Below are 230,686 nucleotides of genomic sequence, written 5' to 3' on the forward strand. Positions count from 1 at the left end.
CCTTAGCTCAGCTGGATAGAGTACCTGGCTACGAACCAGGCGGTCGGAGGTTCGAATCCTCCAGGACGCGCCACTTACTGAAACAGCCTCGCAATTGCGAGGCTTTTTTGTATCTAGACATCTGAAATATAGCGTAGGATCACTAGAGCCTATGTTCCTCTTTTTTAAAAGCGAATATGTGCGTATCTAAGCAATTTGCTATCAAGCTTCTGTCGCATCGTGTGAAATCATCCTGATTATCCCTCCTATACACTGACTTCCATTTTTCATTTCAATTACTCTCATGTAGTTACTTTGTTTTTTATTTGTTTATTAATTGTTAACTTTATTCATCTTTTTGTTTTTGTTGGTTTTTACTGCGTGAGTACCGATTTGATTTTGAAATCTAAATCGCAGTTTTTATTTATGTCCTCCTTTACTCTGTTCGTAAGGTGATAGCGATTTGAAGTGATTATTTTGTCATGAACTGTGATCTGTGTAGTGAATAAATAATCATTTATCAGGATTACTACAAACCTTCCTTAAACAAAATTGACAAAATTTAACCAATCGAGATAATCCATGGGTCGGGATTTGACACTATTAAAGTCCTGCACGTTGTCAGGATGACAAAGAAAGGAAGCAACATGACTAATATAGGAAGCCTGCTAGTAGATGCGGCCACCCTGATGCTAACGGGGATGGCGGTCGTATTTATTTTCCTCACTATTCTTGTTTATCTCGTTCGGTTAATGTCGAAATTGGTACCAGAAGAAGTACCAGAGCCGATCGCAGCACCAAAAACAAACACTAATATTCAATCAACCTCTTCAGCTGTTAGTCCACAAGTAGTGGCGGCGATCTCGGCTGCGATTCATAAACATCGCGCCTCATTCGCGAAGTAGCCGAACTAGGATTAAAAAGGAGTTTAAGAGCATGTCTAAACCACTAGCTATTACTGATGTGGTCCTTCGTGATGCCCATCAATCACTATTTGCTACGCGTATGCGTATTGAGGATATGCTGCCTATTGCAGCTGAGTTGGATAAGGTTGGTTACTGGTCTCTAGAGACTTGGGGTGGTGCAACATTTGATTCTTGTATTCGATTCTTAGGGGAAGATCCTTGGGAGCGTTTACGTGAACTAAAAAAAGCGATGCCTAATACACCAATGCAAATGCTACTGCGTGGTCAAAACCTTTTAGGATACCGCCATTATGCCGACGACGTAGTAGAGAAGTTTGTTGAACGCGCGCATGCTAACGGCATGGATGTATTCCGTATTTTTGATGCAATGAATGACGTGCGAAACTTCCAGAAAGCCGTTAAAGCAACGGTTGATGTTGGTGCGCATGCTCAAGGTACGTTGTCTTACACTACGAGCCCAGTGCATAACGCAGACACTTGGGTTGACTTGGCAAAACGCCTAGAGGATTTAGGTTGTCACTCGCTGTGTATTAAAGATATGTCTGGCTTACTTAAGCCTTATGAAGCGGAAGAGCTTATCACGCGTATCAAAGCGTCTTGTGATGTGCCATTGGCACTTCATTGTCATGCAACAACGGGGCTGTCTACAGCAACAGCGGTAAAAGCAGTAGAAGCCGGTATTGATATTCTCGATACTGCGATTTCTTCAATGAGTTGTACTTACGGTCATACACCGACTGAAACGGTAGTTGCTATGCTAGAAGGCACCGAGCGAGATACCAATTTGAAACTCGAGCAACTGGAACCTATCGCCGCATATTTCCGTGAGGTACGTAAGAAGTATGCGAAGTGGGAAGGCCAGTTAAAAGGAGTCGATTCACGCATCCTGATTGCTCAAGTGCCTGGTGGTATGCTGACCAATATGGAAGGCCAGTTGAAAGAGCAGGGCGCTGCGGATCGCATTGATGAAGTATTAGAAGAGATCCCTCGTGTACGTGAAGATCTTGGTTTCATTCCATTGGTGACTCCAACTTCACAGATCGTCGGTACGCAAGCGGTGATTAACGTTCTTACTGGCGAGCGCTATAAGAGTATTACCAAGGAAACCGCAGGTCTATTGAAAGGTGAGTACGGTCAAGCGCCAGCCGAGTTAAATGCAGAACTGCAAGCGAAAGTGCTTGATGGTAAAGAGCCAATTACCTGTCGTCCTGCCGATTTACTTGAGCCTGAAATGGAGACGCTTACGGTTGATCTGATGGAGAAAGCGAAATCAGAAGGCATTAAGCTAGCAAGTGAGCGTGTTGATGACGTACTCACTTATGCACTTTTCCCTCAAGTTGGACTTAAGTTCCTTAAGAATCGTGAAAACCCAGAAGCATTTGAGCCAGCACCAACGCTAGAAGCTGCGAAGCCTGCTGTACCTGTAGCTCAACCAGCAACTGGTGGTGTAGAAACTTATAGTGTACGTGTTGACGGACAGGTGTATGAGGTGGAAGTTGGCCCTCAAGGTGAACTGACATCTGTTACTCCTTCTAATGCACCGGCAAAATCGGTTACACCTAGCACACCTTCTAATGCTTCAGCTGAAGCGGTACCTGCTCCTCTTGCAGGTAACATCTTCAAAGTGAATGTTCAGCCTGGTGCTGAGGTAGCTGAAGGCGATGTATTGCTCATCCTTGAAGCGATGAAAATGGAAACTGAAGTACGAGCGGCGCGTGGTGGTGTGGTTCAAGAGCTGAACGTTAAAGAAGGCGATGCTGTCACAGTAGGTGCGCCTCTGTTGAGCCTGGCGTAAGGGAGTATCATGGACGGATTGTTAACCCTTTGGGCAGAAACAGGGATCGCTAACTTCGAGTTCGGCCAAATCTGTATGATGCTGGTTGGTTGTACCTTGCTGTTTTTGGCAATTAAAAAAGGATTTGAACCTTTACTGTTATTGCCGATTGGTTTCGGTGCTATTTTGGCGAATATTCCAAATGCTGGCTTTACTGAGCCTGGTGGCTTGCTCTACTACGTTTACTACATTGGGATTGAATCGGGTGTGTTCCCGCTATTGATCTTCATGGGTGTAGGCGCGATGACCGACTTTGGTGCTTTGATCGCAAACCCAAAAACGTTGTGGTTAGGTGCGGCTGCGCAGTTTGGTATTTTTGCAACACTGTTTGGCGCTATTTTGCTCAACTATGTACCTGGCATGGAGTTCTCCATGGCAGATGCATCGTCTATCGCGATCATCGGTGGTGCTGATGGGCCAACAGCGATTTTCTTAGCGAGTAAGCTCTCTCCAGATCTGCTAGGTGCGATTGCAGTCGCGGCATACAGCTATATGGCATTGGTGCCGATCATCCAGCCACCAATCATGAAAGCACTGACAACCAAGGAAGAACGTCAAATTAAGATGGCTCAGCTTCGTCATGTTGGTAAATGGGAGAAAGTCATCTTCCCGCTTGCTGTATTACTGATGACGATTCTGTTCTTACCTTCAGCTACGCCATTGGTTGGTATGTTCTGTTTGGGTAACTTGATGCGTGAAGCTGGTGTGGTCGATCGTTTATCGAAAACTGCTCAAAATGAATTGATCAACATAGTGACTATTTTTTTAGGTCTTGGTGTTGGTTCTAAGCTGCAAGCTGAGCAGTTCTTGAACCTAGAAACGTTAGGTATCTTGGGGTTAGGCGCAGTTGCATTTAGTATCGGTACTGGTGCGGGCGTCCTGATGGCGAAACTGCTTAACAAGTTCTCGAAAGAAGACATCAACCCACTTATTGGTGCGGCTGGCGTTTCTGCGGTACCAATGGCCGCGCGAGTCGTAAACAAAGTTGGTTTACAAGCTAACCCGCAAAACTTCTTGTTAATGCATGCGATGGGACCAAACGTTGCTGGTGTGCTGGGTTCAGCCGTTGCGGCTGGTATATTGTTAGCACTTGTTGGTTAGACATTATTGAAAATGGAATGATCAACCAATTTACAAAATCACGATTAACTTAGGTTAACAAAATGGTTTATAGTCAAAGGGATGCTTTCGCATCCCTTTTTGTTTTCTTGCAGGGAATGGTTTATGGAACACAAACAGATCGTTATCACTGAGTTTGGTGATGCCAACGTACTCGCGATTCAACATGCTTCTACACCATCACCACAGCCTGGTGAAGTCTTAGTAAAAGTCGCTTTTTCAGGCGTAAATCCTATTGATGTCAAAACTCGAGCTGGGCTCGGTTGGGCGGCAGCGCAGAATAAGAATAATTTACCTTGGGTGCCAGGTTACGACATCTCAGGAAAAGTGATGTCTTGTGGAGAGGGGGCATCACGTTTTAATGAAGGTGAGGAGGTGGCTGGATTTATTGGTTTCCCAGTTCGAGGCGGTGGTTACAGCCAATACATATGTGTTCCAGAAACTGAGTTAAGTCATGTTCCTAGCTCTGTCACTTTAGAAGCAGCTGCTGCATTACCGTTGGCGGGACAAACTGCGGCACAAGCTCTCAGTAAGGCTAATGTGACGGAAAATGATCGCGTACTTATCCTCGCTGGAGCCGGTGGTGTTGGACACCTCGCGGTACAAATTGCGATCGCGACGAAAGCGGAAGTCTTTACAACCTGCAGTGAACGAAATCTAGACTACCTTGCGACGCTCGGTGCTCATGCAGTGAACTATCAATTTGCACCAGTGTCAGAACGTGTTGAAGATGTTGATGTTTTGATTGATTTAGTAGGCGGAGATGCTGCGTTAGATGCGCTTAAATGCCTGAAAGACAATGCGAGAGTCATCACCGTTCCAACCATAACTGCTGAGCTGATTTGTGAAAAAGCCAAACTCCTAGGCTTTGAGGCTAGTGGCATGTTGGTTGAACCAGACCCTGCGCAGTTAGATACCTTGTTGTACATGGTCGGCGTTGGCTTACTGAAGACTGAAATTCAACAGGTTTATCCTATGAGTGATGTCATTGGTGCTCACCAGCAGGTCGAATCAGGAAGAACCAGAGGCAAGGTGTTGCTTGATATGACATGCTAGAAGCATTTAACACGAGTTTTGAAAGTTTAGCGCTTTGGTTTTCAGATTCAGCATTATGGGTGCTTTTCATGACCGGTTTTCTCAGTGCCACGTTGTTGCCTGGTGGTTCTGAGGCGGGCTTAGTTGCCACTCTCTCATTAAATCAATACTCCGTTTCTTCAATTGTTATGGTCGCTACTATCGGTAATACGCTTGGTGGCTTAACAAATTATTGGCTTGGCTTGTGGATTCCCAACAAAGCACAAGAGGAAAAGCACGGTCATACCGCATTAAAGTGGCTCTCTAAGTATGGCTATTGGGGATTATTTTTTAGCTGGTTACCTGTAATTGGAGACCCGCTGTGTTTAGCCGCAGGGTGGCTAAGAATGAAGTTTCTGCCTTGCGTGATTTTAATATTTTTAGGAAAGGCTGCTAGGTATAGCTTACTTGCGGTCATCTATCTCGGATTATTTTAAGGAAAGTACATGAAGATGTTTTGGGTTGGCGCGTGTTCACTGTTGGTGATCACGGGCTGTGCATCAAATACGCCAGTTTCATCACTGCCGAAAGGGGTAACTTTCGTTGAGTCATCGAAAGCTGAAGAAGGCAAAGTTAAGATTCCATACCAAAAGTATAAACTCGATAATGGTTTAACGGTGATCTTAGCTCCTGAAGATTCTGACCCATTGGTCCATGTGGATGTGACTTACCATGTTGGTTCAGCTCGTGAAGAAGTGGGTAAGTCTGGTTTTGCGCATTTCTTTGAGCACATGATGTTCCAAGGTTCAGAGAACGTTGGTGACCAAGAGCACTTCAGGATCATCACAGAGGCTGGAGGCACGTTAAATGGTACAACAAACCGCGATCGTACTAACTACTTTGAAACTGTCCCTGCTAACCAGCTCGAGAAAATGCTGTGGTTAGAGTCTGACCGTATGGGCTTTTTGCTGGATGCGGTTTCTCAACGCAAATTTGAAATTCAGCGTTCGACTGTAAAAAATGAGCGAGCCCAGCGTTACGATAATCGTCCTTATGGCTTAATTTGGGAGCGCATGTCCGAAGCGCTATATCCTGAAGGTCATCCGTATTCGTGGCAAACCATTGGTTATGTTGAAGATCTTGATCGTGTTGATGTGAACGACCTCAAAGCGTTTTTCTTGCGTTGGTATGGCCCAAACAATGCGACTATCACGATCGGTGGTGACTTAGACGTTGAACAAACTCTAGAGTGGGTAAATAAGTACTTCGGTTCGATTCCTCGTGGTCCTGAGGTTGAAAATGCGCCGAAAAAACCTGCAAAACTGCAAGAAGACAAATACATCACGCTAGAAGATCGTATTCAACAACCTATGGTGATGATCGCGTGGCCAACAACCTACAACGGCGAAGAAAGCCAAGCGTCTCTCGACACGTTATCAGAAGTATTGGGTGGCGGTACCAACAGCGTGCTCTATCAAGACCTAGTGAAGACTCAAAAAGCGGTCGATGCTGGTTCATTCCATGACTGTGCTGAACTGGCGTGTAACTTTTACGTTTACGCAATGGGCGATTCTGGAGACAAAGGCGACCTATCAAAACTGTACGACGAGCTTTTACAATCACTGAATCAGTTTGCGGAAAAAGGCGTGACAGAAGATCGCCTTGAGCAGTTGAAGGGTAAAGCGGAAGCGGATGCTATTTTTGCGCTAGAAAGCGTTAAAGGTAAAGTGACTCAGTTGGCTTCCAACGAGACATTTTTCGGCGATCCTGATCGTCTTGAGCAACAGCTTGAACAAATCCGTGCAGTTACGCCGACTTCGGTAGAAAAAGCGTATACGGACTTTATCCAAGGTAAGAACAAAGTGACCCTAAGCGTGGTCCCAAAAGGAAAAACAGACCTTGTCGTAAAACCTGCGACCTTTGTGACACCAAAGCGTACGCTGCCAGAATATGAGAAGATTTCCGATGACCAATTGGCGTATCGTCGTGCGACCGATAACTTCGATCGCTCAGTGCAACCTCCAGTAGGAGAACCAGTGAAAGCGACGATGCCAGAGCTGTACGAGTTACATTTCAAGAATGGCTCAGAGCTGCTTGGTGCAGTTAGCGACGAAACGCCGACGGTGATGATGCAATTTAGTCTACCTGCAGGGACACGTTTTGTTGAAAAGGGTAAAGAAGGTCTTGCCCAATTGACCGCTGCGATGTTGCAAGAAGGTACAACGAAACGCAGTGTCGAAGAGATTCAAGCTGAGCTTGATAAACTGGGTAGTGTTATCTCTGTTAATGCCACAGGTTATACAACAAACATCAGTGTTTCTGCTCTAGAAAAGAACTTAGAGCCGACGTTAAAAATTGTCGAAGAGATGTTGCTGTCTCCTGCATTTAATCAAGATGATTTCGAGCGTGTAAAAATGCAAGCGCTAGAAGGCCTGGTATATGAGCACCAAAATCCAAGTTGGATGGCGTCACAAGCGAGTCGCCAGGTGCTCTATGGGGATTCGGTTTTTGCTCGACCAAAAGACGGCACGCAAGCAGGTGTCAGTGCATTAACGTTGGATGATGTCCGTGAATTCTACTCGAAGCATTACACGCCACAAAGTGCGCAAATCGTTGTTGTTGGTGACATCAATAAACAGGAAATTGAGCAGCAACTGACGTTCTGGAAAAACTGGCAAGATGAAGCTGCGCCATTGTATGCACCGCAAAGCATTGCTGCATTAGGTGAGCAAAAGATCCATCTTGTTGATAAACCAGGAGCGCCGCAAAGTGTGGTCATGATGGTTCGTCAAGGTATGCCTTACGACGCAACGGGCGATTTTTACCTAAGCCAACTGGCAAACTTCAACTTAGCTGGGAACTTCAATAGCCGCATTAACCAAAATCTACGTGAAGACAAGGGTTACACATACGGTGCTTACGGATATTTCTCTGGTAATCCAGAAACAGGCTCGGTGGTTTTCACCGCGCAAGTACGAGCGGATGCAACGGTTGCTTCGATCATTGAGATGAAAAATGAGCTAAATGAATACTCGCAGTCAGGTATTACTGATGAAGAGATGAAATTTATGCGTCAAGCGGTCGGTCAAAAAGATGCACTGAAATATGAAACACCAACACAAAAAGCGGAGCTCATCAGTGATATTCTTAAGTACAACCTCGATCATGATTACTTGCAGCAAAGAAACGCTATCGTAGAAAAAGTCGATAAGCAGACGTTGAATGCGCTGGCTCAGAAATGGTTTGATCCAAATGACTATCAAATTATCGTCGTTGGTGATGCTAAATCGTTGCGTCCTCAATTAGAAAAGTTGGGGAAAGACGTAGAAGAGCTTGAAATCATTCGATAGAGTACACATTTAATAGCGGAGAAACGTTTCTCCGCTATTCATCTAGATAAGCAACTTTTCGTGGGTTATTTATCTAGATGCATTAATTATCAATAACTTAGCTTACACTTGTGTTATGTAACAAGTGTCCTGCTCCCAATATAAGCGAACCTCATTTTGACTGATTTTGCTGCGCGACTAAAAAAAGTTGCATCAAACCCCGAAGTATTTAAGCAGTTTGGACGCGGTGTTGAGCGAGAAACTTTGCGCTATCGTCAGGATGGACATCTAGCTACAACTCCTCATCCTGAAGGGTTAGGCTCTGCGTTCACAAATCAATGGATCACAACGGATTTTTCGGAATCATTGTTAGAGTTCATTACGCCTGTGTCACATGAAATTCCAGAGCTGATGGCACAGCTGAAAGATATCCATCATTTCACTCAAACCAAAATGGGTGAAGAGAAAATGTGGCCATTATCAATGCCTTGTTACGTAGGCTCAGAGGATGATATTCAGTTAGCCCAGTATGGCTCTTCGAATGCAGCGAAAATGAAAACGCTGTACCGAGAAGGCCTAAAGCGTCGCTATGGCAGCCTGATGCAAATTATTTCAGGTGTCCATTTTAACTTCTCGTTTTCTGAAACATTTTGGGATGCGCTCTATGGCGAGCAAGATGAACAAGCCCGCCAAGATGCTAAGTCTGATGCGTACTTTGCGTTGATCCGTAATTACTACCGCTTTGGCTGGATGATTCCCTACTTCTTTGGTGCATCACCAGCGTTATGTGGCTCTTTTATTCAAGGTCGTGAAACCGATCTGCCATTCGAGAAGATTGGCGGGACATTATATTTGCCGAAGTCGACGTCTTTGCGTTTGAGCGATCTTGGCTATACCAATAGTGCTCAAAGTGTGCTGAAAATTGGTTTTAACAGCATTGACCAATACCTCGATGGTTTGAGTGATGCGATTCGCCACCCATCAGAAGAGTTTGCGAAAATTGGGGTAAAAGTGGATGGTGAATACCGCCAGCTTAATTCCAATATCTTACAAATTGAGAATGAACTGTACGCTCCGATTCGTCCAAAACGTGTATCGAAAAGTGGTGAGAAGCCTTCAGATGCGTTACGACGCGGTGGTGTCGAATACATTGAAGTTCGTTCTCTAGATGTTAACCCATTCAGCGCAGTGGGCTTAAATGAAGAGCAAGTACGATTCTTGGATCTCTTCCTTACCTGGGCGGCCTTGTCAGACTCAGATCCTATGGATAACTGTGAATTAGAGTGTTGGCGCGATAACTGGAATAAAGTCATTGTTTCTGGCCGTGAAAAAGGTCTAATGCTGCAAATTGGTTGTCAAGGTGAACGTCTATCTCTACAAGATTGGGCACACCGAGTTTTCGTCGAGTTACGTCAAATAGCACAGCAAATGGATATGACCGCTGGTGGCAGTGCATACCAAGATGTGTGTAATCAACTCGAGACATGGATTGATAACCCAGAACTAACGATCTCTGGTCAACTATTAGAGCTAACGAAAGAACTGGGTGGGCTAGGTAAAGTTGGTTGTACTCTTGGTATGAAGTACCGTGATGAAAACCTAGCTCACGGTTATCAGTACTACTCACAAGATACGATGGAAACGGAAGTAGCGTCGTCCGTGGAAAAACAAAAGCAAGCAGAGCAGAGTGACACGCTTTCTTTTGATGATTTTTTGGAAGATTACTTTGCTTACCTGAAGCAGTAATGACTAACTAAGGATTGGTGGGGTTGAACATTAAGTCGTCAGTAGTAGCGGTACTTGGAGGCGTGCTACTTGCAGGTTGTGCTACGGCACCGCCAAAGCAGCAGAATAACTTATGCGAGATATTCCGAGAGAAATCCGGTTGGTACGATGATGCCAAAGATATGGAAGATGAATGGGGGACCCCTATTCATGTCGCTATGGCCATCATTAAACAAGAAAGCAGCTTTCGGCACGATGCAAAACCACCTAAAGATTATTTGCTAGGGTTTATTCCTTGGGGACGAGTCAGCAGTGCGTATGGTTACGCTCAAGCTCAAGACCCTGCTTGGGAAGACTTCCAAGATGCCACAGGTCAGGGTGGCTCTCGTACCAACTTCGATGATTCTATGATGTTTGTCGGTTGGTATACTCATGAAACACGGCGTCAGCTAGGGATTTCATTATGGGATCCCTATAACCAGTATCTGGCTTATCATGAAGGGCGAGGTGGGTATAAGCGAGGTACTTATAATCGAAAGCCTAGTTTAATCAAAGTCGCTCGACGTGTTGAACAAACAGCGAAAACTTATGGCTGGCAGCTGAAGCAATGTCGTCAGGAATTAGAAGACAACAGCAGCTGGTTCTTTTAGCCCACAGTCAGTTCATGTGCTGTAGGGATGAATGACATTTATCCATTACCGAAAGGTACTGGAGTTACAATCAGGAGAGATGTAATGCCTTTACTCGATAGTTTTACCGTGGACCACACTCGTATGAATGCACCCGCTGTACGAGTGGCGAAAACCATGCAGACCCCAAAAGGGGATACGATTACTGTTTTCGACTTACGCTTTACTGCGCCAAACAAAGACATTCTTTCTGAAAAAGGTATTCACACCCTAGAGCACCTTTATGCAGGCTTTATGCGTAATCACCTAAACGATGATTCTGTTGAGATCATCGATATTTCGCCTATGGGTTGCCGCACAGGTTTTTACATGAGCCTGATTGGCACACCATCAGAGCAGCAAGTCGCAGATGCTTGGATTGCAGCAATGGAAGATGTGCTGAAGGTAGAAAGTCAGAATAAGATCCCTGAACTTAACGAATACCAATGCGGCACGGCAGCAATGCACTCTTTAAAAGAAGCACAACAGATCGCAAAGAACATTTTGGATGCTGGTGTTTCGGTGAACAAAAATGATGAACTTGCTTTGCCTGAGTCGATGTTAAAAGAGTTGCGCATCGACTAGGTGCTCATTAAGAGAAGCATATTGCCCCAATAAGTAAAAAAGCCTGACATGAGTCAGGCTTTTCTTTTGGTTATTTGGATGTCGATTTTTTCTTCTTCGGATAAACACGAACGAGCTTGATTCGGTTCTCTTCAATCTCAACAAGTTCCATTGGGTGACCCGCTACTCTCACGCTTAAATGGCTCTCTGGAATATCTTCCAGGTGCTCCAAAATAAGACCGTTTAACGTTCTTGGGCCATCCGTTGGTAAATCCCATTTCAGGCCTTTGTTAATATCTCGAATATTGGTGCTGCCTTCAATAAGAAAGCTTCCGTCACCTTGAGGACTGATTTCATCAGAGAGGCTTGGAGAAATTGACGTCGTGAACTCACCAATGATCTCTTCCAGAATATCTTCAAGAGTGATTAGACCGATGATATCACCGTACTCATCCACGATCAGACCGATACGTTGCTTGTTGCGTTGGAATTTCAACATTTGCACGTTCAGTGGTGTGCCTTCTGGGATGTAATAGACCTCATCAGCAGCACGTAATAGCGTTTCTTTGTTGAATTCGTTCTTTTCCAACATCAGACGATAAGCTTCACGCAAGCGCAGCATGCCAACCACTTCATCAATTTGGTCACGATAGAAAACTATGCGTCCATGTGGTGAGTGTGTTAGCTGGCGAACAATGGATTTCCAGTCGTCGTTAATATCAATACCGGTAATTTCATTGCGTGGGACCATAATGTCGTTCACGGTGACGTGCTCAAGATCTAAAATAGACACTAGCATGTCTTGGTGTCGGCGAGGGATCAAACCGCCAGCTTCATTTACCACCGTACGCAGCTCATCGGAGCTAAGATGATCTTCTGCTGAGTGATCCGCTCTTACACCAAGTAAGCGGATAAAGCCATTCGTAATAAAGTTAACAAGCATCACTAAAGGCGACAGTAACTTCATCAGTATGGTCAATAATATACTGCTCGCGTAGGACACACGTTCAGGGTAAAGCGCTGCAATTGTTTTAGGGGTAACCTCGGCAAAAACCAATACAACCATAGTTAGTGCACCGGTTGCGATAGCGACACCTAAATCACCATACAAACGCATACCAATAATGGTCGCGATCGCGGACGCGAGAATATTAACGAGGTTGTTGCCGATAAGAATAAGACCAATCAAACGATCTGGACGGTCTAATAGTCTTTCGACTCGCTTAGCACCCTTATGCCCGTTTTTGGCTAAGTGTTTTAAGCGATAACGATTCAGAGACATCATCCCTGTTTCTGAACCGGAAAAGTAACCTGATATGACGATAAGACACGCGAGTAGCGCAAACAAGATACCCGTAGAGATGTCGTCCAAAACGTTGCTGTTCCTTGTAAGTATTGGGTTATATAACGGTTGAGTAAGTCCGTTAAGTCAAAGAGTTAAGGCGTACTGTATTTTATCTAGCCTAAAATATAAAGGATAGGAGCCCTAGAGCTCCTTAATTCAAGATGATTTCTTTTACAAAGCGACTGCCAAAATATGCCAGAGTTAACAGTGTTGCTCCTGCAACAGCGAACCATGTGACTTTTCTACCACGCCAGCCTTTTTGATAGTGACCCCAAAGCAGTATTGAGTACACCACCCAAGCGATGAAAGAAAGAATGCCCTTATGTGCCTTACCTTGGGCAAACATATCCTGCACAAAGACAAAGCCAGTAATGAGCGTGGCAGTTAACAATAAGTTACCGATCAAAATAATTTTGAAGAGTTGACGCTCCACCATTAATAGAGGCGGCAGGTTTGGGTTAATCGCCAAAGATTTTTTTGCTTTCAGTTTGTGATCCAGCCAAGCCAACTGAAGCGCATATAGTGCCCCGATAGTTAAAGTCGCGTATGAGAAGAGCGCAAATGAAATATGAATGAGTAGCTTAGGGTCATTCTCTAGGTGCTTTATAAACGTGCTTGGCAAAAATGTGGCAGCAGATAAATTGATGGCAGCAAAGCTATAAACGACAGGCAATAAAAACCACAGTCGGTTTTTCAACATAGCAAGGCTCATGACCAGAGAAATAATAAAACTGATCAAAGAAGCCACGTTGAGAATACTCAGGTTTTGACCTGAACCATCAAAGATCAGATCACTCAAAATCCACGCATGAAAAACAAGCGCACAGGCAGCACTAGCAAACACTGTTTTTGCTTTGATTCCTGACTGTTGTGAGAGTCCGGGTATGATGGTCGCAATCGCCAAGACATAAAGTATGGCGGCCGCGATGGCTATTAAGCTATCCATGAATCCTAAATATTATTGTGCACGATGGAGAAATTATACCTTGCATTACACTTTGGGGCTACGTTATATCCGACATCAATCGTGAGAGATGAGATATTGAAATTAATAAGTTACCGCACCATATATAAATAGAGACAAGAATAGGACAGCGGTACGGGTATGACTCAGACCTTGGCTAATGTATACTCACACTAATTAATCGCCATTTTAGCGAAGAGACAAAGATGTTTGAGAATTTAACGGATCGATTATCCAAAACGCTGAAAAATATCAGTGGTAAAGGTCGTCTGACCGAAGACAACATTAAAGAAACCCTACGTGAAGTCCGAATGGCTCTACTTGAAGCTGACGTTGCGCTTCCGGTCGTTCGTGAATTTGTGAACCGCGTTAAAGAAAAAGCGGTGGGCGTAGAAGTTTCTAAATCTCTGACTCCAGGTCAGGAATTTATCAAGATCGTTCAAACAGAACTTGAAGCCGTAATGGGTGAGTCGAATGAGGCGCTAAACCTTGCTGCTCAACCACCTGCTGTGCTTCTTATGGCTGGTCTACAAGGTGCGGGTAAAACCACATCGGTAGGTAAGTTATCTAAGCTTCTAAAAGAACGTGACAAGAAGAAAGTTTTGGTTGTGTCTGCCGACGTTTACCGTCCTGCGGCAATCAAGCAGCTTGAAACACTGGCATCAGACATCGGTGTTGACTTCTTCCCATCATCACCAGACCAAAAGCCTATTGATATCGCCAATGCAGCGATTGACCATGCGAAGAAAAAATTCTACGACGTATTGATTGTCGATACCGCAGGTCGTTTGGCAATTGATGAAGAGATGATGGGGGAGATCAAAGATCTTCACGCAGCTATCAACCCAGTAGAAACGCTATTTGTTGTTGACGCCATGACGGGTCAAGACGCAGCAAATACAGCAAAAGCCTTTGGCGATGCGCTACCTCTTACCGGTGTAGTTCTAACTAAGGTTGATGGTGATGCTCGTGGTGGTGCGGCACTTTCAGTACGCCATGTCACGGGCAAGCCAATCAAATTCTTGGGTGTCGGTGAAAAAACTGACGCGCTAGAACCGTTCCACCCAGATCGTGTTGCTTCACGTATTCTTGGCATGGGTGACGTTTTGTCTTTGATTGAAGACCTACAACGCAACGTTGACCAAGAAAAGGCAGAAAAGTTAGCGAAGAAGTTCAAAGAGAAGAAAGGTTTCGACCTTGAAGATTTCCGTGAACAGCTAGGCCAGATGCAAAACATGGGCGGCATGATGGGGATGATGGATAAGCTTCCAGGAATGTCCCAGCTACCAGACAATGTAAAAGACAAAGTCGATGACAAGATGTTCAAACAGATGGAAGCGATCATCAGCTCCATGACAATGAAAGAACGTCAACGCCCAGAAATTATCAAGGGCTCGCGCAAGAAGCGTATCGCGGCTGGTTCTGGTGTGCAGGTTCAAGATGTAAACCGCTTACTAAAACAGTTCACCCAAATGCAGAAAATGATGAAAAAGATGCAAAAAGGTGGCATGAAAGGCATGATGCGCAACATGCAAGGCATGATGGGCGGCATGGGTGGTGGCGGTGGCTTCAACCCATTTGGTCGTTAATTAATCGATCACGCATAGATTCAGGGTGTTAGGTACGTCACAAACTTTAAATTCAATTTATGTTGGTGAAAAAGTAACTAAACTCCTTGCATTGCTCCGGGAGAAGAGTAAAATTCCGGAGCTTTATTTTGGCACGAGACCCCAAACTGTTTAATTTCTTGAATGGTTTTTGGGGTTAATTTTATTTTTGAGAAAGCAAAGAGGACGACATGGTAACCATTCGTTTGGCACGTCACGGCGCTAAAAAGCGTCCATTTTATCAAATCGTAGTAGCGGACAGCCGCAACGCTGCAACTGGCCGTTTCATCGAGAAAGTTGGTTTCTTCAACCCAACTGCTAAAGGTCAAGAAGAAGGTCTACGTCTAGACCTAGACCGCGTTAACCACTGGGTTGGTCAAGGCGCGTCAGTATCTGACCGTGTTGCTAAGCTAGTTAAAGACGCTCAAAAAGCGGCTTAATTTTTTACTTGAAAAGTAGAAACTAGTTTATGTCGATGAAAGGTAAAGAAACAATGAGCAACGAAAAGATTGTTGTAGGCAAGTTTGGTGCTACTTACGGCATTCGTGGTTGGCTTAAGGTTTTTTCCTACACAGACAATGCTGAAAGCATTTTCGATTACAGCCCTTGGTACATTAACCAAAAGGGCAAGTGGGTTGAGTACAAAGTAGAAAGCTGGAAGCGCCATAACAAAGGTATGGTGGCTAAGCTGGAAGGCATGGATGTTCGTGAAGACGCGCATCTAATGACGAACTTTGAAATTGCTATTGACCCTGCGGTACTTCCTGAATTGTCAGAAGATGAGTTCTACTGGCGCGAATTGTTTGGGATGCAAGTTGTAACTACTAAAGGTTACGATCTAGGTGTCGTTACTGACATGCTAGAAACTGGCTCAAACGATGTTCTGGTTGTTAAAGCAAATCTTAAAGATGCTTTCGGGCAGAAGGAACGATTAATCCCGTTCCTTGAAGAGCAAGTGATCATTAATGTTGATCGCGAAGCTCAACGGATCGAAGTTGACTGGGATCCTGGATTCTAATCTCCAAAATTACAGAGCGAGATAAACATGTGGGTTGGCGTTATTAGCCTTTTTCCAGAAATGTTCCGTTCTGTTACTGATTTTGGAGTAACAGGTCAAGCGGTTAAAAAAGGTCTTTTGTCGATTGAGACTTGGAATCCTAGAGATTTCACTCACGACAAACATCGCACAGTCGATGACCGACCTTACGGTGGTGGCCCTGGTATGTTAATGATGGTTCAGCCTTTGCGCGATGCCATTCATACCGCGAAAGCAGCCTCACCGGGCAAGACGAAAGTCATCTACCTTTCTCCTCAAGGTCGCAAGCTCGACCAGAAAGGAGTGGAAGAACTGGCAACGAATGAGAACTTGCTTCTGATTTGTGGTCGTTATGAAGGGGTAGATGAGCGCATCATTCAATCTGAAGTCGACGAAGAATGGTCGATTGGTGATTTTGTGATGACGGGTGGTGAGATACCAGCCATGACGTTAATCGACTCTGTCTCTCGGTTTGTTCCGGGTGTACTAGGGGATTTCGCGTCAGCAGAAGAAGACTCTTTTGCAAATGGCTTGTTAGATTGTCCTCACTATACGCGTCCAGAAGTATTGGATGACAAAGAGGTACCAGCTGTACTGATGTCAGGCAATCACAAGGACATTCGTCAATGGCGACTCAAGCAGTCGTTGGGCCGTACTTGGCTAAGAAGACCAGAGCTCCTGGAAAACCTAGCTCTGACTGACGAACAGGAACAATTACTTGCTGAGTTTGTTAATGAGCATAAAGCCATTAAAGAACATAACGCAAAGTAACCTAATTTATTTAGTATCAGTTTATTCTAGGAATTTAAAAAATGAGTAACATCATCAAAGCTCTTGAAGAAGAGCAAATGAAATCAGACCTACCTAAATTTGCACCAGGTGACACTGTTGTAGTTCAAGTTAAGGTAAAAGAAGGTGACCGTGAGCGTCTACAGGCTTTCGAAGGCGTTGTAATCGCAATCCGTAACCGTGGTCTACACTCTGCTTTCACTGTACGTAAGATCTCTAACGGTGAAGGTGTTGAGCGTACGTTCCAAACACACTCTCCAATCGTTGATAGCATCGAAGTTAAACGCCGTGGTGCAGTACGTCGTGCCAAGTTGTACTACCTACGTGAGCGTTCTGGTAAGTCTGCTCGTATCAAAGAGAAACTTGCTAAGAAGTAATGCTATAACTAGCGTTCTCATCTTAAACGGAGTCCTTTTAGGGCTCCGTTTTTTTATTTGTGTAATTAGCTTGCTCGTTTCTTTTCGCCCGACCTGCACTGTCGATGCTCATGCACTGACGTACACTCCACGCCTCTGTCTTGTTGTGAATAGATTCCTGATGTCGCTATGGCTCCTCGGAATGACAGGAAATGATGGTCAAAGATTACAGAGTACCGTGGTTAAAATTCGTCATTCTGGATAGCGACGAAGGACCGTGATTCAGAATCTACTAGTTGAGAATGTAAGTGTTTAAGTTGTTAGCTTCATCCTTGCTGTTAGTTGATTCTTAATGTCGCTATAGCTTCTCTGAATGATGGGAATTGATAGCCAAAGATTACAGGGTACCGCGGTTGAAATTCGTCATTCTGGACAGCGACGAAGGAGCGTGGTTAAAAATCTACTCGCTGAGAATGCTAGTTTTTAAGTTGTTAGCTTCAATCCTTGCTGTTAGTAGATTCCTGATGTCGCTATGGCTCCTCGGAATGACGGGAAATGATGGCCAAAGATTACAGGGCACCGCGGTTAAAACTCATCATTCTGAACAGCGACGAAGGAGCGTGATTCAGAATCTACTAGTTGAGAATGTAAGTGTTTAAGTTGTTAGCTTCATCCTTGCTGTTAGTAGATTCTTAATGCCGCTATGGCTCCTCGGAATGACAGGAAATGATGGTCAAAGATTATAGAGTACCGTGGTTAAAATTCGTCATTCTGGACAGCGACGAAGGAGCGTGATTCAGAATCTACTAGTCGAGCATGCAAGTGTTTAAGTTGTTAGCTTCATCCTTACTGTGAGTAGATTCCTGATGTCGCTATGGCTCCTCGGAATGACGGAAAATGATGGTCAAAGATTATATAGCACTGAGGTTCAAATTCGTCATTCTGGACAGCGACGAAGGAGCGTGATTCAGATTCCCCAAGAAGGAACCTAGGGTATTCCTTTACCCTAGGTCTCAATTTAATACTGGTCTTCAGACCAGCCATCACTATCGGACATATCGGGTGCGCCTGGGATGGTGTTTTCTTCATCTGCCCATTCACCAAAATCAATCATTTGGCATTGTTTACTGCAGAAAGGGCGATGAGGACTTTGTTCTCCCCATTCTACGTCGGCGCCACATTGTGGGCATTGAACGATGGTAACTTTAGACATAGTTGAGCGTCCCATTACTAATTGGTGTTAAAGGGTAGTATACCTAAACGAATTAAAGATGGCTTATTCAACGCGCTATTGCTGCTACGAAATTTTATCAAATATAAGCGCAATAAAGCGTTGAATTTTAGATTATGGAGGCGAGGCGTAGTGTCGTCTTAGCTGCAAACAGCAAGTTCAAATTCAATATCTTGTGTGCATGCTTGACCGTTTTCAAACGACATGAACTTGATCGCAAAGCGGTTTTTATGGCCTGAAATCATAGGATACACGCCATATTCCATTGGGATGTGAAGTCTTAGAATGTTGGCTTCATCAGCGTCACTTTGGAAGAAACCTGCACGACCGATTTGAGCTTTGAAATGTCCGGTCTCTCTAGTGAGCTTTAACCATAACGAAAGCGCATCAGATAAGGGCTTTAAGCTTGCTTGCCACTGTTGTGCATCACGCTTTTTACGTTCAATAGGTAGATGAAGCCAGTAGTGTAATGCTGGCAGATCAAAACAGCATGAACCACCCGGTAGATTAAAGCGTTGACGGATAGAGCTTAGGAAGCGATCTTCTTTTAATGCTTGGCCAAAACGTTCAGCACTCATTAGTTGGCTATGAACGACATCTATCTCTTGTAGCAAGGTATTTAATGCGTCTTGATCGACACCATCAACATTGAGCCAATGGCGGTACGACAGCCGTTGCTTCTCAAGATCTTTAGCCAGTTCACTTTTCAGTTGGATTTGTTCGAAGATCTCAACCATATCGAATAACGCACGGAAAAACAGTTGATACTGATGATTTTCGCTAAACCCAGAGGCCAAGTGAGCCTGACGCAGCAGAGACTCCACTCTTAGATAAATACGAGTTTTCTCATTTAACGGATGTTCAAATTTGTGCGTGGTCATCGACATAAGCCTTTGTGAGTTTCGTTCCTATTTTCGCAGATTTTTCTTACACATGGCTAGGTACTTTTCGTGCAAATCTGTGATTTGAAGCAAAAGATCAGGGTCACTTGGATTATTCTTAACCACATCGTCTGCAAGCGCGAGCCTTTGCTCTCTTGATGCTTGAGAGGCAAGGATGGCGCGAACTTGATCTTCACTCACATTGTCTCGTTTCATCGTGCGAGATATCTGTGTATTCGGTTCTACATCGACGACAAGAACGCGATCACACAAACTATCTAGCTTGTTTTCTACGAGCAACGGCACCACAAGTAACGCATACTCTGAAGTGACTTGCTGCAAATCTTCGATCATCTTTTCACGAATTATCGGGTGCAACAGTGCGTTGAGCCATGCTTTTTCATCTGAATTCGAAAAGATTTTTTCTCTCAGCTTTGCGCGATCTAAAGTTTGGTCTTCACGAACGATATCGTGACCAAAGTGTTCAATAATCGCGTTTAGGCCGGGAGTACCTGGCTCGACAACTTCTCTTGCGACAATGTCGGCATCGACGATATCGATTTTAAATTGTTGTTTGAACAGATTCGCGACGGTTGTTTTTCCACTAGCGATACCACCTGTTAAACCAATAACCAAAGCCATTTACACTCCTAGAACTGAAGTAAAGTACCAGTTTAAAATCTGGTCGCCCCAAATTAAGCTTATCCAACCAGCAATTGCTAAGTAAGGACCGAAAGGGAAAGCTTTTTCAATTCCCTGCTTTTGCAAGCGTAGTTGAATGATGCCAAATACGATGCCAACCACAGAAGAAAGTAGAATGATCATCGGCAGTGACTGCCAACCTAGCCAAGCTCCTAGTGCCGCCAGTAGTTTAAAATCACCATACCCCATTCCTTCTTTACCGGTAAGTAACTTAAAGCCCCAGTAAACGGACCAGAGACATAGGTAACCAGCAATAGCACCAATGACAGAATCTTGTAGAGTAACAGGACTTATTTCGACTAATGCTAAGGCAATGCCAGCCCAAGTTAATGGTAATGTTAATTGGTCAGGTAACAACATAGTATCGAGATCGATAAATGTTGCGGCGATTAAGATAAAAGTAAAAAAGAGTAGGGCAACGGTAAAGTAACTAAAACCAAAGTAATAAGCGATAAAGCCAGAACAGAACGCGGTGAGCAGTTCAATCAGTGGATAGCGTGCACTAATGGTTGCCTGACAGTTGTGACATTTGCCTTTTAAAAGCAGCCAGCTAATCACAGGAATGTTGTCGCGAATACGTATCGGTGTTGCGCATTTCTGGCAGGAGGAGCGTGGAACGCTCAAGGTCAGCACTTCTTTAGGAGGTTCTATTTTGTATTCAGGAAATGACTCGGCACATTCGCGTCGCCATTCTAGCTCCATGATTTTAGGTAGTCGATAAATAACCACATTGAGGAAGCTACCCACGATCAGACCGAAGATGGTGGCAAACACAACGAATAGCCAAGGGTAGTACTGGAATACTTCCATATTTGTCTCTTGAGCGATGAGTGAAATCAGCAAGATGCTGTTTTAAAGGAGTTAACAGCTCATTCTAGCCCAATACACTCATTAAGTTAAAGATTGGCAAGTACATTGCTGTCACTAATCCGCCAACAACGATACCTAAAAAAACGATAATTAGTGGCTCTAGGATTTTACTAAGGTTGTCGACGGTGTTGTCGACTTCAAACTCGTAGATTGTTGCAACTTTATTGAGCATATCGTCAAGTCGACCAGACTCTTCACCGATCATAACCATTTGTAACACCAATTCAGGGAACACATTACAGTTGCGCATGGCTACATACATTGGCATACCTGCGGCGGTATCACGGTAAACTTCTTCTATGGCGAGTTGATAGTGCAAGTTTCCTGAGGTTTTTGATGTGGTTTTTAAACTGGTTAGAATTGGAATACCCGCTGTAAAGCTTGTGGCGAGTGTTCGACTAAATTTGGCGATAGCGGCTTTTGATAATACGGGCCCGAGGACAGGAAATTTAAGCACAGAGCGATTGAGCATTAAGCGAAAAGAATCTGAACGCTTAGAGAGGATTCTCGCTGAGATGAATAGACTGATAGAGCCTAGTGCTATAAATGGGCTCCAGTTTTGTGTCCAGGCGGAAAGATCTAACACTTGCCTGGTAAACCACGGTAAGTCAGCACCAAAACCAACAAACATTTTTTCAAACTCGGGAATGACTTTGGTGAGCATGATAAACGACACTCCTAACGCTACTAGCACTACCATGGCTGGGTAAATCAGTGCTTTGATCACTTTCGCACGAAGCTGCTCATTTTTTTCTCGGTAGGTGGCTAAGCGCTCGAACACTTCCGCTAAGTTACCGGATTGCTCACCTGTTGCGATAAGGTCGGTATAGAGTGGGTCAAAGTGTTCACTTGCAGTGCGCATGGCTTTTGACATGGGCGTCCCCGCTTCAACGGCGCGTGTCACGCTCATCAAAATGGATTTCATCTCTGCTTTTTTATGATTTTCTGAGACCAATTTTAAAGCCTGAACTAAGGGTACACCGGTTATCAACATCGTCGAAATCTGACGGGTAAACACCGTGATGTCTCTGCCTTTCACGCGATGGCTGAGTTTAGTGAGAAACGAGATACTGCTTTTCTTTAACTTCTTGATCTTGATGTGCTGTGCGTCTAGACGCTCGCGTACTTCAATTTCTGTCATCGCGAGGGTTTGTCCAGACGTCTTTTTGCCTGAACTGTTGATGCCTTTCCAGCGGAAGTTTTTAAGTTGTGGTGTAGTGCTTTTCATAGAGGTGACTGCTGATTAAAGGATTAAAAATAAAGTACGCGCTGTAGTTCACTAAAACTTGTGATCCCTTGTTTGAGTTTTTCTATGCCCGACATTTGTAACGTGCTCATACCATTTGCGATGGCGAGTTTTTCTAGTTCATGTACCGAGGCACCTTTAATAAGCGCTTCGGAAAGAAATTCATCAAAGCGCATCACTTCATAAATCCCCGTTCGGCCGGAATAACCATGGGTACACTCATTGCATCCATCGGGATTGGCTTTAAAAATGTTGTCGCTTGCTTGAATTCCGAGATGTTGTAGCTGAACGGTAAGCTCTTGTGATTGTTTGCAGTGCGAGCACAGTTTACGGGCTAAGCGCTGGGCAATAATCAAACTAAGAGATGAGGCCAAGTTAAAGCTTTCTACGCCCATGTTTGATAAACGAATAACCGTTTCAGCCGCAGAATTGGTATGTAAGGTTGAAAGTACTAAGTGACCGGTTTGCGATGCTTTTATGGCGATTTCGGCGGTATCTAAATCACGAATCTCACCGACCATTACTACATCGGGGTCTTGACGTAAGAAAGAGCGCAGGGCTTCGGCAAAACCAAAACCAATCTTAGGCTGAACTTGAACTTGGTTAATGCCCGATAAGTTAATTTCTACTGGGTCTTCTGCCGTGGAAATGTTGATTTCTGGTTTATTGAGAATACTCAGCCCAGTGTACAGAGAAACGGTTTTTCCGCTCCCGGTTGGCCCTGTCATCAGAATCATGCCTTGTGGGCGACGCAGCGCATCCAAGTACAATTGTTTTTGTTGTTTGCTATAACCAAGCTTGTCGATATCCAATGACGCAGAGCTGCTGTCGAGCAGTCGTAGTACAATTTTCTCTCCAAATAGAGTAGGTAGCGTGGATACACGCATATCAATTGCGGTGTCTTGATTCAACTTGAGCTTAATACGCCCATCTTGTGGTAAGCGCCTTTCGGCAATATCAAGCTTAGAGAGGATTTTGATACGAGCGGATAAGCGGCGACTTAAGTGGCTTGGTGGCTGCTGTGTTTCAATTAAGATGCCATCACAGCGTAGGCGAACGCGGTACATCTTTTCATAAGGTTCAAAGTGGATATCGGATGCGCCTTTGCGCACAGCGTCCAACAGAATTTGGTTGATATAACGACTAACAGGAGATTCGTCTTGGCTCAAGTCTTCAATGTTGTCGATTTCATCTGCGCCCACGTCAACCAGATTGGCTAATTCTTCTTGGTTGATCTCTTTTAATCCAGACTTTTCTTGCCCAAGTGCTCGGCCATATAAGCGCCGAATCGCAGCGGTCAGCTCGCGAAAATCAGCGAGAACAAGCTCTACTTGCAACCCTGTCGCAAAACGAAAGTCATCTTCCGCTTGTAAGTTAGTTGGGTCTGCAACCGCGAGTGTTAATGTGGAAGATGTGCGATTGAGTGGCAAGGCATTATGTCGAGTGATCAGATCGCGCAAGCCAAGCTTTTGGCACAGCGACGAGTACTCATACTGACTGAGTGATGTGCAGGAAAGTCCAAAGATAGAGCTAAGGTGCTCAGTCAGCTCATGTGATTGGAAAAAGCCACAACTGAGCAAAGCCTCCGGCATTGAAATGCCAGAAGCTTTAGCTTGCTCAAGTAACGATTCTTCTTGGGAAAAAGACAGTATTCCCGCTTGACGAAGAACCGTTGAGAGGTTGGTTAGCATTACTAGTTAGTTGGGCAGAAATCTGCGTGGTTACCACCAGTAGAATTACATGTTACTCCCCATACCACTCCACTGTTACTTAAAGTTGGTGTTAAACGCACTTCAAAACCGGCTGGTAATCCACCTTTGCCATCAGTAGCATCAATAGTTGCGCTGATAAATGTGTCCGTATCAACTGTTCCTAGTGTTGTTTGCAATACAGAAGAGCTTATAGCAAACTTATCGTCACCAGTTGCCTTATCAAAAGTTTGCCCGTTAGGAACCCCACCAGTACCGTCCGTACAGTCCGTTTCAGAACTTAATAGACAGACACCCACGGCGGTTTTAAATGCATTCGACGCGTGTAACATCTCACTCGCGTGAGCTCGCTTTGTATAATTTTGGTATGCAGGAATTGCAAAAGCAGCCAAAACACCAATAATCGCCACCACAATCATCAATTCGATCAGAGTAAAACCCTGTTGTTTTTTCTGTTTACTGTTTTTCATTTTTAACCCTTTCCTAAAAATTAATAATGCTCTTGCATTAGCGAAAGATTATGGAGAGTTAAGGTGGGTTGAAAATGGGGAAGAGATGGGCTCTCGAGTGAGATAAAACTCTTTGGTGAAAAGTTGCATATCGCATGCAGAGTTTTGCGAGTAGTACTATTTTTTTAGTGGATAAAAAGAAAGGGCCAATTGGCCCTTTTAAATGATGAGTTACTCACAACTCACTGAGTTAGTTGAAGTAATTGAGATTGTGTTGCTTTTATTATTTGAAGCGCATCGAAAGATCCATCGCTTTTAGATGCTTAGTCAACGCGCCTACCGAAATGTAATCGACACCGGTTTCTGCGTATTCTGCGATGGTCTCTAGCGTAATGTTGCCGGAGTTCTCTAAAGCGGCACGACCTGCGTTAATCGCTACGGCTTCACGCATCATTTCTTTTGTGAAGTTATCGAGCATGATGATGTCGGCACCAGCCTCTATCGCTTGTTTCAACTCTTCTAAGCTTTCCGTTTCGACTTCTACCGGTTTGCCTGGGTTAAGCTCTTTCGCTTTTTGGATGGCTTGAGTGATGCCACCACAAGCAATAATGTGGTTTTCTTTAATGAGGTAAGCGTCGAACACGCCGATGCGATGGTTAAAGCCACCACCACACGTCACGGCGTATTTTAGTGCGCTACGCAGACCTGGAATGGTTTTACGTGTATCTAGTAGACGACACTCAGTATGCGCGATTTTTTCAGCGTACTCTGCGGTAACTGTTGCGCAGCCAGACAACGTTTGGATGAAGTTCATTGCGTTACGCTCACCAGTCAACAAGTCACGAGCAGGGCCTGTAAGCGTGCAAAGGGTTTGGTTGGGTTCGACTTTATCGCCGTCCTTTACGTGCCATTCAATGCTGACCTTGCCACCGAGCTGTTTAAAAACTTCATCAGCCCATGCTTGACCACAGAACACACCATGCTCACGAGTAATAATCGTTGCGGTATTAACCGCATCGGCAGGGATCAAAGATGCAGTAATGTCATTATCTGCGTCGACACTGCCACCTAGATCTTCTTTTAAGGTATCAGCGACAGAGCGAGTGATCTCTAAAGGGAGTTGTTGTTTAAGGTATTCTAGGCGTTCTTGAATGTTGTGTGTGTTCTTCATCGCAAATCTTGTCTTGAAAGGGAGATGGCAACGAATGATACTCTCCGGTGTCAATAATTTCAGCAGTTAATTTGCAAAGTAGAGAGGTTGATATGCGCCCAATTATCGAGAATGGCTGGCTGACACAAGCAAAGCATGTTCCGTCACCATTTTTTGATGCCCGCTCTGATATAAACGACATCTCTCTGCTGGTGGTACACAATATCAGTTTGCCTCCTGGGCAGTTTGGTGGACCATATATAGAGGACTTCTTCACTGGCAAGCTAGACCCAAATGAACATCCATTTTTTGAAGTCATTCACAAAATGGGCGTTTCTGCACATTGCTTGATTAAAAGAAACGGCGAGGTTGTTCAATTTGTTTCTTTTCTTGATAGAGCATGGCATGCCGGTCAATCCAGTTTCGCAGGCAGGGAGCGTTGTAATGACTATTCCATTGGTATCGAGCTTGAAGGGACAGAATTTACTGCCTACACAGAAGCGCAATATCAATCACTTGCAGAGATCACTGAGGTGATTATGCAGTCTTATCCTCAAATCACCCCGCCACGAATTACCGGTCATCAATATATTGCGCCCTTGAGAAAAAGCGATCCTGGTCTAAGCTTTGATTGGGTGAAATATAGACTGCTTATACAGCGTTGATTTGTAGCGAAAGTGTAAATTCAAAAAAGCGAAATAAATAAGGCATACGATCAGGTATGCCTTTTTTTGATACCAGAAATATTAATGATTGTTAAAAGTTAACTACATTTTTACGCTCGCACATGCCGTTTTGGTGAATAAATAGACTGATAATTTTGTCATTTTCTGTATTTCTTTTCCAAAACTGCTAGCACGTCGACTTCCCATTTGTATGCTTTATGTAATTGGTCATACCAATTCTATTGCTGTTTTAACAGTCGATTGTTATCAGAGTGTTGGAAGTAAGCTCGTTCTATGATTTAGGTCAATTTTCGGCTGGACAGTGGCGTTTTAATTATGTTAATTTCTGCACCAACTTAAAATTGGTATTACCAATTACCTGCAAGAGTAGAAGAACAATAAATTATGGCTTATCAAAGGATTCGTCAGCCAAAACTCTCTGATGTTATAGAACAAGAGTTAGAAAGGTTGATAGTGGAAGGAACATTGTCTCCGGGGCAACAACTGCCTCCAGAGCGTGAACTAGCAAAACAGTTCGATGTGTCTCGTCCTTCAGTCCGAGAAGCCATTCAACGCTTGGAAGCGAAGCGTTTGTTGACTCGTCGCCAAGGTGGCGGAACATTCGTAAGTGAGAATATCTGGAAGAGCTTTTCAGATCCCTTGTTGAATTTGTTGTCTAGTCATTCTGAAACCCAGCTTGATGTGCTTGAGTCTCGTCATGCGATGGAAGGAATTTCAGCCTACTTTGCAGCTTTACGTGGTACCGAAGAAGATTTTGCGCGTATTCAAGGTTGCCTTGAGCGCATTAGTCAAGAGCAAGCAAACAACGATATCGAAGCTGAATCTGCGGAAGTAATGCAATTTTTGATCGCTTTGACAGAGGCCGCGCACAACGTGGTTTTGTTGCACATTGTTCGAAGCTTAGCACCTTTGCTTGAGCAAAATATTCTACAAAATTTTAAATTACTACGTCGCCGCCCAGAAGCGGTCGAGAAAGTCAGTAAACACCGAGCCAATATCGTGGATGCGATTGTTTCTGGTCAGCCTGAAAAGGCGCGAGAAATGTCCCACTCGCACTTGGCTTACATCGAAGAAACATTGTTGGATTTGACTCGAGAAGAGTCTCGACGAGAGCGTTCTCTGCGTCGAATTCAGCAGGGTAATGACTCGTAAGAGCGTTACTTAAATAAGTAGATCCAACCAACAGAAGGATAGATCGCCATGTCTGATATGAAGCATGACGTAGATGCACTGGAAACTCAAGAATGGCTACAAGCGCTTGAGTCAGTTGTACGTGAAGAAGGTCTAGAGCGTGCTCAATTCCTATTAGAGCAAGTTCTAGATAAAGCACGTCTAGACGGTGTTGATATGCCAACAGGTATCACAACTAACTACATCAACACGATTCCTGCAGACCAAGAACCAGCATACCCAGGTGACACAACACTTGAGCGTCGTATTCGCTCAATTATTCGTTGGAACGCTATCATGATCGTTCTACGTGCATCTAAGAAAGACCTAGAGCTAGGCGGCCACATGGCGTCTTTCCAGTCTTCTGCTGCGTTCTACGAGACATGTTTCAACCACTTCTTCCGTGCACCAAACGAGAAGGATGGTGGCGACCTAGTTTACTACCAAGGTCACATTTCACCAGGTATCTACTCACGTGCATTCGTTGAAGGTCGTCTAACTGAAGAGCAGCTAGACAACTTCCGTCAAGAAGTAGACGGCAAAGGTATTCCTTCATACCCGCACCCTAAACTGATGCCTGAATTCTGGCAGTTCCCGACAGTATCGATGGGCCTAGGTCCAATCGCTTCTATCTACCAAGCTCGTTTCCTTAAGTACCTAGAAGGCCGTGGTCTTAAAGATACTTCAGAACAGCGCGTTTACGCGTTCCTAGGTGACGGTGAGATGGATGAGCCAGAATCACGTGGTGCTATCTCTTTCGCTGCGCGTGAGAAACTAGACAACCTATGCTTCCTAATCAACTGTAACCTACAGCGTCTAGATGGCCCTGTAATGGGTAACGGTAAGATCATTCAAGAACTTGAAGGTCTGTTCAAAGGTGCTGGTTGGAACGTAGTGAAGGTAATCTGGGGTAACAACTGGGATTCACTACTAGCTAAAGATACGACTGGTAAGCTTCTACAGCTTATGAATGAAACGATCGACGGCGACTACCAAACATTCAAATCAAAAGATGGCGCGTACGTACGTGAGCACTTCTTTGGTAAGTACCCAGAGACAGCTGCACTTGTTGCTGACATGACTGATGACGAAATCTTCGCACTTAAGCGTGGTGGTCACGAGTCTTCTAAGCTATACGCGGCATACAAAAACGCGGCAGAAACTAAAGGTCGTCCAACAGTAATCCTAGCTAAGACTGTTAAAGGTTACGGCATGGGTGAAGCGGCTGAAGGTAAGAACATCGCGCACCAAGTTAAGAAGATGGATATGACTCACGTACTACACCTACGTGATCGTCTAGGCCTTCAAGACATCCTAACTGACGAAGCAGTGAAAGAACTTCCGTACCTGAAACTTGAAGAAGGTTCAAAAGAGTACGAATACCTACACGCTCGTCGTAAAGCGCTACACGGCTACACGCCACAGCGTCTACCAAAATTCACTCAAGAATTCATCGTTCCTGAGCTAGAAGAATTCAAGCCACTACTAGAAGAACAGAAGCGTGATATCTCTTCTACTATGGCATTCGTACGTGCGCTAAACGTTCTACTTAAGAACAAGAACATTGGTAAGAACATCGTTCCTATCATTGCTGACGAAGCACGTACATTCGGTATGGAAGGTCTGTTCCGTCAAATCGGTATCTACAACCCGCACGGCCAAACTTACACACCAGAAGACCGTGGCGTTGTTTCTTACTACAAAGAAGCGACTTCAGGTCAGGTTCTACAAGAAGGTATCAACGAGCTAGGTGCTATGTCTTCATGGGTTGCTGCTGCGACTTCATACTCGACAAACGACCTACCAATGATCCCGTTCTACATCTACTACTCAATGTTCGGCTTCCAACGTGTTGGCGACATGGCGTGGATGGCTGGTGACCAACAAGCACGTGGTTTCCTACTAGGTGCAACTGCGGGTCGTACAACGTTGAACGGTGAAGGTCTACAGCACGAAGACGGCCACTCGCACATTTTGGCGGGTACGGTTCCTAACTGTATTTCTTACGACCCAACATTCGCGTACGAAGTAGCAGTAATCATGCAAGACGGTATCCGTCGCATGTACGGTCCAGAACAAGAAAACGTGTTCTACTACCTAACGCTAATGAACGAAAACTACGCAATGCCAGCAATGCCAGAAGGCGCTGAAGAAGGCATCCGTAAAGGTATCTACAAGCTAGAAACTTACACGGGCGACAAAGCGAAAGTTCAGCTAATGAGCTCTGGTACTATCATGAATGAAGTACGTAAAGCAGCTCAAATCCTAAGCGAAGATTACGGTGTTGCTTCTGATGTTTACTCTGTAACGTCATTCAACGAACTAACTCGCGATGGCCAAGATGCAGAGCGTTTCAACATGCTTCACCCAGAAGCGGAAGCGAAAGTACCTTACATCCAAACAGTAATGGGTACTGAACCTGCTATCGCAGCAACTGACTACATGAAGAACTACGCAGAGCAGGTTCGTGCATACATTCCTGCTGAGTCTTTCAAAGTTCTTGGTACTGATGGCTTCGGTCGTTCAGACAGCCGTGAAAACCTACGTCGTCACTTCGAAGTGAACGCAGGTTACGTAGTAGTAGCAGCGCTAACTGAACTAGCGAAACGTGGCGAAGTTGAGAAATCTGTAGTTGCAGAAGCAATTAAGAAATTCGACATCGACACAGAGAAAACAAACCCGCTATACGCTTAATTAAGAAGGTAGATAAGAAATGGCAATCGAAATTAATGTACCAGACATCGGTGCGGATGAGGTTGAAGTTACTGAGATTCTTGTAAGCGTTGGCGACAAGGTTGAAGAAGAGCAGTCTCTGATCACAGTTGAAGGCGATAAAGCTTCTATGGAAGTTCCTGCTTCTCAAGCGGGTATCGTTAAAGAAATCAAAGTTGCAGAAGGCGACAAGGTTTCTACTGGTTCTCTAATCATGATTTTCGAAGCCGAGGGTGCAGCTGACGCTGCACCTGCTCCTGCGGCAGAAGCAGCTCCAGCAGCAGCTCCAGCTCCAGCAGCAGCGGCAGAACTAAAAGAAGTTCACGTACCAGACATCGGTGGTGATGAAGTAGAAGTTACTGAAATCATGGTTGCCGTTGGCGACAGCATCGAAGAAGAGCAATCTCTTCTAACTGTTGAAGGCGACAAAGCTTCTATGGAAGTTCCAGCGCCATTCGCAGGTACTCTAAAAGAGATCAAAGTTGCAGCAGGCGATAAAGTATCGACTGGCTCACTTATCATGGTGTTCGAAACAGCAGGTTCAGGCGCTCCAGCAGCACCAGCGGCTGCTGAAGCTCCTGCGGCAGCAGCTCCAGCAGCGTCTGCGGCAAAAGAAGTGAACGTTCCAGATATCGGCGGCGACGAAGTTGAAGTTACTGAGATCATGGTTGCTGTTGGCGACACAGTGGAAGAAGAGCAATCTCTAATCACTGTTGAAGGTGACAAAGCTTCTATGGAAGTTCCTGCACCATTCGCTGGCACAGTTAAAGAAATCAAGATTGCAGCTGGCGACAAAGTGTCTACTGGCTCACTAATCATGGTATTCGAAGTGGCGGGTGCAGCACCTGCTCCTGCAGCAGCTCCAGCTCAAGCGGCAGCACCTGCAGCTCCGGCTCCTAAAGCAGAAGCTCCAGCGGCAGCAGCTCCAGCAGCGACTGGCGATTTCAAAGAAAACGATGAGTACGCTCACGCGTCTCCAGTTGTTCGTCGTCTAGCGCGTGAATTTGGCGTTAATCTTTCTAAGGTTAAAGGTTCTGGTCGTAAGAGCCGTATCCTAAAAGAAGACGTTCAAGCTTACGTGAAAGATGCACTTAAGCGTCTTGAGTCTGGCGCAGGTGCAGCAGCATCTGGCAAAGGCGACGGCGCGGCTCTTGGTCTACTACCATGGCCAAAAGTGGACTTCAGCAAGTTTGGTGAGACAGAAGTTCAACCGCTATCTCGCATTAAGAAGATCTCTGGCGCAAACCTACACCGTAACTGGGTAATGATCCCGCACGTTACACAGTGGGATAACGCAGACATCACTGCTCTTGAAGCATTCCGTAAAGAGCAAAACGCGATTGAAGCGAAGAAAGACACTGGCATGAAGATCACACCACTTGTGTTCATCATGAAAGCGGTAGCTAAAGCGCTTGAAGCGTTCCCAGCGTTCAACTCTTCTCTATCAGAAGACGGTGAGAGCCTAATTCTGAAGAAATACGTGAATGTTGGTATCGCGGTAGATACACCAAACGGTCTAGTTGTCCCTGTATTTAAAGACGTGAACAAGAAAGGCATCTACGAGCTATCTGAAGAGCTAATGGTGGTTTCTAAGAAAGCACGTGCTGGTAAGCTAACTGCGGCTGACATGCAAGGTGGCTGTTTCACTATCTCTAGCCTAGGCGGTATCGGCGGTACAGCGTTTACTCCAATCGTAAACGCACCAGAAGTTGGTATCCTAGGTGTGTCTAAGTCAGAAATGAAACCGGTATGGAACGGTAAAGAGTTCGAACCGCGTCTACAACTTCCACTGTCTCTATCATACGACCACCGTGTGATCGATGGTGCTGAAGGTGCGCGCTTCATCACTTACCTAAACTCATGTCTATCTGACATTCGTCGTCTAGTTCTGTAATAGAAATTAGATGAATGAGAGGCGGCAACTTAGCCGCCTCTGCTAATCATAATTACCGACAATTTGGTTATCAGCCTTGCTTCGTTCAGGGTTTTCACAATCGAATTGTTGTCTAGCTCACAGGCTAAATTGATTTACTTTTCACACCATTAACATCTCTGTAAACTGTTAGCGGTCTGAAAATAACTGTTTAAAACAAATCTCTCTTAAACATAAAAAATCGATACCCACTCAGCCTGTTAGGGATAATGACTACAAGAGGTCAAAATGAGCAAAGAAATTAAAGCCCAAGTTGTTGTACTTGGTTCTGGTCCTGCTGGTTACTCCGCTGCATTCCGTTGTGCGGACTTAGGTCTTGAAACTGTACTAGTTGAACGTTACAGCACGCTTGGCGGTGTATGTCTGAACGTGGGTTGTATCCCATCTAAAGCACTGCTTCACGTTTCTAAAGTAATTGAAGAAGCGAAAGCGATGGCTGACCACGGCGTTGTGTTCGGTGAGCCTCAAACAGACATCAGCAAAATCCGCATCTGGAAAGAAAAAGTTGTTAACCAACTAACTGGCGGCCTAAGCGGTATGGCTAAGATGCGTAACGTAACAGTAGTTAACGGTTACGGTAAGTTCACTGGCCCTAACTCTATCCTTGTAGAAGGCGAAGGTGAGCCAACAGTTGTTAACTTTGACAACGCAATCGTTGCGGCTGGTTCTCGTCCAATCAAACTGCCATTTATCCCGCATGAAGACCCACGTATTTGGGACTCTACTGACGCTCTAGAACTAAAAGAAGTGCCAGAAAAACTGCTTATCATGGGCGGTGGTATCATCGGTCTAGAAATGGGTACGGTTTACCACTCTCTAGGTTCTAAAGTTGAAGTTGTTGAAATGTTTGACCAGGTAATTCCTGCAGCAGACAAAGATATCGTGAAAGTATTTACTAAGCGTATTAAAGACAAGTTCAAGCTAATGCTAGAAACGAAAGTAACAGCAGTTGAAGCAAAAGAAGACGGTATCTACGTTTCAATGGAAGGCAAGAAAGCGCCAGCTGAAGCTGAGCGTTACGATGCGGTTCTAGTTGCTATCGGTCGTGTACCAAATGGTAAGCTAATCGACGGTGAAAAAGCGGGTCTAGAAATTGACGAGCGCGGCTTCATCAACGTTGATAAGCAAATGCGTACTAACGTTCCTCACATCTTCGCGATCGGTGATATCGTTGGTCAACCAATGCTTGCTCACAAAGGTGTGCATGAAGGTCACGTAGCTGCTGAAGTTATCTCTGGTAAGAAGCACTACTTCGACCCTAAAGTTATCCCTTCAATTGCGTACACTGAGCCAGAAGTGGCTTGGGTTGGTAAGACTGAAAAAGAAGCGAAAGAAGAAGGCATCAAGTACGAAGTAGCAACATTCCCATGGGCAGCATCAGGTCGTGCAATCGCATCTGACTGTGCAGACGGTATGACTAAGCTAATCTTCGACAAAGAAACTCACCGCGTAATCGGTGGTGCTATCGTTGGTACTAACGGTGGTGAACTACTTGGTGAAATCGGCCTTGCAATTGAGATGGGCTGTGATGCAGAAGATATCGCTCTGACTATCCACGCTCACCCAACTCTACACGAGTCTGTAGGTCTAGCTGCTGAAGTATTTGAAGGTTCAATCACTGACCTGCCAAACAAAAAAGCAGTTAAGAAGAAGTAAGCTTTTTCTGACTGAATGATAGAAGCCGCTGCATTGCAGCGGTTTTTTTATGCTTGTTATATAGAAATATAAATGTGTGCTTAGCTGACAGCAGACAATAAAAAGCCCACCAAACGGTGGGCTGACATATATTACGAGCTAAGCTTTAGTGTTCACGGTTGTAAATGCAAAGCATATCTAAGTATGAATTCACTAGATGTTTCAGCTCCGCTTCACCTTTAGCGCGGTTCGCTTGGACAAACAGTGAGTAACAAATACCGTGGAACAGGTTTGCCAAGTGTTCTGAATCGTGCTGGTCACACACTTCGCCACGTTCAATTGCTTTAATGAACATGTTTTGTACCAGCAACTGGTTAGTACGGTTAGTTGAAACAAACAATGGCCATACTTCGTCACGTGTTGAAGCACTCCACTCGAACCATACTTTTAGCCAGTGACAATCTTGGCTGACAAGCTCGATCATCGCATTAGTAATATTGGCGATGTTTTCACGTGCATGTAAGTCTAGGTCTATGTTATCCGATAGGAAGTTTGAGAACTGACGTACGACGTGATTGAGAACTTCATCCACCAAGTCTTCGCGTGTAGGGAAGTAGTTAAAAACAGTCGCTACAGAAACTTGAGCAATTTCTGCGATATCTGCGTGACCACCACGACCGATGCCGCGGCGCGCAAATACTTCCAATGCGATTTCCATTAACTGTTGCTTACGCTTAATTGGAGAAAGCCTAGTTCTAGGTCTCTTTGCAATTGAGTCCATATCCATTTTCCTTGCCATTTGAGTTGATATTGGGGGTAACCCCCTAATTGATTATTTTAATAGTTGCTTAAAGCAGTGATGAGTGTAATGGTGCATATGCACAAGGTCAACATCTGTAGAACAATTTATATACAGTAATGTCATTATTATTGATAAATTTAGCTATGAACTTTATAAAACTAAGACCTTCTTCCAAGATTTTTTGGCAACAGGATGCGACTTTCAACCCAATGAACGTGGTGATACACTACACGCCGTAAGATTAGGTGATCGTTTGCGTGCGACTTACCTCAACCCACAAATTTAGATTGAGCACAGTATGAAACATACAATAGAAGTCATGATTTCTGAGCAAGAAGTTCAGGAGCGAGTTCGTGAATTAGGCAAACAAATTACAGAGCGTTATCAAGGTAGTGAAGATCTTGTGTTGGTAGGCTTATTGCGTGGCTCATTTGTATTTATGGCAGACTTGGCACGTGCTATCGAACTGACTCACCAAGTTGATTTTATGACTGCGTCAAGCTACGGCAATACGATGGAAAGCTCACGTGACGTTCGTATCTTGAAAGATTTGGATGATGACATCAAAGGTAAAGACATTCTGCTTGTTGAAGACATCATTGACACTGGTAACACACTAAATAAAATCCGTGAGATTCTTTCGCTACGTGAGCCGAAGTCTATCGCTATTTGTACGCTCCTAGATAAGCCATCTCGTCGTGAAGTGAATGTTCCTGTGGATTGGATTGGTTTCGAAATTCCAGATGAATTTGTCGTTGGGGTGGGTATTGATTACGCGCAGAAATACCGCCACTTACCATACATCGGTAAAGTTGTACCTCAAGAATAATCATTGAGAGCAGCATTAAAAATATAAAAAAACGCCCATCTAAGATGGGCGTTTTTTGTTCAACTTTTAGATATGACTTAGCGACAAAGCAGCTTGTTATCTGTATTTAGAATCGTCGAAAGAGCTTTCTGGTAAGACGCTTCTACGGTTTCCTTAGAGTTAGAACGAATGCCTAAGTACTCTAAGCGACCATCTTCAATTCCGTATACCACACCATGAATTTCAACATCTTGTCCACGCTCCCAAGCGTTTTGCAGGATGGTTGAGTTACCCAAGTTGTACACTTGCTCTGCAACATTAAGCTCGCCTAGTTTATCCGCTCGATCTTGTTGCGGCATTTGATCTAGGTAAGTGCGGTGTTTGAAATAGATATCTCTGATATGTAACAGCCAATTATTAATAAGACCTAGCTTAGGGTTATCAATGGCTGCATTTACGCCACCACATCCATAGTGTCCACAGACAATGATGTGTTTAACCTTAAGAACGTCTACGGCGTACTGGACGACGGATAGACAGTTGAGATCAGTATGGATAACTTGGTTTGCAACATTCCGATGAACAAAGAGTTCACCTGAGTATAGTCCGGTTAGTCGCTCGGCAGGGACGCGGCTATCAGAGCAGCCAATCCAAAGAAAATCAGGCTTTTGCCCCTCAGCGAGTTTTGCGAAGTATTCAGGTCGATCAGATTTGATCTCTTGAGACCATTTCGAATTGTTTTCAAATAACTGTTTTATTTCCGGCATTTTGCAAACTACTTCCCTTAAAAGACAAAATCGCTGCCGCTGTTTGTGTGCACATGCAAGCGATCAGTGTTGTAACTATACACAATGTTACAATTTCGATCTCGTTAAATATTCGTCAGATAGGACTCATCTGACTAGTTTTCATTAAGAAAAAAGTAAAATCTGGTGAAACTATTTGTGGTGTGAATTTAGCCTTAATCTATTTATGGTTTAAATTTTCGCCTAGCTCGTTAAAGTAGTGATATTTTACTTTTTAAAATTGAATGCAGGGAAAATCAGCAGTGTTCGGTAGTCGTTTTGAAGATATCAATTTCAAAGGGGATGTATTTGGCGGGGTAACCACGGCGATTATCTCTCTCCCTCTGGCGTTAGCGTTTGGTGTTGCATCCGGAGCCGGTGCTGAGGCCGGCCTTTGGGGGGCAATAATGGTCGGTTTGTTTGCCTCGTTATTTGGTGGTTCTAATACGTTAATATCAGAACCGACAGGGCCAATGACGGTAATCATGACCGCAGTATTAACCAGTATGATGGCGAAATACCCAGAAACGGGCATGGCTATGACTTTCACGGTTGTCATGATGGCTGGAGCGTTCCAAATCCTATTGGGGACGTTAAAACTGGGTAAATACGTTACCTTGATGCCTTACAGCGTTATTTCTGGGTTTATGTCTGGCATAGGTGTGATTCTTATCATTCTGCAGTTATCGCCTTTGATGGGGCATGCTGCGCCTTCAGGGGGAGTACTCGGAACGTTATCTGCTTTGCCGGAGACCATTTCTAACCTTAAGTTCAGTGAGTTGTTTTTGGGACTACTGACTTTGGGGATTCTTTTTTTCTTCCCTAAGCAATATCGTAAATACGTTCCTGCACAGCTCGTGGCATTGGTCGCGGTGACTTTATTGTCTGTGATTCTCTTTGATACAGAAGATATTCGTCGTATCGGTGAAATTCCTGCTGGGTTACCTTCTCTCGTCGCCCCTTATATTGACACAGATATGTTTGTCGAGATGGTCATTGATGCATTAGTGCTCGGCACGTTAGGTTGTATTGATACTTTGTTAACGGCGGTTATCGGTGACTCATTAACTCGTAAAGAACACGACTCAGATAAAGAGCTGCGAGGTCAAGGGTTAGCTAACATGATCTCTGGCTTGTTTGGTGCGCTGCCGGGGGCGGGAGCTACCATGGGGACGGTAACGAATATCCAAGTTGGGGCTCGTTCGCCATTATCTGGTGTGATTCGCGCACTAATGTTGGCGTTGGTTGTACTGGTTGCTGGTGGGCTAACAGAGCCAATCCCGATGGCTGTGTTAGCAGGCATTGCGGTGTATGTTGGCTTTAACATCCTAGACTGGAGCTTTATTCAGAGGGCACATAAGGTAAGCTTTTCCGGAATGGCGGTGATGTATGGCGTTATGTTGCTTACAGTATTCGTTGATCTTATCGTTGCGGTGGGTTTAGGCGTCTTTATCTCGAACATTATCATCATCGAGCGTTTGAGCCGAGAGCAGGCGCGACAAGTAAAAGCGATCAGCGACGCGGATGAAGATGATGTGCCGCTGACTGACAGCGAGCGTGGTTTGTTGGATCGTGCTAATGGTAAAGTGCTGTTCTTTTATCTTTCCGGTCCGATGATCTTTAGTGTTTCTAAAGCCATTTCACGTCAGCACTCTAGTATTTCGGACTATGACGTGATGATTCTCGATCTTACGGATGTACCAATGATTGATGTAACCGTCGGTTTGGCGTTAGAGAATGCGATTAAGGATGCTCTCGATGCCAATTGTGCCGTGTATTTATTATGCCCGAATGAGCGAACACGAGAACAGCTAGAGAAATTCCATGTGATTGACCTTGTCCCGGATGAAAATATGTACCAATTCCGTTACGAAGCATTGAATGCGGCGGTGGCACATGTTGAGGCAGACCAGTATCAGCGCATAACGGCGTAATCATTCTGACAGTTAAAAACGCAACAGTTTCCTGTTGCGTTTTTTTATGCTCTATTTTGTCTTACTTAGAGATAACCTTTACGAGGTAAGGGTTATATTTCCAATATTATCGAAAGGTTTATTTGTAATCATCGTTATTCAACGATAAACTGATGGACCTCCAGTACGATACCCAAGGCGATTTTGTAGTAAACCGCTGCTAAATATGAGTCGGTATTAGTAATCACAAACAAACGGCAATCAAGACCTTATGTACGCATTAGAAATTGAACAATTGCGCAAGACGTATGCAGGTGGCTTTGAGGCGTTAAAAGGTATAAGTCTCCAAGTGAAAAAGGGTGACTTCTACGCGCTTCTGGGTCCCAATGGTGCAGGAAAATCGACCACGATTGGCATCATTTCCTCCTTAGTGAATAAAACCTCCGGAACGACGAAAGTTTTCGGTTATGACATTGATACCGACCTCGAATTGGCCAAGCAGAATTTAGGCTTGGTGCCACAGGAGTTCAACTTCAACCAGTTTGAAACCGTTGAGCAAATTGTGATGCAGCAAGCTGGCTATTACGGTGTGTCTAAAGTGTTAGCCAAAGAAAGAGCAGAAAAATACCTGAAAAAATTGGATTTATGGGAAAAACGCCAAGAGCGTGCTCGTAACCTATCCGGTGGGATGAAGCGTCGTTTAATGATCGCAAGAGCTTTGATGCACGAGCCGCAATTACTCATTTTAGATGAACCAACGGCTGGAGTGGATATTGAACTACGCCGCTCAATGTGGGGGTTTCTGAAAGAGATCAACCAAGAGCAAGGAATTACGATTATTTTAACGACACACTACCTAGAAGAAGCGGAGATGCTGTGTCGAAATATCGGCATTATTAATCGTGGTGAGCTGATTGAAAATACCACCATGAAGGCGTTACTAGGTAAGCTAAGCGTCGAGACATTTATCTTGGATATTGAGTCAGAAGTCGAGGTGCCTGAGCTTGAAGGTGTTAATCGACAAAGTATTGTTGATGGCTCTTTAGAGATAGAACTAGATAAAAGCCAAGGATTGAATTCGGTATTCAGTCAGTTAACAGAGCATGGCATTAAAGTTCTCTCAATGCGTAACAAAGCCAACCGACTTGAAGAGTTGTTTGTCAGCATTGTAAGAGAGGGGAGTAATTAAATGTACGGTTTATATTGGACGGCATTTCGCAGCTTGCTGAGCAAAGAAGTCACTCGTTTTACACGTATTTGGGTGCAAACCTTAGTGCCGCCAGCCATTACGATGACGTTGTACTTCATCATTTTCGGTAATCTTATTGGCTCTCGAATTGGTGAGATGAGCGGCTTTAGTTACATGGAGTACATTGTTCCAGGTTTGATCATGATGTCGGTGATCACCAACTCATACTCGAACGTGGCGTCGTCATTCTTTAGTGCAAAGCTACAGAAGAACATTGAAGAACTGCTGGTGGCACCGGTACCAAACTATGTGATTATTGCTGGCTATGTTATGGGCGGCGTGACTCGAGGTTTGTTGGTCGGTGCAATTGTTACTTGTGTGTCACTTTTGTTCGTTGATTTGCAAGTGGAGCACTGGGGCATTATTGTCGCGACTGTCTTCATGACGTCGGTTGTATTTGCTCTCGGTGGCTTGATCAATGCGGTTTACGCAAAAACGTTTGACGATATTTCGATCATCCCTACGTTTGTATTGACTCCTTTAACTTACTTGGGAGGAGTCTTTTATTCGATCAGTCTGCTGCCTGAATTTTGGCAAGGCGTTTCTAAGATCAACCCAATCGTCTACATGGTGAATGCGTTCCGCTACGGCTTTTTAGGTGTCTCGGATGTGGGCATTGTCACTTCATTTAGTGTACTCGCAGTGTTTGTTGTTGCACTGTATGCCATCGCGCATTATCTAGTAACCAAAGGGATTGGGCTAAGAAGCTAAGCCATTCTCATAAAGCAAAGAGCGGCGATTCACGCTGCTCTTTCGCGTGCATAACAATACATACCCATACAATTTTTCGGTTTTTATCATGGTAGGTTTCAATCATTTGTAATAAATGAGTGATCCTATGAATATTGTCCCGCCGCCGCCTTTCTCCTATCAGTTACTTAAGCCCAAATATTGGTCTGTATGGCTGGCATTTGGATCTTTAGCGATTCTTGTTAATGTACTGCCATACGTAGCATTGCGAATCTTAGGTAGAAGCATCGGCTGTATTGCGATGCATGTAATGAAGCGCCGACACAAGATCGCTCTGCGTAATCTCCAGCTGTGTTTCCCTGATTTTACGGATTGGCAATGTAAGGACGTAGTACGAAAAAACTTTCAATATACTGGAATGGCGATCATCGAAACCGGTATCGCCTGGTTTTGGCCAGATTGGCGGATACGTCGGATAACCTCTATTGTTGGAAAAGCTCGTTTACTCGCTGAGGAAAAGAATGGACGTGGTGTGTTGGTGGTGTGCAGTCACCATTTAAACTTGGAGATAACCGCTCGTATTTTTAGCCAGTTTGCCCAAGGTTATGGCGTTTATCGCCCAAATTCGAATCCTGCTTATGAGTTTATTCAACATCGAGGTCGAACTCGTTTTGGACATCAAATGATTGATCGAAAAGACGTGAAATCAATGCTCAAAGTTCTGAAGAATGGTCATCGACTTTGGTATTTGCCCGACCATGATTATGGCGTTAACCATTCTGTTTTTGCGCCGTTTTTTGCTGTTGAACAAGCGGCGAGTACCGTCGGGTCTAGTGTTCTCATTGATGCAACAAAGTGCGCGGTTATATCTGGCGTTACAGTGAGTAAAAATCACCATTACACGCTGTACATTGGAAAAGACATTAGCGAGCGTTTCGAGAGACGTAATACGGTTAAAGCGGCAAGCATCTTGAACCAAGAGCTTGAGAAAATGATAAAACGTGATATTCCAGCGTGGATGTGGCTGCACAAGCGGTTTAAAACTCGCCCTGAAGGGTTAGATTGTGTCTATACGTAGAGTATAAAAAAGGTCGACTAAGAGTCGACCTTTTTACTTTTATGGCTCAGAGCTTACTCTGCGTTCTCTGAGTTTGTATTGTTAGATTCAGCTTCTTCCTTCGCTTCGACAACCATATCTACCGTTTGGTTATCGATAAGACGAGCTTTGCCTAGGAACGCAGACATCAGAATGACAGCTTGTGTCGTTTCTGGTGTGATCACTTGTAATGTACGAGCATCACGAATGAAGATCTCATCAGGGTGCAGACCTGCAGCTCGAAGTTGGTCGCTTGCATCTTCGATGATCGATGCGTAGTCATCGCGGCCACCGCGAATGGCACTACTGATCCAACGCATTGTACGAGCAAGTACAGGAGCACGTTGACGCTCGTCCAGCGTAAGCAAGCCATTGCGTGAACTCATTGCTAAACCGTCCATTTCACGTACGGTTGGTACACCGATGATTTCAATGTCCATTGCTAGGTCATCAACCATCTTGCGGATAACAGCAAGTTGTTGGAAGTCCTTCTCGCCGAAGCACGCGACATCCGGTTGTACGATGTTAAACAGCTTATTCACAATCGTCGTCACGCCACGGAAATGACCTGGTCGAGACGCGCCTTCGAGAATTGTTGATAGGCCAGGGACATCGACGAAGGTTTGCTTATCCAGACCTTCTGGGTAGATAACTTCTGGTGTTGGCGTAAACACCACATCGACCCCTTCAGAGGTTAACTTGCTTAAGTCTTCCTCTAGCGTGCGTGGGTAATTATTTAAATCGTCTGCACGATCAAACTGCATCGGATTAACAAAGATGCTTACGACAACGATATCAGCGTATTCGCGTGCTTTACGCACTAAAGTTAAGTGGCCTTCGTGAAGGTTGCCCATGGTAGGGATAAACGCCACTTTACGACCTTCACGTTTAAAGGTTTTAAGGTGTTCACGAACTGCTGAGATTTCCGCAAAAGTTTGCATGCATTTATCCTCTAGGCAATGGTATGAGCGTCGTCTGGGAATACACCGTTGGCTACATCTTCAATGTATTTAGTAACGGCTTTGCGCATATCACCTGTTTCAGCAAGAAAGTTTTTGGAGAATTTCGGCATGTAGTTGGCAGAAATACCAAACATATCATGCATTACGAGAATTTGACCATCTGTTACGTTACCTGCACCAATACCGATAACAGGAACGTCAAGCACTTGCGTAATACGTTCAGCAAGCTCAGCTGGTACGCATTCTAGTAAGACGATTTGAGCGCCTGCTTCTTGTAGCGCTAATGCGTCTTTTACCATGCGGTCTGCTTTTTCTTGATCGCGACCTTGGATTTTGTAACCACCAAAAATATTAACAGCTTGAGGAGTTAAACCAAGATGAGCACAAACTGGAACTGATCGTTCAGTGAGCATTTTCACCGTGTCGACAAGCCAGTCACCACCTTCAATTTTTACCATATTGGCACCAGCACGCATCAGTTTAGCCGCATTTTCGCAAGCTTGCTCTGGCGTGGTGTAGCTCATGAATGGCATGTCTGCCATCAACAAACAATTTGGGCTACCAGCGCGTACGCAACGAGTATGGTAAGCGATATCATCGACCGTTACTGGCAGAGTATCGTTGTGACCTTGCAAAACCATACCTAGAGAATCACCAACAAGAAGTACTGGCATTTCTTGGCTTTCAAACAGTTGGGCAAAGCTCGCATCATAAGCGGTTGAAGTAGCAAATTTACGACCTTCTTGCTTCCACTTGATTAGGTCGTTGATGGTCATTTTTTTCATGGTTTTATCCTTACTAGGAGTTGGCTATGACTGCCAGATACTGAGGCCGTTTCTATCTACTTGTTCCAGTAGTTTAGAGACCTCGGTCCCATCAGGGAGTTGTAAACTTGGTGCAATTTCCGCAAGAGGGTAGAGTACGAATTCACGCTCTTTCATTCCATAATGAGGAACGATCAGCCTCTCGGAATTAATCACCTCATTGCCATAAAGCACAATGTCGAGGTCCAAGGTTCTTGGTCCCCAGCGTTCGTCTTTACGGACACGCCCTTGTTCTTGCTCTATAGCTTGTGTGCAATTGAGCAATTCAATAGGCGTCAAACTGGTGTTAATAGACACAACCGCATTGATGTAATCCGGTTGATTTAGTGGCCCCATTGGCGTGCTGCTGTATAGCGAAGAAGCTTGAACAAACTCTGATTTAGGCAGCGTTTTTAATGCTTCAATCGCTTGCTTCGCTTGGCTGACAGGATCAGCCAAGTTACTGCCTACCGCAATGTACGCTGTAATCATGATTTGGGCTTACTCTTTTTCTTGCGATAAGTTTTACGGCGGCGCTGGCCTGTTTTCGGTGATTGACCGTCTAAGTCGGCAGCCATTGCTTGACGCATTTCTCGGCCTGCATTTTGAAAAGTTTCCCACCACTTGGCAAGCTTCTGAGTGTCACCACCTTCAATTTCACCACGCATTTCAAGAAAATCAAAGCCAGCTCTAAATTTATTGAGCTCCATAAGACGGAATGCACGTTTACCGTTACGTCGTGGAAGACGAAGCTGTAACTGCCAAATCTCGCGAATGGTTGCGGTGTGGCGTCTTGGAATGGCAATTGTGCGAACTTGCTCGTCAAGAATGATGTTGCTCGCTTCCATAATGGCGTCGTAATGGCCTAAGTTGCGCTCTTCCATCAGTTCATCGGCTTTCGCACACAGTGGGTACCACAGCATTGCAGCAAACATAAATGCTGGATTGATGCGTTTCCCATCTTCGATGCGCATGTCGGTAGAATCTAGGACAAGATCCAACATCTGCTCAGTGTGAGAGGAGTAATCTTCTGTAAAGTGCGCTGCAATCGTCGGGAATAGTTGCTGGAATAGGTTGTACTCACGCAGTAGGTGGTAGGTTTCTAAGCCATGACCGGATTGCAATAATTTGAGTGACTCTTCAAAAAGACGCGCTGACGGAATGTCACCGAGCAACGGTGCCATGTGTTCGATTGGCGCTGCGGTGTCTTCTTCAATATCAAAGTCTAGTTTTACCGCGAAACGAACCGCACGCAGCATGCGCACAGGGTCTTCACGGTAGCGTGTTTCTGGATCACCAATCAGTCGAATTAGGCGATCTTCTAAATCTTCAATACCACGTGCGTAGTCGTGAATCGAGTAATCTGCGATGTTGTAGTACATCGAGTTAATCGTGAAATCACGGCGCTCAGCATCTTCATCGATGGTGCCGTAGACGTTGTCACGCAGCAGCATACCCTCTTTTGATTGCTGAGAAATGCTCTTATTCTTTTGCTCTTGGTGGTGACCACGGAATGTCGCAACCTCAATGATGTCTCGGCCAAACATAATATGAGCCAAGCGGAAGCGGCGACCAATCAAACGGCAGTTACGAAATAGCTGTTTGATCTGTTCCGGCGTTGCGTTGGTCGCAATGTCAAAATCTTTTGGTTTTTGTCCAAGCAGTAAGTCTCGAACCCCGCCACCCACAAGAAAAGCATCGAAACCAGCACCATTTAGGCGGTACAGTACCTTCAGCGCATTATCACTGATCTGCTTACGCGAAATGTTGTGCTCTTCACGAGTTATTACATTGAGAGCGAGCTCTGGAATTGTGGCAGGTTCGCTTGGTGTATAGTCGTTTGTATTCATGTGCATCTGGCAATAACTGGGTTTAATCCAATCTTGCTTTGGTTAGTTTTATACGCCTCTAGGGCCTAATTTGCGGCTAATGATAGCCTACACAATGCCATTTGAGAATCACGGTGTGATCTCGATCTCTGCTGGAAGCTGTTCCAAGCGCCAGTTTTCGCAGCCCCAACGAAGAATATCTTCTATGTTGGCCGCCCTTACGGTTTCAGGTATCTCGAAACCTAAAAATGTCATGGCGCGCAATAGAGTAGGTTTTGGTGTATCTATATCAATAGCCGTCGCGTGATTTTGTTTCGACAATTTATTGCCGTTGTTGTCCATCGCCAATGGTAAATGCAAGTAGCTAACTTCAGGCTGACCAAGTATTTGGTACAGGCTAATTTGACGCCCTGTCGGCTCGATTAAGTCTGCACCTCGCACGACTTCTGTGACGCCTTGGTCGATGTCGTCCAATACTACCGCAAGATTATAAGCAAATAATCCATCTCGACGTTTAATAATGAAATCTTCATTAACGAGTTGCTCTGGAATAGTAATGGTTCCCCGCTTTTGGTCGAGGAAATGAGCGACAGGCTTGGTCATTTTTAGGCGAATCGCGCCGTCTTTCAAGTTTTTATCGCGGCAAGTGCCAGGATAAAAACCGCCATGCTCTTTAATTTGCTTACGAGTACATTGGCAATAATAGGCTTCTCCATTTTCGAGCCATTTGTTTATTTGAGCTTGGTAAAGGTCGTGACGTTCGCTCTGGTATACCACTTCTCCATCCCAATGCAGCTGATAGGCCTTGAGTGCCTCTAGGATAAGTTGCGCTGCACCTGGCATTTCTCTTGGTGGGTCTAAGTCCTCAATACGTACTAACCAAGCTCCGTTTTGTGCTTTCGCTTGAAAATAACTGCCAAGAGCGGCAATCAGTGAACCAAAATGCAGTGGACCAGAAGGAGATGGGGCGAATCGACCTACATAGCGTGTCATGCGTGTATCTCGAATTTAGTAAACAAATAGGGTGCGAAGATAGCCAAAACAAAAAGGGAGCCTGAGCTCCCTTCAACAATCATAATGCTGGGTGATTAACCTTGCATTTGCTTCTCTTTGATTTCTGCAAGTGTTTTACAGTCAATACAAAGGTCAGCGGTTGGACGTGCTTCAAGACGGCGAACGCCAATCTCTACGCCACAAGACTCACAGAAGCCAAAATCGTCTTCTTTGATTTTATCCAAAGTCTTTTCAATCTTCTTGATCAAACGGCGTTCGCGGTCACGGTTACGCAGTTCTAGGCTGAACTCTTCCTCTTGAGAGGCGCGGTCAACTGGATCTGGGAAGTTTGCTGCTTCGTCCTGCATGTGGTGAACAGTACGATCCACTTCAGCTCTTAGCTGGTCGCGCCAAGCTGTTAAGATTTTCGTAAAGTGTTCAACCTGCTCTGGTGACATGTACTCTTCACCAGGTTTTTCCTGATATGGCTCCACGCCGGCAATGGCTAGGATGCCTATCGTTTTCTTCTTTGATTCTGGCATACAGCATCTCCTACTTACACCTAGTCAACTGCTACGCAGTCAATTTAAGGCGGGTATCTATAGCAAAAAGAGGCGGTGCAAGCAAATACTGAATCGCAAAGTTATCGTCAATGTGAAGACGACATCATTTTTTCTCTTAATTGATAAAATCAATAGCGGAAATCAGCTTCATTCCAGTATCGCTCAGTTCAGCTTTGTAGCAGAGAACTTCCACTCCAGCGTCTTGTGCTTGTTTGAGTAATAGTGAATATTTCGCGTCTATATGGTGCGCCGCGGATACTTTTTCAATACCTGAATGTAAAACAGTGAATAAAAGTATGGCTCTACTTCCATTTTGTGCCATTTCTGTGAGCTCTCTCAGGTGTTTTTGTCCCCGAGTCGTGACCGCATCTGGGAAGTATCCTTGTCCAGTAGAGTCGGTCTCATCAAGAAGAGTGACGCTTTTCACTTCTATATAGCACTTTGGCTTGTCGACTGCGCTGAGCAAGATATCAATTCGGCTATTTTCATTGCCGTATTTCACCTCAGTTTGAAGTGTGTCATAACCACAAAGCTCTGAAATGACATTATTTTCAATAGCCTCTACGGCTAATTGATTGGCGCGCGCGGTATTGATACAAATACGGTGGCCTTGTTCGGTTTCACTCAACTCCCAACTATTGGGGTATTTTCGTTTCGGGTTGTCGGAAGTAGAAAACCAAACCTTGTTTCCGGGCGTTGCACAACCCGTCATTGCACCTGTATTTGCGCAGTGGATTGTACGGATTTCACCAGTATCGAGCTCGATATCGGCAAGAAAGCGTTTATAACGTTTGAGTAGAGTGGCGGACTCTAAAGCGGGTGTGAAATGCATTTGCTTATTTAGACAAAAAATTTTTTATGTACAATGTTGCCACCATTACACCATAAGGTATTTTCTTTGTCACAATTGCCGATTGAAGCCGTGATGCCTGAGTTGCTGACGGCGGTCAAAAATCAACATCAAGTGATCTTAAAAGCGGCGCCTGGTGCCGGTAAGTCGACTTACTTCCCTTTGCAGTTACTCTTAAATCATTCGGTTGCTGGAAAAATCATCATGCTTGAGCCAAGACGACTCGCGGCGCGTAACATTGCCCGTTATCTTGCTGAGCAATTGGGAGAGCAAGTAGGTCAACGCGTGGGTTATCGAGTTCGTGGCGAGGCAAAGGTAAGTTCTGCAACGCAGCTGGAGGTCGTGACCGAAGGGATCATGACCAGGATGATCCAAACTGACCCTGAACTGGATGGGGTTGATCTACTGATCTTTGATGAGTTTCATGAACGCAGCATTCATGCCGATACCGCTTTGGCATTCAGTTTAGAAGTTCAAGAGGCATTGCGAGACGATCTCAAGCTGGTGGTAATGTCGGCAACGCTTGACCAACAAGCATTACAATCGTTGTTGCCAGAAGCCAGTTACATTGAATCTGAAGGGCGCAGCTTTGATGTTGCAATGCGCTACCAGCCGTTAGGTGTGAACGAGCATTTACCTACGAGTATGGCAACAACAATAGAAAGTCTTATGAACAAAGAGTCCGGATCTTTGTTGGCTTTCCTGCCGGGTGTTGGTGCCATAAAACAAGTTGAAGAGCGGTTGTCTCATTTAGCGGATGATATCGACGTATGCCCACTTTATGGTCAACTGAGCTTTGCAGATCAACAAAAAGCGATTACGCCAGCAGAACAAGGTAAGCGTAAAGTCGTTCTAGCGACCAACATTGCAGAAACTTCACTAACGATTGAAGGCATTCGCCTCGTCGTTGATTCTGGGTTAGAGCGTATTGCCCGCTTTGATTTGAAAAACGGTTTAACACGCTTAGAGCAAACACGCATTGCACAGTCTTCAGCGATTCAGCGTGCAGGACGAGCGGGACGAATAGAAGAGGGCATTTGTGTTCGTCTTTATTCTGAAAACCAGTTCAAGCAGCAACCGCTGGTTCCCCAACCCGAAATTTTGCATTCCGATTTGGCTAGTTTAGTTATGGAGCTTGCCTTTTGGGGAGCGAGTGATATCCACGATCTAAAGTGGCTTGATGTTCCCGCTAATGCGTCATTGGAACAAGCGAAGCAGCTATTGGTGTCATTGGGACTACTGACGGAAAAAGGGCAATTAACGTCCGAAGGAAAACAGGCGCATGAACTAGGCGTTGAGCCTCGTGCGGCTGCGATGCTAATTAAAGCGCTATCTTACAGTGATAAGATGTTAAATGCTGCTTTGGCGGCGGTCGCACTGATTGAAGAGCCAGAGAGAAATGTTACCAATATCGCTCATAGCTTGCATCGTTGGCTTGTTGGTACTCATCCAAAAAAGTCGATGTTGTTCAAGCGTGCTCAATCTCTGGCGTACAAATTGGATACGGTATTTGACCTGAAAGGCGTGGATGAAGATGCATTACCGCTGGTGTTAAGTTTGGCATTTCCAGATCGCATTGCGCAGCAGCGCACAAATCAATTTGGGCGATTTACTTTGGCTAATGGTCATGGTGCAGAATGTCATCAGGAAGACATGCTAGGTGGCTGTGAGTATTTGGTTGCCGTTGACTTAATGCGTTCTCATTCTAATTCAAGTCAAATTCATTCGGCATGTGAATTGGATGTCAATATATTGCGAACGACCTTTGATACGCTATTTTCGTCTGAAGAAGTAGTGGACTGGGATGAAAAAAGAGGCCGTCTAATAGCTGAGCGACAAACAAAACTCGGTCTGCTGGTCGTTGAACGCGAGCCGTTGCCAAGCCCGGGCAAAGAAAAAATGACACAAGCTTTACTCACGTATGTCCGCCGCCAGGGCTTACAGAGTCTAAACTGGACACCGGCAGCGGAGAGCTTGTTGGCTCGGATTCGTTGTGCGGTGGAATGGTTACCTGAGCAGTCATGGCCAGTGTTTGATGAAGCCAGTTTGCTGGATTCATTAGAGGAGTGGTTAGAACCATACATGACGTCTGTCAGCTCGGTTAAAGACCTGAGCAAGATAAACTTAGTCGAAGCGCTTAATGCTCTATTAGGTTGGCCACTCAATCAACAACTGGATGAATGGTTACCTGAGCATTACCAACTACCCACAGGTTCAAAGAAGCGTATCCGTTACCAATATGGCCACGAGCCGATATTATCGGTGCGTATGCAAGAAGTATTTGGGGAGAGTGGTTCCCCAACGGTAGCTCTTGGCCGCAAGCGTTTGGTGCTTGAACTGCTTTCACCGGCACAACGTCCATTGCAAGTAACGTCGGACTTGGCGGCTTTCTGGAACGGAAGCTACAAAGACGTTCAAAAAGAGATGAAAGGGCGCTACCCAAAACACGTTTGGCCAGATGATCCTGCCAATCATGTAGCAACAACGAAAACAAAAAGACAATTGAATAATGACTGACAGCAAGAAGCCTAGCGCGAAAAAAGCGCCAGCGAAGAAAAGTACAACCAATAAAGGAACCGCAAAACAGACTCGACGTACGCCGAGTAAAAAGCCGACTAACGAGAAACGTTCGTGGTTGAAAGTTCTGTGGTCGTTTAGCTGGAAAGCTGGCGTTGCACTTGCCGCTGTTTTGCTGTTTGTTGGGATTTACTTAGATAGTGTGGTGAAAGAACGCTTTGAAGGTCAGCTGTTTGAGCTGCCAACGGTGGTTTATGCCCGTATCTTGAATCTAAGCCCTGGTGAGAATATCACCATCCAAGAACTGCGCAACGAGCTAGATGTGTTGAATTACCGTAAAGTGAGTCAACCTCGTTACCCAGGCGAATATTCCTCTTCTTCCACTCGGATTGAATTGATTCGTCGTCCATTCGAGTTTGCCGATGGTCCCGAGCCGGATCGTCACATTATGCTGCATTTCTCTGATTCCGGCTTGCAACGTATTCAGTCTTTAGAATCTCGAGGAGACCTTGGTTACTTGCGCCTAGAACCGAAGATGTTGGGCATGCTGGAGAAAGACCGTGATGAACAGCGCCTTTTCTTACGTCGTGATCAGTTCCCTGAAATTTTGGTGGATGCACTGCTTGCGACCGAAGACCGGGATTTTTATCAACATGACGGGGTGTCACCGCTCGCGATTGCACGTGCATTGGTTGCGAACATTAAGGCGGGTCGTACTGTTCAAGGTGGTAGTACGCTGACTCAGCAATTGGCAAAAAACCTGTTTTTGACTCGTGATAAAACACTGTGGCGTAAAGTTCGAGAAGCGTATATCGCGCTAATTTTGGATTACCGTTACAGCAAAGATCGTATCTTAGAAGCCTACCTAAACGAAGTGTACCTAGGTCAAAGTGGAGGTGAAGCGATCCACGGGTTTGGCTTGGCGTCGCGTTATTATTTTGGGCAGCCAATTCAGGAGTTGCGAATCGATCAATTGGCGATGTTAGTTGGGATGGTAAAAGGACCGTCTTACTACAACCCAATTCGTTACCCTGAGAGAACGAAAGAGCGTCGTGATCTCGTTCTGCGCCTGTTAATGCAGCAAAACATGTTGACTTCAGAGCAGTATGAACAAGCTGTAAGTCGTCCACTCGATACGCAAAGCAAGCCACGTATTGCGAGCCGTCAGCCAGCTTATTTCCAACAATTGAGCATTGAATTAAAAGAAAAAGTTGGGGAGCGATTTAAAGCAGAGACCGGACTGCGCGTGTTTACGTCTCTGGACCCAGTATCGCAAAGCAAAATGGAACAAGCTATCGCGAAAAAGATCCCAGAACTAGCTAAACGGGGTGGTAAAGAGTTAGAAGCCGCTGCTGTGGCCGTTGATCGCCATAGTGGTGAAATCCGTGCGATGGTTGGTGGTAAACGTGTCGGTTATGAAGGCTTTAACCGCGCGCTCAATGCCAGTCGTCCAATTGGTTCTTTAGTGAAACCAGCGATTTACTTAACGGCTCTAGAACAACCGGATAAATACAACCTAGGCACGACGCTACACGACACGCCGTTAAGTCTGAAGAGCAGTAAAGGTAACGTGTGGACGCCGCGCAACTACGATAGAAAATATCGTGGTGATGTGCCACTTTACATTGCTTTAGCGAAATCACTTAACGTACCAACCGTGCGCTTAGGTATGGCACTTGGCATTCCTGAAGTGTCCAATACTTTAGAGCGTTTGGGCGTGAACAAAGACGAAATTCGCCCAGTGCCTTCGATGTTTTTGGGTTCGTTTTCTTTGACGCCATTCGAAGTTGCACAGATGTATCAGACTCTGACGAATTCAGGTAAGCGTGCAAAACTGACCGCTCTGCGCTCAGTCATGGATATGGAAGGTAATGTGCTGTATCAATCCTTGCCTCGTTCATCAAGAGCCGTGGATGAACAAGCTGCATGGCTAACGACCTACGCGATGAAACAAGGGGTTGCTCAAGGCACTGGCCGCTTCTTACAAAGCCAGTTTGGTTGGGCTGCATTGGCAGGAAAAACGGGTACCAGTAATGACAACCGCGATAGTTGGTTTGTCGGTGTTGATGGTCGTGAGGTGACGACAATTTGGCTAGGCCGCGACGATAATAAACCCGTGAATCTAACGGGGTCGAGTGGTGCATTACGAGTGTACGCAGAGTACTTGAAGCAGCGTATTCCTGAGCGCTTAGAGCTCCCATGGCCAAGAGAAATCACCACATTAGGGTTCAAGCCTACATCTGATGGAGGTTTAGAAATGAACTGCCGTAGTGATTACAAACTGCCGGTTTGGGATAAAACCGGTCAGATAAAGCAACAGTGTGAGAAGAAATCAAACTGGTTAAATAGCATATTTGATTGGTAGCATCGCCAAATCAACAACATTAGCTTGTTTATCTGATTAATTCTTAGTACATATTAGGGCGTGTTAGTACAGTACTGCTAGCACGCCCTACTTGATCAGATATTCAATAAAGGAAGAAGTGAATGTTCAAAAAGCTGTTATCAAGCCCATCGGTTCGCAACTTTGCGCTTTGGGTTAGTACCTTTTTGATGATCACTCCTTCTGTTTCCCTCGCAAACTCTCTAACAAAAACGGATGACTTGGAACCTCGACCAAAGGTGGCGGTTGTGCTTGCTGGTGGCGGAGCGAAAGGGGCGGCACACATTGGAGTTTTAAAAGCATTGGAAGAAATGCAGATTCCTGTGGATATTGTGACCGGTACCAGTATGGGCGCCTATGTGGGTGGGCTTTATGCCACGGGGATGAGTGCTGATGAAATCGAGAGTTTTATCTACACCGTCGATTGGGGCAGCGGTTATCGAGATCGTGTTGACCGTAGCCAACGTAGAGTTCGTGACAAAGAGTATGAAGACCGCTATCAAATTAATACCGACCTCGGCTTAAGATTCGGTGAGGTACGAGCACCAACGGGTGTGGTGCAAGGCCAGAACATGTTGCGAGTATTGCGTGAGACTACAGGGAACTTAGGGCGATTCGATTCTTTTGATGATCTTGCCATTCCCTATCGTTCTGTTGCGACAGATATTCTTGCCCTAGAAGAAGTCGTACTGGGCAATGGTTACCTTGTTGATGCAATGATGGCTAGCATGTCTGTACCAGGAGCGCTTCCTCCTTATAAGCTCAATGGCCATATGCTTGTTGATGGCGGCGTCGTCAATAACATGCCTGTCGATGTGGCTCGCGCCATGGGGGCTGATGTCGTTATTGCCGTCGATATTAGCACCGATTACAAAACCGAAGATGAATTTACGGGGCTGTTTACTGTCGCGGACCAACTCTCTAACTATCTCGTTCGTCGTAGTACACAACAGCAAGTGGACGAGCTTGAACCTCAAGATATCTATATTCGTCCCAATGTGGGCACCATGGAAACCGTCGAGTTCGACAAAATGCCTTGGGCTTTTCAAGCTGGGTACGATATTACCAAGCAATTAAAAGACAAGCTGAAAGAGTTACGCTTGTCCAACGCGGACTATCAAAAATACATCGACCGCAAACAAGAAGTTCGTAAAACTTTGATTTATGGCGATCAGCGTGTGGTTGATGACATTGTGATTGTAAATAACACGCACTACAGCGATGTGTTGTTGACGAATCGTATTGAATTAGAAACCGGACGTCGTATTTCAACGGCCGAAATTGAGAAAGCCGTTGAAAACCTCTACGCGTTAGATCGGTTCGAGCTCATCACTTATCACTTTGAAGAGGTTGATGGTGAGACATTGTTGGTTTTTGATGTTAACGAGAAGTCGTGGGGGCCTAATTATCTCAACTTCCGATTTTTTCTTGAAGATGACTTCGATACAGATAGCCAGTACGGCATAGGGATATCAACCAACTTTACCAACTTGAACTCTCATGGCGCGGAGTTGGCGTTCAACGTAGAAATGGGCACGGATAAGCTGATTGAAGCTGAGTTGTATTCCCCTGTTTTATCTAGCCAAGAACTTTTTGTATCGGGGCGTATTTCCTATGGCAGTGAGAGCCGAAACTTACCTTTAACAGAGCCTCAAGCACCAGATTTAGAGTCAGTAAATGATTTTTTTCCGGTCACTTACGATGATTTTACAACAGAGTTAGCGATAGGTATCCAACCCACATTGTGGCAAGAACTTCGATTTGGCGCTCGCTACTCAACCGGAGATATTGAGCTTTCTACTTTGGCTTCTGCTGGTAAATTGGATTTTGAACGTCGTGGCCTGTTTGCCAATTATCGCCTAGATACACTTGATGATTTCGCATTTCCGACTCGTGGGCTTTTAGTCGATCTCGAATATTTAGTGTCTCATGATCAAAGTCCTCAAGGCGTTAGCCTTTTAGAAACTGACAAAATTATTGAAGATACCGTTTATGAAATCTCTGCACGATTTAAAGGTGCAGTGAGTCATCAGCGTCATACTTTAGTCGGACATGCTGAATATAGTTTTGTAGAGAGTAAAAACTCATCTTTACCGCTTGATCCCAGAGAGTTGGGCGGCTTCTTAAGCCTATCGGGAATCCCAAGAAATAGCCTGATCGGACAGAACTTATTTTTCAGCAGTTTGGTGTACCGATATAAGTGGTTTGATAATGATTTCGGATTGTTTGAAGCTCCAGTCTACCTGGGTGCATCGGTCGAATATGGCGGTGTTTGGTCTGATAATGATCTGAAACTAAACGAAGCGCCGCTTTACAATGCTGGCTCCATCTTCTTTGGTGTTGACTCACCAATAGGACCAATAATGTTGGCATACGGTCGTACCGAGCAAGATTTGGATGCTGTGTATTTGATCGTAGGAACATCGTTTAATTAATCGGGTATGAGAAAGCAAAAACTTGGCATATTTGGTCAAAATTAGCAGAACTTTAGTCGTAAGTTGCTATGTTGGTCAAAATGATAAGATTTTAATTTAAGGTTAAATTTGCTATTATTTTGCCCACAGTTTGGCCTCTACGGCGCTGTTTCTCAATCATAATTGAATGAAAACAAGGGCAATGGAGAGCCAAGTTTCCAAGGATGTTCACTCCTTTACTTTAACAATAGTAATAATAGAGGAGGAACCGCAATGAGAGGAAAAAGTCGTGCTTGAAGCCTACCGTAAACACGTCGAAGAGCGTGCTGCTGAAGGAGTTGTTCCTAAACCGCTAGACGCAGAACAAGTTGCTGGACTTGTAGAACTTCTGAAAAATCCCCCGGAAGGTGAAGAAAAAGTCATTCTTGACCTACTTGAAAACCGTATCCCTCCAGGTGTTGATGAAGCTGCTTATGTAAAAGCGGGTTTCCTAACAGCAGTAGCAAAAGGTGAAGTTAAATCACCATTAGTGAGTCGTGAAAAAGCGGCTGAACTGCTAGGCACTATGCAAGGTGGTTACAACATCGAACCGCTAGTTGAGCTATTGGATGATGAAGCACTGGCAGAGATCGCAGTAAAAGCGCTGTCTCATACGCTGCTAATGTTTGATGCTTTCTATGACGTAGAAGAGAAAGCAAAAGCAGGCAATGCGCATGCACAGAAAGTACTTCAATCATGGGCTGATGCTGAGTGGTTCCTTTCTAAGCCTAAGCTTGAAGAAAAAGTCACTCTAACCGTATTTAAAGTAACAGGTGAAACGAACACGGATGACCTTTCACCTGCACCTGACGCTTGGTCTCGTCCTGATATCCCAGTACACGCACTGGCGATGCTTAAAAACGAGCGTGAAGGAATAAACCCTGATCAACCGGGTACTATTGGCCCGATCAAGCAAATTGAAGAGTTAAAAGACAAAGGTCATCAATTGGTTTACGTTGGTGATGTTGTTGGTACTGGCTCTTCACGTAAATCTGCAACCAACTCAGTGCTTTGGTTTATGGGTGATGATATCCCTTACGTTCCAAACAAACGAGCTGGTGGGTATGTGCTTGGTGGCAAAATTGCCCCTATCTTCTTTAACACAATGGAAGATGCTGGCGCACTACCAATCGAAGTTGACGTAACTAAGCTCAACATGGGCGATGTTATCGATGTTTACCCATATGAAGGTAAAGTTTGCAACCACGAAACTGGTGAGGTTCTAGCTGAGTTCTCGCTAAAAACAGAAGTACTGATTGATGAAGTTCGTGCTGGTGGTCGTATCCCATTGATCATCGGTCGTGGTTTGACAGACAAAGCGCGCCAGTCTCTAGGTCTTGAGCCTTCGGATGTATTCCGTAAACCTGGTGAAATCGCAGATTCTGGCAAGGGTTACACGCTTGCACAGAAAATGGTTGGTAAAGCGTGTGGCGTAGAAGGCATTCGCCCTGGTACCTACTGTGAGCCGAAGATGACGACAGTAGGCTCGCAAGATACTACAGGCCCTATGACTCGTGATGAACTTAAAGACTTGGCGTGTCTCGGCTTCTCTGCTGATCTTGTCATGCAGTCTTTCTGTCACACATCGGCTTATCCAAAACCAGTAGACGTTAACACTCACCATACACTTCCGGACTTTATTATGAACCGCGGTGGTGTATCTCTTCGTCCTGGTGACGGTATTATCCACTCATGGCTAAACCGTATGCTACTGCCGGATACTGTTGGTACGGGTGGTGACTCACATACTCGTTTCCCTCTGGGTATTTCATTCCCAGCTGGCTCGGGCTTGGTTGCCTTTGCAGCTGCGACAGGCGTTATGCCGCTAGACATGCCAGAGTCAATCTTGGTTCGTTTTAAAGGTGAAATGCAACCGGGTATTACACTGCGTGATCTTGTTCATGCCATCCCTTACTACGCGATTCAGCAAGGTCTACTAACGGTAGAGAAAGCGGGCAAGATCAACGAATTTTCTGGCCGTATCCTTGAGATTGAAGGCTTAGAAACGCTAACGGTTGAGCAAGCATTTGAGCTTTCTGATGCATCTGCAGAGCGTTCGGCGGCAGGTTGTACTGTGAAATTGTCTCAAGAGTCGATCGAAGAGTACTTAAACTCTAACATCGTGATGCTGAAGTGGATGATCTCTGAAGGCTACGGTGATCGCCGTACTATCGAGCGCCGCATTACTGCAATGCAAGAGTGGCTAGCAAACCCTGAGCTGATGCAAGCAGATAAAGACGCTGAATACGCACATGTGATTGAAATCGATATGGCTGAAATCAATGAGCCAGTACTATGTGCACCGAATGACCCAGATGACGCTCGCTTGTTGTCTGAAGTACAAGGCACAGCGATTGATGAAGTGTTCATCGGTTCTTGTATGACGAACATCGGTCACTTCCGCGCAGCAGGTAAATTGCTTGATAAGTTCAATGGCCAGTTAGCGACGCGCCTTTGGGTAGCGCCACCAACAAAGATGGATAAAGACCAACTGATTGAAGAAGGCTACTACGGTATCTTCGGACGTGCAGGGGTGCGTATTGAAACGCCAGGGTGTTCACTTTGTATGGGTAACCAAGCGCGTGTTGCAGATAAATCAACAGTAATGTCGACTTCAACGCGTAACTTCCCGAACCGTCTGGGTACTGGTGCGAATGTTTACCTGTCGTCAGCTGAGCTAGCTGCAGTAGGTGCAATTCTAGGTAAGATTCCAACCAAAGAAGAATACCTAGAATACGCGAAGCAAATCGACGCTACGGCAACGGATACGTACCGCTACTTGAACTTCCATAAAATGGATCAATACACCAAGAAAGCGGACGAAGTGATCTTCCAAGAACCGGCATAATCAGAAATGCACAATTCAAAAGCACCTCACATGAGGTGCTTTTTTTATGGGAGCAATTCGCTATACTCGCACCAAATTGATACGAAATAGGCAATCTCGGTGGAATTTGAATTCATTCGTAACACGTTGATGGGCGAGTACTACGTAAAATGTAGCATGGGACATGAGATTGTAGGGCGCTGGTTGCAAGAAGAAATTGGCAAAGATCCGATGAAGATTGCACAGGTTGAAAAGCTAATTGAGCGGTCATTTTTAGCGCCTTCTCAGGAGCATAACCTGACAGGCACGGAAATTAGCTTGATGATTCAGGGCGACGAAGTTCTTGTACAAGAAAACGCATTAGCCCATGAATATGATGTCGAGATGGAAAGTGAGTTCGACTTCTACAATGCAGAAAGTACAGCAAGTTGTGGGATAGAGGATTTCATGACACTTATCGAACAATGGAAAGACTTTTTGAACATTTAATGCACAGTTTTGGGTAATTTCTCTGCCGTTGCTTTAAATTTGTGAAAAGGGCGCACCGATATGGTGCGCTCTTTTTGTTTATAGATATGTAAATTGAGGTTAGCTTTTATTATTCAATGACTTAAAAACTTGGCACGTAGATTGGATTATAAGAAGTGTTTCAGGATGAAAGCTTCGGAGATAACTCAATGAAAATAATCAATGCCATTATTAAGCCGTTTAAATTAGACGATGTACGAGAAGCATTGGCTGATGTCGGTATCGAAGGGATGACAGTATCAGAAGTTAAAGGGTTCGGTCGTCAAAAAGGTCACACGGAATTGTATCGCGGTGCAGAGTATCAAGTTGATTTCCTACCAAAGGTGAAAATTGAAATCGCGACTCACGCAGACAATGTAGATCGTGTTGTTGAAGCAATTACAAAAGCTGCGCAAACCGGAAAAATCGGCGACGGTAAAATTTTTGTTTACGATCTGAACCAAGCGGTGCGTATCCGAACTGGCGAAATGGACGCAGAAGCACTTTAAGAATTCAAAGGATTGGAGATACTTATTATGGAATTAGCAACAACAGTAACCGAGTTACGTTACGCACTTGACACCTTTTTCTTCCTCATTTCCGGTGCGTTGGTAATGTGGATGGCAGCAGGCTTTGCGATGCTAGAGGCTGGCCTTGTGCGCTCTAAAAACACAACAGAAATTCTTACGAAGAACATCTGTTTGTACGCCATCGCATGTACGATGTTTCTGATTGTCGGTTATAACATCATGTATGTCGATAATGGAGAAGGAGGCTGGTTACCTTCATTTGGTACGCTAATTGGTACTCAAGGTGAAGGGGCCGACCACTCTTTAGAGTCTGACTTCTTCTTCCAAGTTGTCTTCGTTGCAACTGCCATGTCCGTCGTTTCTGGTGCGGTAGCTGAGCGCATGAAGCTTTGGTCTTTCTTGATTTTCTCTGCGATTTTAACTGCGTTTATCTATCCAATGGAAGGTTACTGGACATGGGGTGGAGGCTTCCTAGCAGAAGCTGGATTTAGTGACTTTGCGGGTTCTGGTATCGTACATATGGCTGGTGCTTCTGCTGCTCTTGCTGGTGTGTTACTGCTTGGCGCGCGTAAGGGTAAGTACGGTAAAAATGGTGAAATCTATCCGATTCCAGGTTCTAACATGCCTTTGGCAACGTTGGGTACTTTTATCCTTTGGTTTGGCTGGTTTGGATTTAACGGTGGCTCTCAGTTGATGGTTTCAGATTTTGAGAATGCTACAGCGGTAGGTCAGATCTTTCTAAACACTAACGCAGCAGCGGCTGCCGGTGCAATTGCGGCCCTATTCGTTTGTAAAACTACTTGGGGTAAAGCCGATTTAACGATGATCCTCAATGGCGCGCTAGCTGGCTTGGTTGCCATCACTGCAGACCCTCTATCGCCATCACCACTGTACGCGGTTGCGATTGGTGCGGTGTCGGGTGCACTAGTAGTATTCAGTATCATTGCTCTAGATAAACTTAAAATTGACGATCCAGTAGGTGCTATCTCAGTTCACGGTGTGTGTGGTTTCTTCGGCCTAATGGTAGTGCCACTGAGCAACGGTGATGCAACGTTTGGTGCACAGCTTTTAGGTGCCGTAGTTATCTTTGCTTGGGTATTTGGTGCCAGCCTAGTTGTGTGGGCAATCTTGAAAGCAACCGTTGGGATTCGCGTTACAGAAGATGAAGAAATGGAAGGTATGGACATGCATGATTGTGGTGTTGGTGCTTACCCAGAGTTTGTTACGGTGAAATAATCATTAGCTTGTAATAAATGGTTACACACTTAACACAATAAAACCTGCTCCGATGAGCAGGTTTTTTAATATTCGTCATTGTCTTCTTATTGAACATACATATAATAACGCAACTGATAAACGTTATCATTAGCATGGTAAAGGATTAAACAATGAAAAAACTGCTAACTCTTTCAGCACTAACTTGCGCTACTCTAGCTCCAACAGCAATGGCTGCTGAAGAAGTGAACGTCTACTCTTACCGTCAACCTTTCCTAGTTGAACCTATGTTCAATGAGTTCACTAAAGAAACTGGCATCAAAGTAAACGTAAAATTTGCTAAAAAAGGCTTAGCAGAAAAGCTAGCTCAAGAAGGTGAGTACAGCCCTGCTGACGTTATTCTTACGACAGACATCAGCCGTCTAGCTGAACTGACAAACAAAGGTTTAGTTCAGAAAGTCGATAGCAAAATCATTGAAGAAAACGTACCTGCTCAATACCAAGATAAAGAGAATGAGTGGTTTGCTCTAACTCTACGTTCTCGTAGCGTTTATTCATCACGTGATCGCGTAGGTAAACTAGGCGCAGATTTCAACTACGCAGACTTAGCTAAGCCAGAGTTCAAAGGTAAAATTTGTACTCGTAGCGGTAAGCACCCGTACAACGTTTCTCTAGTTTCAGCAATGATTGCTCACAATGGCGAAGCAGAAACCAAAGAGTGGTTGGAAGGCGTGAAAGCAAACCTTGCTCGCAAACCACAAGGCAACGACCGTGCACAAGTTAAAGCGATCAAAGAAGGCCTATGTGATGTTTCTCTGGGTAACAGCTACTACCTAGGTAAAATGGTTAACGACAAAGAGCAAAAGGCTTGGGCTGATGCAGTTTACATCAACTTCCCTAACCAAGAGACTACAGGCACTCACGTGAATATCTCTGGTATGGCGATGGCGAAGTACTCTCCAAACAAAGACAATGCTGTGAAGCTAATGGAATTCCTAACGGGTGACAAAGCGCAGCAAATGTACGCAGAAGTTAACTATGAGTACCCAGTTAAAGAAGGCGTGAAGCGTTCTGAGCTTGTGGAATCTTGGGGTGACTTTAAAGCAGACAAGCTTTCTCTAGACGATATTGCAGCCAACCACGAAGCGGCAATTAAGCTATTAGACGAAGTGAAATTTGACCTTTAATTCCTTGTGGGGGTATAACAGTACCCCCATTTGATTAAAGGATATGAGATGTATTTGCAACAGCATTTGTATTTCATACAGCCTTGCAGTAATTAGGCGATGAAAGATAAACACTCTTTATGGAAAACCAGTAGTGGGGTAATAACTCTGCTACTGGTTTTGCCGATCTTAGCGATCTTCTACACCGCGATTGGTGAAACGGATGATTTGTTTGCTCATTTAATGGCAACGGTCATGCCGACTTATATTTTTAACACGGTTGCGCTAACTGTTGGCGTAATGGTGCTGTCCTTAATTCTTGGTATTCCAAGCGCTTGGATAATGGCCATGTGTAAACTGCCGACCGAAAAATGGTTGCAGTGGGCATTGGTACTACCTCTTGCAATGCCAGGTTATATCATTGGTTATATTTTTACTGATTGGTTTGATTTTGCAGGCCCGATTCAGATCTTTTTGCGTGATGTAACCGGATGGGGACCTGGCGAGTATTGGTTCCCTGACATTCGTACGTTGCCTGGTGCGACCTTTGTGTTGGCTTTGGTGTTGTATCCTTACGTGTATTTATTGTGCCGAGCTGCGTTTATGGAGCAAAATGTCTCTTTATTGCAAAGCGCGCGTTTGCTCAAGTGCTCTCCATGGGAAAGTTTTTGGCGCATCTCGATGCCGTTAGTAAGACCCTCTATCGCAGTGGGTTTATCATTGGTCGCAATGGAGACCATTGGTGACTTTGGTACGGTAAGTTACTTCGCGGTGAATACGTTAACCACAGCGGTCTACGATACTTGGTTGGGGTACTCTAATCTTAATGCGGCAGCCAAGATTTCTGCCATGATGCTCGTCATTGTAGTACTGCTTCTTAGTGCCGAACGATACAGCCGCCGTAAACAAAAGCTTTTTCAAAGCCAATTTAACAGTCACGAAGATTTTCGTTACGAGTTGACGGGCTGGAAAAAGTGGACCGCACTAGTTTGGTGCTGGGGCTTGGTTTCGGTCGCGTTTATTTTGCCGCTACTACAGCTGATTGATTATGCGATCACTTATTTTGCACAGAGTTGGACCTCAGAGTTTCGTGAATACGCATGGAATAGCTTAGTTGTGTCTGTTATTGCTGCGATTATTGGTGTTGCTGTCGCACTGATCGTTAACTTTACCCATCGAGTCAATGGTAAACGAGAAAGCTTGGCATTTATGCGTCTTTCTTCTATGGGCTATGCAGTACCAGGAACGGTACTAGCCATCGGTGTGATGGTCGCTGTGCTGTTTATGGATCATCGTGTCAACGACGTTGCTAAAGCCATGGAGTGGGGAAGGCCGGGACTTATCTTTTCTGGTTCCATGTTCGCACTAGTATTTGCCATGGTTGTGCGCTTTTCCGCGGTAGCGATTGGTAGTATCGAAAGTAATTTAAATAAAATTTCTCCGTCGTTAGATATGGCATCGCGCACTATGGGTTGTAAGCCCAATGCCATGCTGTGGCGCGTGCACTTTCCGCTGGTTAAGCGCGGTGCACTGATTGCAGCTTTATTAGTGTTTATCGAGTCGATGAAAGAGCTTAATGCGGCTTTGTTACTTCGTCCGTTTAACTTTGAAACACTAGCCACATACGTTTATAACTTCGCCTCGGATGAGCATTTAGAATTGGCCGCTTTACCAGCGGTCCTGTTGGTTCTTGTTGGGTTGATCCCGCTTGTTGTTGTTAACCGTTCACTGGAGCAAAATCACTGATGAGCTGTGCATTATCAATTAAAAACCTAACGTGCCAATATGACGATCAAACCGTACTCGAATCATTGTCTCTTGAGGTAGAACAAGGGCAGATTGTCTGTTTGCTAGGAGCTAGTGGTTGTGGGAAAACAACACTATTAAAGGCCGTTGCGGGATTATTGCCGTTAACGTCAGGCGAAATGAGTCTAAATTGCGTCACAATTGATGATGGGGAAAACTGGTTGCCGCCAGAACAGCGTAATATAGGGATGATTTTCCAAGATTACGCACTTTTTCCTCACTTGACGGTGGAGCAAAACATTGCCTTTGGCTTAAAGCAGTACTCGACAAAAGAGAAAAATGCCAAAGTTCAAGAAATGTTAGAACTCGTGCATCTTCAAGGTTATGGCGATCGTTATCCTCATCAATTGTCTGGTGGACAGCAGCAGCGTGTTGCGATTGCTCGCTCATTAGCTTACAGCCCAGACTTATTGTTACTTGATGAACCGTTTTCTAATATTGATACGCAAGTTCGCCATGAGTTGATAAGTGAGATCCGTAAGATTTTTAAGGCGCAAGGCGTGACTGCCATTTTTGTTACGCATAGCCGTGAAGAGGCTTTTGCTTTCGCCGATAAAATGGCAGTGATGAACAATGGAGTCATCGAGCAATATGGCACAGCATCTGAGCTTTACTACCAGCCTTCAAGTAAATTTGTCGCTGATTTCTTAGGGGGTGGCAGTTACCTTGCTGCTAAACGGGTTTCGAATTCAGAATATGAAACCCACTTGGGCGTGGTTGAAGCCACGGCTCAACAAGATATTCCAGTACAGGCGGAGTGCTCTTTACTGCTAAGACCGCAGCATGTGCAAATTCAATCCGATGAAGATAGTTCGGTAACCGTATTGGAACAGCATTTTATGGGTGATCACTGCCGTTATGTGATTAACGCGAATGGTGACCGTTTGTTAGCTACAGCTTCGCAAGCATTAAATATAGGTGAGTCCGTCGCGGTGAAAATTGAAACTCAAGGCGTCCTGGCATTTGCTTAACGCTCCTGAGTATCTTTTCTATCTCGTTTACGACTTTCCAACATACAATAAAAAAGCCCGGCTGTGGAGCCGGGCAAGTGCTCTTCTCCTTTTTGATGAGCGCCTTTTCAGACAGCGTCGACTCTCATCATAGTGCGCGAAGCGGGCACAAGGTTCAGTTATAAAGACAAGAAGTCTTTAAACTGTTGAAGAACACGTTCCGCAGTGTCCTTATCTTGCATCTCTGCAAAAATTCGTAGCAGTGGCTCAGTGCCAGAGAAGCGAGCGATGATCCAACCGCCGTTTTTGAAGTAGACTTTCGCGCCATCTTCATAGCTGACTTTTTCGATTTCAAACTCAAACTCAGGCAACTGCTTTTCAACATAAATCTTGTTGAACAGTACGTCTTTTTGCGCTGGTTTGAACTTGCAATCGCCTTCTGCCATGTAGGCATAGCCGTACTTGCCGTAGATTTCATCTAGCAACTCAGACAGCTTCTTGCCGGTTACTGAAATCATTTCTACCAATAGACTTGATGCGAATACGCCGTCTTTACCTTTGATGTGGCCGCGAATGGTTAGGCCGCCAGAGCTTTCCCCGCCAATCAGTGAGTCATCCGCTTCCATTTTGGAACTGATGTGCTTAAAGCCTACAGGAACCTCAAAGCATTTTTCGCCATGATCTTCGGCGACTTTATCGAGAAGGTGTGTGGTTGCGATGTTACGTACCACGGAGCCTTTCCAGCCTTTGTATTCAAGTAGGTAGTAGTAAAGCAGCAGTAGCACTTCATTTGGATGAATGAAGTTACCTTTTTCGTCGATAATGCCAAGACGGTCCGCATCGCCATCAGTACCGATGCCAATATCGTAACCTTGCTCTTTCACTAGGTGCATCAAACGGTAGAGTGTTGCAGCGCTTGGCGAAGGCATTAACCCACCGAAGTCTGGGTTTTTGCCATCGTTAATCACATCAACGTCACAGCGGCCGTTGATTAATACGGTTTGCAGTGCGTTTTTCGCGACACCAAACATTGGGTCGATCAAAACACGTAAATTCGCTTTCTTGATCGCCCCTATGTCGATAAAGTCGATGATTGAGTCAACGAATTCGTTCATCGGGTTGATGATTTCAATCAGCTTATCTTCAACCGCTTGTTCAAAGTCGACGCTTTTTACATCTTGCACGGTGAGCGCGTCTATTTGTGATTCGATTTTTTGGGTGATGATTTCATCTGCGTCACGACCGCCTTCAATGAAGACTTTAATGCCGTTGTAATCGGCAGGGTTGTGTGATGCGGTAATACATGCCGAGTATGCGCAGCCCATTTCTTTCGCTTTAAACATTACGATAGGTGTTGGGACAAATTTGTCGATAAAGCTAACCACAATGCCGTTTGCTGCTAGAACCTCAGCGAACCAACGACCTGCTTTATCGGAAAGAAAACGACGGTCATAGCCAATCACAAAACCGCGATCAGCAACCGATTCGTTATTCGTGATGTTTGCAACTGCTTGAGCGACCAAACGTACATTATCTTTGGTGAACTCCTCACCGATAAATGCACGCCAACCGCCTGTACCAAATTTGATCATGATTCGATCCTCGATAAGAGCGGTATCCCACCGCCTCTTAAATCTTTGCTAGCGAACCGATGCACTTCTCAAACTCAAGTGCATCGGATAAATCAAAAGGGGAAAAGCTCTCCCCCAAAAGATGATTAACCTAGAGTAACGATAACTTCGTTTACTGAACCTTCCGCTTGAACTGGGACAGAGGCACCATTCACTGCTTCACCGTTCACAGTAATCGACTTAACGCCTTTGCTTACTGAGTTTGGGTTAACTACTTTGATGTTGTACGTTGCACCTAGCCATTGACGAGTCACTTCGAAACCAGGCCAGTTCGTTGGGATACATGGATCGATAGTTAGGCCATCGAAGCCTGTACGCACACCAAGGATAAAGTTGGTAACAGCGAAGTAAGCCCAGCCTGACGTACCTGTTAACCATGGGTGGTTTGCACGACCGTGGTCTTGGTGGTCACGACCCATGATGAACTGTACGTATGAGTAAGGTTCTGCAATACGTTTTTCGATGATGTCGTTCTGGTTGTATGGGTTCAGTGCATCGTAGAACTTCATTGCACGATCACCACGACCCAGTTTCGCTTCAGCTACCCAAGCCCATGGATTTGGATGCGAGAAGATCGCACCGTTCTCTTTTACGCCTTGGTAAACACGAGTTACGAAGCCGATATCATCATTCGGTGTTGCAAAAGATGGTGAGTTTAGGTGGAGGCCGTATTCAGAGAATAGGTTCTCATCGACAGCGTCCATCGCTTTTTCGCCGCGCTCTTGAGATACCGCACCAGAAAGTACCGCAAGTGTGTTTGACTCTAGGTGTACACGACCTTCTTTTTGTTGCGCTGTACCGATCTTTTCGCCGTTTTTCGTTAGACCACGGATATACCAGCCGCCTTCTTCGTCCCAAAGGTGTGTTTCACACGCTTCACGCACGTTTGCTGCCATCTCGGTGTATTTTTCAACGTCGGCTTCCTTACCTAGGTATTTCGCTAGGTCGATGAACTCCTGCAGTGCCCAGAAATGTAGGAACGACACCATTGAAGATTCGCCGCCACCTAGGTTCAGACAGTCGTTCCAGTCTGCACGCAGACCTTTACAGATACCGGTTTGACCTACGTATTCAGCCGAGAAGTCTAGCGCGGCTTTCATGTGGTCATAAACCGTTGCATCGCCACCGTCGGCGTAAGGGATCACTTCGTCGAAGAAGCTGTGCTCACCGGTTTCCATCACGTACTTACAGATGGTTGGAACTAGCCATAGGTGATCATCAGAACAGGTGTCTTCGATGCCGTGAATTTTGTCTTCATCAGAAGGTGTTGGAACTACGGTTGGAGATTTAGATGGTTTAACATCAGCTTTTTCTGGATCAAACCAATCTGGATCGAATAGGTGTAGACCGTAGCCCGCTTTTACTTGGCCGCGCAGTAGGTCAACGATACGTTTGCGCGTCATTGCTGGGTTAGCGTGAGGAACTGAGATTGCATCTTGCGCTGTATCGCGGTAACCAAGACCAGTACGGCCTCCCACCTCGATGAATGAAGCAAAGCGAGACCACACCACACACGTTTCTGCTTGGTATAGTGTCCAAGCGTTGATCATGGTATCTAGACCTTCGTTTGGCGATTTCACTTGGAACTTGCCACAACGCTCATCCCAGTGTGCTTTGATACCCGCAAATGCGTTGTCGACTTCTGCAAGGTCTTGGTACTTAGCACGCAGACGCTCACCGTTGCCTTTACCGATACCTAGAATGTAAGCAAAGCGAACCTCTTCACCCGGCTGAATAGTAAATTTCTTATGCAAAGAGCCACAGTGGTTGTAACACGTTTGTGCTGTATTGAAACACTTACCTTGTTCTACCGCTAACGGGTTTGCTTCGTCACGGTATAGGCCTAGGAAGCTGTCACGTTGGCCGTCGTATGAATCTGGATCAAATGTTGAAGCTAGGTAGTAGAAGCCTTCGAAATCGTTGGTGTTGTAGTACAGGTCGTACTCGATCACGCCTTCGTTGTAAGCCGTACCTGCCGAGTACAGAGACATCTGATGGTTTTGGTTATCAGATTGAATGTGGCTGAATGAGAACTCAACAAATGAGAATGCACTGATCGTACGTGGTTTGTCAGAGGTGTTTTTAATCACTACATCCCAGACTTCAGCGTCTTCGCCTTTTGGTATGAACAGAGTTTTTGTTGCGGTAATACCGCTGTATTCACATTTGAACTTAGAGTAAGACAAGCCGTGACGAACTTCGTAGTTTGCTTCGTCTAGGCTCTTCGCAACTGGTTGCCAAGAGATTGACCAGTAATCACCTGTCTCATCATCACGCAAGTAAACGTAGTGTCCTGGGCGATCGAATGTCGCATTTGGACGGAATTTAGTAACACGGTTGTATTCTGGAGAGTTGTAGAACGAGTAGCCACCCGCGTTGTGCGAGATAACCGTACAGAACTTCTCAGTACCTAGGTAGTTGGTCCATGGTGCTGGTACGTCAGGGCGAGTGATGACGTATTCGCGATTCTCGTTATCGAAATAGCCGTATTTCATTTGTGTCTTTCCTTTTTACGAAGCTGCATCAGCAGCCAAAATTTAAAAACTCTTCAAGCGTGATGTTTCGACATCAGTTTTGTATTACTTCCACGGTTTACGGTAATTCACTCCCTGCAAATCAAGCAGAGGTAGATGGCCTTTCAAGCGTGATAAATAGTCGGTCCAATCTCGGTGTTGTTTGTCTGTCCAACATGCTTCTGCCATTGCAGTTAAACGAGGGAAGATCATGTAGTCCATGCGAGGTTGGTTATTGATAATTTCGCACCATAATGCTGTTTGAATGCCCCAAATGCGCTTACGTATTGGGTCGTCAGCAGGCACTTCAGCGAGCGGTTCGTAGTTGTAAGCTTTTTCTAGTGGCAGTGGGTTTGCCCAGTCCACGCCCGGTTCTTCAGGTGCGTAGTCTTGGGTCATATCTAGGTAAGTGGTTTGTGCTGGTTGCAGCACCACATCAAAGCCTTGGCGAGCACAGTTCAAGGCCGCTTCTTCGCTTAGCCATGAGTAGATCACCGTATCTTTACTGACTTTGTCGCCGTGTTGAGCTTCTTCCCAGCCCAGCATGCGTTTGCCCAATTTACGAAGTTTGTCTTCGGCATAATGCAAGAAGTGTCCTTGCAAATCTTTGTAGTCGCTGTAACCCAGTTGTTCCATTAGTGCTTGGCATGCTGGGCTTTTTGACCATACGCCGTTAGGTACTTCGTCGGCACCAATATGAACGTAAGGCGCAGGAAAAAGTGCAGAGACTTCTTCTAGCACTTTGTCGATAAATTCATAACTCCCCGGCAGAGCAGGGTTAATGACGTTGTCGTTGTAATGCTGAATACTGCGGTATTCGGTGGTATCTTCCGCTTCTACCAATAGGTGTGGTAACGACTTGATGGCGGCTCGGCAATGACCAGGTACATCAATTTCAGGAATGATGGTGATGCCGCGTTGCGATGCAAATTCGATAACGTCTTTGATGTCTTCTTGTGTGTAGAAGCCGCCGTAACGTTCATCAAAGTGCGTGTACTGTGGTTCATTGATCTCATCCAATCCGCGCCAAGCACCAATATCGGTCAGTTGAGGCAGTGATTTGATTTCAATTCGCCAACCCTCATCGTCGGTAAGATGCCAATGGAACGTATTGAACTTGTAATGAGCCAGTTGGTTGATCAAGCGTTTGACTTGCTCAATGGAGTGAAAATGACGAGCACAATCGAGCATCATACCGCGGTAACGAAAGCGTGGCCTGTCCTTGATTGAACAGCAAACTACTTCCATTGAGTTAGGTTGATCGCCAACTTTGATTAGTTGTAATAACGTTGCACAAGCATGGGTAAAACCAGACGAAGATCCTGCTTCAATTTTGATTGACTCTTCGGCTACTTTCAGTTTGTAAGCGCCTTCATCCAAGGTTGGGTTGCCTTTGAAGATGATCTGACTGCCATTGTCTGATGCGAACTCAAATTGGTGAATGCGCTTAAGCTCTTCAAGTAGCCATTCTTTAGCTGAATTGGCCAGGCTTGAATAAACCGCGACGCCAGCATGATGGTCAAAGCTAAAATAGTGATCGCTGACCTCAATATGGTTTGGTTTTGGCAGCAAGGGTTGTGCATGGGTTAAACTTGCAGGAATCTCACTGCGTTCACGGTATGGTGAAGCTAATACGATAGGCGTGACATCCACTTGTGCGCGCTGTGGGTTTCCATCAACGACAAAGTTGATCATCGCTTCGTTAAAGCCATCCGAGTAATAACGGAATGGGTTCGAACCAATACTGAATTCACAGTAATAGTGATGGTTGGCAGCCAGTACCAGCCCTTCTGGCTTAAGTGTGCAAAAACTACCAATTTGAGTCAGTTGACCATTTGAAACGCTGTCTGGAAGAATGTAACGATCGAAAGCGAAAGTTAAGCTCCAGCTGTTTAGGTCTTGGTCGCTCAAGTTATGAAAGGTGAGGCCAAAGCGGCAGTTTTGTTTCTGCTCAGAAAGGACTACGAGATCAACACGATATTCCATATCTACTCCTACGCCGCACTGAGCGAGTAAAGGTTATGTTCTGGTTTGCCAGCAAACATAATTGCGCCTTCAATCGCGTCAAACTGTGGCTCAACAATCCATTGCTGAACTGGTGGTGAAAGCCAACGTACAATGCGTTCAGCTATGCTGCCCATTAAACAAATACGTGTTGCGCCGCGCTTGTTTAATGCCACGAGAAACATTTCTATATCCGCTGCGGTTTGCTTCAGCATTTCAATGGCCAGTGCATCGCCTTGTTCCGCATGTTGGAAAATAGCCGGAGAAAACTGCCCATAATCACGAGGAAGCGCCTGTTTTGACCACGCCACCACGTTGTCGACCTCATTTCCGAAATGCGTCATAACGTGTTGTGCTAGGGGCGTTTTTTCTCTGATGCCATCTTCAGCTAACAAAACTTGCTGAACTAGGCGTAGCCCCATCACTGCGCCGCCACCTTGATCCGAAATAGGGAACTCACGACCACCGACAACGTGTTGCTCCAATCCTTTAAGGTAGATGCCACAAGAACCGGTTCCCGCAATCATGATTGCGCCATCTTCGCCATTGTGCGCACCAACGCACGCACCGTAAGCATCAGTATTCAGAGTCATACTGGCAAATGGATGAGGAAGAGACATGAAGGCTTGCCAAGATGCTTTGTGCTCTGCGCCAGCAAGGGCTAAGCCGACGTGCATCGACGCGAAATCTTGTTGTGTCAGACCGCCTTGCTCGGTAGCCGAAGTGATAGATTCAAGAATCGAAGCCATTGCTATTTCAGCACCTAGCATGATGTTGGCACTGCCGCTTTTGGCCTCGCCAAGAAAATTACCTTGTGAATCTTTAATCCTGGCTCGACATGACGTGCCGCCACCATCGATACCGACAAAATACATTCCCATGATTATTCTTCCTTCATATTTTTAGAGGTCGCCAACTGAGAAACATGCTGAGCTTGACTCATTATCGCGAGTAAGTACCAAGCGCCATGCGGGATCCATTGTTCGCCCCAGCGCCAGTTTTGTAACACGTCTTCTTTTTGTGCAGGTGGGTTAAATGCAATGTCTTCCTCGTCTTCAAAGCCGCCAGTGATTCCGTTACACACGCCACCTTTTGCGTTGAAGAAACCATATTGAGGGAGGTAATCAGGGTTGTTACGACCATGGCCATCTAGCATGCACATGTCGTATGGGTTTAAGCCTACAACCCAGTTCAATGCATCTTGAGCAAACACAGAAAGTTGTTGCTGTACTTCTTGCGACGCTATATGCGGTTGAGCAAGGTACGCCATGGTCGCGAGAGAGCCAAGTCGAGCATTCTCGCCTTGCCACCAATAGCCGGATTCATTGTTGTGTGCGACAAAAAATGCCTCGCGTTTTGACTCATTTACGCCTTTAACATATTGGCGAGGGTAACCGAATGGGTTGATCACTTTATTCGATATTGTGATCTCAAACTCACACGCTAGGTTTACGATACGTTTTACCGATTCCGCTCGTGCTGAGTCGTCTTCAATTGATAGATATTCGCATAGGGCAATAACTGGTAGACCTGCTTCGGCTGCGTGAAAATATGGACGGCTGCCGTCTTGGTTTGCTGACCAAAAGTGTTGAATCTGCTCGTCGCTCATTTGGCGTGCAACTAAACGTTGCGCCCACAAACGGCTCTCTTCCAAGTAGCGAGTTTCTTTGGTTGCTTTAAACAGTTCTACACAAGCCAGTAGCGCACAGTATTCGTCGATAATGTTTTCTTCCCCATCATTGAGGTACTGCGTATTGTGCTCTTTTAAGTGCCAGTAACCATTTTCGGCAGCGTTGCGGTATTTTTGTTGATCGTATTCACCGTGAACACTTAAACGCGACGCTGCCGCTAGCGCTGCAATGGCGACACCGCCACCTTGTCGAAAGCCTGCTTGATAGTCGTCAAATTTGTGACCAAGTTGAGTTTCGTACGCGCAAATCTCGCGTTGCGCAGTATCTTTGCTCCACTTGTCAAAGACCGTCATGTAGAAAAAGCCTTTTTCGTTTTGCATACGCACAAGAAAGTCTGCACCGAACAGGGCTTCTTCAATCAGACGTGTACGTGTGAAAGCTGCAATGTCTTCGCTTCCTTCAAGCAACGAAACCCCTTTTAGGATGTTCCAAACCACCATTGGGGTTTGTTGAGGATTCAAATAATTCGCGTATGAAAGGTGACTTAAATACTTGCTAACGTCTCCTGATGCGTCGTACCAGCCGCCGTGTACATCAACCTTTTTATTGGAGTTTAGTACTGGAAGTTGTCGATCTTGTTGATCGAAGATCCCGCCGCAACGTTGCGATTTGAAGTAGTGGATCACATCTGACAAAGTTTGATCCAACAGAATGTGTTCGCCAACGATGAAAGAGGAAGAGCGCGTATCTTCTACTTGCAAGAAATAGTCACCTGACGTTGTGAAAGAGGAAAAGTCGATGAGGTAGAAATAGCCCTGATGCCAGTTCGCCACTTTACCTTGTTCTTCAACCGCAAAAGTTGCCACGGTTTGCTCGCTAGTGGCACAAATCAATTGAGCAGTGTAAGAAGACAAGTGTGGTTGTTCGGTCTGGATAATGGCTTTCTTTGGGCCCAGACGTTCATAACCAATGTGGTTAGTCAGTAGCAGCATTCAATGTCTCCGGGAAACGATAAAAACAGGAATGGGTCAGGCTGAACCTGACCCTCGTTATGATTAATCTTCAAATAAGTAACAGCGGACAAAGTGGTTGTCGGACAGTTGAGTGACGCCTGGTAGTCGTTCACGACATTTGTCGGTAGCGTGTACACAACGTCCAGCAAATGGACAGCCGACAGATTCTGGTGTCCAAAGTGGGATTTCCCCTTTGTTGCCTTTCAGTTTCTCGTGAATAGACTTCGATGGATCTGGAACCGCAGATACCAACAGTTGCGTATATGGGTGTTGAGGGTCGTGAATGATTTCTTCAGTATCGCCCCATTCAACCATGTGACCTACGTACATGACCGCAAGATCTTCAGCAATGTAACGCGCTGTTGCGATGTCGTGAGTGATGTAGAGCAGAGACATTTGTTTCTCGAACTTCATCTCTTCCATCAAGTTCAAAACGCCAGCGCGGATCGATACATCGAGCATGGATGTTGGCTCATCCGCCAAGACTACTTCAGCTCCAACCGCAATGTTACGAGCCAGGTTGACACGCTGACGCTGACCGCCAGATAGCTGGTGCGGGAACTTTTGCGCCGTTTCTTTTGGGGGAATAAGACCAACTTGTTCAAGTAGGTCGTACACACGCTCTTCCAGTTCTTTCTTGTTGCTAGGTGAGACCTTTTTGTGGATTAGCAGTGGTCGAGCAATATGGTGGAAGATATTGTGCGTTGGGTTTAGCGAGCCAAACGGGTCTTGCCACACCATTTGTACACCTTCACGGTAGGTCATTAAATCGTGACGAGAGGTGATGTCTTGGATATCACGACCTTTGTACTCAATGATGCCATCGGTTGGTGCGTACATTTTTGCAATCATTTTTGCAGTAGTAGACTTACCTGAACCAGATTCACCTACCACTGACAAGCCGCGGCTCTTGTACATTTTGAAAGAGACGTCGTTGATTGCGCGCATCTTAGATTGTTTGATTGAGTTACTGTTTAAAGGGAAGTCCTTAACGACATTTTTACCCTCAATCAGCAGTTCGCCGAATTGTTTGCTCATAATTCTCTCCAGTGTAATTTTTGTTCTTAGCTAGCGTTTTTTTGTTGTTAAACCTTAGCTTGAGCAATGGTGTCGCCGTACAAATGGCAATTTGAGAGGCGACCTGGTTCAATTTGACGTAATTGGGTTGGTACACGTGTACATGCTTCATGTACGCGATCGCAACGAGCTTGGAAGCGGCAGCCCCGTGGTACTTCTAGCAAGTTCAACGGGTTACCTGGAATACCAGTCAATTTGGTCTTTGGTCCAGTTAGTGGAGGGAAAGAGCTACCCAAACCTTTGGTGTAAGGGTGGTAAGGACTTTCCAGAATTTGCTTAGAAGGCGCGACTTCAATCAACTCACCTGAGTACATGATGCCGATACGATCCGAGAACTCGACCATCAATGACAAGTCATGTGTGATGAACAGAATTGAGAAACCAAACTCTTCTTTAAGCGCGTAAATTTTTTGTAGAATTTCACGTTGAACCACTACATCCAATGCGGTAGTCGGTTCGTCCATGATGATCATTTTTGGGTTCAGAGCCAAAGCGATTGCGATTACTAGACGTTGACGCATACCACCAGAGAACTGGTGCGGGTAATCACTCAATCGGCTAGGGTGGATATCAACGATTTCCAGCAGACCTTCAGCGCGTGTTTTTGCTTGAGCGCGAGTCATATTGGTATGACGCATGATGACGTCACAGAACTGCTCTTCCATGGTTAGAACAGGGTTCAAAGCGTTCATCGCACTCTGGAATACCATCGACATTTCACTCCAGCGGAACGCTTGCATGCGATCATCGCTGTACTGAAGGATATCTTCACCGTTGAAGATCACCTCACCACCTGTGATAAACGCTGGCGGCTTATGAAGGCGCATTAGTGAGAAGGCAACAGTGGATTTGCCACAGCCAGATTCACCAGCCAGACCGAATACTTCACCTGGTGCAATGTCGAAGCTCACGTTGTTACAGGCGCGGACATCGCCCGCGTCTGTGATGTAGTCTACGCATAGGTTACGGATGGAAATTAGTGGTGCAGTCATGATTATTTATCTCCGCTCCATAGTGCATTTTGTGGTGCCAGTTCAGGCTCACGTTCTTTCTTGTCTTTTGCTGCTAGTTTTTTCCAGCGTTTCATGCCTTTGTGAGAACGAAGTTGAGGGTTCGCAATTTCGTCAACGGCAAAGTTCAACAGAGCAAGACCAGTAACCAGTAGTGTTAGGGCAATACAAGGTGCTAGTACTTCCCACCATGCGCCAATCAGCATGGCTGATGAGGTTTGCACGTTGTAAAGCATGATGCCCCAACTGATCGTGTTGGCATCACCCAAACCTAGGAACGAAATGACCGCTTCAGTGTTGATCGCCAGCATTACTGAGCCAATGAAGCTCGCACCGACAATCGGGATAAGGTTTGGTAAAATCTCAACGAAGATGATACGGAATGAAGACTCTCCCAATACTTCGGCAGCTTTAACGAACTCTTTCTCGCGTAGTGCCATAGTTTGAGAGCGGACAACACGTGCACCCCATGCCCAAGAAGTACCAGCGATAATCAAGGCAATGGTGAGTGGGCCTGCTTCACCGATAAAGGCCGCCAGCACGAATAGCAATGGATACTGCGGAATTACTAACATGATGTTCATTGCGGCACTCAATATGTCATCCACTTTACCGCCGAAGTAACCTGCCGATATACCAATGACTGTTGCTAAGAAGCACACGATGATGCCAGCGCCAAAGCCTACACCCAGTGATACTCGTGCACCGTAAGCCACTTGCGACCAGATATCGCGACCCATTCGGCTAGTACCTAATACGTGGTCGGCCTTTTTAGACATAATCAGCGTACGACGATCGTCTGCCAGGTTTTTAGCGACCCAACCATCAGGATTGTTTTGTGCCTGTTTTACAACAAAGCTTGGGTATTCGTGTGGGTTACCGGTTCGCTTGTCTGGCGCATGCTTTGTAAGTAAAGGAGCGGCAATCGCAACGAACACGAACAGCGTAACAATGCCAAGACCAATGCGAGCAAATGCGTTACCTAAAATAAGTTTGAATAGTTCTTTCATGATTATTTGCCTCCCGTACGTAGGCGAGGGTCTAGAATCATGTACAGCATGTCAGCCATTAAGTTGAAGCACAGCATGAACATCGTCATGATAATTAACTGACCTTGAAGTACTTGGTAGTCACGAGCGTGAATTGCGTTCAATAGAACAGTACCTAGGCCTGGGTAGTTGAAAATCATCTCGATGATTAATTGACCTCCAATGGCCATACCTAAAGACATAGACAGTGCGGTAACACTTGGAAGTAGTGCGTTACGTGCGGCGTAATTAAAGACGACGCGGTTTTCACTCAGCCCTTTACCTTTAGCCATCGTGATATAGTCTTCGGCGAGAAGGTTGATCATGTTGTTACGCATGTTAACTAAGAAGCCACCAATTTGAACGATGGTTGCACAGAATAGAGGTAGTACAGCGTGGTAACCCACGTTCTTGATGAACTCCCAGCTTGTCCAATCAGGAATAGTACCTGGCGTGTAAGCATAGCCAGATGGGAACCATTTCAGGCCAATCGCAAAGGTAAACAGCGCTAACATTGCGATAACCATTTGTGGAATAGCTTGAATGATCAATGTGCCAGGCGTTACGAATGCATCGTACTTACTACCGCGCTTCCAGGCGGCAAAAATACCAAGGACAGAAGCGATGGAGAAAGAAAGTACAACCGCAGTACCAGCTAGAAATAGTGACCAGCCAAATGCACTACCTAGTAAAGAATTAACTGAAAGTGGGTAGAACTGGATTGAGGTGCCCAATTCCCAACTTAGAATGTTTTTAATGTACGAGAAGTACTGAATGTAAATTGGCCCATCAACGAAACCGAGCAGTTCTTTCATTGCTGCGATTCGTTCTGGAGTCACCTGTACTGAAGCATTAGCAAACATCATGGTAACTGGGTCACCAGGCATTGCTCGCGGAATAATAAAGTTTAACGTCGCTGCAACTAAGAGCGCGACAAGATAGAACGACAAACGTCTTAAAAAATAACCCATAACTCACACCTTACTCACCCAGATTTTTTCCCTGTTTCTGGTTTCAGGTCGCTCCTAGCGAAATTTAGAGCGAAAAATCCCCTGACGACGAGCGCCACATATTGGTTTCGTTAACAAGGGATTTTTATAGGCGGCACACGGGATGTATGCCGCTTGAAATGAACTTCTACTTATTTAACTGGTTTTAGGTCCAGTACGTGAAGTAGACGCTCTGGGATACCTGCCCAAATGTTTGGACGGCCCTTAGGGTTTTCTTCGTTCCACCAACCAGTGAAGCGAGTTGTGTTGTATTGGTACATGTACGCGCCAGATAGCACAGGAATAGTTACTTGGTCCTGAGCAATGATCTTCTGAATGCCATGAGCGATCTCTAGTTGTTCTTGTTTATCTGCTGTCTTGTAGAAGCTGTTAAGAAGACCGTCTAGCTTATCGTTCTTGTAGAAGTGCATTGCAAAGCGAGGCATGCCGTCACCAGCTTGTAGCTTCGAGTTGTAGCCACTATCCCAGTACAAGTGTGGATCTGCACCGTGGAAGTAGTTGGTGTAAGCAACGTCGTAAGTACCTTCTAGCATAGCTTGGTTGTATACCGAGAAGTCCGGTGTACGAGCACGAGCTTTAATGCCCACTTCTGCTAGTTGCTCAACGGCTAGTTGTACCGTGTTGTTGAAGTCAGTCCAACCGTTTGGTGATTGAATTAGAAGCTCGAAAGACTTGCCAGATGGTGTATCCACAAAGCCATCTTTGTTTACATCTTTGAAGCCAGCTTTAGCTAGAAGCTTTTTCGCACCTTCCGCGTTGTATGTGTTGTAGCCTTTGTACTTGTTGTGCGTCTCTTCATCAGACCAAGCTTCGAATGCGTAGCCAAGGCCAGATGCGAAGTCGTTCACTGTACCGCCGCCGTAGAAAGCGATATCAATGATAGTTTGACGGTCTAGCGCCATAGAGAACGCACGACGGAAGTCAACGTTAGTTAGTGCTTCGTTTTTCGCAGCGTCTGGGTTTTTGAAGTTCACTACAAATGCTTGAGTACCCGCTGGTGGGTACCAGTAGTGGTGATTCGGACTTGCTGCAGCGTACGTACGGTCGATGTCTGGTACGAATGAAGACGTCCAGTCCATTTCGCCGTTAACGATTTTGCCCAAGAATTGGTCGTTGTTCGCGATTTGTGGCACACGCAGACAATCTACATCTAGGTTGTCAGCATCCCAATAATTCGGGTTCTCACACTGGATATATAGCTGCGGTGTGAAAGTGTCGATTTCAGTAAATGGACCACTGCCTACTGGATTTTCGTTTGTGAATGTTGCTGGATCTTTTACTTTGCTCCATACGTGCTTAGGTACGACTGGTACTTTCGCAATTTCGTAAGGAACGTTTGAGTTTGCTTCGCTTAGACGGAATTTAACTTGGTAGTCGTTAACTTTTTCTACGCCAGTCACCCAAGAGTTGATACCAGATTGGTCTAGCTCTGGCTTCTCTTTAACTAGGTTGAAAGAATAAACAACATCATCAGCGGTAAACGCTTTGCCATCAGACCATTTTACGCCCTTACGGATATCGAAGGTTACGCTCATCAGGTCATCAGCCATGGTAAAGTTTTCTGCTAGACGAAATACAGGCGTGTTACCGTGCATTTCGTTAAAAACAACGAGCGGCTCGTAAATAAAGTCGGTTGTTGTGTGCAGGTTAGTTGCACCCAAGAAAGGGTTAAAGTTACGAACGAAAGTTGTAAACTCTTTAGGGTGGATAGTCAGTTCACTGCGTTCAGCCGCAGTAGCTACCGATGCAAAACCTGTAGTAGCCGTTGCAATAATTGCTGTTGCTAGTGCTGTTTTTTTAATATTGGCAAGCATAGCTGTTCCTTACTATTTGCTTTCATTTCACTAAATGGAATTGAATGTCATCAATTGATAAACACTCTCTAAGACCTACCTCTTGTACATGCCTTACTCATTACAACATTGAGTTTCGCCAAGAGTGGCCTGTAGGCCTTAGGTAGGAGTAAGAAAACACCTTATCCATAAAATAATCAAACTTGATTCCCGTTAAAAACGTTAAAATCTCTGAGCTCTCCGTTATAAACGTTATTTTGGCTAATTTTAACCAGCATTGGGCCAAAAAATAAACGTTGATATGCGTCGCAGTTTATATCCTTGTTAATAATAAGTGTTGGTGATTACTAACCTGCTGGTCCTTTTTAAATATACGTTTCCTGCTTGTTTTCTAGGTTCGGAGATCTCGCTCACATGCAGAAATGGTGTTAATTAATCAGCTAAAAATTAATCTGCCGTTCTGTTGTGATTAAGTTCGCAATCTCTATCAATAGTTCGTCAAAATCCGCTTGTTATCTGAAAAATGGCCTTTTTTATCGACAGTTTTCTTCCGTTTGTTGTCCTTTTTTTATTATATGAATGAAGTTTTTTCGGTTGCTCGAACTTACCTAGTTAAGACAAGTTAAATGGATAAGGTCGTACGTTTTGAAGACCAACAATAGATAGCGTTGTCTAACCGAATGTTCGTTATTGGAAATATGGTAATGGGGTAGGAAGAGGCGGTCTCTTTTATCTCTAGGAAGGGAATACTCGAATAACAAAAAAGCCCAGCATGCACGCTGGGCTAGTTTTTTGATAAATATTAGCTGGTCAATAGTCGCTGTAGTTTATCTCGTTGTGCTTCTATGTATGCTCTCTCGGGGCTCTGTTCTTTGCAGTGTTCGAGAATGAACTCTATCGAGCTTAGCACCGTTCTCCAACGTGGTGTTTTGGGTAATGTTTCTATACGCATGTATTTATCTAAGGTGCGTGTTTGTAAAGTACTTCGGTCTAGATAAACGCGCCACAAGCCACTTTGCTCTGCAAATGCGAATTTACTTTCACCCGTTACAGATTCCCAATACTCTAAAGCATGTGTCATTGCGTCGACTAGAACTTCCCGCATAAGTTCTTGCTTGTCCTTTTTATTACCGAGTGCTTTGTCTGCAAGGCGCGTAAATTCTCCGCCAAGCTCTTTTAGCTTTTGCAATTGGTCTTTGTCACCATCAAATGCATAACTTGAAAGCACTTCTACGGCGGTTTCTAGATTATGTATGCGAGCGGCACTGGCTCCACCGCCGACATTAAAGATGTACATGATATCTAACCCTGAACCTTCAGGGAGCTTAAGAATGTCTGCTTCGATGTTCTGACGAATATCTTCAATATAGATATCAATCTTGCCACAGTAATGAGGTTGTTTGACGGTTAGATATTTAGGGGCAATCAGCTCATCAGCAGATGAGCGCTTTAGCTGTTCTAAGCTGCGCTTGAATAGCTTACAAGCAGCTTCGTTAGCAAAGCGAATACGCTTGTCTTCACGTAGACAGATGATAGCTTCAGGAGCCGATTCTAGCTGTTCCAACAAACGACCTTGAGTCTCAAGTAAGCTTGCTTCAACGACTGCTCGCTGTCTAAGTTCAGACTCTAGCACTTTGTTTTCCATATGGCGCATTTCTGCTTTACTTGCCGTTAAATGCGCTTGGATACGTGCCGCCAACTCTTGTTTATTAAATGGTTTCGATAAATAGTCGTTGGCTCCTGCTTCAAAACCTCTTACACGATCTTCTGTTTGACTGAGTGCGGTGAGCATAATGATTGGCAACTCGGCATGATCATAGGTTTCACGTAGTTCACTACAAACTTGGTAGCCGCTCATGCCTGGCATCATGATATCCAATAACAGAAGTTCCGGCTTCTCTTGCTCGACGAGCGCTAACGTTTCTGGCCCATCGGAGACGGTACGCACACGATAGCCCTCTAAACGTAAAAAGCTTTCAAGCACGCGTAAGTTTACTGGTTCATCGTCAGCAACATACAGTAACGGGCCGTCTGGGTTCTCTGGAAGTGATAAGTCTTCGCGGTTCTCTACATTAACTTCAGGGATTTGGAAGTGTCCGTGCGCAGCTAGAGTCTGGGTTGCTTGGATTTCTTCTTCACTGGCGAGCGGTAAAGTGAAACTGAAGGTAGTTCCGACCATTGGTTGGCTACTGACGTATAACGAGCCTCCCATTAATTCGATCAATTGACGGCTAATGGAGAGCCCAAGTCCTGCACCTTGACGATAACGGCTCGCGTCTTGCCCTGCTTGGATGAGTGGTTCAAAAATATGTTCAAGTTGTTCTGCGGGAATTCCTTGTCCAGTATCCACAACTTGTACGCGTACATGATCATCTACCACATTAGCGGAGATAACAATTTTACCTTCTGAGGTGTATTTAATCGCATTGCCAATCAGGTTATATAGCACTTGTTCAAGGCGTTGCGGGTCAGCTGACACTGCTTTTAAATCCGCTGGGACTTGGTTGATGATGCGGATGGTTTTACTTCCGAGTAAATGGCTAGAAAGCTCTAAAACCAATCGTGTTGCACTGCCCAAACTCACTGCTGATTTCTGGATATCCATGCTTCCATAACGCATTTTATGATAATCCAACAAGTCATCGACTAGATTAGCGAGACGCTGACCACTTTTAATGATGATATCAAGCTGATATTTCTGGCTAGCGGGGATCGCACCATTGGCGCCGGACGCTAAGGTTTCAGCAATCCCGACCATGCCGTGTAACGGTGTACGAAGTTCATGAGAAGTCGTGGCTAAGAATTCATCTTTTAATTTATCGGCCAATTGCAGTTCTTCATTCTGTTTTTGAATGATCTGTATGTTGCTTTCTAGTTCTTCATTTTGCTTCTTAATGGTTTGAATCTTATCTCGAATAGAGCGTTGCATTCGTTCAAAGCTTAACGCAAGCCGACCAATTTCATCTTTACGAACCGTATTAAAAGACGTGTCATCAAGATCCCCTGCAGAGACCTTTTCGGCAACCCAAGTCAATTTCAGCAACGGAGAAGTGATAAAGTTTGATAAATAGTGAGAAGCTATCACCACAAGGATAATGGCGATCAACATAGCGATAACGAATAGTTTTTCGAGTTGATGGATACGAGCGAAAGCTTCGTTTTCTGGTAACTGTACGACGAGCGCCCAAATCACACCACGAGTTTCAATCGGTGCATAAGCCGCGATTATTTCTTCACCTAAGCCGTTCGTGTAAGTGCCGACACCAAACGCACCAGAGAGTGCTTTATCGATCACTTCTAAACTGTTCTTAATGTCGTCTTGTTTCGTGTTGATTGTGCGAGGTTGGTGATCATTTCCAACCAGCAAGGTGTTAATGGATGACTCTCGATTAGCGTCTGCGGCTAACTTAGTGATGCCATTATTTGGCAAGCGGAACATGGCATAGCTGTGTAGATAACCTTGCTGAACAATTGGTGCACCTAGCCAAGCGACTGATTTACCCCCTTCCAGCTCGAAGTCAGACACAATCACAGGAGTGTAGTCTTCGTTTACTTTTCGACGTTCAGTCACATCATCGGCGAGACGCTTGAAAGTTTTGCCAAGTGCCGAGTCTTTGTAGGGGCCTGATAACAAGTTCGTTCCGTAGTTATCGTCTTTGTTGATCGAGTAGGTGACGTTACCATTGATGTCGACCAGCAAAATGTCATTAAAATCAGAGCGCTTGAGGAGCTCCAAGTAGGCCCAATGATAGCGTTTATGCAAAAGTCGGTAACGTTCACTTCCTACATAGTTGGATGACTCGGGTAACGTTGAGGTTTTGATTTGGTCTCCGCTGCCCTCGATGTAGCGCTGTTGGGCGTTTTTACGAGACTCTTCAATATCATTGCCTAAACGACTAAAAGCATTGACGAGACCGTAGAATCGGCCACCACTGGCGTAAGCCAACTCTGAGCGCACAAAGCCCATGACTTCGGTTTCTCGTGCCTCAAAGTAGTCGATGATTTGCTGCTGTTTTGTATCTCGAACAGACAGTAAGTGCGAGGTGCTTTGTTCTTGCAGATCTTTACTGTGGGACTGCAAGAAAAAGATCGCAGTAATGGTAAGAGGTGTGATACTGAGCACCAGAAATGCGGTCATCAGTGTACTCTGAAGGCGCTTAAATTTCTGTTTTTTGTAGAATTTAAACATGGATAAGATTACAACTCATAATGGGCAGTTCTAAAACATACTTCGCTGCCGAGGTTCTCGTTAAAAACGGATAAGATGTTCAACTAGATAGAATTAACAAAATTAACGAGTTTTTTTTCTTTGACAAGAAAGTTAGTTGTAAAGCGTGCAGGGTGACGCAGTTTTTCTTATGAGTGTTGAATTTATGAGAAAAAATCGCGCAGGTTTGTGCCTGCGCGGGGGGAAGTTATGATTTTTTCGCGTAGTAGATAGAAAATTTATTGGTCTTATTTAGCGTCTCGCAATTATTAAACGCCCGCTCGATAATTGGTGGGTATTTTAAGAAGCTATTCGCGACAATCACCATTTCACCGTCTTTGGTTAGATATTGTGGTGCCTGGCCCAACAAGGTTTCCGCTGCGTTGTAATTTGTGTCTAAACCACTGTGGAATGGCGGGTTGCTGATAATAAAGCGGTAGTCTTTTGCGGTATCCGAGTATATATCTGATGCAAATACGCGTCCGGATAAACCATTCGCTTCTAATGTGGCTTGGCTAGAAGTGATCGCATAAGCATTAATGTCACACATCTCAATCGCGATCTCTGGATTCGCTTTCGCCATAAACGCACCGAGCACACCTGCACCACAACCAAAGTCGAGCACTTTGCCCGACAGCTTAGGTAAGGTTTCAAGCAGCAATCGGCTACCTAAGTCGAACTCGCCATGGCTGAATACGCCAGGTAGGCTCTTAACCGCTAGCGACTGCTCACCGAGTGTAACAGTGTAAGACTTAAACCAATCTGCTTGGTTGAAAGGTTTTGGTTCATTGAGGCAATTACCCCAGTAAAATGAGCAGCGACGAGCAGAGTCGTACTTGTTCACAGGGCCGTATTCTTGGAACATCTTCTCGATGCTCTTGATGCCGGAGCGGTTTTCACCAACGATGACGATTTCGGTGTTAATGCCCAGTTTCGCCATCAACATCGCCAGCAAGTATTCTGCTTCAGCTTTTGCCTTTGGCCAGTATAAAAGGACCATGTCTGCTTTTGTTTCAACATCAAACACAGAGCCAAAATGACTTTTCACTTTGTCAGAGGTTTGAATTTGGCGGTAGTAGCTATAGTTGGAAGTAAACACTTCAACAGACTCACAATGAGCCACTAACTCAAGAGGAAATAGGTCTTCAACTTCACCAGCGACTAAAACGTGTTTTCCGTTGAAGTATTCAAGTTGGCGCTGAGCTATTTGGCTAGGAGCGATATAAGCAGACATAAATTTGGTTCATCAGAAATAATTTGGGGCAGATTTTCGCACAATCTGCCCCAAGCTTGAAGTGATTAAGCGGTGACTAGCTGTTGTCTTGTTGGTTAAGGAAGTCTTTGAATTCTTCCTCGTAGATATTAAACAGTACCATGGTCACGGCAAAAATAAGTGGGCCGTAGATAAGACCAATCAAACCAAACAGATGCAGACCACCCAGTAATGAGAAGAAAATCATAAGGGTATTCATGCCGGCGCTGCCTTGCATTAGCAACGGACGCAATAGGTTATCTATAGAGCCAACGACAACTACACTCCACACCGTCAAGAAGATAGCCCAAGTCATATCGCCTGTTAAGAACAAGTACGCTGCTGCAGGAATCCAGATTAGTGCGGTTCCTACCACTGGAATGAATGATGCAAAGCCCATCATTGTTCCCCAAAATAACCCAGGGAAGCCGGCGAGCCACATACCGATACCGCCAGCCAGACCTTGAGCAATCGCTGTCATGAATGAGCCCATTACGGCTGATTTAGAAACTTGCTCTATCTCTGTCAATATGCGGTCTTCTTGGCTACGTGAGAGTGGCAGGATATGACGAATCGCAGAGATAATTTTGTCGTGGTCACGAAGCAGAAAAAACAGCACAAACAGCATTAGGAAGAAGTTCATTAGGAAGTTGGTTGCGTCTCCTAAAATCTTTGCGCTGATAGCGACTAAGTTAGAGCCAAACGATGTGGCAAATTGACCAATTTTCTCAGCAATGGCTTTGGGCTCGATTTTATCAAAAGGTAAGTACTCATTAACAATCGATAAGCCTTTGATAACGAAAGGATGTTGGAATATATCTTGGATGCCACCATTGGTAACCCAATTATATGTATTTTGTGAGAAAACAGAGCCTTGCTGAACAATGGCGGCAAACACAAATAAAAGCGGGATAACAATAATAAACGTCAAGACGACACATGACAGCAGTGCCGCCATATTGGGGTGCTTGGGAATTTTCTGCTCAAACCATTCGTGTATCGGAAACATGAGCAAAGAAATGATAAAAGCCATCACAATTGAATTGATATATGGCTCAACCAATAAGTAGCAAGCAAAAGCAGCGGCGAGTAAAGCAACCATTAGTACTCGGTGACTCGACGTTATTTTTACATTATTTGGCATGGTATTAGTCCAACTTACAGGTGACGTTTACGGTTTATGCCTTCAATGATGGCGTGTAACCTTTATTACTTTGCACTCTTAACTCTTTCAAGCTTATGACAATGCCGAATTAGAGCAGGGCGATGTACCTTGCTATAATGACTACAAATCAGTCGGTTATCAATCAAGAGATGAGCTATGGGTTGTTGCAACGGTGATAAAAAGTGTCAAACCGAGAAAAAAGCTAAGCGAATACCGTGGTTTGGCATTGTCGTTGGGGTATTAGCGATATTGGTTATTTTGAATTGGCAATAAAAAAGGACCGTTACGGTCCTTTTCTAAATGCGTTATCGCCGTTTTTAGCGATTACTTCGCTTCTTCTGCAAGAACAGCAAAACAGCGGTCAGCAGCTTCTAGTGTGGCATCAATCTCTTTTGAACCATGAGCGAGTGAAGTAAAGCTCGCTTCAAACGCAGATGGCGCAAGGTAGACACCGTGTTTTAGCATTAAGTGGAAGAAACGCTTGAAGCGTTCTACATCGCACTTCGTTACGTCTTCGTAGCAAGTTACTTTTTCTTGGTCAGTGAAGAAGAAGCCGAACATACCGCCCACTTGGTTAACAACTAGCGGAATACCGTGTTTTTCTGCTAGAGACTTAAAACCTTCAGCAAGTTGTTTCGTTTTAGAAGCTAGGCGCTTTTCGTTGCCTTCTTCTTTTAGAAGGTTCAAACATGCGTAGCCTGCTGCCATTGCGACAGGGTTACCGGAAAGGGTACCAGCTTGGTAAACTGGGCCTGTAGGTGCAACGTATTGCATCACTTCTTTACGGCCACCGAAAGCACCTACTGGCATACCGCCACCAATCACTTTACCCAGTGTCGTTAGGTCGGGTTTGATGTTGTAGTGTGCTTGCGCGCCGCCTAGAGCAACACGGAAGCCTGTCATTACTTCATCAAAAATTAGTAGCGCGCCTTCTTGATCACAGATTTCACGTAGCCCTTCGTGGAAGCCTTCCACTGGTGGAATACAGTTCATGTTGCCTGCTACTGGCTCAACGATGATACAAGCAATTTCGCCTTTGTTAGCAGCAAATAGCTCGCGTACAGAATCTAGGTCGTTGAATGTTGCTGTTAGCGTGTGTTTAGCAAAATCTGCAGGAACGCCAGGAGAGCTTGGTTGGCCTAGAGTTAGTGCACCAGAACCTGCTTTTACTAGCAAGCTATCAGCGTGGCCGTGGTAACAACCTTCAAATTTCATGATCTTATCGCGACCGGTGAAGCCACGTGCAAGGCGAATCGCGCTCATAGTAGCTTCAGTACCAGAACTTACCATGCGGACTTGCTCCATTGATGGAACAAGCTCAGAAACTAATTCTGCCATCGCGATTTCAAGTTCTGTTGGCGCACCGAAGCTAAGACCGCGTTGCGCTGCATCAATTACTGCTTCGCGGATAACCGCGTGGTTGTGGCCAAGAATCATTGGACCCCAAGAGCCAACGTAATCAATATACGCTTTACCATCGGCATCAAAAATCAGTGGACCGTCTGCTCGTTCGATAAATAGCGGAGAGCCGCCAACGCCGTTGAATGCACGAACTGGTGAATTGACACCGCCAGGGATGGTTTGCTGAGCTTTTTGATACAGATCTGATGATTTGGTCATGGGGTTATCCTCTTTTGATTGCTCGGACCAAGTGGAGCGCATTGTACCTAGCTATAATCAAGTTAGAAACGTTTTGCTTAATTTATGTGTTGTTTCGCAGTGTAATCTTATATATCCGCATCTGTTATAAAGAATCGGCGGCGAATACTTGAACGAGTTTGTCAGGTATTGGATAATCGTCTCAATTAGCACAAATTTGACGTCTTGCTTCAGGCTTGACGCATTACACGAGTGAGAGAGGTCTTCGTGAGCGAAGTAAACGTACCATTATCTTTTTCTGACGCAGCAGCATCTCGCGTTAAAGCATTGATTGCTGAAGAAGAAAACCCAGCATTGAAACTGCGCGTATACATTACTGGCGGCGGCTGCAGCGGCTTCCAATACGGCTTTACTTTTGATGAAAATGTAAACGAAGGCGATACAACAATCGTAAACAGTGGTGTAACACTGGTTGTAGACCCTATGAGTCTGCAATATCTCGTTGGCGGTATTGTTGACTACACAGAAGGGTTGGAAGGAGCGCGCTTCTTCGTAAATAACCCCAATGCAACGACAACATGTGGTTGTGGTGCATCGTTCAGTGTGTAATTAACACCTAACAGGCAGCTAATGGCTGCCTGTGCTTTATGTAGAAGGATGTCACGTAAAGCACACGCTCGCAGATATGCAGAGAAATAATAAAAAGGACTTTATATGTCTGGACTTTCTTTTGGACGCCGAATTGTCGAGCGCCCTTGGCTAGTATCTCTTATCCTCGTCTTACTTCTTGTTGCATGGCTAACCATCGGCCAACTCAAAGCACAAGATGATCATCCTAACTCTTCAACATCCACGAACACGACACCACTTGCAAAGGTGATGTTTGATACTTTTCTTGCCGAACCTACCAGTAAAACCATTGAATTGTATGGACGAACAGCGCCCAATCGTCAAGCGCGTCTTGGCGCCGAAGTTGCCGGTAAAATAGTCAGTCTTAACATAAAGAAAGGCCAAGCGGTCAAACAGGGACAAGTGATCGCAAACATCGATAAGCGCGACCTTGGCATTCAACTTAAACGGGCCCAGGCGATGCTGTTGGTTAAAGAGAAAGAGTTTAATGCAGCTAAATCGCTAAAAAGTCGTGGACTGCAAGGTGAGGTTGCATTTGCGACAGCGCAAGCAGCGTTGGTAGATGCACGTGCGAATTTGAGTAACGTGCAAACGGCTTTAAGAAATACTGAGGTTAAAGCGCCATTTGATGGCATCGTAGATCACCACTTTGTTGAGTTAGGTGATTTTGTCGGGATTGGCGATCCTATTGCGACGGTCATTGATTTGGATACTTTAGTGATTGAAGCCGATGTCAGTGAACGGCATATACAATACCTTAAGGAAGGCCTAGAAGCCGACGTAAGAACCATTAACCAACAGCATCATCAAGGTCGTGTGCGCTACATTGGACGTGTTTCTTCTGCTTCTACTAATACATTTCCAATTGAAATCGAAATTGATAATCAAGACGCAAGAATTCCTGCCGGTATGAGCGCAGAAGTACAGCTGCCGTTGAGTGAAGTGTTGGCAGTAAAGATTACGGCTGCCATGTTAGCACTAGATGAAGAAGGTAACTTAGGTGTCAAGACACTGCGTAATGAGTATGTTGAGTTTGTTCCAATTCAACTCGTTAAGGCCGAGGATGATGGTGTGTGGCTCTCTGGGTTAGGAGAGCGTGCAGACATTATCGTGCTGGGACAAGGTTTTGTGCGAGATGGTGATCAAGTACTGGCCAATAAAGTTGATGACGTAGTTGTTGAAGCGGCTAGTGAGCAGTAAGGAGCACTTATGTACACTCTGATTGATGCTGCGTTATCTCGCGCTCGCACTATGCTGACATTGTTGGTGATGATATTAATTGCTGGTGTCATTACTTACGTCACAATCCCCAAGGAATCGAGCCCTGATATTACCATTCCGATTATTTATGTTTCTGTTGGACATCAAGGCATTTCTCCTGTCGATGCCGAGCGTTTATTGGTTCGCCCAATAGAGCAAGAGTTGCGCTCTATTGAAGGCGTAAAAGAGATGACCTCTGTGGCATCAGAAGGTCATGCTTCGGTGACGCTGGAATTTAGTGTCGGAGTGGATCTTGATAAAGCGATGGCAGATGTGCGTGATGCGGTTGATCTTGCGAAGCCAAAGTTACCAGAGGACAGTGATGAGCCGACGGTAAACGAAGTCACGTTTGCATCTGAAGAGCCTGTTTTGACCGTTGTGCTCTATGGCACCGTACCAGAGCGAACCATTGTTCAGATTGCCAGAACGTTACGTGATCGTTTGGAAAGTTTCCGTCAGGTTCTTGAGGTTGAAATCGCAGGAGATCGCGAAGACATCGTGGAGATAGTTGTCGATCCGCTATTGATGGAAAGCTACGGTCTCGATCAAGCGGACATCTATAATTTAATTGCCTTGAATAACCGAGTTGTGGCTGCGGGGTTTGTCGATACTGGGTATGGACGCTTTTCGGTAAAAGTCCCATCGGTTTTTGATTCACTGAAAGATGTGCTTGAACTACCGATCAAGGTGAATGGCAAAGAGGTGATCACTTTTGGCGATGTGGCGACAGTACGACGTGCATTTCGCGATCCTGAAAGTTTTGCTCGTTTAGATGGCGAATCTGCCATCGTTTTGGACGTAAAAAAACGGGCAGGGGAAAACATCATTGAAACGGTTGAGCTGGTAAAAGAAGTACTGGCTCTGGGACAGAAGCGCGCCGAGTGGCCCGACAATTTGCAAGTTAAATATACTTGGGATCAATCCGACGATGTCAAATTGATGCTCAGTGATCTACAAAACAATATCTTATCCGCAATTATCCTCGTAGTTATCGTCATTATTGCCATATTGGGGGTTAGGACCGCGCTTCTCGTGGGGATTTCTATTCCAGGATCGTTCTTGACTGGGTTGTTGGTGTTATCGGTATTTGGGCTGACGGTCAATATCGTCGTACTGTTTGCTTTAATTATGGCGGTAGGCATGTTGGTGGATGGTGCCATTGTGGTGACAGAGTTTGCAGATCGGCGCATGCAAGAAGGAACGCCACGTAAAGAAGCCTATCGAGATGCAGCAAAGCGAATGGCCTGGCCTATTACCGCATCCACAGCAACCACATTGGCTGCGTTTGCTCCGTTACTTTTCTGGCCAGACATAACTGGTGAGTTCATGAAGTACTTACCACTTACTTTAATTGCTACCTTGGCCGCTTCGCTGATGATGGCTTTATTGTTCGTTCCTGTCATCGGTGGGATCATTGGCAAGCCTCAAGTAGTCAATCAGAAAGCTCAGCGAGAAATGGTGGAGCTGCATAACGGCAACTTTGAAAAAGCGACTGGCATTACCAAGCTTTATTACCAGACTCTGTCGGTAGCGATTCGTCATCCATGGAAAGTCTTACTCAGCGCGATACTGCTAGCGGCAGGTGTCGGCTTCACTTACAACAAAGCTGGCTTGGGTGCAGAGTTTTTCCCTGAGGTGGACCCTGCCTTTTTTACCGTTAAAGTTCGTTCTTATGGTGACCTGTCTATTCACGAAAAAGATGTTGTTATGCGCGAAATCGAGAAGGTGATGCTCGGTCATGACGAGTTTGAAAGTGTCTACACGCGCACAGGATCGAGCGATAATGGGGACGAGATTGGCCAGATTCAAATAACGCCTGTGGATTGGCAGTATCGACGCAAAGTGAAAACCATTATTGAGGAACTAAAAGAGACGACAGACCGCTTTTATGGTGTTGAACTTGAGTATAAATTCCCGGACGCAGGACCGCCTGTCGAGCATGATCTCGTGATTGAAGTGTCATCACGAAATTTGAGTGTTAGTGCGTTAGATGAAGCAGCCAAAAAAGTACGACATTGGGCTGATGGTAATCCTGCACTGACCAACTTGAGTGATACCACTAATAAGGAAGGGATTGATTGGCAAATTGATATCCAGCGAGATGACGCCTCTCGCTTTGCAGCGGATGCTACTTTAGTCGGGAATACCGTCCAGTTTGTTACGAACGGCTTGAAAATAGGCGATTATTTGCCCGATGATGCGGATGAAGAAGTCGATATTTTGGTGCGCTATCCGCAAGATAAGCGCGACATAGGTCGATTTGATCAACTGAGAGTGAAAACGGCAGCTGGTCTGGTACCGATTACGAATTTTGCTCAAATCAAACCAGATCATAAGCAAGACACTATTCGTCGGGTCGACGGTCATCGAGTTATCAATATTAAAGCGGATATGGTGGAAGGTTACAATTTGGCGCTTGAGTTACCTAAGATTGCCGCTGGAATGGAACAGCTCGACTTACCGGAAGGCATTGAATATAAGATTCGGGGTCAAAATGAAGAGCAGGAAAACTCATCAGCATTCTTGCAAAATGCTTTTATTGTCGCGCTTGGTGTCATGGCTTTGATTTTAATTACGCAGTTTAATAGCTTTTATCAAGCTTTCTTAATCCTTAGTGCAGTGCTGTTTTCTACCGTTGGTGTCTTCGCTGGGTTACTTATTTTCCAAAAGCCATTTGGCATCATTATGTCGGGAATTGGAGTGATTGCGTTGGCTGGTATCGTGGTAAACAATAATATTGTTTTAATCGATACTTATAATCAGATGCGTAAACGTGGCTTAGAAAAATCTGAGGCTATTTTGCGTACCGGTGTGCAGCGTTTAAGACCCGTTTTACTTACGACGGTGACCACCATATTAGGCTTATTGCCAATGGTGTTAGAAATGAACATCGACTTAGTTAATCAGAAAGTGGAGTTTGGCGCACCAAGCACTCAATGGTGGTCTCAGCTTGCGACCGCTGTCGCGGGTGGTTTGGCGTTTGCGACTTTGCTAACGTTAGTTCTGACACCGTGTTTGCTTATGCTCGGGAGAGAGCATCACTCCGAACAGTAAGCTTTATCGTGATGATATCGACAAAACAAAAAGGGCAGCTTCGCTGCCCTTTTCAATACCTGGCTTACTTCATTGCTAACAGTTTGCTGTAGCGTTCAAGCTTGTCCATGCTAATTTTCGCGTTTGCCATGAAAGTTTGTCTCGCTTTGCCTGTCAGGGATTTAGATTGTGGCAAATTCACCGTGCGCGGGTTTTTATGGATACCATTCACAAGGAACTCATAGTGCAGGTGAGGGCCAGTTACACGGCCAGTTCCGCCAAGCGTACCAATGGTTTGGCCTTGCTTAACGCGTTGACCAGCTCGTACAGTACGTTTGGTTAAGTGCAGGTACTTGGTAATGTAAGTATTGCTATGTTTAATGAAAACGTAGTTACCATTAAATTTGTTGTAAGACGATTTTTGAACAACGCCATCACCAGCCGCCCAAATCGGGGTGCCCACTGGTGCCGCATAGTCCGTGCCTCTATGAGGACGAACGCGTCCCGTCACTGGATGTAAGCGGCGTGGGTTGAAATTAGACGAAACTCGACGGAAGTCCAACGGCGCGCGTAAGAATGCTTTTTTCATTGCACGCCCATTTTCGTCGTAATACTTGCCACTTTTCTGATCCAATATTGCGGTAAAGGTATCGCCTTGGTTTTTAAAGATCGCAGCAATGATTTTTCCACGGCCGATTACTTCACCTTCTACCACTTCCTCTTGGTAAAGTACTCGGAAGCTGTCGTTTTTACGAATATCTAAAGCAAAGTCGATGTCCCAACCAAATATGCCAGCCAGTTCCATGATTTGGTTACCATTTAATCCAGAAGATATTCCTGCATTCCAAAAGTTTGATTTGATGGTGGCTTCAGCGTAGTTGTACTGGAAGTCGACTTCTTTTTTATCAACTTCAGAAACGTACTTGCCGTCTTTTAATGTGATACGAAAAGTCTCGAACGCGCTTAGTGTTCTTCTTAGCTGCACCAAGTTGTTATTTTCGTCAAAACCAAATTGCAATCGGTCACCAGGTCGAAGCCGAGTTAACTGTTTTTCCACTTCTTTGTCTGATGACACCAGTTCATGTAATAGACGAGCAGAAAGCCCTACGCGACTAAATAAGATGGCAGCACTCTCGCCATTTTTTACCTTGTATGTCTCCCAGCGCAGCACGGCGGGAACCGCAGGCGATGAACTATTTAGTGCACTGAGTTCGAGGGAAACTGGCACAGGATAATGTTGACCAACTTTTAATCGGCTCTGCTGCGGGTCTAGGTCTTGCGGATCAGGTAAAAAGAAGAGCGCGAAGATAATCAGCGCACTAAAAAAACCGATCAATACTTTGTGCAAGAGTGGAAGTCGGACAAAAATCGAATGCATGAGGTACTTGATTGCTAAATTAAACGGAAAAAGTGACAACTACCTAGTCTAACGTGTTTCAAAATGCATCGCTATTCAAGTAATATGTTCAGCTATTATATTTTTGCCAAATCTGTGGGAGTGAACAAGAATGGCGAGCATTGAAGCTGCACTAGCCGAGATTAAGCGCGGTGTTGAAGAGCTGATTCCAGAAGAAGAGCTAATCGCAAAACTAAAAGAAGACCGTCCTCTACGTATTAAATTGGGCGCTGATCCAACAGCACCTGACATTCACCTAGGCCATACGGTTATTTTCAATAAGCTTCGCTTGTTCCAAGAACTAGGTCATGAAGTGACGTTCCTAATCGGTGACTTCACTGCAATGGTTGGTGACCCAACAGGTAAAAACACAACTCGTCCACCGCTAAGTCGCGAAGACGTATTGCGTAACGCTGAAACGTACAAAGAGCAAGTGTTCAAAATTCTCGATCCTGCAAAGACTAAAATTCAGTTTAACTCTGAGTGGCTGTCTGAACTGGGCGCAGAAGGTATGATTCGCCTTGCGGCAAACCAAACCGTTGCTCGTATGCTAGAGCGTGACGACTTTAAAAAGCGTTACGCGGGTGGTCAGCCAATTGCTATTCATGAGTTCATGTACCCACTTCTACAAGGCTGGGACTCAGTAGCAATGGAAACGGATGTTGAATTAGGTGGTACAGACCAGAAGTTCAACCTTCTAATGGGTCGTGAACTGCAAAAGTCTCACGGTCAAAAACCTCAGGTTGTACTGATGATGCCGCTTCTAGTGGGCCTTGATGGCGAGAAGAAGATGTCTAAGTCAGCAAACAACTACATCGGTATCAGCGAAGCGCCAAGCGAAATGTTTGGTAAAATCATGTCTATTTCTGATGACCTAATGTGGAGCTACTACGAGCTGCTCTCTTTCCGTCCTCTGGAAGAGATTGCTCAATTCAAAGCTGATGTAGAAGCGGGCAAAAACCCTCGTGACATCAAAGTATTGCTAGCAAAAGAAATTATTGCTCGTTTCCACAGTGAAGCCGATGCCGATGCAGCAGAGCAAGAATTCGTAAACCGTTTTGCGAAGAACCAAATTCCTGATGAAATGCCAGAGTTTGACTTTGACGCAGGTCGCCCAGTGAGTAATCTGTTGAAAGAAGCAGGCTTATGTCCATCATCGTCAGATGCGATGCGCATGGTTAAGCAGGGCGCTGTGAAGATTGATGGTGAAAAAATTGCGGACAGCAAATTTGCTCCAGAAGCGGGTACTTACGTGTTCCAAGTAGGCAAACGTAAATTTGCTCGTATTACTATTCAGTAATTCATAATGACTGCAAATGAAAGCGTCCGAAGGGCGCTTTTTTTGTATGAAAATTTAGCAAAAACGGCAAAGTAAAACTTCCATACCTGATGAACTTTGCTACTATACTAGCGCTGCCAATAATGGCAGCGCTATTGGAGATTTACATGAACAATACCGACCATCCTCCCAGTCGTTGGGTGAGTAAGATTAAGGGAGCGAAATAGCCCGCTTCGGTATTGGCGATCTCCGCCTTACCTAAGTGGTGAGGCATCTTTTCTAATTTTCTTCTCGTTATTTCCTTCATACATTCTGAATAGACAGTGCATTCGCATTGGTTTTCTCTGTGCATCTTATTTGTTGTCTGACTTTTAGCGTGCAAGAGTGGCTTTTCATGCTTTGTCGATGGTCGTTACCAATGCCAATCGGGAGATTCGCCATGACGGTAATGAACAACACTTTTATTGAAACAACACCAAACTTTTCTGAAGTAGAAATTGGTGCTGCTCGCAATGCATTCTTGCAGTACGAGCAAGAGCAACAAGTCCATTTGCTTACGGTTATGCCGATTGATGAGGCTGTAGGTATTTTACAGCATTGCTCTGTCGGCTATGTGAATAGTCTTATTGCTCAACTTGAGCAAGCAGGTCATGACAAACGCGCACGTCATTATGCTCACCAACTGGGTCTGCATATGTCTGAAGTTGATACACCCGATGGTTATTTATCAACTAGTGTTTTAGGGCATGTAAAACAGCGTATTGGATGGCTCATTGCGCTGGCTCTTTTAGGGATAGTGTCAGGCTTGATCATCGCTCAGTATGAGGACACCCTTAGTCAGCTTGTTTTACTTGCAGTGTACATGCCAGTGATTGCAGCTGCTGGTGGTAACACAGGAACACAAGCAGCAACTTTGGTGATTCGTGCTCTTGCTACTGGAGAGTTAAAAAAACGCCAATGGTTAGAAGTTTTGTGGAAAGAGAGCCGAGTCGCTCTATTTATTGCGCTAGCGATCGCTATCGTGATGATTGGACGCATTATGTTATTTAGTGCAGGACAATCAACAGGAGGCTTTGAACTAACCGATATCGCACTGGCAATAGCAGTTGCGCTGTTCATTCAAGTCACCATTTCTACAACATTGGGCGGGCTGTTGCCAATTATTGCACGAGCTTGCAAGTTGGACCCAGCCGTATTGGTGAGTCCAGTTCTTGCGTCTATCGTCGATATTTCAGGAATGTGGATTTACTTTAACGTGGTGAACTATTTCTTAGGTATTGCCTGACTAAAGTTCACAATGTCATTGTAAAAAAGCTGCTCAAAATGTGTAATCGGGGCGATGACAGGTGTGTTGTCGTCCCGTTTTTCTGGGAAGTAGTCTGAAACAAACTGAACAAAAATGGTGTTAGGTTGACCATTTTTATCCAAGCCATATCCAGCCATATTGTAAGTCCCGTAGATAGAGCCACTTTTCGCGATCAGCTGTCCTTTAATTGGAAGTTTTCGCATACTTTGTCGGTACTTTAATGTGCCGGATTCACCTGATTTCGGCATGATGGCAATCAATTTGAGTTCGTTTTCATGCTTCCAAATATAGCGCAGCATTTCAGCCATCTTGGTCGCGGAGATCCGGTTATTTCGCGAAAGTCCTGAGCCGTCTTCTAGGCGCGCATTACGAATATCAATACCAGTGTTGGCGAAAATGATCTGCTTGATCGCTTCTGTACCGTTAGTAAAACTGCCTGGCTGAACGAAAAATTTAGCACCAAGTGTTTTGGTTAATGTGTCGGCAATCAAGTTGTCAGAGTTTTTGAGCATATCTTCAAGAATGTCTGGTAAGGCCTTTGATTGATGCATTGCGATGAGCTTTCGCTGCTTTTCTGGCGCCGTACCGACCCTAATCTTTCCTGATACCCCAATGTTGAGCTCCTTGAGCAAAGTCGCCAACCTTTGACTGGTGTAACGCTCAGGGTCTTGAACCGCAAATTTCAGTGGCAATGGTTTGTCTCTTTCAACCAAGCACCCTGTTAGCTTGTAGTTGTTATCGGGATTTGCAACTAAACCTAAGTCACAATGACGACTTTTCTTAATGGTTTTAGAAACTGTTTCTACGGTACTTGTGACACGAATAGGTTGATGCTCTGGTACGTAGACCCGCGTTCCACCATCTTTTTGTGTATAGATAGAGGCTTGTACACAGTTGTTATTGAGTGTGATGGTCGATGCCGGAGCGCTGTAGCAAACTCCCAAGATATCCCACGGCCAGCCCACCGCACGGTTATAACCAGTGAATGCGCTGTTATCGAGCCATAGGTCACCGTTAATCCGTTTTAAGCCATTTTTCTTAGCTAGAGTGAGAAGTGATTTTAAGTCGTTGGTTTGGAGTGTTGGGTCGCCGACAAAGTAAATCACTGCATCTGAGTTCGACGTTTCCAGCTTGGTTCGAAACCGGAAATTATCACCCAGTTCTAGCTTTGCGGCTAATGCGGTGACGATTTTTAATGTACTCGCTGGTGGGAACAGTTGTTCGGTAGGATGAACACCGTCAAGCTCAGCATTTTCACTGAGTTTTTCCGCAACTAAACTGATGCGGGCGCCTTCAGGCAACACCTCTTGATGAGGGTACGCTTGTGAAAAAGCAGAAAGTAATGAAGAGAATATGAGTAAGGGCCAACGTAAACGCATAATGATACTTTCTAAGGTGAGTTATGTGATTGAGTATACGCAAGTCCTTTCAATATGCTAGGTAACTAAATAAATGCTTCAAATGTCTTCATGAATGAGACACGAGAGAAAGGCGCGCTGCTTAAAATGAAGTATAAAAAATGCCCGCTTAAAGCGGGCATTCGATATTCTAGTCAAAGACCGGAATTAGAAGTCGTAACGTAGACCTAGAGCTAGCTCGTCTTCAGCATCGATCTTAGTTGCAACTGTTTTGCTAGTGTCAGTTGAACCAAACTTGTCACCTGCATCAATCAGGTTGAAGTTGTAAGAAATGTAACCACGGAAGTTAGGCTTGAAGTAGTAAGAAGCATCAACAGCGAAGTTGTTTGCAGAAGTTTCGTTGTTAGTTTCTGCATTGTTGTATGATGTTGTAAATACTGTTTGGCCTAGAGTGTAAGCACCCGCTAGCTCGTAACCAGTGTAATCAACTGTGTTACTGTTGTTTGAATCTTCCATTTTCTCGCCGTCAGTGAATACACCAGCGAAGTAAAGATCAGACATTGTGTAAGATGCAGCTAGCATGTACTCGTTAGCTTTGTCTTGATCTGCGTAACCAGCACCTAGCTCAAGACCAGTGTCAGCTAGAGCGTAGATTGCAGATAGAGAGTAACCGTCTTGTTTGTTGTCGTAGTACTCACCAGTGTTTTTGTTTTCCATACGATCAGCGAAGCGGTAGCTTGCTTTTACGCTTAGGTTTTCAAACTGGCCTTTGTAAGCCATCATGTTGTCTGTACGGTCTGATACAGCTAGTTTGTCTGCTGCAGAGTTACCGTGGTAAGCCATGATATCTGTGAAGTCAGTGATAACGCCTAGTGCACCTTCAGTTTTACCGTATGCGAACTCACCGTAAGCACCGCCAAGACCAGCGTAAGCAAGACGAGTTTCTAGATCGCTCTTGTCGTCGCCGTCTACAGTACCGTTTTGAGCAGTCTCAAATTCACCTTCCCAGAAACCAACACCGTATAGGTTGTCATTGATTTCTTGTTTACCAAGGAAGTTTAGACGGATGCGAGATTTGTCTTGAGCGTCGCCATCTTTCATAGATAGACGTGCTTCAGCACGGCCGCCCATTTCTAGAGAAGTACCGTCTTGGTTGTAAAGTTCAGCTGCGTTTACGCCAGTTGCCATAGCTGCTGCAGATACAGAAAGAGCAATTAGAGTCTTTTTCATCTTATTTGTCCTAGTTAGCTGTCCATAATCATTGTTGTATGGGGGAGAGGTGATCTCTCACAAGTTGTTGGTCCAAAATTGGCTAATTGAGCGATATAGTTCGCACTTGTAAGCCATTGATCTAACAACTCGCTGGACATGTTTTACTGCTAAAGTTTCCGTATGAGTTAGTAAAATGATATAAATCCCACTGATGAACACTGTTCAATTGTGCGTTGTTTTTATTTAAGTTACTGTTTTTGATTGAAATTATTGGCAATGACATTGGCCTGACATTGATTAGTTTTTATCTTTTTTGAGGTTTTTGGTGTAATGAACAGTGTTGTTTTTCAATAAATTGAGAAGGTGATTCGCCCTAGAACCGCTCTAAAAGTGAGTTATATCATTATGCCGAAAAGGCATAGTCTTGCTGTCTTTCGAATTAAGATGATTTCGTCCGGGAGTTTGTTTACACTAAACGAAATACATCTTTAAGCGCACTACCCAGTCCTATGACAGGGTGGGCTTTTTTTGTCCAAAGACCCATTTGGGCTTGAGGTTATAAAATGGAAAAAGTTCCAATGACACTACGTGGCGAGCAAAAGCTACGTGCAGAACTCGATCGTCTACTTAAACTACGTCCTCAGATCTCAGAGGCAATTGCTGAAGCTCGTGAGCTAGGTGATTTAAAAGAGAATGCTGAATATCACGCCGCTCGTGAAGAGCAGGGCATTTGTGAAGCACAAATCCGTGACATTGAATACAAACTGTCAGTTGCTCAAGTTATTGATGTAACGAAGATGGAGAACACGGGTAAAGTTATTTTTGGTTCAACCGTAACCTTGATTGATATCGACACCGAAGAAGAAAAAACGTACCAAATCGTTGGTGATGACGAAGCCGATATCAAAGCAGGTCGCATTTCAGTGAGCTCACCTATTGCTCGTGGCCTGATTGGCAAGATGGAAGGCGATGAAGTTGCTATTCAAACTCCGGGTGGCGCGAAAGACTTCGAAATTGACCGAGTAGAATATATCTAGGTCGTTTGGAGTAGCATTACTGCCCTGATAAAACGCAAAAAGGTCGCCTCAGGCGACCTTTTTTCTTCAGCAACGTAAGTAGAGTTACTTACGAGGGATTTCGATTTTACGCTCTTCAGACTGGCGGTATAGCACTAGCACTTTACCAATAGTCTGAACTTTTTCAGCGCCCGTCTCACGTACGATAGCGTCGATGATTAGCTGTTTTGTTTCACGATCTTCCGAAGCAACTTTTACTTTGATAAGTTCGTGATGGTTAAGAGCGATTTCAATTTCTGCTAGCACGGCTTCTGTAAGTCCATTTGCGCCCATTAGCACAACAGGTTTTAAACTGTGAGCTAGGCCTTTAAGGTGCTGCTTTTGTTTGGTGCTTAGGTTCATTACGCGGCCAATTTTCTTTAAAATAAGGGTTGAAAAAAGCTATTTTAACGCCATCTATTGCTGAAGACTATAATTTATTGAGTAATAGGTAGCGCCTATTAAAACAATAGCTCCAATTTGTGCCTTGTTGGGATTAAAATGAGTAAACAAAAACATTCGGCTAGTTCTGGTCGTTGGTTGAAAGAACACTTTGATGATAAATACGCGAATGAAGCCCGAAAAAAAGGCTACCGCTCACGTGCTTATTTCAAGATCGATGAGATTCAAACGAAAGATAAATTGTTAAAGCCTGGAATGACAGTCGTCGACTTGGGGGCTGCGCCGGGCGGATGGTCTCAATATGCTGCTAAGATAGTAGGGGACAGTGGTCAGATCATCGCGTGTGACTTGCTTCCTATGGACCCGATTGCTGGCGTTAGCTTTTTACAAGGCGACTTTCGTGATGATGCAGTATTGGAAGCTTTGCTAGAAAGGATCCAACCTTCCATGGTAGACGTAGTAATGTCTGATATGGCGCCTAACATCGCGGGAAACAATTCTGTTGATCAACCTCGCGCTATGTATTTAGTTGAATTAGCTTTAGATATGTGTCGACAAGTTCTAGCGCCTAATGGTAGCTTTGTCGTAAAGGTTTTCCAAGGGGAAGGCTTCGATCAGTATGTGAAAGAAGTCCGAGACATGTTTAAAGCCGTAAAAATTAGAAAACCAGACTCATCGCGAGCTCGCTCTCGAGAGGTCTTCGTCGTAGCCACTGGTTACAAAGGTTAACCATTTTGCTCTCTTGAGAGCGTGTTAACACTATAGCTACAGTTAATGAACTGTAGTACCCTACCTTTAATTACAATTAGTTATCGAGAGGCTTACACCTTGAGTGACATGGCAAAAAATTTAATTCTGTGGCTTGTTATCGCCGTCGTATTGATGTCGGTATTCCAGAGCTTTGGCCCTGGAGAAAGCAATGGCAGAACCGTGGATTACACCACGTTTGTACAGGAAGTTGGCCAAGGCCAGATTCAAGAAGCAACTTTTAAAGACGGTGAAATTAGCTTTGTTCGTCGTGGCGGCGGTGCCAAAATGGTCACTTACATGCCAGTGTATGACCAAAAGCTTCTAGATGACCTAATTAACCAAAACGTGAAAGTACAAGGCACGCCTCCAGAAGAGCAAAGCTTGCTTGGTACTATCTTCATCTCTTGGTTCCCAATGATCTTACTAATTGGTGTATGGATTTTCTTCATGCGTCAAATGCAAGGCGGCGGTGGTAAAGGCGCCATGTCTTTTGGTAAGAGCAAAGCTCGAATGATGAGCGAAGAACAAATCAAGACAACTTTTGCTGACGTTGCTGGTTGTGACGAAGCAAAAGAAGACGTGAAAGAGCTGGTGGACTACCTACGCGATCCAAGCCGCTTCCAAAAACTGGGCGGTAAGATTCCAACGGGTGTTCTAATGGTTGGTCCTCCTGGTACGGGTAAAACGCTTCTAGCGAAAGCCATTGCCGGTGAGGCGAAAGTACCATTCTTTACTATCTCTGGTTCTGATTTCGTAGAAATGTTCGTTGGTGTTGGTGCATCTCGTGTGCGTGACATGTTTGAACAAGCAAAGAAAGCTGCACCTTGTATCATCTTTATCGATGAGATCGATGCGGTAGGTCGTCAACGTGGCGCAGGTGTTGGTGGTGGTCATGATGAACGTGAACAAACACTAAACCAAATGCTCGTTGAGATGGATGGTTTCGAAGGTAACGAAGGTATTATCGTTATCGCTGCGACTAACCGTCCGGACGTGCTAGACCCTGCGCTACTGCGTCCTGGTCGTTTTGACCGTCAAGTGGTAGTTGGTCTTCCAGATGTACGTGGCCGTGAACAGATCCTAAAAGTTCACATGCGTAAGGTCCCTCTAGCGGGTGATGTAGAGCCTTCTCTCATCGCACGTGGTACTCCAGGCTTCTCTGGTGCTGACCTAGCAAACTTAGTTAACGAAGCAGCCCTGTTTGCTGCGCGCGGTAACAAGCGCAACGTTTCTATGGTTGAGTTTGAACTGGCGAAAGACAAAATCATGATGGGTGCTGAGCGCCGTTCAATGGTGATGTCTGAGGAAGTGAAAGAGTCAACCGCATACCACGAAGCGGGTCACGCGATTGTTGGTCGCTTGGTTCCTGAACACGATCCAGTGTACAAAGTGTCTATCATTCCACGTGGTCGTGCGTTGGGTGTAACAATGTACCTTCCAGAGCAGGACCGCGTGAGTATGTCTCGCCAACACCTAGAATCAATGATTTCTAGCTTGTACGGTGGTCGTTTAGCAGAAGAACTTATCTACGGTGCTGACAAAGTATCAACCGGTGCTTCTAATGATATCGAGCGCGCAACAGATATTGCTCGTAAGATGGTTACTCAATGGGGTTTCTCTGAAAAGCTTGGCCCTCTGCTGTATGCAGAAGATGAAGGCGAAGTGTTCTTAGGGCGTAGTGTAACTCAGACTAAACATGTGTCTGACGATACAGCGAAGTTGATTGATGACGAAGTTCGTCAGATCATTGACCGCAACTACGATCGTGCGAAGAAGATTCTTCAAGAGAACATGGATATCATGCATGCGATGAAAGATGCGCTGATGAAGTATGAAACCATTGATGCTCGCCAGATTGATGACTTAATGGAGCGCAAAGCTGAAATTCGTGAGCCTGCGGGCTGGAGTGATAACTCAGCAAGCAAACCAGAAGACAGCGACAAGCCTCAAGCAAAGCAAGAAGTTAAAGAAGAAGCAACGGAGACTGCGAAAGATGCAGAACAGCCTAGCTCTTCTGAAACAACTTCTAACGAAGCGCCTGAAAAGAAAGACTCTGAATAAAGAGTATCGATAATATTAAACCCCGAGTTATCTCGGGGTTTTTGTGTTTATGATGATGATTACAGCAAATAACAAATCTTTGGACCTTTCGCGTCCACATGTCATGGCCATTCTAAATGTGACACCGGATTCCTTTTCGGATGGCGGTAAATACAACTCAATTGAACTTGCTCTTGCTCAAGTTGATAAAATGATAAAGGCTGGTGTAAGTATTGTTGATGTTGGTGGTGAATCAACAAGACCTGGTGCACCGAATGTGTCTTTGGAAGAAGAGCTTAGGCGTGTTGTCCCAGTAATCAAAGCCATTCGTGAAAAATATGATGTATGGATTTCCGTTGACACCAGTAAAGCAGAAGTGATGCGTCAAGCAATTGATGCTGGGGCTGATTTGATCAATGACATCCGCTCGCTGCAAGAGCCAGGTGCTCTGGAAGTCGCAGCAGAAGCAAACCTTCCAATTTGTCTGATGCATATGAAAGGTCAGCCTAGGACCATGCAAGTTGACCCTCATTATGATGATTTAATGGGGGACGTGTCGGCTTTTCTAGAAGAACGTATCGCGGCGTGTGAAGCAGCAGGGATTGATAAATCTCAACTGATTCTCGATCCTGGGTTTGGCTTTGGCAAAACAATCGAACACAATTATCATATGCTTGCTCATCTTGAAAAGTTTCATGAATTCGGCCTGCCTATTTTGGCTGGCATGTCTCGTAAATCCATGATCTTCAAACTGTTAGACAAGCCAGCGGCAGAGTGTACGAACGCAAGTGTCGTTTGTGCTACGATTGCCGCGATGAAAGGCGCGCAGATCATTCGCGTGCATGACTTTGAAGAGACAATCGAAGCGATGAAAGTTGTTGAGATGACGAAAAACAATATTTAAAAATAATAAAGGAAAGTTTATGTCGAATGAAAGACGTTACTTTGGTACTGACGGTGTGCGCGGTAAAGTAGGACAATACCCAATCACTCCAGACTTCGTACTTAAGCTTGGCTGGGCTGCTGGTCGTGTACTAGCGAAACAAGGCACAAAGAAAGTTATCATAGGTAAAGATACACGTATTTCAGGTTATATGCTTGAATCTGCACTAGAGGCTGGCCTTGCAGCTGCGGGACTTAAAGCAACATTTACTGGTCCCATGCCAACTCCAGCTGTGGCATATTTAACTCAGACTTTCCGTGCCGAGGCTGGTATTGTGATTTCTGCATCACATAACCCATATTACGACAACGGCATTAAATTCTTTTCTTCTGAGGGTACTAAGCTACCTGACGATATCGAATTGGCGATCGAAGCTGAGTTAGATAAAGAAATTGAATGTGTGGAGTCTGCTGAGCTTGGTAAAGCAACCCGCCTAAATGATGCAGCTGGTCGTTACATCGAATTCTGTAAGAGTACTTTCCCATCTGAGTTGAGCCTTGCGAACTTTAAGATCGTAGTAGACTGTGCGCACGGTGCAACGTACCACATCGCTCCAAATGTTTTCAAAGAACTTGGGGCAGAAGTTATCGCTATGGGCGTAGAGCCTAACGGCATCAACATTAATGAAAAAGTGGGCGCAACAGACGTACGAGCTCTTCAACAGCGTGTTGTTGAAGAGCAAGCGCATCTTGGTCTCGCATTTGATGGTGATGGTGACCGCATCATTATGGTCGACCACCTAGGTAACAAAGTTGATGGTGACCAAATTGCTTATATCATCGCTCGTGATGCACTTCGTCGTGGTGAGCTAAAGGGTGGTGTTGTTGGTACACTAATGACTAACTTGGGTATGGAAAATGGTTTAAAGCAGCTAGGCATTCCGTTTGTACGTGCTGCTGTTGGTGACCGTTATGTCATGGAGCAACTGCTAGAAAAAGGTTGGAAAATTGGTGCTGAAAACTCAGGCCATGTGATCTTATTAGATAAAGTCACAACCGGCGATGCGATTGTTGCTGCACTTCAAGTACTTGCTTCTGTAATTGGCAGCGATATGTCTTTATATGAACTATCGCAAGGAATGACATTATATCCTCAGGTTTTAGAAAATGTCCGTTTCTCAGGAGAAAGTAACCCTCTTGAAGCTACAGCTGTATTAAACGCTGTCGCTGAAGTAGAGGCGACACTTGGTGATAAAGGGCGTGTACTGCTGCGTAAGTCTGGCACTGAGCCTTTGATCCGCGTTATGGTGGAAGGCGAAGATGGTGAACTAGTTCAACACTCAGCATTGAAAATCGCTGAGGCTGTTAAAGCAAGTTGTTAATCATTGCGTTAAAGCATGTCTTGAATGAAAAGGGCATCTTTTGCCCTTTTTTTGAGCGCTTAACGCATTGGCATTGATTTTTTACTAATTTTCCCTTGTCAGCGTTACTGGCTTTCGCTAGTATTGCTCCGCCTCCCGTTAGGAGGTCGCTAGCCTTGTTCATTATGATTTGTTCTTTTGAACGGCGCTGGCTCAACAATTTGGAACATAGGTGGAAAAAATGTTTTCAGTTCTACTTGTGATTTACCTGTTGGCAGCGCTTGGTGTGATTGGCCTTGTGTTGATTCAACAAGGTAAAGGCGCAGATATGGGAGCCTCGTTCGGTGCTGGTGCTTCAAACACAGTGTTTGGTGCTGGCGGCTCAGGTAATTTCTTAACCCGAACAACTGCTATTTTAGCAACCGTATTCTTTATCGTTAGCTTGTTACTTGGTCGTATGTCTACGCACCAGACTGAATCACAATGGGTAGACCCAACGTTAGGTCAACCAGTTGTCGAACAAGTTAAGGATGCAGCGAGTGAAGTTCCTGCCCCTGCGGGTGATGAAATTCCTCAATAAGCTGTAAGGTTTTGATGCCGAGATGGTGAAATTGGTAGACACGCTAGCATGAGGTGCTAGTGCCTTAGGTGTGAGGGTTCGAGTCCCTCTCTCGGCACCATGTATTTACAAACTTGTAAATCACTTGTTTGCGAGTATAATGCTCAGCAAGTCGGACGCGGGGTGGAGCAGCTTGGTAGCTCGTCGGGCTCATAACCCGAAGGTCGTCGGTTCAAATCCGGCCCCCGCAACCAATCTCTTTCTTTAAAAGGAAATCGTAGATTGGCAAGTTTGCGTAGTGCTAACCACACTACGAGTTAAGAAAAGCAATTGTTGGCTATTCTTAACGTATCAGGGTCCAGCAGCATAAAACCCCGACTATCGGGGTTTTTTGTTATCTGAGCTTTTTGAAATAGCTCAGATACTGCTTGGTTTTTTGATTGGGCTCTGAGCCCTTTTTTTGTTTCTGGAGTGGTTAAATGACTGGTTTAGAAAGACAACTTACTGAAATGCTTGACGCGCCAGTAGCGGCATCAGGTTATGAGTTAGTTGGATTAGAATTCATTCGTGCAGGCGCGCACTCAACGTTACGTATCTACATTGACCATGAAAATGGTATTAACGTAGACGACTGTGCAGAAGTTAGCCACCAAGTTAGTGCAGTTTTAGACGTTGAAGATCCAATTTCTGTTGCTTACAGCCTAGAAGTGTCTTCTCCAGGTTTAGAAAGACCACTTTTTAAAGCAGCACATTACGAGCAATTTATTGGTCACGAGGTCAGCATCGTATTGAAAATGGCTGTAGCAAACCGTCGTAAGTGGAAAGGTATTATCCACGGTGTTGATGGCGAAACAGTGACAATTACTGTAGACGGTCAGCAAGAAGAGTTTGCTCTAAGTAACATTTCCAAAGCTAACCTGATCCCTAAATTTTAGTTCCCTAAAAAAGTTTAAGCTTAGAGGCTAAATACAATGAGTAAAGAAATTTTAGCGGTAGCAGAAGCGGTATCGAACGAAAAAGCGGTACCTCGTGAGCGTATCTTTGAGGCTCTTGAGATTGCTCTAGCAACTTCTACAAAGAAAAAATACGAAATCGAAATCGACGTACGTGTTGCCATTGACCGTAAAACCGGTGAATTTGTAACTTACCGCCGTTGGTTAGTTGTTGATGACGTTGAGAACCCTACAAAAGAGATCTCACTAGAAGCAGCGCAATACGAAGATGATTCAATCGAGCTTGGCGACTACGTAGAAGACGAAATCGAATCAGTAACGTTTGACCGTATTACGACTCAAACTGCTAAGCAAGTTATCGTACAAAAAGTTCGTGAAGCTGAGCGCGCACAAATCGTTGAACAGTTCATCGACAATGAAGGTGATCTAATCACTGGTGTCGTGAAAAAAGTAAACCGTGACACAATCGTGCTTGATCTTGGTAATAACGCTGAAGCGGTAATCCTGCGTGATGACCAACTTCCTCGTGAAAACTTCCGTCCAGGCGACCGCGTACGTGGCCTTCTTTACAAAGTCGCGCCTGAAGCACGTGGTTTCCAATTGTTCATCACTCGTTCTAAGCCAGAAATGTTGGCAGAACTGTTCCGTGTTGAAGTGCCTGAAATCGCAGAAGATATTATCGAGTTGAAAGGCGCAGCACGTGATCCTGGTTCTCGCGCTAAGATCGCTGTCAAAACAAATGACAAACGTATCGACCCTGTAGGTGCGTGTGTTGGTATGCGTGGTGCACGTGTACAAGCTGTTTCTGGCGAACTTGGTGGTGAGCGTATCGATATCGTTCTTTGGGATGATAACCCAGCTCAATTCGTTATCAACGCAATGGCGCCAGCTGATGTTGCTTCTATCATCGTTGATGAGGATGCACACTCAATGGACATCGCAGTTGAAGCTGACAACCTAGCGCAAGCTATTGGTCGTAACGGTCAAAACGTGCGTCTAGCATCTCAACTAACAGGTTGGGAACTGAATGTTATGACAGTTGCTGATCTTCAGAAGAAACACGCTGAAGAATCACAAGCATCTATTGAAAACTTCATGAAGTACCTAGATATTGAAGAAGACTTCGCTCAACTTCTTGTTGAAGAAGGTTTCTCAACGCTAGAAGAAATCGCATACGTGCCAGTTAACGAGCTACTAGAAATCGATGGTTTGAATGAAGAACTAATCGAAGAGCTTCGTGGACGTGCAAAAGATGCACTAACGACGATCGCACTAGCACAAGAAGAGTCTTTTGAAGGTCTAGAACCAGCTGAGGACCTACTTGCACTTGAAGGTCTTGAGCGTGAGATGGCATTTAAATTGGCAGCGAAAGGTGTAGCGACACTGGAAGATCTTGCTGACCAAGGTATTGACGATTTAGAAGGTATCGAAGGCCTGACCGAAGAACGTGCAGGTGAGCTAATTATGGCCGCACGTAACATCTGTTGGTTCGGCGAAGAAGCATAATTTTCGGCAAGGAGGAAGCGGCATGACACAATTAACAGTTAAAGCACTGAGTGATGAGATTGGTACGCCAGTCGACCGCTTGATTGAACAACTTGCTGACGCTGGCATTAAAAAGGCGAGCTCTGACAATGTTACTGATGAAGAGAAGCAGAAGCTTCTCTCTCATTTAAAGAAAGAACACGGTGATAAATCAGGTGATTCAGAGCCGACTCGCCTTACGCTTCAGCGTAAAACTCGTAGTACACTTAGTGTGAACGCGGGTGGTGGTAAGAGTAAGAATGTTCAGGTTGAGGTGCGCAAAAAACGTACATACGTGAAGCGCAGCACAATTGAAGATGAAGCGAAACGTGAAGCTGAAGAAGCAGCACAACGTGAAGCAGAAGAAGCAGCAAAACGTGCAGCAGAAGAAGCTGCAAAACGTGAAGCTGAAGAAGCTGCAAAACGTGAAGCTGAAGAAGCTGCAAAACGTGAAGCGGAAGAAAAAGCGAAACGTGAAGCTGAAGAAAAAGCGAAGCGAGACGTAGATACGAATGCACAACGTAATGCTGAAGAAAAAGCAAAGCGTGATGCTGAAGAGAAAATTAAGCAAGAAGCAGCGCGAAAAGAGGCCGACGAGCTTAAACGTCGTCAGGAAGAAGAAGCTAAGCGTAAGGCTGAAGAGGAAAGTCAGCGCAAGCTTGAAGAAGCTCGCGAATTGGCTGAAAAGAATAAAGAGCGTTGGTCTGCTGCAGAAGAGAAAAAGGGTGATATGGAAGATACAGATTACCATGTAACGACTTCACAATACGCACGTGAAGCCGAAGATGAAGCAGATCGCAAAGTAGAAGGCGGTCGTCGTAAGAAGAAAAAAGCAGCTTCGGGTAAAGACGACCAAGCTCGCGGTGGCCGTAACAACCAACGTGGCGGTAGAGGTCGTAAGGGCAAACTTGCTAAGCCGACTTCAATGCAGCACGGGTTTGATAAGTCAGCAACGGTTGCTAAGCAAGACGTTGTAATTGGCGAAACGATCGTTCTATCAGAACTCGCTAACAAGATGTCGGTTAAAGCGACAGAAGTTATCAAAGTAATGATGAAGATGGGCGCTATGGCGACTATCAACCAAGTGATCGACCAAGAAACAGCACAACTTGTTGCTGAAGAAATGGGCCATAAAGTAGTTCTTCGTAAAGAGAACGAACTGGAAGAAGCGGTACTATCTGACCGTGACACTAACGCGGAAGCAGTTCCACGTGCTCCAGTTGTTACTATCATGGGTCACGTTGACCACGGTAAAACGTCAACACTTGACTACATCCGTCGCACACACGTTGCTTCTGGCGAAGCGGGTGGTATTACTCAGCACATTGGTGCGTACCACGTTGAAACAGACAACGGCATGATCACGTTCCTTGATACTCCTGGACACGCAGCGTTTACTGCAATGCGTGCTCGTGGTGCTCAAGCAACAGATATCGTTGTTCTTGTAGTTGCAGCAGACGATGGCGTAATGCCACAAACAGTAGAAGCGATTCAGCACGCGAAAGCGGCAGGCGTTCCTCTAATTGTTGCTGTGAACAAGATCGATAAAGAAGACGCGAACCCAGATAACGTTAAGAACGAGCTTGCTCAATACGACGTTATTCCTGAAGAGTGGGGCGGTGAGAACATGTTCGTTCACATCTCTGCTAAACAGGGTACAAACATCGATGGTCTTCTAGAAGCAATCCTTCTTCAGTCTGAAGTTCTTGAACTTACAGCTGTAGCTGAAGGCATGGCATCTGGTGTTGTTGTTGAATCTCGCCTAGATAAAGGTCGTGGTCCAGTTGCAACAGTACTTGTTCAATCAGGTACACTAAACAAAGGCGACATCGTTCTTTGTGGTCAAGAATACGGCCGTGTTCGTGCAATGCGTGATGAGCTAGGTAAAGAAATTACTTCGGCTGGCCCATCTATCCCTGTAGAGATCCTAGGTCTTTCAGGTGTACCATCTTCAGGTGATGAAGCAACAGTAGTTCGTGACGAGCGTAAAGCGCGTGAAGTAGCTAACTACCGTGCTGGTAAGTTCCGTGAAGTGAAACTTGCTCGTCAGCAGAAATCTAAACTAGAGAACATGTTCTCTAACATGACTGCTGGTGAAGTTGCTGAACTTAACGTTGTACTTAAAGCAGACGTTCAAGGTTCTGTAGAAGCAATCGCAGACTCACTAGTTAAGCTATCTACTGACGAAGTTAAAGTGAACATCGTTGGTTCTGGTGTTGGTGGTATTACTGAAACTGACGTAGTACTAGCGGAAGCTTCAAACGCAATCATCCTTGGCTTTAACGTTCGAGCAGATGCTTCTGCTCGTCGTGCTGTTGAAGCCGCAGCTGTTGACTTACGTTACTACTCAATCATTTACCAATTGATTGACGAAGTGAAACAAGCAATGGGCGGTATGCTTGCTCCAGAATTCAAGCAAGAGATCATTGGTCTTGCTGAAGTTCGTGACGTGTTTAAGTCACCGAAACTGGGCGCTATCGCTGGTTGTATGGTTACAGAAGGTGTGATCAAGCGTAACAACCCAATCCGTGTACTACGTGATAACGTTGTTATTTACGAAGGTGAACTAGAGTCACTACGTCGTTTCAAAGATGACGTTCAAGAAGTTAAGAATGGCTACGAATGTGGTATCGGCGTTAAGAACTACAATGATGTTCGCGTTGGTGACCAAATCGAAGTCTTCGAAATCGTTGAAATTAAACGTACTCTAGACTAATTGACTAAAATTACTAATATTGTCTTTGAAAGATAAGTAGTAATTGGTTGTTGAATACACCATGGGGGGCTGGCTTTGACCAACCCCCCATTCTTTCTATATAAGAGTAAAGATATGTCAAAAGAATTTAGCCGCACGCAGCGCGTTGCACAGCAGCTGCAAAAAGAACTAGCGATGATCCTTCAACGTGAAGTTCGTGACTCTCGCCTTGGCATGGTGACGATCTCAGACGTAGAAGTCTCTCGTGACCTAGCTTACGCAAAAGTATTTGTGACCTTCCTGTGTGTGGGTGAGCAAACACCAGAATCATGTCTAGCAGCGCTACGTGAGCACGAAGTGCACATTCGCATGATGTTAGGTAAGCGTATTCGTCTACGTTTAACGCCAGAAATCCGCTTCCACTATGACAATACGCTTGTTGAAGGTATGCGTATGTCTAACCTAGTGTCTGAAGTCGTTAGTTCAGACAAACAAAAGCAAAAAGATTCTGGTCGTGAGGACGAAGAATAATGGCTCGTCGTCGTAAAGGTCGTCCAATTAATGGCGTTATACTGTTGGACAAACCAACAGGTATCTCTTCCAATGATGCACTGCAAAAAGTAAAGCGAATCTACTTTGCTGAGAAAGCAGGCCACACTGGAGCCTTGGACCCATTAGCGACAGGCATGCTGCCAATTTGCTTGGGTGAAGCGACAAAATTTTCTCAGTTTCTTCTTGATTCTGATAAACGCTACCGTGTGATCGCAAAGCTGGGTGAACGTACCAATACGTCTGACTCGGATGGTGAAGTTGTAGAGACTCGTCCAGTCGATGTTACGTTAGACAAGCTAGAGGCGTGCATCGATCAGTTCCGTGGTGAATCTGATCAAGTGCCTTCCATGTTCTCTGCGTTGAAGTATCAAGGTAAACCCTTGTATGAATACGCTCGTAAAGGCATCGAAGTTCCGCGTGAATCTCGTAAGATCACGGTATATGAGATTGTTCTTCACCGTTTTGAAGGCGATGAAGTAGAGATGGAAGTGCACTGCTCTAAAGGTACCTATATTCGTACTATCGTTGATGATCTGGGCGAAATGTTAGGTTGTGGTGCGCACGTAACTATGCTTCGTCGTACTGGTGTTGCTAAATACCCTTACGAGAATATGGTAACACTCGAGCAACTAAATGAGTTGCTAGAGCAAGCTCACCGCGAGGAACGAGCACCTCGAGAGCTACTGGACCCACTGCTTTTGCCAATGGATACAGCGGTAGAAGACTTACCAGAAGTCAACTTGGTGCCTGAACTGGCGAATATGGTCCAACATGGGCAGCCCGTTCAAGTATTTGGTGCTCCGACTGAGGGCTCACTTCGCCTTACTATGGGTGAAGAACGCTTGTTTATTGGCGTTGGCGAAATGAACGAAGATGGCAAAATCGCTCCTAAGCGATTGGTCGTGTTCCGAGATGACGTTGCATCCAAGTAAATGATTGAAAATACCGACCTGAGTGTCGGTATTTTTATATTGCACGAGATAGGAAATTTCCCTATAATCCGCGCTTCGCGTAGCGGCTGAATCAGAGATTGGCTGCTACAACTTTAAACCTACTCTTATTAGGAGAGAATTATGTCTCTGAATGCAGAAACTAAAGCAGCAATCGTTGCAGAATACGCACAAGGCGAAGGCGACACTGGTTCACCAGAAGTTCAAGTAGCTCTACTTACAGCTTCTATCAACCACCTACAAGGTCACTTCAAAGCGCACAAAGGCGATCACCACAGCCGTCGTGGTCTTCTACGCATGGTTTCTCGTCGTCGTAAGCTTCTAGATTACCTAAAAGGTAAAAACCTAGCTCGCTACCAAGACCTAATCAAACGTCTAGGCCTACGTCGCTAATCAGCGACTGCATAGCAGTTTGTCTAAAAAGGGGCTTTATGCCCCTTTTTTGTTGCCTAAATTTAGCCAAATTAGACTTATGCCGTTATAATACTGGCGGCTAAACCTTGTAAGAGGTTTTCTCAAAAGCTCATAGCATTACAGTCAACCACGTCGACCAAAAGGTCGCGACTATTCAAAAGGAATTTCCGAGTTTCTTTTTACTAGTCGCGATTCGTAATGCCTTGAGTGTCAATTAACACATCTAAGATTTCTTTAAGCACTAAAGGAAGATTAGAAACAAGGAATAACAATGTTCGAAAAACCAGTTGTTAAAACGTTCCAGTACGGTAACCACACAGTTACTTTAGAAACTGGCGTTATTGCACGTCAAGCTACAGCAGCAGTTATGGTCACAATGGATGATACGTCTGTATTCGTATCTGTTGTAGGTAAAAAAGAAGCCGTTGCAGGTCAAGACTTCTTCCCACTAACGGTTAACTACCAAGAGCGTACTTACGCTGCGGGTAAAATCCCAGGCGGCTTCTTCAAACGTGAAGGTCGTCCTTCTGAAGGCGAAACGCTAACAGCTCGTCTAATCGACCGTCCAATCCGTCCGCTATTCCCAGACGCGTTTAAAAACGAAGTTCAGGTTATCGCGACAGTAATGTCTGTAAACCCAGATGTTCAGCCAGATATCGTTACAATGATCGGTACTTCTGCTGCTCTTGCTATCTCTGGCATTCCATTCAACGGCCCTATCGGTGCGGCGCGTGTTGGTCATATCGATGGTCAGCTTGTACTTAACCCTAGCCAAACTGAACTAGAAACTTCTAAGCTTGACCTTGTTGTTGCAGGTACAGAGTCAGCAGTACTGATGGTTGAGTCAGAAGCGGACAACCTAACTGAAGAAGAAATGCTAGCGGCGGTTGTTTATGGTCATGACCAACAACAAGTTGCTATTAAAGCTATCAACGAATTCAAAGTAGAAGTTGCAACTCCTGCTTGGGATTGGGTTGCTCCTGAAGAGAACACAGCGCTTAAAAATAAGATTGCTGATCTAGCAGAAGCTAAACTTGTTGAGGCCTACCAAATTACTGAGAAAATGGCTCGTTACGACCGCATCCATGAGATCGCTGCGGAAGTAAATGAAGTTCTTCTTGCTGAAGATCCTGAAGCAGATACAAAAGAAATCCACACTATCTTCCATGATCTAGAGAAGACAGTAGTACGTAGCCGTATTATTGCAGGTAACCCTCGTATCGATGGCCGTGAAAAAGACATGGTTCGTGCACTAGATGTACGTACTGGTGTTCTTCCTCGTACTCACGGTAGCGCGCTATTCACTCGTGGTGAAACTCAGGCGATCGTTACGGCAACGCTAGGTACTCAGCGTGATGCTCAAATCATCGATGAGCTAACTGGTGAGCGTAAAGATCACTTCCTACTGCACTACAACTTCCCTCCATACTGTGTAGGTGAAACTGGTTTTGTAGGTTCTCCTAAGCGTCGTGAAATCGGCCACGGTAAACTGGCGAAGCGTGGTATTGCTGCAGTAATGCCTTCTGTTGATGAGTTCCCATACACAGTACGTGTTGTATCGGAAATCACTGAATCTAACGGTTCATCTTCAATGGCTTCAGTATGTGGTACTTCTCTTGCGCTTATGGACGCAGGTGTACCAATCAAAGCATCTGTTGCTGGTATCGCAATGGGTCTTGTTAAAGAAGGTGACGATTTCGTTGTACTTTCTGACATCCTTGGCGATGAAGACCATCTAGGTGACATGGACTTTAAAGTAGCAGGTACTAACACTGGTATCACTGCACTTCAAATGGACATCAAGATCGAAGGCATCACTAAAGAAATCATGCAAATTGCGCTTAACCAAGCTCAAGGCGCACGTAAGCACATCCTATCTGTAATGGATGAAGCAATCTCTGGTGCTCGTGAAGACATCTCTGAATTTGCTCCGCGTATTCACACGATGAAGATCAGCGCTGAGAAGATCAAAGACGTTATCGGTAAAGGTGGTGCAGTTATCCGTGCTCTAACTGAAGAGACTGGTACAACTATCGAAATCGAAGACGACGGTACTATCAAGATTGCGGCAACTGAAGGCACTGCTGCGAAAGAAGCTATCCGCCGTATCGAAGAGATCACTGCTGAAGTTGAAGTGGGCCGTATCTACACAGGTAAAGTTGCACGTCTAGCAGACTTCGGTGCATTCGTAACGGTTCTTCCAGGCAAAGATGGTCTTGTACACATTTCTCAAATCGCAGAAAAACGCGTAGAGAAAGTGTCTGACTACCTAGCTGAAGGTCAAGAAGTTCAAGTTAAAGTTCTTGAAATCGACCGCCAAGGCCGTGTACGTCTAAGCATGAAAGAAGCGGTAGAAAAGCCAGCTGAAGAAGCTGCTGCTGAAGCACCGGCTGCTAAAGACGAGTAAGACAAAATGAGACTTTCAGCCTTTTATTAGATTAAGGGCCTGAAAGCATGTTATAAAAGGGGAGCATTTTCGCTCCCCTTTTTTGGTTTGTTTCGATGTATTAACCTCAAACGAGGTTATCGCCTATATTGCATTAAGAGAAACAAATCTTGAGCGGTCCAAACAGGAGTATCAATTAGTGAAATGGTTTCAAACCGCAATTTTATGTGTTGCTATCGCGCTGACCGGTTGTGCAAATACTTCTCAACAATCAGCACAAAAGTGGTTATATCCACCGATGGCGGTGCCACTTCAGCCTAGTGTTCAACAAGAAGTACAAATCGCGCGTCTCTCGCAGTTGCTACAACGTCCCGACCTTAGTGATGAAGTGCGCGCTAAAATGCATTATGAGCGCGGTAGCTACTACGACAGCGTTGGTTTGCGTGATCTTGCCCGTTTGGACTTTAACCAGTCTTTGCAGTTGAATCCTGCTCAGCCGGACATCTTCAATCTTTTGGGAGTATACTTTACCCAAGTAGGAGAGTTTGATGCGGCATATGAAGCGTTTGACTCGACCATAGAGTTGGCTCCTGATAATACCTATGCTGAGCGCAACCGTGCGATTGCACTGTATTATGGTGGCAGAATCGATCTCGCTTTAGAAGATATGACCAAGCATTATCAAGAAATGCCAACGGATCCTTTTCGTTCATTATGGCTGTACATCATCGAAGCTGAGCAAAATCCAGAGCAAGCAAAAGCCAATCTTCAACAGCGTTATTTACGAGATCGTAGTGAAGAGTGGGGATGGGTTCTTGTTGCCATCATGCTACGAGACGTCTCGGACGAAGACGCGCTTAAAGCAATTATGGATGGAACGAGAGAGAACTATCGCCTAGCTGAACGATTGACGGAAACGTATTTCTACCTTGGAAAGCGTAATCAGCTTGAAGGTGATATCGCAAGTGCCATCTCACTTTATAAGCTCGCGATTTCGTTCAACGTTTACGATTATGTTGAGCATCGCTATTCTTTCTTGGAGTTGGCGCAAATTTACGATCAATTACAGCAAGATAGATTGGCCAAGTTAAAGGCTGCCAAGAAGCTGGAAATTGAATGATTTAGAGCCGCTCGATGAGAGCGGCTTTTTTTATGATTGAACTTGATGAGTGACTCATTTAAAATAGTTAGCCTTGCTAACTAAGTGGTGGTGGCTTTTATGGCATTAGAAGAAAGCTTGATTGATTTAGAGCGTTTTTGCGCCAAAGCTTGGCGTGTCTATGCCAAAGAAGATCCATTATCACATCTAAGCTTTAATGAGTTCGATTATTTACGTGTGATTCAGGTTTACCCTGAGGGTGTGCGAATAACCGATCTTGCAGAAGAGCTGCAAGTGACTAAGCCTTCCGCATCGACAATGGTTGTGCGTTTGGAAAAAAAGGGTTTGGTGAAACGCATCGCATGTAATGAGGATGCTCGTGCTAAGCGTGTGTTGCTTACGGAAGAAGTCGCAGAAAAAATGTCTTTGGAGCAGGTAGTGTACAAAGATATCTCTGACCAAATGATGCAACAATTAAATCAGCAAGAAGCTGAACAGTTACAAGCTTTATTGAATAAAGCATTGAGTAATAAGTCATTTTAAACTAAAGCAAAGGCCTCAGCTGTATGGTTTAGTTTTTGTTGTTTCATCTTTCTTTTATTTAAATTAACCATTTAGTTAGTCTTGCTAATTAAATGGTTAGCTTTGCTAACTACTGGTGACAGTCATGCAAAACTCAATTTATAGACAGTTTTGGAAATATACGATTCCAACCGTCGCAGCAATGCTCGTAAACGGTTTGTATCAAATAGTTGATGGCATTTTTATTGGCCGTTATGTTGGCGCTGACGGATTAGCTGGGATCAATGTTGCGTGGCCTATTATCGGTTCGATCCTCGGTATAGGAATGATGATTGGGGTGGGGACTGGCGCGCTGACTTCGATCAAGCAAGGAGAGAACGATCATGAAGGCGCTAAGCGAATCCTAACGACCGGATTGACGTTGTTAGCGGCATTGATGCCGGTCGTTGCTACAATATTGTTCTTGTTTTCGGATGAATTTATTCGCTGGCAAGGTGCGGAAGGGCGAGTGTTTGAACTTGCGCTGCAATATTTGCATATTCTGATTGTCGCGTGCGTATTCACGTTGGGTTCTATCGCAGTTCCGTTTCTGTTACGCAATGACGACAGCCCGAACTTAGCAACGATTTTGATGGTCATCGGTGCCGTTATTAACATCGTATTAGACTACGTATTTATTGCTTGGTTGGAGTGGGAGTTAACCGGAGCCGCTATTGCCACTGCACTTGCACAATTAGTGGTCACTGTGCTCGGTATTGGTTACTTCTTTACTTCAAAAGCAACATTACGCCTTCGTATCCGCGACTTCAAAGTTCAGGTTGATGCTGCACCAAAGATTATCATGATAGGTACATCAAGTTTCTTTATGTACGCCTACGGCTCTGTGATGGTGGCACTGCACAACGCGTTATTTGCTCAATACGGAAGTGCAATGTTGATCGGAGCGTACGCCATTTTGGGGTACATCGTGACGGTTTACTATCTGATAGCCGAAGGAATTGCGAATGGTATGCAGCCTTTAGTGAGCTTCAACCACGGTGCACGTAATCAGGAGAACATCAGAAAGTTATTAAAGGTCGCGATGGGGACATCTGTGCTTGGTGGGGTGGCGTTCGTTGTTTTGATGAACCTTTTCCCGTACGAACTGGTTGCGGTGTTTAATAATGCTGACCAACAGTTGATTGATAGCACTGTGATCGGGATTCGTTTACACATGTTTGCGTTGTTCTTAGATGGTTTTTTAGTTGTGGCGGCCGCGTACTATCAATCAGTAAACAAAGGCAGCAAAGCTATGTTTGTAACACTAGGCAACATGCTGGTCCAGTTGCCATTCTTATTCATTATGCCGAAACTTTTCGGCGTGACAGGCATTTGGTTAGCTTTCCCATTGTCTAACATTGCATTGAGTTTGGTCGTGATCAGTATGTTGTGGCGAGATGTGAAAAAGCTGCTTAATGAAACTTCGGCTGAGCCAACAGTGCAAGCCTGTTAACAATGGCTGATAGAGAAAAGCGAGGTTGGGCCTCGCTTTTCTTTTTTGGGGAGCTAAATGTTTTTTACTTCTAAGCCAGCTAGCTGATGCCAATAGCCATTGCATTGGCGGCTTTCAAGTTTTTCAGGGTTGTCGCCGTGCTCGTTTGAGCGAAAATGCTCTAACTCAGAAAGTGTACTCACACCGAGAGGGCTTAATCGGACCACATCAACCAGGCCTTGCATACTTGGTAAGTCATTGATCAGGTTATAACAATACCCTGATTGCGTTTGAATGCCGTTAAGGTTAAAGACTTCTTGTCCTTCTTGGCTGCTGACCTGGATACCCGTAGGGTATTTGATACAGCAGGTTTCGCAATCGTCTTTCGCTAGGTTTTCAGCTCGGGCTGTGAAACAGCGAGCGGAATATGCTAAAGGCAAATAACCGTGGCTAAATACCTCAACTTCAAACTTGTTACGAATACCAAGCTCGTCACACTGAACCAAAGTATCGTTTAACCATTCGCGAGAGAGCTCGACAGGCATGCACCAACGCATCATACCTTGCTTCAAAAATAAGTTGAGCGTGTGTGCGTTATAAGTATTGATTGCAGGGCCAACGACGAAAGGCACTTTATGCTCTGATGCCAATTGAACAGCAGATACGTCATTTGCTTCAATCGCGAAGTCACCGTTGTCGATGTACTTCTTCATTATGTTTACTTCACTCGGAGCTTCTAGTAGTGCCATTGTTGATAGCACCACTTGCTTGCCAGATGCAGACAGCTCTTTTGCTATTTCAAGCCAATGCGAAGGCTTCATTTCTCGACGTTTTGAGCATACGGTTTCCCCAAGATAGATGATGTCCGCGGAGCTTGATTTCGCTTGTTCATAAAACGCTTCGATGTCTTGTTTTGGCCAGAAGTACAACAGCGGGCCAAGCGCGTATTTCATTGAATTATCCATCTTAACCTCTACTGCCATTTGCGGTGATAAGCACCAAGTGTGGTCTGCGTACCTTCAGACACGTTTGCCAATGCGGCATCCCAAGCCGCTTCGACTTGATAAGCTTCTGGGTTTGCTTGGTAACGGTCAATCGCGGCTCGCCATGTTCGAGTGACTTGTTCTACGTAAGCTGGGCTACGTTGGCGACCTTCAATTTTTACAGACGCCACATTTGCAGCAAATAGTTCTGGCAGCATAGAGAGGGTGTTCAAACTGGTTGGTTCTTCCAGTGCGTGGTAGCGTTTTTTCTCGCCTTCGATTTCTGCTTCGAAACGGCCTTTACACAAGGTAGGGTAGCCCGCATTTTCACCGGTGCTGTAGCGATCGATCAAAATGTCGTTAAGGCGGGATTCCAGACCATTTTCTGTTTCTTGCCAGCGAACGTACTTAGCTGGAGAGCATGCTCCCACAGTGTTTGGAGACTCGCCTGTCATGTATGACGATAGGTAGCAGCGACCTTCAGACATGATGCAAAGGCTACCAAAAGCAAAGACTTCTAACTCGACATCGCTAGTGATGTTGCGTGAGAGCTGTTTGACCTGATGAATCGATAAAACGCGGGGTAGCACTACCCGTTTTACGTTGAAGTTTTGTTTGTAAAAATCAATGGCTGCGACGTTGGTCGCTGATGCTTGCACTGAAAGGTGTAGTTCCAGATCGGGATATTTGCGAGCCGCGTACTCCAGCACTGCAATGTCTGCAACAATCAGCGCGTCTACACCCAGTGCCGCTGCATTGTCTACTGCGTTCGTCCAGCGCTCGAAGCCATTGGGATGAGCGAAGGTATTCAACGCGACATGAATTTTTTTATTGCGGTCATGAACGTATTGCACCGCTTTTTCTAACTTTTTGCCGTTAAAGTTGAGGCCAGCAAAGTGACGGGCGTTGGTATCATCTTTGAAACCAATGTAGACGGCATCGGCACCGCAATCAATCGCAGTTTTTAACGCAGGCAGGTTACCCGCGGGACACAAGAGTTCCATATGCTCACAATCATTGAGAATAAAAAGGTGTCCGCATTTTATGAAGAATTATGAATAGCGAAATTGACCTAAGTTAGGTTTAGCTCAATAAAGTCGATATTTACCCCTTGCGAGTAAGGGTATCGGGTCGGGGTTAGTTCTTGTGACGACGATTCTGTACAAACAGCTCTTCAATTTCATGTTTTGGCTGCGGGCGATAAAAATGGAATCCTTGAATCGCATTACATTGAAGGTTAGAGAGCAAAGTAGCTTGCTGGTGGGTTTCCACCCCCTCGGCAACGACAGTTAAGTCGAGCGACTTACCCAGATTAATGATGTTTTCAATCACAGTGACTTGTTTCGGTAGTGTGTCGATATCATTAATAAAAGCGCGGTCGATTTTTAGCTCGTCAATAGGGAAACGCGCTAAGTAGGAAAGAGAAGAGTAGCCGGTACCAAAGTCATCGATAGAGAGAGCGAAGCCAAGCTTTTTAATCGCATTCAACATCTGCAGTGTATGTTCGCTATCACTCATCACGGCACTTTCGGTTAGCTCGAAGGTAATGCAGCTTGGATCAAGCTCGGTAGTGCGAAGCAGCTTTTCCATAAAGTCGATCAGCTGTGGGTTGCCAAATTGCTCGGGAGAGAGGTTGATGGCGACACGGCCTGGCAGTATGCCTTGTTGCTTCCAACGTTTTACCGTATTGAAAACATCACGCATCACGACACGTCCAAGGTGTTCGATTAACCCAGCGCGCTCGGCGACAGGAATGAATGAGCCAGGACTAATGTACCCTTCGACTGGATGCTTCCAACGAACGAGCGCTTCTGCGCCGTTGATACTGAAGTCTCGCGCGTTAACCTTAGGTTGATACCACACTTCCAAACCGTTCTGCTGCAATGCTTTTTGCAGTTCGATTTCAAGCCACAAACGCATACGCGCTTCTTTGTTCATTTGATCGTTAAATTTGATCAGACGATTTCTACCACGATCTTTGGCTTCATACATCGCAGTATCGGCATTTTGTAGTAGGATTCGTGCATCTTGTCCGTCTTCAGGGTATCGAACGCTACCAATTGAACAGGCAAGGCGTTTGCTGAAGTGGTGCAAGTCGAAAGGTTGGTTGATCAACGAGATAATGCGATCGGACAAAATTTCAGCCATGCGGGTATTTTCTGGCTCCGGCAGAATGACGCCAAACTCATCGCCACCCAAATGACCAATAATCGCTTGGTTTGGTAGTAACCGTTTAAGACGGGCCGATACCTCTTGAATCACTTTATCGCCAATATGGTGACCAAGTGAGTCATTAATGTTTTTGAAGTTATCGATATCCAAATAGAACACCAGAAGCGGTGTTTGCTTTTTGATCAGCTGTTCCAAACGTTTGGTGAAGCCAAAGCGGTTGTAGAGTTTGGTGAGCGAGTCAATGTGTATGTCTTCATTCGATGCAGAAGACAGGTTTTTGGGCGCATCATCAGCATCTTGGATTAGGATAATTTGAGATTCGCTACCTAATATCGCCGTGGAATCCGCGTGTAGCTGAACTTTCCGTTCAAAGCCGCATCTTGCACTGGTTAAGCAGACAAAAGGTTTGTCAGAAATTAATGTACTCAATCGATGACTAAATACCTTTTTACTGTTTTCATCGATGAATAAACGACTTAGCTCTTCGCCCAACAATTCATGAGGAGAGTTAAGTCCGAGAAGGCGCGCTGATGCGGGGTTCGCAGAGATGACAATATCATCTTCGATAAGCAGTAAGCCGTCTGGTAGCAGTTGTGTTAACTTCGCAAACTTACTTTCGGACTCTTCTAAGGAGCGAACGAGTATCTGCTTTTCTGAAGTATCGACAGCGTGAAAAACAACAAAGCGAATGTCGTTACCTTCAAAAACTGGCGAAAGACTAAAGTGAAGACTGGTTTCAAGGTCGGTTTCATCGAGCGTGATTTCGGCTTCGACATGTGCCCCTTTGAACGCGCGCTGATAGTATGGTGCAAGCTTCTTATAAAACTGTTCACCCAGCACTTGGCAATCGTTTAAGCCGACGATTTCCTCATGACTTAAACCTGCGATATCGCAGTAACGGTCACTTACCATTCGATAATTGTGTTTTTTATCAAGAATGGCAAAGAAGAAAGGGCTATTTGAGGTTAGCGTGGCAAACCAATGTTTTAATTGCTGGGAAGGCATTAGGGTATTACCGATCTCCAATGAGCCAGATTATTCGTCCGTGTATAAAAAGCGACACCCTGATAAGCCTGCGGCGGTCTACCACCAAGCTAAAGTGTTACCTGCCATTAAAGGGCTCGCGGTTTTAGCTGTGCAGTCGACAATCACATGGATACGCTCAGATAACTATAACTTTGAAAATACGGTTGTAAAAGTGTTTATCCACCTGTTCGCATCAATAATACACGTAAGTTCAAAAAAAGAAGCGTTAGTGAGCAATAAACCACCAATCTAAAATAAGCACTTTATTGATACATAACAGTAATCTCATCGCCACGATTGCTTAATATAAGCAACCTAATGACAAAGTAACGGATAATGAACGTGTTAAACAAGATTCGCAGTCAACTAGTAAAGAACGCAGCTAATATTTTGCGTTCTCCAGTCCAGTTATTACCACAGCCAATTCAGCAAAAAGCGTTGCTAGAAGGGCTAAAAATGGTGTTTAAAGAAGCCTTGGAAGATGGTGACTTTGAGTTCCTTGAAGACAAGTGGTTAAAAGTTGCGATTAAAGACTTGAACTTAGCATGGTACATCAGCTATCAAGACGAAAAATTGGTGGTAGCTGAAAAACCAGTTCAGGAAGATGTGAGTTTTAGTGGTAATCTAAACGACCTAGTACTGATTGCTGGTCGTAAAGAAGACCCTGACACACTGTTCTTCCAACGTCGCCTTTCAATTGAAGGTGATACTGAGCTTGGCTTAGAAGTGAAAAACTTAATGGACAGTGTCGACTTAGAGCAGTTACCGAAAGCAATGCAAGTCGCTTTGAATCAATTGGCTGATTTTGTTCAGAAAGGAGTTCAAGCGCCTGCACAACCAACCGGAGTAGCGAATGCTTATTCGAACTGAAGCCCCAGCGGACATTCTTACCATTGACCGCTTATTGAAACACGCCTTCCCGACGGAAGCTGAAGCTGAGCTTGTGATGCGTTTGCGCGAAAACAGCAAATTCACGCTTTCCTTAGTCGCGTGTACAGATGAGGGAGAGGTGATAGGCCATGCTTTATTTAGCCCTGTGACCTTAAATGGTGAAGATTTGTCATGGCAAGGGCTAGCGCCATTAGCTGTTCATGAAGATTACCGTCGCCAAGGCATCGCTGCAGAGTTGATCAAAGAAGGTTTTGATTCACTGCGTGATTTTGGCTACCCAGTGTGTGTGGTGTTGGGCGATCCTGATTATTACGCGCGCCAGGGTTTTCAATCATGCGACGAGATGGGCTTTGAATGTGCTTGGGATGTCCCTAAAGGTGCATTTCGAGTCGCAGAGTTGGTCGAAGGTCAATGTGCTGGACGCTCCGGACGCATAGACTATGCGCCAGAGTTCTCTGAACTGTAAATGAAAGAAGCCCACGACTAAGTGGGCTTCTTTCTTATTCACTGAAAACTGAGATAGGGAGGTTAGGATGACTGGTTACTTTTCTTTTTGCCCCAGACCTCTATTTTCGCTTTTTTACTTACCCCTAGCAGGCTAAGTTTTGTGCTTCCCCAGCTACTGTAAGTCATTTCAATCTGTTTTAGCTTGGCTTCTTTTGTACCTGGAAGGCTCCAGGCACGAGTCGACAATCCGCTTGTTAGTACGCCCATAGAGGAAAGCTTTTTCTCACTACCATCTGTCATGACGACTTTTAAACCATTAATGTCTACCGTTCCTTGCACACATTTTAGTTTTATTTTACTGAAGCTTCGGTTTCGGAATAGGCTATTTGGTGTCACGGTATCTGTTTCTGTATGAAAGTTAACGGTTTTCGTTGCAATCAGCTCCCACTCATCGCTGTTATTAGCAAAAACACTCATGCTGGTGGCGGCTACCAGTGTGCAAAGTAGTAGCGTATTTAAGAATTTCATAATGTACCTTATATGTCATACCCAATGTGTGGCCGTTGGCAAAACGCTATGTTCAGGAATATCCAAATCATCTCATTGTGTTCAGGTGTTCCTTGAAGTCCTTTAGGTATAATCGCGATAATTTGATAGGATTGCCCTCGTTCAAATAGGTGACGGAAAATGTCAATTAACGAGAAACAGTATTTACGTGAAATGGGGATCAGCACATGGGAGCTGGTACACCCTGAAAGACTGGAAGGCTATCAATCGCCATTATTGGATTTGCAAAGTTCATGTAAACTCCTATTGGTATCGCCAATATGTCCAGAAAACGAGACGGCATTGATGTTTGAGCGCGTATTAAAAAGCATTAAGCTCACGCTTGATGATGCGCTGCACCTAGAGCCTGAGCGCTTATCCATGCTGGGTGAACATCAGCTAGAGTGGGTGTGGTTTGCAGGCTGTGAGGCTGATAAAAGCATCAAGGCAAAGCACCTGATCTCGCCACTATTACAAGATATTGATGGTAATAACGAACAGCGCCGCGCATTGTGGCAACAAATCTGTTCGTACTCTTAACGGAGCTAATGCGTGACAATTGAAATTACGCCGATGCGTGCAGAGCACCTCGACCAAGTTTGGCAAATCGAGCAGCAAGCACATTCTCACCCTTGGGCCGAATCTTTGGTTCGTGACTTATCCAGTCGCGGTGCTTGCCATCATGTGATGCTGGAAGGCTCTCAAGTGGTTGGTTACTTCTATGGACAGAATATTGTTGGAGAAGTGACACTATTAAATATTGCAGTAGCGCCTTCTCAACAAGGCAGAGGGCTAGGGCAAAAATTGCTGGACGCGTTTATTGAACACTGTGAACAAGCCAAAGCAGAGAGTGCTTGGTTAGAAGTGCGTGAAAGTAATCACCCAGCTATCCATATTTATGAGCAAGCAGGTTTTAATGAAGTGGACCGTCGTTACAACTATTACCCAGCTAAATCGGGAAATGGTAAGGAAGACGCCATTATCATGAGTTACTTATTTTTGAGTTAGTTTTAGGCCGTTACTAATTACCTCATCAACACTTATGCTTTAAATGCGTATCCGGATTCGAGGCTTTTGAATATGTAATAACAATTTTTTGAATTTTTACATCTCTTTGTGTGGCGCTGGCTTTCCCTTGTTAGTTGCAGGTAAAGGCTGGTGAGCCGAGTAAATTCAGTTCATGTCTTTCCAGTTTGCTAGCACAGCGATAATAAGCGAGAATACCGCACAATATCGAATAGTAGATATGCTTGCCTATTTTGTGAGCATGAAAGTAATTTAGAAGATTAACTAATGTCAAATCCCCTTTTTTTAGGCGAAGTGTCTAAGCGCAGAACGTTCGCTATTATTTCTCACCCGGATGCGGGTAAAACCACCATTACTGAAAAAGTCCTTTTATTCGGAAACGCGATCCAAAAAGCAGGTACGGTTAAAGGTCGTGGTAACGCACAGCACGCAAAATCAGACTGGATGGAAATGGAAAAAGAACGTGGTATCTCGGTAACCACTTCTGTAATGCAGTTCCCTTACAATGACTGTCTGGTAAACCTACTTGATACGCCTGGACACGAAGACTTCTCGGAAGATACATACCGTACGTTAACGGCAGTAGACTCGTGTTTGATGGTTATCGATGCGGCGAAAGGTGTCGAGGATCGTACACGTAAGCTGATGGAAGTAACGCGTCTGCGTGACACGCCAATCGTAACCTTCATGAACAAACTTGACCGTGACGTTCGTGATCCAATGGAAGTATTGGACGAGGTAGAAAACGAGTTGGGCATGATGTGTGCGCCAATTACATGGCCAATCGGCTGTGGTAAAGAATTTAAAGGTGTGTACCACATTCACCGTGATGAAACGATTTTATACGAATCAGGTCACGGTCATGAGATTCAAGAAGTTCGAATCATCAAAGGTCTCGATAACCCAGAGCTTGATGAAAAAGTTGGTGCAGGCCTTGCGGAAAGTGTTCGAGAAGAGCTTGAGCTTGTCATGGGTGCTTGCCCTGAGTTTGATTTGGAAATGTTCCTAACAGGTGAGCTTACGCCAGTTTACTTCGGTACTGCATTAGGTAACTTTGGTGTGGATCATATGCTAGACGGTCTAACTGAATGGGCTCCAGCGCCGAAAACTCGTCAAGCGGTTGAACGTGAAGTTGAAGCGACTGAAGAGAAGTTCTCTGGTTTCGTATTTAAGATCCAAGCGAACATGGACCCAAAACACCGCGACCGTATCGCATTCATGCGTATTGTATCGGGCACTTACACGCAAGGTATGAAGATGAACCACGTTCGTCTTGGCAAGCAAGTGAGTATCTCTGATGCAGTAACCTTTATGGCTGGTGACCGTGCACGTGCAGAACACGCTTACGCCGGTGACATCATTGGTCTACACAACCACGGTACTATTCAGATTGGTGATACCTTTACGCAAGGTGAATCATTGAAGTTCTCTGGTATTCCGAACTTCGCTCCGGAACTATTCCGTCGTATTCGCCTGAAAGATCCACTAAAGCAGAAGCAGCTTCTCAAAGGTTTGGTTCAGCTATCAGAAGAAGGTGCGGTACAGGTATTCCGTCCTCTACAGAACAACGATCTGATCGTTGGTGCCGTTGGTGTACTTCAGTTTGATGTTGTTGTGGCTCGTTTGAAGTCTGAGTATAACGTTGAAGCGATTTATGAAGGCATTAACGTTGCAACTGCGCGTTGGGTTGAGTGTGGTGATGCGAAGAAACTGGATGAGTTCCAACGCAAGAATCAAGCGAACTTAGCATTGGATGGTGGTGATAACCTAACGTATATCGCTCCAACAATCGTTAACTTAAACTTAGCGAAAGAGCGTTTCCCGGACGTTGATTTCCGTGCGACGCGTGAGCACTAATTTGCGCGGTTAGGGTAAGCCTTAACGCAAACTAGATTTTAAAACGCCCTTGGCTATAAACTTAGCCAAGGGCGTTTTTATATAAGGATAAGATATGAACTGGTTTAAACGTGGGCTAAAGCGTTACGACAATTGGTGTAAAGAAATGGGGTTAACCCCCGATCAGAAACGCAGTTGCGTCCCATATCGAAAAGACCCTGCCCACCAAGCTGAAGAGAAGAGTGAAGCCCAACGATCTTCTGATTTCCCGCCCGAAGATACAGATAAAAAACGTCAAGATGAAGCTCTTTGATACGCACTGCCACTTTGATTTTGATGTGTTTCAAGATGACTTTGCGCATCAACTTGAGCTTGCTCAAACGCAAGGCGTCGCAAGAATTTTGATTCCTTCCGTCGGTCCGCAAAACTGGGCTCGTATTCAAACTTTGGCAGAGCAACATGCCAATTTGTATTATGCGCTCGGCTTTCATCCGTATTTTCTTGAAGATAACGTTGAGCAGCACCTTACAGAGCTAGAAGGCTATCTAAATCAAAAAGGGCAGCAGTGCGTGGCAATAGGAGAGTGTGGTTTAGATTTTGCCATTGATGTTGATCCACAGTTGCAAGAAAAGATACTTGAAGTTCAATTTGAGCTGGCTAGACGCTTCGAGCTCCCAGTTATTTTACATAGCCGAAAAGCGCACAATCGCCTCATTCAAATGGTGAAAGCGGCGAATCTCCCTAGAGGTGGTGTACTACACGCTTTTTCTGGGAGTTATCAGCAAGCCATGGAGTGGGTCAAATTAGGTTTTTTTATCGGTGTAGGAGGAACGATTACCTACCCAAGAGCCAAGAAAACACGCGACGCAATTCAAAAATTACCACTCGAAAACCTAGTAATCGAAACAGACGCACCAGATATGCCTATACTTGGATATCAAGGGGAGTCAAATCACCCAGCCAAACTCATTCACGTCTTTAATGAGCTCGTAGAGTTGCATAACGGCCGAAAGCAATCGATTGCCTCTCAACTGTGGAAAAATAGCAATTTTGCTTTCTCGATATGTGAATAAAATCTAAAGATGTGGTTTGAAATCGAAAACGTTTTCCTGCTTATTGTGAATTAACTCACAAAGCTGGTTGAATCAATCATGAATCTTATAGGAAAGTGTGAGGCTGGCATTACTTTAATTGATTCTGCATGAGTATAATTGCCCCCGCTTTATAGCTCCATTTTGTAACACGCCAATAAATAACTTATAAGGAAGTCATAAACTATGAGCCTGTTTATGAGCCTAATCGGTATGGTAGTGCTTCTTGCGATTGCAGTGGCATTTTCTAACAACCGAAAAGCTATCAACTTTAGAACTGTGGGTGGCGCATTCGCTATCCAATTCGCATTAGGTGCATTTGTTCTGTATGTACCTTGGGGCCGTGATCTACTAAACGGTTTCTCTTCAGGTGTTTCTAACGTTATCAACTACGGTAACGATGGTTCATCATTCCTGTTCGGTGGTCTTGTTTCTGACAAGATGTTCGAAGTATTCGGCGGCGGCGGTTTCATCTTCGCATTCCGTGTTCTTCCTACACTGATCTTCTTCTCTGCACTGATTTCAGTTCTTTACTACATTGGCGTTATGCAATGGGTTATCAAGATTCTTGGTGGCGCACTACAAAAAGCGCTAGGCACTTCTCGTGCGGAATCAATGTCAGCGGCAGCTAACATTTTCGTAGGTCAAACTGAGGCACCTCTAGTTGTTCGCCCATTCGTTCCAAAAATGACTCAATCAGAGCTATTCGCGGTAATGTGTGGTGGTCTAGCTTCTGTTGCTGGTGGTGTACTAGCTGGTTACGCATCTATGGGTGTTCCACTAGAGTACCTAGTTGCGGCATCATTCATGGCAGCACCAGGTGGTCTACTGTTCGCTAAAATCCTTCACCCAGAGACTGACCAGCCTCACGAAAGTATCGAAGAAGCGATGGACGGCGGTGACGACAAACCAGTTAACGTAATCGACGCAGCTGCGGGCGGTGCGGCTTCTGGTCTACAACTTGCGCTTAACGTAGGTGCAATGCTAATCGCATTCGTTGGTCTAATCGCGCTAATCAACGGTATGCTAGGTGGCATCGGTGGTTGGTTCGGCATGCCAGAACTAACACTAGAGCTAATCCTAGGTTACGCGTTCTCTCCACTAGCATTCCTAATCGGTGTTCCATGGGCAGAAGCTGTAACAGCTGGTTCATTCATCGGTCAGAAAATCGTAGTGAACGAATTCGTTGCTTACTTGAACTTCACACCATATCTAGGTGAAAACGCTCAAGTAATCGCGGCAACTGGTGAAGTAATGTCTGAGAAGACAACAGCTATCATCTCATTCGCACTATGTGGTTTCGCGAACCTTTCTTCTATCGCGATTCTACTTGGTGGTCTAGGTAGCCTTGCACCAAACCGTCGTAGTGACATCGCTCGCATGGGTGTTAAAGCAGTTCTTGCAGGTACGTTGTCTAACCTTATGGCAGCGACAATTGCAGGCTTCTGCTTAAGCCTTGCAGCACTATAATTAGAATCGGTTCTTAATATATAGACGCCGTTTTACATCATGCCCTGTAGCAAGAGATTGCTGCGGGGCATTTTTCGTTTTTCGGGCTCCAAAATTTCATCGGGTGTTTGCCTTAGTCGAGGTATTACGCAGTCAATGGAATAGGGGCTAGGAAATTTTGAGATACAAACCGTTTGCGCTCTATTTGGTGCTACAGTTTTGCGGTGAAACTCTATAATGTATTAATCACAGGATAGTGGTTAAGCTTGATTCTTAATCACGTAATGAATATTACATAATCGATGGGCAAATGAATTGCCCTGCAATATCAGATCTAATAGGCGTTTTGCTTTGTGATGTGATATTAAAGACACCGCAATCATAGATTGTTGTGCCATAGGCCAAACTGGTACTGTGCGGTGACAAGGATAGCAATTGGCATATGATAAATTTTCGCTGTATATGCCGAGTCTTCAGGGAACCAAGTCCGTTCATTAATAGACTGTTTAGCCATTTACTCACATTGTCTCGACTTGTTGATTATAGTTAAAGACGTGATGTAAGGCTGAGTAGTGAATTTTTTGAATATTGATCGGAGATAGAAATGAGCGATTTAAAAGCAGCAGCGCTACGTGCACTTAAACTTATGGACCTAACTACGTTGAATGACGATGACACTGATGCAAAAGTGATCTCACTATGTCATGACGCGAAAACAGCAGTAGGCAACACAGCTGCAATTTGTATTTACCCTCGCTTTATTCCTATTGCTAAGAAGACACTTCGTGAGCAAGGTACGCCAGAGGTTCGTATTGCAACAGTAACGAACTTCCCACATGGTAACGACGACATTGAAATCGCAGTTGCTGAAACAAAAGCGGCGGTTGCTTACGGTGCAGACGAAGTTGACGTAGTTTTTCCTTACCGAGCGCTAATGGCGGGTGATGAGAAAGTAGGCTTCGAACTAGTTAAGCAATGTAAAGAAGCTTGTGGTGACATTCTTCTTAAAGTGATCATCGAAACAGGTGAACTAAAAGAAGAAGCACTAATCAAGAAAGCATCTCAAATCTGTATTGAAGCAGGTGCTGACTTCATTAAAACTTCAACTGGTAAAGTGCCAGTAAACGCAACACCAGAATACGCTCGCATGATGCTTGAAGTTATTCGCGACATGGGGGTTGCAGAAACTGTTGGTTTCAAACCAGCAGGTGGTGTGCGCACTGCTGAAGACGCAGCAGCATACCTAGCAATGGCTGACGAAATCCTAGGTGACAACTGGGTTGATGCTCGTCACTACCGTTTTGGTGCGTCTAGCCTGCTAACCAACCTACTAAATACATTAGAAGTATCGGACGACGTCGCTGATCCAACAGCGTACTAATTTCAATAATACGTCTGAACGGTAGCACCTAAACGGGTGCTACCACACCTCTTCTATCCTACTACAACCATGGCTCAAAAGAGCTTGGGAGGCACTAATGTATTTACCACAAGAAATCATTCGTAAAAAACGTGACGGCGAAGTCCTAACCGCCGACGAAATCAACTTCTTTATTCAAGGCGTAGCGAACAACACGGTATCTGAAGGTCAGATTGCGGCGTTTGCTATGACGATTTTCTTTAATGAAATGACCATGGATGAGCGCATCGCCTTAACGTGTGCGATGCGTGATTCGGGCATGGTTATCGACTGGAGCCACATGAACTTCGGTGGTCCAATTGTCGACAAACACTCAACCGGTGGTGTGGGTGACGTAACTTCTTTAATGCTTGGCCCAATGGTGGCAGCGTGTGGCGGTTTCGTACCTATGATCTCTGGCCGCGGTCTTGGTCATACAGGCGGTACGCTGGATAAACTTGAATCTATCCCTGGTTACAACATTACGCCGAGCAACGATGTTTTTGGTCAAGTAACCAAAGACGCTGGTGTGGCGATCATCGGTCAAACTGGTGACCTTGCTCCTGCGGATAAGCGTGTTTACGCGACTCGTGATATTACCGCAACGGTAGACAATATCTCCCTGATTACGGCGTCGATCCTTTCTAAGAAACTGGCGGCGGGTCTGGAATCGCTAGTGATGGACGTAAAAGTGGGTTCAGGTGCATTTATGCCAACTTACGAAGCGTCTGAAGAGCTAGCAAAATCAATCGTTGCGGTAGCAAACGGTGCTGGCACTAAGACTACGGCAATTCTTACGGACATGAACCAAGTATTGGCGTCTTCAGCGGGTAACGCAGTAGAAGTTCGTGAAGCGGTTCGTTTCTTAAAGGGTGAATACCGTAATCCTCGTCTACTTGAAGTGACCATGGCTTCATGTGCTGAAATGTTAGTACTTGGCAAGCTTGCTGAGAACACAGAAGACGCACGCGCAAAACTGATGGAAGTGCTGGATAACGGCAAAGCGGCTGAGTGCTTCGGCAAGATGGTTGCCGGTTTAGGCGGCCCTGCGGACTTCGTAGAAAACTACGACAACTACTTAGAAAAAGCAGCAATCATTAAGCCAGTTTACGCAACAGAAACGGGCATTGTCTCTGCAATGGATACACGTGCTATCGGCATGGCTGTGGTTGCTATGGGTGGTGGTCGTCGTGTTGCTACTGATGAAATCGACTACGCAGTTGGTTTCGACGAGTTCATCCGCCTAGGTGAGGTCGCAGACAGTGATAAACCTCTTGCGGTCATCCACGCTCGCACTGAAGAGCAATGGGAAGAAGCGGCAAAAGCACTGCGCAGTGCAATCAAAGTAGGTGGTGAATACACACCAACTCCAGAGGTTTACCGCCAAATTCGTGCAGAAGATATCTAATAGAACAAGTAATTACACAAGGCCTACTCAACCATAATAAAAAGCCGAGTGGGCCTAAGGAACGAGCAATGAAAAGAGCATTTATTTTAGTACTAGACTCATTCGGTATCGGTGCAACTGCCGATGCTAAAGAATTTGGTGATGTAGGTTCAGACACACTAGGTCACATCGCTGACCAATGTGACAAAGGCTTAGCAGATAACGACAATCGCCAAGGTGCACTTCGCCTTCCAAATCTATCGAAACTTGGTTTGGCAATGGCGCATAAAGAATCGACAGGTCGCTTCGCACCTGGACTAGACGCAGACGCTGAAATCATTGGTGCATACGGTCATGCAGCAGAGCTTTCTTCAGGTAAAGACACGCCGTCTGGTCACTGGGAAATCGCAGGTGTGCCTGTTCTGTTTGACTGGGGTTACTTCACTGACAAAGCAAACAGCTTCCCGAAAGAATTGACTGACCGCATTCTTGAGCGTGCAGGTCTTGACGGTTTCCTAGGTAACTGTCACGCGTCTGGTACTCAAGTTCTTGACGATCTTGGTGAAGAGCACATGAAGACTGGCAAACCAATCTTCTACACGTCTGCTGACTCTGTATTCCAAATCGCATGTCACGAAGAGACTTTCGGTCTAGACCGTCTACTAGAGCTTTGCCAAATCGCACGTGAAGAGCTAGAAGATTACAACATTGGTCGTGTTATCGCGCGCCCATTCGTTGGTGCTGGTAAAGGTCAATTTGAGCGTACAGGTAACCGTCGTGATCTTTCTGTAGAGCCACCATCAGCAACGGTTCTTCAGAAGCTCGTTGATGAGAAGCAAGGCAACGTGGTTTCTATTGGTAAGATTGCTGATATCTACGCAAACTGCGGCATCACTAAGAAAGTGAAAGCGACAGGTATCCCTGCATTGTTCGAAGCAACGCTAGAGCAAATCAAAGAAGCGGGCGACAACACGATCGTATTCACTAACTTTGTAGACTTCGACTCAGCTTACGGTCACCGTCGTGACGTAGCGGGTTACGCAGCGGCACTTGAGTACTTCGATGATCGTATCAACGAAGTGCTAGAGATTATGGAAGAAGACGATGTGCTTATCCTAACGGCAGACCACGGCTGTGACCCAACATGGCCAGGTACTGACCATACTCGTGAGCACATCCCAGTATTGGTTTATGGTCAAAAAGTACCAGCTGGTTCTCTTGGCCGCCGCGAAACATTCGCAGATATCGGTCAAACATTGGCAAGTTACTTCGGTACTTCTCCAATGGATTACGGTAAGAACTTCCTATAATTAGTTAGGTTTTTGAAAACTAGGAGCTTGATAGCTCCTAGTTTTATGTTTGCAGTATGTAAATGCTGCTTGTCGGAAATGAGAATACTCTGGCATATATCGCCTTAAGCGCGGAGCGCTAGAGAAAGGTTAAGGAAAAGAAAATGGCAACTCCACATATCAATGCTGAAATGGGTGCATTTGCAGACGTCGTACTGATGCCTGGTGATCCACTACGTGCAAAATACATCGCAGAGACTTTCCTTGAAGATGTCGTTCAAGTGTGTGACGTTCGTAATATGTTTGGTTACACAGGTACATACAAAGGCCGTAAGATATCGGTAATGGGCCACGGTATGGGTATCCCATCATGCTCGATTTACGCGACTGAACTAATCAAAGACTTCGGCGTGAAGAAAATCATCCGTGTTGGCAGCTGTGGCGCAGTGAATGAAGACATCAAAGTGCGTGATGTTGTGATCGGCATGGGTGCATGTACTGACTCTAAAGTGAACCGTATCCGCTTTAAAGGTCATGACTTCGCGGCAATCGCAGACTACAACATGGTTCGTGCGGCAGAAGACGCTGCAAAAGCTCGCGGTATTGACGTTAAAGTTGGTAACCTATTCTCAGCAGAGCTTTTCTACACGCCAGATCCAGAAATGTTCGATGTAATGGACAAGTACGGCATTGTTGGTGTTGAAATGGAAGCGGCTGGTATTTACGGTGTTGCGGCAGAATACGGTGCAAAAGCTCTGACAATCTGTACGGTTTCTGATCATATCAAGACTGGCGAACAGACTACATCTGACGAGCGTCAAACGACATTCAACGACATGATGCTAATCGCACTAGATTCAGTATTGCTTGGTGACGAAGAGTAAGCGACGAAGAGTCATTCTATTTTTCGCTCTCAAGAGCTAAAAAAACAGCCCACACATTGCGGGCTGTTTTTATATGAGTTGTTAGCGCTACCTAGTTACTTGGTTAGCAGCAGGTTTGGCGCTTTTTTACGACGTATCGGTTGTCGACGTAAAATCAAGATGAACAACATACCACAGACAAAGCTCATTAAGACCATCATGTACATATAACGATCGCTCTTGCGATAGTGGTGGTCAGAAATAGCCGTCACCCGGCCCGTCTCAAAGGTCACGCGAACAAAACCGATAAGCGCACCATCTGCAAAAACTGGTTCAACCAACTGCTGGCGACCAATGGAAGCTGTTGCCAAAGGCGTATCCAGGCCAAGAACTTCGCGTACCGATAATGCCTCTTCACTAGACGCTAAACGTACACCCTGTGCATCGTAGATTGTTGCATCAAACACTAAACGGTCTTGTGCTAGCTGGTTTGTTAGCTGAAGTAATCGTTCTTGATCTTTAGTTAAAATCATCTCACTGGCAGAAAGAGACGCCTGTGAAATCAAAACTTTGGTGAGCGTTTCAAGCTGTTGTGCTTGAATTTTCTCATTACCCTTACTGATCACAACACTGTTTTTTATTGTGATAAACAACATCACACACAGTAGGATTAGTGCCAGAATTCTTAGGGCATTCCTTACTGAGAACAAAGATTCACTCATGCTCTTTACTCATCCATTTAAAATAAAACAAAGACTTGCCTTTTTAGTTTGTTGAGGTAACGTTTTAGCAAAGTCATAAGGGATTATATACATGGACGCGTCAAAAAGCTTGCCTATCAGAAAACATACGACACTTTTAAAACGATTACCCGAGACTCGATTTGCCTCCCAATTAGATAAAGCAAAAGCAAACTGGATCGTATTTGCTGAGTACCTTTCGCCAAGTCACTTCGAAGACATTGATTTCTTCACCGGCTTTTACAACCCAATACTAGAAACGTGGAAAGTTGGCCAATATGAAGTAGCCCTGATGGCCGGAGAGTTGACTCCTCAACATGAAACGATCTTACAAAGTCTCAACCTAGATTACGCCTCGCTTAATGAAGTGCCCGATCTATCAACCCAAGGGTTGATTGTATTTGATATGGATTCAACGGCGATCCAGATAGAGTGTATTGATGAAATCGCGAAACTGGCAGGAGTAGGGGATGAGGTCGCTGAAGTCACTGAACGTGCCATGCAAGGTGAGCTGGATTTTGAGCAAAGTTTACGTCAGCGAGTTGGTAAGCTCAAAGGTGCCGATGAATCAATTCTTGAACAAGTTCGTTCCCAGTTACCATTCATGCCGGACTTTGAAGCGCTAATTGCGACGTTGAAAGCCTTGGGCTGGAAAACAGCGATTGCCTCCGGTGGTTTTACTTACTTCTCTGATTACATCAAAGATAAAGTCGACTTAGACTTTGCTCGCTCCAATCAATTAGAAATTATTGACGGCAAACTCACGGGTAAAGTACTTGGCGATGTGGTAACGGCGCAGATGAAGTCTGACATTCTAGTGGAACTGGCGGATGAATATGAAATTGAGCAGCACAACACGGTTGCTGTCGGTGATGGCGCTAATGATCTTGTGATGATGTCGGTGGCAGGATTAGGGATTGCGTATCACGCAAAACCAAAAGTGGAAGCTCAAGCGCAATCAGCGATTCGCTTTGCAGGGTTGGGCGGTGTGCTCTGTATTTTATCTGGCGCATTGGTGAAGCAGCAAAAGGTCAGCTGGAAAGCTAAACCTTAACCATCCATTCAAAAACACCGCCAGAAAGGCGGTGTTTTTTTTCAATTTGGTATGACTTTGAATTTACTCGGTTAACTCCAATCTAATTACAACCTCTTCAGTAATGTCTTCAAATTCACTGTAACCAACGAGCGCTGTTAACTCTTTTTCTAACTTGCTCGCTTGATGTACGCCAAATTGGGTTAAGTCACTTAAATCTTGTTGCAGTAATGATGTCATCGGATCGAAAATTGGCGCAGTAGAAAGGCGAATCACGTAAAAGTCACCCATCATTCGCGCTTTCTTTATAAATTGAATCCGCTCTTTTACGCTGTTGAACTCTTGATGAAGCTTTGACTCAATGCTTGTAATTTTATTGCCTACTTTTGCGGCGCTTATGTAGATATCCTGATGTCTGGCTTGAGCACCTTCTACACGTTTTATTGGCTCTGCGATTAATGTGCTTGTCCGGCCTTTAAAGATAGGTTCAAGTGACAACAGTTGGTCATGCCCAAGACGGGCAAAAAGCTCAATGTGTTTAGGTAGCGGCAAGTTCACCCCGATAACGGGGGTTTTGATTGAAGGTGACGTACTCTTACTGATAAAAATGGGCGTGCTCAGCGTACGCGAGAGCAACATGCAGTGCAGCCTTTCAAGTAGAGCATTACTTGGTAGCGTCTCTTTTTGCGGGATTAGCTTGTCTTGATTGTGCTCGATAATGCTGTTGAAAAAAGCGATTACCTTCATGGTTTGGCTGCTTTCATCAATAACTAGCTGCACGCTACAACCGTCTGGGCTTACACGAATTACTCGGTATGGCACCGACATTAACGGCAATTTTTTATCGTAGAGTTGTAATTCTCGAAAGTTGATTCTTACCTCTTGCCCAGAACGTAACATCGTAGGCTCACTTAGCCTAATTCCGAGTCCTCGTTTGGAAAGGTCAACAGTACAGCCGCCTGTTTTAGTTTGTCCTGAGTACAACTCTAAAGGTGTTTTAAAACGATAACGAGGCTCTTTTCGACGAGACTTTGCATCAAAATAAATGCCCTTTGGATTGCCGATAACTCTTCTCGGATGACGAAACGCGTTTAACGTATTAGCGGGTAAGCGCGGCTTTTCAGTTAGCAGGTAATCCTGCCCTGATTTTTCGTCAGCAATTTCTTGCAAAATACCAATATGAGTCAGTGATTGAGACGTTTCTGCTAACTCTGGAGAGAAAGCTGCTAGGTCTTCCTGTTCTTGCTCAGATAGTTCAAAGATTGAAATTCTAAAGGCGCGCCAACTCTCTCGTTTGCCACCTAAATGCCAAAATAGCTGGCGCTGTTCGCGAGTTGCTTCAGGGCGAAACATCGAATAGAAATAGGTTCGATTCTCGTGCTCGTGAGTAAATGAATAAAGGACATTGGTTGTTCCTTTCACACCAGGCTTAATGAGTGACGCGATGCGTTGCTCGTTGAATAAGGAACCAAACATTTGCTGGTTTCTCTCATCGTGCCAGTATTGCCAAAGCTTTTGATTGTTTGGCGTTAACATTGCTAATTTTAGGTCACTACCATCAAAGAATAGAGGCAAGCTGCTGGTGTGCTTTAGTGCGATGTGCTCATAACCGCGAGTTCGAGCTCGAATAATCTTGTCTTGATTGTCGTGACGAGCCCTTTTAGCAGCACTGTTGAGCGCTTCATCTATCACTCTGGTGACGACATTGGTGTCAGTTAAGCGTATGGTTCTGAGGTATCGAACTGAGTCATTTTCGTAACAGTCATCAACCGCGAGTATGCGGTATGCAAGCGGTTTCTCTATACCTGCAACGTTAGATTTGCTGGCAAATTCAGTAAACGTGACCTGAATAATTTCCCCAAGGTTATATTTAAATGCACTAGGGACTTTGAACTTTGCGCCAGAGCTAGATAAATCAATGCTTAATCCATGAAGAAGCTGTCCTTTAGAACGGCAAATTTCAACTTGAGATTGGACTTTCAAGCGTTTTTCTTGGCGCTTTAAATCGTAGCCTAGGTGAACGGGTTCTGCTAAGAACGGGCTTTTAGGATCCGTTAACGATTGCGTTTTTTGCTGAGTAAGGCGCTTGCTCATTACGCGAAAGTTATTTCGCGTGTTGACCAATGCTTCCCACATTCCTTCCGTGTAGCAGCCAAACTTTTTGATGTTTTTATGGTAAGCGTTGAAAGCAACATCATCCAACCAATGTGGAATGCCATCCAAAATATACTCGCGACATTCGCCTTGAACGCGACCTCGCAAATCAATGCTTTTTTTGCATGGAGCCATTAAGCGGTTAAGTTCCATTTTAACCAAAATTTTGGCCGAAGGCGGCTCTTCCTCGGTCAGTTGGCCAAGGACAAAGTCAAAGTCATTCGTACCGTAAACGGGAATGAGTCGTTCTGCGAGCGAGAGAATTTCAGATTGCTGCATTATTTCTGTTAGAGTATGTCGTTACTTTAAATTGTATCGGCTAAGCGAAGTAATACTTAAGTATATCAATAGTTCATTTCAGTTCAGGTCTGACTTGGCTGTGCTTAGTCACATTTGTAGAAAAATTGAGGCATCATGGCGAAAGCAAAACGAGCGTATGTTTGTAATGATTGTGGCGCGGACTTTCCCCGTTGGCAGGGGCAGTGTAACGCATGTGGTGCATGGAATACGATAACAGAAGTACGTATCGCTGCATCGCCAACCGTTGCTCGCAATGAACGCTTAAGCGGCTACGCTGGTTCCGCAACAGAAGCAACGGTTCAAACGCTATCCGAAATTGATCTGCAAGAAGTACCTCGCTTCACCAGTGGGTTTAAAGAGCTTGACCGCGTCTTGGGTGGTGGTGTTGTGCCAGGTGCCGCAATTTTGATTGGTGGTAACCCTGGTGCAGGTAAATCAACCCTTCTGTTGCAAACCATGTGTAGTTTATCTGCGCAAATGCCAACGCTTTACGTAACCGGTGAAGAGTCGTTACAGCAGGTGGCAATGCGTGCTTCCCGATTGGGCTTGCCGAAAGATCATTTAAAAATGCTATCGGAAACGAACGTCGACAAAATTTGCCAAATCGCCGAAAAAGAGCAGCCTCGTATAATGGTAATAGACTCGATTCAGGTGATGCACGTTTCTGATGTTCAATCGTCGCCTGGCAGTGTTGCTCAGGTACGTGAATCTGCGACGGCTCTGACACGATACGCAAAACAGAATAATGTTGCGGTATTTATTGTTGGTCACGTAACAAAAGATGGTACCCTTGCGGGCCCCAAAGTTCTTGAACACATTATCGACTGTTCGGTACTACTCGATGGTGGAACGGATAGCCGATTCCGCACTTTGCGTAGTCATAAAAACCGTTTTGGCGCTGTGAATGAGCTTGGTGTCTTTGCAATGACAGGCCAAGGATTGAAAGAAGTGAGTAACCCATCAGCGATCTTCCTTTCTCGTGGTGAAGAAGAAACATCAGGCTCTTCCGTCATGGTGGTTTGGGAAGGCACGCGCCCTCTGCTAGTAGAGATTCAAGCGCTGGTGGATTACTCGCAGTTAGCCAACCCTCGTCGTGTTGCGGTCGGCTTGGAGCAGAACCGCCTATCACTTTTGCTCGCGGTGTTGCATAAGCATGGTGGCTTACAAATGGCAGACCAAGATGTCTTTGTTAATGTGGTTGGCGGTGTTAAGGTGACGGAGACGAGCGCTGATCTTGCTTTAGTTATGGCGCTTTTATCGAGTTTTCGTGACCGTCCACTCCCTAAAGATGTGGTGATTTTTGGTGAGGTAGGGCTTGCGGGCGAAATCCGTCCAGTGCCAAGTGGGCAAGAGCGTTTGAATGAAGCGTTCAAACATGGTTTCAAGAAAGCCATCGTGCCAGCAGCCAACATGCCGAAAGGTGGCATCCCTGGCATGCAAATTCACGGCGTTAAGAAATTGTCGGAAGCTATAGAGGCTTTTGACGAGCTGTAATGCTCATAAGAATGGTATTTGTGCAATCACAAACTGTTCTATCCGTCCTCAATAAAATGCGAATAAAGTACATAAATTGCTGTGTTTGACTATGCTTTGGGGACGGAAATTTCACGTTAAAATTTTTTTTCTTCCATCCGCACGCAAGGGTATCAGTATTGACAGAATGTGATATACTCTGCGCGCACTTTATACCTTATTAACAGAGTAAGACAATGACTGATTTATCAAAATACAGAAACATTGGTATTTTTGCTCACGTAGACGCGGGTAAAACTACCTCTACAGAGCGTATCCTAAAGCTAACTGGTAAGATCCATAAGATCGGTGACACTCACGACGGTTCAACTACTACTGACTTCATGGAGCAGGAAGCTGAGCGTGGTATCACAATCCAGTCTGCAGCAACAACTTGTTTCTGGAACGATCACCGTCTAAACATCATCGATACTCCTGGACACGTTGACTTCACTATCGAAGTTTACCGTTCTCTAAAAGTACTTGACGGTGGTATCGGTGTATTCTGTGGTTCTGGTGGTGTTGAGCCTCAGTCAGAAACTAACTGGCGTTACGCTGACGAATCACACGTATCACGTCTGATCTTCGTTAACAAACTAGACCGTATGGGCGCAGATTTCTACAAAGTTGTAGATCAAGTACAGAACGTACTAGGTGCTACACCTCTAGTTATGACTCTACCTATCGGTATCGAAGAAGATTTCGTAGGTGTTGTAGACGTACTAAGCCAACAAGCTTACGTATGGGATGAGTCTGGCCAACCAGAGAACTACGAAGTTCAAGATATTCCAGCAGACATGGTAGAAAAAGCTGCTGAATACCGTGAAATGCTAATCGAAACTGCTCTAGAGCAAGACGAAGATCTAATGATGGCTTACCTAGAAGAAGGCGAAGAGCCATCTCTAGAAGACATCAAACGTTGTATCCGTAAAGGTACTCGTGATCTAGCATTCTTCCCAACTTACTGTGGTTCAGCGTACAAGAACAAAGGTATCCAACTTATTCTTGACGCGGTAATTGATTACCTACCATCTCCAACAGAAGTTGATCCACAGCCTCTAACTGATTCAGAGACTGGTGAGCCAACTGGTGAAGTTGCGACTGTATCTGCAGACGAGCCACTACGTGCTCTTGCATTTAAGATCATGGATGACCGCTTCGGTGCTCTAACCTTTATCCGCATCTACTCTGGTAAGATGAAGAAAGGTGACACAATCCTTAACTCTGCAACTGGTAAAACAGAGCGTATCGGCCGTATGGTTGAGATGCACGCGGACGAGCGTAACGAGATCGATTCAGCACAAGCTGGTGACATCATCGCTGTAGTTGGTATGAAGAACGTTCAAACTGGTCACACTCTATGTGATCCTAAGCACGAATGTACTCTTGAGCCAATGATCTTCCCAGATCCAGTAATCTCTATCGCAGTTAAGCCTAAAGATAAAGGCGGTTCTGAGAAGATGGGTATTGCGATCGGTAAAATGGTTGCAGAAGATCCATCATTCCAAGTTGAGACTGATGAAGATTCAGGCGAAACTATCCTGAAAGGTATGGGTGAACTTCACCTAGACATCAAGGTAGATATCCTTAAGCGTACTTACGGCGTTGAGCTAGAAGTTGGTGCTCCACAGGTTGCTTACCGTGAAACTATCACTCAAGCAATCGAAGATAGCTACACGCACAAGAAACAGTCTGGTGGTTCTGGTCAGTTCGGTAAGATCGATTACCGCATCAAACCAGGTGAGCCAAACTCTGGCTTCACGTTCAAATCAACAGTTGTTGGTGGTAACGTACCTAAAGAATTCTGGCCTGCAGTTGAGAAAGGCTTTGCGTCAATGATGGAGCACGGTGTTCTAGCTGGCTTCCCTACTCTAGACGTTGAAGTTGAACTATTCGACGGTGGTTTCCACGCAGTTGACTCTTCAGCTATCGCTTACGAAATCGCAGCGAAAGGTGCATTCCGTCAGTCTATGCCTAAAGCTGGCGCGCAACTTCTTGAGCCAATCATGAAAGTTGACGTGTTCACTCCAGAAGATCACGTTGGTGACGTAATCGGTGACCTTAACCGTCGTCGTGGTATGATCAAAGACCAACAAGCAGCGTCTACTGGCGTACGTATCAAGGGTGATGTACCTCTATCAGAAATGTTTGGTTACATCGGTACTCTACGTACTATGACTTCTGGTCGTGGTCAGTTCTCTATGGAGTTCTCACACTACGCACCATGTCCAACAAACGTTGCAGAGCAAGTAATTGCTGACGTTAAAGAGCGTAACGCTAAGAAGTAATTCTTAAGTTAACTCTATAACTTGAAAGCCCCGCTTAGTGCGGGGCTTTTTGTATCTAGCAGTCTTATACGCAGAGCGTTTTTGTTTTATTCCTATTTAGCGTTTGTTTTGACGATTGTTATGATGTCGTTCTAGTGCTGTTGCCTTTTAGGTCAATGGTCTTAAAGTCTGGTACCACTGACTTTTCAAATATTTCTATTTCTTCCTTCAACCATTGCGCAAACAATTGAGCTTTAGGTCTTTTTAAGTAGCCTTTTGGCGCACACAAGTAATACGCAAAGTTGGGCTTGATAGCGATATCTCCAATTCGGACCAATTTGCCAGAACGAAAATATTGATGAGCTAAACTGTGTTTTACTAATGCCACGCCTTGAAGTGATAGTGCAGCCTCAAGCACGAGATGTGATCCACTGTATTTTAAGGTAGGCTTTGCTGCGCAGTGACCCAAGGTTGCTAACCACATATTCCAATCAAGATCAGGCCAAACATCTTCAATCAGCTCAGCTTTGCTTAAATCCTCGATGTTATAGATCCCGTGCTCTTTCTGGTACACCGGATGACAAGCTGGATAAAAAGCTTCGTCCATTAGCCATTGTGATTCTAAATTGGGGTACTTTCCTAAACCGTAACGAACACATAAATCTATCTGGCTATCTTGAAAAGACACCAAATCATTGGTTGGTTCTAATAGCAAGGCGATATCAGGGTGACGCTGACGAAAAGCCGTAATTTTCGGGACTAACCAATGATGAGCGAAAGAGGGGAGTGTTGATATCGAAAGGTGGTTCGGGTTTGGATCTTGATTGACTAATCTAACCCCTTGCTGCAAATGAGCAAACCCTCTTTCTGCCTGACTAAACAGTAGCTCTCCCTCAGGTGTGAGCACGATTTTTCTGTGCTGACGAACAAATAGGTCCGTGCCTAAGAACTCTTCTAAATGACGAATTTGCTGACTAATGGCCGCTGGCGTAACAAACAGTTCTTTTGCTGCCGTTTTAAAGCTTCCTTCCTTTGCTGCAACGAAAAAGTAATACAAGCCCTGTAAGGGAGGCATTCGATCTTTCACATTAGTTTTCCTTAACTCTATGGCAGATTCTATCGTTTGAGGATATCAGCGTAGTCGCTGATTATTAAGTGGTCAACATTGTATAGGGATCTTTGAAATGGAAAACATGACACACACTTGTGAGCGTACTATACCTACTGCCCATCAGAGCGGGTTACAGTTAATTTATTCTAAACTGGCGGCTTGGAGAAGGAACTATAAGACACGTCGTCACTTGAGAGAGTTACCAAAGCACCTTTGGGACGATATTGGGTTAGGTGAAAGGGAGATTAGTTGTGAAGTGAGTAAGCCATTCTGGAGAGAGTAGTTTATGAGTTTGATTCAAGCTCAAAGTTAAGTTGCACTCCCCAATGGTGTTGAGGAGTGCAAGCAAAATTACAAGTCTTCTTCCCACACGACCAATTCATCTTTTGGCCAATTGTGGCCTATCTCATGATACTTTTGTTCGAGCACATGACGTTTAATTTTAAGCGTTGGCGTCAGTACGCCATTTTCTATACTCCAAGGTTCTTTAATCATTAACACACCTTTGATTTGCTCATGAGAGGCGAGTTCTTGATTCATCCTGGCAATAACTTTACGTGTGGTACGTGCGTATCGCTCTCGATCAAAGTTAGGGAAGTCATGTGGCACAACCAAAAGAATCGGAGCGGGTAGCCCTAAACCGATGAGACACATCATCTCTACGCGACTGTACTCGAAAAGCTTTTTCTCGATAGGTACCGGAGAGACAAATTTACCTTTGGCGGTTTTGAAGTTATCTTTTTTACGGCCTTGAATCGTTAGATAACCATCTGAATCGATAGCGCCGATATCGCCTGTGTGTAGCCAGCCCTCTGAATCAAAAGACTCTTGGGTGGCAATATCATTTTTGTAGTAGCCAGAAAATAGCCCTTTGCCACGCACCATGATTTCATCATCGGCTGCGATTTTTAACTCAATGCCTGGCCCTGCATTACCGACACTACCAATTTTGTCAGCTCTAAATGGGTAGTTGAGCGTGCTGTAGGCAAATGATTCCGTCATCCCCCAAGCCTCTGTGATATCAAGGCCCACTGAGTGGTACCATTCCAACAGCGCTGGCGAGACAGGTGCAGAGCCACAGCCTAATACTCGAGCCTGATCTAAACCTAGACCATCTGCTAGCTTTTTCTTGATCAAAGAATTGACGAATGGGATTTTCAACAGAATATTGAGCTTCTTCTGTGGAAGTTTGTCTTGAATACGTTGCTGGAATAGCGTCCATAATCGTGGGACGGAGATAAACAGAGTTGGTCGGTGCATCTTCACATCTTCGATAAAAGTGTCCAGTGACTCTGGAAATGCTGTTGGCACGCCACCCATAATCGATGAACCGAAGATATAAACACGCTCTGTAATATGAGCGAGCGGTAAATAAGAGAACAATCGGTCGTTTTCTTGGATACCAATATGATTGATCAGTTGCTGAACAGACCAACTGAATGCGCCGTAAGTTAGCATCGCGCCTTTCGGTAACCCTGATGTGCCTGAGGTATACACCAACGACATTAGCTTGTCATCGTAATGCTGCGGACGCTCTTCACTTGGCACTGCATCAGCAATGAGCGCTTGGTATTCGTGCTTACACTTAGGTGCCGTGTCATAAGGTAGAGCGATGCTAATGAGTTCAGGCATAGCATCAATGACTTGCTGAGTTGCTTTGGGATCATCGAGTTTTCCGCCAATGATCGCTTTACTTTCACTATGAGTCACACAGTATTCGATGGTGTCTGCACCGGCGGTAGGAAAGATTGGCACACTGACATAGTCACCAAGCATCATAGCAAGATCGCAAATAAACCATTCTGCACAGTTTTTAGATACTAACGCAACTTTGTCGCCAGGCTTTACACCAAGCGAGCGTAGTGCGCTGACAAGTTTTAAGGCTTGATCTGCAACATCAGAGAATGTGTACTCAACAAACTGTCGGTTAATAATTTGTTTTAGGTAGACCTCATTTGGACGCTCTTGAGCCCATTTGAGGATCATTTCATTTGGTGGTGGGAGAGCGCAACCAGCAGCGCTATTTAGATTCGGCTGATTCATTTTAAGTGACTCCATGTCTTTTCATTGTATTTATAATTGTTAACGCATTGTTAACTTTAGCATGTTAAATCGCGACACGGGAATGCATTTTGATGAAATATGTGGGGAAGATAGCGTTAGTTATGGTTGAAGTCGGAGCGACTCGATCTAAAAAGCAATGTGATTGATGCTACGCAAAAGAGAACAGGCTTTTCAGCTGTTATGTCATACCGACTTCATACTAAGAGCACAGGTAAGCAATTTATTTTATTAATAATATTGCGAAAACATAGAATCTATCCTAATTATTTATTAACTAGTGGCTTAGTGTTGAAGATAAGTATAAATGTCTCCTAATTTCTTCAAAGCGCCAAACTTAAAGGTATGTCGTGGTTTTGAAGTAGCTATACTAATCTTACTTTGGAAAGTTAGGAGCTTCACCTCAAGCTATTGCCTGAGATTACTTGGGTACGATCATCAGCAAAAGGAAAGATGTGATGTTACGGAAGACTTTACTGGGTACCTATCTTTGTAGTTTATTCATTGCGGGGAATGCATATGGTGCTGAAGGAGATGATATTCCTCAGCGTGCCCAAACGGTTGGTGATGTTATTGAGCGCCCAGGCGTTCTCACACCTAAAGGTAAATGGTCATTTGATTCGTCTTTAAGCTATACACAAAACTCTTCAAACAAAGTATCTGTTGTTGGGTATACAGTCTTACCAACTCTGATTGTTGGGCGAATTGAAGTGAGTGATTCGGATAGGACTACAGTAACCGTTGGATTAACTGCTCGGTACGGTTTAACAAACGCCACAGAGTTAGAAGTTAGAGTGCCGTATGTGTATCGTAATGACCAAGTTTCTACGCGCCCCATTCAAGATGGTTCAAACAGTGAAGTAGTAAACACAACGGTGGATGGCGGAGGGCTTGGTGATGTAGAGTTCGCATTGAGGCACCAGTTTAACTTTGAGTCTGCGCCATACTGGGTAGGTGGCCTTAGAGTAAAGTCGGATACAGGACGATCGCCTTATGATGTTTCTATTGAAGATGGAAGCAACTCATTTAGTGATGTCCCTACAGGTTCGGGTTTTTGGAGTTTTGAGCCTAATTTATCTCTTATTCACCCTGTTGATCCTGCGGTCTTGTTCGCTAGTCTAAGTTATATTTATAACTTAGAGGATACTGTTACAGTTGGCGACACAAAAGCTGATGTTGAACTTGGAGACACTATTTCTCTTTCAGGAGGAATGGGGTTTGCGGTGAATCCTGATCTTTCATTCTCTTTAGGACTTAGCCATAAAACTATTTTAAAAAGCAAAGTAAATGGCAGATCGGCAGATGATGCTAAGTTGCTTCAATTAGATGCATTAACTTTTGGTATAAACTATGCCTTTAGTGAACGCTCATCTATCAATGTTAGTGCTCAAGCTGGTCTTACAGAAGATACTCCCGACTTTCAATTAACAGTACGAGTACCTTTTAATTTGTAAAATGGATATTAGGCCCTTGAGTCTTGGGCCTAATTTATCGTTAGCGCCTAGTGTTCGCATTATAAATTGATTGGATTATATTGGATAAAGTAGGTATATATTCTTAAAATGATGGTGGCCTATTGATATATCTACCTTTCTTTTGGTATGTAATCATAGATATCAGTCGTTTCTAATATCAAAGAAGCTTAACGTGACAATTTTTCAGATAAAAATGGAAATGCTCATTGAAGGTGGTTCAATAAGGCGTCTTCTAATTGTTGGTTTGCTTTGATTTCCCGTATTACCCCATTTACTTGAGCATCAATGTCTACGAGCGTGCTAAGTCCAATAATACTGTTATCTTTCGTGTTTTGAATAATATTGATAATACTTGAATTTATAAAGTCTGAACTTATTATATTAGGATTTTGAGACGAAGGCATTTTGGGTGAATCTATAGAATCATCTCCAATAATATTTCCTTCACCAAATTGTATGATGTTAACAATACCCTGGTTGAAAATATCTCCACTTTGATTTTCACTATTTGCGCTAATGTTTTTTAAATTACCATTTTCAATTACTAAGTTGGCAATGTTTGTGTTCAAAATATCATCGCCATTTATAGTCGTAGTAATGCTTAATCCAATATTAATAATATACTCGTCCGTAATTTGGAAGCCACCTCGATATTCTTCTAAAGATAAATTTGAAAGAGGAGTAAGTTCTTGCAGGCCAACATCTTTAGCATTCACATTAAAATGAGGTATTAGCATACAAAGCACTAACAAAAATTTATTGTAGTTCATAATGTAGGCCTTTCAGGTTGTTAAGTTCTTAAAGTTATTTAAAACAATGTTATATTAATTTTCACCGGAAACTGGGAGAGTAATGCTAAATACCCCTAAGGAATCTCTAGACACTCCTGTTTTTAATGGTGATCTTTGATATACGGTGAAATTATCATTGGTTATAAAGCTAGACCGTCCCATTTCCGCTTCGTTACGGACCAGTAACACAATTCCTTGGTAATATTTTTCAAACTCATCCAGTTTCATTATCATGGTTCCTCTAGAAGGGTCTCCTAGAATAACTGAGTGATTGTTTATACCTCTGATGACAACAAAATGCATATACCCGTCGAAATTAACGAGAGTAATCCCAGGGACGCCGACTTCTTTAATTTTCTCCAGTCCTACTTGAAAGCCGTCAGAACGTAACCCTATGGAATCCAAGTAAAACTTCATATCCAACAAAGAAAAACCTTTCTCTTTGATTTTTTCTTTATCACCTTTTTCAAACATGCTTTTGAAGATATCTTGTTCAGATGACTCTGTTGCATAATGAAAAGTGAGAAGAGAAGCCAGGGCGGCAGAGCCACAGCTGAAGTCATACTGTTGGCGAAAAACATCACCGAACACTATTTCTTTGTAGCTTTTAACAGGAACAGAGTAATGTGCTCGGTAAGGTAGCAGTTCTAATGAAATGGCTGATGCTGAATAAACGAGCATCAGCCAAATTAAGTTATTTAATACTTTCATATTGTTTACTTGAGTGTCAGGTTAACGACGGTAGAGTTCTGGATTAAAACGTTGTTTCCGCTGTTCTGAATTACGTTGGATATACCCGAACTGTCTGCGAACGCTCCACTTGATAGTATATTGTTACCACTCACGGTGTTTGACGCGACATTATCTGACGAAATACCATTGATATCTGATTCTGCATAAACCAAGTCGAGTTCAACATTTTGTCCACCTCTTGATTCATTCATGATATCCAAGCTAACTTCTCCGCCAGATAATGCAATGTCATCAGCGAGTGCAGTGCAGGCAACTATCATACTCAAAGTACAGATTGCCAAACGCATCGCTTTCTCCTACTAGTCGGTTACTCACCCCCAGTAAACACACTTGCATTAGTTGTAACAGATTGTTGTACAAGTGAATTTGAACCAGCATTCTGACCAACGGTAGTAATACCAGCTGCACCACCAAGACCACCAAGGGTGTTCATGTTTTCAACTCGAACTCGAGTATCATCCGCGTTAGTTGCATAAATAACTGATGCACCTGTAACACCACCCATTAGGCTTGAGCTCGCAACAACCATATCTGTATCCATATGGACTTGATTGAAGCTATCAACATTTGTTGAGCTCGAGTCACTTTGATAGTTACTATTGTCGTTAAAGCTGTTCGAGTTTGTTGTGCTTGAATCAGCGTAGCTACGGTTATCACTCTGGTTACGGTTGTCGCTTTGATTACGATTATCGCTGTTATCGTTAAAGCTACTGTTGATACTAGAGTCACTGTTGTCGTTGTTGCTACGTCTTACAGTAGAACTAGAGTCACTGTTGTCGTTGTGGCTTCTATTTGTGTTAGTACTTGAATCACTACTATCACTATTTAGGCTCACATCAAGATCAGCACTGGTACTGTTGTCGTTAGCGTTAGACGTACTATTGTCGTTGTGGCTTTGAGCTGTGTTAGTGCTCGAGTTTGAGTTGTCGCTGTTGTTATTAAAGCTGTCATCAACACCAAGAGTTGCACTGTTGTCAGTGTCGCTGTTGTCGTTGAAGCTATGACCAATACCTAGTGACGCACTATTATCGCTGTTGTCGTTGAAGCTATCACCAACACCGAGAGATGCGCTATTGTCACTGTTATCATTGAAGCTGCCAGATAAACCGATATCGGTATTAGCGCTGTCAGTCCATTGCATGTTGTCGTCTCCATCATCGATCTCATTCGCGATTAGAGAGCCACTAAATAAAATTGCTGACATTGCTAAAGCAAGCCCTGTTTTGTTTAGAGTCATAACGATTACTCCATTTCCTGTTATTCCTGATTAAAAATGACTGCACTTAACTTCTTGCTGCTTCCTTCAAATGTTGTGGGAAGCGATGAAATTATAAGAAAGGATCAGTGAAAGCTGTTCTCATTATTGAGAATAATTCAGGCTGGAAGGGAGTATTTAGGTGCGTCTCTTTAAGGTGTTAAAGAAAAAAATAACATAATCATAATGTTATTTTTTGTATTTACTTTAAGTACTCATCAAGTATGAAATGAAGCCAATATAAAGAAGTAATTCGTTCTATTGCACTGAGCGGAGCAGTCATCCATTTTTTATAAATGGTATTTTATCCAATTATTATCTTTATTATTTAATATTATAAATCATATCCTTATGCTAACACAGGTTGAAAAGTATGGATAAAAATATAACAGGTTCATACTTTTTAAGTCTTTTTCGGTGCTGAAAAGCAATGCGATATCATTCTGAAGTGCTATATTTTCTACTTAAAATGAAGATAAATTCTCTTTGCTATCCCCAATTAATTTTCTAACGGGGGTTGGTGAAACAGGTAAGTTAATGTGGTGGGACTATGGAAAAGAAGCACTTGATACTGCTAGCTGAGAGTAATTTACAAAGTAACTTAATAAAAAAACAGCTGTCTTCCATTCATGATGTCGATGTAAAGATAATGCAACCAGATGAAGTGGTGTTCAGAAGTCACTCACTCAGTATCGATTTGATGTTTATTGATTACGATTTTATGCGTCAGCTTGAAGTACAAGGAAAGTTACCAGATTTTGATCTATTTGGGTGGTCCTTTATGCTTCACAACGTCCCTTGTGAAAAAGTACAAACGGACTTACTGCATTGGAAGTTGTTGAAAGGAATTTTGCTCCGAAGTGCATCAGTGACACATATATGTGATGGCGCGGAATACGTACTGAAAGGTGGGTTGTGGCTACCAAGAATGTACCTAGAGAAGTTAGTCCTCAATTATCGGCATGCAAATTTGTCCGAAGAACAGCAGCATGATGAGTTAACATGCAGAGAAAAACAGATTCTAGAGCTACTTGTGTACGGCATTTCAAATCAACAAATTGCTTCAAGACTTTTTTTATCTGAAAGTACAGTGAAAAGCCATATATACAAGTTGTACAAAAAACTCGATGTCCATTCTCGTCATGATGCAGTTAAGTTGGTAAGAATGAACAATGGCTTAACCGAGAGAAGTTAAGTCATAATTTGTGATGCTCTTTTTATCGGGGTCTGTTCCGTTTTCACTATCTAATCTAAGCAAGGGCACTCGTATTTGAGTGCCCGTGGTTTATCTAGATTCAATAGTTGGCGTATCAGCAGGCTACATCATGCCCGTGACAAGGCCTGCTGCCACAAAAAACACGATCATCCATAGTACCGAAAGGTTGAGCTTTTTGTGTAGATAGAAACCCGCAATCACTAACGCCATGTCGATGGGAGCAACAACTGCGCTGCTAAATACTGGCTGGTAAAGTGCCGCGAGTAGTAACCCTACTACCGAGGCATTTACACCGTTGATGGCGCCGGAGACCAGCGGTTTGCCTGCCAGTGCTTGCCAGTTTTTAAGAACGCCAAGCAGTAGAAGAAACCCTGGGAGGAATACGCCAAGCGTTGCGATCAGCGCGCCTAAAATTGGCGTATCCGAAAGCTCATAACCGATAAAAGTCGCAAAGGTGAACATTGGCCCCGGTACAGCTTGTGCAGCGGCGTAGCCTGTTAAAAATGCATCTTGGCTGAGCTGGTCGCCAACAATGTTTTGCAGAAGCGGCAGAACCACATGACCGCCACCAAACACTAAGCTACCAGCTTGGAAAAAATCACTAAACAGCCCAAGCAAAGGTAAAGTATGAGCCACTAACGGTAAGCCGAGTAAAAGCACCGCAAATAGAGCCAATGGCGCGATAGACGGTTTAAACGGCTCGGCTGATGGCGCGGAGTCTTTCTTCAGATATCGCATTCCGACAAAACTTGCTGCTATCAACACGAACATTTGCGTCATGATGCTTGGTGCTACCAGCAACGCAATCGCAGTCGCGACGCACAAACCCGCGGTCAGTTTACTTTGGCAGAAATTTTTGTACATGCCCCAGGTTGCATCCGCCACGACGACGACTGCGAGCAGTTTTAGGCCGTGAACGATGTTTTGGAACACTGCGGTGTCGGTGATTTGGCTGCTCACCATCGCTAGCGCCAACATGATGATCACTGAAGGAAGAGTGAATCCGACAAATGCTGCGCATGCGCCACCTAAACCGCCGCGTTTATAGCCTAAAGCAAAGCCGACTTGGCTTGAGCCCGGTCCCGGCAAAAACTGACTGAGTGCGACGATTTGCGCGTACTCGCTGTCATCAAGCCATTTCAGTTTCTCAACAAAGGTTTGGCGAAAATAACCAATATGAGCCGCAGGGCCGCCGAAGCTGAACCAACCCAGCCAGAAAAAAGTTTTGAAGATGGTGAACATGTCGAGCCTGTTTATCTAAAAAGCATTGTTGCTAATTTATCGAATGCTATAAAATGACTCAAATTGATAATTTTAATTTCATCTATGAATGAAATGGGATAAGGATATTGGAGTGAAAGAGGACATTCAGTGGCGCAACATTGACTTGAACTTATTGGTGACGTTTTCCTACTTGTATCGCTATCGAAGCGTTAGCGTCGCGGCAGAGAAAAGTTACGTTAGCCAGTCGGCGATGAGTCATAGTTTGTCTCGTTTAAGGTTGTTGTTTGACGACCCGCTTTTTGAGCGAAAAGGGCACAAGATGGAGCCCACCGAGCACGCTCACCACATCGCGCCAACTGTGCATCACTTGTTGGATTCTATCGCCAAAGACTTGCTCACTAAGTCTGCCTTCCAACCTGAAAATTACGCGGGTGTATGTCGCATCGGGTTAACGGATTATGCCGAGTTTATTTTTGCTCCTCGGCTTTATGACGAAATACGCCAGCGCGCCCCAGAGGCGCAGATCAGTTTTATTAACGTCAATCGTAGCAACTACGTGGCACTAACTGAGCATGAAAAGCTTGATGTCATTATTGGCAGCATGCCGGTGTTGGATGACAACTTTGAGAGCTTGTACTTGTACACCGAAAAACACGTGTGCATGTGTGATAAACAGGTATTGCAAGGGGAAACACAGCTGTCTCTGGAAGCGTTCGCGAACATCGAGCAAGCTCTGGTAAGTCCCGATGGGAGCTTAAAGACACAAGTAGACCAAAAGCTCGCAGAACATGGCTTGAGCCGCAAAGTCACCGTGGCGTCGCGCAACTTTCTCACTATTCGGCATCTATTGAAAAAGCGCGATCTCATTGCCATCGTGCCAGAAAAAATGGCGTTGGCGGAGGGCTTTTCGGACGATCTCATTACTGTTAAGCCGCCGATCGCCGTTGCGGATTTTGACATTGCCATGCTGTGGCATTCCAGCCGAAACAATGAAGACAAAGGCATTTGGCTACGCGAGTTGGTTTCTTCGACCATCACCTCTAAATGATAAACATTTGGGGCACTCATGGTGCTTAGAGTGATTTGTTGTTGAACTTCTTACTACCCGCTGAGTTATCGGCGTTACACCGAAACAGTACTGATTGTGCAAAATGAATGTCTTGGGTTAGGGGGGGGATGTTCCAGGTTTAATTCATAAAAGAGATTAATGGAAAAGGTATCATTGAGTTGTACCACGTAGTTTAAGCTCTGTTTGCACGTATACATGAAGAGGGAATAAGCGTCCATCTCGGTATTTTTCCACCAGTAAGTTCACTCCCTGAGTTCCCATCAACTCAGAGTGAATACGAATTGTAGACAACGGCGGAAAGGTAAAGCGAGCAGTAGGAATATCATTCATACTAATCAACGTAATATCCTCTGGTATCTTTAAGCCAAATTCATGGATTGCACGTACTATGCCAATCGCGATGGAGTCTGAATCAATGAATACTGCTTTCGGGAAGTCACCTTTGGCTAGCATCTCTTTCGCTAAGTTATAACCGGACAAACTAGAGCAGGCACAATAGTGTATATCATGTTCTGCGACCACGCCTTTTAGATAGCCATAGTCCAAAAACACATTTTCACGAGTGTCAGCTGCGTCGTGCTTGTCTTGACCGCCAATATAACCGATGCGGCGGTGGCCTCGTTGTACAAAGAAATCAACTACTTGCCTACTGATTCGAATAAGGTCGACATCAACGCAATCATAAGGGCAGGTTGGATCTGAAAAGTTTATGTAGCAAATGCTATCGGCTAGACGTTTAGGTAATTTATCTACTACCTTTTGGTCGACATTTCCGACTAAAAGGACACCTGTTATCTTTTTCGTTTCAACATCAATTTCACTGTTATAGCAATTGGTTAGCGTAATACCTAATTTGTCGCATTGCGTTTCAATCCCATGACGAATTGATAAGTAGTAAGGGTCATTCACCTCTGTTTCTTGTTTGTAGTTATATAAGGCTAAAAAGTGATGTTTTTGCTTAGCTTCTTTGATGCCTTTCTTCGAGCTACTGGTGCGGTACTCCAGTTTTTCTGCAATTTCCAAAATGCGGTATTTGGTTTCTTCTTTAACGCTCAACGTTGGGTCGTTGTTCAAAACCCGCGATACTGTTGCAAGTGAGACGCCTGCTTCAATGGCGATATCTTTTAGCTTTGCCATGTAAATTTCCCGTTGGCACTGCCCAAGTGTGAGCTCAATAATCTGACTATTTTAAACAGCTACTTAGATATGCACAAACCTTTAGTAAGACAGTCCTAAACACTTTAAATCATCATATCAAGCCAAATTGTTTTCATGAAATAGACTCTATTGAGTAATAAATAAAGCCGTAAACGTAAGGATTATATTGCTGTAAAAATACTGAAAAACGCGACTGGTTTGGAAACTTGCTACTTGTGGTAACTCTAGTACTTAATAGGACTCGAGCTGTTTAGAGTTTAATCAAGCAAACGTTTTATTGTTCATGTTTATGTTTTGTGTCTCATTTTATAAACAAATCAATAGGAAAGTATTCAACTCTATTTATAATCTCCGCGCTTTTAAAAGCTGTCTAACAGTATGAAAAATTAGGAAATTATAATGAAAAAAGTATTGCCATTATTGGCTTTAGGTGCAGTGGTTGCTTCAGCATCAGTTCAAGCAAAAGGTAACTGGTATGTTGGTGCTGATTTGGTAAATTCAGATCTTAAAGTTAAAAGCTTGTCAAAAGATCTTTCTGCGACAGGTCTTAGCCTTGCTGTAGGTAAAGAGCTTCAATATTCAGAAAACTTCAAACTAGCTTTTGAAGGTGAGTACATATACTTTGGCGACTTTGAAGAAACATTTTCTTACATGGGGTGGCCGGTTAAATTTAGTGTTGATGCTTCTGCGTTCAATTTCAATGCGAAGCCTAAATACCAATTTGCAGGTACAGGCTTCTATGTTGGTGCGATAGCTGGCCTTGGTGTAATGAGTGTTTCTTATGAAGTGAAATCATCTAGCACTGTTACCGATGATGGTCGTGATGTAGGCTTTAACTACGGTGTTGAGGCTGGTTATGAGTTCGCTTCAGGTTTGGTTGTATCTGGTGGCTACCGTGCTTCTTCGGTAAGTATTGATGCCGAAAACGGTGGCAGCGAAGATTTTGATTTTGACAGCCTGTACGTTGGTGTTGATTACAAGTTTTAAGCTCGCGTAAGCAAACATAGATACTAAAAAGGAGCCGTTAGGCTCCTTTTTTTATTAGATTATCAATCAACTCATAATGGTGATCTTGTACGCCTGCAAGGTTGCCATATTTGGGTTGGTGGCGGTCATTTTCTTTCGCGTGTTGCCAGCCAATGGTGTGACGCACAAAATGCTCTGCAAACGCGTGGGAAACTTCCAAGCAACCTGCCAGTACGGTATCAACATAACTTTGCATGATTGGGCTCTTTTCGCATGGTGGTAGTGGCTCGTCTTTTACGTAAACCCAAATGTCATGTTCTTGGTTAAAACTCGCATCTGTTTCGATTTGATCTGGCTGAAGTTGAATACGATGATAACCTCGCTCACGGCGGTCGAATTCTGCGAGCGCTTCTTCATTTACTTCGAGTAAAACGCCATTAACCTGTCCATCGCCTTGGTTCACCACTAATGGAGAGAGGCTGTAGCTGTCGTCAATCTTCCCCCAGTAGCGAACCAACCCATGTGCTATGACGGGAATGGCTTCTCCCGTTTGTCCGGTTAACTTACGCGACGCAGAATTAATCAAACTGCCATAGCCAAATATGTACATTGTCGTTGCATCCCTTAACTGATAGTTGTGCCTCTCATGTTTATACCTAACCCGCATCTGAAGCACAACTTTACCTCTTAAGTATAATCTTAATTATAAACATGTATTTTTTATACATGTTTATGGTAGCATCAATATGTAGTTGAGTTAACCAGCATCGAGAGACGCTTGAGGGCAAGATAATGCTGAATATCACCGATAAAAAAGTAGAAGAAAAAATCCCCGCATGGCTGCGATTAGGCTTTCGGCCGTTTTTTCTGTTTGGGTCGATTTACGCCATTGTTGCGATTGCGTTGTGGGTGTGGATGTTCCAAGGCGGACAGCCAAACGCATTAGCCGTGCCTGCATTGTGGTGGCACGTACATGAAATGTTGTTCGGTTTTTCGATGGCCATTGTAGTTGGCTTTGTACTGACCGCGGTACAAAACTGGACTGGCATTAATGGTACCAAGCATTACATGCTTCTGGCTTTATTTGGCTTGTGGTTAGTGCCCCGCATATTGCTTTGGACACCAGCACCGTTATGGTTAACCAGCAGTATCGAAGCGGTATTTTTACTGTTTGTCGCCTATGAGGTGGGCATTCGTGTGTATCGAGCCAAAGGTTGGCGTAATTTGTTTTTCGTTCCACTGTTTCTTTTAGCCATCTTTGCGAACTTTGCAAGCTACGCAACGATAAAAGGTATGCCGCCCTTTAGCTCTTCAGCGGTGTGGCAAGCAATGCTGTGGTGGTTTACCTTGCTGTTGTCAGTGATGGGCGGACGTGTGATTCCATTTTTTACTGCGCGTCGATTTAATTTCGAAAAAGCGCAACCATTGGCTTGGTTAGAGTGGTTCGCGAACTTGCCATTGGTAATGCTATTTGTGCTGAGCTTTTTCCCTGTGACGTTTGCAGAACTAGGTAGTCCTTTGATGCTATTTGCAGGTGTTGCTCAGTTGGTGCGTTTTGTTCGCTGGAAACCTTGGTTAACCCTGAGCGAGCCTTTAGTGTGGTCGCTGCATGCTGCGTATTTGTGTTTACCACTAAGCTTAATTTTGCGAGGCGTCTGGGGAGATGCATTTGCCAGCCATAACCTCATTCACCTGTTTGCGATAGGTGCGTTAGGCGGTTTGATTTTAGCGATGATTACACGGGTGACGATGGGACATACTGGTCGCATGATCTACAAAGGGCCAAACATGAGCCTTGCGTTTGCAGCAATTACCGCGGCAGCTTTGGTTCGCAGTTTCGCCGTGATCTTTGATCCAGCGAACATGATACTGTGGATTGATATCAGCGGCGGATTATGGATTGTTGCGTTTGGGCTATTTGTGTGGCGCTTTGGTGTGATGCTTGTGACCCCTCGTGTGGATGGTCACCCCGGATAAGATTCTAATGTGAGTAGAGAAAAGAGGAGCCGCGTGCTCCTCTTTTGGTTTTTGTTCTTTATAGGTTTAGTGTTTATTCGTCTTCGTCGTCCGCTTTATTCGTGAGCCCCAAGCGTTTAAATAGCCACCACTCTAGACCAAAAATGACAATTAAGGCGATGCAGAACCAGGTGAATGCCATGGTGGATTCCACGCCTGGCATTCCACCAACATTGATACCGAGTAAACCTGTTAAGAAGCTGGTTGGTAGAAAAATCGTTGCTACCAAAGTAAACAGGTAACTGTTTTTATTGGTTTTCTCATCACGATGATGTTTGATCTCTTCTTGGAAAAGCGCCACTTCTCCAAGATAAAACTCAAGTGTTTCATTTATGCGCGTAATATTATTGTGTGCGAAGCGATATTGATGAGGTCTCAAAGCAATCAATTCTGATTCTGACTCCACAAGATCACGGATAGCGTACTGCTGAGGGCGAATAAAACGCTTGATAGAAATCAGTGCTTTTTGAGTCGCCATATGTTTGTACGTCGACTCATCATTCACGTCGAACTGGTTTAGTGTTTCTTCAATCGTATCAAGGTAAATGTCTATTTTACTGTTTAATCCTTCAATGATCTGATGAAGTAAACTGGCAAGACTTTTTGGGCCTTTGTGTTCCGCTAATGCTTGGCGAATCTCCATGATCGCGCGTGATGGAATTTTACGAGTTGAAATGAGTGCGCCTTGAAAGTAGAGAATTCGAATACTAAGCATATCTTCTGGTGATGCATTGCCGTTCATATTGACGCCTCGTAAAATCAACATGAAGTTCTCGTCATCCAAAGGATGGAAAGATGGTCGACTTTCGTCGGCTAATAGATGATCAACCGTAGCTCGAGGTACTTGGTTTTGCTCCAGCCAACCACGAATATCAGGATGCAGCCGTTCGCAATGGTACCAATGCTTAGCTTGAATTTGCTCTGCCGTGGTGGATTGTTGAGTTGCTTCTGGGGTTGAGAAGTCCCAATGTTCAATCATAAAACCCATTTTCTTTTCCTTGTTTGAGCCGATACCAAAATAACCTCAAGATACTTCTTTCGCGAGAATTGCATTGCCATACAGAGGCAATGCTCTGAGTACGGTACTCTGAAGTCATTGATGCATTATTTTTCAAATGAGTATGATTGTATTTAATGCCAAATGTCTATGAATAGTTGTTCTTATTTGCAATCGAGTGGAGCGCACCAAGGTGTTGTGCTTAAACAACAAAACAAAAAGCCTGCAACTAAGCAGGCTTTATTGTGGGGGGAGGGAGGGGAGCTGTTAGCCAACTTGAGAAAGATTAACCACTTTCTGTTGTAGCTTTTTCTTTAAATAGTCCGTTAAGGCCTGTTTTTCTTCCTCGTTCATGTAAAGACCAAGCTTAGTACGGCGCCATAAAATGTCTTCATCGGTCATTGCCATTTCATGGTTCATTAAGTAATCGATCTCACGTTGGTAAACACCACCGGCTTGTGTCGAGAACGTTTGTCCTAAGTCAGCTTCACTTGTTGTACCTTCCATTAAGTTCCACGTTTGGGTACCAAACTGAGTGACATAACGAAGAATCAATGCTTCTGGCGCCCAAGTGTATTTAGCGTGAATTTGTTTAGCTAATTGTTCACGACTACAGCTGAAGTTACCACCAGGAAGGGTTTGGTTGGCCGTCCAGTCGCTTCCCATCTCTGGTAGGAAAGGAGCCAGCTTTTTCATTGCCGCTTCACCCAGCTTACGGTAGGTCGTCAGCTTACCACCAAAGACAGAAAGCAGAGGTGCATGGTCGTATTCCGCATCGAGCTCTAGCGTGTAGTCTCGTGTGATTGCTTGCGGAGAGTCAGATTCATCGTCACATAAAGGACGAACACCGCTGTATGTCCAAACTACATCTTCGCGAGTCAACTGGTGGACAAAGTGTTGGTTTACGATATCAATGAGGTAATCGACTTCGTCATCTGAGATCGACACTTCACGTGGGTCACCTTTGTATTCCACATCTGTTGTACCAATGATTGAGAACTTATCTAAGTAAGGAATCATAAATACGATGCGATTGTCTTTGTTTTGAAGAATGTAGGCTTGCGGTTCGTTGTGGATACGAGGAACAACGATGTGCGAGCCTTTGATTAAGCGAATGTTACGAGGAGAGGCTTGCTCTAATCCATCATCAAAGAACTGTTTTACCCAAGGCCCCGCAGCATTGACTAACGCTTTCGCTTTACGTTCGAAACGTTGGTCTGTCATCACATCGTGAATAGTAACATGCCAGATACCACCTTCACGGTGTGCTTTTTCCACGCGGCAGTAGTTACGCACTTCAGCATGGTTTTCGCGAGCCGCAAGAACGTTCAGTAATACTAAACGTGCATCATCAACCCAACAGTCAGAGTATTCGAAACCCGTTTTCATCTCTGGTTTTAGCAAGCCAGATTTCGCAAGGTTGACGGTTTTACTGCCTTGCAGCGTCGTACGTTTACCCAAGTTATCGTAAAGGAAAAGGCCACAACGAATCATCCAAGCTGGGCGTAGGAATGGGCGATGCGGTAAACGGAAACGCATTGGTAATGCGACGTGTGGTGCTTTACGAAGAATAACCTCACGCTCTGCGAGCGCTTCCGAAACTAAACGAAACTCGTAGTGTTCAAGGTAGCGTAAACCGCCGTGTATCAGTTTAGAACTTGCTGAAGAAGTCGCAGATGCGAAGTCATGTGCTTCATATAAGCCAACACTCAAACCTCGGCCAGCTGCGTCTGCTGCAATACCAGCTCCATTAATGCCGCCACCGATTACGATCAAGTCTAAGGTAGTGGATGAGCTAGTAGTGGAAGCATTATTTTGTATACTCATAAATTTGACCTCTTGGTGAGCGAACGAGCATTTTAGAACATAATGTAATCCTAGCTCAGGTTTCGTTTGTGATCATCTATTATTTTCGTTTGTGAGCGTTTTGTGTGATTTAGACACAAAAAAACCTCTGTCTAATTAAGACAGAGGTCATTTGAGGGGGAGTTATACGATTGACGTTACTCGTTTTCGGAGTTTGATTCGTTAGCTTCAACCACTTCAAGTGGGATAGAAGCTTCCTTCAAAATTGACAAGATTTCTTCTGGTGGCTGCTTATTGGTAAAGATCATGTTGAGCTGTGCAATATTGCCTAGTTTCACCATAGCATTGCGCCCGAACTTGGTGTGGTCTACGGCAAGAAATACACTACGGCTATTGTCAATGATCGCTTGTTTGACCCGGACTTCGTGGTAATCAAAGTCTAATAGCGAGCCATCGAAGTCGATACCGCTAATGCCGAGAATACCAAAGTCGAGACGGAACTGTTTAACGAAATCGAGGGTAGCCTCGCCAACAATACCGCCGTCTCTGCTGCGGACTTCTCCACCCGCTAAGATGACTTTGATTTCAGGGTTAGGGAAAAGAATGGTCGCAACATTGATGTTGTTGGTGACAACACGCAACTGTTTATGGTTTTTATTGAGCGCTCGCGCAACTGCTTCTGGTGTGGTGCCGATATCGATGAATAGTGTGGCACCATCTGGAATGTGTTTGACTACCACGTCTGCAATGACATCTTTTTCATTGAAGTTGAGCGCTTTACGCGTGTTGTAAGATGTGTTTTCAGAACTGAGAGGAATAGTGGCTCCACCGTGATAACGACGAATTTTGTTGTCATCGGCGAGTTCATTGAGATCGCGTCGGATGGTTTGTGGGCTGACATTGAATCTTTCTACTAACTCATCCGTGCTGACATAGCCTTGTTTTTTCACCAGCTCAACAATCTGCTGGTGTCGAGGTATTTGCTTCACTTACCACTCCCTTGTGCATTGGTAACGGCCAATGCTTCAAATTCGAAGCTCTATTGTGCTCGAATTTGCTCGTTGTGAGAAGTAAGCGAGTTCAGGAATCGGGGATAAAGCGCAAAAAGAGCGCACAAATGGCGCTCTTTTTTTCTTATGGAGATGAGATTAATCTTCTTCGTCGTGAAGTTCAGACCAGGTTTGTGCACATTTCACTGCACGTTTCCAGCCCTTGTAACGACGATTGCGTTTTTCTTCATCATCGTGTGGCTCAAAGGTGCGATCAAGTACCGCTTTATTCTGCAACTCATCAATGCTATCCCAGTAACCAACTGCAAGGCCGGCAAGGTAGGCTGCACCAAGAGCGGTAACCTCAGTTACTTGAGGGCGGTGTACTTCTGTGTTCAATACATCGGATTGGAATTGCATTAGGAAGTTGTTCGCTACTGCACCACCATCGACGCGAAGGTTCGCAAGCTTAATGCCTGAGTCAGCTTGCATCGCATCCAGTACGTCACGAGTTTGATAAGCGATGCCTTCCAATGTTGCACGGATGATATGGTTTGAATTCACACCGCGAGTAAGGCCGACAATCGTGCCACGTGCGTAGGCATCCCAGTATGGAGCGCCTAAACCAGTAAATGCAGGCACGACATAAACGCCGTTTGATGTATCCACTTTTGTCGCGAAGTATTCAGAGTCTTCTGCACCGTTTAGGATTTTCAATTCATCGCGTAGCCATTGGATAGAAGCTCCACCCATGAATACGGCGCCTTCAAGTGCATAAGCTGGTTCGCCTGCAGGACCACAAGCCAAAGTAGTTAGAAGGCCATGTGTCGAAGTGACTTTTTCTTGGCCCGTATTCATTAGCAAGAAACAACCCGTACCGTAAGTGTTTTTCGCTTGACCCGCTTCAACACACATTTGGCCGTAAAGCGCCGCTTGTTGGTCACCTGCGATTCCAGAAATAGGAATACGAGTACCGCCTTTACCACCGATGTTGGTTTTACCGTAAATTTCCGATGAGCGCTTCACTTCTGGCATCATAGATGCTGGAATGCCAAGCTCATCTAACATTTTTTGATCCCAACATAGATCGTTGATGTTAAACAGCATGGTACGCGATGCATTAGTGTAGTCGGTTACGTGAACGCGACCTTGAGTCATCTTCCAAACTAACCAAGTATCGACAGTACCAAACAACAGCTTGCCTGCTTCTGCGTCTTCTCGTGCGCCTTCAACATTGTCCAGAATCCATTTAACTTTGGTACCTGAGAAGTAAGGGTCAAGCACCAAACCAGTGTTGTCACGTACATAGTTTTCGAGACCGCGTGCTTTTAAATCTTCACAGATATCAGCAGTACGGCGACATTGCCATACGATCGCATTGTAAACGGGTTTACCTGTTTCTTTGTTCCAGACGATGGTCGTTTCACGCTGGTTAGTAATACCGATAGCCGCTAATTGGTCGCTACGGATGCCAGACTTAGCTAGAGCTTCTACTAAAGTAGAGCTTTGTGTTGCCCAGATCTCCATTGGATCATGTTCAACCCAACCAGCTTCTGGATAAATCTGAGTAAATTCGCGTTGCGCGACGCTTACGATGTTCGCATCGTGATCAAGAATCACTGCGCGAGAGCTTGTTGTACCTTGGTCCAGGGCAACAATGTATTTTTGCTCAGTCATGGTAAGAATCCTTTTGTTTCGTTATTTATATTTTAGTAAATGTTCGAGTTACGTCAGTTTTAAGCTCTAGCTTCTTCTGTTTCTTCTTCCGTCTCACATTGGTTTGGAATCGTACAACCGTGGCCTTGTTGTGGAAGGTAAGCGGCAATCGCTTTTGGATACAACCAACCACCAAAACACGCACCTGCAATCGGAGCAAGTAAAGGCACGATAAAGTAAGGAATGTCTTTAGCACCTGTCAGAGCGTAATCCCAACCTGCGAAGTAAGCGAACAGCTTCGGTCCAAAGTCACGAGCAGGGTTCATCGCAAAGCCTGTTAGTGGGCCAAGTGAACCACCGATGACGGCAATCAAAATACCGATCAATAGAGGGTTCATTGCGCCACGTGCTGCGCCGTTATTTTCATCGCCCAGAGCCAGAATCGCAAACATCAGCACAGCAGTGATAACGAATTCCACAGCAAAAGCACCAAAGAAAGAGAGGGAGGCATGCGGATAGGTTGAGAAGATACCAGCAGTTGCTAGTGCATCTTGGCTGCTGCGAACGAAGTTATGAGCGATTTCGTAGTCGGTGAAAAGGTTGCTGTATAAGCTGTATACCAATGCAGCAGAACAGAATGCCCCAAGCATTTGAGCGATAATGTATGGCACCACTTTCGCCTTATCAAAACCATGGAACATAGCAAGTGCGATGGTAACGGCAGGGTTGATGTGTGCACCAGAGACGCCAGCCGTACAGTAAATAGCGATGGCGACACCGAAGCCCCATACAATACTGATTTCCCATTGTCCAAATGATGCGCCTGTTAGAACTAAGGCTGCAACACAGCCTACGCCGAAGAAAATAAGTAGTCCTGTACCGATAAACTCGGCCAAACATTCTCCGAGCAGAGAGGGGTGTTTGTTCGTTGTCATGTTAAAAGTCCTTTGATCATTTTTGCCTGTCTAGCACGATACTATTGTGCATATATAAACGTTTGCGAAAACAAACGAGCGTTAAAAATGAGCGTTTGAGCATAAATTTGTTAATCAAAGTCTTCGTTTTTGTTAAATGGCGCATCTTTTAACCGGAAAAGAACACAACGAAAATAATTTATTTGTCACGAGGCCAGTGTTGAGAGCGCTCAAATTACCGATGTGAAAAAGAATGCACAACTGGTAAGAGGAGTTTTGTGAAGCTGCTACGTGCTTGGAGATTTATTACACAGAACTTGTGTAGCAGTTAACCCTAAAGGAGTAGGAGGATGTCAAATGTATCAAGGGCTAGCAGTGATATAAAAATACGCAGTCATGTTTGGACTTTTAGAAAAAATCGTCATCCCATTGATACCAATAGGATGAGTTGAGAAGAGAATAAACGCTGTTAATGTCTTGTGTTTGTGAATCATTGCTTCGGCTTGTATTCAAATAAAAAATTGTTTTTTTTATTTCGTTTGATGCTAAACGTGATCGTTTTTCAGCTTTTTAGTTATTAGTTGGTTCGGAGCGAGTAGGGCAGGCGTAAATCGCCCTTTTTACGGTTAGTTTATGTTCTAATTCGAGCCTTTGTTTCAAAGGTTTCGAATTGGAATGCTAAAGTGAGGGGTTTGAACATCAGTTTAATATTAACGAATCTTGAGTAAAGTTGAACGATGATCTAATTAATGCTCATATAATTTACTGTATTTACTTATATTTAATTCATGTGCAACATTTGTCACAGAAATAAAATCCTAACTCTATACAATTCATGAACTTTCGAACGAAGATTTATTTTGTTTCGTTCGCTCCTTTTGTGTTTTTACCATCGCATACAAAATAATGAGGTTCCTATGTTTGGAATATTCAAACCTAAGGCGCACATTGATCGTCTGTCCCCTGGCAGCATCGATAGCACCTACTCTCGCCTCCGTTGGCAACTCTTTATCGGTATCTTTGTTGGCTACGCCGGTTACTATCTAGTTCGTAAAAACTTCAGTTTGGCGATGCCTTATCTTATCGAGCAAGGCTTTAGCCGCGGAGACTTAGGTGTCGCCTTGGCAGCTGTTTCCATTGCATATGGTCTCTCTAAGTTTCTAATGGGCAGCGTTTCAGACCGCTCCAACCCTCGCTATTTCCTTAGTGGCGGCCTATTGATGTCTGCATTAGTGATGTTTTGCTTTGGCTTTATGCCATGGGCGACTGGTAGCGTCACTGCGATGTTCATTTTGCTTTTCTTGAACGGTTGGTTCCAAGGGATGGGGTGGCCTGCTTGTGGCCGAACCATGGTGCACTGGTGGTCACGTAAAGAGCGTGGTGAGATCGTTTCGGTTTGGAACGTGGCGCACAACGTGGGTGGCGGCTTGATTGGTCCACTATTTATTCTTGGCCTGTGGGCATTTAACGATGATTGGCGCACTGCATTTTATGTTCCTGCATTTTTCGCCACGTTGGTTGCTGTGTTTGTTTGGATGACGGTTCGCGATACCCCTCAGTCTTGTGGTCTGCCTCCTATTGAAGAATACAAAGACGATTACCCAGATGACTATGACAAGTCCCATGAACAAGAAATGACAGCGAAGGAAATCTTCTTCAAATACGTCTTCAATAACAAACTTCTTTGGTCGATTGCAATTGCAAACGCATTTGTTTACCTAATTCGTTACGGCGTACTGGACTGGGCACCTGTTTACCTAAAAGAAGCGAAGGATTTCTCGGTAGATAAATCGTCATGGGCTTATTTCTTATACGAATGGGCTGGCATTCCAGGAACACTATTGTGTGGTTGGATCTCTGACAAATTGTTCAAAGGTCGTCGTGCACCTGCTGGTATCTTATTTATGGTGTTAGTGACAGTTGCAGTGATGGTTTATTGGTTTAACCCTGCGGGCAACCCAACAGTAGATATGATGGCGCTTATTGCAATTGGCTTCCTAATCTATGGTCCGGTTATGCTGATCGGTTTGTACGCACTTGAACTCGCTCCGAAGAAAGCGGCAGGTACTGCCGCTGGTCTTACTGGTTTGTTTGGATACCTAGGTGGGGCAGTTGCCGCAAACGCGATTTTGGGCTACACCGTAGACCACTTTGGCTGGGATGGTGGCTTTATCATCTTAGTGGGTTCTTGTATTACTTCTATCGTGTGTTTGATGTACGCCTTCTTAGGTGAACGTGCGCACCACGAGCAAAAAGAGCGCGAGAAGGAAGCGCTAGCGTAATATTTATTTAAAGAGGCAGTGGAATACTGCCTCTTCGCTTTATCAAGGAAATAACAATGAAAACAAAGTCAGTATGTCTTACTTTTTTAGCACTTAGCCTCTCTGCTGGTGCGATTGCGAAGCCGCTTGTCATTGCGCATCGTGGTGCATCGGGCTACTTGCCTGAGCACACGCTAGAAGCCAAAGCACTTGCTTACGCAATGAAACCTGACTACATAGAGCAAGATGTGGTAATGACGAAAGATGACCAGTTGGTCGTGTTGCATGACCATTATCTCGATCGCGTAACGGATGTTGCGGAGCGTTTTCCTGACCGTGCACGTAAAGATGGTCGTTATTACGCGATTGATTTCACTCTGGCGGAAATCAAATCCTTGCGAGTAACTGAAGGCTTTAATATCGATGAGAAAGGCAACAAAGTAGCGGGCTATCCAACCCGATTCCCTATGTGGAAATCTGATTTCACCGTGCCGACATTTGCTGAAGAGATTGAGCTGATCCAAGGCTTAAACAAAACGCTGGGTTATGACATAGGTATTTACCCAGAAATTAAAGCGCCTTGGTTCCATCGTCATGAAGGTAAGGACATTTCTAAAGCAGTACTTAAAGTCTTGAAGCAGTACGGTTATGGCTCTCAAGACGACAAAGTCTACCTTCAGTGTTTTGATGCGAATGAACTTCAACGCATCAACAGTGAACTCATGCCTGCAATGGACATGGACTTAAAGCTCGTTCAGCTTATGGCTTACACGGACTGGAACGAAACTATGGTGTACAAAGGCGACAAGGCAACACCATACAGTTATGACTGGATGTTCGAAGCCGACGGAATGAAGAAAGTAGCGAGTTACGCGGAAGGAATTGGACCTTGGAAGCCGATGCTGGTGGATGATAAGTCAACCAAAGATAATATCATCATCAAGCCGTTGATGAAGGCTGCAAAAGACGCTGGCTTGCAAGTGCATCCATACACGTTCCGCGCCGATCCAGGACGCATTCCAGCGTACACTGACAGCTTTGAAGGCATGATGGATGTGTACTACAACCAAGTAAAAGTGGATGGTTTGTTTACTGATTTCCCAGATAAAGCGGTCAGCTTTTTAAATCAGTAATCACGCATTTTGCTGTAAGCTAAAAAATCCCCCAACAGTTTCCTGCTGGGGGATTTTTCGTAGGGCTAATTCACGAATGAATTAGTTGTTTTTATGCAGTTCGCTGTTCAGTTCAACCGCGCTCTTGTTAGCAAGACACTCGATTTGACCTGTTACAGAGTTACGACGGAACAGTAGGTCAGAAACACCTGCAAGATCGCGTGCTTTCACTACTTCTACTTCTTGGCCTGCAGAATCTAGCATGCGCACTTTAGAGCCAGCGGTTACGTATAGACCTGATTCGATAGTACAACGGTCACCCATTGGGAAACCAAGACCTGCGTTTGCGCCTAGTAGCGAGTTTTCACCGATAGAAACTACAACTTTACCGCCGCCAGATAGTGTGCCCATGATAGATGCGCCGCCGCCGATGTCAGAGCCGTTACCAACCACTACGCCAGCAGAGATACGACCTTCAACCATGCTCACGCCTGTTGTACCCGCGTTGAAGTTGATGAAGCCTTCGTGCATTACTGTTGTGCCTTCGCCAACGTGTGCGCCAAGACGTACGCGAGAAGTATCAGCGATACGAACGCCAGTTGGTACCACGTAGTCCACCATTTTAGGGAACTTGTCTACGCAATCTACGCTTAGTGCACGACCCGCTAGGCGAGCTTCGATTTGACGCTCTGCTAGTTCAGGTAGATCGATTGGACCTTCGTTAGTCCATGCGATGTTGTGCAGTAGACCGAAGATCCCGTCTAGTACTGTGCCGTGTGGCTTAACTAGACGGTTAGAGATAAGTTGAAGTTTTAGGAAGCCTTCAGCAACACTTTGTGGCTGCTCGTCAGTGGCAAGGATAACCAGTACAAGTGGTTGTGCTGATTCTGCTGCTTTTGCTGCGAAAGATGCGTTTGCTGCATCGCCGTTTGCTTCAAATGCTGCTGCTAGTTCTGCGCTTTGTGCTGCAGAGATCTCGATAGCTTGGTTGCCTTGCTCGTAACCTGCTACTGCTGCTAGTGCGTTAACAAGCGCTTCGCTTGGGTTAAGAACTGGGTTTGGGAAAAACGCTTCTATGATTTTGCCGTCGCGGTTTTTAGTTGCCGTACCAAAGGCTAGAGAGAAGAAAGCCATAGTTGATCTCCATGTGTTGAGTCTTGTGTCTCGTCTGTTCACTGACAAGAAATAATTAAGTTGTCAGTCATCATAATGAGAGTGCTAGGGAGTTTAAAGAGGGGAAATAGATAAAGTCTGTAGATGGATACCTTTTGTCTTTTTAGAGATATGTTTGTCTGATGAGAAATGTGTCGCAAATCATTGATTAACTATCAAGGCAACAAAAATAAGGGGAGGACCGAAGTCACTCCCCCTACACTGGGTTTGTTGGATTTACTGGCTTTAGATAGTAAAGCGATAAATCGATTTAGAGACTTAGCTCACCGACCTCTACTGCAAGTGCAACCGTTGCACCTACCATTGGGTTATTACCCATGCCGATGAAGCCCATCATCGCTACGTGTGCAGGTACTGAAGAGCTACCCGCGAATTGTGCATCGGCGTGCATGCGACCCATGGTATCGGTCATACCGTAAGAGGCAGGACCTGCCGCCACGTTATCTGGGTGTAGAGTACGACCAGTACCACCACCTGATGCCACAGAGAAGTAAGGCATGCCTTCACGGTTACGTTCCGCTTTGTAGATACCTGCTACAGGGTGTTGGAAGCGAGTCGGGTTGGTTGAGTTACCTGTGATGCTCACATCCACTTGTTCTTTATGCATGATAGCCACGCCTTCACGCACATCGTCTGCACCGTAACAAAGGATCTCACCACGTGGACCTTGCGAGAATCGACGACGTTCTACTTCCACTAACTCACCAGTTTGGTAGTTGTATTGAGTGCGTACGTAAGTGAAACCATTGATGCGTGAGATGAGGTAAGCGGCGTCTTTACCCAAACCATTTAGGATAACTTTCAACGGATTTTTACGTGATTTGTTCACGTTAAGTGCGATTTTGATTGCGCCTTCTGCCGCTGCGAATGACTCATGACCGGCAAGGAAAGCAAAACAGCCACTTTCTTCATTCAATAGACGAGCCGCCAATGCACCGTGACCGATACCCACTTGGCGCTGCTGCGCTACGCTGCCCGGTTTTGTGCAGGCTTGAAGACCTTCACCGATGATGTTTGCCGCTTCTTCTGCTGTTTTTGCACCGCGGAAAATCGCCAAAGCAGTGCCCAGTGTGTAGGCATCGGCAGCGCTTTCAAACGCGATAGGTTGAGTGTCCATCACCAATGCTTTTGGGTCGATACCACGATCCATACAGTATTGGTAAGCCTCTTCCAGAGAAGATAGTTGCATTTCGTCTAATGTGCGACGTACAGATTCAGTAATCGGAGTGTTCATAATCTCTTCCCTCTTGGTGGCAATTATTGTTGGCGTGGGTTGATGGTCGTTACGGCTTCGTCAAAACGACCGTAAGTCCCCGTTGCTTTGTCTGCGGCTTCTGCAGCAGATACGCCTTCGTTGATGGCTTTCATCATCTTGCCGAGGTTGAGATATTGGTAACCAATCACTTCTTTGTTTTCGTCTAGCGCGAGTTTTGTTACGTAGCCTTCAGCTAACTCCATGTAACGCACGCCTTTTGCTTTAGTTGAGTAGCTAGTACCCACTTGGCTGCGTTGAGTTTGACCAAGGTCTTCCAGTGCCGCACCAATTTCCAAGCCGCCTTCAGAGAAAGCAGATTGAGTACGACCGTAAACAAATTGAAGGAAGATTTCGCGCATCGCGACGTTGATAGCATCACATACCAAGTCGGTATTCAGTGCTTCCAGAATAGTTTTGCCTGTTAGGATTTCTGCGGCCATCGCGGCTGATTGAGTCATGCCTGAACAGCCGATCGTTTCGATCAAAGCTTCTTCGATGATGCCGTTTTTGACGTTAAGAGTCAGTTTTGCTGCACCTTGTTGAGGAGCACAAGCACCAACGCCGTGGCTAAGACCAGAAATCGCGATAACGTCTTTTGGATTGATCATTGCGCCTTCGACAGGGATCGGTGCAGATGCATGAAGATCGCCGCGTTGAATCGGGCACATTGATTGGATTTCGTGTGAGTATTGCATAGTGTTTTCCCAGTGTACGATATCCAGCCTATTTGTCAGACTCAACGGCGTTGACTGCTCTTATTCGCTCCATCAAATAGAAAACTATGTTCAGGAGGTTCATGCGTTTGTTGCCTTGTTGAGTTAACAACTATTTTGGATATCTTTTTAATTTTTGAGAAAACAGGAGCGGGGTTGGAGAAGAGTTGAATTGCTCACTACAGAACTCTCGCTTTCACAACATAAGCGAAAGCACTTCCAACAGGGCTGACCTGTTTTCGTTTCTGTAGGAGTCATTAGCTTTAACAGCGGTTCGAATCTTTCGATTCCGGTGGTACCCCATCACCGAACCCATTTAGACTAGATCTAAGTCACACTAATCTGCAACATGAAATTTAGAGCAATTTGGGATATTAAATCGGTTCTTTATATTCTCAGAGATATATGGAGATAAACGGAAGGAATAAAAAAACGCCGCATAATGCGACGTTTTTTCTAAACAAATGAGAGGCTTATGCAGCGTCTTCTTGCTCGCTATCTTCTTCAACAGCTTCAAGCTTCTTTGCTTTTTTTGGTGCAGGTTTACGTTTTGCACCAAGAGCGTAAAGCACTTCTTCTTTGTTTTGCGCAAGGAACATTGCAAGATCTTCTTGCTTACCTTCGTCTTCTAGAAGTTCACTTTTACCCAGCAGTGAGAATAACTCGTCTGCCATATCCAGCATTTTGTCGTATGCGTCAGCTTCCGCTTTAGAGGTAAAAGTCATTTTCTCTTCTCCATTGCGTTCTACCACGTACTTGACGATTACAGCCATGGTTGGTCCCCTAATTTGGTGTATTGATACTGGCTTTTTATACAGTTTTTGACCAATCAAGTCTAGCGACAAGCCTCAGAATGAGAGACACGTACAACTAACTGACTAGCATTTAAACTATCTTGGTTTCACTTTGCGGATTTGTCCGCCAAAGGAAGGTTTGTTGGTCGCTCCCAATCTTGGCAAAATTCGATAAACGTTCTGAGCAATGGGCTTTGATATTTCTCTTTATGAACCAGTAACCAGAAGCGACGTTTCATATCTAAAGGCATGTCGAGCAGTTTTACGCGGCCGTCACGAATAGCAGGTTCTGCAGACAAACGTGACAAGCAACCTAAGCCTAACCCTGCCGATACTGAGTTGATCAACGCTTCGGTGGTATTGAGCTGAAAAGCTTCATGCCAATGTTCCAAGCGCGGTGCGACAACGCGCATAAAAAATTCGCGTGAACCAGATCCTGCCTCTCGCAATATCCATTCACTGTTTTCTAGCTCGGTTAAGTTTACTGGCCCTTCGTGCGCGGCTGGGTAATCGGGCGCGCAAATCACGCACATTTCATCTTCGCTAAACTGGGTAGACTGCAATTCAGGGTGAAGTGTTTTGCCCTCAATGAGGGCTATGTCTAACTCGTAATCGGTCAGCATGTCGCAGATTTGTGCGGAGTTAGAAATGAACAGGCTTTGAGAACGATGGTTCGTTTGCTGACGAAATTCGCTAAGCAAATAGGGCGCGACTTGGTTGCCAATGGTGTCGCTGGCACCAATGCGAAGTTGGCCCGATAGCGCTTGGTCACCATCGAAAATGCTCTCGATGTCTTTGGCTCGGTTGAGTAACTCATCCGCCAGTGGTAGCAGTTTTTGACCTTCTTGGTTCAAAATCAGTCGGTTATTAACACGATCAAACAAGTGATGGCCGATCTGTTTTTCTAATTCTGAGAGTGCCATGCTCACTGCGGCTTTCGATAAAAAGAGACTATCAGAAGCCGCTGTGAGCGTTTTGTGCTGCGTGATCGTCGTAAACACTTTCAGTTGTTTAAGAGAAATGTGACTTGCCATACCCCACCGTTAAGTAATTCTGAACGTTTGTTTTAAATAATTAGATATATCGGAACGAAGTGCAAGCGTATTATACGTCCCATCAAGAGTGAGTCTGGTTGAGGTCATCATGATTCAAAGAACAAAAGCAAAAGTAATGGGAGCGCCAACTCCAATGGCGGGTTTGGCTCTTGGTATTGCAAGCTTGGGCTGGAGTTGGGAAAACTTCGCCGAATTACATGGCTACGGACAGTGGATTAGTGCGGGTATCGCAAGCATATTGTTGGCTATATTGGCAACCAAGTTTTTGCTACATAATCATCTGTTGAGACAAGATCTTGCTCATCCGGTTGTGGGCAGCGTGGTTCCGACATTTGCGATGGGCACTATGGTGGTATCGAACTCTCTCGGCCATTTTTACCCATTAGCTGGCGATGCGCTTTGGCTGATTGCGGTGGTTTTGCACATCGTGTTCTTGGTGAGCTTTGTTTACCATCGCGCCAAAGATTTTGAATTGCACCACATGGTTCCTAGTTGGTTTGTACCGCCAGTGGGTATCATCGTTGCGGATGTGTCTTTCTCTGGCAACCCTATGTTAGCACCAGTGGCACAAGGTGCATTGATGTTTGGTATGGTGGCGTACGCGATCATGTTGCCGATGATGATTTACCGTTTCATGTTTACCCATGAAATTCCGGATGCAGCAAAACCAACCATGGCAATTATGGCGGCGCCAGCAAGTCTATCATTGGCAGGGTACTTAACGGTCACTGCGACACCATCACCAGTGATCATCGCTATGCTATTTGGTATCGCGGTATTGATGACAGCCATCATTTACCTCGCATTCTTTAAATTGCTTAGACTGCCATTTAGCCCAGGCTATGCGGCGTTCACTTTCCCGATGGTGATCGGTGCGACGGCGCTGTTTAAAATGGCGAATTGGATGGAGTTGCAAGGATTGGCTGCGCACTATGTTCAACAAGTGCGAGGCTTAGCTAGTCTTGAGTTGATTGTGGCAACATTTGTTGTCTCTTATGTGGCCTTACAATACATCAACAACTTGTTGATTCAGCCACGCTTGATGCACGCTCATCACGCTTAAATAGCAGATAGGAAAAAGCCTCTTGGTCTTACAACCAAGAGGCTTTTTTATTTCAATCGGCGTCGATGTTGGACGCTAGCCTTTTTTGTAAAATCGCGACATCTCATCCAGAGAATGACGAATGATATCGACAGGAACTTTCTGTTCTTTCTCGACTTTTAACTGGCGATTCAGTTGCTGAGAGTGCCCGCCAGGGTTGACCACAAGCATCAGCTCTTTGCCGACCAATGCATAGTTGTAGTAGCTGCCTGCAATATACCAATCGCGAGAGGCTGAGCTATCAAACAAGTTATGACCAACGCTGTATGAACTCGTTGTGCCTTGAACGTCAAACAGCGTATTCATCATGGTTGGCACGACGTCAAAATGGGTCGTGCGGTAATCAACTTGCTCTGGCTGACGATTTGGCATGTACACGTAAAGAGGCACATGTACTTGAACGTCACTGTAGTTACCCGTGTGGCCCCAATAGTTCATCTTATGGTCATTAAACTCTTCACCATGATCTGATGAAATCACCACAATGGTATTGTCTAAGTCGACGTTTTTCAGCACATCACCAATCAAGCTATCGATGTAGTACAACGAGTTCTTGTATCGATTATGGTAAAGCGAAGCGTCAAAATCGTTGTTGAGCAAAATGTGGTCAACGCGTTCCCAGTATGGTTTGAATTTCGCAAATTCAGGTTCGGGAAATACTGTGCCATGGGCGGCATCGTAGAACAGAAAACCAAAGTACGGCTTGTCGCTATCCTGCTTTTGGAACTCGATGAACTTGTCTGTTATCTGCTGATCGCGCTCGACAGCTGTTTCCCCAGTTTGTTTCAGGGTCAAGTCCGACACTTTTTTGAATACCGTGCGAGAAAGTGGCGGGCTGGTGAGCGGTGCCGAGCCAAAAATGCCCATGCGGTAGCCTTCTGCTTGCAGCGTATCCATAAAAACAGGAGAGCGTTGACTTGCGTAAAAGCTTTCCCAGTAGGTCGCTGGCAAGCTGTAAAACAGGCTGAAAATACCCGCTTGAGTTGAGTTGCCGCCGCTCATATGTTGTGTGAAATTCACTGTTTTTTCGGCGAACTTGCTGACATTTGGCATGACTTCCGGCGTCGCATCACTGTAGCGCCACGCATCAACCAAGATAAACAAGACATTGGGCTGTTTCTCTTTGCTTTGCACTTGAATCGGCGCAAGCGGATAGTTGAGTGAGCTACGTTCAATGTTGGTTAACTCTACGCGGTTCTTCGATGCAATGTTCTCATCCACTAGGTCGTGTTTGTAAATAAATTTACGAGCCGTCAGCGGGTAGTAAAGTGGCCAGTTATTCGAAAACTGACTGACTTCATCGTCGTAAAGTGCGTTTTTGTACGCATGAATCATCTGCGTGCTAAGCAATACAGCAAACCAGACGCTGATCAAAACGAACTTAGCTCGGCTTTGTGCCAGTTGATTACTTACCCAAACGGTACAAGCGAGCCCGATCACCAGAACGGAAATTTCACTGATGAAGATTAGCCAACTCATCCACGAAATATCGAAGACATCACCGCCACCTTCGAAAAACATACGGATTAATAGGGCGTTGATGTGAAGTTTGTATTGCTGAAAAACGAGGATATCGACTTTAAACATGATCAATAGACAGATCGCGATAGCGATCACGATACCTTTGAATGCTCGAGTCGGTAGAAAAGAGAGCAATAAACTCAACAACATAAATGGAAGAGCGATCAAGCCCAGCCAGCCATATTGAGTCGAAACCAAATAGTAACCTTGCAACAAGGTTAGCGGTTCATTCTGATTGTTAGACAACACAAAAGGATAACAAGCGATCGACAGGTACACTGCAAAGCAAGCAAAAAAAGCAATCAGCCAAGCGCTGTTGGAAGACAGTTTGCGAAACATACTTTTTGTTTGTTTATAAATTATGGGTAGAGGGAGTATAAAACAGTGTTTTTTATTATGGAATAGTTGCGACGAATGTCACATTTTGTATGGAAGTGTCAGACTTGATTGACATGTGAAAATTCAGAAGATTCATACTCTATTTGAGTGATATATAACCTTTTGTTTTTTCCGAACGCGAGATCACTGCGGGTTTAAATGGGGCTGTGCTAAGCTAGCTAACAGTTTCAATCGGCGCTCGGTATTCCCAATTTGTTTACTGTTTATCACTCCAACCAAGTTGACGTTCTTAAATCACTCCTTGTCGAACTGATTCGAATCAGTCCGCTGGAAAACCCGTTCGAAAAAGAACAAATTCTGGTTCAAAGTCCGGGCATGTCCCAGTGGCTAAAAATGGAATTGGCCAAAGAGTTTGGTGTTGCCGCGAACATTGATTTTCCGCTCCCTGCTACTTTCATTTGGGAAATGTTTACGCAGGTGTTGCCAGACGTGCCAAAACGCAGTGCGTTTAACAAAGAAGCGATGACGTGGAAGTTGATGCATCTGCTGCCGGGGCTTCTCAACCAAGAGGTGTTTTCGCCGTTAGCGCAGTACCTCAAAGATGACATTGACCACTCTAAGCTGTATCAGCTGGCTGAGAAAATTGCCGATATTTTCGATGGTTACTTGGTGTATCGTCCGGAATGGATCGCAAGTTGGGAAGCTGGGCAGAGTGTGCCAGAGCTGGAAGATGAGCATCCGTGGCAGCCGATCTTATGGCAAGCGTTGTATGATCACACTGTGTCATTAGGGCAGTCTCCTTATCACCGTGCCAACCTTTATGAGCACTTTATCGACACGTTAGAGAGTTTTAACTGCAATTTTGACCATTTACCCAAGCGTTTGTTTGTTTTTGGCATTTCTTCGTTGCCGCCTCGCTATATGGATGCGCTAAAAGCAATTGGTGAACACATCGACGTGCATCTGATGTTCACTAACCCTTGTCGTTATTATTGGGGTGAAGTTCGAGATCGCAAATATCTGGCTCGTTTGGCGGCGAAACATCGTCAGCACGTTGTGTGGCAGGACGATCACTCGGAAGTGCAAGGTGAAACTGAGCAACTGAAAGGTTCATTGGAAGATAATGTGATCGATGAGCTGCACACCGATGTGGTCGGAAACAGTCTGTTGGCGTCCATGGGTAAACTCGGGCGCGACAATATGTATCTGTTGTCTCAGCTGGAATCTCATGAAATCGAAGCCTTTGTTGATGTTGAGCGCGACAGTCTGCTCCATCAATTGCAAGCGGATATTCTCAATCTTGAAGAACATCAAGATGACCAACAGATTGAAAACAGTCATCACAAACAAGTGGTTAGCTTGGGTGATAAATCACTGAGCCTACACGCTTGTCACAGCCCGATGCGCGAAGTGGAAGTGCTGCATGATCAACTATTGGCGATGTTCGATGCTGACCCAACGTTAAAACCGCGCGATATTATCGTGATGGTCGCGGACATCAACGCTTACAGCCCTGCGATTCAGGCGGTCTTTGGTAACGCGCCGGGTGAGCGTTTTATTCCATATTCGATTTCTGACCGAACCGCCGATCAAGAGAGTCCAATTCTGGCCGCATTTATGCAGTTGGTGAACTTACCCAATACGCGCTGTTTGGCATCAGAACTACTCGAACTTCTGGAAACTCCGGCGATATTAAAGCGTTTTGAACTCAGCGAAGATGATTTTTTACAAGCCAAACAATGGGTTGAGGAATCGGGGATTCGCTGGGGATTGGATGCCAATACCGGACGCGAATTTGAACTGCCGGAAACCCGTCAAAACACATGGCAATTTGGTATTCAACGCATGTTGCTTGGCTACGCGATGCCAGAATCCGCAGGTTTGTTTGAAACCGAGCAAGGCAGTTTGTCTCCGTACAACGAAGTGCAAGGCATGGGCGCAGAGCTGGCGGGCAAGTTGGCACACTTTATCCAACAAATTAGCACTTATCGAAGCAAACTTTCTCATGTTCAAACTATCGATGGTTGGCGAGAGACTTTGGTTTCACTGCTGGATGACTTCTTCTCAGTTGAGTTAGAAGGCGAAATGGCGCTCAAGTCCATTCGCGATACGCTCAGCCAACTCAAAGAGCAATTAGCTGATGCCGCATTTGATGATGCGTTATCGCCGTCGATCATCAGCCAATACCTTCAAAACAAATTATCTGGCACACGAGTCAGCCAGCGCTTCCTTGCTGGTCAAGTGAACTTTTGTACCCTGATGCCGATGCGCTCTATTCCGTTTAGAACCGTTTGTCTACTGGGGATGAATGACGGCGTGTACCCACGCTCCATGCCGCCAGAAGGCTTTGACTTGATGACAGGAAGAACCAAACCGGGCGACCGTTCGCGCCGAGATGATGACCGTTACCTATTCCTCGAAGCGATGTTGTCTGCACAACAAACGCTCTACATCAGTTATGTTGGCCGTTCAATCCAAGACAATACCGAGCGAGTGCCTTCGGTTCTGGTTTCTGAGCTGATGGAATACTGCCACCAAAACTATTGTTTAAGTGGTGATGAAGCGTTGCCCGTTGATGAGTCTGGCGACAACTTATTAAATGCGTTGGTGAATACCCACGCCATGGTGCCGTTTAGCCCAAGTGCGTTCCAAGGCATGCACGCCAGCTACGCGAAAGAGTGGATTCCAGCGGCATTGACTCAAACTAGTCAATCGCAAGGCTATGTTCGTCGTGATTTTAATCGGGCATTAGACGACTATCTGTTAGGAGCGACGTTCCCACTTGAGCTCGACTTAGTCGAGTTGCAACGTTTCTGGCGCTTACCTGTGCAGTATTTTTTCAATCGTCGTTTAAAAGTAACCTTTGAACCGCCACTACCGGTGATGGAAGACGACGAACCCTTTGTTTTAGGTGGTTTGGAAAGCTATCAAATGCGTGATGAGCTGTTAGAAACCTTGCTTGAAGCGACATTGATGCAGCCAGAGAAAAAAACAGAGGTGCTTAAACACTTTATGAGTCAACAGCGCGCGCAAGGCAAACTGCCGGTGGGGGCGTTTGGTGATATCGAGTTTGAAACCAACCGAGTTCAGGCGGAAGAGCTGGTGGATAAACTGGCGTTTTTATCTGGTGCGCCTCAAGACGATTTGGAAATCGACCTGACGTTTGACTCTTTGTTTGAGCGAAATGAAGGCGAAGAGAAAAACGTTCGCCTAACAGGTTGGCTAACCCAGTGTTACCAATCTGGGTTGATTCGTTACCGAAGCGGTAAGATTCGCTCGCAGGATTACCTTGCAGCGTGGATCGATCACCTTGCCATGTCGGCGTCGGGTTATGCCAAGAAAACTCATCTGATTGGCTACGATCGTAAAGAAGGCGCGCTGCATTTGATCTACCCAGAAATTGCCGATGTGCAGTATGCCAAACAGCTACTGACTGAATTGGTTCGCTTGTTCTTCGAAGGCATGACTAAGCCTTTGCCTTATTTCCCGAAAACGGCGTTGGCTTGTGTTGAAGCGGGCTTTAGCCGCGGTCAGTGGGTAGATGACGAAGAGAAATCTTTGAAGAAAATGGCTGACGCATTCAATGATGGCTTCATGAGCCCGGGCGAAGGCAGTAATGCGTACATCTCTCGAATTTGGCCTGCTTGGAATGATGAGTTGGCCTCAGAAGTTCGTTTGCTGACAGCATTAGTTTTGCAAGGTGCGCGCTTAGCGGTTCAAGACACTGATGACGTAAAAGCGTAAAAAAGACAGTTGGATAAAGAGAAGGAAGAGTAGGGTGGCCGCCAGAAAATCATTATTTTTTGTAGGGCGTTCGCTGTACGGCCACAAGGTCAGAGGGACCATGATACTTTTGTTTAATTCATTTGAGTTGTGCCGCCAAAAGGTTTGGCTTATCTCGTGGGGCGCATACTAACGGTACGTCTTATGGATAACCGTGAGAAAGATCTCACAAAGCTCTAAATTATCCAACTTGTTAAACATATTAATAGAATTTTTAACTATAGATCACATTTATTAGGTGATACGTCCTAGTAAATAATCCGGAGAGATTCAGCGTTATGGATCAAATGTCAGGTGCAGAGTGTCCTCTACATACGTTAGACCGCACAGAGCAACCTCAACCAACGCCACTAGAACCGATGACGTTTCCTCTGCATGGTGCGAGGTTAATCGAGGCATCAGCAGGTACAGGTAAAACCTTCACTATTGCAGGTTTATATCTGCGCCTTTTGCTTGGTCACGGCAGCGCGGAAACTCGGCATCGCGTACCGCTTACGGTCGACCAAATTCTGGTCGTAACCTTTACCGAAGCGGCAACTGCGGAATTACGCGATCGTATCAGGGCAAGAATCCATGATGCGCGAATCGCGTTTGCGCGTGGACAGAGTTCCGATCCGGTGATCCAACCTTTGCTTAATGAGTTTGACGATCACAAGCAAGCCGCAGAAATTTTATTGCAGGCAGAGCGTCAGATGGACGAGGCGGCGGTCTACACCATTCACGGTTTTTGCCAACGTATGCTAACGCAAAATGCGTTTGAATCTGGCAGCCGATTTAATAACGAGTTTGTGACCGATGAAAGTCACCTAAAAGCGCAAGTTGTAGCCGATTACTGGCGCCGCAATTTCTACCCATTGCCATTTACTTTGGCGGGAGAAATCCGCCAGCTATGGGGCTCTCCATCTGCGTTGTTGTCTGACATCAGCAATTACTTAACCGGTGCGCCGTTAAGCCTTTCTGTTCCAGCAATGAAAGGCAGTTTGGCTGATCTTCATACTGAAAATCTGAAAAAAATTGATGGATTAAAAGCACAGTGGCGAGAAAGCCAAGATGACTTCTTAACGCTAATTTCAGATTCAGATATTAACAAACGTAGCTATACCAAAAAGTCTCTGCCGACGTGGTTGGAGGCGGTAAACGCTTGGGCGGCAACGGAAACTACAGGTTACGATTATCCAGACAAGCTGGAGAAATTCGCGCAAAACGTCTTGTTGGAAAAAACACCGAAAGGCAGTGCGCCGCAGCATGCAGTATTTGAAGTCATTGAAACATTTCTTGCCAACCCAATCAGCTTAAAAGCGCCACTGCTTGCTCATGCAATTGAACATTGTCGAGTGATGCTGGCTAACGCGAAAAATCAAAAACAGTGGCTCTCTTTCGATGATTTGCTAACGCAACTTTCTGCTTCTATCGATACGGACGAAAGCGAGCTTTTAGCGGCGCGTATTCGTACTTTGTATCCTGTCGCAATGATTGACGAGTTCCAAGATACCGACCCGCTTCAATACAGTATTTTCAGCCGTATTTATCTGAACAACCCGGAATGTGGTTTGTTTATGATCGGGGACCCCAAGCAGGCGATTTATGGCTTTCGTGGCGCAGACATTTTCACTTATATCAAAGCGCGTAACCAAGTAAGTGCCCACTACACGTTAGGAACCAACTGGCGTTCTAGCGCAGATATGGTGCAGGCGGTAAACCAAGTATTTGCTTTACCAGACAGTCCATTTATCTATGATTCGGATATTCCGTTCTTACCCGTTAAGTACAGTCCCAATGCCGAAAAACGCATTTGGACTATGGGTGGCCAAAAGCAACCCGCGCTGACCTATTGGTTGCAAGAAGCGGACGATAAACCGCTACCAAAAGGCGAGTATTTGACTCGAATGGCAGAGGCGACTGCAAGCCAAATCCAAACTATTTTGACGCAGGCTCAACAGGGGCAAGCGTGTCTGGTGAATGGCGAAAAACAGAAAGCGGTTCAAGCGGGCGATATCGCAGTGTTGGTTCGAACAGGTAGCGAAGGTCGGATGATCAAACAAGCGCTAGCAGACCAAGGTATTGCCAGCGTGTACCTGTCTAACCGAGACAGTGTGTTTACCAGTTCAGTGGCGCAGGATTTACAGCGTTTGCTGCAAGCGGTGCTGACTCCAGAAAATGACCGTGCGCTGCGTGCAAGTCTTGCCTCTGAGCTGTTTGCCCTCGACGCAGCAAGTTTGGATGCACTTAATAACGATGAAGTGGTGTGGGAAAACGCCGTAAACGAATTCAAAGAATATCGCAAACTTTGGGTTCAGCGTGGTGTGCTGCCGATGTTGCGCGCGGTGATCAGCAAACGCCATATTGCCGAGCGATTACTAGAAGAAGGTGCGAGTTCACAGGGTGAAAATGGTGAGCGAGTACTTACCGATTTAATGCACATTGGTGAACTGCTTCAACACGCCAGTAATGAACTGGATAGCGATCACGGTCTGCTGCGTTGGCTCGCTCAGTCTATCAGTGATGCGGAAAACGGTTTGGGTGGCAGTGATGACCAAATCCAACGTTTAGAATCGGAACGTAACTTAGTGCAGATCGTAACTATTCACAAATCAAAAGGCTTGGAGTATGACCTCGTATTTCTGCCGTTTGTGTTCAGCTATCGAGAAGCCAGTGAAGCCAAATATTACGATGCAGCTAATGACCGCACGGTACTGGATATCACTGGCAACGATGCGTCCATGAAGCAAGCGGACAAAGAGCGTTTGGCGGAAGACTTACGCTTGATATACGTGGCACTAACGCGTGCTGTTTATGCGTGTTTTATTGGAGCCTCGCCTTTGCGCAATGGTCGTTCGACCAAAGAGCCAACTGGCGTACACCGCAGTGCGATTGGCTATTTGATTCAAAATGGTCAAGAAGGTGGCATTAACGATTTGTACCAAGGTTTAACAAAGCAACAAAACGAGCTTGATTGTGTCGTTGTGGCCGATCTGCCGCAGCAACTCGAAGACAAGTACGTAGCGCCACAAGAAGAAATATACGATCTTAGCGCGAAAGAGCTGCAAAACCCTATCGACAGAAACTGGCGCATCACCAGTTATTCTGGCTTGGTCAAGCAAGGCTCTCATCACGCCGAGCATGATGCCACGATTGAGATTACGGGTTTTGATATCGACTCATCTGAAGAACAAGACGAAACGGATTTGGTGGAGCCAGAGCGTTCTATTTTTACCTTCCCTCGTGGTGCGCGTCCGGGTACGTTCCTGCATAGCCTGTTTGAGGAAATTGAATTTACTCAGCCAGCCACGACGGAAGAGAATACACAAATCATCCTTGGTTTGATGGAAAGCGAACAGCTCGATGAAGAGTGGTTGCCCATTTTACAGCAATTGATTGCTACCGTACTCGCAACGCCGTTGGATGGTAAGTCTTTGCTGCTGAATCAAAAAGCACCGTCGCAACGTTTGGTGGAGATGGAATTTTTGCTGCCGATTGAAGTTTTGTCTGCGCCGGCGTTAAATCGAGTCATTCAACGTCACGATCCGTTGTCGGCGAAAGCGGGGGATTTAGGTTTCCAAACCGTGCAAGGCATGCTCAAAGGTTTTATCGACTTGGTGTTTGAACATCAAGGTAAATACTACGTGCTTGACTGGAAATCGAATCATCTTGGCGACGATGTGACGCACTACCATGGTGAGGCTCTGAAATCGGCGATGGCAGATCACCGCTACGATTTGCAGTATCAGATTTATGCGTTAGCACTGCATCGTTTCCTACGTAGCCGATTGGCCAATTATGATTATGAACAGCACTTCGGTGGCGTGTATTACTTGTTCTTGCGCGGCATGGACGGGCAGAGTGACCACGGCATTTTTGCCGCGAAACCAACCTTAGACTTCTTACAAGAGATGGATCGTTTGATTGATGGTCAAGCACTTGAAACGCGCTCAACTCAAGCCGGGCAGATGGAGCTACTTTAATGACGACAAATTACAATCTTCATTCTGACCAAGATAGTCTTTTGGTAGTGCTGGAACGCTTGGCGCACAAAGGTGCTATTCGTCAGCTCGACTACCAATTCGCCTGCTTTATTGATTCTCAAACGCATGATGAACAGTCGGACAGTCAAGCATTGGCGTTTATCGCGGGTGTTGTCAGTAGTGAGCTTGGTAAAGGACATATCTGTCTGTCTCTGTTCGATGCACAAGGGCAATCTACGGATTTAGCCAGTAAGTTAGGGCTGTTTGGTGAGTCAGCATTGGCGCTCAACACACAGTTGCAAGGCATAGACTGGATTCAAGTATTACAAAATTCCAGCGTGGTCGGCGCGCAAGGAGAAGCCTTGCCTTTGATGTTCGATGGTGAGCGTCTGTATCTGCATCGCTATTGGCATTATGAAGTGACACTGGCGGAAAAGCTCAATCAGCTGGGCGCCGCAGTTAACTTGCAACCACAAGAGTTTGCGCGATTATCCGAGTTGCTCAACCATTTATTTGCACGCCAATACCATTTTCTGTTTAACGCGTTAGGCAAAGCAGTAGAAGCGGGAAGCAGCAACCAAGTGTTGCGTCAACAATTGGTGTGTGACCACCTTGATGTGGTCGCAAGCGAATCGTTGGATTGGCACGCCATTGATTCCGTGCTTAGCAATGCGCGCAAGGTTCAAGATTTGCAAATACTGGATGAACTCGTACCACTCTCGGCTTGCGTGAACTGGCAAAAAGTCGCGGCGGCAGTTGCGTTAACCCGTCGATTTGCTGTGATTTCTGGTGGTCCAGGCACTGGTAAATCGACGACAGTAACCAAATTGCTTGCCGCTTTGATTGAACAGGCGACGCACGAGAAAAATCTAACCATCAAGCTGGTGGCCCCGACGGGGAAAGCGGCGGCGCGATTAACCGAGTCCATTGGTAAAGCGGTACAAGAGCTGCCAGTTTCTCCGGAGCTAAAAGCCAAAATTCCGACTGAATCAAGCACCTTACATCGGTTGCTGGGTGCGATTCCTAATAGTGCAGAATTTCGTCACAACAAGCAAAATCCACTGCATTTGGATATTTTAGTTATCGACGAAGCGTCGATGGTCGATTTACCAATGATGTACAAAGTGGTCGATGCCTTACCGAAACATGCGCGGCTGATTTTGCTAGGTGATAAAGATCAACTTGCCTCAGTTGAAGCAGGGGCAGTGTTGGGTGATATCTGTTCGTTCCATGCGTTGGGTTATGGCAAAGAGCAGGCGTCAGCCATCGCAAAACTGACGGGCTTCGATACTTTAGCCCATACGGGTAACAGTGCATCTAGCATTGCTGATAGTTTATGTATGCTGCAAAAGAGCTACCGATTTGATGCTCGCTCAGGCATTGGTCAGTTGGCAAAAGCGGTTAACTCCGGTTCTGCTGCGAGCGTAGATAACGTCTGGGCGCGTGACTTTTCTGACATCGAACATTTCGCGCTAAGTAGTCAACATTACAACCAAATGATGCAGACGTTGGTGCAGGAATACGGTCGTTACCTCAAACGCATTGGACAACAGGAAACAGATCCTAAAACCGGAGAGCTAGAGTCGCTAACGCACAAAGCCAAAGCGGTGTTAGATACCTTCAACCAATGCCGACTGCTGTGCGCGATCCGTGAAGGTGATTTTGGTGTGGCTGGGCTAAACCAACGCATCGAGAAATCGCTCGCGGCGCGCAAGTTCATTCAAGTTCAGGATGAAATTTGGTATCACGGCAGACCCGTCATGGTTACGCGTAATGATCACGGTTTAGGTTTGTATAACGGTGATATTGGTATTTGCATGCGAGATGACACTGAAGAAGAACCGCGTTTGAAAGTCTTTTTTGAGTTACCTGACGGCAGTGTGAAATCGGTCTTACCGAGCCGAGTACCTGAACATGAAACGGCTTACGCCATGACCATCCATAAATCGCAAGGCAGTGAATTTGATTACACCCTGATGATTTTGCCACCAGACTTTAGCCCGATATTAACCCGTGAGTTGATTTACACAGGCATTACCCGCGCGAAAAAGCGTTTAGCTCTTTACGCCGAACTCAATGTTCTGAAGCGAGGCATTAAGGTGAAAACCACTCGCGCGAGTGGGTTAGTAAAGCGGCTTACCAACTAAAACAAGAAGACCGAGCTTATGGCTCGGTCTTCTTTTATGCATGTTTTGCAAACGCATTGGTAAAAGACACGCTGCGTATTTTGTATTGCTGTTGATAAGCAAGAATAAAATCTCGGATAGCGTCATTTACGGGGAAAACACAGTGGACGTCTAGGCCTTCTAAAAACTGATTGTCAGCCATATCCCAGAAGCTTTGAAGCGAATTACAAATGATTGTTCTCATAACAGTGCTCGTCTCGGCTTATTTAAAGTCAGATTAACAACTGTCCTTGGTGTGCAATACGGAGCTAACTAGTTTTTCAATTGCCCAGTATTTTAGGGTGAAGGCTACATTACATCACCTAGATCCATTCGTATTGGTTAAAAACCAATCACTAGCGAGCAGAGTATAGCCAACCAAATGTATATTTAAAAGATAAAATTGGAACGAAAATCAAGCAATGGTTTGCGTATTTCTAAGTTGGTGTTTATATGATGACTCGCTAGTCCGGAGTAGGGTTTATGTGTGGCCTTACTCCTAAACAAACTCGTTCCTAAACAAGCTCGATGTGCAGGATTGAGCGTTAATGAGCTGAATCCCGCACCTTGAGGTTTTGGTATAGCGGAGCGTTAAATTTTGCTTCGTGATTTAAGGTTAAGCTACAAATCTAGCGCTAAGATTTTTGACTTACGCTGGAAGTTATATAGCCCTTGTTTGGCTCCGGGCAAATAGTCGACACTGACTTCGTAAAAACCTTGCTCTCTGAACCAATGCAGACTGTGTGTCGTGAGGACAAAAATCTGATCAATGGTTTCGGATTTAGAACGATGTTTCATGTAGTTGAGCAGTAACAAACCTCGGTTCCCATCACGATAGTCAGGGTGAATCGCTACGCAAGCCATCTCAGCTTTGCGCTCTTCTGGGTATGGATAAAGGGCAGCACAGCCAATAATCAAGCCGTCTTTTTCGATGATGGTAAATTTTCCAATCTCTTGCTCTAGCTGTTCTCGAGAGCGCCTAACCAGTACACCTTGTTCTTCTAACGGGCGAATGAGGTCTAAGATACCGCCAATATCGTCAATATTAGCTTGCCTCACTTGTTCAGCGCTCGCCATAACGACTTGGGTTCCGATACCGTCGAAAGAGAACAACTCCTGAATTAGGGCTCCATCCACTTTATAGCTGATCAAGTGGCTACGAGGCACTCCGGCACGACAAGCGGCAATAGATCCTTTAAGAAAGCGCAGTGTTCCAGTGTTGTAATCTAGGTCAGGAGACGTATTTTCAGAGAGCGTTTTGATGACATGCTCCGCTTCAATTGGCAGTAACTCGGCGACAGCATTGCCGTTGTCATCAATGACACCTTGTTCGGAGCAAAAACCAATCAGCTTATCCGCACCCAGCTTTATCGCTAGTTGGGTGGCGACTTCTTCCGATAATAAATTGAAGCACTCGCCAGTCACAGAGCTCGCAATGGGGCCAAGTAGCACAATAGAGCCTTGGTCGAGCGTGCGATTAATCGCGTCGTTGTCAATGCGGCGAATACGTCCACTATGGCAATAGTCCACACCATCATCAACGCCGAGTGGTTGGGCAATGATGTAGTTTCCGCTAACGACATTGAGCTGGGTACCTGCCATCGGAGTATTGTTGAGGCTCATTGATAGGCGCGCAGTAATCGCAAGCTGAAGTTGTCCGGCAGCTTGCATAACAACAGATAAAGCCGATTCATCCGTAATGCGGATATTTTTGTGGTAAGGCGTAGTGAGGTCTTGTTTTTCTAGCAGCTGATTAATTTGAGGACGTGCACCATACACCACCACGACTTTGATTCCGAGGCTGTGCATGAGGGCGATATCATTAATAATGTTGCCAAAATTTTTGTGTGCGACGGCTTCTCCGCCCAGCATGATCACCATGGTTTTTCCGCGGTGAGCATTGACATAAGGTGTTGATTGACGGAATCCTTTTACGAGAGCAGTACTACGAATTTTCACTACAGCCATTCCTTTGTTTAATTATGCTAAAATTATGCCTTTTTATTCATTGAGTGGCAAGGTGAAATTTTGGAATAAAGCACAAACATATTGAGGTAGGTTCTTGGTCCCGTTAAAAGGGAAGGTTACAATGGTGGCGTCTTTCCTCAATACGTGAACCTCATGTCTTCTGCTGTTAATAAGAATGCTGCGATCACTGCTTCAAATCTGTCAAAAACGTCATCTAAATCAATGCTTCGTAAGTGGCTAGAGCGTTCTCTCATGCTTATAGCGATAGTTGGAACCGTTGTCGTGTGCATGCTGTATAGTGATTTGATTACTCGAACCATTAATCCGCCCATTCCCAAATCGACAATTTATGGTCGCTGGGTTGAGCAAGATGTTGCGCCTTATGCTCGTGAAGAATTTGTGTTGAGTGAGCGCGGTGTTACCGTAAATGGTTCTACAGTGGCGACCAGTTTTGAATTCGATGGGGATTCGTTTTCGTATCGAGTGGGTTCAAATGAGCGGCACTTCAATTTTGTGGGTAAGCAGCATGCAGAAATGAAGCTGGATGCTAATGCACATTATCTACCTGTATTCCGTTTAGAGGGACGTGCAAGGATAGCGGTAAGATAGTCGTTTTTATTATTGTCTTTTAAGCAGAGCTCTCTTGCGTCTGTGAGCCATATGGATGATCACAATTTCATCTCTCAATCAGTAAATTTTACTTCCAAACATAATCCGGACAATTCCGTAATTCTTCCGCTGTTATCATGTTGCATTAACTGAATGAATTTACAACGAGTAAACGGATTGGCTTAGCGTTGAAACATTTTGTCGTTGCTTTTCAATTGCACCGTAAGCATTTGTTTGCCATCCTTTTGCTATTCTCTTTTACGGAAAAGACACGTGTTAAAAAAACTCCTTCCTATTATCTCTTTGAGCCTACTCTTTGGCTGTGCTCAACAAAATGATCGTGCTCAGCAATATCTTGATGGTGAGTTTCCTCAGATCCTCAATCAAGTGGATGTGGTTGAGTCTAACAAACCACGCGATTTTACTGAATTTAACAAGCAAGCTGAGCAAGTGGTGATAAAGTCACCATCCATGGCGAAGATGTACCAACCGCTATATCAACGATTAAGTGAGTGGGCGCAACAGAGCGGAGATACCAGTGCGTTGAGTGCGTTTGGCATTCAAGCCGCGCAATTGGGTGGTGGTGATCAAAAAGGTAATGTGCTGTTTACCGGATACTTTTCTCCCGTGATGGAACTGCGTCATACACCAAACGACATTTTTAAGTACCCAGTTTATGGCAAGCCAAACTGCTCATCAGATTGTCCGACTCGCGCGGAGATCTACAATGGAGCACTAGATGGACAAGGTTTGGTGCTAGGTTACGCGCCTAATCGTATCGACCCGTTTATGATGGAAGTGCAGGGCAGTGGCTATGTGCATTTTGAAGATGATGATACGTTGGAGTACTTCGCGTACGCAGGGAAAAATAATAAAGCTTACGTTAGTATTGGCCGCATTTTGATTGAACGTGGTGAAGTGCCGCGTGAAAAAATGTCCCTCAAAGCAATCAAAGAGTGGGTGATGGACAACGACGATGCGACAGTGCGCGAGTTGTTGGAGCAAAACCCTTCTTACGTCTTCTTTGCGCCAAAAGCGGAAGCGCCAGTAACGGGGTCGGCTGGTATTCCTTTGTTGCCAATGGCGGCGGTCGCGGGTGACCGTTCTATCTTACCAATGGGTACGCCAATCTTGGCGGAAGTGCCACTGTTGAATGCTGATGGTACGTGGAGTGGTGCGCATCAACTGCGAATGCTGATCGTTTTAGACACTGGTGGTGCGGTAAAACAGAACCATTTGGATCTGTATCATGGCATTGGTGCGAGAGCAGGAACGGAAGCAGGTCACTACAAGCATTTTGGTCGAGTGTGGAAACTTGGGCTGGAAAACTCACCAACTCAAGCGCCTTGGGCTTTGCCGCCAGAAAAGCTACAATAGCGACCCAAGAAAGAGGAACCGCCTCTTATCTAGACATTTCATCAAAGAGTGCGTATAAATCGCACTCTTTGTTTTTCTATCGATCATCTGGACTTCAATATGCGTGAACTCGATACCCCAGCATCTGACAGCTACAATCAACGCTTTGGCGGCACTCGTCGTCTTTATGGCAACAGTGAAGTGGACATTCTTCGCGCTGCACACGTTTGTGTTATTGGTATTGGTGGCGTGGGTTCATGGGCGGTCGAAGCGCTGGCCCGTACTGGGATCGGTGAGTTGACTCTGATTGATATGGACGATGTTTGTGTCACGAATATTAATCGCCAAATTCATGCGATGACGGGCACCGTTGGCCAAAGCAAAATTGAAGTGATGGCCGAGCGTGTCAAATTGATCAACCCAGAGTGTAAAGTCAATCTGATTGATGATTTCATCACGCCAGACAATCAACATGAGTACTTAAGCAAAGAGTTTGATTACGTGCTAGATGCGATTGACAGCGTAAAAGCGAAGGCGTCTTTGTTGGCGTATTGCCGCAGCAATAAGATCAAAGTGATCACTACGGGGGGCGCTGGTGGTCAGGTTGACCCAACGCAGATCATGGTCGCTGATTTAACGAAAACGATCCAAGATCCTCTAGCGAAGAAAATCAAAGACACCTTGCGTCGTCATCATAACTTCCCTAAGAATCCGGCTCGTAAGTTTGGTATTGATTGCGTGTTTTCAACCGAGCAGCTGAAGTACCCTCAAGCAGACGGTTCAGTGTGTGGTGTGAAGTCGACAGCGGAAGGCCCAAAACGTATGGATTGTGCTAGCGGTTTTGGTGCGGCGACTGTTGTAACTGCAACGTTTGGCTTTGTCGCGGTATCGCGAATCGTTGAGAAGTTGATTTCAAAATATAAGAAGTAAACTAGAAGAAGAGCGCATCATGACAGATTTTCCCGTTTCTCCATTTGGTACAGATATCACCAGCGAAGACATTGTAGCGACTATGCAGCAATTTAAAGGCTGGGAAGATCGTTACCGTCAGGTTATTCAGTGGGGTAAAAAGCTGCCACAAATGCCAGAAGAGCTGAAATCAGAACAAGTTACCGTTTCGGGTTGTGAAAGCTTGGTGTGGTTAGTGAGCCAAGAGCAAGATGGCGTTTGGCATTTTTGTGCGGACTCCGATGCGCGTATCGTCCGTGGATTGATTGCCTTGGTGATGGCGGCTTATGACGGAAAAACGGCCGATCAAATTCAAGCATTTGATATTGATGCTTATTTTGAACAACTGGGGCTTGTCTCCCATTTAAGCCCGTCACGTGGTAATGGCTTGAAAGCTATTGTAGAGCAGATTAAGCAAACCGCCGTGTAACGAGTCATTTTCCCAATTCTTAAAAAACGCCGAATAGCCTAGCTGTTTGGCGTTTTTTGTATCTGAGTTGAGATATTTTTTGCAAATGGATAAAAAATATGCAAATGGTCGACTATTTTAGCGTTAATTAACCATTCTATTGATCCTGGTTCATTATATTGCCCACTTGGTTTTTATAAACTCAATTGTATTTAAAATTTGTCTATATTAGATAATAGACATATGCCCCACTCGCTCCTATTCCCCAATGTGGAAACACACTTGGAAGCGATTGGGTTACTTAGATACAAATGCTAGGAACCTCCCTATATGCAATTCACCTTGGAACATGCGCAAGACGTGTTATCCGGAATGCCAGACCCCACTTTTATTCTGAGTGAAGATGGTATCTATATTGATGTTTTTGGAGGAACAGATAAAAAAGCCTATCACGATGGAAGCAATTTGATAGGTAAGACACTTCACGGCGTACTTGAAAAAGATAAAGCCGACTGGTTTATCGAACAGATAAATCGGTCACTGAAACAAGACAGTATTGTGACGATCGAGTACAAGATGTGCGCCGACAGCATTCAGGGAATAGATGCTAACAGTGGGCCAAGAGGCGACCTATACTACGAAGGCAAGATCTGCCCACTCGCTATAAAATACCGAGGTCGTCGCGTTGTCCTTATTCTCACACGCAACATCTCCAATCGCCACCGAGTTGAAACCCTTCTTCGCCATCAAAGCCAAATTGATGCTCTTACCAACATCTACAATCGACGTGTCTTTTTCGAAAAGCTCACAGAAGAGGTCATTAAAGCTCAAGAGCCGAACTATCACTCCGCGTTGTTATTGTTTGATTTGGACTTTTTTAAAGTCATCAATGATAAACGTGGTCATGATGCGGGGGATTATGTCTTAGAGACCTTAGCTGATTTGGTTTCTCACTTACTCGTCAAAGACGAAATTTTTGCAAGAGTCGGAGGGGAGGAGTTTGCGATTATTTTGCCAGAAACTTCTCTGTCGGCGGCGAAAGAGGTAGGAGAGGAAGTACGTTCCCACATTCAAAATTGTCAGTTCGAATTTGAAAAGATTGAAATTCCGGTCACGGTGAGTGTAGGCGTGGTGGAAATAGGCAGAAATGAAACCACCAAACGTTTGTATGCGCATGCAGATAAAGCGCTTTATGCTGCGAAAAGAAATGGCAGAAATTGCGTGGCGACTCTGGATAGGCAGATGGAGTAACCTTGTTGGTTACTCCAAATCAAACCGTTGGCGTTATAGCATGTCGACGGCTTTTTCTACGGCGGCGATGAGTCTATCCACATCTTCAGCCGTGTTATAAATACCAAAAGAAACGCGTACCGTGCCTTTCACATTTAGTGCATCCATCAATGGGTGAGCGCAGTGGTGTCCTGCTCGTACCGCAATGCCTTGTTGATCGAGCAGCGTCGCAATATCTTGGTGATGAACGCCGTCCATGACGAACGTCAGTACAGAGGCATTCGGTTGATAGCCTAGAATATGAATGTCATCCAAAGCGCTTAGTGCTTGGTAGGCCTTATCCTGAAGCGCATGGAGATGAGTCTCTACTTCGTGATGGTCAAAACCTTGGTACCACTCAATGGCTTTCGCTAGAGCAATCGCGCCCGCAACGTTTGGTGTGCCCGCTTCAAACTTTCCAGGAAGTGCAGAAAACGTCGTTTTTTCGAAAGAAACGCGTTCAACCATTTTACCGCCGCCGTGCCATGGTGGCATGGCTTCCAAAAGTTCAAGCTTGCCGTATAAAACCCCAATGCCTGCTGGTGCATAAAGTTTGTGACCTGAGAAAACGTAGAAATCGATATCTGATGTCGATAAATCAAGTTGCTCATGTACGATGCCTTGCGCGCCATCAACTACAACAACCGCGCCAACGTTGTGCGCCAGTTCAGTGATTTTTTCGATAGGTTGGCGTGTGCCTGTTACGTTGGTTATTTGTGCGCAAGCAACAATTTTACAGCGGTCAGACAGAAGCGCCTCAAATGCACTGATGTCGAACTGACAATCTGATGTCATCGGAACTTTAATGACTTTAGCACCCGTTTGCTCTGCCACGATTTGCCAGGGCACGATGTTGGCGTGGTGCTCCATCTCGCTAATTAATATCTCATCACCTGGTTGTAACGTGCTACGGGCGTAGGTTTGAGAAATTAAGTTCAGTGCTTCGGTTGCGCCCCGTGTCCAAATGATTTCCTTAGAGCTGTTTGCACCAATAAAGCTTGCCACTCGTTCTCGTGCCGCTTCAAATTGGCTGGTGGCATTAGCCGTTAAACTATGGCTGCCACGGTGAACATTGGCATTTTGCGCACTGTAGTAATGACTGATGACATCAATCACACATTGCGGTTTTTGCGTTGTCGCTGCGCTATCTAAATACACTAAGGGCGTATCGTTGACGGATTGGTTTAGAGCAGGAAATTGCTCGCGTACAGCATTTACGTCAAACATTATTCTTCACCAAGCTTGTGGTAGTGCAGAGTAGGCAGAGGGATCATTGGTTCAGCAACTGACCATGCGTGTTTTTTACCTGAGAGTTGAATGATTACTTCCATCGCGAACTCTAAAGCTGTACCCGGACCTTGACTAGTGATCAGGTTGTGGTTGATATCAAAGGTCACGCGTTTGCTGCGCCACTTCTCTTCCGGGATATGTGACTGAAAGCTCGGGTGACAGGTCATCAGTGATTGTGGGAAAAGATCATGGTGTTGCAATACCAACGCCGGTGCTGCGCAGATAGCTGCGACCAATTTTCCCTCATAGATGTGCTGCTTAAGGATTTCTATCATCACCGTACTATCACGAAAAATTTCTGCACCACCAACACCACCAGAAAGCGCTATGGCGTCAAACTCATCATCAGCGATATCGACCAGTTTACAATCGGCTGTTAGTGTGACTCCGCGAGAAGCTTTCATCGTCAATGAGCCATCAAAAGCAGCACTCGCTACCGTAACGTCATAACCCGCGCGAACCATCATGTCGATAACGGTGACGGCTTCCATTTCTTCGGTGCCTGGAGCGATTGGCACTAAGATTTTCTTACTCATTGTTCTGTCCAGCTTTGTTCTATTTGTTTGATGCGTTGGTAAAGTTTTAAATTCTCAGGCGTATTGATGCGATGTTTCTCGGCAGCCTTTAACAAGTATCCGGTTATAAAATCAATTTCCGTTCGACGCTGATGGAATACGTCTTGTCTCATTGAAGAATAGTTCTCAGCTGTGGCGTTCACCACTTGCATTACCGTATCGAAAAGAGAGCGAAACTCGATAGCAATACCTTCTTTACTCATTACTTCAACCAGTTCTTGAGTGATGCTTTCGAGTTGTATCTTAAACTCGGGCTGCGCAAGCTCACCATTCTTACACTGCTGAATCGCAGTCAGCGGGTTAATCGCGCAGTTAATTGCTAACTTAGTCCATAACGCAGATTGGATGTGTGGATTCCAAATGGCCTCTGGAAGAGCATGATGCATAACATCTTGCAGAAAAGCGCACTGCATTCCTTTGTCATTATAACCACCCACTTGCGTTGTTCCGTGACCGGTATGCAGTACGTGTTGGTTATCTGGTTTGTATGCGCCGTGCGTCGTTGTGGCGAGCACGATAGGATTGTTTGGCAGAGCCTTCTCCACGCCAGAGGCGGTACCCATACCATTGTGCATCAGCATGATAATCGTGTCTGCGTTGATATGAGGCAGTAAAGGCTGAATGGCGTCTTCCATTTGCCAAGCTTTTACCGTGATCAAAATGAGATCTGCTTTATTTACGGAGGAAATATCTTGATTACTGAATACGATTGCGGGTGTGTCATCCAACTGAAGTGATTGTTGGCTTTCAGAACTTCTTCCCCACAATGAAACATTGTGCCCGGCAAGCTTAAATTTTGTTGCCCAGAGTGAGCCCACCGCACCTGGACCGAGGATAAGGATATTCACCAAACGCTCTCATTAAAAAGGTTTGCTGCAAGGATAATGAGGGAAAAAAGGAAAGCAAATAAAAATGGCGCCGAAAGGCGCCATTTTTGAGCAAACTTAGTGGTTCAATTAGAACTTGTAAGTTACAGCTAGGTAGTGGCTTACACCAGTCGATTCTAGCTCAACACCTGGAGCGACTTGTAGACCGTCTTTTACGCCATATACTTCTTTGTATGCTTTCAGGCCGTAACCAACCGCGAAGCGATCTGAGTGCCAGTAAATGCCGTTGAACATTGCACCACCGTTTGACGCGGTAGTACCAAATTTGTTACCAGCATCATCATCCATACCGAATTGGTAATCAATGTAACCTTGGTAAGAAATGAATGAACCATTGTCGAAGAAGTAGAATGGTTTGAACCAGTTAGTCGAGATTTGGAAACCGTTCCAACCTTTGTTGTTGCCATCGTAAGTGCTGTACAGGTTTAGGCCGATTTTACCTAACCAAGGAACCATTACATCAGAACCTAAACCGATTTTCTGGTTGTTTACACCACCGTTGTTACCGCCCCATTCCATTAGAGATGCAATGTATAGCTCTTGAACTGGACCGAAAGATAGGTCTTTACCAGTTACGGCATCTAGAGACATACGTGGTGCAAATTTCATGAACATCTTGTCAGGAGCGCCATTCTCAATTGACTTATCTTGGTTATCTTTAGTCGCTAGGTTAAATACGTCTACGTAACCGTATAGGTCGAAAATACCAGAGCGACCGCCAAATTCCATTTCTAGGTAATCGTGAGCGTTGTCGTCAGCGCCTTTAACTCGTGGCATTTCATCAATTGAGTACATGTAGTTGAACTGCATCCACTTGTAATCGTTTTTGTGGATATCGCCGTCAGAGTAATCTGCCGCCATAACTGGAGCTGAAGTAGCCGCTAGAAGGCTAAGAGCTAAAAGTGATTTACGCATAAGGGGACTCTCTATGTTTGTAATGATTCAGAACACGCAATCTATGCTGCGCTTTCCAATTGGCGGGAATAATAGCGATAAAAATCCCAAATGAAAGTGATAAAGGGTGCAAAATTGAACGTTTTTGGTGAGTTGTGTCACGAAATTATCTTTATTTACGGAACTTTTTGTTTGTTGCATTTGATTGCAATAAATATGTGATTTGGATCGTTTGCGTAAGCGATTTTATGACTTTTTAAGCCAGTCGATTAACCAACATAAATCGTTAGTGATCGGAGTGATAAGGGATTCGTATGTATCCGTGAATCAAAGAGGACGTTTGAATGAAAGAAGTCATGTTATTCCCACTCACTTCAGTTGTACTCCCTGAAGGTAAAATGAATCTGCGCATTTTTGAGCCACGATATAAGCGAATGGTAAAGGAATGCAGCCTACAAAATGTGGGCTTTGGAGTTTGCCTAGTAGGAAGTGAAGGTGACCCTAAAGACGTGGGTAACGTTTCATCTATCGGAACTTTGGTCAGGATCGTTGATTTTGAAACACTCAGTGATGGCCTTCTTGGTATTACAGTTGCTGGTGAGCAACGCTTTGTTGTCAAACGCGTCCGTGCAGATGCGGATGGCTTACGTCATGCAGAGGTTGAATGGTTAGACAATTGGCAACATCTAGACAACTCACCAGATTTCTTCTTTTTAAGCCAGCAGTTATCCCATGTTTATGAAGAGTTTCCTCAACTTGGAAGCCTCTACCAGCATCGTTTTTACGATGACTCTGCTTGGGTTACTCAGCGTTGGCTTGAGTTACTACCCCTAGACTGCAATCTGTTCGAACAGCTAGTCGGCGCAGAGGACTGTATTCCTGCGTTGCAATTTCTGACAGAAGCCATAGAAGCCCCGACTAACAAAGAGGCAAGGATATGAAAGGATTTAATAAAGCTGCGCTAACTATTGTTGCGACATTAGGACTGGCGGCGTGTGGCTCCGACAGTGACACTATCGAGTATTCCAATTTACAAGCAGTGCACGCTTCTTCTGATGCGCCGCTTGCAAATGTGTGGATCAACGATAAACCATCATTAACGAATGTTGATTATGGTGTGGGATCTGGCTACGTTAAATTGCGAGAGGGGATGAATTCGATTCAGGTCGATGTACAGCTCCCAGGTAATGAAACCGCGACCGTAGTACCTAAAACAGAACTAGATCTTGATTCCGACCTCAATTATAACGTGTTCGTTGTTGGCGATGCCGATGGTTCGCCAAACCCAGTTGAGCCTTTAGTTGTGACTCGCAGCGCCGATTCAATGGCTGATGCCAATAGTCTAGATGTTCAAGTTGTTCATGCAGCTTCAGGCGTTCCTGCTGTTGATCTTTATGTCACTGAGCCAGGTGTTGCTCTTGCTAGCGCGACTCCAATAACTAACCTTGCTTACAAAGCTTCTACCGACGTATTGAACATCCCAGCTGGTGAGTATCAAGTTCGACTTGCCGTAGGAGACAGCGTTGCTTTTGACTCGGGCAAAGTATCTCTTGCGGCTAACTCCAACTTGACGATTGCCGCTATCGGCACAGGAGATTCGAATAGCACGTCACCTGTCAAACTCTTGGTGTTGGACGGTTCGGGCTCTTCTATAATTGAAGATATGGGCAGCCAAGCTGAAGTAAGAGTCGGACACCTTGTCGATGGAGCGCCAGTCGTCGATGTCAACGTTAACGGGGCGGCCTTCGCTCCTCTTGCCGACTTAGCGTTCAAAGAGATTCGTGGTTATTTGGATCTTGCTGCTGGCGATTACGATATTGACGTTTACGTGGATGGCACAACAACCAATCCGATAATAGATGTTGACGGGTTAATGGTTGCAGGTGGAATGGATTACAGTGTTTATGCAGTCGGTGTTGTCAGCCCAGCGATTGATATCGAAGCTCTGGTTGTTGAAGATATGAGACGCGCTGTGGCGACTAGCGCGACATTGAATGTGACACACGCGGCGGCTAATCCTATAGCGGAAATGGTGGATATCTACCTCACTACGAGTGCAGGAATAGATGGAAGTGATCCAACTATTGCTAATTTTGCGTATAAAAATAGCGTACAAGGATTATATGTCGCTGAAGGTACATATTATGTAACGGTAACAGTGGCTGGTAACCCAAGTATTGTTGCGGTTGACTCAGCACCAGTCAATGTAATGAACGGTGTTGTGTACCAAGTCGTTGCCATTGATGATGGGAACAACGGTGGTTTCAACTTGTTGGTCGATGACGTGACCGATTAGGACGAATGGGAGGAGGAGACTCCTCCCACAAATTAAGGCCGATTATGATGAGTGATAGCCCGAAAAAACTGGGGCGCAGTGATTGGAACGATTACATGGATAAAGTGAAGGATCGAGACAAAGATGCGTTCGCTTTTGTATTCCGTTTTTACGCACCCAAGCTGAAGCAATTCGCTTACAAACATGTTGGTAATGAGCAAGTTGCTATGGAGATGGTGCAAGAGACCATGGCGACAGTTTGGCAGAAAGCGCACCTCTATGATGGTGAAAAGAGCGCGTTATCGACTTGGATATATACCATAATCCGAAACCTTTGTTTTGATCTGCTGAGAAAACAGAAAGGTAAGGAATTACACATTCATTCTGATGACATTTGGCCGTCAGAGTATTATCCACCTGATCTTGTTGATCACTATTCACCAGAACAAGATATGTTGAAAGAACAGGTGGTTAAGTTTTTAGATATATTACCGAAAAACCAGAGAGATGTTTTACAAGCGGTATATCTTGAAGAGTTACCTCATCAACAGGTCGCGGAATTATTTGATATACCCCTCGGTACCGTAAAATCCAGGCTGAGGCTTGCAGTAGAAAAGCTAAGGCATTCAATGCATACGGAGCAACTATGAACAAACACCCAGATAACAGCTTGTTAGAAGCATACGCTTCGGGAAGCATTGATGCAGTTTCTGGTCTTGTGGTCGCAACCCATTTAGAAACATGCACCAAGTGCCGAGCTTATGTGAACCAAGTCGAAGCAAGTCAAGCGAACATCGTAAGTGACATACCTTCTGAGTATGTTTCTGAATTTGACGACATGTTTAATGACATCATCAATGCGGAGCCAGCGACTGATAACATCGTGATCCGTGACTCTGCTGCTGTTAATGTGGCAGGAAAAAGTTTCGCTCTTCCTAAAACTCTAGCGCGTTTCTCTGACCTTGTAGGGTCATGGAGAAGTTACGGAGGCAAGGTTTTCAGTGCTCAGATTGACCTAGGGGAAGACGCTCGTGTCAGCTTAATGTACATCGGGGAAGATGTGCAAATTCCTCAACATACGCACAAAGGCCTGGAGTCTACATTGATCCTACATGGTGGATTTAGTGACGAGGATGGCCAATATGAAGAAGGCGATTTGATGATTAGAGACGCATCAGTGAAGCACAGCCCTTACACTAAGACCGGAGAAGACTGCTTGTGTTTAACCGTATTGACTGAGCCGATGATCTTTACTCAAGGCGTGGCACGTATATTTAATATGTTTGGTAAAGGGTTATACCCATAGACCTCTTATCTTATATCTCGCAAAACAAAAACCACCGAATTCGGTGGTTTTTTATATGTTTCGTTAATGTTTGTGACGTGCTTTTTCCAATAGAGCATCAAAGTAATGTCGTAGCGAGTACAACATAATCAAGCTTGGCACGACCATGACAGCGGTAAGCACGAAGAATGTGCTCCAATCATTAAGATAATCCACTAGCTCGCCACTGAAAGAAGCAAGAGTCGTCCGTCCGAAGTTTCCTAGAGAGGCAAGCAACGCATACTGAGTTGCCGAAAATGCTTGCCCGGTTAGAATCGTCAAAAATGAAACAAAAGCGACAGTTGAGAAAGCAGTCGTAAAGTTATCGACAATAATCGTGGCTAAGTACAAGTGCTCGTTTGGGCCTACCGAAGCAATCCAAGCAAACATCAAGTTACTGGCAGACATAGCAATACCGCCGATCATTAATCCACGTACAATACCAAACCTAACGTTGAACATGCTTCCGACAAAAGTAAAGAAGATGGTGGCTCCCCAACCGATTAGTTTGGAGTAATAGCCAATCTGTTCATTGCTAAAACCAATATCTTTATAGAACGCGATCGACATCCTGCCCAAAAACGCTTCGCCAATTTTAAATAGGAAAACGAACAGCAACAGAGTAATCGCGACACGGACGCCATTGCGATTAAAGAAATCAAGGAAAGGTTCTACAACAGTCACGGTAAACCAAGCTACGACTTTTGAACCAACCACTTCTTTGTGGCGTTGTTCAGCGGCAGACTGAAGTTGTTCGCGTTGAGTCTTCGGTTCTCCGACTAAAATCGTAAAGACCATTAGAATGCCGACTATCACCGCCATCCCGTAATACACGCCATTCCAACCGACGCTATCAGCATTAACAAACGCTAAATAACCCGGTAGTGAATAACCTGTCCACCAGCCAATGACCGCCATTGCAGAAGCTTGTGGCAGCTTAGATTCTTCTGATTTTGGGAAAGTATCAATACGAAAAGCATCAATTGCGATGTCTTGTGTCGCTGAAGCCGTTGCAATACACAAGGCGAGTAGTGACGCAAACACCAAGTTTTCCGCTGGATTTACGCCGGCAATAAATAGGGTAGCGACGAGTACGATACTTTGACAAAAGAAAATCCAGCTACGTCTTTGCCCCAGTAGTCTAAAGAGGACTGGCAGCTTCACGCGGTCAACCAGAGGTGCCCACAGAAAGTTGATCGCATAGACCGCAAAAACGCTACCAAAATAGCCAATTGCGGAGAGGGTCAAGCCGGCATCTTTTAGCCAACCTGACATGTTTGAGCCGATAAGAACCCACGGAAAGCCGCTAGAGCAGCCCAGCATGAAAACCCACATGAGTCGTTTATCGAGGTAACTTTTTACCGTTTCCAACCAAGTGATGGAAGGTAATGAAGACATAAATCAATCCAATAAAATGAAGCCGTTGAAAGAGAAAGCCCTTCGATTATTCAAAGGGCTTATCGTTTTGGCTATTTAAGTAGTGTAGCTTTGGTGATGACGATTTGCGTCTCTGGTACATCACGCATTCGGCCTACCGTCGTGGTCGGCTGCTGAGCCATTTTCTGGATAACGTCGAACCCCTCAGTAACCTCACCAAATACAGCATAACCTGGTGGTCGAGCGCCATAGTTGAGAAAGTCATTGTCGACTAAGTTGACGAAAAACTGACGAGTTGCAGAGTTTGGTGCATTGGTTCGTGCCATGGCGATGGTAGCACGGTTATTGTTTAGACCATTATTTCCTTCGTTTTTGATTGGCGCGTATGTTTTCACCATCTGCATATCTTGGTTAAAGCCGCCACCTTGTGCCATGAAGCCTGGGATAATACGATGAAAAATAGTACCTTCGTAGCTCCCATCTTCTACATATTTCAGAAAATTAGCGACAGTGATAGGTGCTTTCTCTTCGTTTAACTCAACCGTAAATGAGCCAAGTGTCGTTTCAAACGCTACTTTTGGTCCAGCCCAAACGCTGCAGCTGAGTAATGCTAAAGACAGAATCGCTTTGCGTAACATTAGAAACGCTCCTGCATGTATTGACGAAGCTCAGGGTCATTGGCAATCTCTTTAAGCGTCAATGTCACCACATCATTCAATGTCTCTTCAATATCGGCATCAGAAGCACTCAATGTGCCAGATCGCTTTGCTGTACCTGTATAAGTTTTGACTAGCTTGCCCTCAGGTGTCTCTGCTGTGATTTCCAGCACAACTTTAGCATCCATCTCATTTTCCATCACCGAATGCTTCACGTTGACCAACGCTTCTTGAACGCTCAATTCAATCGCGTTGTTGCTGTTTAGATCCGCATGGAAACCTTGAGATGAGAATTGCTTCTCTAATGCTTCTTCTAACGCAATACGTAAATTCTGTTTAGCATGAAGAGGAAGAATGTTCGAACGGCCGTTATCCACCAACGCCACGTACTGCGCTGCACGTACATCTTTGCTGGTCAAACTGTAAGTCTTGCCTTGAACAATTGGATTGGTGCTCAATGTGCTTTCTGGCATCAGGTTCAGCTGAGGTTGTTGAGGGGCTGAACACGCAGCAAGCAACGCAACCGAAGCCGCAAGTACCAATTTTCTCATTTTATTATTCCTTTTAACTATTTTGCTAAAGCTTATTTTGCGCTTAATTTAGCAGGATTTTTTGTAGCCTGTAAAATCACAAACTTATTGTTGGAAGCGATAAGTTTCACATTTTTATCGCCAAACAGACGTTTGAGTTTTGCGTCGTACCCGAGGTGACGATTTCCGATAACCAGTAAACGGCCATTTTCACTTAATACTTGTTTAGCATCGCAGAACATTTGCCAAGCAATATGATCGGTGATTGCCTGTTGTTGATGAAACGGTGGATTACACATAACCATAGAGCTGCTGCTGTGTTTAAAACCGTCCAAGCAATTGTTCGCTATGCACTGTATGTCTCTATTTTCACCAAGGTTGTCGCGTAGGTTCTGTTTTGCTGATTCAAGCGCCATAAAACTTTCATCAACACATGTTAGCCGAGCATTTGGATTCAACTGACCAAATTTAACAGACAGAACACCATTGCCGCAGCCAAGATCGATGACATTGTCTATCGAAGGGTCTTGAGGCAGGTGCTGCAGCATAAAGCGTGCACCTAAATCTAAACTTTCTCCTGAATAGACATTTGGCATGTTCTTGAGTTCGATATCTTCGCCATCAACGCGCCAAGTCGTGAAAGGCATTACTTCAATCGGAGGCTCAACTGTTGCTTGAGAAAACACCAATCTGTGCTTTTTCCAGGCCAAAGATGTTTTTGTTTCGCCTAAGTATTTTTCAAACAGTTTTAGCGTCGAAGTATGAATGTCTTTCGCTTTATTGACTGCAATGACGGGGCAGGAAGCCGGTAGCGCCTTTCTTAATTGGCTTAGTATCCACACTAGATGGCGGTTACTTTTGGGCAGTTGCAGCAAGACGAGATCAATATTGGCAGGAACGAGGTCCATCGTGGTGGCAAACGCTACTTTATTGCACTGGTTTTGCTCGAGATTTTGCTGTGCACCTTTATGTGAGATGAATGAATCACTCATTAGCGTTACATGGTGCTTTTCCGAAAACCAGCAGGAGAGGGCACCAAAGCTGTCATTAATCACGAGGATGTTTTGATTGTCTGGCAAAGCAAGCTCTTCAACATGATTAATAAGATACTCATCACCGGCATCCCACGCTTGTAGCGTTTCGTTACTACGTTTTGGGAAACGATGAAGTGTTAAGCTTCGCTCGTGAAGGTTCAGTTCGGTTTTCATAGCTAAATGTAAGTTGATTTAGAAATTAAGTGTTATTGTCGCAAATGATGACGTGTCGAGATACAAAAAGCTGTCAAATTTTACGAGTTCAGTGATGGCTGCTCTCTAGGCATGTTCATGGAGTCGAGCGCCTTGAGACAATATGTCTACAAAGTGCGTCAATAATGAGAGTGACGTTTGAGTGATGCATGTCTGCTTTACTTAGGTATATACTTATGGAATTCGCATCAATGAGGAACGAATATGATCCAAGAAATCATAGAGAAGAAACTACACAGTGAGCTGCAACCCAGCTATCTCAAAGTCATTAATGAGAGCTACATGCATAATGTGCCACCAGGCTCAGAGAGTCATTTCAAAGTGATTGTTGTGAGTGATTCGTTCGCGGGACAGCGTTTGATTGGGCGCCATCGTCAAGTTCATCAAATTTTGGCAGATGAACTGGATAACCACATTCATGCATTAGCTATTCATACATACACTGATGAAGAGTGGAAGCGTGAACAAGATGGCGCCCCTGATAGCCCGATGTGTATGGGTGGCGGTCACTAAAAACGCAAGATATAAAGGTGCAGAGAAAGGTGGCTTAAGGCCATCTTTTTTCGTTTTACATTCTTTAGGGACGTTAACGTGGCACAAATTCTGGTTAAAAAATGTGTTAACAGTGTTTCAACAAATGAATGGAAATTGCAGAATATTTCAGGCGATGAATATCACTTTTCCATAAGATATGTATGGAATATGGCATTTGTGCGATGGGTCAAAGTTATGACTATTCTTTGACCTTTTAGACCTGATTCTACCGAAATAACCCCTCTATTCTAATGATTGATCATGGCATCAAGTTCCTAAAAAATGCTAGACTACGGCACCTGATAAATCTCGCGTATTCCTTGTGACGAGATTTTTAATAGGATGTTGCGATTTTGATGTTTAAAACAACATCAAAACCGGACACTGATGTCGTGTCTAAAAGTTACGCAATCAAAAGAATCTTTTTCCCGATAAAAGTAGTGCAAGTGCGTATGATTACAATAAAGAAGGGCTTGGATCTTCCTATCGCAGGAACTCCATCCCAGGTGATTAATGATGGTAAGACCATCAAAAAAGTCGCCTTGCTTGGCGAAGAGTACGTTGGCATGCGACCTACCATGCATGTCCGCGTTGGTGATGAAGTGAAAAAAGCGCAAGTTCTTTTTGAAGATAAAAAGAACCCAGGCGTGAAATTTACTGCACCAGCAGCCGGTAAAGTGATCGAAGTTAACCGTGGCGCTAAACGTGTCCTTCAATCTGTAGTGATTGAAGTGGCAGGTGAAGAGCAGGTGACATTTGATAAGTTCGAAGCCGCTCAACTTTCAGGTCTAGATCGTGAAGTGATCAAGACTCAGTTGGTTGACTCTGGCTTATGGACCGCTTTACGTACTCGTCCGTTTAGCAAGGTTCCTGCAATCGAGTCTTCTACTAAGGCTATTTTCGTAACTGCAATGGATACTAATCCACTAGCAGCTAAGCCTGAGTTGATCATTAATGAGCAACAAGAAGCATTCATTGCTGGTCTAGACATTCTTTCAGCCCTGACAGAAGGCAAGGTTTACGTATGTAAATCTGGCACTAGCTTGCCACGCTCTTCACAGTCTAACGTAGAAGAACACGTCTTCGATGGCCCTCACCCAGCAGGTCTTGCTGGCACCCACATGCATTTCCTATACCCAGTAAATGCAGAGAATGTGGCATGGAGCATCAACTACCAAGACGTTATCGCGTTCGGTAAGCTGTTCCTAACTGGTGAGCTATGCACAGATCGTGTTGTGTCTCTAGCTGGCCCAGTTGTGAATAACCCTCGTCTAGTTCGTACCGTAATGGGTGCAAGCTTAGATGACCTAACAGATAACGAGCTGATGCCTGGCGAAGTTCGTGTGATCTCTGGTTCAGTACTAACAGGTACACATGCAACTGGTCCACACGCATACCTTGGCCGTTACCATCAACAGGTTTCTGTATTACGTGAAGGCCGTGAAAAAGAACTATTTGGCTGGGCAATGCCTGGTAAGAATAAGTTCTCGGTAACTCGCTCTTTCCTTGGTCACGTATTCAAAGGTCAGTTGTTCAATATGACAACGACGACCAATGGTAGTGATCGTTCAATGGTTCCAATTGGCAACTACGAACGCGTAATGCCTCTAGATATGGAGCCTACTTTGCTGCTTCGTGATCTATGTGCCGGCGACACAGACAGTGCTCAAGCACTGGGTGCGCTTGAACTGGATGAAGAAGATCTAGCATTGTGTACCTTTGTATGTCCAGGTAAGTACGAGTACGGTACGTTACTTCGTGAATGCCTAGATACTATCGAGAAGGAAGGGTAATTTTCATGGCTCTTAAAAAGTTTCTTGAAGACATCGAGCATCATTTTGAGCCTGGTGGCAAACACGAAAAATGGTTTGCCCTGTACGAAGCTGTAGCAACAGTTTTTTACACCCCAGGTATCGTAACAAATAAAAGCTCGCACGTTCGTGATAGCGTTGACCTAAAACGTATCATGATCATGGTTTGGTTTGCGGTATTCCCAGCAATGTTCTGGGGTATGTACAACGCAGGTGGCCAAGCTATTGCAGCACTTAACCACATGTACGCTGGTGACCAACTAGCGACAGTTATCGCAGGTAACTGGCACTACTGGCTAACAGAAATGCTTGGCGGCACTATCGGTGCGAAAGCGGGTGTTGGCAGTAAGATGCTACTAGGTGCGACTTACTTCCTGCCAATCTACGCAACAGTATTTATTGTTGGTGGCTTCTGGGAAGTGTTGTTCTGTATGGTGCGTAAACACGAAGTTAACGAAGGTTTCTTTGTAACTTCTATCTTATTCGCACTTATCGTTCCACCAACGCTACCTCTATGGCAAGCGGCACTAGGTATCACATTTGGTGTTGTTGTAGCAAAAGAGATCTTCGGTGGTACAGGTCGTAACTTCCTTAACCCTGCACTTGCAGGTCGTGCATTTCTATTCTTCGCTTACCCAGCACAAATTTCGGGTGACGTAGTATGGACTGCAGCTGACGGCTTCTCTGGTGCAACTGCTCTTAGCCAATGGGCTCAAGGTGGTAACGGTGCTCTAGTTAACACAGTAACTGGCGCTCCTATCACTTGGATGGACGCGTTCATCGGTAACATCCCTGGCTCTATTGGTGAAGTATCGACTCTAGCTCTAATGATCGGTGCAGCGATGATCGTTTACATGCGAATCGCTTCATGGCGCATCATTGCGGGTGTGATGATCGGTATGATCGCAGTATCGACTCTGTTTAACGTGATCGGTTCTGACACTAATCCAATGTTTAATATGCCATGGCACTGGCACCTAGTTCTAGGTGGTTTTGCATTCGGTATGTTCTTCATGGCAACGGACCCAGTATCAGCGTCATTTACTAGCAAAGGTAAATGGTGGTACGGCATCCTGATTGGTGCAATGTGTGTGATGATCCGTGTAGTTAACCCAGCGTACCCAGAAGGTATGATGCTGGCGATTCTATTCGCGAACCTATTCGCACCTCTGTTCGACCATGTAGTGATTGAGAAGAACATCAAGCGGAGACTAGCACGCTATGGCAAGTAATAACGACAGCATTAAAAAGACGCTGGGTGTTGTTATCGGGTTGAGCCTTGTTTGTTCAATCATCGTATCAACAGCAGCAGTAGGTCTGCGTGATAAGCAAAAAGCTAACGCTGTCCTAGATAAGCAATCAAAGATCGTTGAAGTTGCAGGCATTGACGCAAACGGTAAGAAAGTACCAGAGCTATTTGCTGAGTACATCGAACCTCGTCTAGTAGACCTTGAAACAGGTAACTTTACTGAGGGTAATGCATCTACGTACGATCAACGTGAAGCATCAAAAGATGCAGAACGTTCAATCGCATTGACACCAGAAGAAGACGTAGCTGATATCCGTCGTCGCGCGAATACAGCAGTGGTGTACCTTGTAAAAGATCAAGATGAAGTCCAAAAAGTTATCCTGCCTATGCACGGTAAAGGACTGTGGTCGATGATGTATGCCTTTGTAGCCGTTGAAACTGATGGTAACACTGTGTCTGCTATTACTTACTACGAGCAAGGTGAAACTCCTGGACTTGGTGGTGAAGTAGAGAACCCTTCATGGCGCGATCAATTCATTGGCAAGAAATTGTACAATGAAGATCACCAGCCAGCGATTAAGGTCGTGAAAGGCGGCGCACCGCAAGGTTCTGAGCACGGTGTTGATGGCCTATCAGGAGCGACGCTCACTAGTAATGGTGTTCAACACACATTTGACTTCTGGTTAGGTGATATGGGCTTTGGTCCTTTCCTAGCAAAAGTTCGTGACGGAGAACTTAACTAATGTCTAGTGCACAAAACGTTAAAAAGAGCATCCTAGCGCCAGTGTTGGATAACAACCCAATCGCGCTACAAGTTCTTGGTGTATGTTCTGCTCTTGCAGTAACAACTAAACTAGAAACAGCTTTTGTAATGACACTAGCGGTAACATTTGTAACTGCGTTGTCTAACTTCTCTGTTTCATTGATCCGTAACCACATTCCTAACAGTGTGCGTATCATCGTTCAGATGGCAATCATCGCATCGTTAGTAATCGTGGTAGACCAAGTGCTAAAAGCTTACCTATACGATATCTCTAAACAGCTATCTGTATTCGTTGGTCTGATTATCACTAACTGTATCGTAATGGGTCGTGCTGAAGCATTCGCAATGAAGTCTGCGCCAGTACCATCTCTTATTGACGGTATTGGTAACGGTCTAGGTTACGGCTTCGTTCTTATCACTGTAGGTTTCTTCCGTGAGCTATTTGGCTCAGGCAAACTATTTGGTCTAGAAGTTCTACCTCTAGTGAGCAACGGTGGTTGGTACCAGCCTAACGGCCTAATGCTACTAGCACCATCAGCATTCTTCCTAATCGGCTTCCTTATCTGGGTAATCCGTATTCTGAAACCAGAACAAGTAGAAGCGAAGGAGTAAGGACGTCATGGAACATTACATTAGTCTGTTAGTTAAATCGATTTTCATCGAAAACATGGCTCTGTCTTTCTTCCTAGGTATGTGTACTTTCCTTGCCGTATCTAAGAAGGTTAAGACCTCTTTCGGCCTAGGTGTTGCAGTTGTGGTAGTTCTGACTATCGCTGTTCCTGTGAACAACCTGGTATACAACCTAGTTCTGAGAGAGAACGCGTTAGTTGAGGGCGTGGACCTTAGCTTCCTAAACTTCATCACCTTTATCGGTGTAATTGCAGCACTTGTACAGATTCTAGAGATGGTCCTAGACCGTTTCTTCCCACCTTTGTACAACGCGCTAGGCATCTTCCTACCGCTGATCACAGTAAACTGTGCAATCTTCGGTGGTGTATCTTTCATGGTACAACGTGACTACAACTTTGCTGAATCGATCGTTTACGGTTTCGGCTCTGGTGTGGGCTGGATGCTAGCAATCGTTGCTCTTGCAGGTATCCGTGAGAAGATGAAGTACTCTGACGTACCTCCAGGTCTACGTGGTCTTGGTATCACATTTATCACTGTAGGTCTTATGGCGTTAGGCTTTATGTCTTTCTCTGGTGTTCAACTGTAAGTCGGGTAAACCGCAACAATTAAGGAATAGTCAATGGACATTATTCTTGGTGTAGTGATGTTTACTCTGATCGTACTAGCACTAGTACTAGTGATTCTTTTCGCTAAGTCTAAGCTTGTACCAACAGGTGACATTACAATTTCTGTGAACGATGACCCTTCTCTGGCGATCGTTACACAACCAGGTGGTAAGCTACTGAGTGCTCTAGCAGGTGCTGGCGTATTCGTATCTTCTGCTTGTGGTGGCGGTGGCTCATGTGGTCAGTGTCGCGTAAAAGTTAAATCAGGTGGTGGCGACATCCTACCAACCGAGCTTGACCATATTACTAAAGGTGAAGCGCGTGAAGGTGAGCGTCTAGCGTGTCAGGTTGCAATGAAAACTGACATGGATATCGAGCTTCCTGAAGAAATCTTCGGCGTTAAGAAGTGGGAATGTACTGTTATCTCTAACGATAACAAAGCGACATTCATCAAAGAGCTTAAGCTACAAATTCCAGATGGCGAATCAGTACCTTTCCGTGCTGGTGGTTACATCCAGATTGAAGCTCCTGCTCACCACGTGAAATACGCAGACTACGATATTCCTGAGGAATACCGTGAAGACTGGGAGAAGTTCAACCTTTTCCGTTACGAGTCTAAAGTTAATGAAGAGACCATTCGTGCATACTCTATGGCTAACTACCCAGAAGAGCACGGTATCATCATGCTTAACGTTCGTATCGCAACTCCGCCGCCGAACAACCCAGACGTACCACCAGGCATCATGTCTTCGTACATCTGGTCTCTAAAAGAAGGCGACAAGTGTACTATTTCTGGTCCATTTGGTGAGTTCTTTGCGAAAGATACAGATGCAGAAATGGTATTCGTTGGTGGTGGTGCTGGTATGGCTCCAATGCGCTCACACATCTTCGACCAACTTAAGCGTCTGCACTCTAAGCGTAAGATGTCTTTCTGGTACGGCGCACGTTCTAAGCGTGAAATGTTCTACGTAGAAGACTTCGATATGCTACAAGCTGAGAATGACAACTTCGTATGGCACTGTGCACTGTCTGATCCACTTCCAGAAGATAACTGGGATGGTTACACTGGCTTTATTCACAACGTTCTTTACGAGAACTACCTACGTGATCACGAAGCGCCAGAAGACTGTGAATACTACATGTGTGGTCCACCTATGATGAACGCTGCTGTAATCGGCATGCTAAAAGATCTAGGTGTAGAGGATGAAAACATCCTACTAGATGACTTCGGTGGTTAATTCCTCCAAGTGATTGAATCTATGGCTAGCTCTCCAAGAGAGCTAGCCATTATTTTTTATAGACATAAAACTGATACTCAACAGTTGATATAGGTAATCGGATTGAAAGGATTGATCCTATTTCCCATATCAATTCAACAACATTGGGAGTTAACAAGTGAAAAAGTGGCTTGTTGCATTTGCTTCTCTATTGATTTTGGCTGGCTGTGAGCAGCCTGCCGATCAAATTCATTTAAGTGGCCCTACCATGGGGACTTCTTACAACATCAAGTATATCGAGCAAGATGGTATTCCAACGCCAAAAGCGATGCAGACAGAAATTGATCGCTTATTGGAAGAGGTTAATGACCAAATGTCGACCTATCGTGACGACTCAGAGTTAAGTCGTTTTAATCAGCATCAAACGAGCGAGCCATTTACAGTTTCGACACAAACTGCAACGGTAGTGAAAGAAGCAATTCGCCTTAACGGTCTTACTTTAGGTGCATTGGATGTGACGGTCGGCCCTCTAGTTAACCTGTGGGGGTTTGGTCCAGAAGCTCGTCCAGATGTAGTTCCAACCGATGAAGAACTCGCTGCTCGCAAAGCAAATACCGGTATTCACCACCTATCTGTTGATGGTAATACACTGTCCAAAGACCTTCCTAACTTGTACGTCGACCTATCGACGATTGCGAAAGGTTGGGGGGTTGACGTGGTTGCTGACTACCTTCAATCTGAAGGGGTACAGAACTTTATGGTCGAAGTTGGCGGTGAAATGCGTCTCAAAGGTGTCAATCGTGAAGGTGTGCCTTGGCGTATCGCAATTGAAAAACCGACCGTTGATGAACGTTCAATTCAAGAAATTATTGAACCAGGCGACATGGCAATTGCAACAAGTGGTGACTATCGTAATTACTTTGAGAGTAATGGTGTGAGATACTCTCATATTATTAATCCACGAACAGGCAAACCAATTCATCATAAAGTGGTGTCTGTAACGGTATTAGATAAATCGTCGATGACTGCTGATGGTCTTGCAACTGGTCTTATGGTGCTAGGTGAAGACAAAGGCATGGCAATTGCGAACGAAAATAATATTCCTGTTTTCATGATTGTGAAAACGGAAGATGGTTTTAAAGAGTTGGCTTCGGAAGCATACAAGCCATTCATGAAGAAATAACAACAGAAGTGAGCATGTTTTTATGAATACATTTCTAATTACCTTTGCTGTGTTTGTCGTGGTAATCACTGCAATGGCTGTCGGATACATTTTCCAAAAGAAAGTCGTGAAAGGTAGCTGTGGTGGCTTAGGGGCAGTTGGCATCGAAAAAGTGTGTAATTGTCCAGAACCCTGCGATGCGCGTAAAAAACGTGAAGCGCGCGAGGCTGCGCGTGCTGAGAAATTGGCGGCGTGGGAAAAAAATAGAATTGCTTAGTATTGGTTAATCGTACTAAGAAAGTGATAAAGCTCAGCGTTCTGCTGAGCTTTATTTTTAGGCAGCTAACCAAAGCTCAGATGTCCGAGAAAGAGCCCAATACCGTGTTTTGTTGTTTCTTTCTCTCATGTTACAGAGCAAGACCACACTGATAGTCATTAGGACGAAGAAATGATTTGGTTACGTCCGTTCTCTTTGGCCATGTAAAGTCGCTCATCCGCCACTTTTATTTGTTGTTCCAGCTCCCCCTCGATGTTGCTTACACCAATACTCGCGGTCACAAGAATGTTTTTGTCCAAATAAGTTATTGGCGTTTTTTCTATGCGCTGTCTCATTTGTTCTAAGCGTGTTAGAAAGCCGTCATAGTCGCCACTGGCTTGAATACAAAACTCCTCGCCACCAAGCCTAGCGACAATATCATTTGGAAAATAGATTTTTAGAATATTCGCTATCATGACTAACACTGCATCGCCGCCCTCATGTCCGTGTGTATCATTTACTTGCTTAAAGAAATCGATATCAAGCATCGCGATGTTTCTTTGAGCGTTTTCTACATGGGGTTGCTCAAACAGAAAGCGGCGGTTCCATAAGCCCGTTAGCGCATCTTGATTTGCCATTTTAAACAGTTCAGATGTTGCGTCTTTGATATCTAACAGTTGGTGAATACGGCAAAAAAATTCTTCTTGATTAAATGGCTTGTATAAAAAGTCATTGGCCCCTGCTTTTAGAAACCTAGCCGTCATGGTCTTAGAGTTACTACCCGACAAGCCGAGAATGGCTAATTGATTTTTATCCCACTTCCGACGTAATTCACGCACCATAGTAATGCCATCTTTAACGGGCATATCATGGTCGGTTAAAACGAGAGTGATATCTGGATTTTGCTCGACAAGCTCTAGGGCTTTTTGCCCATTGTCAGCTTCCAACGTCTGAATATATTGATGCTCCAAAAGTTGGGCAATGTGTCTTCTTACGGTGTGTGAATCATCAACGACTAAACATTTGTGTTGTTGATTGTTGGTTAGTCGCTTGAGGAGTGGTAATAGATAGGAAACGGACGCCATGCTGTCTTTCAAAATATAGTCGAGGACACCTTTTGCGAGCATCTTTTCGCGAGTGTCTTCTTGAAATCGAGCCGTTAAAACAATGACACGATGACCATGTTCCAAAACGAGGTCAATAATCTCGCCATCTTGAGCATCCGGTAAACAATAGTCTAAAACCGCACAGAAGAGGTCCTGTGCTGAAGATAACAAGTTCTTTGCCTCCGCGTAGCTTTCTGCTGCGATGACCTCATAACCAGCTTGGCTTATTGTTTGGCAAAGAAAGTTTTTAAACGCACGACTATCTTCAACAACCAGAATCTTATTACTCAAGCGCAGTCCCCAAAATTAATTGTTTAAAATCAATGATAACTAAAATTAAACTTATCGCCATAAAAAAACACATGTCAACCAAAAGTAGAACAACTACTCAAATGTTTGACACGCATCCGTTAACATCACATCATTATTCCTGTCTTAGTTATATAATTATCTTTAGCTAACGTAGGGAGAAAGTAGTATGGAAATGCATCAACATGGTATGGCTGAGCTATTTCAACAACTGGGCCTCGGTAGCTCTCCTCAAGAAATGAAAGATTTTATTAATCAACATCGACACAAAAGAGATTCTGCGCCTTTACATGAAGCTAGCTTTTGGACGATGTCACAGGCGAACTTTCTAAAACAAGCCATCGAAGAAGATGCAGATTGGGCCGAATTGGTCGATCAATTGGACGTAATGCTTCGAGATTGACGTTCGCTTAAACACGCCCATTCCTCTTCAGGTAGATTTGATTTATACTGTTTTTTTGAACAGTACTTTGATGGCTATGTCAGATCGAATTAGAAAAATTATTCATGTCGATATGGATTGTTTTTATGCTGCCGTAGAGATGAGAGATAACCCCAGTTACCGTGGCATTGCACTCGCTGTTGGCGGACATGAAAAGCAGCGTGGAGTGATTAGCACCTGTAATTATGATGCGCGTAAATATGGTGTTCGCAGTGCAATGTCAACGGCGCGCGCGCTGCAACTCTGCCCTCATTTGTTGGTTGTGCCCGGTAGAATGCATGTATACAAGCAAGTCTCTCAGCAAATTCGTGCTATTTTTGAGCGTTATACGCCTATCATTGAACCTCTCTCATTGGATGAAGCATACCTCGATGTAACTGACTCGACAGCTTGCCGTGGCTCCGCAACGTTGATCGCAGAGTCAATTCGCCGTGATATCTGGAGTGAACTTGGGTTGACGGCATCGGCGGGCATTGCTCCGATTAAGTTTCTTGCTAAGGTCGCGTCAGACATGAACAAGCCCAACGGTCAGTTTGTGATTCCGCCAGAGAAAGTCCAAGAGGTTATCGATAGTCTTCCGTTAGAGAATATTCCTGGCGTGGGAAAAGTGAGTCTTGAGAAGCTCCACCAAGCCGGTTTTTATCGATGTGAGGACATTAAAAACAGTGACTATCGAGAGTTGTTGAGGCAGTTTGGTCGTCAGGGTGCCTCCTTATGGCAGCGAAGCCATGGAATTGATAATCGAGAAGTCGTTGTTGAGCGCGAGAGAAAGTCCGTCGGTGTGGAAAGGACATTCAGCCAGAACATCGCAACCTATGGTGAATGTTGGCAAGTGATTGAGGAGAAACTTTATCCTGAACTCGAGAAACGTTTAGAGCGTGCAAGCCCAGATAAGTCGATTATTAAACAAGGTATTAAAGTCAAATTTGCCGATTTTCAACTGACAACAATTGAGCACATCCATCCGCAATTAGAGCTTGAGGACTTCAAGATCTTGCTAAGAGATATTCTTAAACGCCAAAATGGACGGGAAATTCGCCTTTTAGGCTTGAACGTGATGCTCAAGCCCGAAGACCAAGCGCGTCAATTGAGCTTTTTTTAGGCCCTTACCGTTTCTACCTGCGTTAATACCTGCTCAAAACTTACGTTTGCCATTGCACCATAACCTGCTAGCTTTGAGGCTTTTAGCTGGCTAATCAAAGGAGTGCTGATTCCGCACAAGAAGCGAGCAACGGCATCATTACTGATGGCCGATGGGGAAAGCTGAATAAACTCCTGCGCCCATATCGATACTTGAGATTGTTCAATATCTTCAGGTTCTGGTGCTGTGAATGTGGCGACGTGACCACGACACACGGAGCAGTGACCACATTGCTTTGGTGCATCGTGATCCGCAAAGTAGTTCGCCAATTGTGAGCTCAAACAGTGCTCGGACTGGAACAAGTGCAGCATGGTGTGGATTCTTTCGATATCTTTGCTTTCTTTGGATTGGAACAGTTCAGACAGTTGTTGGATTAAAACATCCGAGCTCTGTTTGGTTGGCATAACTGAGTACACGTCCGTCAGTTGTTTGCTCTCTAGTTCTATCCAGCCGTTCTGGTGAAAATAGTCGAGCGCTGCGACAACTCGGCTGCGTTCCGATTGATAGTTCATCCATAGCGCTTCTAGATCAACTTGGCACCACACTTTGGCTTTTTGTGAGCAGGAAAAAATAGCCTCCACAAATTGACGTCGCTCGCCTTGAAATTGATTCACAATAAATTGCTGATCGTGCAAAAACTTAAACCGATATTCCGCAAAGTAACTGTACTTTGCTTCAATGACGTTATGTAGCTCCAAATAAACCAACAAGGTTTTGAGTGGCAATTGGCGGATATTACTTTCACGCGACAAACGCAGTGGCACTACCTCCCATTGTGGAGCATGTTCTTTCGCTTGCTCGACCACATAGTTAATTGACGTAAATTCTGGTGTGTCACCATAGACAAAATTCTCCAACACCGTTAAGCCGGACGTATTGCCTAGCAGAATGCACTCAGAGCGTTGCCCGTCCCTGCCTGCACGTCCAATCTCTTGTGCGTAGTTCTCGATTGATTTGGGTAAGTCGAAGTGAATGACGCGTCGAATATCAGATTTATCGACCCCCATACCAAATGCAATCGTTGCAACAATACAGTCAATTTGGCCATCCATGAACTGCTGTTGGATTTGTTCACGAACGTCGCTTTTCATGCCAGCGTGGTATGCGTGAGCGTTAATGCCAATATGGATTAATGACTTTGCTACTCGTTCTGCTGTTTGCTGCTGCGTCACGTATACGATGGTCGGAAGCTTAGGTGAAGAGGCGATGATCTCACTGAGCTGTTCTTGTTTCTTTGTTTCCTCACACGGGATCACCGAGATATCCAGATTAGAGCGGTAGAAGCCTGTAACGGTAATATGTTCACTGGCAATATCGAACTTTTTTTGCATGTCTTCAATAACTGCAGGCGTTGCCGTTGCGGTGAGAAGTAAAGACTGTGGGATGTTCAGTTCACGTTGATATTGCGGTAGTTTGAGATAATCTGGACGAAAGTTATGCCCCCATTCGGAAATACAGTGCGCTTCATCAATGACCATCAAAGAAATCGGTACTTGGCGAATGAATTCACGAAAACGCTCATTTTTTAGTCGCTCAACAGAAATCATCAAGATTTTGATTTGTCCATTCTTCACGCCAGCCATGACCTGTTGTGCTTCTTCTCTACTTTGACTGCTATCGATAGAAGCGGCCGCGATTCCTTTACTTTGTAAAAAGCTCAGTTGATCCTTCATTAACGCCAACAACGGAGAGATCACCAACGTAAGGTTGGGTAATATGGTTGCAGGTAGTTGATAACAGAGTGACTTCCCCGAGCCTGTAGGAAAGATTGCCGCAGCAGAGTAACCATTCATAACGGCTTCAATAACGGGTTGCTGACCTTGGCGTAATGAGTCAAAACCAAATACAGATTGAAGTGTTTGATGCAGCGAGTCACTTTGCATAATAGGGAAACCTTTCTTTGATGGTAAACTTGGCTACATTAACACACCCCGAATACTAAACGCGCGTCCTAAAAGTATGAACAAAGCTGACTTAGTCCAAATTATCATCCAACATCTGGAAGAAAAACTTCAAGTTGCCCATTCATCGGCTCAGCGAGCTATCGATGCCGCCACAGATGAAGAAACTGTTCCCGAGCACAAGTACGATACATTGGCACTTGAAGCCGCGTATCTTGCTCATGGACAAGCCATGCGAATTCAAGATAGTGAAGAGGAGTTGCGTCAATATCGTTCTTTAGTGACTCGTAACTTTAAGAATGCGCCTGTTGGTGTTGGTGCTTACGTTGTTCTCGCAGATGAGAATTTGATCGAAAAGCACTTCTTTGTAGGCCCTTGCTCTGGTGGTTTGACTGTTCAATATCAGACTCTGGAAGTCTTTGTCTTAACAGCCAAATCTCCTCTGGGTCGAGCGTTGTTCGGGAAAGAAGAGGGTGATGAGGTTGACGTGAAAATAGGAGATAAAACAACTTGTTACGAAGTCGTGACGATTTGCTGACATCTCATGTATCACTCAGTGTTATGTTTAACACGAGTAATGTTAAATAAAAGAGAATGACATGAAAAAGCTTTTTACACTCTCATTGCTGATGGTCAGTGCTACTGGTTATGCAGCGCAGTGTCGTGTGGACATCAATAATGAAGTCCGTATGGATGGGCAAAGCTTGGAAATTCGCCAAACGACAGGTGATAAAGCTGTCGTGGATGAGGATAACAACCTCTTCATCAAAGGTGAGCTAATTGAACTCAATGCCGACCAAAAAGCGGCAATTGAAGACTATCGCGAAAAAATGAACGCGTATATTCCACAAGCAAAGCAATTGGCGAGTGATGGTTTAGCGCTTGCGAATGATATTATTGATGATGTTGCGGAAAGCCTCGATGCACCTGGTGCGTTTGATAATGTAAAAGTCGCAGTAAAGGACTTTTTCGCTGATGTTGAATCACGTTACTACAAAGATGGTGATTTCATCCTGCCTGCGGAGAGTTTTGAGTCTATGACACAAGGGTGGACTGAAGACTTTGCAAAAGCACAAGAGATCTTCAATAAAGAGTTTTTAGCCAGTTCGTTGGATGCTTTATCGAAAAAAATGAAGGAAGAGGGAGGGATAAACCTCACTGCATTATCAGAGAGTATGGCTGAACTCAGCGCGAAAGTAGAAGAGCGTTTAGCCGAGCATTCGAAAGAGGTAGAACAACAAGCAGAAGACTTGTGCGATTCGCTGGATGACATGGCAGGGCAAGAAAACGATCTGTTGAAGAAAATCCCTGAGCTAAAAGATTACCGAGTATTTACGATTTAATTACTCATTAAAAAGCAAAAACTCGATGAGATAAAGAAAGAGAGCACTATTGTGCTCTCTTTGCGTTTTACTCGCTTATTCTTTGATAGCTTATTGCGCATTCATCTCGGTGAGTTTATCGCCGACAGGTTTTGAGAAGTTAAAGCCATCATGCTGATCCCAGTTGATAGACCATGTCATTACTCCTGCATAATTCGGGTAATGGTACGCTGGTTTAACGGTGCCACATGAAGTGCCTTTGGTTAAACAATCTAGTGCGTTGATAATATTCTGTGTTGGAGCCTGCCCTGAATTTGCCGAGCTAGGACCTGAAGGTAAACCGATTGCGACTTGATCATCGCGCAATGGTGCAAATTGAGTGCCGTCGGCCAACTCAAAACCTTCGATAAGCATTTTAGATTGCGCTACCATCATATCCACAGAGCCTTCTGGTGCACTGCCTGGCAGGTATGGGTTTGGCAAACCGCCGTTGTTATATAACTGGACGTGAAGCAAGTCGAGCGTGCTGCGTGTCTCGTTTATCACAGGAATGTAAGCTCCCCAAATACCGCTGTAAGCTACATAGCCGCCTTGAACATAAGGGTGCTCAGGCGCCATGGTTAGGTACATATCGCCACCCATGTTTTGCTCTATTTGAAGCAAAGCACGACCAAGGCGAGCTTGAATTTGCGAGCCATGAACTAAGTTAGAACCACTCTCTAAATCCACATCTAGACCATCAAAGCCCCAATCAGCGATAAGACCTGTTAGGCTAGAGACAAAGTTTGCTTCATCTTGGTCGGTATTCAGCGTAATCGTGCCTTCTGCGCCGCCAAGAGAGAGAACAAACTTCTTACCTTTAGCTTGAAGCGCTGCCATGTCCTGCTTGAATTGTGTTGGATCGAGTGCTGGACAATCGCTGTAAATATCGCCTGAATATAGATTAAAGTGCACAGTGCCATCACTGTTGCGATCATTTTCAGCAAAGGCAATATCAATCACATCCCAAGCATCTGCCATATCTGCTAGACGAATTGGACAGCCCGCACCATTTACAAAATTGTGCCAGTAACCGATGAGTTTATGGCGTTTCTCTACTTGCTCAACCACCGTTATTGCTGCGGCGTCAGACAATGCATTGCTTCCTGACAAATCCACAGCTTGGGCGCTAACTGTAAAGTTACCAAGTGCAGTTGGTGTCCAGTTGGCTGTGTAAGGTGCCGTGGTATCGGTTGCAACAATAGAGCCGTTGATCATGAAATCAACGTGTTTAATGCCTGAAGTTAAAGACGTTGCATCGGCGCTTAATGCGAGGCTTTTGCCTAATCCGGTGGTCTGACCGCTGCTTGGTGAAGTCAGAGAGACGACCAAATCTTTATCGCTGACTTCCACACCAACCAGGGACTCTGACGTGTTGTTATCATTATCGGTTGCGACGGCTTTAAGCTGGTTAGCGCCAATAAGTGTGGCGTTCCAAGTAACGGAATATGGCGCTTGAGTGGTGACCCCTAAGCTGGTGTTGTTCGCAAAAAACTCAACTTGCGTGACTGTGCCATCAGCATCGCTTGCGTTTGCCGTGATTTCGTTATTGCTGCCAGCGAGCACGACTTGTCCATCCGTTGGTGCCGCAATGGTAACTTGCGGTGGTGTCGAACAAGCACCTAGGCCACTCCAAGCATCTTGCCAGTATAGCCCTTCACCAGGCTCGTAAGCCCATGTCGCATCCGAGGAGCACCAACCAGCAACATCACAACGATATTTTTGGTTGAAGTGAGAAACCAGGTCGCCAGCTTGATAACTTGTGCCTGCCACATAAGGTACTGCATCTGGACATCCGCCCGTTCCGGTTTCTGAATTACTAATAACCAGCGCTACTTCTTGGCTCATCGTTGCGAGGTTTGTATCATCAGTCGCTTGTGCTTTGAACGAGTATGTACCTGGACTAGCGGTCCATTGATATTCGTAAGGTGCGCTAGTATCAATGGCGACAGATTGATTGTTTACGAAGAACTCAACTTGTGTGACCACACCATCAATATCGTCAGCTTGAGCGGCTACGGTTAGGTTATCGCCTACATTAAGCACTTCTGTGCCTACTGGGCTTGTCAATGAAATGCTTGGTGGCGGTAATTCGACTTGTGGTTGAACTTGGATAGAAATCGTCGTGGTGCTAACAGCTCCCTCATTATCTGTCGCAATTGCGGTCAATTGCGAGATCCCTTCAATAGCTGTCCAAGAAGCTTCGAATGGTGCTTGAGTTACCACAGCAACGGTTTGGTTGCCTGCAACAAACTCAATTTGTGTGATTTGGCCATCTTCGTCAGCTGCGTTGGCTAACAAAGTGATCGCACTGCCTTCGGGAATTTGTGCGTTGTTTATTGGAGAGGAGAACGACACCGTTGGTGATAAATTGTTGCTTCCACCATCACATTGCCCTAACGCTTTCCATGCTTCCCAAGATCCTGAGTTGGTCACGGGATCATTGCCTTGCGTCCAATATGCAGCCTCATAAGCGGCTCCTTGCGTTTTTACTAAAGCGCCCGATGTATAAGTCGCAGTGCTGTCCCAGTCGGGTAGACTTTGACAGTTATAGGCTTGAGCTTGGTAGCTGGCGCTGAGTGCTACAACCATCGCTCCGTGAAGTAGGGTGACCTTCATTTTCCTCTCCTTGAATCATGGGTATAAATGAGAACAGAGTAATAACTAGCTGATAAATAGACATTAGGGGGAAAAAGCGAAGCACAATATTCTGCTTTTCGACACAGTATCACGAGGAACAGTTCGTCCCTTACACCAGAGCTCATTATTTTTCGGCTCACTTCACGGCAGAAGGATTGGTAAAATTCAGCCACGTAAAACGAACAACAGTCGCGAGGCTTTTGAGCGATGAATATGAGATGTACGTTAAAATTTACAAGCTGAATGACTACAAATTGTTTCAACTGTCGAGGATTTAACCGAGGTGCTCTTGTTGAATAGTGAATATTGCTATAGTGTACTAGTTAGCTAGTTCAATGATATTTTTGTGTGAGTAGTATGACACAGCAAACCTCTTCTCAGCCTCGCGAGCATTTTGGCTCTCGTCTCGGGTTCATCTTAGCTGCCGCAGGTGCCGCAGTTGGCCTTGGCAATATTTGGGGCTTCCCAACTCAAGCAGCCAGTAATGGTGGCGGTGCTTTCCTATTAGTTTATTTGGTGATGATTCTTATCGTCGCATTTCCGATGCTGGTGGTTGAAATGGCGATTGGTCGCCATGGTCAAGCCAACCCTGTAGACAGTATGCGTGCAATCACAGATAACCCTACCAGTAAAAAGCTCGGCGGCATTGTGGGTTGGATTGGTTTAAGCGTACCAAGCGCTGTCTTAGCGTTTTATTCAATTGTTGGTGGTTGGTTGATCTGCTTTTTACTGGGTGCAATCACAGATCTAATGGGGTTAGAAGCTGCAACTCATTGGCTAAAGGGCTTTAGTGTTGAACGTAACTTGTTCGGAACCATTACTTTTTATGTACTGACGATTCTCATCGTACAAGGTGGCGTAAAACAAGGTATTGAGAAGTGGTCCACACGTTTGATGCCAGCATTGTTTGTTCTGTTTGCTCTGCTATTTGCTTACATCATGACGCAAAACGGTGCGATGGAAGGTCTGAAACATTACCTAGTGCCGGATTTTGAAAAGGTATGGGACCGCAAGTTGATTCTTGCTGCAATGGGACAGGGCTTCTTCTCGCTTACGATCGGTGGCTGTTCAATGCTGATTTACGGATCTTACTTGAGTAAGAAAGAAAACCTACCAAAGATGGCGATGAACGTGACCATGGTAGATACTGCCGTTGCTTTCATTGCAGGGTTAGTGGTGATGCCAGCGATGTTTGTAGCAATGCAAAAGGGCGTTCAAATCTATGCAGAAGATGGCTCTCTCTTAAGCTCAGATACGTTAGTGTTTACGGTATTGCCACTAATGTTTGATAGTTTAGGTTTGCTTGGTCAATTATTCTCTATTGTGTTCTTCTTATTGTTGACGATTGCGGCGCTAACGTCTTCCATTTCAATGTTAGAGTGTCCAGTGGCTTTAGTGAGTGAGCGCTTCAATACTAAGCGCAGCGCAACGAGCTGGGTTTTAGGTGGTCTCATTGCTTTGTTCAGTGTGGTGATTGTTTATAATTTTGGTGCTCTATTTGGTATGGTCGCGACGGTTGCTACTCAGTATCTACAACCAACCGCTGCGCTCTTATTCTGCTTATTTGGTGGTTGGGTATGGAATCGCAACTCAAAAATCAAAGAGCTTGAGCAAGGTTGCCCGGAGTTTACGCAAGGTTGGTTTGGTAAGTTATGGCCTGCGTATGTGAAGTTTGTATGTCCAATTCTTGTGGCGACAGTCATCTGGGCTTCATTTGGCTAACCGAGACGTCTATCGAATAAAAGAAAAGGGCTTGATGGTAACTCATCAAGCCCTTTTTCATATTGGTTATTCTCGTTTCGGTTATCCGCCAAGCATGGTGTGGATTAACGGAATTGTCCTGCTTCTGGAAGAAAGTCAAAACCAGCAGAAGCCAGTTTTGTCTCCAGTGCTGTGCGCTCGATATCGAAGAAAGCCACCAGTTTGTCCAGATCACCTCCGAAGTCATCGCGTAGCTTCATATTCACAATGCTCATCAGCATGACAGGGTCCATGGATTCAAAGTTCGCTAGATTCATTACTTATCCTCAAAATCTGAAATCAGTAGGTTTGCCGCAGCAAATGCCGCTTTTTCACGCACTTCTTTAGGCAGGGACTCATCCGCTGCAACATCGTTCAGTGCTTTAACTGCACATGAAATTGCTTGGGGAATATAAGCTTGATCGCCACTACCAATCTGAGCATAAAGCTCACGAACCAGTTCACAACAGCCGTATACTTGCATGTTTTCTTTCCACTAAATGATAACTTATCTCAATATACACACAGCGGATTTGAAACTCAAAGTACAGAGTTGTTTTGGCTCAAGTTGAAGGTTTGCTTGAGCGAGATTTAATCACTGCATTTGTGCTTCTAACTGCTGAGTGACTTCTGGTGAAAGTTGAAGTTGTTTTGCTAGTTCTTGCAGATACGCTTTTTCCATAAAGTTTTGTTCATCAGCGACGATCAAAGACGCCAGGTAAATTTCTGACGCTTGTTGAGGAGAGGTCGCCTGATTAGCAATTTCAGCAGGATCAAGCGGTTTGTTTAACTCTTGCTGAACGAGGTGACGAACGTGCTCATCTGCGCCCATATCCGCGAGAGCTTGTTCAATGCGAGCCATTTCCTCTTCATCAACGTGACCATCAGCTTTTGCAGCTCCAATCATTGCTTTTAAAATTAAGACACTGTGTTTACTGTCATCGGGGTCAAAGGTTTCTTGAACACCTTGACCGGATTGCTTGGCTTGCCAGTCGTTATACACTTTGTAGGCCAAGGCTCCAAGCGCAGCTGCGCCACCGACTTTTAATGCGCTTGACCCTATTTTTTTAGTCATTTTTTTACTTTTCTTTGAGCCCATCAGCATACCGATGAGGCCTCCGCCTACAGCACCTGCTCCTAGCGTTTTTAGGCTACTTGAATTTGATGAGGATTTGATGTTGTTGGTTTGTTTGCCCAATGCATCTGCACCTTGCTTAAGTAAGTCTGATTTGAGTGCTTGGTTTAGAAGACTTTTTAAATCCATAACTGACCTCCTTTAGATGATGAAATCAGTTTAATAGCAAGAAGCTGAACCAAAGATTAACAAAGTGAATAGTTCGAAAAAGGTGGAGGGAGGATGTTGAACTGTAATAAAAAGGGCTGACCGAAGCCAACCCTTTTTAACTATTTGAAACTACTTCAAATGCGAACTCGTCTAGTGCTTACTTTAGTTGAGCTTTTACGTGCTCAACAATGTCAGTCATTGCGACTGCTGTTTTCTCACCAGTAGCACGGTTCTTGTATTCGAAGTTGCCTTCTTTCATTGAGCGGTCACCGATAATAATGGTATGCGGTACACCAATAAGCTCCATGTCAGAGAACATTACGCCTGGGCGTTCTTTACGGTCGTCAAATAGCACTTCGATGCCCATTGCTGTTAGCTCAGCGTACAATTTCTCAGCGGCTTCTTTCACTTCTTCTGACTTGTGCATGTTCATTGGAACGATCGCTACCTGGAATGGTGCGATTGCATCTGGCCAGATGATGCCGTATTTGTCGTGGTTTTGTTCAATAGCAGCCGCTACTACGCGAGTGATACCGATACCGTAACAACCCATTTCTAGGATGACGTTCTTACCATCAGGACCCAGTACACCACAGTTCATCGCTGCGGAGTAAGCGCTACCTAGTTGGAAGATATGGCCAACTTCGATACCACGCTTAAGCTGGATAATGCCCTTGCCACATGGGCTTGGGTCACCTTCCACAACGTTACGTAGGTCTTCAACTTGACCAAGCTCTACATCACGACCCCAGTTAATACCGAAGTAGTGTTTGCCATCGATGTTCGCGCCCGCACCGAAGTCGCTCATTACCGCAACGCTGCGGTCAACAATGAACGGCAGTTTAAGGCCAACAGGGCCTAGTGAACCAGGGCCTGCACCGATAAGCGCACGAATTTCTTCTTCAGATGCCATTTCCAGCGGAGCTGCAACCTGAGGAAGGTTTTCTGCTTTCACTTCGTTCAGTTCATGATCACCACGAATAATAAGCGCGATGATTGGCGCATCAACTTCGTCAGATGCTTTCACAAACAGTGTTTTCACTGTTTTTTCAATTGGTAGTTCGAACTGCTCAACCAATTCAGCGATTGTTTTCGCGTTTGGCGTATCAACCAACGTCATTTCTTGTGTTGGTGCCGCAGCCTCAGAGGCTGGAGCTAGTGCTTCTGCTTTTTCAATGTTTGCCGCGTAATCTGACTCGCTAGAAAATGCGATGATATCTTCGCCGCTTTCAGCCAGTACGTGGAACTCTTGAGAGCCGCTACCACCGATAGCACCGCTATCTGCAAGTACAGGACGGTAATCCAGACCCATGCGATCGAATGCTTTACAGTAAGCATCATGCATTGCGTCGTATGACTTTTGTAGTCCGTCTTTATCAATGTCAAAGCTGTACGCATCCATCATTGAGAATTCACGTGAACGCATTACGCCAAAACGTGGGCGTCGTTCGTCACGGAATTTAGTTTGGATTTGGTACAGGTTTAGCGGAAGCTGTTTGTAAGAGCTCACTTCATTGCGAACAAGGCTAGTGATCACTTCTTCAGCGGTTGGGCTAAGTACAAACGGACGAACATGACGGTCAGTAAAGCGAAGTAGCTCAGGACCCATCTTTTCGCTGCGGCCTGTCTCTTCCCATAGTTCAAACGGCTGAACAACGGGCATCAAAGTTTCGACTGCGCCTGCATTGTCGATTTCTTGACGAACGATGTTTTCGACTTTACGCAGTACACGTAGACCAGTAGGTAGCCAGGTGTATAAACCTGAAGCCAGCTTACGGATCATACCTGCACGTAGCATGAGCTGGTGGCTCACTACTTCTGCGTCGTTTGGAGTCTCCTTCAGAGTAGAAAGAAGATAATTACTGGTACGCATTAAATTTATCCGTTTATTTAAGTTAGATACTCAAGCTTGAATAAGCAGGAGTATGGGAGTTCCCTAAAGGGAAATTTGTTAGCCGTCTATAATATCAGCCAATTGCGTTTGTCAAAAGCTTTCAATAGCGGTAACCGTTATTAAGTTGCTTGTTGCTGTGAACTTTACGTTCAAGTCGAACAAATTTACCGCATATTCTTTGTCGTCCGGCTTGTTTTTCTTATATGCAGGGCGAGGATCTTGTGCCAGAACTTGTTCAATGACTGATCTTACATAGTCAGTATCGGATCGATTTTCTATCGTTGCTAATGCTTGAGCAGAAAAGGTGACTTGTGACTTTTCTGGTTCTTGGTCTGCGTATCCGCCTTGTGCTTCCGAAATAGAATCCGAATAGGGAATATAAGGCTTAATATCCACAATCGGTGTCCCATCCACGAGATCTACACTGCCTAAATCAAGATAGATTTGATCGCCTTGCTTAGTGACTCCTTTCACTTCAACGGCTGACATTCCGATTCCGTTTGGACGGAAAGTCGAGCGCGAGGCAAAGACACCAATTCGTTCATTGCCGCCTAATCGTGGCGGACGTACAGTTGGTTTCCAACCAGCTTCCAGATTCTGATCAAATAGAAACAACAACCAAACGTGAGAGAACTGTTCTAGCCCACGCACTGCTTCAGGGCTATTTGCTGCACCTAACAGTTTTACGCGTGCTTTAGCCTCTGGTACTAAGCGTGGTTGGCGCGGAACTGCAAACTTTTCTTTGTACGGTGTCTCAATGACGCCGATGGGTTCGATGGAATACATGATGGACATCTTTAAGAATTCATTGAGATGAAAAGTATCACAAATTTCTCTTGCTTTTCTTGTTGATAATGATTATTAATTAAAATGTTATAACATAACAATTTAATTGAAAGGAAAAGTATTATGAAACCAGGAATCCACCCTGAATATCGTCCTGTGGTGTTCCACGACACCAGTGTAGATAAGTACTTTGTCGTTGGTTCTACGTTGAAAACGGAGAGAACCATCGAATGGAAAGATGGCAAAACTTACCCTTACTTTACGTTAGATGTGTCGTCAGCTTCTCACCCGTACTACACCGGTAAACAGCGCGTTGTACAAACCGAAGGTCGCATTGCGAACTTCAACCGTCGTTTTGGTCAATTTAAGAGCGAAAAGGAATAAATCATGAAGGTAGTAAAATCATTAAAAAGTGCAAAAAGTCGTCATCCGGATTGTCAGATTGTAAAACGGAGAGGGCGTCTTTATGTCATTTGTAAAACGAACCCGAGATTCAAAGCTGTGCAAAAGTAATCAACCTGCATATATCTAACTTATGGTTTTGTTTGATTGATAATGTTGAGTTAATTATTTTACATGGATGAAATATCTACATTTTTATTCAATGTTGGTTATAAATGCCTCTGTTCGTCACAGTTTGTAACATTTAGGGCTTTTATTTGACCTTCTACTCAAGTACCCTTCGCACGCTTTTTGACATTTTTGTCACATTTGCATAGGAATAAAAACAAGGAGGGAACAGATGAGTTCATCTGATTCAATTAAACAAAACTCGCCTAAGAAGCCGCTGTTTACGCGCTTTTTGGATACTGTCGAATATTTGGGGAACTTATTACCCCACCCGATCACACTATTTGCCATTTTCTGTTTAGCCATTCTGGTGATGTCGGGTATTGCAGGATACTTCGAAGTTTCCGTAGTTGATCCTCGTCCTGAGGGTGCAAAAGGTCGTGCCGCGGATGGCATGATTCATGTCGTTAGCTTGCTTAACGCTGATGGCCTTGAACTAATCGTTACCAATCTAGTGAAAAACTTTGTCGGCTTTGCACCTTTGGGTACGGTATTGGTTGCGATGTTGGGTGTTGCTATTGCTGAATACTCAGGCTTGCTATCTGCAGCAATGCGTGGCTTAGTAATGGGTGCATCTCAACGCATGGTAACAGTGACGGTCGTTTTCGCGGGTATCATTTCAAATACGGCATCAGAGCTTGGCTATGTGGTACTTATTCCACTGGCTGCAATGCTGTTCCATTCTTTAGGTCGTCATCCACTTGCCGGTCTTGCTGCGGCGTTCGCTGGTGTATCTGGTGGTTACTCAGCAAACCTACTTATTGGTACGGTTGACCCGCTGTTGTCAGGCATTACTGAAACGGCGGCGCAAATGATTGACCCAACTTACACTGTTGGTCCAGAAGTTAACTGGTACTTCATGTTTGTGTCGACATTCTTCATTGCAATCACAGGTGCGTTTGTTACTGAAAAAATTGTTGAGCCAAAGCTTGGCAAATACAGTGAAGAAGAAGCCTCAGAAGATTTGTCGAACGACAAAATGGGTGGCTTAACAGACATTGAGAAGAAAGGCCTAAAACTAGCAGGTGTTGCTGTACTGGTTGTTTCAGCGCTGCTTGCTTGGACGGTTGTTCCAGAAGACGGCATTCTACGTTCTGATGCAGGTACAATTGCAGGTTCACCATTCCTGAAAAGTATCGTGGCATTCATCTTTGTGTTCTTTGCTATTCCAGGCTTTGTGTTTGGTAAAGTTGTTGGCACGATGAAGACGGATCGCGATGTAATTGATGCAATGGCGAAATCTATGTCTTCTATGGGCATGTACATTGTATTAGTTTTCTTTGCGGCTCAGTTCGTTGCTTTCTTTAAATGGACTAACTTCGGTCAGGTATTCGCGGTTGCTGGCGCTAGCTTCCTGCAAGAAATTGGCTTAACTGGTCCAATGTTGTTCTTTGCCTTCATCCTGATGTGTGGCTTTATCAACCTAATGATTGGTTCGGCATCGGCACAGTGGGCAGTAACGGCTCCGATTTTTGTTCCTATGTTGATGCTTGTTGGTTATGCACCGGAAACGATTCAGGCTGCTTACCGAATTGGTGACTCGACGACAAACATCATTACTCCAATGATGAGCTACTTTGGTTTGATTCTTGCCGTAGCGACTCGTTACATGAAGAACTTAGGTATCGGTACGCTGATCGCGACCATGCTACCTTACTCAATCTGCTTCATTGTAGGTTGGAGTGTGCTGTTCTACCTATGGGTATTCGTATTTGGTTTACCAGTAGGCCCTGGCGCAGCAACATACTACACACCGTAGAAAACGGTTACCTCACACAGCTCCATTATAAAAAGCCTGCGAACGTCGCAGGCTTTTTTATCGATTGAGACTGTGTACGCAGGCTTACCTGATTATAGATGTCGGTTTATAGCTGAAAACGCATCAACAAAGGGCGATAAAAGTGCTGAGTGAGCCAGCACAAGCTTTTCCAAATTATGCGTTTGTACCAAGGTAAGTGCGCAATATAAACATAGCTAAATTCAATTTCTGGCCGGGCTTTTCTGTTGCGTTTAAAAGCCGGAGCGCCTGAGCTCATATTAAAGCGACGCTGGTATATCATTGCATGGCGGATGGTATAGGCCGATATTCGACGATACAATGCGAGGCGTTGTGGCTTATTGGTATCGTAGCCAAAAATTGGGCAAGTCATATCATTATCAATTTCTACAATGCCTAACGTAGCCAGCATCTCTTCTTGATAAAACAGTCCCACTAAATGTACTAATTTGTTCTGGCTCGCCTGTTTTAAATATTGGCTTGAAAACTGGATGTTATTGAGACTGTATTTATCAAGGTAAAGCATGTCATATAACTCTTTGGCACGCTGAAACTCTTCATCAGTGGTCAGTGGCCTAAACTGCCAATCTTTATCATTAAGCAGTTTGAAGTCTTTCGTTAAATCTCGGTTGAAGCTGAACGCTTGCCAATCATCAAGTAAATACACTTGTCGTGTTACCAAGCTTTGCCATTTTGGCTGCTTCAATCGCTGAATTAAGTGTGAATGCTGACGCTGGTTGAGGGATCGAAGCACCAAGGGAAAGGTGGGGTATTGATCGAGTGCGACGCGACGCAGTTCATCGAGATTTAAGGCTGCCCATTGTTCGCTATACATATTGGTGGACAAGCACTGATTGTTGAGCGTTTGGACTTGATCCAATCTAGCCAATGATAAGATTGGTTTAGTCATATTAATAAGTAACTTACATACCCATCGAACAGCCACATTTTTGACTTTGTGAAGCTCTTCTTCGGCGTAGCCACTAAGTAGTGTCATAGGGGAGACTGCATAACAGTTGTTTGGTATTTTTGGTGTTACGGAGTAGGGAATGGCAACATCATCGATATAGTAGCAACCAAAGCTTGCTGTGCATTCATCAATGGGATTCGACTGCATAAGAGTGATAAAGGTTTGATGCCATTCTTGAGAGGAAAGTGTCATGAGTTCAATGCCTCTCCATTCCACTCAATATCAACGGTAGAAGCGTCGCTCCACTTCGTCTTGTTCTGCCTAGCTAACCGGAGTAATTCAAACATACTCCGGATTTGGCTCCCGACCGGTAAGTTATGCTGTTGCATCACATTCACTCCAGACCACCAATCTTGCCAAGTTCGAGCCTTGAACAGGGATAACCCACCTTCAGCGATGAGTGTTATTGGCCCTAAATGATGCAGTCGCAGTTTGGAAGGGGCAGTAAATGCCATATTAGGGAGCAGTTGACTGCATCTAGACGAGAGTAGGTGCAAACCACTGGTGGCTCTTGGGTTACATTCAATCACGTAGAGTTCATCTTGTGATTTGATGAAGTCAAACGACACTTGCCCATGATAAGTATGACGTTTACCAAAAGCGGCGATAAATGTATCTAGTCGTTCGCACGAGATCGGCTGAAAAGCACTGGCGGCCGAGCCGTTTACACAGTATTTCGGCACATAAGCTTGGTGTGCTTTAAGGTCACCATGTTCAAAAATGGCATAGTTACACACCGGAGTCCCATGGATTTTTTGTTGCTGAACCCAAGGGTAAAGGGGCGATATCGTGGCGGCAGAAATAGACTGAGTTGTCACATCTCTTATTACTTGCCCGCCAAACCGAGAGTAAACGGGCTTTAGAACGGTTCTCTTATTAATTTCAATCTCACTTTTATCAGCGACCAAACGAGTTTTTGGAAGTGTGATTTCTGGCAAACTTTGAAGCTGTTCAAAGACGGTCAACTTGTTGTGCAGGGCATTGAGTAGTCCCACATTGGGCAGAAAAAAATCTACTTCTGGGCATTGTTTGGCAACATGAGCCAAGTAATACACTTCTTCACAAGTGGGTATCACCATATCAATACGCATCTGAGTAATGATTTTTAGGATCTGCTGTTGATAGGTGGGAAACGCAAATCGAGGCGAAGCGGTGGGGATATAAGACTCGATGCCTCGCAAAAACGATCCTAGAGGTTTTTTTAGCGAATCGGTGAGAGTTACGTCATGTCCATGATGCATACACATGGTTGCCCACTCTAGTGCAACTGGTGATCGGGCTCCGGTGATTAAGACCCGCATATGTTCACCACACGTCGTTGTTTATTCATTGGCGTCCAAATAGGCGCAGGGCGGTAACTAAATCTGACAGGATCAAGCCGCAATTGGTCAAACAACTTTATCAAGGCTTGATGTATAACCCGATGGTGGTGAACATCCGCTTCAATTTGAATGGCTTGTGACCCTGTTTGGGTGATTCGGTAATCCACGCGACCTTTGGCAAATAGTGTTATAGCGCGGTAGATGAGATCTGGTAACACCGTCACTGGGACGTGGTTTGCGTTTAGCGTGAGGCGATCACCACATCGTCCGGCAATCGCGCCAAGAGGTTCAAATACGCCATTATCCTGTTTATTCTCAATAATATCGTCGAGCTGATAACGAATAATGGGCTGAGTTTTACGACGAAAATCGGTGATAATTGGGCTGTAATGAGTACGTTCGGTATTCAGCCAATGTTTTTCGATGTAAACAACATCTTGATTCCAGCGCATTTGTCCATGCTGATCAGTACATGCAAGAAAACCTTCGGTACATTGATAGACTTCATGGAGTTCGCTGTCGAACCGTTGAGAAATAAAGTGACGGTCACTCTCAGTTAGGACTTCTGCACCAGAAATGATCCGCTGTGGTTGAATTGCGGGTTGACCAAATTGACCGCTGAACTGGGCGCAGAGCTGAAGAGCTTGCGCACTACCAACCAAAAGCGTGGGTTGGAACTCATCCAACTCTTTTATCCATTCTTGGTAAGGTTTAGTTAAATCCGCATAAAAGAATGTGACAGGGCCTTTCGCGACGGATTTATACAGTGGGCTGTTGGCGCGCAAGGCTAGCGCAATTCGGTGCTTTTGCCATAGGTTGGGCAACAGGCGAGCCAATATATTGCCAGCCCATAGTTGCGTTTCCTGTTTGTCAGCAAGAAACAACCCGCGCATGCCTGATGTGCCCGAAGAAAGCCCAACAGTAACATCGCCAACTTTCGAAGCGGCGAAGTTGCGTGACTGTTCTGCTTCGACTGCTTGTTGCATTAGCTGTTCAGCATCTAAGCCTTTCGTATTCAACTCCGAGAGGTTCTCCATCATGGTTTGCTTATTCATGATAGGGAAATCACTAAGTGCTGCACCTTGAAGTGAGCGGTAATACGGTGAATGACAGCATACCCAATCTAGGTGTTGCGTTAAATGTTGTTGCT

At 44.9% G+C, this 230,686-nt stretch carries 193 protein-coding genes, 2 tRNA genes and 1 riboswitch (1 of these 196 running past the window's edge); of the genes, 110 read left to right on the top strand and 85 right to left on the bottom strand.

The window, feature by feature from the left end:
* Nucleotides 1–626 precede the first annotated feature (626 nt).
* The 9 genes from R8N49_RS02395 (at nucleotide 627) to luxS (ending at nucleotide 11,179) form a co-directional block, all read left to right on the top strand.
* Nucleotides 627–884: an oxaloacetate decarboxylase subunit gamma gene (locus R8N49_RS02395; protein WP_005379932.1), complete on the top strand. Its 258-nt coding sequence runs from the start codon at nucleotides 627–629 to the stop codon at nucleotides 882–884.
* A 31-nt stretch (nucleotides 885–915) separates the two neighbouring features.
* Nucleotides 916–2,700: a sodium-extruding oxaloacetate decarboxylase subunit alpha gene (gene oadA, locus R8N49_RS02400; protein WP_186584660.1), complete on the top strand. Its 1,785-nt coding sequence runs from the start codon at nucleotides 916–918 to the stop codon at nucleotides 2,698–2,700.
* 9 nt (nucleotides 2,701–2,709) lie between these two features.
* On the top strand, nucleotides 2,710–3,840 hold the full coding sequence (locus tag R8N49_RS02405) for a sodium ion-translocating decarboxylase subunit beta (RefSeq protein ID WP_005379935.1): 1,131 nt from the start codon (nucleotides 2,710–2,712) through the stop codon (nucleotides 3,838–3,840).
* A 123-nt stretch (nucleotides 3,841–3,963) separates the two neighbouring features.
* Nucleotides 3,964–4,914, top strand: a complete 951-nt coding sequence (locus tag R8N49_RS02410) for an NADP-dependent oxidoreductase (RefSeq protein WP_186584662.1) — start codon at nucleotides 3,964–3,966, stop codon at nucleotides 4,912–4,914.
* Nucleotides 4,908–5,369, top strand: a complete 462-nt coding sequence (locus R8N49_RS02415; protein WP_025768180.1) for a YqaA family protein — start codon at nucleotides 4,908–4,910, stop codon at nucleotides 5,367–5,369. Before R8N49_RS02410 ends, R8N49_RS02415 begins: the two co-directional genes overlap by 7 nt.
* 9 nt (nucleotides 5,370–5,378) lie before the next feature.
* Nucleotides 5,379–8,222 (top strand): M16 family metallopeptidase, encoded by a 2,844-nt coding sequence (locus R8N49_RS02420; RefSeq protein ID WP_186584663.1) that lies wholly within the window; start codon nucleotides 5,379–5,381, stop codon nucleotides 8,220–8,222.
* Nucleotides 8,223–8,378: 156 nt separating this feature from the next.
* Nucleotides 8,379–9,947, top strand: a complete 1,569-nt coding sequence (gene gshA / locus R8N49_RS02425; protein WP_151515110.1) for a glutamate--cysteine ligase — start codon at nucleotides 8,379–8,381, stop codon at nucleotides 9,945–9,947.
* A gap of 23 nt (nucleotides 9,948–9,970) precedes the next feature.
* Entirely contained in the window at nucleotides 9,971–10,576 is a 606-nt protein-coding gene (locus R8N49_RS02430) for a hypothetical protein (RefSeq protein ID WP_186584664.1), read from the top strand.
* A gap of 84 nt (nucleotides 10,577–10,660) precedes the next feature.
* Nucleotides 10,661–11,179 (top strand): S-ribosylhomocysteine lyase, encoded by a 519-nt coding sequence (gene luxS / locus R8N49_RS02435; RefSeq protein ID WP_005379945.1) that lies wholly within the window; start codon nucleotides 10,661–10,663, stop codon nucleotides 11,177–11,179.
* Between the two features lie 70 nt (nucleotides 11,180–11,249).
* Here the strand turns inward: luxS and R8N49_RS02440 are convergent, their stop codons facing one another.
* Nucleotides 11,250–12,530, bottom strand: coding sequence for an HlyC/CorC family transporter (locus R8N49_RS02440; RefSeq protein WP_005379948.1), 1,281 nt, complete (start codon nucleotides 12,528–12,530; stop codon nucleotides 11,250–11,252).
* A 124-nt stretch (nucleotides 12,531–12,654) separates the two neighbouring features.
* A complete protein-coding gene (locus R8N49_RS02445; RefSeq protein ID WP_005379950.1) occupies nucleotides 12,655–13,449 on the bottom strand; it encodes an inner membrane protein YpjD in 795 nt (264 codons plus the stop codon).
* Nucleotides 13,450–13,673: 224 nt separating this feature from the next.
* Between R8N49_RS02445 and ffh the strand changes: the two genes are divergently transcribed.
* The 5 genes from ffh to rplS all read left to right on the top strand — a co-directional run bounded on the left by ffh (nucleotide 13,674) and on the right by rplS (nucleotide 17,276).
* Nucleotides 13,674–15,056 carry a signal recognition particle protein gene (gene ffh, locus R8N49_RS02450; protein WP_005385423.1) on the top strand — a complete coding sequence of 461 codons (1,383 nt, stop codon included), beginning with the start codon at nucleotides 13,674–13,676 and terminating at the stop codon, nucleotides 15,054–15,056.
* 209 nt (nucleotides 15,057–15,265) lie between these two features.
* Nucleotides 15,266–15,514, top strand: a complete 249-nt coding sequence (gene rpsP, locus R8N49_RS02455) for a 30S ribosomal protein S16 (protein ID WP_005379962.1) — start codon at nucleotides 15,266–15,268, stop codon at nucleotides 15,512–15,514.
* Nucleotides 15,515–15,543: 29 nt separating this feature from the next.
* Complete coding sequence (gene rimM / locus R8N49_RS02460) at nucleotides 15,544–16,092, top strand: ribosome maturation factor RimM (RefSeq protein ID WP_005379964.1); 549 nt, start codon at nucleotides 15,544–15,546, stop codon at nucleotides 16,090–16,092.
* Nucleotides 16,093–16,119: 27 nt separating this feature from the next.
* The gene (trmD, locus tag R8N49_RS02465) at nucleotides 16,120–16,881 is read left to right on the top strand and encodes a tRNA (guanosine(37)-N1)-methyltransferase TrmD (protein WP_005385420.1); all 762 of its coding nucleotides are present in this window, start codon (nucleotides 16,120–16,122) and stop codon (nucleotides 16,879–16,881) included.
* A 41-nt stretch (nucleotides 16,882–16,922) separates the two neighbouring features.
* A complete protein-coding gene (rplS, locus tag R8N49_RS02470; RefSeq protein ID WP_005379971.1) occupies nucleotides 16,923–17,276 on the top strand; it encodes a 50S ribosomal protein L19 in 354 nt (117 codons plus the stop codon).
* A gap of 997 nt (nucleotides 17,277–18,273) precedes the next feature.
* Here rplS and yacG read toward each other — a convergent pair.
* From yacG to nadC, 8 genes are all read right to left on the bottom strand, one after another.
* Entirely contained in the window at nucleotides 18,274–18,468 is a 195-nt protein-coding gene (gene yacG, locus R8N49_RS02475; protein ID WP_017635922.1) for a DNA gyrase inhibitor YacG, read from the bottom strand.
* A gap of 158 nt (nucleotides 18,469–18,626) precedes the next feature.
* Nucleotides 18,627–19,367 carry a cell division protein ZapD gene (gene zapD, locus R8N49_RS02480; protein ID WP_017820392.1) on the bottom strand — a complete coding sequence of 247 codons (741 nt, stop codon included), beginning with the start codon at nucleotides 19,365–19,367 and terminating at the stop codon, nucleotides 18,627–18,629.
* 27 nt (nucleotides 19,368–19,394) lie between these two features.
* Complete coding sequence (gene coaE / locus R8N49_RS02485) at nucleotides 19,395–20,009, bottom strand: dephospho-CoA kinase (protein WP_017635920.1); 615 nt, start codon at nucleotides 20,007–20,009, stop codon at nucleotides 19,395–19,397.
* Nucleotides 20,010–20,879: a prepilin peptidase gene (locus tag R8N49_RS02490; protein ID WP_017635919.1), complete on the bottom strand. Its 870-nt coding sequence runs from the start codon at nucleotides 20,877–20,879 to the stop codon at nucleotides 20,010–20,012. It abuts the gene before it with no gap.
* Between the two features lie 64 nt (nucleotides 20,880–20,943).
* Nucleotides 20,944–22,167, bottom strand: a complete 1,224-nt coding sequence (locus R8N49_RS02495) for a type II secretion system F family protein (RefSeq protein ID WP_017635918.1) — start codon at nucleotides 22,165–22,167, stop codon at nucleotides 20,944–20,946.
* 23 nt (nucleotides 22,168–22,190) lie between these two features.
* Complete coding sequence (gene pilB, locus R8N49_RS02500) at nucleotides 22,191–23,876, bottom strand: type IV-A pilus assembly ATPase PilB (protein WP_132936924.1); 1,686 nt, start codon at nucleotides 23,874–23,876, stop codon at nucleotides 22,191–22,193.
* Between the two features lie 2 nt (nucleotides 23,877–23,878).
* Nucleotides 23,879–24,364 carry a pilin gene (locus tag R8N49_RS02505; protein ID WP_025768185.1) on the bottom strand — a complete coding sequence of 162 codons (486 nt, stop codon included), beginning with the start codon at nucleotides 24,362–24,364 and terminating at the stop codon, nucleotides 23,879–23,881.
* Nucleotides 24,365–24,626: 262 nt separating this feature from the next.
* Complete coding sequence (gene nadC, locus R8N49_RS02510) at nucleotides 24,627–25,514, bottom strand: carboxylating nicotinate-nucleotide diphosphorylase (RefSeq protein WP_005379983.1); 888 nt, start codon at nucleotides 25,512–25,514, stop codon at nucleotides 24,627–24,629.
* Nucleotides 25,515–25,606: 92 nt separating this feature from the next.
* Here nadC and ampD point away from each other — a divergent pair, with 92 nt between their 5' ends.
* From ampD to lpdA, 5 genes are all read left to right on the top strand, one after another.
* Nucleotides 25,607–26,158, top strand: a complete 552-nt coding sequence (gene ampD / locus R8N49_RS02515; protein ID WP_042521337.1) for a 1,6-anhydro-N-acetylmuramyl-L-alanine amidase AmpD — start codon at nucleotides 25,607–25,609, stop codon at nucleotides 26,156–26,158.
* 405 nt (nucleotides 26,159–26,563) lie between these two features.
* Entirely contained in the window at nucleotides 26,564–27,331 is a 768-nt protein-coding gene (gene pdhR / locus R8N49_RS02520) for a pyruvate dehydrogenase complex transcriptional repressor PdhR (RefSeq protein WP_005379989.1), read from the top strand.
* 48 nt (nucleotides 27,332–27,379) lie between these two features.
* Nucleotides 27,380–30,043 carry a pyruvate dehydrogenase (acetyl-transferring), homodimeric type gene (gene aceE, locus R8N49_RS02525; RefSeq protein ID WP_005386612.1) on the top strand — a complete coding sequence of 888 codons (2,664 nt, stop codon included), beginning with the start codon at nucleotides 27,380–27,382 and terminating at the stop codon, nucleotides 30,041–30,043.
* Nucleotides 30,044–30,062: 19 nt separating this feature from the next.
* A complete protein-coding gene (aceF, locus tag R8N49_RS02530) occupies nucleotides 30,063–31,955 on the top strand; it encodes a pyruvate dehydrogenase complex dihydrolipoyllysine-residue acetyltransferase (RefSeq protein ID WP_132936923.1) in 1,893 nt (630 codons plus the stop codon).
* Between the two features lie 267 nt (nucleotides 31,956–32,222).
* On the top strand, nucleotides 32,223–33,650 hold the full coding sequence (lpdA, locus tag R8N49_RS02535) for a dihydrolipoyl dehydrogenase (RefSeq protein ID WP_005379993.1): 1,428 nt from the start codon (nucleotides 32,223–32,225) through the stop codon (nucleotides 33,648–33,650).
* Between the two features lie 145 nt (nucleotides 33,651–33,795).
* On the opposite strand, the gene opaR is transcribed toward lpdA, so the two are convergent.
* A complete protein-coding gene (gene opaR, locus R8N49_RS02540) occupies nucleotides 33,796–34,410 on the bottom strand; it encodes a transcriptional regulator OpaR (RefSeq protein ID WP_005379994.1) in 615 nt (204 codons plus the stop codon).
* A 319-nt stretch (nucleotides 34,411–34,729) separates the two neighbouring features.
* Here opaR and hpt point away from each other — a divergent pair, with 319 nt between their 5' ends.
* A complete protein-coding gene (gene hpt, locus R8N49_RS02545) occupies nucleotides 34,730–35,260 on the top strand; it encodes a hypoxanthine phosphoribosyltransferase (RefSeq protein ID WP_005379995.1) in 531 nt (176 codons plus the stop codon).
* Nucleotides 35,261–35,337: 77 nt separating this feature from the next.
* Here the strand turns inward: hpt and can are convergent, their stop codons facing one another.
* Nucleotides 35,338–36,006: a carbonate dehydratase gene (gene can, locus R8N49_RS02550; protein ID WP_005379996.1), complete on the bottom strand. Its 669-nt coding sequence runs from the start codon at nucleotides 36,004–36,006 to the stop codon at nucleotides 35,338–35,340.
* A 281-nt stretch (nucleotides 36,007–36,287) separates the two neighbouring features.
* Between can and R8N49_RS02555 the strand changes: the two genes are divergently transcribed.
* The 4 genes from R8N49_RS02555 (at nucleotide 36,288) to R8N49_RS02570 (ending at nucleotide 40,954) form a co-directional block, all read left to right on the top strand.
* Complete coding sequence (locus R8N49_RS02555) at nucleotides 36,288–37,958, top strand: SulP family inorganic anion transporter (protein ID WP_005379997.1); 1,671 nt, start codon at nucleotides 36,288–36,290, stop codon at nucleotides 37,956–37,958.
* A 250-nt stretch (nucleotides 37,959–38,208) separates the two neighbouring features.
* Nucleotides 38,209–39,126 (top strand): ABC transporter ATP-binding protein, encoded by a 918-nt coding sequence (locus tag R8N49_RS02560; protein WP_005380000.1) that lies wholly within the window; start codon nucleotides 38,209–38,211, stop codon nucleotides 39,124–39,126.
* The gene (locus R8N49_RS02565) at nucleotides 39,127–39,897 is read left to right on the top strand and encodes an ABC transporter permease (RefSeq protein ID WP_005386598.1); all 771 of its coding nucleotides are present in this window, start codon (nucleotides 39,127–39,129) and stop codon (nucleotides 39,895–39,897) included.
* A 127-nt stretch (nucleotides 39,898–40,024) separates the two neighbouring features.
* Entirely contained in the window at nucleotides 40,025–40,954 is a 930-nt protein-coding gene (locus tag R8N49_RS02570) for a Kdo(2)-lipid IV(A) acyltransferase (protein ID WP_318189860.1), read from the top strand.
* Between the two features lie 53 nt (nucleotides 40,955–41,007).
* Here the strand turns inward: R8N49_RS02570 and panC are convergent, their stop codons facing one another.
* The 7 genes from panC to sfsA form a co-directional block, all read right to left on the bottom strand.
* On the bottom strand, nucleotides 41,008–41,913 hold the full coding sequence (gene panC / locus R8N49_RS02575) for a pantoate--beta-alanine ligase (RefSeq protein ID WP_213905819.1): 906 nt from the start codon (nucleotides 41,911–41,913) through the stop codon (nucleotides 41,008–41,010).
* A gap of 11 nt (nucleotides 41,914–41,924) precedes the next feature.
* Nucleotides 41,925–42,719: a 3-methyl-2-oxobutanoate hydroxymethyltransferase gene (panB, locus tag R8N49_RS02580; RefSeq protein ID WP_005386592.1), complete on the bottom strand. Its 795-nt coding sequence runs from the start codon at nucleotides 42,717–42,719 to the stop codon at nucleotides 41,925–41,927.
* A 24-nt stretch (nucleotides 42,720–42,743) separates the two neighbouring features.
* Nucleotides 42,744–43,229, bottom strand: a complete 486-nt coding sequence (gene folK / locus R8N49_RS02585; protein ID WP_213905821.1) for a 2-amino-4-hydroxy-6-hydroxymethyldihydropteridine diphosphokinase — start codon at nucleotides 43,227–43,229, stop codon at nucleotides 42,744–42,746.
* On the bottom strand, nucleotides 43,226–44,593 hold the full coding sequence (pcnB, locus tag R8N49_RS02590) for a polynucleotide adenylyltransferase PcnB (protein ID WP_005386589.1): 1,368 nt from the start codon (nucleotides 44,591–44,593) through the stop codon (nucleotides 43,226–43,228). Before pcnB ends, folK begins: the two co-directional genes overlap by 4 nt.
* 102 nt (nucleotides 44,594–44,695) lie before the next feature.
* The gene (gene gluQRS / locus R8N49_RS02595) at nucleotides 44,696–45,559 is read right to left on the bottom strand and encodes a tRNA glutamyl-Q(34) synthetase GluQRS (RefSeq protein ID WP_005386586.1); all 864 of its coding nucleotides are present in this window, start codon (nucleotides 45,557–45,559) and stop codon (nucleotides 44,696–44,698) included.
* A gap of 95 nt (nucleotides 45,560–45,654) precedes the next feature.
* Entirely contained in the window at nucleotides 45,655–46,101 is a 447-nt protein-coding gene (gene dksA, locus R8N49_RS02600; protein ID WP_005386584.1) for an RNA polymerase-binding protein DksA, read from the bottom strand.
* Nucleotides 46,102–46,237: 136 nt separating this feature from the next.
* Entirely contained in the window at nucleotides 46,238–46,954 is a 717-nt protein-coding gene (gene sfsA / locus R8N49_RS02605; RefSeq protein ID WP_137282347.1) for a DNA/RNA nuclease SfsA, read from the bottom strand.
* A gap of 66 nt (nucleotides 46,955–47,020) precedes the next feature.
* Here sfsA and hrpB point away from each other — a divergent pair, with 66 nt between their 5' ends.
* From hrpB to R8N49_RS02655, 10 genes are all read left to right on the top strand, one after another.
* Nucleotides 47,021–49,489 carry an ATP-dependent helicase HrpB gene (hrpB, locus tag R8N49_RS02610; RefSeq protein WP_258489276.1) on the top strand — a complete coding sequence of 823 codons (2,469 nt, stop codon included), beginning with the start codon at nucleotides 47,021–47,023 and terminating at the stop codon, nucleotides 49,487–49,489.
* Nucleotides 49,482–51,854: a penicillin-binding protein 1B gene (gene mrcB, locus R8N49_RS02615; protein WP_005380020.1), complete on the top strand. Its 2,373-nt coding sequence runs from the start codon at nucleotides 49,482–49,484 to the stop codon at nucleotides 51,852–51,854. Before hrpB ends, mrcB begins: the two co-directional genes overlap by 8 nt.
* Nucleotides 51,855–51,976: 122 nt before the next feature.
* On the top strand, nucleotides 51,977–54,307 hold the full coding sequence (locus R8N49_RS02620; RefSeq protein ID WP_047102650.1) for a patatin-like phospholipase family protein: 2,331 nt from the start codon (nucleotides 51,977–51,979) through the stop codon (nucleotides 54,305–54,307).
* A 268-nt stretch (nucleotides 54,308–54,575) separates the two neighbouring features.
* The gene (gene acnB, locus R8N49_RS02625) at nucleotides 54,576–57,173 is read left to right on the top strand and encodes a bifunctional aconitate hydratase 2/2-methylisocitrate dehydratase (RefSeq protein WP_064368754.1); all 2,598 of its coding nucleotides are present in this window, start codon (nucleotides 54,576–54,578) and stop codon (nucleotides 57,171–57,173) included.
* Between the two features lie 99 nt (nucleotides 57,174–57,272).
* The gene (locus tag R8N49_RS02630; protein ID WP_182016242.1) at nucleotides 57,273–57,641 is read left to right on the top strand and encodes a YacL family protein; all 369 of its coding nucleotides are present in this window, start codon (nucleotides 57,273–57,275) and stop codon (nucleotides 57,639–57,641) included.
* Nucleotides 57,642–57,829: 188 nt separating this feature from the next.
* Nucleotides 57,830–58,168 carry a P-II family nitrogen regulator gene (locus R8N49_RS02635; protein ID WP_005386570.1) on the top strand — a complete coding sequence of 113 codons (339 nt, stop codon included), beginning with the start codon at nucleotides 57,830–57,832 and terminating at the stop codon, nucleotides 58,166–58,168.
* Between the two features lie 27 nt (nucleotides 58,169–58,195).
* The gene (locus R8N49_RS02640) at nucleotides 58,196–59,425 is read left to right on the top strand and encodes an ammonium transporter (RefSeq protein ID WP_047102648.1); all 1,230 of its coding nucleotides are present in this window, start codon (nucleotides 58,196–58,198) and stop codon (nucleotides 59,423–59,425) included.
* A 152-nt stretch (nucleotides 59,426–59,577) separates the two neighbouring features.
* The gene (locus tag R8N49_RS02645) at nucleotides 59,578–60,591 is read left to right on the top strand and encodes a Fe(3+) ABC transporter substrate-binding protein (protein ID WP_005386566.1); all 1,014 of its coding nucleotides are present in this window, start codon (nucleotides 59,578–59,580) and stop codon (nucleotides 60,589–60,591) included.
* 99 nt (nucleotides 60,592–60,690) lie between these two features.
* Entirely contained in the window at nucleotides 60,691–62,316 is a 1,626-nt protein-coding gene (locus R8N49_RS02650; RefSeq protein ID WP_005386564.1) for an ABC transporter permease, read from the top strand.
* Entirely contained in the window at nucleotides 62,316–63,347 is a 1,032-nt protein-coding gene (locus R8N49_RS02655; RefSeq protein ID WP_064354280.1) for an ABC transporter ATP-binding protein, read from the top strand. Before R8N49_RS02650 ends, R8N49_RS02655 begins: the two co-directional genes overlap by 1 nt.
* 158 nt (nucleotides 63,348–63,505) lie before the next feature.
* Here R8N49_RS02655 and R8N49_RS02660 read toward each other — a convergent pair whose 3' ends face one another.
* The 14 genes from R8N49_RS02660 to hemL all read right to left on the bottom strand — a co-directional run bounded on the left by R8N49_RS02660 (nucleotide 63,506) and on the right by hemL (nucleotide 86,280).
* Entirely contained in the window at nucleotides 63,506–64,918 is a 1,413-nt protein-coding gene (locus tag R8N49_RS02660; protein ID WP_186584667.1) for a phosphoglucomutase/phosphomannomutase family protein, read from the bottom strand.
* Between the two features lie 125 nt (nucleotides 64,919–65,043).
* Nucleotides 65,044–67,452: a GH36-type glycosyl hydrolase domain-containing protein gene (locus R8N49_RS02665; protein WP_186584668.1), complete on the bottom strand. Its 2,409-nt coding sequence runs from the start codon at nucleotides 67,450–67,452 to the stop codon at nucleotides 65,044–65,046.
* Nucleotides 67,453–67,536: 84 nt separating this feature from the next.
* Entirely contained in the window at nucleotides 67,537–69,456 is a 1,920-nt protein-coding gene (locus tag R8N49_RS02670; RefSeq protein ID WP_186584669.1) for a beta-N-acetylhexosaminidase, read from the bottom strand.
* Between the two features lie 8 nt (nucleotides 69,457–69,464).
* Complete coding sequence (locus R8N49_RS02675) at nucleotides 69,465–70,355, bottom strand: N-acetylglucosamine kinase (RefSeq protein WP_213961882.1); 891 nt, start codon at nucleotides 70,353–70,355, stop codon at nucleotides 69,465–69,467.
* Nucleotides 70,356–70,357: 2 nt separating this feature from the next.
* Entirely contained in the window at nucleotides 70,358–72,097 is a 1,740-nt protein-coding gene (locus R8N49_RS02680; RefSeq protein WP_138939049.1) for a glycoside hydrolase family 9 protein, read from the bottom strand.
* Nucleotides 72,098–72,160: 63 nt separating this feature from the next.
* A complete protein-coding gene (locus R8N49_RS02685) occupies nucleotides 72,161–73,156 on the bottom strand; it encodes an ABC transporter ATP-binding protein (RefSeq protein ID WP_054579087.1) in 996 nt (331 codons plus the stop codon).
* Between the two features lie 47 nt (nucleotides 73,157–73,203).
* Nucleotides 73,204–74,187 carry an ABC transporter ATP-binding protein gene (locus tag R8N49_RS02690; RefSeq protein WP_005380040.1) on the bottom strand — a complete coding sequence of 328 codons (984 nt, stop codon included), beginning with the start codon at nucleotides 74,185–74,187 and terminating at the stop codon, nucleotides 73,204–73,206.
* Between the two features lie 2 nt (nucleotides 74,188–74,189).
* A complete protein-coding gene (locus R8N49_RS02695; RefSeq protein WP_054579088.1) occupies nucleotides 74,190–75,215 on the bottom strand; it encodes an ABC transporter permease in 1,026 nt (341 codons plus the stop codon).
* 2 nt (nucleotides 75,216–75,217) lie between these two features.
* Nucleotides 75,218–76,204: an ABC transporter permease gene (locus R8N49_RS02700; RefSeq protein WP_005380038.1), complete on the bottom strand. Its 987-nt coding sequence runs from the start codon at nucleotides 76,202–76,204 to the stop codon at nucleotides 75,218–75,220.
* A 170-nt stretch (nucleotides 76,205–76,374) separates the two neighbouring features.
* Nucleotides 76,375–78,057 (bottom strand): ABC transporter substrate-binding protein, encoded by a 1,683-nt coding sequence (locus R8N49_RS02705; protein ID WP_005380037.1) that lies wholly within the window; start codon nucleotides 78,055–78,057, stop codon nucleotides 76,375–76,377.
* A 781-nt stretch (nucleotides 78,058–78,838) separates the two neighbouring features.
* A complete protein-coding gene (locus R8N49_RS02710; RefSeq protein WP_186584672.1) occupies nucleotides 78,839–82,225 on the bottom strand; it encodes a response regulator in 3,387 nt (1,128 codons plus the stop codon).
* Nucleotides 82,226–82,451: 226 nt separating this feature from the next.
* Nucleotides 82,452–83,477 carry a 16S rRNA (guanine(1207)-N(2))-methyltransferase RsmC gene (rsmC, locus tag R8N49_RS02715; protein ID WP_025768200.1) on the bottom strand — a complete coding sequence of 342 codons (1,026 nt, stop codon included), beginning with the start codon at nucleotides 83,475–83,477 and terminating at the stop codon, nucleotides 82,452–82,454.
* A 76-nt stretch (nucleotides 83,478–83,553) separates the two neighbouring features.
* Nucleotides 83,554–84,639 (bottom strand): AI-2E family transporter, encoded by a 1,086-nt coding sequence (locus R8N49_RS02720; RefSeq protein ID WP_025768201.1) that lies wholly within the window; start codon nucleotides 84,637–84,639, stop codon nucleotides 83,554–83,556.
* 345 nt (nucleotides 84,640–84,984) lie between these two features.
* Nucleotides 84,985–86,280, bottom strand: coding sequence for a glutamate-1-semialdehyde 2,1-aminomutase (gene hemL / locus R8N49_RS02725; protein ID WP_186584674.1), 1,296 nt, complete (start codon nucleotides 86,278–86,280; stop codon nucleotides 84,985–84,987).
* Nucleotides 86,281–86,526: 246 nt separating this feature from the next.
* Between hemL and erpA the strand changes: the two genes are divergently transcribed.
* The 3 genes from erpA to vmeK all read left to right on the top strand — a co-directional run bounded on the left by erpA (nucleotide 86,527) and on the right by vmeK (nucleotide 91,203).
* A complete protein-coding gene (gene erpA / locus R8N49_RS02730; RefSeq protein WP_005380031.1) occupies nucleotides 86,527–86,868 on the top strand; it encodes an iron-sulfur cluster insertion protein ErpA in 342 nt (113 codons plus the stop codon).
* A gap of 105 nt (nucleotides 86,869–86,973) precedes the next feature.
* Nucleotides 86,974–88,089 carry an efflux RND transporter periplasmic adaptor subunit gene (locus tag R8N49_RS02735; protein WP_005386537.1) on the top strand — a complete coding sequence of 372 codons (1,116 nt, stop codon included), beginning with the start codon at nucleotides 86,974–86,976 and terminating at the stop codon, nucleotides 88,087–88,089.
* 9 nt (nucleotides 88,090–88,098) lie between these two features.
* Nucleotides 88,099–91,203, top strand: a complete 3,105-nt coding sequence (gene vmeK / locus R8N49_RS02740; RefSeq protein WP_017820415.1) for a multidrug efflux RND transporter permease subunit VmeK — start codon at nucleotides 88,099–88,101, stop codon at nucleotides 91,201–91,203.
* Nucleotides 91,204–91,267: 64 nt separating this feature from the next.
* On the opposite strand, the gene R8N49_RS02745 is transcribed toward vmeK, so the two are convergent.
* Nucleotides 91,268–92,560 carry a peptidoglycan DD-metalloendopeptidase family protein gene (locus R8N49_RS02745; RefSeq protein WP_258489272.1) on the bottom strand — a complete coding sequence of 431 codons (1,293 nt, stop codon included), beginning with the start codon at nucleotides 92,558–92,560 and terminating at the stop codon, nucleotides 91,268–91,270.
* A gap of 130 nt (nucleotides 92,561–92,690) precedes the next feature.
* Here R8N49_RS02745 and tyrS point away from each other — a divergent pair, with 130 nt between their 5' ends.
* Together tyrS and R8N49_RS02755 are read left to right on the top strand one after the other, a co-directional pair.
* Nucleotides 92,691–93,878 (top strand): tyrosine--tRNA ligase, encoded by a 1,188-nt coding sequence (gene tyrS, locus R8N49_RS02750; protein WP_017820416.1) that lies wholly within the window; start codon nucleotides 92,691–92,693, stop codon nucleotides 93,876–93,878.
* Between the two features lie 418 nt (nucleotides 93,879–94,296).
* Nucleotides 94,297–95,142: a magnesium transporter gene (locus tag R8N49_RS02755; protein ID WP_258489271.1), complete on the top strand. Its 846-nt coding sequence runs from the start codon at nucleotides 94,297–94,299 to the stop codon at nucleotides 95,140–95,142.
* Here R8N49_RS02755 and dacB read toward each other — a convergent pair.
* The gene (gene dacB, locus R8N49_RS02760; protein WP_017820417.1) at nucleotides 95,121–96,542 is read right to left on the bottom strand and encodes a serine-type D-Ala-D-Ala carboxypeptidase; all 1,422 of its coding nucleotides are present in this window, start codon (nucleotides 96,540–96,542) and stop codon (nucleotides 95,121–95,123) included. The two genes, R8N49_RS02755 and dacB, sit on opposite strands and share 22 nt — an antisense overlap.
* Before the next feature lie 186 nt (nucleotides 96,543–96,728).
* Complete coding sequence (locus R8N49_RS02765; protein ID WP_005380064.1) at nucleotides 96,729–97,751, bottom strand: porin; 1,023 nt, start codon at nucleotides 97,749–97,751, stop codon at nucleotides 96,729–96,731.
* Nucleotides 97,752–98,296: 545 nt separating this feature from the next.
* Here R8N49_RS02765 and greA point away from each other — a divergent pair.
* Complete coding sequence (greA, locus tag R8N49_RS02770) at nucleotides 98,297–98,770, top strand: transcription elongation factor GreA (RefSeq protein WP_005380065.1); 474 nt, start codon at nucleotides 98,297–98,299, stop codon at nucleotides 98,768–98,770.
* Nucleotides 98,771–98,854: 84 nt separating this feature from the next.
* Here the strand turns inward: greA and yhbY are convergent, their stop codons facing one another.
* Complete coding sequence (gene yhbY, locus R8N49_RS02775; RefSeq protein WP_005380066.1) at nucleotides 98,855–99,151, bottom strand: ribosome assembly RNA-binding protein YhbY; 297 nt, start codon at nucleotides 99,149–99,151, stop codon at nucleotides 98,855–98,857.
* A gap of 138 nt (nucleotides 99,152–99,289) precedes the next feature.
* Between yhbY and rlmE the strand changes: the two genes are divergently transcribed.
* From rlmE to R8N49_RS02860, 17 genes are all read left to right on the top strand, one after another.
* Nucleotides 99,290–99,919, top strand: coding sequence for a 23S rRNA (uridine(2552)-2'-O)-methyltransferase RlmE (gene rlmE / locus R8N49_RS02780; protein ID WP_005388985.1), 630 nt, complete (start codon nucleotides 99,290–99,292; stop codon nucleotides 99,917–99,919).
* 108 nt (nucleotides 99,920–100,027) lie between these two features.
* A complete protein-coding gene (gene ftsH / locus R8N49_RS02785) occupies nucleotides 100,028–102,001 on the top strand; it encodes an ATP-dependent zinc metalloprotease FtsH (RefSeq protein ID WP_017635895.1) in 1,974 nt (657 codons plus the stop codon).
* A gap of 52 nt (nucleotides 102,002–102,053) precedes the next feature.
* The gene (gene folP / locus R8N49_RS02790) at nucleotides 102,054–102,884 is read left to right on the top strand and encodes a dihydropteroate synthase (protein ID WP_258489283.1); all 831 of its coding nucleotides are present in this window, start codon (nucleotides 102,054–102,056) and stop codon (nucleotides 102,882–102,884) included.
* Nucleotides 102,885–102,903: 19 nt separating this feature from the next.
* Nucleotides 102,904–104,244, top strand: a complete 1,341-nt coding sequence (glmM, locus tag R8N49_RS02795; protein ID WP_005388992.1) for a phosphoglucosamine mutase — start codon at nucleotides 102,904–102,906, stop codon at nucleotides 104,242–104,244.
* Between the two features lie 220 nt (nucleotides 104,245–104,464).
* The gene (secG, locus tag R8N49_RS02800) at nucleotides 104,465–104,803 is read left to right on the top strand and encodes a preprotein translocase subunit SecG (protein ID WP_005380080.1); all 339 of its coding nucleotides are present in this window, start codon (nucleotides 104,465–104,467) and stop codon (nucleotides 104,801–104,803) included.
* 16 nt (nucleotides 104,804–104,819) lie between these two features.
* Nucleotides 104,820–104,903, top strand: a tRNA-Leu gene (locus tag R8N49_RS02805).
* A gap of 56 nt (nucleotides 104,904–104,959) precedes the next feature.
* Nucleotides 104,960–105,036: transfer RNA gene (locus tag R8N49_RS02810), tRNA-Met, on the top strand.
* A 225-nt stretch (nucleotides 105,037–105,261) separates the two neighbouring features.
* A complete protein-coding gene (rimP, locus tag R8N49_RS02815; RefSeq protein ID WP_005386424.1) occupies nucleotides 105,262–105,717 on the top strand; it encodes a ribosome maturation factor RimP in 456 nt (151 codons plus the stop codon).
* Nucleotides 105,718–105,753: 36 nt separating this feature from the next.
* A complete protein-coding gene (gene nusA / locus R8N49_RS02820) occupies nucleotides 105,754–107,241 on the top strand; it encodes a transcription termination factor NusA (RefSeq protein WP_005380084.1) in 1,488 nt (495 codons plus the stop codon).
* A 22-nt stretch (nucleotides 107,242–107,263) separates the two neighbouring features.
* The gene (gene infB / locus R8N49_RS02825) at nucleotides 107,264–109,975 is read left to right on the top strand and encodes a translation initiation factor IF-2 (RefSeq protein WP_005380086.1); all 2,712 of its coding nucleotides are present in this window, start codon (nucleotides 107,264–107,266) and stop codon (nucleotides 109,973–109,975) included.
* 114 nt (nucleotides 109,976–110,089) lie between these two features.
* Nucleotides 110,090–110,485, top strand: a complete 396-nt coding sequence (rbfA, locus tag R8N49_RS02830) for a 30S ribosome-binding factor RbfA (protein ID WP_005380087.1) — start codon at nucleotides 110,090–110,092, stop codon at nucleotides 110,483–110,485.
* On the top strand, nucleotides 110,485–111,438 hold the full coding sequence (gene truB, locus R8N49_RS02835) for a tRNA pseudouridine(55) synthase TruB (protein ID WP_005380088.1): 954 nt from the start codon (nucleotides 110,485–110,487) through the stop codon (nucleotides 111,436–111,438). Before rbfA ends, truB begins: the two co-directional genes overlap by 1 nt.
* 141 nt (nucleotides 111,439–111,579) lie before the next feature.
* Complete coding sequence (gene rpsO / locus R8N49_RS02840; RefSeq protein WP_005380094.1) at nucleotides 111,580–111,849, top strand: 30S ribosomal protein S15; 270 nt, start codon at nucleotides 111,580–111,582, stop codon at nucleotides 111,847–111,849.
* 292 nt (nucleotides 111,850–112,141) lie between these two features.
* Nucleotides 112,142–114,277: a polyribonucleotide nucleotidyltransferase gene (gene pnp, locus R8N49_RS02845; protein ID WP_054576315.1), complete on the top strand. Its 2,136-nt coding sequence runs from the start codon at nucleotides 112,142–112,144 to the stop codon at nucleotides 114,275–114,277.
* A gap of 178 nt (nucleotides 114,278–114,455) precedes the next feature.
* Entirely contained in the window at nucleotides 114,456–115,376 is a 921-nt protein-coding gene (gene nlpI, locus R8N49_RS02850) for a lipoprotein NlpI (RefSeq protein WP_005380101.1), read from the top strand.
* A 99-nt stretch (nucleotides 115,377–115,475) separates the two neighbouring features.
* A complete protein-coding gene (locus tag R8N49_RS02855) occupies nucleotides 115,476–115,898 on the top strand; it encodes a MarR family winged helix-turn-helix transcriptional regulator (RefSeq protein ID WP_005380103.1) in 423 nt (140 codons plus the stop codon).
* 124 nt (nucleotides 115,899–116,022) lie between these two features.
* Complete coding sequence (locus R8N49_RS02860) at nucleotides 116,023–117,369, top strand: MATE family efflux transporter (protein ID WP_062730457.1); 1,347 nt, start codon at nucleotides 116,023–116,025, stop codon at nucleotides 117,367–117,369.
* Between the two features lie 53 nt (nucleotides 117,370–117,422).
* On the opposite strand, the gene R8N49_RS02865 is transcribed toward R8N49_RS02860, so the two are convergent.
* The 3 genes from R8N49_RS02865 to R8N49_RS02875 all read right to left on the bottom strand — a co-directional run bounded on the left by R8N49_RS02865 (nucleotide 117,423) and on the right by R8N49_RS02875 (nucleotide 121,508).
* Nucleotides 117,423–118,301, bottom strand: coding sequence for a U32 family peptidase (locus R8N49_RS02865; protein ID WP_005380107.1), 879 nt, complete (start codon nucleotides 118,299–118,301; stop codon nucleotides 117,423–117,425).
* A gap of 20 nt (nucleotides 118,302–118,321) precedes the next feature.
* The gene (gene ubiU, locus R8N49_RS02870; protein ID WP_005380110.1) at nucleotides 118,322–119,335 is read right to left on the bottom strand and encodes a ubiquinone anaerobic biosynthesis protein UbiU; all 1,014 of its coding nucleotides are present in this window, start codon (nucleotides 119,333–119,335) and stop codon (nucleotides 118,322–118,324) included.
* Between the two features lie 133 nt (nucleotides 119,336–119,468).
* Nucleotides 119,469–121,508, bottom strand: a complete 2,040-nt coding sequence (locus R8N49_RS02875) for a bifunctional diguanylate cyclase/phosphodiesterase (protein WP_005380112.1) — start codon at nucleotides 121,506–121,508, stop codon at nucleotides 119,469–119,471.
* A gap of 363 nt (nucleotides 121,509–121,871) precedes the next feature.
* On the opposite strand from R8N49_RS02875, the gene ubiT reads away from it, so the two are divergent.
* A complete protein-coding gene (gene ubiT, locus R8N49_RS02880) occupies nucleotides 121,872–122,399 on the top strand; it encodes a ubiquinone anaerobic biosynthesis accessory factor UbiT (protein WP_005394645.1) in 528 nt (175 codons plus the stop codon).
* Nucleotides 122,383–122,886 (top strand): GNAT family N-acetyltransferase, encoded by a 504-nt coding sequence (locus R8N49_RS02885; protein ID WP_005380119.1) that lies wholly within the window; start codon nucleotides 122,383–122,385, stop codon nucleotides 122,884–122,886. The genes ubiT and R8N49_RS02885 overlap by 17 nt, the downstream gene beginning before the upstream one ends.
* 62 nt (nucleotides 122,887–122,948) lie before the next feature.
* Here R8N49_RS02885 and R8N49_RS02890 read toward each other — a convergent pair whose 3' ends face one another.
* Complete coding sequence (locus R8N49_RS02890; RefSeq protein ID WP_031781040.1) at nucleotides 122,949–123,395, bottom strand: hypothetical protein; 447 nt, start codon at nucleotides 123,393–123,395, stop codon at nucleotides 122,949–122,951.
* Between the two features lie 159 nt (nucleotides 123,396–123,554).
* Between R8N49_RS02890 and R8N49_RS02895 the strand changes: the two genes are divergently transcribed.
* From R8N49_RS02895 to R8N49_RS02920, 6 genes are all read left to right on the top strand, one after another.
* Nucleotides 123,555–123,953: a DNA polymerase III subunit psi gene (locus tag R8N49_RS02895; RefSeq protein ID WP_053306748.1), complete on the top strand. Its 399-nt coding sequence runs from the start codon at nucleotides 123,555–123,557 to the stop codon at nucleotides 123,951–123,953.
* A gap of 12 nt (nucleotides 123,954–123,965) precedes the next feature.
* Nucleotides 123,966–124,421 (top strand): ribosomal protein S18-alanine N-acetyltransferase, encoded by a 456-nt coding sequence (rimI, locus tag R8N49_RS02900; protein ID WP_005386430.1) that lies wholly within the window; start codon nucleotides 123,966–123,968, stop codon nucleotides 124,419–124,421.
* Between the two features lie 285 nt (nucleotides 124,422–124,706).
* The gene (prfC, locus tag R8N49_RS02905; protein ID WP_149192410.1) at nucleotides 124,707–126,296 is read left to right on the top strand and encodes a peptide chain release factor 3; all 1,590 of its coding nucleotides are present in this window, start codon (nucleotides 124,707–124,709) and stop codon (nucleotides 126,294–126,296) included.
* A 94-nt stretch (nucleotides 126,297–126,390) separates the two neighbouring features.
* Nucleotides 126,391–126,588, top strand: a complete 198-nt coding sequence (locus R8N49_RS02910) for a DUF5363 domain-containing protein (protein WP_258489268.1) — start codon at nucleotides 126,391–126,393, stop codon at nucleotides 126,586–126,588.
* Nucleotides 126,575–127,348: a TatD family hydrolase gene (locus tag R8N49_RS02915; RefSeq protein ID WP_005380129.1), complete on the top strand. Its 774-nt coding sequence runs from the start codon at nucleotides 126,575–126,577 to the stop codon at nucleotides 127,346–127,348. Before R8N49_RS02910 ends, R8N49_RS02915 begins: the two co-directional genes overlap by 14 nt.
* A gap of 204 nt (nucleotides 127,349–127,552) precedes the next feature.
* On the top strand, nucleotides 127,553–128,836 hold the full coding sequence (locus R8N49_RS02920) for a NupC/NupG family nucleoside CNT transporter (RefSeq protein WP_005380131.1): 1,284 nt from the start codon (nucleotides 127,553–127,555) through the stop codon (nucleotides 128,834–128,836).
* A 358-nt stretch (nucleotides 128,837–129,194) separates the two neighbouring features.
* Here R8N49_RS02920 and R8N49_RS02925 read toward each other — a convergent pair whose 3' ends face one another.
* The gene (locus R8N49_RS02925; protein ID WP_005391675.1) at nucleotides 129,195–129,329 is read right to left on the bottom strand and encodes a hypothetical protein; all 135 of its coding nucleotides are present in this window, start codon (nucleotides 129,327–129,329) and stop codon (nucleotides 129,195–129,197) included.
* A gap of 90 nt (nucleotides 129,330–129,419) precedes the next feature.
* On the opposite strand from R8N49_RS02925, the gene deoC reads away from it, so the two are divergent.
* The 4 genes from deoC to deoD all read left to right on the top strand — a co-directional run bounded on the left by deoC (nucleotide 129,420) and on the right by deoD (nucleotide 133,774).
* Nucleotides 129,420–130,196 (top strand): deoxyribose-phosphate aldolase, encoded by a 777-nt coding sequence (gene deoC / locus R8N49_RS02930; protein WP_005380133.1) that lies wholly within the window; start codon nucleotides 129,420–129,422, stop codon nucleotides 130,194–130,196.
* Between the two features lie 97 nt (nucleotides 130,197–130,293).
* The gene (gene deoA, locus R8N49_RS02935; RefSeq protein ID WP_104975558.1) at nucleotides 130,294–131,622 is read left to right on the top strand and encodes a thymidine phosphorylase; all 1,329 of its coding nucleotides are present in this window, start codon (nucleotides 130,294–130,296) and stop codon (nucleotides 131,620–131,622) included.
* A gap of 68 nt (nucleotides 131,623–131,690) precedes the next feature.
* Nucleotides 131,691–132,911 (top strand): phosphopentomutase, encoded by a 1,221-nt coding sequence (locus tag R8N49_RS02940; protein WP_054700480.1) that lies wholly within the window; start codon nucleotides 131,691–131,693, stop codon nucleotides 132,909–132,911.
* Between the two features lie 143 nt (nucleotides 132,912–133,054).
* A complete protein-coding gene (deoD, locus tag R8N49_RS02945) occupies nucleotides 133,055–133,774 on the top strand; it encodes a purine-nucleoside phosphorylase (protein ID WP_005380140.1) in 720 nt (239 codons plus the stop codon).
* A gap of 95 nt (nucleotides 133,775–133,869) precedes the next feature.
* On the opposite strand, the gene R8N49_RS02950 is transcribed toward deoD, so the two are convergent.
* Nucleotides 133,870–134,475: a YtjB family periplasmic protein gene (locus R8N49_RS02950; protein ID WP_005391677.1), complete on the bottom strand. Its 606-nt coding sequence runs from the start codon at nucleotides 134,473–134,475 to the stop codon at nucleotides 133,870–133,872.
* A 91-nt stretch (nucleotides 134,476–134,566) separates the two neighbouring features.
* On the opposite strand from R8N49_RS02950, the gene serB reads away from it, so the two are divergent.
* Nucleotides 134,567–135,547 carry a phosphoserine phosphatase gene (gene serB / locus R8N49_RS02955; protein WP_005380142.1) on the top strand — a complete coding sequence of 327 codons (981 nt, stop codon included), beginning with the start codon at nucleotides 134,567–134,569 and terminating at the stop codon, nucleotides 135,545–135,547.
* Nucleotides 135,548–135,610: 63 nt separating this feature from the next.
* Here serB and R8N49_RS02960 read toward each other — a convergent pair whose 3' ends face one another.
* Nucleotides 135,611–137,959: a PilZ domain-containing protein gene (locus tag R8N49_RS02960; RefSeq protein WP_054576311.1), complete on the bottom strand. Its 2,349-nt coding sequence runs from the start codon at nucleotides 137,957–137,959 to the stop codon at nucleotides 135,611–135,613.
* A gap of 135 nt (nucleotides 137,960–138,094) precedes the next feature.
* Between R8N49_RS02960 and radA the strand changes: the two genes are divergently transcribed.
* Both radA and fusA read left to right on the top strand, forming a co-directional pair.
* Nucleotides 138,095–139,474 carry a DNA repair protein RadA gene (gene radA / locus R8N49_RS02965; RefSeq protein ID WP_005386443.1) on the top strand — a complete coding sequence of 460 codons (1,380 nt, stop codon included), beginning with the start codon at nucleotides 138,095–138,097 and terminating at the stop codon, nucleotides 139,472–139,474.
* Between the two features lie 215 nt (nucleotides 139,475–139,689).
* Nucleotides 139,690–141,780: an elongation factor G gene (fusA, locus tag R8N49_RS02970; protein ID WP_005386444.1), complete on the top strand. Its 2,091-nt coding sequence runs from the start codon at nucleotides 139,690–139,692 to the stop codon at nucleotides 141,778–141,780.
* Nucleotides 141,781–141,898: 118 nt separating this feature from the next.
* Here fusA and R8N49_RS02975 read toward each other — a convergent pair whose 3' ends face one another.
* Nucleotides 141,899–142,846 carry a LysR substrate-binding domain-containing protein gene (locus R8N49_RS02975; RefSeq protein ID WP_054579100.1) on the bottom strand — a complete coding sequence of 316 codons (948 nt, stop codon included), beginning with the start codon at nucleotides 142,844–142,846 and terminating at the stop codon, nucleotides 141,899–141,901.
* Between the two features lie 106 nt (nucleotides 142,847–142,952).
* Here R8N49_RS02975 and R8N49_RS02980 point away from each other — a divergent pair, with 106 nt between their 5' ends.
* A complete protein-coding gene (locus R8N49_RS02980) occupies nucleotides 142,953–143,153 on the top strand; it encodes a DUF1127 domain-containing protein (protein WP_224721253.1) in 201 nt (66 codons plus the stop codon).
* Nucleotides 143,154–143,221: 68 nt separating this feature from the next.
* Here R8N49_RS02980 and R8N49_RS02985 read toward each other — a convergent pair whose 3' ends face one another.
* Entirely contained in the window at nucleotides 143,222–144,913 is a 1,692-nt protein-coding gene (locus R8N49_RS02985; protein ID WP_031779037.1) for an AMP-binding protein, read from the bottom strand.
* Nucleotides 144,914–145,389: 476 nt separating this feature from the next.
* On the opposite strand from R8N49_RS02985, the gene R8N49_RS02990 reads away from it, so the two are divergent.
* Nucleotides 145,390–146,385: a transporter gene (locus tag R8N49_RS02990; protein WP_005380160.1), complete on the top strand. Its 996-nt coding sequence runs from the start codon at nucleotides 145,390–145,392 to the stop codon at nucleotides 146,383–146,385.
* A gap of 224 nt (nucleotides 146,386–146,609) precedes the next feature.
* On the opposite strand, the gene R8N49_RS02995 is transcribed toward R8N49_RS02990, so the two are convergent.
* The 4 genes from R8N49_RS02995 to R8N49_RS03010 are packed head-to-tail and all read right to left on the bottom strand — an operon-like array spanning nucleotide 146,610 to nucleotide 149,187.
* The gene (locus tag R8N49_RS02995) at nucleotides 146,610–147,176 is read right to left on the bottom strand and encodes a hypothetical protein (protein ID WP_005380163.1); all 567 of its coding nucleotides are present in this window, start codon (nucleotides 147,174–147,176) and stop codon (nucleotides 146,610–146,612) included.
* 54 nt (nucleotides 147,177–147,230) lie between these two features.
* Nucleotides 147,231–147,908: a C39 family peptidase gene (locus R8N49_RS03000; protein ID WP_005380165.1), complete on the bottom strand. Its 678-nt coding sequence runs from the start codon at nucleotides 147,906–147,908 to the stop codon at nucleotides 147,231–147,233.
* A 5-nt stretch (nucleotides 147,909–147,913) separates the two neighbouring features.
* Complete coding sequence (locus R8N49_RS03005) at nucleotides 147,914–148,237, bottom strand: hypothetical protein (RefSeq protein ID WP_005380167.1); 324 nt, start codon at nucleotides 148,235–148,237, stop codon at nucleotides 147,914–147,916.
* Nucleotides 148,238–148,257: 20 nt separating this feature from the next.
* The gene (locus R8N49_RS03010; protein WP_186584694.1) at nucleotides 148,258–149,187 is read right to left on the bottom strand and encodes a dentin sialophosphoprotein; all 930 of its coding nucleotides are present in this window, start codon (nucleotides 149,185–149,187) and stop codon (nucleotides 148,258–148,260) included.
* A gap of 568 nt (nucleotides 149,188–149,755) precedes the next feature.
* On the opposite strand from R8N49_RS03010, the gene R8N49_RS03015 reads away from it, so the two are divergent.
* A complete protein-coding gene (locus tag R8N49_RS03015) occupies nucleotides 149,756–150,400 on the top strand; it encodes a helix-turn-helix transcriptional regulator (RefSeq protein ID WP_005380169.1) in 645 nt (214 codons plus the stop codon).
* Nucleotides 150,401–150,523: 123 nt separating this feature from the next.
* Here the strand turns inward: R8N49_RS03015 and chrA are convergent, their stop codons facing one another.
* On the bottom strand, nucleotides 150,524–151,663 hold the full coding sequence (gene chrA, locus R8N49_RS03020) for a chromate efflux transporter (RefSeq protein WP_186584695.1): 1,140 nt from the start codon (nucleotides 151,661–151,663) through the stop codon (nucleotides 150,524–150,526).
* 112 nt (nucleotides 151,664–151,775) lie between these two features.
* On the opposite strand from chrA, the gene R8N49_RS03025 reads away from it, so the two are divergent.
* The gene (locus tag R8N49_RS03025; protein WP_053349839.1) at nucleotides 151,776–152,693 is read left to right on the top strand and encodes a LysR family transcriptional regulator; all 918 of its coding nucleotides are present in this window, start codon (nucleotides 151,776–151,778) and stop codon (nucleotides 152,691–152,693) included.
* 171 nt (nucleotides 152,694–152,864) lie between these two features.
* Here the strand turns inward: R8N49_RS03025 and ebgR are convergent, their stop codons facing one another.
* Nucleotides 152,865–153,851, bottom strand: coding sequence for a transcriptional regulator EbgR (gene ebgR / locus R8N49_RS03030; protein WP_186584698.1), 987 nt, complete (start codon nucleotides 153,849–153,851; stop codon nucleotides 152,865–152,867).
* A 420-nt stretch (nucleotides 153,852–154,271) separates the two neighbouring features.
* On the opposite strand from ebgR, the gene R8N49_RS03035 reads away from it, so the two are divergent.
* Nucleotides 154,272–154,859 carry an outer membrane beta-barrel protein gene (locus tag R8N49_RS03035; RefSeq protein ID WP_017820436.1) on the top strand — a complete coding sequence of 196 codons (588 nt, stop codon included), beginning with the start codon at nucleotides 154,272–154,274 and terminating at the stop codon, nucleotides 154,857–154,859.
* A gap of 37 nt (nucleotides 154,860–154,896) precedes the next feature.
* Here R8N49_RS03035 and R8N49_RS03040 read toward each other — a convergent pair whose 3' ends face one another.
* Nucleotides 154,897–155,448, bottom strand: a complete 552-nt coding sequence (locus R8N49_RS03040; protein ID WP_025768214.1) for a gamma-glutamylcyclotransferase family protein — start codon at nucleotides 155,446–155,448, stop codon at nucleotides 154,897–154,899.
* Nucleotides 155,449–155,630: 182 nt separating this feature from the next.
* Between R8N49_RS03040 and R8N49_RS03045 the strand changes: the two genes are divergently transcribed.
* A complete protein-coding gene (locus R8N49_RS03045) occupies nucleotides 155,631–156,815 on the top strand; it encodes an NnrS family protein (RefSeq protein WP_005391701.1) in 1,185 nt (394 codons plus the stop codon).
* 73 nt (nucleotides 156,816–156,888) lie between these two features.
* Here R8N49_RS03045 and R8N49_RS03050 read toward each other — a convergent pair whose 3' ends face one another.
* The 5 genes from R8N49_RS03050 to R8N49_RS03070 form a co-directional block, all read right to left on the bottom strand.
* Complete coding sequence (locus R8N49_RS03050) at nucleotides 156,889–157,842, bottom strand: CorA family divalent cation transporter (RefSeq protein WP_005391702.1); 954 nt, start codon at nucleotides 157,840–157,842, stop codon at nucleotides 156,889–156,891.
* Nucleotides 157,843–158,118: 276 nt separating this feature from the next.
* Nucleotides 158,119–159,678: a glycerol-3-phosphate dehydrogenase gene (gene glpD, locus R8N49_RS03055; protein ID WP_054576307.1), complete on the bottom strand. Its 1,560-nt coding sequence runs from the start codon at nucleotides 159,676–159,678 to the stop codon at nucleotides 158,119–158,121.
* Nucleotides 159,679–159,854: 176 nt separating this feature from the next.
* Complete coding sequence (locus R8N49_RS03060; RefSeq protein ID WP_186584703.1) at nucleotides 159,855–160,646, bottom strand: DeoR/GlpR family transcriptional regulator; 792 nt, start codon at nucleotides 160,644–160,646, stop codon at nucleotides 159,855–159,857.
* A 159-nt stretch (nucleotides 160,647–160,805) separates the two neighbouring features.
* On the bottom strand, nucleotides 160,806–162,323 hold the full coding sequence (glpK, locus tag R8N49_RS03065) for a glycerol kinase GlpK (RefSeq protein WP_005380193.1): 1,518 nt from the start codon (nucleotides 162,321–162,323) through the stop codon (nucleotides 160,806–160,808).
* A 59-nt stretch (nucleotides 162,324–162,382) separates the two neighbouring features.
* Nucleotides 162,383–163,237: an MIP/aquaporin family protein gene (locus tag R8N49_RS03070; protein WP_005380195.1), complete on the bottom strand. Its 855-nt coding sequence runs from the start codon at nucleotides 163,235–163,237 to the stop codon at nucleotides 162,383–162,385.
* A gap of 896 nt (nucleotides 163,238–164,133) precedes the next feature.
* On the opposite strand from R8N49_RS03070, the gene glpT reads away from it, so the two are divergent.
* Together glpT and glpQ are read left to right on the top strand one after the other, a co-directional pair.
* Nucleotides 164,134–165,498 (top strand): glycerol-3-phosphate transporter, encoded by a 1,365-nt coding sequence (gene glpT / locus R8N49_RS03075; RefSeq protein ID WP_005380199.1) that lies wholly within the window; start codon nucleotides 164,134–164,136, stop codon nucleotides 165,496–165,498.
* Between the two features lie 56 nt (nucleotides 165,499–165,554).
* Nucleotides 165,555–166,610 carry a glycerophosphodiester phosphodiesterase gene (glpQ, locus tag R8N49_RS03080; RefSeq protein WP_005380201.1) on the top strand — a complete coding sequence of 352 codons (1,056 nt, stop codon included), beginning with the start codon at nucleotides 165,555–165,557 and terminating at the stop codon, nucleotides 166,608–166,610.
* 81 nt (nucleotides 166,611–166,691) lie between these two features.
* On the opposite strand, the gene dapD is transcribed toward glpQ, so the two are convergent.
* The 5 genes from dapD to R8N49_RS03105 all read right to left on the bottom strand — a co-directional run bounded on the left by dapD (nucleotide 166,692) and on the right by R8N49_RS03105 (nucleotide 171,558).
* Nucleotides 166,692–167,723, bottom strand: coding sequence for a 2,3,4,5-tetrahydropyridine-2,6-dicarboxylate N-succinyltransferase (gene dapD, locus R8N49_RS03085; protein WP_042521367.1), 1,032 nt, complete (start codon nucleotides 167,721–167,723; stop codon nucleotides 166,692–166,694).
* Between the two features lie 289 nt (nucleotides 167,724–168,012).
* Nucleotides 168,013–168,996 carry a GGGtGRT protein gene (locus R8N49_RS03090; RefSeq protein WP_054577569.1) on the bottom strand — a complete coding sequence of 328 codons (984 nt, stop codon included), beginning with the start codon at nucleotides 168,994–168,996 and terminating at the stop codon, nucleotides 168,013–168,015.
* 23 nt (nucleotides 168,997–169,019) lie between these two features.
* Entirely contained in the window at nucleotides 169,020–169,712 is a 693-nt protein-coding gene (locus R8N49_RS03095; protein WP_005386501.1) for an iron-sulfur cluster assembly scaffold protein, read from the bottom strand.
* A gap of 259 nt (nucleotides 169,713–169,971) precedes the next feature.
* Nucleotides 169,972–170,047, bottom strand: a riboswitch (Fluoride riboswitch).
* A gap of 156 nt (nucleotides 170,048–170,203) precedes the next feature.
* Nucleotides 170,204–170,503, bottom strand: coding sequence for a YebG family protein (locus R8N49_RS03100; protein ID WP_005380208.1), 300 nt, complete (start codon nucleotides 170,501–170,503; stop codon nucleotides 170,204–170,206).
* A gap of 128 nt (nucleotides 170,504–170,631) precedes the next feature.
* On the bottom strand, nucleotides 170,632–171,558 hold the full coding sequence (locus R8N49_RS03105; protein WP_054577570.1) for a LysR substrate-binding domain-containing protein: 927 nt from the start codon (nucleotides 171,556–171,558) through the stop codon (nucleotides 170,632–170,634).
* Between the two features lie 109 nt (nucleotides 171,559–171,667).
* Between R8N49_RS03105 and R8N49_RS03110 the strand changes: the two genes are divergently transcribed.
* Nucleotides 171,668–172,642, top strand: a complete 975-nt coding sequence (locus tag R8N49_RS03110) for a TDT family transporter (RefSeq protein WP_005391714.1) — start codon at nucleotides 171,668–171,670, stop codon at nucleotides 172,640–172,642.
* Between the two features lie 75 nt (nucleotides 172,643–172,717).
* Here R8N49_RS03110 and R8N49_RS03115 read toward each other — a convergent pair whose 3' ends face one another.
* On the bottom strand, nucleotides 172,718–174,541 hold the full coding sequence (locus R8N49_RS03115) for a DUF3413 domain-containing protein (RefSeq protein WP_042521370.1): 1,824 nt from the start codon (nucleotides 174,539–174,541) through the stop codon (nucleotides 172,718–172,720).
* A gap of 252 nt (nucleotides 174,542–174,793) precedes the next feature.
* Here R8N49_RS03115 and recC point away from each other — a divergent pair, with 252 nt between their 5' ends.
* From recC to recD, 3 genes are all read left to right on the top strand, one after another.
* Nucleotides 174,794–178,285, top strand: coding sequence for an exodeoxyribonuclease V subunit gamma (gene recC, locus R8N49_RS03120; RefSeq protein WP_042521371.1), 3,492 nt, complete (start codon nucleotides 174,794–174,796; stop codon nucleotides 178,283–178,285).
* Between the two features lie 326 nt (nucleotides 178,286–178,611).
* The gene (recB, locus tag R8N49_RS03125; protein WP_042521442.1) at nucleotides 178,612–182,286 is read left to right on the top strand and encodes an exodeoxyribonuclease V subunit beta; all 3,675 of its coding nucleotides are present in this window, start codon (nucleotides 178,612–178,614) and stop codon (nucleotides 182,284–182,286) included.
* Nucleotides 182,286–184,433 carry an exodeoxyribonuclease V subunit alpha gene (gene recD, locus R8N49_RS03130; protein WP_186584705.1) on the top strand — a complete coding sequence of 716 codons (2,148 nt, stop codon included), beginning with the start codon at nucleotides 182,286–182,288 and terminating at the stop codon, nucleotides 184,431–184,433. The genes recB and recD overlap by 1 nt, the downstream gene beginning before the upstream one ends.
* Before the next feature lie 34 nt (nucleotides 184,434–184,467).
* Here recD and R8N49_RS03135 read toward each other — a convergent pair whose 3' ends face one another.
* Both R8N49_RS03135 and argA read right to left on the bottom strand, forming a co-directional pair.
* Complete coding sequence (locus R8N49_RS03135) at nucleotides 184,468–184,656, bottom strand: hypothetical protein (protein WP_005380230.1); 189 nt, start codon at nucleotides 184,654–184,656, stop codon at nucleotides 184,468–184,470.
* 416 nt (nucleotides 184,657–185,072) lie between these two features.
* Nucleotides 185,073–186,410, bottom strand: a complete 1,338-nt coding sequence (argA, locus tag R8N49_RS03140) for an amino-acid N-acetyltransferase (protein WP_258489267.1) — start codon at nucleotides 186,408–186,410, stop codon at nucleotides 185,073–185,075.
* A gap of 162 nt (nucleotides 186,411–186,572) precedes the next feature.
* On the opposite strand from argA, the gene R8N49_RS03145 reads away from it, so the two are divergent.
* From R8N49_RS03145 to R8N49_RS03165, 5 genes are all read left to right on the top strand, one after another.
* Nucleotides 186,573–187,028, top strand: coding sequence for a DUF2850 domain-containing protein (locus R8N49_RS03145; RefSeq protein ID WP_005380234.1), 456 nt, complete (start codon nucleotides 186,573–186,575; stop codon nucleotides 187,026–187,028).
* 273 nt (nucleotides 187,029–187,301) lie between these two features.
* Nucleotides 187,302–188,405, top strand: coding sequence for a murein transglycosylase A (mltA, locus tag R8N49_RS03150; RefSeq protein WP_085569837.1), 1,104 nt, complete (start codon nucleotides 187,302–187,304; stop codon nucleotides 188,403–188,405).
* A 99-nt stretch (nucleotides 188,406–188,504) separates the two neighbouring features.
* Nucleotides 188,505–189,314, top strand: coding sequence for a tRNA cyclic N6-threonylcarbamoyladenosine(37) synthase TcdA (gene tcdA / locus R8N49_RS03155; RefSeq protein WP_005380241.1), 810 nt, complete (start codon nucleotides 188,505–188,507; stop codon nucleotides 189,312–189,314).
* A gap of 19 nt (nucleotides 189,315–189,333) precedes the next feature.
* Nucleotides 189,334–189,762 carry a cysteine desulfurase sulfur acceptor subunit CsdE gene (gene csdE / locus R8N49_RS03160; protein WP_109169576.1) on the top strand — a complete coding sequence of 143 codons (429 nt, stop codon included), beginning with the start codon at nucleotides 189,334–189,336 and terminating at the stop codon, nucleotides 189,760–189,762.
* Nucleotides 189,763–190,071: 309 nt separating this feature from the next.
* Nucleotides 190,072–190,992, top strand: coding sequence for a GGDEF domain-containing protein (locus tag R8N49_RS03165; protein WP_042521375.1), 921 nt, complete (start codon nucleotides 190,072–190,074; stop codon nucleotides 190,990–190,992).
* 33 nt (nucleotides 190,993–191,025) lie between these two features.
* Here the strand turns inward: R8N49_RS03165 and csdA are convergent, their stop codons facing one another.
* The 4 genes from csdA to R8N49_RS03185 form a co-directional block, all read right to left on the bottom strand.
* Complete coding sequence (csdA, locus tag R8N49_RS03170) at nucleotides 191,026–192,237, bottom strand: cysteine desulfurase CsdA (protein WP_138939025.1); 1,212 nt, start codon at nucleotides 192,235–192,237, stop codon at nucleotides 191,026–191,028.
* On the bottom strand, nucleotides 192,237–192,836 hold the full coding sequence (locus tag R8N49_RS03175) for a DJ-1 family glyoxalase III (RefSeq protein WP_006742560.1): 600 nt from the start codon (nucleotides 192,834–192,836) through the stop codon (nucleotides 192,237–192,239). The genes csdA and R8N49_RS03175 overlap by 1 nt, the downstream gene beginning before the upstream one ends.
* Nucleotides 192,833–193,723 (bottom strand): 2-dehydropantoate 2-reductase, encoded by an 891-nt coding sequence (panE, locus tag R8N49_RS03180; RefSeq protein ID WP_085569840.1) that lies wholly within the window; start codon nucleotides 193,721–193,723, stop codon nucleotides 192,833–192,835. Before panE ends, R8N49_RS03175 begins: the two co-directional genes overlap by 4 nt.
* Nucleotides 193,724–193,831: 108 nt before the next feature.
* Nucleotides 193,832–194,677: an outer membrane protein OmpK gene (locus R8N49_RS03185; RefSeq protein WP_005391741.1), complete on the bottom strand. Its 846-nt coding sequence runs from the start codon at nucleotides 194,675–194,677 to the stop codon at nucleotides 193,832–193,834.
* A 323-nt stretch (nucleotides 194,678–195,000) separates the two neighbouring features.
* On the opposite strand from R8N49_RS03185, the gene R8N49_RS03190 reads away from it, so the two are divergent.
* Genes R8N49_RS03190 through R8N49_RS03205 form a run of 4 tightly spaced genes read left to right on the top strand, consistent with a single transcriptional unit; the run spans nucleotide 195,001 to nucleotide 198,237 of the window.
* On the top strand, nucleotides 195,001–195,597 hold the full coding sequence (locus tag R8N49_RS03190; RefSeq protein WP_017636020.1) for an LON peptidase substrate-binding domain-containing protein: 597 nt from the start codon (nucleotides 195,001–195,003) through the stop codon (nucleotides 195,595–195,597).
* Complete coding sequence (locus tag R8N49_RS03195; RefSeq protein WP_085569841.1) at nucleotides 195,594–196,952, top strand: DUF4397 domain-containing protein; 1,359 nt, start codon at nucleotides 195,594–195,596, stop codon at nucleotides 196,950–196,952. The genes R8N49_RS03190 and R8N49_RS03195 overlap by 4 nt, the downstream gene beginning before the upstream one ends.
* Nucleotides 196,953–196,996: 44 nt before the next feature.
* The gene (locus tag R8N49_RS03200; protein ID WP_017636022.1) at nucleotides 196,997–197,581 is read left to right on the top strand and encodes an RNA polymerase sigma factor; all 585 of its coding nucleotides are present in this window, start codon (nucleotides 196,997–196,999) and stop codon (nucleotides 197,579–197,581) included.
* On the top strand, nucleotides 197,578–198,237 hold the full coding sequence (locus tag R8N49_RS03205; RefSeq protein ID WP_053306733.1) for a ChrR family anti-sigma-E factor: 660 nt from the start codon (nucleotides 197,578–197,580) through the stop codon (nucleotides 198,235–198,237). Before R8N49_RS03200 ends, R8N49_RS03205 begins: the two co-directional genes overlap by 4 nt.
* Nucleotides 198,238–198,300: 63 nt before the next feature.
* On the opposite strand, the gene R8N49_RS03210 is transcribed toward R8N49_RS03205, so the two are convergent.
* The 4 genes from R8N49_RS03210 to R8N49_RS03225 all read right to left on the bottom strand — a co-directional run bounded on the left by R8N49_RS03210 (nucleotide 198,301) and on the right by R8N49_RS03225 (nucleotide 202,026).
* On the bottom strand, nucleotides 198,301–199,653 hold the full coding sequence (locus tag R8N49_RS03210) for an AmpG family muropeptide MFS transporter (RefSeq protein WP_005380257.1): 1,353 nt from the start codon (nucleotides 199,651–199,653) through the stop codon (nucleotides 198,301–198,303).
* Between the two features lie 71 nt (nucleotides 199,654–199,724).
* Nucleotides 199,725–200,270 (bottom strand): peptidylprolyl isomerase, encoded by a 546-nt coding sequence (locus tag R8N49_RS03215; protein ID WP_186584710.1) that lies wholly within the window; start codon nucleotides 200,268–200,270, stop codon nucleotides 199,725–199,727.
* Entirely contained in the window at nucleotides 200,270–200,839 is a 570-nt protein-coding gene (locus tag R8N49_RS03220; RefSeq protein ID WP_005380259.1) for a YajG family lipoprotein, read from the bottom strand. Before R8N49_RS03220 ends, R8N49_RS03215 begins: the two co-directional genes overlap by 1 nt.
* Before the next feature lie 32 nt (nucleotides 200,840–200,871).
* Nucleotides 200,872–202,026, bottom strand: coding sequence for a methyltransferase (locus tag R8N49_RS03225; protein WP_005385302.1), 1,155 nt, complete (start codon nucleotides 202,024–202,026; stop codon nucleotides 200,872–200,874).
* A 243-nt stretch (nucleotides 202,027–202,269) separates the two neighbouring features.
* Between R8N49_RS03225 and bolA the strand changes: the two genes are divergently transcribed.
* From bolA to nqrM, 9 genes are all read left to right on the top strand, one after another.
* Entirely contained in the window at nucleotides 202,270–202,578 is a 309-nt protein-coding gene (bolA, locus tag R8N49_RS03230) for a transcriptional regulator BolA (RefSeq protein WP_005380262.1), read from the top strand.
* A gap of 473 nt (nucleotides 202,579–203,051) precedes the next feature.
* Nucleotides 203,052–204,392, top strand: coding sequence for a Na(+)-translocating NADH-quinone reductase subunit A (locus R8N49_RS03235; RefSeq protein WP_005380264.1), 1,341 nt, complete (start codon nucleotides 203,052–203,054; stop codon nucleotides 204,390–204,392).
* A 5-nt stretch (nucleotides 204,393–204,397) separates the two neighbouring features.
* Nucleotides 204,398–205,642, top strand: coding sequence for an NADH:ubiquinone reductase (Na(+)-transporting) subunit B (locus R8N49_RS03240; RefSeq protein ID WP_318189861.1), 1,245 nt, complete (start codon nucleotides 204,398–204,400; stop codon nucleotides 205,640–205,642).
* Entirely contained in the window at nucleotides 205,632–206,402 is a 771-nt protein-coding gene (locus R8N49_RS03245; protein WP_005380267.1) for a Na(+)-translocating NADH-quinone reductase subunit C, read from the top strand. The genes R8N49_RS03240 and R8N49_RS03245 overlap by 11 nt, the downstream gene beginning before the upstream one ends.
* Entirely contained in the window at nucleotides 206,402–207,034 is a 633-nt protein-coding gene (locus R8N49_RS03250) for an NADH:ubiquinone reductase (Na(+)-transporting) subunit D (RefSeq protein ID WP_005380269.1), read from the top strand. The genes R8N49_RS03245 and R8N49_RS03250 overlap by 1 nt, the downstream gene beginning before the upstream one ends.
* A gap of 7 nt (nucleotides 207,035–207,041) precedes the next feature.
* Nucleotides 207,042–207,638 carry an NADH:ubiquinone reductase (Na(+)-transporting) subunit E gene (gene nqrE / locus R8N49_RS03255; protein ID WP_005380270.1) on the top strand — a complete coding sequence of 199 codons (597 nt, stop codon included), beginning with the start codon at nucleotides 207,042–207,044 and terminating at the stop codon, nucleotides 207,636–207,638.
* A 33-nt stretch (nucleotides 207,639–207,671) separates the two neighbouring features.
* Nucleotides 207,672–208,895: an NADH:ubiquinone reductase (Na(+)-transporting) subunit F gene (nqrF, locus tag R8N49_RS03260; RefSeq protein ID WP_005380271.1), complete on the top strand. Its 1,224-nt coding sequence runs from the start codon at nucleotides 207,672–207,674 to the stop codon at nucleotides 208,893–208,895.
* Nucleotides 208,896–209,052: 157 nt separating this feature from the next.
* Nucleotides 209,053–210,057, top strand: a complete 1,005-nt coding sequence (locus tag R8N49_RS03265) for an FAD:protein FMN transferase (protein WP_005380272.1) — start codon at nucleotides 209,053–209,055, stop codon at nucleotides 210,055–210,057.
* A 22-nt stretch (nucleotides 210,058–210,079) separates the two neighbouring features.
* A complete protein-coding gene (gene nqrM / locus R8N49_RS03270; RefSeq protein WP_186584711.1) occupies nucleotides 210,080–210,313 on the top strand; it encodes a (Na+)-NQR maturation NqrM in 234 nt (77 codons plus the stop codon).
* 158 nt (nucleotides 210,314–210,471) lie between these two features.
* Here the strand turns inward: nqrM and R8N49_RS03275 are convergent, their stop codons facing one another.
* Nucleotides 210,472–211,689 (bottom strand): response regulator, encoded by a 1,218-nt coding sequence (locus tag R8N49_RS03275; RefSeq protein ID WP_005380276.1) that lies wholly within the window; start codon nucleotides 211,687–211,689, stop codon nucleotides 210,472–210,474.
* A 187-nt stretch (nucleotides 211,690–211,876) separates the two neighbouring features.
* On the opposite strand from R8N49_RS03275, the gene R8N49_RS03280 reads away from it, so the two are divergent.
* Both R8N49_RS03280 and dinB read left to right on the top strand, forming a co-directional pair.
* Entirely contained in the window at nucleotides 211,877–212,110 is a 234-nt protein-coding gene (locus R8N49_RS03280; RefSeq protein ID WP_005380277.1) for a DUF2789 domain-containing protein, read from the top strand.
* A gap of 76 nt (nucleotides 212,111–212,186) precedes the next feature.
* Nucleotides 212,187–213,251 carry a DNA polymerase IV gene (dinB, locus tag R8N49_RS03285; RefSeq protein ID WP_025998728.1) on the top strand — a complete coding sequence of 355 codons (1,065 nt, stop codon included), beginning with the start codon at nucleotides 212,187–212,189 and terminating at the stop codon, nucleotides 213,249–213,251.
* Here dinB and R8N49_RS03290 read toward each other — a convergent pair.
* Nucleotides 213,248–215,173 (bottom strand): ATP-dependent DNA helicase RecQ, encoded by a 1,926-nt coding sequence (locus R8N49_RS03290; RefSeq protein WP_182038629.1) that lies wholly within the window; start codon nucleotides 215,171–215,173, stop codon nucleotides 213,248–213,250. The two genes, dinB and R8N49_RS03290, sit on opposite strands and share 4 nt — an antisense overlap.
* Before the next feature lie 76 nt (nucleotides 215,174–215,249).
* Between R8N49_RS03290 and R8N49_RS03295 the strand changes: the two genes are divergently transcribed.
* Nucleotides 215,250–215,729: a GreA/GreB family elongation factor gene (locus tag R8N49_RS03295; RefSeq protein ID WP_005380280.1), complete on the top strand. Its 480-nt coding sequence runs from the start codon at nucleotides 215,250–215,252 to the stop codon at nucleotides 215,727–215,729.
* Nucleotides 215,730–215,790: 61 nt separating this feature from the next.
* Nucleotides 215,791–216,534, top strand: coding sequence for a YggN family protein (locus tag R8N49_RS03300; RefSeq protein WP_005380283.1), 744 nt, complete (start codon nucleotides 215,791–215,793; stop codon nucleotides 216,532–216,534).
* Nucleotides 216,535–216,624: 90 nt separating this feature from the next.
* On the opposite strand, the gene R8N49_RS03305 is transcribed toward R8N49_RS03300, so the two are convergent.
* Nucleotides 216,625–219,171, bottom strand: coding sequence for an Ig-like domain-containing protein (locus tag R8N49_RS03305; protein ID WP_186584712.1), 2,547 nt, complete (start codon nucleotides 219,169–219,171; stop codon nucleotides 216,625–216,627).
* 378 nt (nucleotides 219,172–219,549) lie between these two features.
* Between R8N49_RS03305 and R8N49_RS03310 the strand changes: the two genes are divergently transcribed.
* Nucleotides 219,550–220,914 (top strand): sodium-dependent transporter, encoded by a 1,365-nt coding sequence (locus R8N49_RS03310; protein ID WP_171346133.1) that lies wholly within the window; start codon nucleotides 219,550–219,552, stop codon nucleotides 220,912–220,914.
* A 104-nt stretch (nucleotides 220,915–221,018) separates the two neighbouring features.
* Here the strand turns inward: R8N49_RS03310 and R8N49_RS03315 are convergent, their stop codons facing one another.
* From R8N49_RS03315 to tsaA, 5 genes are all read right to left on the bottom strand, one after another.
* On the bottom strand, nucleotides 221,019–221,210 hold the full coding sequence (locus tag R8N49_RS03315; RefSeq protein ID WP_005380289.1) for a DUF4250 domain-containing protein: 192 nt from the start codon (nucleotides 221,208–221,210) through the stop codon (nucleotides 221,019–221,021).
* Nucleotides 221,210–221,416 carry a YaeP family protein gene (locus tag R8N49_RS03320; protein ID WP_005391765.1) on the bottom strand — a complete coding sequence of 69 codons (207 nt, stop codon included), beginning with the start codon at nucleotides 221,414–221,416 and terminating at the stop codon, nucleotides 221,210–221,212. Before R8N49_RS03320 ends, R8N49_RS03315 begins: the two co-directional genes overlap by 1 nt.
* A gap of 111 nt (nucleotides 221,417–221,527) precedes the next feature.
* Complete coding sequence (locus R8N49_RS03325; RefSeq protein WP_005380291.1) at nucleotides 221,528–222,196, bottom strand: tellurite resistance TerB family protein; 669 nt, start codon at nucleotides 222,194–222,196, stop codon at nucleotides 221,528–221,530.
* A 178-nt stretch (nucleotides 222,197–222,374) separates the two neighbouring features.
* Entirely contained in the window at nucleotides 222,375–224,090 is a 1,716-nt protein-coding gene (locus tag R8N49_RS03330) for a proline--tRNA ligase (protein ID WP_186584714.1), read from the bottom strand.
* Between the two features lie 111 nt (nucleotides 224,091–224,201).
* Nucleotides 224,202–224,897 carry a tRNA (N6-threonylcarbamoyladenosine(37)-N6)-methyltransferase TrmO gene (gene tsaA, locus R8N49_RS03335; protein ID WP_005380294.1) on the bottom strand — a complete coding sequence of 232 codons (696 nt, stop codon included), beginning with the start codon at nucleotides 224,895–224,897 and terminating at the stop codon, nucleotides 224,202–224,204.
* Nucleotides 224,898–225,020: 123 nt separating this feature from the next.
* On the opposite strand from tsaA, the gene R8N49_RS03340 reads away from it, so the two are divergent.
* From R8N49_RS03340 to R8N49_RS03350, 3 genes are all read left to right on the top strand, one after another.
* Nucleotides 225,021–225,281 carry a type B 50S ribosomal protein L31 gene (locus R8N49_RS03340; protein WP_005380295.1) on the top strand — a complete coding sequence of 87 codons (261 nt, stop codon included), beginning with the start codon at nucleotides 225,021–225,023 and terminating at the stop codon, nucleotides 225,279–225,281.
* Nucleotides 225,282–225,284: 3 nt separating this feature from the next.
* Nucleotides 225,285–225,410 carry a type B 50S ribosomal protein L36 gene (gene ykgO / locus R8N49_RS03345; protein WP_005380299.1) on the top strand — a complete coding sequence of 42 codons (126 nt, stop codon included), beginning with the start codon at nucleotides 225,285–225,287 and terminating at the stop codon, nucleotides 225,408–225,410.
* A gap of 229 nt (nucleotides 225,411–225,639) precedes the next feature.
* Nucleotides 225,640–227,226 carry an AbgT family transporter gene (locus tag R8N49_RS03350; RefSeq protein WP_005380301.1) on the top strand — a complete coding sequence of 529 codons (1,587 nt, stop codon included), beginning with the start codon at nucleotides 225,640–225,642 and terminating at the stop codon, nucleotides 227,224–227,226.
* A gap of 106 nt (nucleotides 227,227–227,332) precedes the next feature.
* On the opposite strand, the gene R8N49_RS03355 is transcribed toward R8N49_RS03350, so the two are convergent.
* The 3 genes in view from R8N49_RS03355 to R8N49_RS03365 are tightly spaced (each overlapping or abutting the next) and all read right to left on the bottom strand, a layout consistent with a single transcriptional unit that may run on beyond the window.
* Nucleotides 227,333–228,406: a hypothetical protein gene (locus R8N49_RS03355; protein ID WP_186584716.1), complete on the bottom strand. Its 1,074-nt coding sequence runs from the start codon at nucleotides 228,404–228,406 to the stop codon at nucleotides 227,333–227,335.
* Entirely contained in the window at nucleotides 228,403–229,515 is a 1,113-nt protein-coding gene (locus R8N49_RS03360) for an ATP-grasp domain-containing protein (RefSeq protein ID WP_186584718.1), read from the bottom strand. Before R8N49_RS03360 ends, R8N49_RS03355 begins: the two co-directional genes overlap by 4 nt.
* Nucleotides 229,503–230,686: the 3' portion of a F390 synthetase-related protein gene (locus tag R8N49_RS03365; RefSeq protein ID WP_390904731.1), read on the bottom strand. It continues 85 nt past the right edge of the window; the window shows 1,184 of its 1,269 coding nt (coding positions 86–1,269); its start codon lies beyond the right edge, outside the window; its stop codon occupies nucleotides 229,503–229,505. The genes R8N49_RS03360 and R8N49_RS03365 overlap by 13 nt, the downstream gene beginning before the upstream one ends.

It is taken from the genome of Vibrio sp. 1978 (assembly GCF_033344345.1).

What these genes read in the sequence shown, in the direction of transcription:
- R8N49_RS02395 (WP_005379932.1), top strand. Translation starts at nt 627, where the DNA reads ATGACTAATATAGGAAGCCTGCTAGTAGATGCGGCCACCCTGATGCTA.
- oadA (WP_186584660.1), top strand. Translation starts at nt 916, where the DNA reads ATGTCTAAACCACTAGCTATTACTGATGTGGTCCTTCGTGATGCCCAT.
- R8N49_RS02405 (WP_005379935.1), top strand. Translation starts at nt 2,710, where the DNA reads ATGGACGGATTGTTAACCCTTTGGGCAGAAACAGGGATCGCTAACTTC.
- R8N49_RS02410 (WP_186584662.1), top strand. Translation starts at nt 3,964, where the DNA reads ATGGAACACAAACAGATCGTTATCACTGAGTTTGGTGATGCCAACGTA.
- R8N49_RS02415 (WP_025768180.1), top strand. Translation starts at nt 4,908, where the DNA reads ATGCTAGAAGCATTTAACACGAGTTTTGAAAGTTTAGCGCTTTGGTTT.
- R8N49_RS02420 (WP_186584663.1), top strand. Translation starts at nt 5,379, where the DNA reads ATGAAGATGTTTTGGGTTGGCGCGTGTTCACTGTTGGTGATCACGGGC.
- luxS (WP_005379945.1), top strand. Translation starts at nt 10,661, where the DNA reads ATGCCTTTACTCGATAGTTTTACCGTGGACCACACTCGTATGAATGCA.
- R8N49_RS02445 (WP_005379950.1), bottom strand. Translation starts at nt 13,449, where the DNA reads ATGGATAGCTTAATAGCCATCGCGGCCGCCATACTTTATGTCTTGGCG.
- ffh (WP_005385423.1), top strand. Translation starts at nt 13,674, where the DNA reads ATGTTTGAGAATTTAACGGATCGATTATCCAAAACGCTGAAAAATATC.
- rpsP (WP_005379962.1), top strand. Translation starts at nt 15,266, where the DNA reads ATGGTAACCATTCGTTTGGCACGTCACGGCGCTAAAAAGCGTCCATTT.
- rimM (WP_005379964.1), top strand. Translation starts at nt 15,544, where the DNA reads ATGTCGATGAAAGGTAAAGAAACAATGAGCAACGAAAAGATTGTTGTA.
- trmD (WP_005385420.1), top strand. Translation starts at nt 16,120, where the DNA reads ATGTGGGTTGGCGTTATTAGCCTTTTTCCAGAAATGTTCCGTTCTGTT.
- rplS (WP_005379971.1), top strand. Translation starts at nt 16,923, where the DNA reads ATGAGTAACATCATCAAAGCTCTTGAAGAAGAGCAAATGAAATCAGAC.
- yacG (WP_017635922.1), bottom strand. Translation starts at nt 18,468, where the DNA reads ATGTCTAAAGTTACCATCGTTCAATGCCCACAATGTGGCGCCGACGTA.
- zapD (WP_017820392.1), bottom strand. Translation starts at nt 19,367, where the DNA reads ATGACCACGCACAAATTTGAACATCCGTTAAATGAGAAAACTCGTATT.
- coaE (WP_017635920.1), bottom strand. Translation starts at nt 20,009, where the DNA reads ATGGCTTTGGTTATTGGTTTAACAGGTGGTATCGCTAGTGGAAAAACA.
- R8N49_RS02490 (WP_017635919.1), bottom strand. Translation starts at nt 20,879, where the DNA reads ATGGAAGTATTCCAGTACTACCCTTGGCTATTCGTTGTGTTTGCCACC.
- R8N49_RS02495 (WP_017635918.1), bottom strand. Translation starts at nt 22,167, where the DNA reads ATGAAAAGCACTACACCACAACTTAAAAACTTCCGCTGGAAAGGCATC.
- pilB (WP_132936924.1), bottom strand. Translation starts at nt 23,876, where the DNA reads ATGCTAACCAACCTCTCAACGGTTCTTCGTCAAGCGGGAATACTGTCT.
- R8N49_RS02505 (WP_025768185.1), bottom strand. Translation starts at nt 24,364, where the DNA reads ATGAAAAACAGTAAACAGAAAAAACAACAGGGTTTTACTCTGATCGAA.
- nadC (WP_005379983.1), bottom strand. Translation starts at nt 25,514, where the DNA reads ATGAAGAACACACACAACATTCAAGAACGCCTAGAATACCTTAAACAA.
- ampD (WP_042521337.1), top strand. Translation starts at nt 25,607, where the DNA reads ATGCGCCCAATTATCGAGAATGGCTGGCTGACACAAGCAAAGCATGTT.
- pdhR (WP_005379989.1), top strand. Translation starts at nt 26,564, where the DNA reads ATGGCTTATCAAAGGATTCGTCAGCCAAAACTCTCTGATGTTATAGAA.
- aceE (WP_005386612.1), top strand. Translation starts at nt 27,380, where the DNA reads ATGTCTGATATGAAGCATGACGTAGATGCACTGGAAACTCAAGAATGG.
- aceF (WP_132936923.1), top strand. Translation starts at nt 30,063, where the DNA reads ATGGCAATCGAAATTAATGTACCAGACATCGGTGCGGATGAGGTTGAA.
- lpdA (WP_005379993.1), top strand. Translation starts at nt 32,223, where the DNA reads ATGAGCAAAGAAATTAAAGCCCAAGTTGTTGTACTTGGTTCTGGTCCT.
- opaR (WP_005379994.1), bottom strand. Translation starts at nt 34,410, where the DNA reads ATGGACTCAATTGCAAAGAGACCTAGAACTAGGCTTTCTCCAATTAAG.
- hpt (WP_005379995.1), top strand. Translation starts at nt 34,730, where the DNA reads ATGAAACATACAATAGAAGTCATGATTTCTGAGCAAGAAGTTCAGGAG.
- can (WP_005379996.1), bottom strand. Translation starts at nt 36,006, where the DNA reads ATGCCGGAAATAAAACAGTTATTTGAAAACAATTCGAAATGGTCTCAA.
- R8N49_RS02560 (WP_005380000.1), top strand. Translation starts at nt 38,209, where the DNA reads ATGTACGCATTAGAAATTGAACAATTGCGCAAGACGTATGCAGGTGGC.
- R8N49_RS02565 (WP_005386598.1), top strand. Translation starts at nt 39,127, where the DNA reads ATGTACGGTTTATATTGGACGGCATTTCGCAGCTTGCTGAGCAAAGAA.
- R8N49_RS02570 (WP_318189860.1), top strand. Translation starts at nt 40,025, where the DNA reads ATGAATATTGTCCCGCCGCCGCCTTTCTCCTATCAGTTACTTAAGCCC.
- panC (WP_213905819.1), bottom strand. Translation starts at nt 41,913, where the DNA reads ATGCAAACTTTTGCGGAAATCTCAGCAGTTCGTGAACACCTTAAAACC.
- panB (WP_005386592.1), bottom strand. Translation starts at nt 42,719, where the DNA reads ATGAAAAAAATGACCATCAACGACCTAATCAAGTGGAAGCAAGAAGGT.
- folK (WP_213905821.1), bottom strand. Translation starts at nt 43,229, where the DNA reads ATGATTACAGCGTACATTGCGGTAGGCAGTAACTTGGCTGATCCTGTC.
- pcnB (WP_005386589.1), bottom strand. Translation starts at nt 44,593, where the DNA reads ATGCACATGAATACAAACGACTATACACCAAGCGAACCTGCCACAATT.
- gluQRS (WP_005386586.1), bottom strand. Translation starts at nt 45,559, where the DNA reads ATGACACGCTATGTAGGTCGATTCGCCCCATCTCCTTCTGGTCCACTG.
- dksA (WP_005386584.1), bottom strand. Translation starts at nt 46,101, where the DNA reads ATGCCAGAATCAAAGAAGAAAACGATAGGCATCCTAGCCATTGCCGGC.
- sfsA (WP_137282347.1), bottom strand. Translation starts at nt 46,954, where the DNA reads ATGCATTTCACACCCGCTTTAGAGTCCGCCACTCTACTCAAACGTTAT.
- mrcB (WP_005380020.1), top strand. Translation starts at nt 49,482, where the DNA reads ATGACTGACAGCAAGAAGCCTAGCGCGAAAAAAGCGCCAGCGAAGAAA.
- R8N49_RS02620 (WP_047102650.1), top strand. Translation starts at nt 51,977, where the DNA reads ATGTTCAAAAAGCTGTTATCAAGCCCATCGGTTCGCAACTTTGCGCTT.
- R8N49_RS02635 (WP_005386570.1), top strand. Translation starts at nt 57,830, where the DNA reads ATGAAAATAATCAATGCCATTATTAAGCCGTTTAAATTAGACGATGTA.
- R8N49_RS02640 (WP_047102648.1), top strand. Translation starts at nt 58,196, where the DNA reads ATGGAATTAGCAACAACAGTAACCGAGTTACGTTACGCACTTGACACC.
- R8N49_RS02645 (WP_005386566.1), top strand. Translation starts at nt 59,578, where the DNA reads ATGAAAAAACTGCTAACTCTTTCAGCACTAACTTGCGCTACTCTAGCT.
- R8N49_RS02650 (WP_005386564.1), top strand. Translation starts at nt 60,691, where the DNA reads ATGAAAGATAAACACTCTTTATGGAAAACCAGTAGTGGGGTAATAACT.
- R8N49_RS02655 (WP_064354280.1), top strand. Translation starts at nt 62,316, where the DNA reads ATGAGCTGTGCATTATCAATTAAAAACCTAACGTGCCAATATGACGAT.
- R8N49_RS02660 (WP_186584667.1), bottom strand. Translation starts at nt 64,918, where the DNA reads ATGATCAAATTTGGTACAGGCGGTTGGCGTGCATTTATCGGTGAGGAG.
- R8N49_RS02665 (WP_186584668.1), bottom strand. Translation starts at nt 67,452, where the DNA reads ATGAAATACGGCTATTTCGATAACGAGAATCGCGAATACGTCATCACT.
- R8N49_RS02670 (WP_186584669.1), bottom strand. Translation starts at nt 69,456, where the DNA reads ATGGAATATCGTGTTGATCTCGTAGTCCTTTCTGAGCAGAAACAAAAC.
- R8N49_RS02675 (WP_213961882.1), bottom strand. Translation starts at nt 70,355, where the DNA reads ATGGGAATGTATTTTGTCGGTATCGATGGTGGCGGCACGTCATGTCGA.
- R8N49_RS02680 (WP_138939049.1), bottom strand. Translation starts at nt 72,097, where the DNA reads ATGCTGCTACTGACTAACCACATTGGTTATGAACGTCTGGGCCCAAAG.
- R8N49_RS02685 (WP_054579087.1), bottom strand. Translation starts at nt 73,156, where the DNA reads ATGAGCAAACAATTCGGCGAACTGCTGATTGAGGGTAAAAATGTCGTT.
- R8N49_RS02690 (WP_005380040.1), bottom strand. Translation starts at nt 74,187, where the DNA reads ATGACTGCACCACTAATTTCCATCCGTAACCTATGCGTAGACTACATC.
- R8N49_RS02695 (WP_054579088.1), bottom strand. Translation starts at nt 75,215, where the DNA reads ATGAAAGAACTATTCAAACTTATTTTAGGTAACGCATTTGCTCGCATT.
- R8N49_RS02700 (WP_005380038.1), bottom strand. Translation starts at nt 76,204, where the DNA reads ATGGGTTATTTTTTAAGACGTTTGTCGTTCTATCTTGTCGCGCTCTTA.
- R8N49_RS02705 (WP_005380037.1), bottom strand. Translation starts at nt 78,057, where the DNA reads ATGCTTGCCAATATTAAAAAAACAGCACTAGCAACAGCAATTATTGCA.
- R8N49_RS02710 (WP_186584672.1), bottom strand. Translation starts at nt 82,225, where the DNA reads ATGTTTAAATTCTACAAAAAACAGAAATTTAAGCGCCTTCAGAGTACA.
- rsmC (WP_025768200.1), bottom strand. Translation starts at nt 83,477, where the DNA reads ATGTCTGCTTATATCGCTCCTAGCCAAATAGCTCAGCGCCAACTTGAA.
- R8N49_RS02720 (WP_025768201.1), bottom strand. Translation starts at nt 84,639, where the DNA reads ATGCCAAATAATGTAAAAATAACGTCGAGTCACCGAGTACTAATGGTT.
- hemL (WP_186584674.1), bottom strand. Translation starts at nt 86,280, where the DNA reads ATGACCAAATCATCAGATCTGTATCAAAAAGCTCAGCAAACCATCCCT.
- R8N49_RS02735 (WP_005386537.1), top strand. Translation starts at nt 86,974, where the DNA reads ATGTCTGGACTTTCTTTTGGACGCCGAATTGTCGAGCGCCCTTGGCTA.
- vmeK (WP_017820415.1), top strand. Translation starts at nt 88,099, where the DNA reads ATGTACACTCTGATTGATGCTGCGTTATCTCGCGCTCGCACTATGCTG.
- R8N49_RS02745 (WP_258489272.1), bottom strand. Translation starts at nt 92,560, where the DNA reads ATGCATTCGATTTTTGTCCGACTTCCACTCTTGCACAAAGTATTGATC.
- tyrS (WP_017820416.1), top strand. Translation starts at nt 92,691, where the DNA reads ATGGCGAGCATTGAAGCTGCACTAGCCGAGATTAAGCGCGGTGTTGAA.
- R8N49_RS02755 (WP_258489271.1), top strand. Translation starts at nt 94,297, where the DNA reads ATGACGGTAATGAACAACACTTTTATTGAAACAACACCAAACTTTTCT.
- dacB (WP_017820417.1), bottom strand. Translation starts at nt 96,542, where the DNA reads ATGCGTTTACGTTGGCCCTTACTCATATTCTCTTCATTACTTTCTGCT.
- R8N49_RS02765 (WP_005380064.1), bottom strand. Translation starts at nt 97,751, where the DNA reads ATGAAAAAGACTCTAATTGCTCTTTCTGTATCTGCAGCAGCTATGGCA.
- greA (WP_005380065.1), top strand. Translation starts at nt 98,297, where the DNA reads ATGGAAAAAGTTCCAATGACACTACGTGGCGAGCAAAAGCTACGTGCA.
- yhbY (WP_005380066.1), bottom strand. Translation starts at nt 99,151, where the DNA reads ATGAACCTAAGCACCAAACAAAAGCAGCACCTTAAAGGCCTAGCTCAC.
- rlmE (WP_005388985.1), top strand. Translation starts at nt 99,290, where the DNA reads ATGAGTAAACAAAAACATTCGGCTAGTTCTGGTCGTTGGTTGAAAGAA.
- ftsH (WP_017635895.1), top strand. Translation starts at nt 100,028, where the DNA reads ATGGCAAAAAATTTAATTCTGTGGCTTGTTATCGCCGTCGTATTGATG.
- folP (WP_258489283.1), top strand. Translation starts at nt 102,054, where the DNA reads ATGATGATTACAGCAAATAACAAATCTTTGGACCTTTCGCGTCCACAT.
- glmM (WP_005388992.1), top strand. Translation starts at nt 102,904, where the DNA reads ATGTCGAATGAAAGACGTTACTTTGGTACTGACGGTGTGCGCGGTAAA.
- secG (WP_005380080.1), top strand. Translation starts at nt 104,465, where the DNA reads ATGTTTTCAGTTCTACTTGTGATTTACCTGTTGGCAGCGCTTGGTGTG.
- rimP (WP_005386424.1), top strand. Translation starts at nt 105,262, where the DNA reads ATGACTGGTTTAGAAAGACAACTTACTGAAATGCTTGACGCGCCAGTA.
- nusA (WP_005380084.1), top strand. Translation starts at nt 105,754, where the DNA reads ATGAGTAAAGAAATTTTAGCGGTAGCAGAAGCGGTATCGAACGAAAAA.
- infB (WP_005380086.1), top strand. Translation starts at nt 107,264, where the DNA reads ATGACACAATTAACAGTTAAAGCACTGAGTGATGAGATTGGTACGCCA.
- rbfA (WP_005380087.1), top strand. Translation starts at nt 110,090, where the DNA reads ATGTCAAAAGAATTTAGCCGCACGCAGCGCGTTGCACAGCAGCTGCAA.
- truB (WP_005380088.1), top strand. Translation starts at nt 110,485, where the DNA reads ATGGCTCGTCGTCGTAAAGGTCGTCCAATTAATGGCGTTATACTGTTG.
- rpsO (WP_005380094.1), top strand. Translation starts at nt 111,580, where the DNA reads ATGTCTCTGAATGCAGAAACTAAAGCAGCAATCGTTGCAGAATACGCA.
- pnp (WP_054576315.1), top strand. Translation starts at nt 112,142, where the DNA reads ATGTTCGAAAAACCAGTTGTTAAAACGTTCCAGTACGGTAACCACACA.
- R8N49_RS02855 (WP_005380103.1), top strand. Translation starts at nt 115,476, where the DNA reads ATGGCATTAGAAGAAAGCTTGATTGATTTAGAGCGTTTTTGCGCCAAA.
- R8N49_RS02860 (WP_062730457.1), top strand. Translation starts at nt 116,023, where the DNA reads ATGCAAAACTCAATTTATAGACAGTTTTGGAAATATACGATTCCAACC.
- R8N49_RS02865 (WP_005380107.1), bottom strand. Translation starts at nt 118,301, where the DNA reads ATGAAATACGCGCTTGGCCCGCTGTTGTACTTCTGGCCAAAACAAGAC.
- ubiU (WP_005380110.1), bottom strand. Translation starts at nt 119,335, where the DNA reads ATGGAACTCTTGTGTCCCGCGGGTAACCTGCCTGCGTTAAAAACTGCG.
- R8N49_RS02875 (WP_005380112.1), bottom strand. Translation starts at nt 121,508, where the DNA reads ATGCCTTCCCAGCAATTAAAACATTGGTTTGCCACGCTAACCTCAAAT.
- R8N49_RS02885 (WP_005380119.1), top strand. Translation starts at nt 122,383, where the DNA reads ATGCTTATTCGAACTGAAGCCCCAGCGGACATTCTTACCATTGACCGC.
- R8N49_RS02890 (WP_031781040.1), bottom strand. Translation starts at nt 123,395, where the DNA reads ATGAAATTCTTAAATACGCTACTACTTTGCACACTGGTAGCCGCCACC.
- R8N49_RS02895 (WP_053306748.1), top strand. Translation starts at nt 123,555, where the DNA reads ATGTCAATTAACGAGAAACAGTATTTACGTGAAATGGGGATCAGCACA.
- prfC (WP_149192410.1), top strand. Translation starts at nt 124,707, where the DNA reads ATGTCAAATCCCCTTTTTTTAGGCGAAGTGTCTAAGCGCAGAACGTTC.
- R8N49_RS02910 (WP_258489268.1), top strand. Translation starts at nt 126,391, where the DNA reads ATGAACTGGTTTAAACGTGGGCTAAAGCGTTACGACAATTGGTGTAAA.
- R8N49_RS02915 (WP_005380129.1), top strand. Translation starts at nt 126,575, where the DNA reads ATGAAGCTCTTTGATACGCACTGCCACTTTGATTTTGATGTGTTTCAA.
- R8N49_RS02920 (WP_005380131.1), top strand. Translation starts at nt 127,553, where the DNA reads ATGAGCCTGTTTATGAGCCTAATCGGTATGGTAGTGCTTCTTGCGATT.
- R8N49_RS02925 (WP_005391675.1), bottom strand. Translation starts at nt 129,329, where the DNA reads ATGGCTAAACAGTCTATTAATGAACGGACTTGGTTCCCTGAAGACTCG.
- deoC (WP_005380133.1), top strand. Translation starts at nt 129,420, where the DNA reads ATGAGCGATTTAAAAGCAGCAGCGCTACGTGCACTTAAACTTATGGAC.
- deoA (WP_104975558.1), top strand. Translation starts at nt 130,294, where the DNA reads ATGTATTTACCACAAGAAATCATTCGTAAAAAACGTGACGGCGAAGTC.
- R8N49_RS02940 (WP_054700480.1), top strand. Translation starts at nt 131,691, where the DNA reads ATGAAAAGAGCATTTATTTTAGTACTAGACTCATTCGGTATCGGTGCA.
- deoD (WP_005380140.1), top strand. Translation starts at nt 133,055, where the DNA reads ATGGCAACTCCACATATCAATGCTGAAATGGGTGCATTTGCAGACGTC.
- R8N49_RS02950 (WP_005391677.1), bottom strand. Translation starts at nt 134,475, where the DNA reads ATGAGTGAATCTTTGTTCTCAGTAAGGAATGCCCTAAGAATTCTGGCA.
- serB (WP_005380142.1), top strand. Translation starts at nt 134,567, where the DNA reads ATGGACGCGTCAAAAAGCTTGCCTATCAGAAAACATACGACACTTTTA.
- R8N49_RS02960 (WP_054576311.1), bottom strand. Translation starts at nt 137,959, where the DNA reads ATGCAGCAATCTGAAATTCTCTCGCTCGCAGAACGACTCATTCCCGTT.
- radA (WP_005386443.1), top strand. Translation starts at nt 138,095, where the DNA reads ATGGCGAAAGCAAAACGAGCGTATGTTTGTAATGATTGTGGCGCGGAC.
- fusA (WP_005386444.1), top strand. Translation starts at nt 139,690, where the DNA reads ATGACTGATTTATCAAAATACAGAAACATTGGTATTTTTGCTCACGTA.
- R8N49_RS02980 (WP_224721253.1), top strand. Translation starts at nt 142,953, where the DNA reads ATGACACACACTTGTGAGCGTACTATACCTACTGCCCATCAGAGCGGG.
- R8N49_RS02985 (WP_031779037.1), bottom strand. Translation starts at nt 144,913, where the DNA reads ATGAATCAGCCGAATCTAAATAGCGCTGCTGGTTGCGCTCTCCCACCA.
- R8N49_RS02990 (WP_005380160.1), top strand. Translation starts at nt 145,390, where the DNA reads ATGTTACGGAAGACTTTACTGGGTACCTATCTTTGTAGTTTATTCATT.
- R8N49_RS02995 (WP_005380163.1), bottom strand. Translation starts at nt 147,176, where the DNA reads ATGAACTACAATAAATTTTTGTTAGTGCTTTGTATGCTAATACCTCAT.
- R8N49_RS03000 (WP_005380165.1), bottom strand. Translation starts at nt 147,908, where the DNA reads ATGAAAGTATTAAATAACTTAATTTGGCTGATGCTCGTTTATTCAGCA.
- R8N49_RS03005 (WP_005380167.1), bottom strand. Translation starts at nt 148,237, where the DNA reads ATGCGTTTGGCAATCTGTACTTTGAGTATGATAGTTGCCTGCACTGCA.
- R8N49_RS03010 (WP_186584694.1), bottom strand. Translation starts at nt 149,187, where the DNA reads ATGACTCTAAACAAAACAGGGCTTGCTTTAGCAATGTCAGCAATTTTA.
- R8N49_RS03015 (WP_005380169.1), top strand. Translation starts at nt 149,756, where the DNA reads ATGGAAAAGAAGCACTTGATACTGCTAGCTGAGAGTAATTTACAAAGT.
- chrA (WP_186584695.1), bottom strand. Translation starts at nt 151,663, where the DNA reads ATGTTCACCATCTTCAAAACTTTTTTCTGGCTGGGTTGGTTCAGCTTC.
- ebgR (WP_186584698.1), bottom strand. Translation starts at nt 153,851, where the DNA reads ATGGCAAAGCTAAAAGATATCGCCATTGAAGCAGGCGTCTCACTTGCA.
- R8N49_RS03035 (WP_017820436.1), top strand. Translation starts at nt 154,272, where the DNA reads ATGAAAAAAGTATTGCCATTATTGGCTTTAGGTGCAGTGGTTGCTTCA.
- R8N49_RS03040 (WP_025768214.1), bottom strand. Translation starts at nt 155,448, where the DNA reads ATGTACATATTTGGCTATGGCAGTTTGATTAATTCTGCGTCGCGTAAG.
- R8N49_RS03045 (WP_005391701.1), top strand. Translation starts at nt 155,631, where the DNA reads ATGCTGAATATCACCGATAAAAAAGTAGAAGAAAAAATCCCCGCATGG.
- R8N49_RS03050 (WP_005391702.1), bottom strand. Translation starts at nt 157,842, where the DNA reads ATGGGTTTTATGATTGAACATTGGGACTTCTCAACCCCAGAAGCAACT.
- glpD (WP_054576307.1), bottom strand. Translation starts at nt 159,678, where the DNA reads ATGAGTATACAAAATAATGCTTCCACTACTAGCTCATCCACTACCTTA.
- glpK (WP_005380193.1), bottom strand. Translation starts at nt 162,323, where the DNA reads ATGACTGAGCAAAAATACATTGTTGCCCTGGACCAAGGTACAACAAGC.
- R8N49_RS03070 (WP_005380195.1), bottom strand. Translation starts at nt 163,237, where the DNA reads ATGACAACGAACAAACACCCCTCTCTGCTCGGAGAATGTTTGGCCGAG.
- glpT (WP_005380199.1), top strand. Translation starts at nt 164,134, where the DNA reads ATGTTTGGAATATTCAAACCTAAGGCGCACATTGATCGTCTGTCCCCT.
- glpQ (WP_005380201.1), top strand. Translation starts at nt 165,555, where the DNA reads ATGAAAACAAAGTCAGTATGTCTTACTTTTTTAGCACTTAGCCTCTCT.
- dapD (WP_042521367.1), bottom strand. Translation starts at nt 167,723, where the DNA reads ATGGCTTTCTTCTCTCTAGCCTTTGGTACGGCAACTAAAAACCGCGAC.
- R8N49_RS03090 (WP_054577569.1), bottom strand. Translation starts at nt 168,996, where the DNA reads ATGAACACTCCGATTACTGAATCTGTACGTCGCACATTAGACGAAATG.
- R8N49_RS03095 (WP_005386501.1), bottom strand. Translation starts at nt 169,712, where the DNA reads ATGCAATACTCACACGAAATCCAATCAATGTGCCCGATTCAACGCGGC.
- R8N49_RS03100 (WP_005380208.1), bottom strand. Translation starts at nt 170,503, where the DNA reads ATGGCTGTAATCGTCAAGTACGTGGTAGAACGCAATGGAGAAGAGAAA.
- R8N49_RS03105 (WP_054577570.1), bottom strand. Translation starts at nt 171,558, where the DNA reads ATGGCAAGTCACATTTCTCTTAAACAACTGAAAGTGTTTACGACGATC.
- R8N49_RS03110 (WP_005391714.1), top strand. Translation starts at nt 171,668, where the DNA reads ATGATTCAAAGAACAAAAGCAAAAGTAATGGGAGCGCCAACTCCAATG.
- R8N49_RS03115 (WP_042521370.1), bottom strand. Translation starts at nt 174,541, where the DNA reads ATGTTTCGCAAACTGTCTTCCAACAGCGCTTGGCTGATTGCTTTTTTT.
- recB (WP_042521442.1), top strand. Translation starts at nt 178,612, where the DNA reads ATGTCAGGTGCAGAGTGTCCTCTACATACGTTAGACCGCACAGAGCAA.
- recD (WP_186584705.1), top strand. Translation starts at nt 182,286, where the DNA reads ATGACGACAAATTACAATCTTCATTCTGACCAAGATAGTCTTTTGGTA.
- R8N49_RS03135 (WP_005380230.1), bottom strand. Translation starts at nt 184,656, where the DNA reads ATGAGAACAATCATTTGTAATTCGCTTCAAAGCTTCTGGGATATGGCT.
- R8N49_RS03145 (WP_005380234.1), top strand. Translation starts at nt 186,573, where the DNA reads ATGTCTTCTGCTGTTAATAAGAATGCTGCGATCACTGCTTCAAATCTG.
- tcdA (WP_005380241.1), top strand. Translation starts at nt 188,505, where the DNA reads ATGCGTGAACTCGATACCCCAGCATCTGACAGCTACAATCAACGCTTT.
- csdE (WP_109169576.1), top strand. Translation starts at nt 189,334, where the DNA reads ATGACAGATTTTCCCGTTTCTCCATTTGGTACAGATATCACCAGCGAA.
- R8N49_RS03165 (WP_042521375.1), top strand. Translation starts at nt 190,072, where the DNA reads ATGCAATTCACCTTGGAACATGCGCAAGACGTGTTATCCGGAATGCCA.
- csdA (WP_138939025.1), bottom strand. Translation starts at nt 192,237, where the DNA reads ATGTTTGACGTAAATGCTGTACGCGAGCAATTTCCTGCTCTAAACCAA.
- R8N49_RS03175 (WP_006742560.1), bottom strand. Translation starts at nt 192,836, where the DNA reads ATGAGTAAGAAAATCTTAGTGCCAATCGCTCCAGGCACCGAAGAAATG.
- R8N49_RS03185 (WP_005391741.1), bottom strand. Translation starts at nt 194,677, where the DNA reads ATGCGTAAATCACTTTTAGCTCTTAGCCTTCTAGCGGCTACTTCAGCT.
- R8N49_RS03190 (WP_017636020.1), top strand. Translation starts at nt 195,001, where the DNA reads ATGAAAGAAGTCATGTTATTCCCACTCACTTCAGTTGTACTCCCTGAA.
- R8N49_RS03195 (WP_085569841.1), top strand. Translation starts at nt 195,594, where the DNA reads ATGAAAGGATTTAATAAAGCTGCGCTAACTATTGTTGCGACATTAGGA.
- R8N49_RS03200 (WP_017636022.1), top strand. Translation starts at nt 196,997, where the DNA reads ATGATGAGTGATAGCCCGAAAAAACTGGGGCGCAGTGATTGGAACGAT.
- R8N49_RS03205 (WP_053306733.1), top strand. Translation starts at nt 197,578, where the DNA reads ATGAACAAACACCCAGATAACAGCTTGTTAGAAGCATACGCTTCGGGA.
- R8N49_RS03210 (WP_005380257.1), bottom strand. Translation starts at nt 199,653, where the DNA reads ATGTCTTCATTACCTTCCATCACTTGGTTGGAAACGGTAAAAAGTTAC.
- R8N49_RS03215 (WP_186584710.1), bottom strand. Translation starts at nt 200,270, where the DNA reads ATGTTACGCAAAGCGATTCTGTCTTTAGCATTACTCAGCTGCAGCGTT.
- R8N49_RS03220 (WP_005380259.1), bottom strand. Translation starts at nt 200,839, where the DNA reads ATGAGAAAATTGGTACTTGCGGCTTCGGTTGCGTTGCTTGCTGCGTGT.
- R8N49_RS03225 (WP_005385302.1), bottom strand. Translation starts at nt 202,026, where the DNA reads ATGAAAACCGAACTGAACCTTCACGAGCGAAGCTTAACACTTCATCGT.
- bolA (WP_005380262.1), top strand. Translation starts at nt 202,270, where the DNA reads ATGATCCAAGAAATCATAGAGAAGAAACTACACAGTGAGCTGCAACCC.
- R8N49_RS03235 (WP_005380264.1), top strand. Translation starts at nt 203,052, where the DNA reads ATGATTACAATAAAGAAGGGCTTGGATCTTCCTATCGCAGGAACTCCA.
- R8N49_RS03240 (WP_318189861.1), top strand. Translation starts at nt 204,398, where the DNA reads ATGGCTCTTAAAAAGTTTCTTGAAGACATCGAGCATCATTTTGAGCCT.
- R8N49_RS03245 (WP_005380267.1), top strand. Translation starts at nt 205,632, where the DNA reads ATGGCAAGTAATAACGACAGCATTAAAAAGACGCTGGGTGTTGTTATC.
- R8N49_RS03250 (WP_005380269.1), top strand. Translation starts at nt 206,402, where the DNA reads ATGTCTAGTGCACAAAACGTTAAAAAGAGCATCCTAGCGCCAGTGTTG.
- nqrE (WP_005380270.1), top strand. Translation starts at nt 207,042, where the DNA reads ATGGAACATTACATTAGTCTGTTAGTTAAATCGATTTTCATCGAAAAC.
- nqrF (WP_005380271.1), top strand. Translation starts at nt 207,672, where the DNA reads ATGGACATTATTCTTGGTGTAGTGATGTTTACTCTGATCGTACTAGCA.
- nqrM (WP_186584711.1), top strand. Translation starts at nt 210,080, where the DNA reads ATGAATACATTTCTAATTACCTTTGCTGTGTTTGTCGTGGTAATCACT.
- R8N49_RS03280 (WP_005380277.1), top strand. Translation starts at nt 211,877, where the DNA reads ATGGAAATGCATCAACATGGTATGGCTGAGCTATTTCAACAACTGGGC.
- dinB (WP_025998728.1), top strand. Translation starts at nt 212,187, where the DNA reads ATGTCAGATCGAATTAGAAAAATTATTCATGTCGATATGGATTGTTTT.
- R8N49_RS03290 (WP_182038629.1), bottom strand. Translation starts at nt 215,173, where the DNA reads ATGCAAAGTGACTCGCTGCATCAAACACTTCAATCTGTATTTGGTTTT.
- R8N49_RS03295 (WP_005380280.1), top strand. Translation starts at nt 215,250, where the DNA reads ATGAACAAAGCTGACTTAGTCCAAATTATCATCCAACATCTGGAAGAA.
- R8N49_RS03300 (WP_005380283.1), top strand. Translation starts at nt 215,791, where the DNA reads ATGAAAAAGCTTTTTACACTCTCATTGCTGATGGTCAGTGCTACTGGT.
- R8N49_RS03305 (WP_186584712.1), bottom strand. Translation starts at nt 219,171, where the DNA reads ATGAAGGTCACCCTACTTCACGGAGCGATGGTTGTAGCACTCAGCGCC.
- R8N49_RS03310 (WP_171346133.1), top strand. Translation starts at nt 219,550, where the DNA reads ATGACACAGCAAACCTCTTCTCAGCCTCGCGAGCATTTTGGCTCTCGT.
- R8N49_RS03315 (WP_005380289.1), bottom strand. Translation starts at nt 221,210, where the DNA reads ATGAATCTAGCGAACTTTGAATCCATGGACCCTGTCATGCTGATGAGC.
- R8N49_RS03320 (WP_005391765.1), bottom strand. Translation starts at nt 221,416, where the DNA reads ATGCAAGTATACGGCTGTTGTGAACTGGTTCGTGAGCTTTATGCTCAG.
- R8N49_RS03325 (WP_005380291.1), bottom strand. Translation starts at nt 222,196, where the DNA reads ATGGATTTAAAAAGTCTTCTAAACCAAGCACTCAAATCAGACTTACTT.
- R8N49_RS03330 (WP_186584714.1), bottom strand. Translation starts at nt 224,090, where the DNA reads ATGCGTACCAGTAATTATCTTCTTTCTACTCTGAAGGAGACTCCAAAC.
- tsaA (WP_005380294.1), bottom strand. Translation starts at nt 224,897, where the DNA reads ATGTATTCCATCGAACCCATCGGCGTCATTGAGACACCGTACAAAGAA.
- R8N49_RS03340 (WP_005380295.1), top strand. Translation starts at nt 225,021, where the DNA reads ATGAAACCAGGAATCCACCCTGAATATCGTCCTGTGGTGTTCCACGAC.
- ykgO (WP_005380299.1), top strand. Translation starts at nt 225,285, where the DNA reads ATGAAGGTAGTAAAATCATTAAAAAGTGCAAAAAGTCGTCATCCGGAT.
- R8N49_RS03350 (WP_005380301.1), top strand. Translation starts at nt 225,640, where the DNA reads ATGAGTTCATCTGATTCAATTAAACAAAACTCGCCTAAGAAGCCGCTG.
- R8N49_RS03355 (WP_186584716.1), bottom strand. Translation starts at nt 228,406, where the DNA reads ATGACACTTTCCTCTCAAGAATGGCATCAAACCTTTATCACTCTTATG.
- R8N49_RS03360 (WP_186584718.1), bottom strand. Translation starts at nt 229,515, where the DNA reads ATGCGGGTCTTAATCACCGGAGCCCGATCACCAGTTGCACTAGAGTGG.